The 230,686-nt window shown below is 35.1% G+C and carries 220 protein-coding genes, 3 tRNA genes and 2 pseudogenes (1 of these 225 cut by a window edge); 109 read left to right on the plus strand and 116 right to left on the minus strand.

Features of this window, described 5'->3' with window-relative positions:
* Positions 1 to 207: 207 nt before the first annotated feature.
* Positions 208 to 1,350 carry an acyl-CoA dehydrogenase family protein gene (locus tag IL45_RS02275; protein ID WP_036579846.1) on the minus strand — a complete coding sequence of 381 codons (1,143 nt, stop codon included), beginning with the start codon at positions 1,348 to 1,350 and terminating at the stop codon, positions 208 to 210.
* A 79-nt stretch (positions 1,351 to 1,429) separates the two neighbouring features.
* Between IL45_RS02275 and IL45_RS02280 the strand changes: the two genes are divergently transcribed.
* From IL45_RS02280 to IL45_RS02325, 10 genes and pseudogenes are all read left to right on the plus strand, one after another.
* Complete coding sequence (locus IL45_RS02280; RefSeq protein ID WP_036579849.1) at positions 1,430 to 2,485, plus strand: anhydro-N-acetylmuramic acid kinase; 1,056 nt, start codon at positions 1,430 to 1,432, stop codon at positions 2,483 to 2,485.
* 70 nt (positions 2,486 to 2,555) lie between these two features.
* Complete coding sequence (locus tag IL45_RS02285) at positions 2,556 to 3,782, plus strand: Glu/Leu/Phe/Val dehydrogenase dimerization domain-containing protein (protein ID WP_036579850.1); 1,227 nt, start codon at positions 2,556 to 2,558, stop codon at positions 3,780 to 3,782.
* Entirely contained in the window at positions 3,782 to 5,332 is a 1,551-nt protein-coding gene (locus IL45_RS02290; protein ID WP_036579853.1) for a Na(+)/H(+) antiporter NhaB, read from the plus strand. The genes IL45_RS02285 and IL45_RS02290 overlap by 1 nt, the downstream gene beginning before the upstream one ends.
* Before the next feature lie 127 nt (positions 5,333 to 5,459).
* Complete coding sequence (locus IL45_RS02295) at positions 5,460 to 6,155, plus strand: MotA/TolQ/ExbB proton channel family protein (protein WP_036579855.1); 696 nt, start codon at positions 5,460 to 5,462, stop codon at positions 6,153 to 6,155.
* Between the two features lies 1 nt (position 6,156).
* The gene (locus IL45_RS02300) at positions 6,157 to 6,549 is read left to right on the plus strand and encodes an ExbD/TolR family protein (RefSeq protein ID WP_006795988.1); all 393 of its coding nucleotides are present in this window, start codon (positions 6,157 to 6,159) and stop codon (positions 6,547 to 6,549) included.
* 1 nt (position 6,550) lies between these two features.
* Positions 6,551 to 7,366, plus strand: coding sequence for a hypothetical protein (locus IL45_RS02305; RefSeq protein ID WP_036579859.1), 816 nt, complete (start codon positions 6,551 to 6,553; stop codon positions 7,364 to 7,366).
* Positions 7,367 to 7,368: 2 nt separating this feature from the next.
* A complete protein-coding gene (locus tag IL45_RS02310) occupies positions 7,369 to 8,586 on the plus strand; it encodes a bifunctional folylpolyglutamate synthase/dihydrofolate synthase (protein WP_036579862.1) in 1,218 nt (405 codons plus the stop codon).
* A 60-nt stretch (positions 8,587 to 8,646) separates the two neighbouring features.
* Positions 8,647 to 8,721, plus strand: a tRNA-Val gene (locus IL45_RS02315).
* A 355-nt stretch (positions 8,722 to 9,076) separates the two neighbouring features.
* Positions 9,077 to 10,237 (plus strand): annotated as a pseudogene (locus IL45_RS02320) (RHS repeat domain-containing protein); the annotation flags it as partial.
* Positions 10,238 to 10,248: 11 nt separating this feature from the next.
* Positions 10,249 to 10,578, plus strand: a complete 330-nt coding sequence (locus IL45_RS02325) for a hypothetical protein (protein WP_036579867.1) — start codon at positions 10,249 to 10,251, stop codon at positions 10,576 to 10,578.
* A 281-nt stretch (positions 10,579 to 10,859) separates the two neighbouring features.
* Here IL45_RS02325 and IL45_RS02330 read toward each other — a convergent pair whose 3' ends face one another.
* Entirely contained in the window at positions 10,860 to 11,528 is a 669-nt protein-coding gene (locus IL45_RS02330) for an IS6 family transposase (protein ID WP_036579871.1), read from the minus strand.
* Positions 11,529 to 11,580: 52 nt separating this feature from the next.
* Between IL45_RS02330 and IL45_RS02335 the strand changes: the two genes are divergently transcribed.
* Positions 11,581 to 11,790 carry a hypothetical protein gene (locus IL45_RS02335; RefSeq protein ID WP_036579874.1) on the plus strand — a complete coding sequence of 70 codons (210 nt, stop codon included), beginning with the start codon at positions 11,581 to 11,583 and terminating at the stop codon, positions 11,788 to 11,790.
* A gap of 246 nt (positions 11,791 to 12,036) precedes the next feature.
* On the opposite strand, the gene IL45_RS02340 is transcribed toward IL45_RS02335, so the two are convergent.
* The 3 genes and pseudogenes from IL45_RS02340 to IL45_RS02350 all read right to left on the minus strand — a co-directional run.
* Positions 12,037 to 12,942 (minus strand): hypothetical protein, encoded by a 906-nt coding sequence (locus IL45_RS02340; RefSeq protein ID WP_106200933.1) that lies wholly within the window; start codon positions 12,940 to 12,942, stop codon positions 12,037 to 12,039.
* On the minus strand, positions 12,935 to 13,966 hold the full coding sequence (locus IL45_RS14680; RefSeq protein ID WP_051788621.1) for an RHS repeat domain-containing protein: 1,032 nt from the start codon (positions 13,964 to 13,966) through the stop codon (positions 12,935 to 12,937). The genes IL45_RS02340 and IL45_RS14680 overlap by 8 nt, the downstream gene beginning before the upstream one ends.
* Positions 13,967 to 14,439: 473 nt before the next feature.
* Positions 14,440 to 15,513 (minus strand): annotated as a pseudogene (locus tag IL45_RS02350) (RHS repeat-associated core domain-containing protein); the annotation flags it as partial.
* Between the two features lie 449 nt (positions 15,514 to 15,962).
* Between IL45_RS02350 and galE the strand changes: the two are divergent.
* Entirely contained in the window at positions 15,963 to 16,991 is a 1,029-nt protein-coding gene (gene galE, locus IL45_RS02355) for a UDP-glucose 4-epimerase GalE (protein ID WP_036579882.1), read from the plus strand.
* Here galE and IL45_RS02360 read toward each other — a convergent pair.
* Complete coding sequence (locus tag IL45_RS02360; RefSeq protein ID WP_036579885.1) at positions 16,978 to 17,433, minus strand: GAF domain-containing protein; 456 nt, start codon at positions 17,431 to 17,433, stop codon at positions 16,978 to 16,980. The two genes, galE and IL45_RS02360, sit on opposite strands and share 14 nt — an antisense overlap.
* A 73-nt stretch (positions 17,434 to 17,506) precedes the next feature.
* On the opposite strand from IL45_RS02360, the gene xrtF reads away from it, so the two are divergent.
* Positions 17,507 to 18,040, plus strand: coding sequence for an exosortase family protein XrtF (gene xrtF, locus IL45_RS02365; protein ID WP_200875672.1), 534 nt, complete (start codon positions 17,507 to 17,509; stop codon positions 18,038 to 18,040).
* Complete coding sequence (locus IL45_RS02370) at positions 18,037 to 18,483, plus strand: exosortase F system-associated membrane protein (RefSeq protein WP_036579890.1); 447 nt, start codon at positions 18,037 to 18,039, stop codon at positions 18,481 to 18,483. The genes xrtF and IL45_RS02370 overlap by 4 nt, the downstream gene beginning before the upstream one ends.
* On the opposite strand, the gene IL45_RS02375 is transcribed toward IL45_RS02370, so the two are convergent.
* The 12 genes from IL45_RS02375 to miaB all read right to left on the minus strand — a co-directional run bounded on the left by IL45_RS02375 (position 18,480) and on the right by miaB (position 31,599).
* Positions 18,480 to 19,262, minus strand: coding sequence for a hypothetical protein (locus IL45_RS02375; protein WP_146128685.1), 783 nt, complete (start codon positions 19,260 to 19,262; stop codon positions 18,480 to 18,482). The two genes, IL45_RS02370 and IL45_RS02375, sit on opposite strands and share 4 nt — an antisense overlap.
* Positions 19,234 to 20,694 carry an alkaline phosphatase family protein gene (locus IL45_RS02380; RefSeq protein ID WP_036579896.1) on the minus strand — a complete coding sequence of 487 codons (1,461 nt, stop codon included), beginning with the start codon at positions 20,692 to 20,694 and terminating at the stop codon, positions 19,234 to 19,236. Before IL45_RS02380 ends, IL45_RS02375 begins: the two co-directional genes overlap by 29 nt.
* A complete protein-coding gene (locus tag IL45_RS02385) occupies positions 20,684 to 22,060 on the minus strand; it encodes a class I SAM-dependent methyltransferase (RefSeq protein ID WP_036579899.1) in 1,377 nt (458 codons plus the stop codon). Before IL45_RS02385 ends, IL45_RS02380 begins: the two co-directional genes overlap by 11 nt.
* 2 nt (positions 22,061 to 22,062) lie before the next feature.
* Entirely contained in the window at positions 22,063 to 22,254 is a 192-nt protein-coding gene (locus IL45_RS02390) for a hypothetical protein (protein ID WP_036579901.1), read from the minus strand.
* Between the two features lie 117 nt (positions 22,255 to 22,371).
* The gene (locus IL45_RS02395) at positions 22,372 to 24,840 is read right to left on the minus strand and encodes a zinc-dependent metalloprotease (RefSeq protein ID WP_036579903.1); all 2,469 of its coding nucleotides are present in this window, start codon (positions 24,838 to 24,840) and stop codon (positions 22,372 to 22,374) included.
* Positions 24,841 to 24,977: 137 nt separating this feature from the next.
* Positions 24,978 to 26,615, minus strand: coding sequence for a chaperonin GroEL (gene groL, locus IL45_RS02400; RefSeq protein ID WP_036579907.1), 1,638 nt, complete (start codon positions 26,613 to 26,615; stop codon positions 24,978 to 24,980).
* Between the two features lie 113 nt (positions 26,616 to 26,728).
* On the minus strand, positions 26,729 to 27,004 hold the full coding sequence (locus IL45_RS02405) for a co-chaperone GroES (RefSeq protein WP_036579909.1): 276 nt from the start codon (positions 27,002 to 27,004) through the stop codon (positions 26,729 to 26,731).
* A 141-nt stretch (positions 27,005 to 27,145) separates the two neighbouring features.
* Positions 27,146 to 27,496: a preprotein translocase subunit SecG gene (gene secG, locus IL45_RS02410; protein WP_036579911.1), complete on the minus strand. Its 351-nt coding sequence runs from the start codon at positions 27,494 to 27,496 to the stop codon at positions 27,146 to 27,148.
* Entirely contained in the window at positions 27,497 to 28,336 is an 840-nt protein-coding gene (locus IL45_RS02415; protein ID WP_036579913.1) for a tetratricopeptide repeat protein, read from the minus strand.
* Positions 28,330 to 28,845 carry an LPS assembly lipoprotein LptE gene (gene lptE, locus IL45_RS02420; protein ID WP_036579916.1) on the minus strand — a complete coding sequence of 172 codons (516 nt, stop codon included), beginning with the start codon at positions 28,843 to 28,845 and terminating at the stop codon, positions 28,330 to 28,332. Before lptE ends, IL45_RS02415 begins: the two co-directional genes overlap by 7 nt.
* The gene (locus IL45_RS02425) at positions 28,835 to 30,124 is read right to left on the minus strand and encodes a sigma-54-dependent transcriptional regulator (protein WP_036579919.1); all 1,290 of its coding nucleotides are present in this window, start codon (positions 30,122 to 30,124) and stop codon (positions 28,835 to 28,837) included. The genes lptE and IL45_RS02425 overlap by 11 nt, the downstream gene beginning before the upstream one ends.
* Positions 30,125 to 30,126: 2 nt before the next feature.
* Complete coding sequence (miaB, locus tag IL45_RS02430; protein WP_036579922.1) at positions 30,127 to 31,599, minus strand: tRNA (N6-isopentenyl adenosine(37)-C2)-methylthiotransferase MiaB; 1,473 nt, start codon at positions 31,597 to 31,599, stop codon at positions 30,127 to 30,129.
* 299 nt (positions 31,600 to 31,898) lie between these two features.
* Between miaB and topA the strand changes: the two genes are divergently transcribed.
* The 7 genes from topA (at position 31,899) to IL45_RS02465 (ending at position 41,396) form a co-directional block, all read left to right on the plus strand.
* Positions 31,899 to 34,424: a type I DNA topoisomerase gene (topA, locus tag IL45_RS02435; RefSeq protein WP_036579925.1), complete on the plus strand. Its 2,526-nt coding sequence runs from the start codon at positions 31,899 to 31,901 to the stop codon at positions 34,422 to 34,424.
* A 6-nt stretch (positions 34,425 to 34,430) separates the two neighbouring features.
* Positions 34,431 to 35,591, plus strand: coding sequence for a formimidoylglutamase (locus IL45_RS02440; RefSeq protein ID WP_036579928.1), 1,161 nt, complete (start codon positions 34,431 to 34,433; stop codon positions 35,589 to 35,591).
* 115 nt (positions 35,592 to 35,706) lie between these two features.
* Positions 35,707 to 37,074 (plus strand): T9SS ring complex lipoprotein PorK/GldK, encoded by a 1,368-nt coding sequence (gene porK / locus IL45_RS02445; RefSeq protein ID WP_036579931.1) that lies wholly within the window; start codon positions 35,707 to 35,709, stop codon positions 37,072 to 37,074.
* Positions 37,075 to 37,114: 40 nt separating this feature from the next.
* On the plus strand, positions 37,115 to 37,774 hold the full coding sequence (gene porL, locus IL45_RS02450) for a type IX secretion system motor protein PorL/GldL (protein WP_036579933.1): 660 nt from the start codon (positions 37,115 to 37,117) through the stop codon (positions 37,772 to 37,774).
* A 50-nt stretch (positions 37,775 to 37,824) separates the two neighbouring features.
* Complete coding sequence (gene porM / locus IL45_RS02455; protein ID WP_036579936.1) at positions 37,825 to 39,363, plus strand: type IX secretion system motor protein PorM/GldM; 1,539 nt, start codon at positions 37,825 to 37,827, stop codon at positions 39,361 to 39,363.
* A gap of 18 nt (positions 39,364 to 39,381) precedes the next feature.
* A complete protein-coding gene (gene porN, locus IL45_RS02460; RefSeq protein ID WP_006795966.1) occupies positions 39,382 to 40,257 on the plus strand; it encodes a type IX secretion system ring subunit PorN/GldN in 876 nt (291 codons plus the stop codon).
* A gap of 89 nt (positions 40,258 to 40,346) precedes the next feature.
* A complete protein-coding gene (locus IL45_RS02465; RefSeq protein ID WP_036579940.1) occupies positions 40,347 to 41,396 on the plus strand; it encodes an NAD(P)/FAD-dependent oxidoreductase in 1,050 nt (349 codons plus the stop codon).
* A gap of 4 nt (positions 41,397 to 41,400) precedes the next feature.
* Here the strand turns inward: IL45_RS02465 and IL45_RS02470 are convergent, their stop codons facing one another.
* Positions 41,401 to 41,787 carry a DUF983 domain-containing protein gene (locus IL45_RS02470; protein WP_036579942.1) on the minus strand — a complete coding sequence of 129 codons (387 nt, stop codon included), beginning with the start codon at positions 41,785 to 41,787 and terminating at the stop codon, positions 41,401 to 41,403.
* 58 nt (positions 41,788 to 41,845) lie between these two features.
* Here IL45_RS02470 and IL45_RS02475 point away from each other — a divergent pair, with 58 nt between their 5' ends.
* From IL45_RS02475 to IL45_RS02495, 5 genes are all read left to right on the plus strand, one after another.
* A complete protein-coding gene (locus IL45_RS02475) occupies positions 41,846 to 43,771 on the plus strand; it encodes an ABC-F family ATP-binding cassette domain-containing protein (RefSeq protein WP_036579945.1) in 1,926 nt (641 codons plus the stop codon).
* An 80-nt stretch (positions 43,772 to 43,851) separates the two neighbouring features.
* Complete coding sequence (locus tag IL45_RS02480) at positions 43,852 to 45,012, plus strand: efflux RND transporter periplasmic adaptor subunit (RefSeq protein ID WP_036579948.1); 1,161 nt, start codon at positions 43,852 to 43,854, stop codon at positions 45,010 to 45,012.
* Between the two features lie 5 nt (positions 45,013 to 45,017).
* Positions 45,018 to 48,236, plus strand: a complete 3,219-nt coding sequence (locus IL45_RS02485; protein WP_036579951.1) for an efflux RND transporter permease subunit — start codon at positions 45,018 to 45,020, stop codon at positions 48,234 to 48,236.
* A complete protein-coding gene (locus IL45_RS02490) occupies positions 48,226 to 49,590 on the plus strand; it encodes a TolC family protein (protein WP_036580487.1) in 1,365 nt (454 codons plus the stop codon). Before IL45_RS02485 ends, IL45_RS02490 begins: the two co-directional genes overlap by 11 nt.
* Positions 49,587 to 49,766 carry a CPXCG motif-containing cysteine-rich protein gene (locus tag IL45_RS02495; RefSeq protein WP_036579954.1) on the plus strand — a complete coding sequence of 60 codons (180 nt, stop codon included), beginning with the start codon at positions 49,587 to 49,589 and terminating at the stop codon, positions 49,764 to 49,766. Before IL45_RS02490 ends, IL45_RS02495 begins: the two co-directional genes overlap by 4 nt.
* Before the next feature lie 48 nt (positions 49,767 to 49,814).
* Here IL45_RS02495 and IL45_RS02500 read toward each other — a convergent pair whose 3' ends face one another.
* Positions 49,815 to 50,279, minus strand: a complete 465-nt coding sequence (locus IL45_RS02500) for a ferritin-like domain-containing protein (protein WP_036579956.1) — start codon at positions 50,277 to 50,279, stop codon at positions 49,815 to 49,817.
* A gap of 210 nt (positions 50,280 to 50,489) precedes the next feature.
* On the opposite strand from IL45_RS02500, the gene IL45_RS02505 reads away from it, so the two are divergent.
* The 3 genes from IL45_RS02505 (at position 50,490) to IL45_RS02515 (ending at position 53,856) form a co-directional block, all read left to right on the plus strand.
* Positions 50,490 to 50,562 (plus strand) — tRNA-Met (locus tag IL45_RS02505).
* A 76-nt stretch (positions 50,563 to 50,638) separates the two neighbouring features.
* Positions 50,639 to 50,887, plus strand: coding sequence for a YgjV family protein (locus IL45_RS02510; RefSeq protein WP_036579958.1), 249 nt, complete (start codon positions 50,639 to 50,641; stop codon positions 50,885 to 50,887).
* Between the two features lie 119 nt (positions 50,888 to 51,006).
* Positions 51,007 to 53,856 carry a M16 family metallopeptidase gene (locus IL45_RS02515; protein WP_036579960.1) on the plus strand — a complete coding sequence of 950 codons (2,850 nt, stop codon included), beginning with the start codon at positions 51,007 to 51,009 and terminating at the stop codon, positions 53,854 to 53,856.
* Positions 53,857 to 53,930: 74 nt separating this feature from the next.
* Here the strand turns inward: IL45_RS02515 and IL45_RS02520 are convergent, their stop codons facing one another.
* The 6 genes from IL45_RS02520 to IL45_RS02545 form a co-directional block, all read right to left on the minus strand.
* Complete coding sequence (locus tag IL45_RS02520; RefSeq protein ID WP_036579963.1) at positions 53,931 to 54,794, minus strand: OmpA/MotB family protein; 864 nt, start codon at positions 54,792 to 54,794, stop codon at positions 53,931 to 53,933.
* A gap of 256 nt (positions 54,795 to 55,050) precedes the next feature.
* Positions 55,051 to 55,614: a hypothetical protein gene (locus IL45_RS02525; protein WP_036579964.1), complete on the minus strand. Its 564-nt coding sequence runs from the start codon at positions 55,612 to 55,614 to the stop codon at positions 55,051 to 55,053.
* A gap of 5 nt (positions 55,615 to 55,619) precedes the next feature.
* A complete protein-coding gene (locus tag IL45_RS02530; RefSeq protein WP_036579966.1) occupies positions 55,620 to 56,111 on the minus strand; it encodes a hypothetical protein in 492 nt (163 codons plus the stop codon).
* Between the two features lie 22 nt (positions 56,112 to 56,133).
* On the minus strand, positions 56,134 to 57,393 hold the full coding sequence (locus IL45_RS02535) for a hypothetical protein (RefSeq protein WP_146128686.1): 1,260 nt from the start codon (positions 57,391 to 57,393) through the stop codon (positions 56,134 to 56,136).
* A 15-nt stretch (positions 57,394 to 57,408) separates the two neighbouring features.
* On the minus strand, positions 57,409 to 58,593 hold the full coding sequence (locus tag IL45_RS02540; RefSeq protein WP_036579969.1) for a hypothetical protein: 1,185 nt from the start codon (positions 58,591 to 58,593) through the stop codon (positions 57,409 to 57,411).
* 3 nt (positions 58,594 to 58,596) lie between these two features.
* Positions 58,597 to 59,931, minus strand: coding sequence for an OmpA family protein (locus tag IL45_RS02545; RefSeq protein ID WP_036579971.1), 1,335 nt, complete (start codon positions 59,929 to 59,931; stop codon positions 58,597 to 58,599).
* A 107-nt stretch (positions 59,932 to 60,038) separates the two neighbouring features.
* Between IL45_RS02545 and IL45_RS02550 the strand changes: the two genes are divergently transcribed.
* From IL45_RS02550 to IL45_RS02565, 4 genes are all read left to right on the plus strand, one after another.
* The gene (locus tag IL45_RS02550) at positions 60,039 to 60,578 is read left to right on the plus strand and encodes an RNA polymerase sigma factor (RefSeq protein WP_036579975.1); all 540 of its coding nucleotides are present in this window, start codon (positions 60,039 to 60,041) and stop codon (positions 60,576 to 60,578) included.
* A 1-nt stretch (position 60,579) separates the two neighbouring features.
* On the plus strand, positions 60,580 to 61,329 hold the full coding sequence (locus tag IL45_RS02555; protein ID WP_036579977.1) for a tetratricopeptide repeat protein: 750 nt from the start codon (positions 60,580 to 60,582) through the stop codon (positions 61,327 to 61,329).
* Between the two features lie 97 nt (positions 61,330 to 61,426).
* Positions 61,427 to 63,031 (plus strand): T9SS type A sorting domain-containing protein, encoded by a 1,605-nt coding sequence (locus tag IL45_RS02560; protein WP_036579979.1) that lies wholly within the window; start codon positions 61,427 to 61,429, stop codon positions 63,029 to 63,031.
* A 10-nt stretch (positions 63,032 to 63,041) separates the two neighbouring features.
* The gene (locus tag IL45_RS02565; protein ID WP_036579981.1) at positions 63,042 to 66,068 is read left to right on the plus strand and encodes a CHAT domain-containing protein; all 3,027 of its coding nucleotides are present in this window, start codon (positions 63,042 to 63,044) and stop codon (positions 66,066 to 66,068) included.
* Here IL45_RS02565 and IL45_RS02570 read toward each other — a convergent pair.
* Positions 66,065 to 66,886 carry a hypothetical protein gene (locus IL45_RS02570; protein ID WP_036579984.1) on the minus strand — a complete coding sequence of 274 codons (822 nt, stop codon included), beginning with the start codon at positions 66,884 to 66,886 and terminating at the stop codon, positions 66,065 to 66,067. The genes IL45_RS02565 and IL45_RS02570 overlap by 4 nt on opposite strands.
* 131 nt (positions 66,887 to 67,017) lie before the next feature.
* Here IL45_RS02570 and IL45_RS02575 point away from each other — a divergent pair, with 131 nt between their 5' ends.
* The 9 genes from IL45_RS02575 (at position 67,018) to IL45_RS02620 (ending at position 78,836) form a co-directional block, all read left to right on the plus strand.
* Positions 67,018 to 67,431 (plus strand): IS1/IS1595 family N-terminal zinc-binding domain-containing protein, encoded by a 414-nt coding sequence (locus IL45_RS02575; RefSeq protein ID WP_036579986.1) that lies wholly within the window; start codon positions 67,018 to 67,020, stop codon positions 67,429 to 67,431.
* A gap of 119 nt (positions 67,432 to 67,550) precedes the next feature.
* Positions 67,551 to 68,795, plus strand: coding sequence for a hypothetical protein (locus tag IL45_RS02580; protein WP_036579989.1), 1,245 nt, complete (start codon positions 67,551 to 67,553; stop codon positions 68,793 to 68,795).
* Between the two features lie 18 nt (positions 68,796 to 68,813).
* On the plus strand, positions 68,814 to 69,077 hold the full coding sequence (locus tag IL45_RS02585) for a DUF4212 domain-containing protein (protein ID WP_036579994.1): 264 nt from the start codon (positions 68,814 to 68,816) through the stop codon (positions 69,075 to 69,077).
* A gap of 140 nt (positions 69,078 to 69,217) precedes the next feature.
* Entirely contained in the window at positions 69,218 to 71,008 is a 1,791-nt protein-coding gene (locus IL45_RS02590; RefSeq protein WP_036579996.1) for a sodium:solute symporter family protein, read from the plus strand.
* A gap of 310 nt (positions 71,009 to 71,318) precedes the next feature.
* A complete protein-coding gene (locus tag IL45_RS02600; RefSeq protein ID WP_036580001.1) occupies positions 71,319 to 73,997 on the plus strand; it encodes an ATP-binding protein in 2,679 nt (892 codons plus the stop codon).
* Positions 73,998 to 74,001: 4 nt separating this feature from the next.
* The gene (locus tag IL45_RS02605) at positions 74,002 to 74,367 is read left to right on the plus strand and encodes a response regulator transcription factor (RefSeq protein ID WP_036580003.1); all 366 of its coding nucleotides are present in this window, start codon (positions 74,002 to 74,004) and stop codon (positions 74,365 to 74,367) included.
* A 2-nt stretch (positions 74,368 to 74,369) separates the two neighbouring features.
* Entirely contained in the window at positions 74,370 to 76,265 is a 1,896-nt protein-coding gene (locus IL45_RS02610; protein ID WP_036580006.1) for an acetate--CoA ligase, read from the plus strand.
* A gap of 25 nt (positions 76,266 to 76,290) precedes the next feature.
* Positions 76,291 to 78,201, plus strand: coding sequence for an acetate--CoA ligase (acs, locus tag IL45_RS02615; RefSeq protein ID WP_036580008.1), 1,911 nt, complete (start codon positions 76,291 to 76,293; stop codon positions 78,199 to 78,201).
* A 185-nt stretch (positions 78,202 to 78,386) separates the two neighbouring features.
* Complete coding sequence (locus IL45_RS02620; RefSeq protein ID WP_036580010.1) at positions 78,387 to 78,836, plus strand: hypothetical protein; 450 nt, start codon at positions 78,387 to 78,389, stop codon at positions 78,834 to 78,836.
* 96 nt (positions 78,837 to 78,932) lie between these two features.
* Here IL45_RS02620 and IL45_RS02625 read toward each other — a convergent pair whose 3' ends face one another.
* Positions 78,933 to 79,907 carry a VPGUxxT family thioredoxin-like (seleno)protein, type 2 gene (locus IL45_RS02625; protein ID WP_036580013.1) on the minus strand — a complete coding sequence of 325 codons (975 nt, stop codon included), beginning with the start codon at positions 79,905 to 79,907 and terminating at the stop codon, positions 78,933 to 78,935.
* Positions 79,908 to 80,051: 144 nt separating this feature from the next.
* Between IL45_RS02625 and IL45_RS02630 the strand changes: the two genes are divergently transcribed.
* Both IL45_RS02630 and IL45_RS14685 read left to right on the plus strand, forming a co-directional pair.
* Entirely contained in the window at positions 80,052 to 80,531 is a 480-nt protein-coding gene (locus IL45_RS02630; protein WP_036580015.1) for a hypothetical protein, read from the plus strand.
* Positions 80,532 to 80,657: 126 nt separating this feature from the next.
* A complete protein-coding gene (locus IL45_RS14685) occupies positions 80,658 to 81,467 on the plus strand; it encodes a helix-turn-helix domain-containing protein (RefSeq protein ID WP_051788622.1) in 810 nt (269 codons plus the stop codon).
* 37 nt (positions 81,468 to 81,504) lie between these two features.
* On the opposite strand, the gene IL45_RS02640 is transcribed toward IL45_RS14685, so the two are convergent.
* Positions 81,505 to 82,458, minus strand: coding sequence for a mechanosensitive ion channel family protein (locus IL45_RS02640; protein ID WP_235183311.1), 954 nt, complete (start codon positions 82,456 to 82,458; stop codon positions 81,505 to 81,507).
* 368 nt (positions 82,459 to 82,826) lie between these two features.
* Between IL45_RS02640 and IL45_RS02645 the strand changes: the two genes are divergently transcribed.
* On the plus strand, positions 82,827 to 83,471 hold the full coding sequence (locus IL45_RS02645) for a hypothetical protein (RefSeq protein WP_036580018.1): 645 nt from the start codon (positions 82,827 to 82,829) through the stop codon (positions 83,469 to 83,471).
* Between the two features lie 18 nt (positions 83,472 to 83,489).
* On the plus strand, positions 83,490 to 84,392 hold the full coding sequence (gene era, locus IL45_RS02650; protein WP_036580021.1) for a GTPase Era: 903 nt from the start codon (positions 83,490 to 83,492) through the stop codon (positions 84,390 to 84,392).
* Between the two features lie 91 nt (positions 84,393 to 84,483).
* On the opposite strand, the gene IL45_RS02655 is transcribed toward era, so the two are convergent.
* Entirely contained in the window at positions 84,484 to 85,299 is an 816-nt protein-coding gene (locus IL45_RS02655) for an anti-sigma factor (protein WP_036580023.1), read from the minus strand.
* Positions 85,278 to 85,841: an RNA polymerase sigma factor gene (locus IL45_RS02660; protein WP_036580024.1), complete on the minus strand. Its 564-nt coding sequence runs from the start codon at positions 85,839 to 85,841 to the stop codon at positions 85,278 to 85,280. The genes IL45_RS02655 and IL45_RS02660 overlap by 22 nt, the downstream gene beginning before the upstream one ends.
* A gap of 110 nt (positions 85,842 to 85,951) precedes the next feature.
* Here IL45_RS02660 and IL45_RS02665 point away from each other — a divergent pair, with 110 nt between their 5' ends.
* From IL45_RS02665 to dnaG, 6 genes are all read left to right on the plus strand, one after another.
* Positions 85,952 to 86,539 (plus strand): fasciclin domain-containing protein, encoded by a 588-nt coding sequence (locus tag IL45_RS02665; RefSeq protein ID WP_036580026.1) that lies wholly within the window; start codon positions 85,952 to 85,954, stop codon positions 86,537 to 86,539.
* Between the two features lie 166 nt (positions 86,540 to 86,705).
* Positions 86,706 to 87,266: an RNA polymerase sigma factor gene (locus IL45_RS02670; protein ID WP_316930396.1), complete on the plus strand. Its 561-nt coding sequence runs from the start codon at positions 86,706 to 86,708 to the stop codon at positions 87,264 to 87,266.
* Positions 87,256 to 88,023 carry a hypothetical protein gene (locus IL45_RS02675; protein WP_036580030.1) on the plus strand — a complete coding sequence of 256 codons (768 nt, stop codon included), beginning with the start codon at positions 87,256 to 87,258 and terminating at the stop codon, positions 88,021 to 88,023. Before IL45_RS02670 ends, IL45_RS02675 begins: the two co-directional genes overlap by 11 nt.
* A 79-nt stretch (positions 88,024 to 88,102) precedes the next feature.
* Positions 88,103 to 89,287 carry a porin family protein gene (locus IL45_RS02680; RefSeq protein ID WP_036580033.1) on the plus strand — a complete coding sequence of 395 codons (1,185 nt, stop codon included), beginning with the start codon at positions 88,103 to 88,105 and terminating at the stop codon, positions 89,285 to 89,287.
* 126 nt (positions 89,288 to 89,413) lie between these two features.
* Positions 89,414 to 90,184: a hypothetical protein gene (locus IL45_RS02685; RefSeq protein WP_036580036.1), complete on the plus strand. Its 771-nt coding sequence runs from the start codon at positions 89,414 to 89,416 to the stop codon at positions 90,182 to 90,184.
* Between the two features lie 228 nt (positions 90,185 to 90,412).
* On the plus strand, positions 90,413 to 92,374 hold the full coding sequence (gene dnaG / locus IL45_RS02690) for a DNA primase (RefSeq protein ID WP_036580037.1): 1,962 nt from the start codon (positions 90,413 to 90,415) through the stop codon (positions 92,372 to 92,374).
* Here the strand turns inward: dnaG and IL45_RS02695 are convergent.
* Positions 92,371 to 93,003 (minus strand): response regulator, encoded by a 633-nt coding sequence (locus tag IL45_RS02695; protein ID WP_036580039.1) that lies wholly within the window; start codon positions 93,001 to 93,003, stop codon positions 92,371 to 92,373. The two genes, dnaG and IL45_RS02695, sit on opposite strands and share 4 nt — an antisense overlap.
* Positions 93,004 to 93,100: 97 nt before the next feature.
* Positions 93,101 to 93,892 carry an NAD(+) synthase gene (gene nadE / locus IL45_RS02700; RefSeq protein WP_036580043.1) on the minus strand — a complete coding sequence of 264 codons (792 nt, stop codon included), beginning with the start codon at positions 93,890 to 93,892 and terminating at the stop codon, positions 93,101 to 93,103.
* Positions 93,893 to 93,966: 74 nt separating this feature from the next.
* Here nadE and gldB point away from each other — a divergent pair, with 74 nt between their 5' ends.
* The 3 genes from gldB (at position 93,967) to IL45_RS02715 (ending at position 95,665) form a co-directional block, all read left to right on the plus strand.
* The gene (gene gldB, locus IL45_RS02705) at positions 93,967 to 94,953 is read left to right on the plus strand and encodes a gliding motility lipoprotein GldB (RefSeq protein WP_036580046.1); all 987 of its coding nucleotides are present in this window, start codon (positions 93,967 to 93,969) and stop codon (positions 94,951 to 94,953) included.
* Positions 94,953 to 95,291, plus strand: coding sequence for a gliding motility protein GldC (gene gldC / locus IL45_RS02710; protein WP_036580048.1), 339 nt, complete (start codon positions 94,953 to 94,955; stop codon positions 95,289 to 95,291). Before gldB ends, gldC begins: the two co-directional genes overlap by 1 nt.
* 125 nt (positions 95,292 to 95,416) lie before the next feature.
* Positions 95,417 to 95,665 carry a DUF3820 family protein gene (locus IL45_RS02715; RefSeq protein ID WP_036580050.1) on the plus strand — a complete coding sequence of 83 codons (249 nt, stop codon included), beginning with the start codon at positions 95,417 to 95,419 and terminating at the stop codon, positions 95,663 to 95,665.
* Here IL45_RS02715 and yihA read toward each other — a convergent pair.
* On the minus strand, positions 95,662 to 96,267 hold the full coding sequence (yihA, locus tag IL45_RS02720; protein ID WP_036580053.1) for a ribosome biogenesis GTP-binding protein YihA/YsxC: 606 nt from the start codon (positions 96,265 to 96,267) through the stop codon (positions 95,662 to 95,664). The two genes, IL45_RS02715 and yihA, sit on opposite strands and share 4 nt — an antisense overlap.
* A gap of 111 nt (positions 96,268 to 96,378) precedes the next feature.
* Positions 96,379 to 97,143, minus strand: a complete 765-nt coding sequence (locus tag IL45_RS02725; protein ID WP_036580056.1) for an alpha/beta fold hydrolase — start codon at positions 97,141 to 97,143, stop codon at positions 96,379 to 96,381.
* 298 nt (positions 97,144 to 97,441) lie between these two features.
* Between IL45_RS02725 and mraZ the strand changes: the two genes are divergently transcribed.
* The 19 genes from mraZ (at position 97,442) to IL45_RS02820 (ending at position 120,640) form a co-directional block, all read left to right on the plus strand.
* Positions 97,442 to 97,909 carry a division/cell wall cluster transcriptional repressor MraZ gene (gene mraZ / locus IL45_RS02730; RefSeq protein WP_036580059.1) on the plus strand — a complete coding sequence of 156 codons (468 nt, stop codon included), beginning with the start codon at positions 97,442 to 97,444 and terminating at the stop codon, positions 97,907 to 97,909.
* A complete protein-coding gene (gene rsmH / locus IL45_RS02735; RefSeq protein WP_036580062.1) occupies positions 97,884 to 98,798 on the plus strand; it encodes a 16S rRNA (cytosine(1402)-N(4))-methyltransferase RsmH in 915 nt (304 codons plus the stop codon). Before mraZ ends, rsmH begins: the two co-directional genes overlap by 26 nt.
* A 2-nt stretch (positions 98,799 to 98,800) precedes the next feature.
* On the plus strand, positions 98,801 to 99,133 hold the full coding sequence (locus tag IL45_RS02740; RefSeq protein ID WP_036580064.1) for an FtsL-like putative cell division protein: 333 nt from the start codon (positions 98,801 to 98,803) through the stop codon (positions 99,131 to 99,133).
* Positions 99,120 to 101,111 (plus strand): penicillin-binding protein, encoded by a 1,992-nt coding sequence (locus tag IL45_RS02745; RefSeq protein ID WP_036580066.1) that lies wholly within the window; start codon positions 99,120 to 99,122, stop codon positions 101,109 to 101,111. The genes IL45_RS02740 and IL45_RS02745 overlap by 14 nt, the downstream gene beginning before the upstream one ends.
* The gene (locus IL45_RS02750) at positions 101,108 to 102,574 is read left to right on the plus strand and encodes a UDP-N-acetylmuramoyl-L-alanyl-D-glutamate--2,6-diaminopimelate ligase (protein ID WP_036580068.1); all 1,467 of its coding nucleotides are present in this window, start codon (positions 101,108 to 101,110) and stop codon (positions 102,572 to 102,574) included. Before IL45_RS02745 ends, IL45_RS02750 begins: the two co-directional genes overlap by 4 nt.
* Before the next feature lie 10 nt (positions 102,575 to 102,584).
* Positions 102,585 to 103,820: a phospho-N-acetylmuramoyl-pentapeptide-transferase gene (gene mraY, locus IL45_RS02755; protein WP_036580071.1), complete on the plus strand. Its 1,236-nt coding sequence runs from the start codon at positions 102,585 to 102,587 to the stop codon at positions 103,818 to 103,820.
* Entirely contained in the window at positions 103,820 to 105,178 is a 1,359-nt protein-coding gene (gene murD / locus IL45_RS02760) for a UDP-N-acetylmuramoyl-L-alanine--D-glutamate ligase (RefSeq protein ID WP_036580074.1), read from the plus strand. Before mraY ends, murD begins: the two co-directional genes overlap by 1 nt.
* Complete coding sequence (locus tag IL45_RS02765; protein ID WP_036580076.1) at positions 105,179 to 106,384, plus strand: FtsW/RodA/SpoVE family cell cycle protein; 1,206 nt, start codon at positions 105,179 to 105,181, stop codon at positions 106,382 to 106,384.
* On the plus strand, positions 106,371 to 107,459 hold the full coding sequence (gene murG / locus IL45_RS02770) for an undecaprenyldiphospho-muramoylpentapeptide beta-N-acetylglucosaminyltransferase (RefSeq protein ID WP_036580078.1): 1,089 nt from the start codon (positions 106,371 to 106,373) through the stop codon (positions 107,457 to 107,459). Before IL45_RS02765 ends, murG begins: the two co-directional genes overlap by 14 nt.
* A complete protein-coding gene (murC, locus tag IL45_RS02775; RefSeq protein WP_036580080.1) occupies positions 107,452 to 108,819 on the plus strand; it encodes a UDP-N-acetylmuramate--L-alanine ligase in 1,368 nt (455 codons plus the stop codon). Before murG ends, murC begins: the two co-directional genes overlap by 8 nt.
* Complete coding sequence (locus IL45_RS02780; RefSeq protein WP_036580083.1) at positions 108,809 to 109,522, plus strand: cell division protein FtsQ/DivIB; 714 nt, start codon at positions 108,809 to 108,811, stop codon at positions 109,520 to 109,522. Before murC ends, IL45_RS02780 begins: the two co-directional genes overlap by 11 nt.
* Positions 109,523 to 109,526: 4 nt before the next feature.
* Positions 109,527 to 110,858 carry a cell division protein FtsA gene (ftsA, locus tag IL45_RS02785; protein ID WP_036580085.1) on the plus strand — a complete coding sequence of 444 codons (1,332 nt, stop codon included), beginning with the start codon at positions 109,527 to 109,529 and terminating at the stop codon, positions 110,856 to 110,858.
* Between the two features lie 66 nt (positions 110,859 to 110,924).
* Positions 110,925 to 112,928 (plus strand): cell division protein FtsZ, encoded by a 2,004-nt coding sequence (gene ftsZ / locus IL45_RS02790; RefSeq protein WP_036580088.1) that lies wholly within the window; start codon positions 110,925 to 110,927, stop codon positions 112,926 to 112,928.
* 136 nt (positions 112,929 to 113,064) lie between these two features.
* On the plus strand, positions 113,065 to 113,511 hold the full coding sequence (locus IL45_RS02795) for a GatB/YqeY domain-containing protein (RefSeq protein WP_036580091.1): 447 nt from the start codon (positions 113,065 to 113,067) through the stop codon (positions 113,509 to 113,511).
* Positions 113,512 to 113,520: 9 nt separating this feature from the next.
* Positions 113,521 to 113,594: transfer RNA gene (locus IL45_RS02800), tRNA-Arg, on the plus strand.
* 370 nt (positions 113,595 to 113,964) lie between these two features.
* A complete protein-coding gene (locus tag IL45_RS02805; RefSeq protein ID WP_036580495.1) occupies positions 113,965 to 114,363 on the plus strand; it encodes a hypothetical protein in 399 nt (132 codons plus the stop codon).
* A 76-nt stretch (positions 114,364 to 114,439) separates the two neighbouring features.
* Entirely contained in the window at positions 114,440 to 118,771 is a 4,332-nt protein-coding gene (locus tag IL45_RS02810; protein WP_036580093.1) for a CusA/CzcA family heavy metal efflux RND transporter, read from the plus strand.
* Between the two features lie 10 nt (positions 118,772 to 118,781).
* Positions 118,782 to 119,945: an efflux RND transporter periplasmic adaptor subunit gene (locus IL45_RS02815; RefSeq protein ID WP_036580096.1), complete on the plus strand. Its 1,164-nt coding sequence runs from the start codon at positions 118,782 to 118,784 to the stop codon at positions 119,943 to 119,945.
* A 5-nt stretch (positions 119,946 to 119,950) separates the two neighbouring features.
* Entirely contained in the window at positions 119,951 to 120,640 is a 690-nt protein-coding gene (locus IL45_RS02820) for a VIT1/CCC1 transporter family protein (RefSeq protein ID WP_036580098.1), read from the plus strand.
* A 31-nt stretch (positions 120,641 to 120,671) separates the two neighbouring features.
* Here the strand turns inward: IL45_RS02820 and IL45_RS02825 are convergent, their stop codons facing one another.
* From IL45_RS02825 to IL45_RS02855, 8 genes are all read right to left on the minus strand, one after another.
* Entirely contained in the window at positions 120,672 to 120,884 is a 213-nt protein-coding gene (locus IL45_RS02825) for a YgaP family membrane protein (protein WP_036580099.1), read from the minus strand.
* A gap of 12 nt (positions 120,885 to 120,896) precedes the next feature.
* Positions 120,897 to 124,091: an efflux RND transporter permease subunit gene (locus IL45_RS02830; protein WP_036580101.1), complete on the minus strand. Its 3,195-nt coding sequence runs from the start codon at positions 124,089 to 124,091 to the stop codon at positions 120,897 to 120,899.
* Positions 124,092 to 124,212: 121 nt separating this feature from the next.
* Positions 124,213 to 125,289, minus strand: a complete 1,077-nt coding sequence (locus IL45_RS02835) for an efflux RND transporter periplasmic adaptor subunit (protein WP_036580103.1) — start codon at positions 125,287 to 125,289, stop codon at positions 124,213 to 124,215.
* 51 nt (positions 125,290 to 125,340) lie between these two features.
* Positions 125,341 to 126,651: a TolC family protein gene (locus IL45_RS02840; RefSeq protein WP_036580105.1), complete on the minus strand. Its 1,311-nt coding sequence runs from the start codon at positions 126,649 to 126,651 to the stop codon at positions 125,341 to 125,343.
* Between the two features lie 126 nt (positions 126,652 to 126,777).
* Positions 126,778 to 126,915, minus strand: coding sequence for a hypothetical protein (locus tag IL45_RS15235; protein WP_170061696.1), 138 nt, complete (start codon positions 126,913 to 126,915; stop codon positions 126,778 to 126,780).
* Positions 126,916 to 126,927: 12 nt separating this feature from the next.
* Complete coding sequence (locus tag IL45_RS02845; protein ID WP_036580108.1) at positions 126,928 to 128,385, minus strand: NAD(P)/FAD-dependent oxidoreductase; 1,458 nt, start codon at positions 128,383 to 128,385, stop codon at positions 126,928 to 126,930.
* A gap of 155 nt (positions 128,386 to 128,540) precedes the next feature.
* Complete coding sequence (gene cydB, locus IL45_RS02850) at positions 128,541 to 129,578, minus strand: cytochrome d ubiquinol oxidase subunit II (RefSeq protein ID WP_036580110.1); 1,038 nt, start codon at positions 129,576 to 129,578, stop codon at positions 128,541 to 128,543.
* A 10-nt stretch (positions 129,579 to 129,588) separates the two neighbouring features.
* Positions 129,589 to 130,944: a cytochrome ubiquinol oxidase subunit I gene (locus IL45_RS02855; RefSeq protein WP_036580114.1), complete on the minus strand. Its 1,356-nt coding sequence runs from the start codon at positions 130,942 to 130,944 to the stop codon at positions 129,589 to 129,591.
* Between the two features lie 176 nt (positions 130,945 to 131,120).
* Between IL45_RS02855 and IL45_RS02860 the strand changes: the two genes are divergently transcribed.
* The 3 genes from IL45_RS02860 (at position 131,121) to IL45_RS02870 (ending at position 134,235) form a co-directional block, all read left to right on the plus strand.
* Positions 131,121 to 131,489, plus strand: a complete 369-nt coding sequence (locus IL45_RS02860) for a hypothetical protein (protein WP_051788623.1) — start codon at positions 131,121 to 131,123, stop codon at positions 131,487 to 131,489.
* Positions 131,490 to 131,572: 83 nt separating this feature from the next.
* Entirely contained in the window at positions 131,573 to 133,681 is a 2,109-nt protein-coding gene (locus IL45_RS02865) for a TonB-dependent receptor domain-containing protein (RefSeq protein ID WP_235183312.1), read from the plus strand.
* A gap of 5 nt (positions 133,682 to 133,686) precedes the next feature.
* Entirely contained in the window at positions 133,687 to 134,235 is a 549-nt protein-coding gene (locus IL45_RS02870; protein ID WP_051788624.1) for a tyrosine-protein phosphatase, read from the plus strand.
* Between the two features lie 46 nt (positions 134,236 to 134,281).
* On the opposite strand, the gene IL45_RS02875 is transcribed toward IL45_RS02870, so the two are convergent.
* From IL45_RS02875 to IL45_RS02920, 10 genes are all read right to left on the minus strand, one after another.
* Positions 134,282 to 134,887, minus strand: a complete 606-nt coding sequence (locus IL45_RS02875; protein WP_036580119.1) for a class I SAM-dependent methyltransferase — start codon at positions 134,885 to 134,887, stop codon at positions 134,282 to 134,284.
* Positions 134,888 to 134,895: 8 nt separating this feature from the next.
* On the minus strand, positions 134,896 to 135,369 hold the full coding sequence (locus tag IL45_RS02880) for a Dps family protein (RefSeq protein WP_036580121.1): 474 nt from the start codon (positions 135,367 to 135,369) through the stop codon (positions 134,896 to 134,898).
* 6 nt (positions 135,370 to 135,375) lie between these two features.
* Positions 135,376 to 136,704: an MBL fold metallo-hydrolase gene (locus tag IL45_RS02885; protein WP_036580124.1), complete on the minus strand. Its 1,329-nt coding sequence runs from the start codon at positions 136,702 to 136,704 to the stop codon at positions 135,376 to 135,378.
* A gap of 63 nt (positions 136,705 to 136,767) precedes the next feature.
* A complete protein-coding gene (locus IL45_RS02890; protein ID WP_036580126.1) occupies positions 136,768 to 137,433 on the minus strand; it encodes a peroxiredoxin in 666 nt (221 codons plus the stop codon).
* Between the two features lie 90 nt (positions 137,434 to 137,523).
* On the minus strand, positions 137,524 to 137,994 hold the full coding sequence (locus tag IL45_RS02895; protein ID WP_036580128.1) for a methyltransferase family protein: 471 nt from the start codon (positions 137,992 to 137,994) through the stop codon (positions 137,524 to 137,526).
* A 47-nt stretch (positions 137,995 to 138,041) separates the two neighbouring features.
* Complete coding sequence (locus IL45_RS02900; protein ID WP_036580130.1) at positions 138,042 to 139,304, minus strand: NAD(P)/FAD-dependent oxidoreductase; 1,263 nt, start codon at positions 139,302 to 139,304, stop codon at positions 138,042 to 138,044.
* Between the two features lie 193 nt (positions 139,305 to 139,497).
* Complete coding sequence (locus IL45_RS02905; protein WP_036580132.1) at positions 139,498 to 140,505, minus strand: Tll0287-like domain-containing protein; 1,008 nt, start codon at positions 140,503 to 140,505, stop codon at positions 139,498 to 139,500.
* Positions 140,506 to 140,513: 8 nt separating this feature from the next.
* The gene (locus IL45_RS02910; RefSeq protein ID WP_036580133.1) at positions 140,514 to 140,882 is read right to left on the minus strand and encodes a cupin domain-containing protein; all 369 of its coding nucleotides are present in this window, start codon (positions 140,880 to 140,882) and stop codon (positions 140,514 to 140,516) included.
* Positions 140,882 to 141,151, minus strand: a complete 270-nt coding sequence (locus tag IL45_RS02915) for a heavy-metal-associated domain-containing protein (RefSeq protein WP_036580135.1) — start codon at positions 141,149 to 141,151, stop codon at positions 140,882 to 140,884. Before IL45_RS02915 ends, IL45_RS02910 begins: the two co-directional genes overlap by 1 nt.
* Before the next feature lie 164 nt (positions 141,152 to 141,315).
* Positions 141,316 to 141,663: a rhodanese-like domain-containing protein gene (locus IL45_RS02920; RefSeq protein ID WP_036580137.1), complete on the minus strand. Its 348-nt coding sequence runs from the start codon at positions 141,661 to 141,663 to the stop codon at positions 141,316 to 141,318.
* Positions 141,664 to 141,781: 118 nt separating this feature from the next.
* Between IL45_RS02920 and IL45_RS02925 the strand changes: the two genes are divergently transcribed.
* Entirely contained in the window at positions 141,782 to 142,369 is a 588-nt protein-coding gene (locus IL45_RS02925) for a class I SAM-dependent methyltransferase (RefSeq protein WP_036580140.1), read from the plus strand.
* A gap of 55 nt (positions 142,370 to 142,424) precedes the next feature.
* On the opposite strand, the gene IL45_RS02930 is transcribed toward IL45_RS02925, so the two are convergent.
* The 9 genes from IL45_RS02930 to IL45_RS02970 all read right to left on the minus strand — a co-directional run bounded on the left by IL45_RS02930 (position 142,425) and on the right by IL45_RS02970 (position 153,106).
* A complete protein-coding gene (locus tag IL45_RS02930) occupies positions 142,425 to 143,831 on the minus strand; it encodes an MBL fold metallo-hydrolase (RefSeq protein ID WP_036580142.1) in 1,407 nt (468 codons plus the stop codon).
* A 59-nt stretch (positions 143,832 to 143,890) separates the two neighbouring features.
* Positions 143,891 to 144,691, minus strand: a complete 801-nt coding sequence (locus IL45_RS02935; RefSeq protein ID WP_036580144.1) for a sulfite exporter TauE/SafE family protein — start codon at positions 144,689 to 144,691, stop codon at positions 143,891 to 143,893.
* A gap of 59 nt (positions 144,692 to 144,750) precedes the next feature.
* Positions 144,751 to 145,377: a Crp/Fnr family transcriptional regulator gene (locus IL45_RS02940; protein ID WP_036580146.1), complete on the minus strand. Its 627-nt coding sequence runs from the start codon at positions 145,375 to 145,377 to the stop codon at positions 144,751 to 144,753.
* Positions 145,361 to 145,663: a DUF983 domain-containing protein gene (locus IL45_RS02945; RefSeq protein ID WP_316930397.1), complete on the minus strand. Its 303-nt coding sequence runs from the start codon at positions 145,661 to 145,663 to the stop codon at positions 145,361 to 145,363. The genes IL45_RS02940 and IL45_RS02945 overlap by 17 nt, the downstream gene beginning before the upstream one ends.
* 201 nt (positions 145,664 to 145,864) lie before the next feature.
* Positions 145,865 to 147,163: an acetyl-CoA hydrolase/transferase family protein gene (locus tag IL45_RS02950; protein ID WP_036580150.1), complete on the minus strand. Its 1,299-nt coding sequence runs from the start codon at positions 147,161 to 147,163 to the stop codon at positions 145,865 to 145,867.
* Between the two features lie 73 nt (positions 147,164 to 147,236).
* Positions 147,237 to 148,070 carry a universal stress protein gene (locus IL45_RS02955; protein WP_036580503.1) on the minus strand — a complete coding sequence of 278 codons (834 nt, stop codon included), beginning with the start codon at positions 148,068 to 148,070 and terminating at the stop codon, positions 147,237 to 147,239.
* 100 nt (positions 148,071 to 148,170) lie between these two features.
* Positions 148,171 to 148,635, minus strand: a complete 465-nt coding sequence (locus IL45_RS02960) for a hypothetical protein (RefSeq protein ID WP_036580151.1) — start codon at positions 148,633 to 148,635, stop codon at positions 148,171 to 148,173.
* Positions 148,635 to 151,763, minus strand: a complete 3,129-nt coding sequence (locus tag IL45_RS02965) for a WD40/YVTN/BNR-like repeat-containing protein (RefSeq protein ID WP_036580152.1) — start codon at positions 151,761 to 151,763, stop codon at positions 148,635 to 148,637. The genes IL45_RS02960 and IL45_RS02965 overlap by 1 nt, the downstream gene beginning before the upstream one ends.
* Before the next feature lie 56 nt (positions 151,764 to 151,819).
* Positions 151,820 to 153,106, minus strand: a complete 1,287-nt coding sequence (locus IL45_RS02970; RefSeq protein WP_036580154.1) for an APC family permease — start codon at positions 153,104 to 153,106, stop codon at positions 151,820 to 151,822.
* 234 nt (positions 153,107 to 153,340) lie between these two features.
* Here IL45_RS02970 and IL45_RS02975 point away from each other — a divergent pair, with 234 nt between their 5' ends.
* On the plus strand, positions 153,341 to 153,880 hold the full coding sequence (locus tag IL45_RS02975) for a carboxymuconolactone decarboxylase family protein (RefSeq protein WP_036580156.1): 540 nt from the start codon (positions 153,341 to 153,343) through the stop codon (positions 153,878 to 153,880).
* Positions 153,881 to 153,966: 86 nt separating this feature from the next.
* Here IL45_RS02975 and IL45_RS02980 read toward each other — a convergent pair whose 3' ends face one another.
* The 3 genes from IL45_RS02980 to IL45_RS02990 form a co-directional block, all read right to left on the minus strand.
* Positions 153,967 to 154,644 (minus strand): hypothetical protein, encoded by a 678-nt coding sequence (locus IL45_RS02980; protein ID WP_036580157.1) that lies wholly within the window; start codon positions 154,642 to 154,644, stop codon positions 153,967 to 153,969.
* A 142-nt stretch (positions 154,645 to 154,786) separates the two neighbouring features.
* Positions 154,787 to 155,617, minus strand: a complete 831-nt coding sequence (locus IL45_RS02985) for a helix-turn-helix domain-containing protein (protein WP_036580158.1) — start codon at positions 155,615 to 155,617, stop codon at positions 154,787 to 154,789.
* 34 nt (positions 155,618 to 155,651) lie between these two features.
* Positions 155,652 to 155,954 (minus strand): rhodanese-like domain-containing protein, encoded by a 303-nt coding sequence (locus tag IL45_RS02990; protein ID WP_036580160.1) that lies wholly within the window; start codon positions 155,952 to 155,954, stop codon positions 155,652 to 155,654.
* A gap of 121 nt (positions 155,955 to 156,075) precedes the next feature.
* Here IL45_RS02990 and IL45_RS02995 point away from each other — a divergent pair, with 121 nt between their 5' ends.
* Positions 156,076 to 156,729 carry a sensor histidine kinase gene (locus IL45_RS02995; protein WP_036580162.1) on the plus strand — a complete coding sequence of 218 codons (654 nt, stop codon included), beginning with the start codon at positions 156,076 to 156,078 and terminating at the stop codon, positions 156,727 to 156,729.
* Here IL45_RS02995 and IL45_RS03000 read toward each other — a convergent pair whose 3' ends face one another.
* A complete protein-coding gene (locus IL45_RS03000; protein WP_036580163.1) occupies positions 156,730 to 158,382 on the minus strand; it encodes an aromatic amino acid hydroxylase in 1,653 nt (550 codons plus the stop codon).
* 107 nt (positions 158,383 to 158,489) lie between these two features.
* Here IL45_RS03000 and IL45_RS03005 point away from each other — a divergent pair, with 107 nt between their 5' ends.
* A complete protein-coding gene (locus tag IL45_RS03005) occupies positions 158,490 to 159,053 on the plus strand; it encodes a TetR/AcrR family transcriptional regulator (RefSeq protein ID WP_036580166.1) in 564 nt (187 codons plus the stop codon).
* Here IL45_RS03005 and IL45_RS03010 read toward each other — a convergent pair.
* The 23 genes from IL45_RS03010 to IL45_RS03120 form a co-directional block, all read right to left on the minus strand.
* Positions 159,043 to 160,158, minus strand: a complete 1,116-nt coding sequence (locus tag IL45_RS03010; RefSeq protein WP_036580167.1) for an alkene reductase — start codon at positions 160,156 to 160,158, stop codon at positions 159,043 to 159,045. The two genes, IL45_RS03005 and IL45_RS03010, sit on opposite strands and share 11 nt — an antisense overlap.
* A 156-nt stretch (positions 160,159 to 160,314) precedes the next feature.
* Complete coding sequence (hisIE, locus tag IL45_RS03015; protein WP_262496346.1) at positions 160,315 to 160,962, minus strand: bifunctional phosphoribosyl-AMP cyclohydrolase/phosphoribosyl-ATP diphosphatase HisIE; 648 nt, start codon at positions 160,960 to 160,962, stop codon at positions 160,315 to 160,317.
* 114 nt (positions 160,963 to 161,076) lie between these two features.
* On the minus strand, positions 161,077 to 161,919 hold the full coding sequence (gene hisF / locus IL45_RS03020) for an imidazole glycerol phosphate synthase subunit HisF (RefSeq protein WP_036580170.1): 843 nt from the start codon (positions 161,917 to 161,919) through the stop codon (positions 161,077 to 161,079).
* A 140-nt stretch (positions 161,920 to 162,059) separates the two neighbouring features.
* Complete coding sequence (locus IL45_RS03025) at positions 162,060 to 162,578, minus strand: GNAT family N-acetyltransferase (protein ID WP_235183313.1); 519 nt, start codon at positions 162,576 to 162,578, stop codon at positions 162,060 to 162,062.
* Between the two features lie 7 nt (positions 162,579 to 162,585).
* Entirely contained in the window at positions 162,586 to 163,299 is a 714-nt protein-coding gene (gene hisA, locus IL45_RS03030) for a 1-(5-phosphoribosyl)-5-[(5-phosphoribosylamino)methylideneamino]imidazole-4-carboxamide isomerase (protein WP_036580174.1), read from the minus strand.
* Between the two features lies 1 nt (position 163,300).
* Positions 163,301 to 163,897, minus strand: a complete 597-nt coding sequence (gene hisH, locus IL45_RS03035; protein WP_036580175.1) for an imidazole glycerol phosphate synthase subunit HisH — start codon at positions 163,895 to 163,897, stop codon at positions 163,301 to 163,303.
* Positions 163,894 to 165,003 carry a bifunctional histidinol-phosphatase/imidazoleglycerol-phosphate dehydratase HisB gene (gene hisB, locus IL45_RS03040; RefSeq protein ID WP_036580178.1) on the minus strand — a complete coding sequence of 370 codons (1,110 nt, stop codon included), beginning with the start codon at positions 165,001 to 165,003 and terminating at the stop codon, positions 163,894 to 163,896. The genes hisH and hisB overlap by 4 nt, the downstream gene beginning before the upstream one ends.
* A gap of 116 nt (positions 165,004 to 165,119) precedes the next feature.
* Positions 165,120 to 165,305, minus strand: a complete 186-nt coding sequence (locus tag IL45_RS03045) for a hypothetical protein (protein WP_036580180.1) — start codon at positions 165,303 to 165,305, stop codon at positions 165,120 to 165,122.
* Positions 165,306 to 165,341: 36 nt separating this feature from the next.
* Entirely contained in the window at positions 165,342 to 166,508 is a 1,167-nt protein-coding gene (locus tag IL45_RS03050) for a pyridoxal phosphate-dependent aminotransferase (RefSeq protein WP_036580182.1), read from the minus strand.
* Between the two features lie 35 nt (positions 166,509 to 166,543).
* Positions 166,544 to 167,839 carry a histidinol dehydrogenase gene (hisD, locus tag IL45_RS03055; RefSeq protein WP_036580184.1) on the minus strand — a complete coding sequence of 432 codons (1,296 nt, stop codon included), beginning with the start codon at positions 167,837 to 167,839 and terminating at the stop codon, positions 166,544 to 166,546.
* Positions 167,839 to 168,705, minus strand: coding sequence for an ATP phosphoribosyltransferase (hisG, locus tag IL45_RS03060; RefSeq protein WP_081866518.1), 867 nt, complete (start codon positions 168,703 to 168,705; stop codon positions 167,839 to 167,841). Before hisG ends, hisD begins: the two co-directional genes overlap by 1 nt.
* Positions 168,706 to 168,999: 294 nt before the next feature.
* Positions 169,000 to 169,764: a tryptophan synthase subunit alpha gene (gene trpA, locus IL45_RS03065; protein WP_036580187.1), complete on the minus strand. Its 765-nt coding sequence runs from the start codon at positions 169,762 to 169,764 to the stop codon at positions 169,000 to 169,002.
* A 59-nt stretch (positions 169,765 to 169,823) separates the two neighbouring features.
* A complete protein-coding gene (gene trpB, locus IL45_RS03070) occupies positions 169,824 to 170,993 on the minus strand; it encodes a tryptophan synthase subunit beta (RefSeq protein WP_036580189.1) in 1,170 nt (389 codons plus the stop codon).
* On the minus strand, positions 170,990 to 171,607 hold the full coding sequence (locus IL45_RS03075; protein WP_235183314.1) for a phosphoribosylanthranilate isomerase: 618 nt from the start codon (positions 171,605 to 171,607) through the stop codon (positions 170,990 to 170,992). Before IL45_RS03075 ends, trpB begins: the two co-directional genes overlap by 4 nt.
* A gap of 17 nt (positions 171,608 to 171,624) precedes the next feature.
* The gene (trpC, locus tag IL45_RS03080; RefSeq protein WP_036580195.1) at positions 171,625 to 172,428 is read right to left on the minus strand and encodes an indole-3-glycerol phosphate synthase TrpC; all 804 of its coding nucleotides are present in this window, start codon (positions 172,426 to 172,428) and stop codon (positions 171,625 to 171,627) included.
* A gap of 47 nt (positions 172,429 to 172,475) precedes the next feature.
* Positions 172,476 to 173,471: an anthranilate phosphoribosyltransferase gene (trpD, locus tag IL45_RS03085; protein ID WP_036580197.1), complete on the minus strand. Its 996-nt coding sequence runs from the start codon at positions 173,469 to 173,471 to the stop codon at positions 172,476 to 172,478.
* Position 173,472: 1 nt separating this feature from the next.
* Positions 173,473 to 174,039, minus strand: a complete 567-nt coding sequence (locus tag IL45_RS03090; protein ID WP_036580199.1) for an anthranilate synthase component II — start codon at positions 174,037 to 174,039, stop codon at positions 173,473 to 173,475.
* Entirely contained in the window at positions 174,039 to 174,524 is a 486-nt protein-coding gene (locus IL45_RS03095; protein ID WP_036580202.1) for a hypothetical protein, read from the minus strand. Before IL45_RS03095 ends, IL45_RS03090 begins: the two co-directional genes overlap by 1 nt.
* Positions 174,521 to 175,933 (minus strand): anthranilate synthase component I family protein, encoded by a 1,413-nt coding sequence (locus tag IL45_RS03100; RefSeq protein WP_036580205.1) that lies wholly within the window; start codon positions 175,931 to 175,933, stop codon positions 174,521 to 174,523. Before IL45_RS03100 ends, IL45_RS03095 begins: the two co-directional genes overlap by 4 nt.
* Before the next feature lie 187 nt (positions 175,934 to 176,120).
* Positions 176,121 to 177,785 (minus strand): asparagine synthase B, encoded by a 1,665-nt coding sequence (gene asnB / locus IL45_RS03105; protein ID WP_036580208.1) that lies wholly within the window; start codon positions 177,783 to 177,785, stop codon positions 176,121 to 176,123.
* Positions 177,786 to 177,992: 207 nt separating this feature from the next.
* Positions 177,993 to 178,631, minus strand: a complete 639-nt coding sequence (gene msrA, locus IL45_RS03110; protein ID WP_036580210.1) for a peptide-methionine (S)-S-oxide reductase MsrA — start codon at positions 178,629 to 178,631, stop codon at positions 177,993 to 177,995.
* Between the two features lie 119 nt (positions 178,632 to 178,750).
* Positions 178,751 to 179,530 (minus strand): zinc ribbon domain-containing protein, encoded by a 780-nt coding sequence (locus IL45_RS03115; protein ID WP_036580212.1) that lies wholly within the window; start codon positions 179,528 to 179,530, stop codon positions 178,751 to 178,753.
* A gap of 4 nt (positions 179,531 to 179,534) precedes the next feature.
* Positions 179,535 to 180,626, minus strand: a complete 1,092-nt coding sequence (locus IL45_RS03120) for a Nif3-like dinuclear metal center hexameric protein (RefSeq protein ID WP_036580215.1) — start codon at positions 180,624 to 180,626, stop codon at positions 179,535 to 179,537.
* Positions 180,627 to 180,673: 47 nt separating this feature from the next.
* On the opposite strand from IL45_RS03120, the gene lpxK reads away from it, so the two are divergent.
* Positions 180,674 to 181,642, plus strand: coding sequence for a tetraacyldisaccharide 4'-kinase (lpxK, locus tag IL45_RS03125; RefSeq protein WP_036580217.1), 969 nt, complete (start codon positions 180,674 to 180,676; stop codon positions 181,640 to 181,642).
* On the opposite strand, the gene IL45_RS03130 is transcribed toward lpxK, so the two are convergent.
* The 8 genes from IL45_RS03130 to IL45_RS03165 all read right to left on the minus strand — a co-directional run bounded on the left by IL45_RS03130 (position 181,637) and on the right by IL45_RS03165 (position 190,140).
* Positions 181,637 to 183,895, minus strand: a complete 2,259-nt coding sequence (locus IL45_RS03130; RefSeq protein ID WP_036580510.1) for a tetratricopeptide repeat-containing hybrid sensor histidine kinase/response regulator — start codon at positions 183,893 to 183,895, stop codon at positions 181,637 to 181,639. The two genes, lpxK and IL45_RS03130, sit on opposite strands and share 6 nt — an antisense overlap.
* A gap of 242 nt (positions 183,896 to 184,137) precedes the next feature.
* Positions 184,138 to 185,124, minus strand: coding sequence for a type I glyceraldehyde-3-phosphate dehydrogenase (gene gap / locus IL45_RS03135; RefSeq protein WP_036580220.1), 987 nt, complete (start codon positions 185,122 to 185,124; stop codon positions 184,138 to 184,140).
* Complete coding sequence (locus IL45_RS03140) at positions 185,118 to 185,555, minus strand: hypothetical protein (protein WP_036580223.1); 438 nt, start codon at positions 185,553 to 185,555, stop codon at positions 185,118 to 185,120. The genes gap and IL45_RS03140 overlap by 7 nt, the downstream gene beginning before the upstream one ends.
* 74 nt (positions 185,556 to 185,629) lie before the next feature.
* Positions 185,630 to 186,505: a lipoyl synthase gene (gene lipA, locus IL45_RS03145; RefSeq protein ID WP_036580226.1), complete on the minus strand. Its 876-nt coding sequence runs from the start codon at positions 186,503 to 186,505 to the stop codon at positions 185,630 to 185,632.
* A gap of 65 nt (positions 186,506 to 186,570) precedes the next feature.
* Positions 186,571 to 187,677 carry a glycosyltransferase gene (locus tag IL45_RS03150; RefSeq protein ID WP_036580228.1) on the minus strand — a complete coding sequence of 369 codons (1,107 nt, stop codon included), beginning with the start codon at positions 187,675 to 187,677 and terminating at the stop codon, positions 186,571 to 186,573.
* A gap of 7 nt (positions 187,678 to 187,684) precedes the next feature.
* Entirely contained in the window at positions 187,685 to 187,888 is a 204-nt protein-coding gene (locus IL45_RS03155) for a hypothetical protein (protein WP_036580230.1), read from the minus strand.
* A 33-nt stretch (positions 187,889 to 187,921) separates the two neighbouring features.
* The gene (gene murB, locus IL45_RS03160; protein ID WP_036580512.1) at positions 187,922 to 188,950 is read right to left on the minus strand and encodes a UDP-N-acetylmuramate dehydrogenase; all 1,029 of its coding nucleotides are present in this window, start codon (positions 188,948 to 188,950) and stop codon (positions 187,922 to 187,924) included.
* On the minus strand, positions 188,950 to 190,140 hold the full coding sequence (locus tag IL45_RS03165; protein ID WP_036580232.1) for a pyridoxal phosphate-dependent aminotransferase: 1,191 nt from the start codon (positions 190,138 to 190,140) through the stop codon (positions 188,950 to 188,952). Before IL45_RS03165 ends, murB begins: the two co-directional genes overlap by 1 nt.
* Before the next feature lie 80 nt (positions 190,141 to 190,220).
* On the opposite strand from IL45_RS03165, the gene IL45_RS03170 reads away from it, so the two are divergent.
* On the plus strand, positions 190,221 to 191,546 hold the full coding sequence (locus IL45_RS03170) for a PDZ domain-containing protein (protein WP_036580235.1): 1,326 nt from the start codon (positions 190,221 to 190,223) through the stop codon (positions 191,544 to 191,546).
* 2 nt (positions 191,547 to 191,548) lie between these two features.
* On the opposite strand, the gene IL45_RS03175 is transcribed toward IL45_RS03170, so the two are convergent.
* Entirely contained in the window at positions 191,549 to 191,980 is a 432-nt protein-coding gene (locus IL45_RS03175; protein ID WP_036580238.1) for a DUF1573 domain-containing protein, read from the minus strand.
* Between the two features lie 119 nt (positions 191,981 to 192,099).
* On the opposite strand from IL45_RS03175, the gene IL45_RS03180 reads away from it, so the two are divergent.
* Positions 192,100 to 194,733, plus strand: a complete 2,634-nt coding sequence (locus IL45_RS03180; RefSeq protein WP_036580242.1) for a valine--tRNA ligase — start codon at positions 192,100 to 192,102, stop codon at positions 194,731 to 194,733.
* Between the two features lie 262 nt (positions 194,734 to 194,995).
* Here the strand turns inward: IL45_RS03180 and IL45_RS03185 are convergent, their stop codons facing one another.
* The 6 genes from IL45_RS03185 to rsfS all read right to left on the minus strand — a co-directional run bounded on the left by IL45_RS03185 (position 194,996) and on the right by rsfS (position 199,835).
* Positions 194,996 to 195,274 carry an acyl-CoA-binding protein gene (locus tag IL45_RS03185; RefSeq protein WP_036580245.1) on the minus strand — a complete coding sequence of 93 codons (279 nt, stop codon included), beginning with the start codon at positions 195,272 to 195,274 and terminating at the stop codon, positions 194,996 to 194,998.
* Positions 195,274 to 195,924 (minus strand): phosphatidylserine decarboxylase family protein, encoded by a 651-nt coding sequence (locus IL45_RS03190; protein WP_036580248.1) that lies wholly within the window; start codon positions 195,922 to 195,924, stop codon positions 195,274 to 195,276. The genes IL45_RS03185 and IL45_RS03190 overlap by 1 nt, the downstream gene beginning before the upstream one ends.
* On the minus strand, positions 195,914 to 196,738 hold the full coding sequence (locus IL45_RS03195; RefSeq protein ID WP_036580250.1) for a phosphatidate cytidylyltransferase: 825 nt from the start codon (positions 196,736 to 196,738) through the stop codon (positions 195,914 to 195,916). The genes IL45_RS03190 and IL45_RS03195 overlap by 11 nt, the downstream gene beginning before the upstream one ends.
* Position 196,739: 1 nt before the next feature.
* Positions 196,740 to 197,357 (minus strand): LUD domain-containing protein, encoded by a 618-nt coding sequence (locus tag IL45_RS03200; RefSeq protein WP_036580252.1) that lies wholly within the window; start codon positions 197,355 to 197,357, stop codon positions 196,740 to 196,742.
* A gap of 64 nt (positions 197,358 to 197,421) precedes the next feature.
* Positions 197,422 to 199,443 (minus strand): ATP-dependent zinc metalloprotease FtsH, encoded by a 2,022-nt coding sequence (gene ftsH / locus IL45_RS03205; RefSeq protein ID WP_036580255.1) that lies wholly within the window; start codon positions 199,441 to 199,443, stop codon positions 197,422 to 197,424.
* A gap of 20 nt (positions 199,444 to 199,463) precedes the next feature.
* Positions 199,464 to 199,835 carry a ribosome silencing factor gene (rsfS, locus tag IL45_RS03210; RefSeq protein ID WP_036580258.1) on the minus strand — a complete coding sequence of 124 codons (372 nt, stop codon included), beginning with the start codon at positions 199,833 to 199,835 and terminating at the stop codon, positions 199,464 to 199,466.
* An 84-nt stretch (positions 199,836 to 199,919) separates the two neighbouring features.
* On the opposite strand from rsfS, the gene IL45_RS03215 reads away from it, so the two are divergent.
* Positions 199,920 to 200,627: a biotin--[acetyl-CoA-carboxylase] ligase gene (locus tag IL45_RS03215; RefSeq protein WP_036580260.1), complete on the plus strand. Its 708-nt coding sequence runs from the start codon at positions 199,920 to 199,922 to the stop codon at positions 200,625 to 200,627.
* Here IL45_RS03215 and IL45_RS03220 read toward each other — a convergent pair.
* A complete protein-coding gene (locus IL45_RS03220) occupies positions 200,624 to 201,010 on the minus strand; it encodes a hypothetical protein (protein ID WP_036580262.1) in 387 nt (128 codons plus the stop codon). The genes IL45_RS03215 and IL45_RS03220 overlap by 4 nt on opposite strands.
* A 6-nt stretch (positions 201,011 to 201,016) precedes the next feature.
* On the minus strand, positions 201,017 to 201,661 hold the full coding sequence (gene pyrE, locus IL45_RS03225; protein ID WP_036580265.1) for an orotate phosphoribosyltransferase: 645 nt from the start codon (positions 201,659 to 201,661) through the stop codon (positions 201,017 to 201,019).
* Positions 201,662 to 201,668: 7 nt separating this feature from the next.
* On the opposite strand from pyrE, the gene IL45_RS03230 reads away from it, so the two are divergent.
* Positions 201,669 to 202,280: an NUDIX hydrolase gene (locus IL45_RS03230; RefSeq protein ID WP_036580515.1), complete on the plus strand. Its 612-nt coding sequence runs from the start codon at positions 201,669 to 201,671 to the stop codon at positions 202,278 to 202,280.
* Here IL45_RS03230 and IL45_RS03235 read toward each other — a convergent pair.
* The 4 genes from IL45_RS03235 to IL45_RS03250 are packed head-to-tail and all read right to left on the minus strand — an operon-like array spanning position 202,260 to position 206,233.
* Complete coding sequence (locus IL45_RS03235; RefSeq protein ID WP_036580267.1) at positions 202,260 to 203,060, minus strand: hypothetical protein; 801 nt, start codon at positions 203,058 to 203,060, stop codon at positions 202,260 to 202,262. The two genes, IL45_RS03230 and IL45_RS03235, sit on opposite strands and share 21 nt — an antisense overlap.
* Positions 203,053 to 204,807, minus strand: coding sequence for a M14 family metallopeptidase (locus IL45_RS03240; protein WP_036580270.1), 1,755 nt, complete (start codon positions 204,805 to 204,807; stop codon positions 203,053 to 203,055). Before IL45_RS03240 ends, IL45_RS03235 begins: the two co-directional genes overlap by 8 nt.
* Positions 204,804 to 205,256 (minus strand): pantetheine-phosphate adenylyltransferase, encoded by a 453-nt coding sequence (coaD, locus tag IL45_RS03245; protein WP_036580273.1) that lies wholly within the window; start codon positions 205,254 to 205,256, stop codon positions 204,804 to 204,806. Before coaD ends, IL45_RS03240 begins: the two co-directional genes overlap by 4 nt.
* A complete protein-coding gene (locus tag IL45_RS03250; RefSeq protein ID WP_036580275.1) occupies positions 205,253 to 206,233 on the minus strand; it encodes a D-alanine--D-alanine ligase in 981 nt (326 codons plus the stop codon). The genes coaD and IL45_RS03250 overlap by 4 nt, the downstream gene beginning before the upstream one ends.
* A 21-nt stretch (positions 206,234 to 206,254) precedes the next feature.
* Here IL45_RS03250 and IL45_RS03255 point away from each other — a divergent pair, with 21 nt between their 5' ends.
* The 7 genes from IL45_RS03255 (at position 206,255) to IL45_RS03285 (ending at position 212,189) form a co-directional block, all read left to right on the plus strand.
* On the plus strand, positions 206,255 to 206,929 hold the full coding sequence (locus IL45_RS03255) for an N-acetylmuramoyl-L-alanine amidase family protein (RefSeq protein WP_036580277.1): 675 nt from the start codon (positions 206,255 to 206,257) through the stop codon (positions 206,927 to 206,929).
* A 4-nt stretch (positions 206,930 to 206,933) separates the two neighbouring features.
* Entirely contained in the window at positions 206,934 to 207,539 is a 606-nt protein-coding gene (locus tag IL45_RS03260) for a PASTA domain-containing protein (RefSeq protein WP_036580280.1), read from the plus strand.
* The gene (locus tag IL45_RS03265) at positions 207,523 to 208,572 is read left to right on the plus strand and encodes an RluA family pseudouridine synthase (RefSeq protein WP_036580282.1); all 1,050 of its coding nucleotides are present in this window, start codon (positions 207,523 to 207,525) and stop codon (positions 208,570 to 208,572) included. Before IL45_RS03260 ends, IL45_RS03265 begins: the two co-directional genes overlap by 17 nt.
* Before the next feature lie 142 nt (positions 208,573 to 208,714).
* The gene (yaaA, locus tag IL45_RS03270) at positions 208,715 to 209,476 is read left to right on the plus strand and encodes a peroxide stress protein YaaA (protein WP_036580284.1); all 762 of its coding nucleotides are present in this window, start codon (positions 208,715 to 208,717) and stop codon (positions 209,474 to 209,476) included.
* Between the two features lie 16 nt (positions 209,477 to 209,492).
* Positions 209,493 to 210,191, plus strand: a complete 699-nt coding sequence (gene radC, locus IL45_RS03275; protein ID WP_036580286.1) for a RadC family protein — start codon at positions 209,493 to 209,495, stop codon at positions 210,189 to 210,191.
* Complete coding sequence (locus tag IL45_RS03280; protein WP_036580289.1) at positions 210,191 to 211,504, plus strand: DUF7033 domain-containing protein; 1,314 nt, start codon at positions 210,191 to 210,193, stop codon at positions 211,502 to 211,504. The genes radC and IL45_RS03280 overlap by 1 nt, the downstream gene beginning before the upstream one ends.
* Positions 211,497 to 212,189 carry a YjjG family noncanonical pyrimidine nucleotidase gene (locus IL45_RS03285; protein WP_036580290.1) on the plus strand — a complete coding sequence of 231 codons (693 nt, stop codon included), beginning with the start codon at positions 211,497 to 211,499 and terminating at the stop codon, positions 212,187 to 212,189. The genes IL45_RS03280 and IL45_RS03285 overlap by 8 nt, the downstream gene beginning before the upstream one ends.
* On the opposite strand, the gene IL45_RS03290 is transcribed toward IL45_RS03285, so the two are convergent.
* Positions 212,168 to 213,463: a replication-associated recombination protein A gene (locus IL45_RS03290; protein WP_036580292.1), complete on the minus strand. Its 1,296-nt coding sequence runs from the start codon at positions 213,461 to 213,463 to the stop codon at positions 212,168 to 212,170. The two genes, IL45_RS03285 and IL45_RS03290, sit on opposite strands and share 22 nt — an antisense overlap.
* A 114-nt stretch (positions 213,464 to 213,577) precedes the next feature.
* Here IL45_RS03290 and IL45_RS03295 point away from each other — a divergent pair, with 114 nt between their 5' ends.
* Positions 213,578 to 214,252: a rhomboid family intramembrane serine protease gene (locus IL45_RS03295; RefSeq protein WP_036580293.1), complete on the plus strand. Its 675-nt coding sequence runs from the start codon at positions 213,578 to 213,580 to the stop codon at positions 214,250 to 214,252.
* 8 nt (positions 214,253 to 214,260) lie between these two features.
* Here the strand turns inward: IL45_RS03295 and rlmB are convergent, their stop codons facing one another.
* The 5 genes from rlmB to IL45_RS03320 form a co-directional block, all read right to left on the minus strand.
* On the minus strand, positions 214,261 to 214,995 hold the full coding sequence (gene rlmB, locus IL45_RS03300; protein ID WP_036580296.1) for a 23S rRNA (guanosine(2251)-2'-O)-methyltransferase RlmB: 735 nt from the start codon (positions 214,993 to 214,995) through the stop codon (positions 214,261 to 214,263).
* Between the two features lie 71 nt (positions 214,996 to 215,066).
* Entirely contained in the window at positions 215,067 to 215,903 is an 837-nt protein-coding gene (locus IL45_RS03305; protein WP_036580298.1) for a baseplate J/gp47 family protein, read from the minus strand.
* 18 nt (positions 215,904 to 215,921) lie between these two features.
* A complete protein-coding gene (locus IL45_RS03310; protein ID WP_036580299.1) occupies positions 215,922 to 217,427 on the minus strand; it encodes a RagB/SusD family nutrient uptake outer membrane protein in 1,506 nt (501 codons plus the stop codon).
* Positions 217,428 to 217,438: 11 nt separating this feature from the next.
* Complete coding sequence (locus tag IL45_RS03315; protein WP_036580300.1) at positions 217,439 to 220,486, minus strand: SusC/RagA family TonB-linked outer membrane protein; 3,048 nt, start codon at positions 220,484 to 220,486, stop codon at positions 217,439 to 217,441.
* A 116-nt stretch (positions 220,487 to 220,602) separates the two neighbouring features.
* Positions 220,603 to 222,267 carry a BamA/TamA family outer membrane protein gene (locus IL45_RS03320; protein WP_146128687.1) on the minus strand — a complete coding sequence of 555 codons (1,665 nt, stop codon included), beginning with the start codon at positions 222,265 to 222,267 and terminating at the stop codon, positions 220,603 to 220,605.
* A 173-nt stretch (positions 222,268 to 222,440) separates the two neighbouring features.
* Between IL45_RS03320 and rpsL the strand changes: the two genes are divergently transcribed.
* The 15 genes from rpsL to rplN all read left to right on the plus strand — a co-directional run.
* The gene (gene rpsL / locus IL45_RS03325; protein WP_006795815.1) at positions 222,441 to 222,815 is read left to right on the plus strand and encodes a 30S ribosomal protein S12; all 375 of its coding nucleotides are present in this window, start codon (positions 222,441 to 222,443) and stop codon (positions 222,813 to 222,815) included.
* A 64-nt stretch (positions 222,816 to 222,879) separates the two neighbouring features.
* Positions 222,880 to 223,356 (plus strand): 30S ribosomal protein S7, encoded by a 477-nt coding sequence (gene rpsG, locus IL45_RS03330; RefSeq protein ID WP_036580305.1) that lies wholly within the window; start codon positions 222,880 to 222,882, stop codon positions 223,354 to 223,356.
* 6 nt (positions 223,357 to 223,362) lie between these two features.
* A complete protein-coding gene (fusA, locus tag IL45_RS03335) occupies positions 223,363 to 225,504 on the plus strand; it encodes an elongation factor G (protein ID WP_036580308.1) in 2,142 nt (713 codons plus the stop codon).
* 10 nt (positions 225,505 to 225,514) lie between these two features.
* A complete protein-coding gene (rpsJ, locus tag IL45_RS03340; RefSeq protein WP_006795812.1) occupies positions 225,515 to 225,820 on the plus strand; it encodes a 30S ribosomal protein S10 in 306 nt (101 codons plus the stop codon).
* Between the two features lie 75 nt (positions 225,821 to 225,895).
* Positions 225,896 to 226,513 (plus strand): 50S ribosomal protein L3, encoded by a 618-nt coding sequence (gene rplC / locus IL45_RS03345; protein ID WP_036580311.1) that lies wholly within the window; start codon positions 225,896 to 225,898, stop codon positions 226,511 to 226,513.
* A complete protein-coding gene (gene rplD / locus IL45_RS03350) occupies positions 226,513 to 227,142 on the plus strand; it encodes a 50S ribosomal protein L4 (RefSeq protein ID WP_036580313.1) in 630 nt (209 codons plus the stop codon). The genes rplC and rplD overlap by 1 nt, the downstream gene beginning before the upstream one ends.
* 3 nt (positions 227,143 to 227,145) lie before the next feature.
* On the plus strand, positions 227,146 to 227,436 hold the full coding sequence (gene rplW / locus IL45_RS03355; RefSeq protein ID WP_036580315.1) for a 50S ribosomal protein L23: 291 nt from the start codon (positions 227,146 to 227,148) through the stop codon (positions 227,434 to 227,436).
* 16 nt (positions 227,437 to 227,452) lie between these two features.
* Positions 227,453 to 228,277: a 50S ribosomal protein L2 gene (rplB, locus tag IL45_RS03360; RefSeq protein ID WP_036580318.1), complete on the plus strand. Its 825-nt coding sequence runs from the start codon at positions 227,453 to 227,455 to the stop codon at positions 228,275 to 228,277.
* Between the two features lie 2 nt (positions 228,278 to 228,279).
* The gene (gene rpsS / locus IL45_RS03365; protein WP_036580320.1) at positions 228,280 to 228,558 is read left to right on the plus strand and encodes a 30S ribosomal protein S19; all 279 of its coding nucleotides are present in this window, start codon (positions 228,280 to 228,282) and stop codon (positions 228,556 to 228,558) included.
* An 8-nt stretch (positions 228,559 to 228,566) separates the two neighbouring features.
* Positions 228,567 to 228,977 carry a 50S ribosomal protein L22 gene (gene rplV / locus IL45_RS03370; RefSeq protein WP_036580323.1) on the plus strand — a complete coding sequence of 137 codons (411 nt, stop codon included), beginning with the start codon at positions 228,567 to 228,569 and terminating at the stop codon, positions 228,975 to 228,977.
* An 8-nt stretch (positions 228,978 to 228,985) separates the two neighbouring features.
* Positions 228,986 to 229,708 (plus strand): 30S ribosomal protein S3, encoded by a 723-nt coding sequence (rpsC, locus tag IL45_RS03375; RefSeq protein ID WP_006795807.1) that lies wholly within the window; start codon positions 228,986 to 228,988, stop codon positions 229,706 to 229,708.
* A gap of 9 nt (positions 229,709 to 229,717) precedes the next feature.
* A complete protein-coding gene (rplP, locus tag IL45_RS03380) occupies positions 229,718 to 230,140 on the plus strand; it encodes a 50S ribosomal protein L16 (RefSeq protein WP_006795806.1) in 423 nt (140 codons plus the stop codon).
* A gap of 6 nt (positions 230,141 to 230,146) precedes the next feature.
* Positions 230,147 to 230,329 carry a 50S ribosomal protein L29 gene (gene rpmC / locus IL45_RS03385; RefSeq protein WP_036580326.1) on the plus strand — a complete coding sequence of 61 codons (183 nt, stop codon included), beginning with the start codon at positions 230,147 to 230,149 and terminating at the stop codon, positions 230,327 to 230,329.
* Positions 230,330 to 230,338: 9 nt separating this feature from the next.
* On the plus strand, positions 230,339 to 230,596 hold the full coding sequence (gene rpsQ, locus IL45_RS03390) for a 30S ribosomal protein S17 (RefSeq protein WP_036580329.1): 258 nt from the start codon (positions 230,339 to 230,341) through the stop codon (positions 230,594 to 230,596).
* A protein-coding gene (rplN, locus tag IL45_RS03395; RefSeq protein ID WP_006795805.1) for a 50S ribosomal protein L14 crosses the window boundary here: on the plus strand, positions 230,596 to 230,686 show its beginning. Its footprint extends 278 nt past the window's final position; the window shows 91 of its 369 coding nt (coding positions 1-91); it begins with the start codon at positions 230,596 to 230,598; its stop codon lies off the right edge, out of view. Before rpsQ ends, rplN begins: the two co-directional genes overlap by 1 nt.

Here is a 230,686-nt window from a genome sequence, read left to right on the forward strand (position 1 = left end):
TGTTCATTAGCCTTTTCTTGTGATATTTACTATTATAAACTTTAGCAGTGCTCATTAGATGGCTTTTGTATATAAGGTCGGGTTATTGAGGTTGGTGACCACAAAAAAAATGTCTAGTAGCTCTTAAGAACTGCTAGACATTTTATCGTTCAGATATCAAACCTGATTAAACCTTGTATAACGGGAAATCTGTAATTAATTAAGAGGTTAGTTTTTAAGAAGATCTCTAGAGATAACTATTTTTTGAATTTCCGAAGTCCCTTCATATATCTGAGTGATTTTAGCATCTCTCATCAATCGTTCTACATGATATTCTTTAACATATCCATTACCACCATGAACTTGAACTGCTTCAACCGTAGTATCCATAGCGGTTTGAGATGCAAAAAGTTTAGCAGTACAGCCAGCTACGTTGTAATCCATTCCCTCATCTTTCATCCATGCAGCGTGCATAATTAAATGACGAGATGCATCAATATTAACTTTCATATCAGCTAATTTAAATGCTATAGCCTGATGATTACATATCTCAGTTCCGAAAGCCTTACGTTGTTTACTATAATCTCTAGCTAATTCATAAGCACCAGCTGCAATACCTAATGCTTGTGCGGCTATTCCTATGCGACCTCCAGCTAATGTTTTCATTGCAAATTTGAATCCAAATCCGTCTTCGCCAATCCTATTTTCTTTAGGTATCTTAACGTCATTAAATATTAAAGAATGGGTATCGCTACCTCTAATACCTAATTTATCTTCTTTTGGTCCTACTTCAAAGCCTTCCCAAGTTTTTTCAACTATAAATGCGTTGATACCTTTGTGAGCTTTGTCTTTATCTGTTTGTGCGATGACAATATAGTAATCGGCACTATTACCGTTAGTAATCCAGTTTTTGGTACCGTTTAAAAGGTAATGGTCACCCATATCAATTGCTGTTGTTCGTTGTGATGTGGCATCACTACCAGCTTCTGGTTCGCTTAGACAAAATGCTCCAATCGATTCTCCGGTTGCTAATTTGGTTAAATACTTTTCTTTTTGCTCTTCACTAGCGTATGCTTCTAAACCATAACATACCAAAGAATTATTTACGGATACAATTACACTAGCGCTAGCATCAATTTTGGAAAGCTCTTCCATAACTAAAACATAACTAGTAGTATCCATTCCACCACCACCATACTTTGGGTCCACCATCATGCCTAGGAAGCCCAGGTCACCCATTTTAGTAATCAATTCTTTAGGGAAATGTTGATCCTTATCTCTTTCAATTACTCCTGGAAGTAACTCGGTGCGAGCAAAATCTCTTGCTGCATCACGTATCATTAAATGCTCCTCTGTTAAACTAAAATCCATGTATTTGTAATATGATTAATACTTCATTTATCTTTGCAAATCTAAGCTTATTTAAGAGTTTATTCAACACTATTTTTCTATGAACCATCAGTGCTATAACGTTATAGGTGTAATGTCTGGAACTTCTTTAGATGCTATCGATTTGGTTTATGTAAAGTTAGTACGTAATGATTCATGGAACTTTCATGTATTGAAAGTAAAATCGATAGAGTATAATCATGTTTGGCAAACTAAATTGGCTAGTGCTATATCGTTGCCAAATATTCATTTGAAGGATTTAAATAATGAATATACTTTATATTTAAGTCAATGTATCAATGATTTTATATATGAAAATCAAATCACCGAACTTTTAGCGATATGTAGTCATGGACATACTATACATCATCAGCCTGGGGATGGGTATACTTTCCAAATAGGTAACCTCCCTATATTAGCTGACTTATTGAGTCAACGGGTTGTTTGTGATTTTAGGTCTCAAGATGTAGATATGGGTGGTCAAGGTGCTCCTTTAGTACCTATTGGAGATCATTTTCTTTTTAATAAGTATGATTATTGCCTCAACCTAGGAGGATTTGCAAACATCTCTTATAGTCTTAATGATATACGTAAAGCTTTTGATATTGTCCCGGTTAACGTAGTGCTGAATTATTTTGCAAATCGCCTAGGGTCAGATTATGATGATAGTGGTGCTTTCGCGAAAGCAGGAAAAATTAATTCTGAGGTTTTAGCTCAACTAAATTCACTACCGTATTATAAGGTTGATGGTCCTAAATCTTTAGGAGTTGAATGGATTGACAATCATGTGTGGGATATTATCAAATCAATCGATAACCCTTTAGATGCTTTAGCTACTTATACTGAACATGTGGCAATGCAAATCTCAAGCGTACTGTTACCTGAATCTACTGTATTAGTTACAGGTGGTGGTGCTTATAATTCATTTTTAATACATCGTATATCTTCTTATTCTAAGGCCGAAATAATTATACCGAATAAGGAGCTTATTGAATATAAAGAAGCACTCATTTTTGCTTTTCTAGGAGTACTTAAATTACGCAATGAGAATAATTGCCTTGCTTCGGTAACAGGAGCCTCTATGGATCATTCAAGTGGTAAGATTTATCTGCCTTAAGAAATTGTAAAAAAGAGTTGAAGTGGTCAGGTGTTTTTTATATTTGTCTGCACTAACCTGAAAATAAAACATGAAGGAACTTTTAAAGCGTTATGAGAACGCTGAACCCGAAATCGTATTCCATTGGAATGATCCAGAAACAGATGCCCAAGGTTGGACCGTAATTAATAGTTTGAGAGGTGGCGCCGCAGGTGGTGGAACACGTATGAGAGTTGGACTTGATAAAAATGAAGTTCTCTCACTAGCAAAAACTATGGAGATTAAATTCACGGTATCGGGTCCTGCAATAGGTGGCGCTAAAAGTGGAATTAACTTTGACCCTAGAGATCCTCGTAAAAAAGGTGTGCTAGAGAGATGGTATAAAGCGGTTTCTCCTTTACTTAAAAGCTATTATGGCACCGGTGGTGATCTTAACGTAGATGAAATACATGAAGTAATCCCTATCACTGAAGATTGTGGAGTTTGGCATCCTCAAGAAGGTGTCTTTGCAGGTCATTTTTCTCCTACTGAGGCTGATAAAATTAACCGCATTGGGCAATTACGTCAAGGTGTGATAAAAGTTATTGAAAATCCTATTTATTCGCCAGATGTTTCTAGAAAATATACGGTAGCAGATATGATTACTGGTTATGGCGTTGCAGAAGCTGTAAAACATTTTTATGATATTTATGGCGGTGATGTTAAAGGTAAACGTGCCGTTGTTCAAGGTTTCGGTAATGTAGGAAGTGCCGCTGCTTATTATCTTTCACAAATGGGTGCGAAAGTTGTAGGAATCATCGATAGAGCTGGTGGATTAATTAATGAAGACGGTTTTTCTTTTGAAGAAATTAAAGAAATGTTCTTAAATAAAGATGGTAATGCTTTAAGATCTTCAAACTTACTTCCATTTGAAAAAGTAAATGAAAAAATATGGTCTCTCAAGACTGAGATTTTTGCGCCTTGTGCTGCCTCTAGATTAGTGAGTCAGGATCAAATAGATCAAATGATTGCCTCTGGATTAGAGGTTATATCTTGTGGCGCTAATGTGCCATTTGCAGATAAAGAAATTTTCTTTGGCTCTATTATGGAGCATACGGATGAAAAAGTAAGCCTTATTCCTGATTTTATTTCAAATTGTGGAATGGCAAGAGTTTTTGCATACTTTATGGAACGTCGCGTTCAAATGACGGATGAAGCTATCTTTAACGATACCAGCATGACAATTAGAAACGCAATTCAAAATACTTATAATAATAATAGTTCGCGTACTCAAATCAGTTCTACTGCTTTTGAAATCGCTTTAAAACAATTGGTTTAATGTTCAAGTCTTTTTTAGGTAATAGCCCTACATGGTTTAAGTCAACCATATTAGCATTTTTAGTTTTTAATACTGCCGCATATTTTGTTCTTGATGGAACGGTAATGGGTTGGATTTTTATAGCAGAGTTTATATTCTGTCTTGCGATGGCTTTAAAATGTTATCCTTTACAGTCCGGTGGTTTACTAGCTATTCAAGTTATTGCATTAGGATTAACACATCCTATGTATAAAGTAGATCATGAAACACATATGGTCGTATTAGATGATTTAGGTAATAAAGTATTAGGTGGTGTTTATGCAGAAGTAGCACAAAACCTAGAGGTGATTTTGCTGTTAGTGTTTATGGTAGCGGGAATTTATTTTATGAAACCTCTACTCATGTATATTTTTGTAAAACTGTTTACAAAGGTAAAATCTAAAATAGCTCTTTCTCTATTTTTTGTACTAATCAGTGCTGTGTTATCTGCCTTTTTAGATGCTCTTACAGTTACAGCAGTTCTAATTAGTGTCGGTCTAGGTTTTTATAATGTTTATCATAAAATACATTCTAGTGATCTAGATTTAGATCATGATAATACATTGGATAGAAAGCAGTTAAGTGGTGAAACATTAGAAGATTTCCGTTCATTCTTACGTAGTTTAGTAATGCATGGTGTGGTAGGAACAGCGTTAGGTGGTGTTTGTACAATTGTAGGTGAACCTCAAAATTTACTTATCGGTACAAAGCTTAATACAGCATTACCTTATGAATATGGATTCATAGAATTTTTCCTTCACATGGCACCTATTACGATCCCAGTTTTAATAGCTGGTCTAATTACAACCGTATTGTTAGAAGTTACTAAAACATTTGGTTTTGGTCAGAAAATGCCACCTGTAGTAAGACAGATTATTGAAGGATGGATGGAAAAACGTGATCAAGAACGTACTAGTAAGGAGAAATATGGTCTTTTAGTTCAAGGAGTTTCAGCTATTCTATTAATCATTGGTCTAGCATTGCATATTGCACCAGTTGGATTTATAGGTCTTGCTTTAATAGTGATTCAAACTGCGTTTATGGGGATAACAGATGAACATAGTCTTGGAAAAGCCTTTGAAGAAGCACTTCCATTTACAGGACTATTAGTTGTGTTTTTTGTGATCGTTGCGATGATTCATGACCAGCATTTATTTGCACCTATTATTGAATGGGCATTAAGCCAGGACCCTAGTAGTCAACCGGCAATATTCTATCTTGCAAATGGTGTTCTTAGTATGATTTCTGATAATGTGTTTGTGGCAACAGTCTACATAAATGAAGTGGGTAATGCATATGACGCAGGAAAAATATCTTTAGAGCAATATGAACATTTAGCAGTTGCAATTAACACGGGAACTAACATTCCTAGTGTTGCGACACCTAATGGTCAGGCGGCATTCTTATTTTTATTAACGTCTGCTCTTGCACCAGTAATCAATCTTTCTTACGGTAAGATGGTTAAAATGGCATTTCCATATACTGTAGTTCTTACATTAGTAGGACTTGCATGTGTGATTATGTTCTTATAATAAATCAGTAATATTGTATAGCTTATTGTAATCACGCTTTCGCGAAAGCATAATTACAATAAGCCTTTAGACTGTATACAATCTTTAACATATAAAATGCGTTACTAACCTAACTAAGAAAAATTTAATGAATCTAATTATTCAAGAAACAGGCGAAGTTGTTGAGTCTACTATGCCACTAGTAGAAGAAGAAACTCAAACAGTTTTTGACATCATATTATCAGGTGATCCATCTGGAACAGTGATTATATGTATCTTAATTCTATTATTATTTGTTGCTTTATACATCTATTTTGAAAGATTATTTAAGATAAAAGGCAGTTCAAAAATTGATGACAAATTCATGTTACAAATAAAAGATCATGTTAGTAACGGTCGTATTGATGCAGCCAAGATCTTATGTGCTCAAGAAAATTCTCCTGTTGCACGTTTAACAGAGAAAGGTATTAGTAGGATAGGTTCACCTCTTGAGGATATTAACGGAGCCATCGAGAATGCAGGTAAATTAGAGGTATATAAATTAGAAAAAAATGTTAGCATTCTAGCAACTATTGCAGGAGCTGCACCTATGATTGGATTTTTAGGGACAGTTATAGGAATGGTAATTGCTTTTAGAACCCTAGCAGAAAGTGAAGGTGCTCCAGAAATGGGGACTCTAGCAGAAGGTATTTATACCGCAATGACAACCACTGTTGCAGGACTTATAGTAGGTATTATAGCTTATATAGGATATAACCATTTAGTAGTTAAAACTGACAAAGTAGTGCATCAAATGGAGTCTAACGCTGTTGATTTCTTAGATCTTTTAAACGAACCAGCATAATATGAACTTAAGAAGCAGAAATAAAGTAAGCCCTGATTTCTCGATGTCATCCATGACAGATATCGTGTTTCTGTTGCTTGTATTTTTCTTACTAACCTCACCTAGTATTACTCCACAAGCTTTAGATTTAATATTGCCTAGTGCAAGTGGTCGTAGTGAAAATAAGCAGCAAGCTTCCGTAAGTATTACTAAAGATGGTGCGTTTTTTGTCGATGCGGTAGAGGTAGAAGAAGAGTTATTAGAATCGATGATTATTAAAACAATGGAAGGTCAAGAAAAGCCTACCATTATATTAAGAGCAGACGGCGATATCGCCCTCAATAAAGCTGTTAAAGTTATGGACATAGCAAACCGTAATAAAATCAATATCATCCTTGCTGTAAAACCAGAATAAAATGAGTTTTCTAGACACTAAAGAGAAAAAGAAATCATTCATCATTACAAGTATTTTGATGAGTGTTTTTCTATTGTTATTTGTTTTTGTTTCAGTGCTAGATGAAATACCAGAAGAGGAAGATAGTGGAATAGCAATCAATTTCGGTAATACTGCAGTAGGTTCTGGACCTGTTGAACCTGCAGAGGCAACTAAGGTCACTCCAGAGTCTAATCCATCACCTGTAGATCAGACAACTCCTCAAGTTGATAATGTCGCCACCCAAGACAACACAGATGCTCCAGTTATCAATTCAGATCCTAATACAACTAAGCCTGTTACAAAACCAGTGGCAGAACCTGTTAAAAAACCTGAACCTAAACCGGAACCAAAGCCAGATCAATCGGTAACTGATATGCTTAATAATGTTACGGGTACAACTCCAACAGACGGTGCAGATAATAGCGGGGAAGGTCCTGGAGATGGTCCAGGGAACAAAGGTGATATTAACGGTGATCCTTATGCAAATACCTATTATGGGGCACCAGGATCTGGGCAAAGTGGTCGCGGAGCTGGACTAGGTGGTAGAAAAGCATTGTCTGGAAAAGGAGCTGAGCCTGACTGTTTTGAAACGGGAACTGTTATTGTTGAAATTCATGTGGATAGAACCGGTAAGGTTGTGCAAGCCATACCAGGAAAAAAAGGAACAACTAATAGAGCAAATTGCTTATTAGTTGCCGCAAAAAAAAGTGCTGAGACCTATAAATTCAGTGCAGCTTCTAAGGCTAAAGATATCCAAATAGGTTTCGTCGAGGTTATTTTTAAAGTTGGAGAATAGTTTTGGACTATTCACAGACTCTAAATTGGCTTTTCAATCAACTCCCGATGTATCAACGTGTGGGAAAAGCGGCTTACAAGGCAAATCTCGATAACACTATATTATTAGATAATCATTTAGGAAATCCCCACCTATCGTTTTCAACCATTCATGTAGCTGGCACAAATGGTAAGGGAAGCACTTGTCATATGATAGCAAGTGTACTGCAAGAGGCTGGTTATAATGTAGGGTTGTATACATCACCGCATCTTAAAGACTTCAGGGAACGCATCAAGATTAATGGTGTGATGGTTTCAGAAGATTATGTGATTGCTTTTGTAAATAGAAACAAATTGTTTTTTGAAAGTAATCAACTGTCGTTTTTTGAGATGACTGTAGGTATGGCTTTTCAATACTTTAAAGAGCAAGAAGTAGATATCGCTATTATAGAAACAGGTCTTGGAGGTAGATTAGATTCCACTAACATAATAAAACCATTAGTTTCAGTGATAACAAACATAGATAAAGATCATGTAGCGATGTTAGGTAATACTCTTATTAAAATAGCTGGAGAAAAAGCAGGTATTATAAAAAATAATGTACCTGTAGTTGTAGGTGAGAGACGTGATTCTTTGAGGAATAGCTTTCGCGAAAGCGCAATAAAAAAGCATTCTATTTATCATCAAGTAAACTATCGCTTAAAGCCACTCGCTACAGATTTAAAAGGTGAATATCAAAAGTATAATAGTAGAGTTGCACAAACTGCGTTAAACGTTTTAACGCAGTCTAGCAACTTTGAAATTTCCCTTGCCCAATTAGAAGCCGGGCTGTTGAAAGTTGCTGCAAATACAGGATTGAGAGGTAGGTACGAATTATTGCAAGTTCAACCTAGGGTTATTGCAGATACAGCACATAATAAAGCAGGAATAAAAACATTAGTGAAGCAATTGAAACTAGAGAAGTTTAATAAGCTTCATATAGTTATGGGAATGGTGTCTGATAAAGATGTGGACCAAGTTTTATCATTAATGCCTAAGAATGCTTTTTATTACATCGCAAAGCCAAATGTGATACGTGGAATGGAAATAGATGTTTTATCTAGTTTTTTTAAAAAGCATCAATTTAATTTCAAAAAATTTAATTCTGTTTCTGACGCATTAGATAAAGCTAAGAGTCTGGCACACAGTGATGATTTGATAGTAGTGACTGGTAGTGTTTTTGTAGTAGCAGAAATAATTTAAAATTTATTTCAAAAACACTTGTAAGTTCCAGGAAAGGTTTTATATTTGCATCCGCTTTTAGGGCGCTTAGCTCAGTTGGTTCAGAGCACTTGGTTTACACCCAAGGGGTCAGGGGTTCGAATCCCTTAGCGCCCACAAAAGGTCTTCAGAAATGAAGACCTTTTTTTTATGCCTATGAATTATAGTTCTGTCGCATTATCTTTTTCACTTTCAATTATGCTTAGATTTTAAGATTGCTAAATTCAAAATCATGTACCTTTACTGAAGTCTTGGCTATCCACATATCATAATCCTGTGCAACGCACGAGAGTATTTTGAAATAGAGTGTTCTTTATAAGGACATGTTTGATATTTAAATAGTTATAATTATTTAAAGTGAGTTAAGTATTTTAAAATATTCTTGATAATTTTTCCTAAATAGCTTGTAAATTTATGTTTTTGCGCGAGCGAGAAAGCCGTTCTTTTAAATAGATTTTAGTATAGTCCGTATGGGATGCTCCTAAATAATAGACATGGATCTGTAGACAGCGACGCGTATCGCTACGGTTTTAATGGTATGGAAAGGGATGATGAAGTAAAAGGTGAAGGGAATAGTTACACTACTCTCTTCAGGCAGTATGATCCTAGGTTAGCTAGATGGAAAAGTATTGATCCAAAATCGGTAGCTTGGGATAGTCCATATTCATTTTCAAGAAATAGTGTTTTAGTTTTCAATGACCCGTTAGGTGATTGTCCAGATGGAAATTGTGACGATAAAAAGACTCCTGGCGGCGGAAATATTTCAATTCCTAAAGGATCTGCAACAGTTACAAATCCTTCGGATAATTCAGTTCATGTTTTTAAATATAGGGGTGTTAATTGGTATTATAACAATGACAGTGAAAATTACGAAACTATTTCTGGCTTAAATTATTCTGAAAAGTTTGCATTAGAATTAGATACAAGAAATAGATGGGAAATAGCACTTCAAAATAGATTGTCCGAGTTACTAGCAGCAAATCCACATAGAAAATTCCAAGCCTTACGTGGTAGTGATGGTATATTAATTGAATCCTATCCTAACAACGATCAGTATCCAGATACATTTTATGAGGATACAATATTATTTTCAGATTACCCAGAGGTTGGTACTGGTGAATCTATGATCCCTTTTTGGGGCAGTGGAAAGTCAGCGATGTATAATATAGAAGATGGTGAATATGGTTGGGCAGCAATAAATATTGGAATGGCAGTCTCAGATGTGTTTTTGATAAAGTCAATTGCTAAAGGAGGAATGTCAGGAGGGTTTAAAATAATGACTAAAAACTATAAAAACTGGAGTAGTTATAGATCAATTTTAGGTCAAGAAGGTTTTGCAAATAGTGGACAACACGTTCATCATTGGTTGTTTTACAAAGGTGGTAAAAGCGGTTCTGGAACATGGTGGAAAATGAAAAACCAAATGTGGAATTTAACGCCTATGAGTCCTAGAATATGGAAAGGAAATATTTACTCAGGTAGAGCTATACATATGGCTATACATGGTAAAAGTAATGTTTTAAAATTAACACAATTTGAAAAGAGCTTTATGAAAGTACTTACTGCACCTAATTGGGCAAAAGCTTTTACTGGGTCTGTTGGTTTCAGGGGAATAAATGAATTTAAAGATTAAAAGAGCTTATTATGGCAAATAATTATCCTATTTGGTTGGTTCATGATGATTTATCATTCGTAGAAAAAATAGAATTACCACATCAACTCTATAATGTAACTTTACTATCAGTTAAGAAAAAATCTATGATAGGTTCTTTTATTGTTAAGAATAATTATGAAATTAGTAAAATCGAAGAGTTAATAGATTTAGGAAATAAAAACAGTATCTGGATGTTTGAATTTTTTAATCCCCTTAGAAAAGTGCAGTATAAAACAACCTCAGTAAATAGTGATAACCCAATTTACAATAAGATTATAAACTTGGTAAAGAAGAACCCTGAAGGATCTGATTTGTTATAATGGGTGGTGCAAACCGCAATAACCGCGACAAAAGCGTTCCAAAGTTGGAACAAGTGGCGTAGACACTGGTGTTGTAATTATGTTTTTGATTCATACAGTTTCAATAAAAATAGTAGCTCTTTAATTTATTGAAAGAATAACATAGAAAGTCTTTACAGTGTTGTAAGGACTTTTTTTTGTGGAGTTAAAAACGAGAGTTTTTAACATTTTTCATTTCTACAAGTTGTTTTGGTTCTGTCGCATTAACTGAAGGAAAATATAAATTTGAGTTGACGTTTAAATTATGCAGCCAAGGAACAAAAAGTTTTAAAGGTAGAAGTTTTAGGATTCAAGATTTGATCCTTTCTTATCATATGTATTATTTCTATTCCTGCTAGTGTTCTTTGTGCTGATTCAAACTCTTTAAATCCTGTAGTGATTTTAACTCTCCGTTTTATGCTTCTATGATCTTGTTCTACAATGTTATTCAAGTATTTGACTCGCCGTATTTTCACTTTCTTAACACTGTGACTTCGTTTGTTCCAAGTCCTAATGCCGGCTGTATTAGCGCCACTCTTATCAATATTAATGATTCTAGGCTTACCATTATTCTTAATCGCTTTGTTTAAGAATTTTTGAGCAGATCCCTTCATTCTCCTTTTGGTAAGTAAGAAATCAATGGTATTTCCTTGCTTATCAACTGCTCTGTATAGATACATATCTTTACCTCCTACTTTGATATAGGTCTCATCTAGTCTCCAACTGTCGGTTACCTGACGTTTACGACGGTTCATATTTTCTTCAATTTCTTTTGAAAACTTGAATACCCACCGTTGAACGGTAGAATGATCCACCTTGACTCCTCTGATAGACATTAACTCTTCAACATCTCGATAACTCAAACTAAATCTAAGTTTAAGGTAAACTGCTTGCTGTATTATGATATGAGGATATCTATGACGGTGATACATATGCGTTAATTTTGAATCTCAAAACTAAGTATATTTGAAATGGTAAAAGTTAATGCGACAGAAAAAAACACTTGCTGTATCACTTGATTACCTTGTTTCTGAACAAGATAAATTAGAAGTTGTAGATGTAGATGTAGATGTAGATATGCTTAACCGCATGAAAGAGATACAACGGCTTAATAATGATGGAAAATCGACTATTAATAAGATTATTGATGCTTTTATTAGAGATACTAAAACTAGAAAAGCATACGCTTCTTAAAACACAAAAAAACCACCCATAAAAGGTGGCTTATTTGTTACTATATTATCTATAAATATTACTCACGCGTTGCAAACGCTATGCTTATTTACTCTCGTCACAGACGAGCGCGACGTGGAATTTTTAAAACAATAAAGTCCATACCTGTTGTACAAACTTTATTGTTCTTATTATTTTACTCATGCTCGGTACTAGTTAAAAACTAGCACTAGCGGTCGTTTATACTGGCGCCAGCAGGGGATAAAGTTAGTAATTCATAGTAAAATCACCTTTAATATCTTGATAATCTAAATTGTTAGTTCCTATCCAATTATGATTGGATAAGAGGTATTTAATTTCCACTAATTCAAAGACAGTATCCACAGATGACTTTAGCTTATTAATGACAAAAAACGATTCATAATAATCAAACTCTTTACGAGTTAAAAAATAAGAGCTTTCAAAATCCAACCTATTATTTTTATAAACCCTTAAAGACCTCAATTTGTTCTCATCACTCGTAATAAAAATTGAAGGAAATAGGATTAAATCATGTTTATTAAGAAAACTAGAATCTATATGATTGATATAAGAACGGTTTTTGACTGTAAAGCTCTCAAATGGTTCTGTTTCATTAAAAAAACCTTCTTGATCTATTTTATAATACGAATACGTATTGTTACTAAGCTTAGCTGTTTGTATCTGGTTATTTAATATTCTCGAAGTTAACCCAATAAAAGAACCATTTAAATCATAATCCTGATAAACAGTTTGTTGATTCAAGAAAAGACCTTTTTCATCTGTTAAAATTAAATTTACCTTATTATGCGTTTTATATTGACTAGAGCCTATTGGAAATTTGATTAACACCAGATACCCGCGTAATGATTCCTTAATTTTTATATCATCACTAAGAAGGTGAAATTGAGCAAAACTAGGTTTTTCAAATGCAAGATTAATCTTATCAAATTGGTCGGTAGTAATAGATTTGATAAAATCATAATCCACCTCTTTATATTTATCAATATTTACAAAAGTTAAATCATCTAAAATAACACAGAACTCATCTTGCGGTTGCTCTGGTAAATATTTAGCATTCATACTTAAATCAGTAATACCAATAAAAATTAGTAACAGCATTGGTAAACTAAACAAATTAATACTACTATTCATCTTTTTCTTTTTTTTCGTATCTCTCTTTTCGATCAGCTTTACGCTGTTCTATTATAGCTTCACGATTTTCATTATGTTGATCTGATTCAATTATTGTACCGCTATTAACATGCTCTACAGAGATTAATTTTTTTGTTGATTTTAATATCTCTATTTCTTGATCTGCTAATGATACATTTACATTCACCTCTATACCATTTATATTATTTGGATCATTGACTTGAAGTGGACTCATTAAAAAATCTACTTTATTAAGTATTATTTCATAACCTTTACTTTCAAAGACTTCTTTTAAACCTTGTATAAAAGGTGATTCTATATTTTCTGCACTAATTGAAATTACCGTTTTCAAAGAATACTCACTCAAAACAGAAGTTGTAGTATACTCTTTTGTAGCTTCAAATTCCTCACCTTCAAACGTGTAATTCGATGTAAGTTTATATGAAGTTGTATTTTGTTTATCCGAAATGTTTTTATAGAAATTTTCTTCCTTTTTAACTCGAGTAGAAGCAGCGTTGATTATCATATCTTGGCTTACATTTTCACCATAATATTCTTCTGTCAAAGAACTAGCATCTCCAACAATTAGTTGTGTAAATTTATTAAACGGGCTTACCTGTCGTATTTCAGTCTGTCCACCAAAATTCATAGCATGTGTGTTTCCAACGGACTGTTCTATCACACCCATTTTTATAAAAGGACTATATTCGACTTTAATGTCATATTCTACAGGTCTACCAGCACCTGTTCCTGCACGCTGTTGTTTAGAAACCGTAAACTCAAGACCTTCTAACTCAACTCCATCAATCACTCTATTCTCACTAAAGGCATAAGGGCTGTTATAAGAATACTGCCTGAATAAAGGATCAACTGCAAAGAACCTCCCCAACCTAGGATCATGCATCCTATACTTATAGTTATAGGAGTTCCCTTCACCCTTGACTTCATCATCACGCTCTTGGCCTTGGAAACCGTAGCGATAGCTATCAGAATCCACACTTCCATGTCTATTATTTAGGAGCATCCCATACGGACTACACTAAAATCTATTTAAAAGAACGATTTTCTCGCTTACGCGAAGACATAAAAATACAAGCTATTAAGGAAAAAACAACAAGAATATTTTAAAATATTCAATTCCCTTTAAATATTTCTAACTACCTAAATATCAAAGATGTCCTTATAAGGAACATTCTATTTCAAAATACCCTCGTAGGTTGCAATGCACCCAGTGCGACGTGGATGTTGCGACAGAATCTTAACCTAATGTAACAGATAATAAGGCAATAAAAAGAATCCAAAACACGACCCCAATGAAAAAAGATTTATTTTCATTAACTAAGTTACCCTTATTATCTTTTTTCTTTAACACATCAAGCCACGTTATATTATTTCCTTTCATTTTAAAGTATAAAAATAAAATAAAGCTTCCTGTGTAAACACACAGAATCTGTTTTATAAAGATTTCAAAAATTGTTTGCATTTCGATATTTATTTTTAACCTCCAGAGTTAGATTCTTCAATTTGATCATCCTTAGTAATTGGATTATTCCTTAATTCCTGTGAGATAAATTCTGCAGCCGTACCTGATAATGTAGTAAATGTTTTACTAGTATTTAATCTGTTATCTAAAAACTGGCCTGCCGTATTGTATGCTCTATTAATTGCTCCTCTAGTAGCATGTGGTTGCCTTACTAAAGGTGTTCCTTTAAATCTTTGTAAAAAGTCTATTGCATTTAAACTTTTAAACGAGCCAATTAATTTTGTCTGCCCTGCCAATGGTACTAATGTTGTAGAAAACTCAACTACTGGAGCATGATAATGAGGACTTCGATCTAAATTGGAAAACGCAGGCAATCCAGTAAGCGGATTTTTGTGATTTTGACCTAATAAATCAAAGTCAAATACTTGTGCTGTAAGATAGAAATCGTTTGCGATATTATAAGCAAATTCTCCTAAAACTCCATTATTTTTCATTTTATAAGCCCAATTTTGCTCTGTCTGTGAAAAATTGAAATTTGGTGCTATTGTGGATGAATCAAAAGGCATATCTTCAAAATGAGCTATATTTCTATATGTTGAAGAATTCATGATAAAATTATCAACTGCATCAGGTCCAACAATATAATCATCTTGATAACTACCATCATCAAAGGTAATTCTAGCTCTCCAATAATCTCCTCCATTCTCAGTCGAAGAACTAACATGAATCAATCTATAATCACCTGCCATTTTACGATAATATGACTCTGTAAGTCCTGGAGGCACCACTGCTAATTCTAGTTTGGTTACACCAGAAGGTTTAGCATCGGGATCAAAAATCTCTAAACCTTCTAATTCTATTTTATCAATAGGGCGATTTTCACTAAAGGCATAAGGGCTGTTCCATGGAAAACTATCTTGCAAAGGATCCACCGCAAAAAACCTACCTAATCTAGGATCATGCATCCTATACTTGTAATTATAACTATTCCCTTCACCCTTCACTTCATCATCACGCTCTTGGCCTTGGAAGCCGTAGCGATAGTTATCAGAATCCACACTTCCATGTCTATTATTTAGGAGCATCCCATACGAACTATAAGGTGATTTTTAATTAGGCCTTGTATTTAAAAGAACGACAGTAGTTTTTAACTACACTCAAAAATAGCCTTTTTAACCGAAAAAGCTATTTTTTCTTAACTTTTCAAAACGTCAGTCTTTTAATTCTGCACTAAACAAATGGATTGCCTATTTTTCCCTAAAACTTTAACTGTTGCTTTTGGTATGATTTCTAGGACGAAATTTCCTTTTACCATATCAACTTATTTTTAATGGATCATTCAAGATACTATACCTTTTGATTTTGAAATGATTAGTTCTATGTCTTCTTTCAAAAAGTTCGAAGTCTGTCCCTTAGCGCCCACAAAAGGTCTTCAGAAATGAAGACCTTTTTTTATGCCTTTTTTTAATTTAAAGGGTTTCTACTTTAGGCGTTTTTAAAAAGCTAAAGATGTATTTTTACTGAAGATTTTTTATTCATGAAGATATTAGTTACTGGTGGATTAGGTTTTATAGGCTCACACGTCGTTGTAGAGTTGCTTAATAGAGACTATGAGGTCGTTATAGTTGATAACCTTTCTAATTCATCGATCAGTGTGTTAGAAGGGATTCATACAATTTGTAATAAGAAACCCGAATTTGAAAAACTGGACTTAAGAAATAAACAAGCGTTAAGCGATTTTTTTCTAAATCATCAAGATATAAGTGGAGTGATACATTTTGCCGCTTCTAAAGCTGTTGGTGAAAGTGTTCAGAATCCGTTATTGTATTATGAAAACAATATGAATACGTTAGTGTATCTATTGCAAGAGCTTCAAAAATTATCTAAACCCAATATTATATTTAGTTCTTCATGTACTGTTTATGGACAGGCAGATGTGTTACCTATTACAGAGTCTGCTCCAGTAAAACCTGCTGAATCTCCATATGGTAATACAAAGCAAGTAGGGGAAGAGATTATTGCCGATGTTTGTAAAATCGATTCTTCATTAAGCGCGATTGCTTTGCGTTACTTTAATCCTATTGGGGCGCATCATTCTGGATTAATCGGTGAATTGCCGTTGGGAACGCCTCAAAACCTAGTTCCTTACATCACTCAAACAGCTATTGGTCAAAGAGAACAGCTCTCAATCTTTGGGAATGACTATCCTACAATTGATGGAACAGCTGTTCGTGATTATATTCACGTTATGGACCTAGCTATTGCGCATGTTGTTGCCTTAGAAAGGTTAATCAATAGTGAAGTCCTTACTAACTTTGAAACATTTAATATAGGAACGGGAACTGGGTCTTCTGTGTTAGAAGTGGTTAAGGCATTTGAGAATGTTACTGGACAATCCCTTAATTATAAAATTGTAAATCGCAGAGATGGCGATGTAACTGCTGCTTATGCAGATACTACTAGGGCAAATAATGTGCTAGGTTGGAAATCACAATTTACCTTACAAGAAGCTCTTGCTAGTGCCTGGAAATGGCAGCAAACTGTAATGGGGATTAAAGAATACTAGCTATTTGCTCGTTGATCCATTCAAGAAATAATTCATCTTTATTAGAGAAAGCATTTACCGTGTTACTATCGATATCTATCTGACCTATATTTTTCCCATCTTTAAATAATGGGATGACAACTTCACTTTTTACATGGATGCTACAGGCTATATAGTTATCCTGTGCATTAACATCATCTACTACAAAGTTTTTGTTCGAAACAGCGACTTGGCCACATATTCCTTTCCCAAAAGGAATAACTGTATGGTCTGTAGGTTCTCCCGCCTGAGACCATAGGTGTAATGTAGGTTCGGTGTCATGAGCCATATAAAAACCTACCCAATCATAATAATCTATATTAGACTGCAGTAAATCACATACACCTTGCATTTTAAGCTGGGCTGTTAAGTCTGGATGATTTACGATTTCGGTAACTTTTGGTTTTAATGTGTCTAGTGTCATGATGTATTTTAAAAAGGTAAAATTAAGTCATGCCTTTGATTAAATATTTAACTTTGTCATAAAATAATTAATGATGAGCGCTCTACGTACCTATGTGCCGGTTTTTAAGTTTGTGGCTACTTTTGGCGTTATTTATATCGTTCTATCTTTAATTTACTATCTGTATTTACAACAGGATTATAATTCATCAAACTATCCAGATCCTGTGACTTCTCAAGTGTCGTATCAAACCCAGCAGCTGTTAAACGCTATAGGTTATGATGCCCAGATATCTAATGTGCCGCATCATCCATCGGTTTATATGTATTTAAATAAAACCGTGGTCTATCGAGTGATAGAAGGTTGTAATGCAATAAGTGTAATGATATTATTTGTTGCTTTTATTCTTGCTTTCGCGAAAGCGTGGAAAAAAACAGCTTTCTTCATACTCTTCGGTATTACGTTCATCTATATAGTTAATCTATTCAGATTAGTAGCCCTAGCTATTATTAAAAATAAGTATCCACAGTATGATCATATTTCACATGATATATTGTTTCCAGCGGTGATCTACGGTTCTGTGATTTTACTTTGGTTGATTTGGGTTAAAAAACTAAAACATATATGATTATCTCAAGGTTTTTTTCATCAATTGTGATAATGGTTTTGATTACCTCCTTATTACTCATACGGTTGTATGAGGTGCCTTTATTTAACGATCCTTTATATGATTATTTTCATTCAGATTTTCAATTATACGACCTTCCCAAATTAAACGTGTGGAAATTAATTGCTGGTACTAGCTTAAGATATCTACTGAATATGGTGCTTTCTCTATGGATCATATGGTTTTTGTACAAAAGAGAAAGTTATATCCATGCAGCGTTATGGGTGTATTTGTTTGCTTACATTATATTAATGGTTGCTTTTACTTTACTTATAGATGCAGATTCTAGTTTTATGAAAATGGCATTATTTTATATCCGTCGTTTTTTAATACAGCCCATTTTATTATTCATATTGGTGGCTGGTTTTTACTTCTTAAAGACTAAAGGAAACAAACTTGTCTAGTATGTGCTTAAATATTCTTTTCTATATGTTGAGGCAGGATGATAAAAATATGCAACGAGTAATTCTCTATTCTCATTAAGAGCACATTCTTCCCATTCCTTTTTAATAAGCATTATTCTTATTTTTTTATCAATTTCTTTATTAAAGGGTGATATTACACCTACATAACTGATGGAATTGTCTTCAGTGAATTTTATGTTATAAAGTCCAAAATAGGCATCCGATTCTGCTAGATTTAGTTTGCCAACTTTATTAATTACATCTGTATCATTTTCAAGTGAGGAACAATTAATAGAAGATGCTTCAATTTGTTCATTGAATAAAGAAAGCGTATTAAGTGTGCCTATTAGATTCTTGTTTTCTAGCAAGAATTTAGGATCATCTTTATAAATAAAACTATTTCTATGACATGGTGTAGTGATTATTGCTCCATTAACTAATTGAGCAAAAACGATAAGTTCATCACCTGGTTTTAAGAACAGTCTGCATTTAGAATTATCACTGCTATTCCCCACTTCTTGTTGTATAAATAATGATTTTGATTCTGAACCCTTAAATATTATCGATGTGTCAAATTCAATCAAATCTTCGTTCTCTAGTCTAAAGTCAGATTCCACGTTAGTCACTGTGACTTGTGCTATAAAATCAGCTTCTTTATAATCATTCAAAAAATGATTTTGATAGCAAACACAAGACTGTGCTTGGGATAATAAGCCGGTTAATATTAATAGTAAAACGATAAGCGTTTTACTATAGTTTTTCTGTGACAGGGATTCCATTTTCATCATAATATCTATAAATACCACTTTGTGTGCCACTTTTAATTAATTGATAACTACTATTGTCTAATTTGTTTTTTGATATTGAATCCTGAGAAAGGTAGTTGAACAGATTAGGGAATAGACTGATACTACTTTTAATTTTTTTTTGATGTGATTGAAATTCAGCAGGAGCTTTTATGGTCAGTAAAGCGCCGAATATTGCTTGATGTAACGCTATGTCATCTGTTAAATATGAATAGCTTTCACCGGTGTAATTATATCCTACAAAGCCACCGTGGTCTGCAGCCATTATGATGATGCCTTCTGGATCTTGAGAGGTTATATAGTCTACAATGTCTTGAAGAGTAGTGTTAATGCTTTTTAAATTATCTATATATTGATTACGTTCTTTTATCGCAGAGGTGTTCTTAGCTTTAACTCCAGTGATATGTCCTGGTTCTAGAATTTCAATAAAATAAAACTGAGGTTTGTTATCTGCGGTACTAATAGCAAGTTTTAAATCATTAAAGTAATCTTTGTCTAGTTGGTAATCAGGTAAAATTGACAATTCATTTTCGTTGATATTTATACGGTCATAATAAATGTCTGGATGGTTAAGTAATAAATATCTGTGTTGTAAAATTGCTGTTGTTCTATAGCCATTCTCTTTAAAAGTTTCTAAAACAGGGTTTTTACCCATTATAATTTGTCTCGCATTAAAAAGCTCATTATTGAAATTTTCACTGTCGTAAAAATGATGTTGCCCTGTAAATAGAGTTGCGTTTGAAGTAAGTGTTGATGGATAATTACTGCGGTATTGATGATTAAAATTAAATCCTTTTGAGATCATGTCACTATAAAAGCGACTATTGTCAAAGTGGTAATTATCATTAGTTAAGGAAGGCTTATTAGCGTATCCGTCAGGTTGAATATAGTAGATATTAGGTTTTATCTGAAACTCAATATTCACGAAAGGACTTTCTTTAATCCAATTCTCGTAAGTGTAGATAGATGTGAAAAGATAAAATGAGAGTTGTAAAATCCCTAGTAAACACATCAAGAATAAAATTAATACTCCTTTTTTATAATGTTTACCTAAAAACCAACTCACTATAATAGCAATTATAGCTACTAGAATTAGCGCTTTCCATCTCCATCCTAAATAAATTACCAGAGATAAGGAGATAGCTGTTAAGATAATTAGACTACTTGAATAAAAGACATTCTTAATTCTATCGCTTTTATTCTTTAATACAAAACTCATAAGTATCATCAGTGCGCTAGGTGCAATGATCATACTTAAAACTAGGTACAATAATTGAGTCCAAGAATTGACTAATGTATAATTGTTAGTGTATAAATAGGTGATAGCATACATGCCAGGTAATAAACCTACCGTCCACCAGTAGTGCTTATTATTGTTAAGATAGGAAATGATCTTATCTTTCATTTCTTTTCATTAAAAAGAGTGTGCGATGTGTCCCTTTAATAGCTTCTTTTTTAATTATAGAAAAGTGTTTATTATAAGCTTCTTCAAAATTTACCAAATTGTAATAGTCAAACAAGTCTTTAGCATCTCTTTTGCTATTTAAAATAAACTGCACCCAACTATCTTCTCTTTCAGGAAACTCAATAATTAAATAAGGGCTCAAGGATTTGAAAAATAAAGCACTCATTTCGAATGGTACATTGCCAGATAGAGTCATATGATGTATTAGAGCTAACGCCATACTTAAATCTGAACCGTAGTCTTGTATGCGAGTAATAAAAGAATCTCGTTCCTGATTATGGAATCCTATACTTGCTGCAGGCTGCATTAAATCGGATACAATAGGGATGATATTAAACTCTTTATGTTTAATGCTATTTGTGTAACAGTCATTAATAGCACTCTGATCGATATCGCAAACAATTACCTGATTAGCATTAGTCAACGCCACCTTACTAAAGGTACCGTCATTTCCACCTAGATCCACAACTCTTTTTGCGTTTATATCAGCAGTCCATTTTTGTATAAATTCCTTTTTGAGATTAAAGGCCTGCTCATCATAATTAGTTTGGTCATAATAGGCACTCCATTCTGTGTTTTCTTGTAGGCTCATCTTAGAGATATGCATCTCTAGAGTCTTTAGCATTTTAATTTGTGAAACTTTGTCTAGCCCTTTGCTTTTTGAGTCATTAGACGCTTGACCTATAGTTTCATTTTTCTGTTTACCTAAAAAATGAATATGAGAATAAATCGTCGGACTCAATTTAGATTTCCATGATAATAGTTTAGAGGCCTCATCTAACGGGAAGCCATTGATACGATGCTGTAAAGACTTAAGGTAATAACTGCCGTGTCTTTGAGCGAGTAACAATGGAGCAAAAAAGTGCTCGTTAAATTGTTTTAAACCTTTCCATGGCTCGTTATCGCGGTATCTTTCAATACTTAGAGTGTCTATGAATATAGCTTTTCCTTTATGAAATGTGATGTTGAAAGCACTAGCGTCCTTAAGTGAAAAACCATTTTCAAGTAAGAATAGTTGAATACGCAAGGTAAGTTGTGCGGCATGCTTATATGCAGTAAATGACCACTCATAAGGATAGGTGATGAAATCTAATTGATCCGGTCTTAGAATTATTTTATCTTCAGAAACACTTATCTCCTCATGCTTGATTAACCAGTTTTTATTCCATAATTGTTCGTATATACCACTGTTTTTGATAGTATTATACTCAATAAAATATGGTTGATTGATATGTCTTAAATATTCACCTTCTTGCTTAAAAATATAACCAGAAGGATCACGATATGAAGCCGGATGCCTGAGCATTATTAATCTTTTAAATCTTTTTCATCATACATATCGTCAAAACTTGACTCATCCGTTTTACTAGTGATTCCCAGCCAGCCCTTAATCTTTATAATTAAAGTTTTATAAAAAAGAACAAATCCTGCAAATGCAGCTATTGCTGCTTGAGCAATCATCATTCCTAAACCTGCATCGATGTAGAGTAGAGTATTCATATGTGCAATATAAACTTTTATAAATCATCAATAAAAAAAACTGCCTTCAATTGAGAAGGCAGTTCTTTATAAATGAATATAGTTTTACACGCTTTCGCGAAAGCGTAAATAAAACTTTTACTTAGGGTCTAAAATTAAATCAATACGTTCCACTAAATCTTCTAAATGTATTTTAGAAAGTTGGTCTCTTGTGCGGCCTATGCTTCTTTTTGCATCTGATCTTAACTGCTTTAATTCTGCACGTACAATTGGACGTATATCACTTTGTTCAACATCTATAGAACTACCACCAAAACGACTTCTAGGCTGTTCATTATTCATAATAAATTCTAGACGCTCCACATAAGCACGTTGTAAATTACGACGGTACCTATCAATTGTCTGACCTTTAGAAAGCTCGCTAAAAATTCCTTTTCTTAAATCTTGCATCATTTCCAGAAGCCCATAAGCACTGGTGCCATTAACCTCCTCATTTTCCATTAGACGCGCCATGCGTCCAAAGTCTAGTAAGTTGTTTAAAGTACGAACTTGTGTGCTACGTATACGTTCAATAGCACCATCAGACTCAAATTTATTAAAGATGTCTTGATCTATTAACCATTCAGGTGTGCTGAACAATTCCTTCTGTAAGAACTGCATAGCTCTTGTTTGCTTATCTCTAGAGGCATGCTCGTAAACGGCACCTTCCTGACCATATGCTTTATAGGTTTCTTTTACTCCACCAATATTACCTGTTACATGTCCCATATATCTATTGTACTGTCCTAATACCTGACCATACATAGTCTCTAGGTTATCAAAATTCTCACCTTCTTTACCTGTCCATTTCCCTAAATTAGGAATGATTCTTTGAAGGTTTTTAATTCCATAAGTGCTTGCTCTCATTGAGTCATCACCTAAGTCTTCAGTCTGGCTAGTGTGGTCTACAACACCAAATTGTTGACGTCCAAAACGATATACTGGATCACCTGCTTTTTCTAGAATCCATTGATCTAGGATAGTTTTCTCTTCAAGAGCTGTTTTATCCAATATAGGTTTATAACCCCATGCAATAGAGTATTTATCATAAGGTCCTATATTAGGCATAAGGGCAACGTCACCATCGCCAGGTTGAGCGATGTAATTAAAACGTGCATAATCCATAATAGAAGGAGCTGTACCGAACTTTTTAGTGAATTCTGGGTCTCTTAAGTCTTCTACGTTATAGGCAATTGAACTACCCATATTGTGAGGTAATCCTAATGTGTGTCCTACCTCGTGAGAGCTTACAAATCTAATGAGACGTCCCATAACAGCTTCATCAAATTCTGTAGATTGAGCATCTGGGTTGATAGCTGCTGTTTGTACAAAGAACCAGTTTCTAAGTAAAGTCATAACGTTGTGATACCAATTAATATCTGACTCAAGGATTTCACCACTACGTGGATCTGATACGTGAGGACCATTTGCGTTAGGAATTGGAGAGGCTAGGTATCTTACCACAGAATAACGTACATCTTCTGGACTCCAATCTGGATCTTCCTCTTTAGTAGGAGCGTCTGCAGCGATGATTGCATTTTTAAAGCCAGCAGCTTCAAATGCGACTTGCCAATCTTCAATACCTTGTTTGATATATTTTCTCCATTGTTGTGGCGTTGCAGGGTCGATATAATAAACAATTTGTTTTTTAGGTTCCACAAGTTCGCCCGCTTTAAATTTTGCGATGTCCTCGTCTTTAACTTCTAGTCTCCATCGGTCTAAATAGCGTACTGTTTTAGTTTCTTGAGCATCTAGTCCATAGTCTTGTTGTCCTCTAGCAAACCATCCTACACGCTGGTCAAAGTAACGTCGTTTCATAGGTTCTTTAGGGAGTAATATCATCGAATTACTCATTTCTAAAGAGATTGATCCAGTACTGCTGTTAGACGGTGGAGAGCTAGCTAGATACGTTTTTACATGTCTAGATTCTATATTTAGAGGATATGATCTTAAAGTATCAATATATGAACGTTTCTCGTCTAAACGTGTGGCTTTATATCTAGTACGTGATCTTTTCGGGAACCCTATAGACGGTACATCTTTACTGAAGAAGTCCGTTACATCAATCACAACATTGTTATTAATGCTATCTTTTTTAATAGCCTGTATAGGAAAAGAGTAGAGGATAGGTTCAAAATTTGAATTTTCTACAGCCATACTTACAGGTAAAGAGTCTGCAGCTACTACTTGATGAGATACTACTCTTAAAAGAACGTTGTCATTTTTACGTTGCCATCTTAATGTTTCTGTATTTTGCTTTCCACCACCGAAGCCAAGTCCAGATGCTGTTTTTGCAATACGAGTTACCATTAACATCTCTCTATTAAAAAGACTGTCAGGTATTTCATAGAAGTACTTATCTTCTACTTGGTGAACGGTGAATAGTCCTTCATCACTTTTAGCACCCTTAGTAATTACCTTGGTGTAAGGTTGGATACCACCTTTTTTAGGTTTTTTCTTCTCAGCTCCTGCAGTTGCTGATTTCTTACTTGATTTTTGTGAACCACAACCAGTAGTTATAGTAGCAGCAAAAACGAGTAACGTCAATAGTTTTATTATACGCATCATTATAGATTTTTGGTGGCTACAAGATATTGTCTATCGGTATAATAAAATCTTAATGTAGCGTTAACAACTATTTAAAATAGAAAATAAAAAAAAGCCATCTCAAAAGAGATGGCTTTTTAAATATCTATGAAATGATTTTACATCATTCCACCCATGCCGCCTGGCATACCAGCTGGCATTCCTCCTCCAGCATTTTCTTCTTTAATTTCTACTAGAGCGCACTCAGTAGTAAGAATCATTCCAGACACAGAAGCTGCGTTTTCTAGAGCAACACGTGTTACTTTTTTAGGGTCAATAATTCCTGCTTTTAACATATCAACATAGGTGTCGTTTTTTGCGTCATAACCTTGGCTTCCTTTTGATTCTAGGATCTTAGATATCACAACGCTTCCTTCACCACCAGCATTTTCTACGATTGTTCTTAGTGGAGCTTCAATAGCTCTAGCAACAATAGAAATACCTGTTTCCTCATCAGAATTGTTTGCCTTTATTTTAGTCAGTACAGCTTTAGCACGTACTAAAGCAACACCACCACCAGCAACAATACCTTCTTCTACAGCTGCACGTGTAGCATGTAGAGCATCATCTACGCGATCTTTCTTTTCTTTCATTTCAACTTCACTTGCTGCACCTACGTATAGAACAGCAACTCCACCAGCTAGTTTTGCTAGACGTTCTTGAAGTTTTTCTTTGTCATAATCAGATGTTGTATTCTCTATTTGAGACTTAATTTGTCCTACACGAGATTTAATATCAGCAGCTTTTCCACTACCATTTACAACTGTGGTATTGTCCTTATTGATATCGACCTTTTCAGCAGTACCAAGCATTTCAAGAGTTGTGTTTTCTAGAGTGAATCCTCTTTCTTCAGAGATTACAGTACCGCCAGTTAAAATAGCAATATCCTCTAACATCGCTTTTCTACGGTCTCCAAAACCTGGTGCTTTTACAGCTGCAATTTTAAGTGAACCTCTCAATTTATTTACAACTAATGTTGCTAGAGCTTCTCCGTCTACATCTTCTGCAATGATAAGAAGTGGTTTCCCTGTTTGAGCTACAGGCTCTAGAACAGGCATTAATTCTTTCATCGTTGAAATCTTCTTATCAAACAATAAAATATAAGGGTTGTCTAACTCAGTAGTCATTTTTTCTGAGTTGGTAACAAAGTACGGTGAAAGATAACCACGGTCGAACTGCATACCTTCTACAACATCTACATACGTTTCAGTTCCTTTAGCTTCCTCAACAGTGATAACACCTTCTTTACCTACTTTACCGAAGGCTTTTGCAATTAAATCACCAACGACATCATCGTTATTTGCAGATATCGATGCAACTTGTTTAATCATCTCGCTAGAATCACCTACTTTTTTAGATTGTTTATCTAGATCAGCAGTAATAGCTTCAACAGCTTTGTCGATTCCACGTTTCAGATCCATAGGATTAGCACCAGCAGCAACGTTTTTTAAACCTTCTTTTACAATTGCTTGAGCTAGCACAGTAGCGGTAGTAGTACCATCACCAGCTAGGTCATTTGTTCTAGATGCTACTTCTTTTACCATTTGAGCACCCATGTTCTCTAATTCATCTACAAGCTCAATTTCTTTTGCTACGGATACACCATCTTTAGTTACTACTGGTGCTCCAAAAGATTTCCCTATAATCACGTTACGACCTTTAGGTCCTAATGTTACTTTAACTGCATTTGCTAGAGCATCAACACCTCTTTTAATGCCGTCTCTCGCTTCTAAATCAAATTTTATTTCTTTTGCCATTTTGTGTTGTTTTGTGGAGTGCTCATACAGCACTCTAATTTTTTAATTAGTATTCTAATTTGAAAAATGTAATGAGTTGTGTGTTTCGCTTTCGCGAAAGCGTATTCGATAGATTAAACGATCGCTAAAATATCGTCTTCTCGCATCATCAAATACTCAGCGCCATCTAGTTTAAGCTCTGTACCGCTATACTTACCGTAAAGTACAGTATCTCCTACTTTAACGGTCATGTCATAATCCTTCTTTCCTTTTCCTACTGCTACAACTTTTCCTTGTTGAGGTTTTTCTTTTGCAGTGTCAGGAATGTAAAGGCCAGATGCTGTTTTTTGTTCAGCTGCCATAGGCTCGATGAGCACTCTGTCTGATAAAGGTTGAATTTTTAATGCCATTATATTAGAATTTTAATTGATTTAATTTGAACTGCAACGTTCCATAAGTATGCCATTTAAAATAGCATGACAAAACATCATAAAAAAAAATATCCAACCGGTATGGTTGGATATTTTGTCAGTATTGAAATGTCGTAATGACTATTCTCCATCTAACGGAGTTGCTGTGTCATCTGTAGTTGTCGGAACTGGATTTGCAGCAGGTGTTTCAACATTATTAGTGTCTATAATATCTCTATTTGCAGATGTTTTTTCTGTAATTAATACAGAACTTGCAGCTAGGATTAATACTAATAGTAACGTAGAAAGAACCCAAGTACTTTTATCCAAAAAGTCTCCTGTTTTTTTTACACCACCTAATTGTTGAGTGCCACCACCACCAAAACTTGATGAAAGTCCGCCACCTTTAGGATTTTGAACCATTACTACTACTATGAGTAAAAAGGCTACAACAACGATTAATCCTAAGAAAAGATAAAATAATGTGCTCATTTATATATTGCTTTGTAAATTCTTAATTTCACGAATTCGGTCTGCAAAGAAACCACTTTTTTCTGGATGCTGCAAAACTAAAACCTGATAAGCTTGAATAGCTTTAGGATAGTTGTTTTGCGCAAGATAAACTTGTGCTAGAGTTTCAGTCATCAACTGGTCTGATGGTGTTTGTAAATCTGCAATATTTGTACTAGAAACTTTATCCTTTCTAGGTTTTATTTTAGGTTTCTCTGCTAGGAATTGATCAATGATAGCCATTTTTTTTGCTTTTTCGGCATCCACTACTGGTGCAATCTCGGTATCATCATTTGAGGTTTTATTAGTAACCTCTATTTTTCTGTTAATTGGTTTTAAAGAAGTCAATTTTAACCATTCTGCAAAACTGTATGATTCACTTTGATTAAATTTAAGTGGCTCATCGACGATGCTCGTAGTATTTGTAGGTCTTTCAAATAAATCTTTATCAAGCGTGTTTTTGAAATCTACACTACTATTAAAATCTTCTTCCTTAATATGAATCGACTCTATATCTACAGGTATTTCTTTTAAGTAATCTTGTTGATTTTTAATATGCTCACTGATTCTATTTTGAACAAAAATAGGAGACGTTATAAAATCAAATAACACACCTCTATCTGCGGTGTGTGTGGCTGTGATTTGTAATTCTTTATTATATAATGGACTACTCTCGTTATGTAAACCTTTAAGATGTACACTGCGCGCCGCCTGAAACCATGGAAATTTTTTAATTGTGTTTTCAAGTATAGAAAGGTCATCTACCATCATTTCATGAGGTTTGTTGAGCAATTCATTAATGCGAGAATATTTATCTACCATTGCGCAAGTGTGTCTGCAAAAATATCTTGCGTTATTTGGTCAAAGATAATTTCTAATGCGGTATCTAAAGCAGCTCCTTGAAGTTGTGTTGTCGCTGCATAATCATAGAAAAAGCTGTATTTTTTTTCAAAGCTAGCTTCGTCATCTTTAGTGTTTGTAAATCTTAAATTTACTTCAATGGTAACACGGTTTTGAGATGCTGTATTGCTGGCGGTTGCTGTCATAGGAGCGATGTAGAATCGAGTGATTTCTCCTTGATAAACATAATCTCCATTTTTATTAACTAGATCTAGACTACTCTGGTTTAATATAAGATCCTGTAGTTCTAGTGTAAATGTCCTCTCAATACCAGGTTCTACATATGCTGCTTGATTTTGAAAAAAATCAACTTGATATGTTTTGATATTATCAGGTATTGATACGCCTGATAAACTGTAGCCAAAACCACATGAAGTAATACTTAACAATAGTGTCAAGCTTAATAATGCTCTTAGGGTTTTATAAATCATATTGCTTGATTTTACGATAAAGTGTGCGTTCAGAAATACCTAGGTCATCTGCAGCAGCTTTACGTTTACCTTTATGACGTTCCAGCGATTTTTTTATTAATTCTATTTCTTTATCCATTAAAGATAGAGATTCTTCTTCTTGTACTTCTTGTGCAAAGTCATAACGGTCATTTTGTGCTACCGGCTCTACAAAGTTAGACTGTGGTTGTGCGTCAAACGATGGTGTGTCTACTTGCGTGACTTCATATGCTTGATCAATAACATCTTCATAGTCGTCTCCTTTTGTATCCTCACCGTAAATGCGCTTTATCAGGCTTTTGTTTTCTTCTTGGACATCATTAATGTCACCTTTAACCATTAATTCATTAGTTAATTTTTTTAGGTCATTTAAATCATTTTTCATGTCAAAAAGAACCTTGTAAAGAATCTCGCGCTCATTAGCAAAGTCGCTGTCACTTTTCTTATCAGAACCTATTACTGCAGGTAAGTTTTTCCCAGCGTCTGGTAGATAATTACGTAAAACAGCTGCGTTAATATTGCGTTCTTTTTCTAGAACGCTAATTTGTTCTGCTATGTTGCGTAATTGTCTAATATTACCGCTCCATCGATAACTTTCTAATAGTGAAATTGCGCCTTCGTCTAATCTAAGTGTAGGCATTTTATATTTCATTGCAAAGTCTGATGCAAACTTGCGGAAGAGTAAGTGTATGTCTCCTTTTCTTTCTCTTAATGGTGGCAGGTTAATATCCACTGTACTTAATCTATAAAAAAGATCTTCTCTAAATTTTCCTTTCTCGATAGCATCAGTCATGCGCACATTAGTTGCTGCTACTATACGAACATCTGTTTTTTGAGTCGCTGATGACCCAACCTTTAAAAACTCACCATTCTCAAGAACACGCAGTAAACGTACCTGCGTAGGAAGTGGTAGTTCACCTACCTCGTCTAAAAAGATAGTTCCTCCATCTGCAACTTCAAAATATCCAGATCTAGTAGATGTTGCTCCTGTGAACGCACCTTTTTCATGACCAAAAAGTTCTGAATCAATCGTTCCTTCTGGGATAGCACCACAGTTAACAGCAATATATTTACCGTGTTTACGATGAGATTGAGCGTGTATAATTTTAGGTATACTTTCTTTACCTACACCACTTTCTCCAGTAACTAGTACAGATATGTCTGTAGGAGCTACTTGAATCGCTTTTTCAATCGCACGATTAAATCCTGGATCGTTTCCTATAAGTTCAAAACGCTGTTTAATTGATTGTACACTTTCCATAATTACTCAGTATCAATAGTTAATGGGCCTTTCATATCTGAGTAGCCTATAGCTTCACCTATTAATGTTGCGCTTGTACAATCTGTAATTTTAACGTTGACAAAATCACCTACTTTGTAGTTTTCCTTAGGGAATACGGCAACATAATTTTGAGAATTACGACCTGCCCATTGTGTGTCGGATTTTTTAGACTCCTTTTCAATAAGACATTCTACTGTTTTACCTATAAAGTATTGAGCTCTTTCTAATCCAGTCCTTCTTTGTACTGCGATAATTTCATTTAGGCGTCTGCTTTTTACCTCTTCAGGAACATCATCTTCCATTTTACGAGCAGCCATGGTTCCTGGTCGTTCTGAATATGCAAACATGAATCCGTAATCATACTTTACATATTCCATTAAGCTCAATGTGTCTTGATGATCTTTTTCTGTTTCTGTAGGGAAACCTGTGATCATGTCTTGTGATACAGCGCATTCAGGTATAATAGCATGTACTCTATCTATAAGTCTCATGTATTCTTCACGAGTATGTAGACGATTCATCTCTTTTAAAATACGATCACTTCCAGATTGAACGGGTAAATGAATATAGTTACAAATGTTCCTGTGCTTTGATATAGCATGTAAAACATCGTCACTGATATCTTGTGGATTGCTTGTTGCAAAACGAACTCTTAAATTAGGATATGCGGTCGCTACTTGATTTAATAATTGAGCAAAATCAACAGCTGTAGCTTGAGCCATAGGTGTTGCTTTTGAAAAATCTTTTTTTAATCCGCCTCCATACCATAGGTAAGAATCTACATTTTGTCCTAATAAGGTAACTTCTTTAAAACCATTTTTGATTAAATCGTTAATTTCTTCTAGAATACTTTGTGGATCACGACTGCGTTCTCTACCACGAGTAAACGGGACGACACAAAAAGTACACATATTATCACAACCACGTGTTATAGACACAAATGCAGTCACACCATTGCTGTTAAGTCTAACTGGTGCAATGTCACCATAAGTCTCTTCCTTAGATAGAATTACATTTACGGCATCTCGTCCTTCATCAATTTCAGCGACTAGATTAGGTAAATCTTTATATGCATCAGGTCCTACAACCATATCTACAATCTTTTCTTCCTCTAAGAATTTTGACTTTAGACGTTCTGCCATACAGCCTAGAACACCTACTTTCATATTAGGGTTTTGTCTTTCTTTTACTCGATTGTATTTTTCTAAGCGTTTACGCACTGTTTGCTCTGCCTTATCTCTAATAGAACATGTGTTTACTAGAACTAGGTCAGCTTCTTCAAGTACATTAGTGGTGTTAAAACCTTCTTTTGCAAGAATAGAAGCTACAATCTCAGAATCTGAAAAATTCATTTGACAGCCATAGCTTTCTATATATAGTTTACGACTATTCTTACCATTGTTTTCCAATTGTATCGTCGTACCTTGTTTTTCTTCTTCTATAATCTTTTCCATCTACGTTACCTCATTAATAAGCGTGCAAAGATACTAATTTTACTTGTTTTGTGACATATTGTCATACAATTGCTTTTTAAATTTTGCTTTCGCGAAAGCGTGAACCACTTAGTCAATCACGCTATTCATAATCTGTGTTAGGTTATTAAAATGTATAGTGTATTATCGTCCTTATTATATAACCTACCGATAGTGAACACATTGAGTGTTTGCGATGTGTTTTAAATGATTGGGAATTAGACTTTTGCAGAACTAAAAAAAAATACACATACCTTTGCATTCCAAAAATTCAAATCTGAATGGCAAAGAATCTTGTAATTGTAGAGTCGCCGGCAAAGGCAAAGACCATAGAAAAATTCTTAGGTAAAGACTATAAAGTAGCATCCAGTTTTGGTCACATAGCTGATCTTCCTGCAAAAGAGTTAGGTGTTGATGTAGATGATGATTTTACTCCTAAATATATAGTTAGTTCAGATAAGAAAGATCTGGTCAAGAAACTTAAGAAAATGGCTGCCGAATCAGAAATGGTATGGCTAGCGAGTGATGAGGATCGAGAAGGAGAGGCCATTGCATGGCATCTTGCAGAGCAATTGGATCTTAAAAAAGATAAGACTAAGCGTATTGTTTTTAACGCTATCACAAAAAGTGCGATTCAAAAAGCTATTGAAAATCCTCGTCAAATCGATTATGATTTAGTGAATGCCCAACAAGCACGTAGGATTTTAGACCGTATTGTAGGTTATGAAATATCTCCGATTTTATGGAGGAAAGTAAAAGGTGGAGCTAGTGCTGGTCGTGTACAGTCTGTTGCGGTGCGTCTAATTGTAGAGCGCGAAAACGAAATAATCAATTTTAAAAGTGATAATTTTTTTAGAATCGATGCCGATTTCAATACTAAGGACGGAAGTCTTTTAAAAGCAAAACTACCAGGGAATTTAAATTCTCTTAAAGAAGCTCAAAGCTTTCTTGAATTAAATAAAGGAGCGCAATTTGAGGTTGCAGATTTAATTAAAAAACCTGCTACTAAAAGTCCGGCACCGCCATTTACAACATCCACCTTGCAGCAAGAGGCTTCTCGTAAGTTGTTTTTTAACGTAAGTCGTACAATGCAACTTGCGCAACGATTGTATGAGGCTGGTTTAATTACTTACATGAGAACAGATTCTGTGAATTTAAGTAATGAGGCAAAAAAAGGTGCTCAGGCAGAAATTGAAAGTGCTTATGGTACAAAGTTTCATAAAGAGCGCAACTATAAAGGAAAGTCTAAAGGTGCTCAGGAGGCTCACGAAGCTATTAGACCTACAGATTTTGCAGTTCATAGTGCGGGATTAGATAAAGATCAGACACGACTTTATGAGTTAATATGGAAGCGTGCTATAGCGAGCCAGATGAGCGATGCAAAGCTTGAACGTACTAACGTATCTATAAGTGCAAACACTCATGATAAGAATTTTACTGCTAGTGGTGAGATTGTAAAGTTTGAAGGTTTCTTGAAAGTGTATTTAGAGAGTACAGATGATGAAGACTTAGAACAACAAGGGTTATTGCCTGCACTATCGATAGGGCAAGATTTATTAAATAAAAAAATCACTGCTACAGAGCGCTTCACTAGACCACCATATCGATTTACAGAGGCTTCTTTAGTAAAGCAGTTAGAAGAGTTAGGTATAGGTAGACCTTCTACTTATGCTCCTACTATCACCACTATTCAAAATAGAAAGTATATCGAGAAAGGTGTGTCTTTAGGTGAAGAGCGATCTTATGTTCAATTAACCCTATCTAAAGATGATATTAAGGAAAAAGAACTTACGGAGAAAACAGGATCTGATAAAGGGAAATTAATACCTACAGACGTTGGTCGAGTTGTAAATGATTTTCTTGTTGAGCATTTTAGTAATGTATTAGACTATAATTTCACAGCAAAAGTAGAAGAGTCTTTTGATAACATAGCAGAAGGTAAAGAGGAGTGGACAGATATGATGAATCACTTCTATAAAGATTTTCATCCTACGGTAAAGGATGTTGCGGAAAATGCTGAGCGCGAAGTTGGAGAGCGAGTATTGGGTACAGATGCTAAAACAGGAAAGCCGATTAGTGTGCGTTTAGGACGTTTTGGTGCTATGGCTCAAATAGGAACGGTAGAAGATGAAGAGAAGCCGCAATTTGCAAGTTTGTTACCGTCACAATCATTAAATACCATTACGTTAGAAGAGGTATTGGATTTATTTAAACTGCCTAGGACGGTTGGAGAATATAATGGTTTCCCAGTTGAGGTGAATCAAGGACGTTTTGGTCCTTATGTAAAATTCAATGAGAAAACTTTTGTCTCTCTTGAAGATGGAGATGATCCTATGACACTTACTTTTGAAAGAGCTGCAGAGTTAATACAACAAAAGGAAAAAGCTGATGCGCCTATTTATATGTTTGAAGAACAACCAGTGACAAAAGGTGTTGGTCGTTTTGGACCATTCATTAAATGGGCTGGAATGTTTATATCAGTAAATAAGAAGTACGATTTTGATAACCTTTCAAATGATGATATTGAGCAATTGATCAAAGATAAAATTCAGAAAGAAAAGGATAAACTTATCGTTAATTGGGAAGATGAAGGTATAAGAATTGAAAAGGCTAGATGGGGAAGGCACAACGTTATTAAAGGTAAAATTAAAGTTGAGTTAGCCAAAACTATTGATCCGCTCTCTATTACTTTAGAGAAGGCAATAGAATTAGTGGCAAAGAAAGCTCCTAAGAAAAAAGCGGCCGCAAAGAAAAAGCCAGCAGCAAAAAAGAAGCCAGCAGCAAAGAAAAAAACGACAAAGAAGTAATTTTCAATGGCATTTGAGTTTCTAAAACCAGTTAGTGATGAAGTGCAAGCTCATGCAATGTTGCAACCACAGCATGCAATAGGTAACGTCATTAAAATACATACCGCGCATACTGGGCTACCACAATTAAAAGGTGTTCAGATGGTGCTAGTAGGTGTTTTAGAGAATCGTCGTGATGAAAATGCCTTATTGCAGATTAAAAATGTTGATCAGGCTAGAAAACAATTCTATGAGCTATTTCCAGGTAACTGGCTATTAAATATTGTGGATATGGGTGATGTTCACCCAGGTGATAGAGTAGAGGATACCTATTATGTCTTACAGCAATTAACAGCAGAGTTATTATCAAAGAAAATAATTCCAATTTATTTAGGTGGTAGCCAGGATTTAATGTATCCTATATATAGAGCCTTTGATGATATTAAATACATGATTAATGTGGTTAACGTTGATTGTAGATTTGATATTGGTGATATTGAATTACCTATAAGTTCTAGAAGTTATGTTGGGAAGATGGTAGCAGACCAACCGTATAATTTATTTAATTATAGCAATTTGGGCTTTCAGACATATTTTAACAGTCAAGATGAAATAGAGCTTTTAGAGCGCATGTATTTTGATGCTACTCGATTAGGTGTTCTTGATGAAGATATAAAATTGGCTGAGCCAGTAATGCGCGATGCAGACGTGGTTGGTATAGATATGGCTGTGGTTAAGGCTGGTGATACTGCTTTCGCGAAAGCGAATCCAAACGGGCTTAACGGCAAGCAAATTTGTAGTTTATCGAGATATGCAGGTATAAGCGATAGAACACAAGTGTTTGGGATATTTGAAATTCCAATTGATGCCAGTTTAACAGGCTCGCAACTTATTGCAGAAATGATTTGGTACTTTATAGAAGGTTATAATTATAGAGCAGGAGAGCATCCTGTTAATGTAGAAAATGGTTATTTAAAGTATCGTGTACCCATTGAAGATGAGGTTTTAACATTCTATAAGTCTAATAAAACTGGACGATGGTGGATAGAGTTGCCTTTTCTTTCAAATGTTAATAATAAACTAAAACAACAAACGTTATTACCATGTACTCGCAAGGATTACGAACTGGCTTGTGATCAAAATTTGCCAGAGAGATGGTTAAAAGCGAGAAGAAAGAATGAAGTATAGCGTATTAATGCGTAATTTGTCAAACTAAATTTATTTGGTAAAAAAAAGTTGCCAGATATATATATTTTAGATAGGTTTACGACCTTAATTCATAAAGAAAACATAAAATACCCTTATGAAAAAGTTATTTGTCCTAGCAGCAGTGGTTGCTTTTCTAGCAAGTTGTGGTCGAGGAGACCGCGGAATGGTGGTTGGAGCCAAAGGAAAAGCATGGCATCCTGAGAAGCCCTACGGTATGACGTTAGTACCTGGTGGAGCATTCATCATGGGTAAGAGTGATGATGATTTTGCCGCTACTAACAATGCGCCTACCAAAACAGTGACAGTTCCTTCATTTTACATGGATGAAACTGAAATTACAAATGCAGAGTATCGCCAGTTCGTTTACTGGGTAAGAGATTCTATATTTAGAACTCGTCTAGCGATTATGGCAGATGATAATGGTTCTACTCCTGGTGATGATGGTATCGGTGAGTTTGCATTCTTAGATGCAGACGAGAGTACAGATTTGACTCCATGGGAACAGTATTATCAAGATAATTATGCTGGTATGGGAGAGACTGGATATGAAGGTCGTAAATTAAATCACGATGTTGATTTGATTTGGGATACAGAAGATATTCCAGATGAATTCTATGCAGAGGTTTATGATTCAATGTACATTCCTTTTGAGGAAATGTACAACGGGCAACGTACACTTGATGTGAAGAAATTAGTTTTTACTTATTCAGAAATGGATATTCAAAAAGCTGCTCGTAATCCTAGAGATAAAAGAAGTAAGTATATCACTCAAACTCCAGTAGAGATCTATCCAGATACTACCGTTTGGATTCGTGATTTTAATTATTCTTATAATGAGCCTATGCATAATGATTACTTCTGGCACGAAGCTTACAGCGATTATCCTGTTGTAGGTGTAAACTGGAAGCAAGCGAAGGCATTCTGTCAATGGAGAACTTTATATCATAATGCTTTCAGAAAAGAGCGTGGTCGTCATAATGTAAATGCATACCGCCTACCTACTGAGGCAGAATGGGAATATGCCGCTCGTGGTGGTCTAGAAGGAGCTACTTATCCATGGGGTGGACCTTATGCTAAAAACGATAGAGGTTGTTTCTTAGCTAATTTCAAACCGTTACGTGGTGACTATGCAGCAGATCAAGCATTATATACTGTTGAAGCTCGTTCTTATGAGCCTAATGAATATAACTTATTCAATATGTCAGGTAATGTTGCAGAATGGGTGAATTCATCTTACGACGCAGGTTCTTATGAGTTTATGTCTTCTATGAGTCCTGTTGTGAATGATGAGAACAACATGCGTAAAGGTGTGCGTGGTGGATCTTGGAAAGATATTTCTTATTTCTTACAAGTAGGAACTCGTGATTATGAATATGCAGATTCAGCAAGAAGCTATATTGGTTTCCGTACTGTACAATCTTATATGGGAACTGACGTTACTCTTAACGCAGCTACCAACTAAAATAAAATTTAACTACTAACTTAACTAAACCCTTATTAAAATGGCACAGTCTAAAACAACAAAGAAATTATTTAACATGGCTTACGGTATCGGAGCCTCAGTAGTAATCATTGGAGCATTATTTAAAATTCTTCACTGGGAACTTGATTTAGGATTTACTAAACTTACTGGTGGAACGTTACTTGCTATTGGTTTGATTACAGAAGCATTGATTTTCTTTATCTCGGCATTTGAGCCAGTGGAAGATGATTTGGATTGGTCACTTGTTTATCCAGAATTATCTGGTGGTCAAACTATCGCTAAAAAAGGAAAGAAGGAAGAGCCTCAAGATGCTCAAGGATTACTTTCTAAGAAATTAGATGAAATGCTTAAAGAAGCTAAACTTGATGGTGAATTAATGTCTAGTTTAGGAAACAGCATCCGTTCTTTTGAAGGAGCTGCAAAAGGTATCGCTCCAACAGCTGAAGCAATGTCTTCAACTAAAAAGTATTCTGAAGAAATGGCTCTTGCTGCAGCGCAAATGGAATCATTAAATAGTCTTTATAAAGTACAAGTAGAAAGTTCTACTCGTCAGGCTCAAGCTAACGAAGCAATTGCTGAAAATGCAACAAAACTTCAAGAGCAAATGGCTGGACTTACTAATAACTTGTCTTCCCTAAACGGCGTTTATGGAAACATGTTAGGTGCAATGAAAGGATAATTAGCAATAATTATAAATTAAAACAATTAATAACAGCTAATTAGAATATTATGGCAGGAGGAAAACAGTCCCCAAGGCAGAAGATGATTAACCTGATGTATCTTGTATTTATTGCGATGCTTGCATTGAATATGAGTAAGGAGGTTCTTCAAGCTTTTGGTCTGATAGAGGAAAATTTAAGTTCAAGTAATACTGCACTAGCTGCAGTAAATTCAAATTCATTAATTGATTTGAATCAAAAGGCAAAAGAAAAGCCGGCACAGTATCAAGCTGCTGCTGACCGAGCTCAACAGGTTTCTAAATTAAGTAATGACTATAATACCTATTTAGAAGGTATTAAAGAGATGCTTACATCAACTATAGAGCCTGGATCTGAGAAGGATTACCAAGTTCAGGATAAGACAGATATTCTTGATAATGCTTTCTTTCAAGGTGATAAGTTAAGTCCAGCAGGTGAAGAATTCAAAACTAAGATGGCTAGCTACAAAGCTGATATGGTTGCTGCCTTAGGTGAAGGTTATGATGATGTTAAGGCTGAATTAAATAAGAAGTTCAGTACTGGTGATGTTAAGGATCGTGAGAATATCGATCGTGAATATATGGAGTACAACTATAAAGGTTACCCTTTAATCGCTTCTAAAACTAAATTAACGTTGCTACAAAATGAGATTCGTAATATTGAGTCTGATGTAATGGGGCAGTTAGTTCAAGGTGAGCTTATTAAGATTGCTTCTATGAATAACTATAAGTCAATAGTTAATCTTGATAAAACTGCTTTCTTTAATGGTGAAACAGTTACAGGTACAGTAGTTTTAGGTCGTTATGATGATACAACTGTTCCTAATAAAGTTGTAATCAATGGTCAGGAAATACCTCAAGCAGATATCGTTAATGGTCAAATTCCATTAAAATTAGGTTCTGGTAGTGTAGGTGAAAAGAAAATCACTGGTTATATGGAATTTGTTGAAAATGATTCTATTATTAAGATTGATATTGAATCAGAGTATGCTGTGATCCCTAAGCCTAATTCTGCCACTATTTCTGCAGATAAGATGAACGTTGTTTATCGTGGTGTTGATAACCCAATGACAGTTACTTTTGCTGGTGTACCTAGTAATAAAGTTAATGCATCTGCACCTGGTTTAACTAGAAGTGGAAATGGTTATATCATGAAGCCTACATCTGGTAAAGAGGTTAAGATTACTGTAACAGGTGAATTACCTAGTGGAGAAAGAGTGTCAGATTCTGGGACTTTCCGTATCAAGGATCTTCCAAGACCTATCGGTACCATTAGTAGAGAATACATTGATGTTAAGAAGAATAGATCTAACCTTGCAGTTTCTACTGTTGGAGCAACTTTCGGTGATGATTTTGACTTTGAATTAACACCACGTGTAACAGAGTTTTTATTTAAAGTTCCTGGAGCGCCTTCTGTAAAGGTTTCTGGTACTAAATTAAATAGTGCTGCCCAAGGTAACTTGAGAAAAGCACGTAAAGGAGATATCGTACAGTTTGCTGGTATTAAGGCAACTGTTCCAGGAGTAAAGCTTAAAACAGTTACTCCAGTAGCGGTAGAGTTATTAGATTAATTATTGAAAAAAAGAGATATGAATAAGTTATTTGTTTTTGTATTGGGATTAATGTTGACTTCGTCAGCTTTTGCTCAAAACAATATACTTAATGCAAAGGATCCTAATGAGATAGGTAAGAAAACTGCCTCTCAAACGGAAAACGATAATGATACACCGTTACCTTATGGTTTTATTGGTGATCGTGACGTACTTTGGTCTAGAACTACTTGGGAAAAGATAGATCTTGATGAAAGAGTGAACTTTCCATTGTATTATCCTATTGATACTAATTATGTAGGTAAAGAGCGTCGTGCATTATTTCACGTGATTGCTGCAGCTGCAAGAAATGGGGAAATAGATCTTTATTCAGACTCTTATTTTAATGAAAAAAGAGAATTCGCAGATATTGAAACTTCACTTTCAAGAGTAGATACTTCAGACTATGGTATTGAACAATTCAATGCAGAAGGTCGTGTAGATGCTGAGTATATCACTAAAACTTCTATAGGTGCAGATAATGTATCTGCATACAATGTTAGAGGTCTTTGGTATTTAGATACACGTCAAGGTGAGATGAGATATCGTATATTAGGAATAGCGCCAGTGACTCCAGATGTTAATTTTATGGATGATCCTAAAGGAATTGAGTTGTTTTGGATTTACTATCCAGATGTACGAGAGTTATTGCATAATGCAAAAGCTTTTAATACACTAAATTCTGCTAAGCCTATATCTTTTGATCATATTTTAAACTCGAGAAGATTCAGCGGTGTTATCTATAAAATGGATAACGTACACGGTGATCGTAAAATAGAAGCCTATATAGCAGATAATTCTATGATGCAATTATTAGAATCTGAAAGACTTAAAGATATCGTTAGAAATAAGGAAATTGATATGTGGAACTATTAAGTTCTATATGTAATTGAAAAATATAAACGCCTTGCTTAGCAAGGCGTTTTTTTTGTTTAATAGATTTATTTAGGTAGTACCTTTGATTTATGAAAGATGTGATAATAGTAGGAAGTGGAATTGCAGCTTGTTCTCTTGCATGGCAATTGTATCAACAAGGTAAAAGCTTAACGTTAATTTCGGACCGTAAAAAGGGAAGTAGTTCTGTTGCAGCTGGTGTGTATAACCCAATGGTATTAAAAAGATTTACGGCTGTTTGGAACGCTGGTGTTCAACTTGAAGTTTTGAACAACATGTTTGATTATGTGTTAGAGAATACAGATGTAGATGTTCGTACACCGATTACTGTCGCACGTAGGTTTCATGATGAAAAAGAATCTTTAACATGGATTAAGAAGTCAGTTCGAGAAGATTTAAAGATGTTCATGAACTCAACAGTTCAAAAGATTGATATCAATGGAATAGAAGCTTCTTCCGGATATGGTTTAGTGAATGGAACGGGTTGGGTGGATACTATTAAGTTCATGTCGCTCACGTTATCTTTTTTTGAATCCTTAGACTCTGTTAGTCTTGAAACCTTTGATTATAGTTGTTTAGAGACGGCCCATGACTCTGTAAGTTATAAGTCTTTGAGTGCTGCTCATATTATTTTTGCAGACGGTTATCGCATACTCGATAATCCCTATTTTAATCACTTGCCTATTCAAGGTAATAAAGGAGAAGTACTTTTGATAAAAATCCCGGGCTTAGAATTAGATTATATTCTTAAATCTTCAGTTTTCTTAATGCCTTATAAAGATGATTTGTTTTGGGTAGGTGCTACCTATGATCGCGATGATCTGGTTGACGTAGCTACCTTGGCAGGAAAAGAATTTTTAACTACACGTTTAGAGCGTTTTATGAAATTACCTTACGATATTGTAGAACATAAGCACGGCATTAGACCTACAACCATTGATAGGCGTCCTTTTGTAGGTCATCACTCGATTGATGAGAATGTATGGGTGTTTAATGGTATGGGTAGTAGAGCGGTTCTTATAGCGCCGTGGGCATCGTTACAATTAATCGGTCGCATGTTTAACAATCAGTCATTACACAAAGAGATAGACATTAAAAGATTTGAGAAAGTCAATTTGTAATGTTTTACAAATTTTTTTTAGCTTTTTCTTTATCATAGTCCATAAAAATATTAATCCATATATTTCTTGAAATTCGGATTACAATAGGTAGACTAACAATTGAGATGAACGTAATTACTAGAAATATGTTCCACCTCGATAAGTTCAGTAAGAAGTAACAAATAACAAATGCAGCCATGGCTATCGCAATACCTACACCATAACTCACATACATAGAACCATAAAAAAAGCTAGGTTCTATCTTATATTTTGTATCGCAATGAGAGCATCTCTCGTGCATCTCTTGCGTTTTACTTGGATTATACAAATTTGAACTCGTGTACATCGATTCATTTTGACATACTGGACAGGTTCCTGTGAAAATACTGTATAATTTTGTTCCTTTTAGCATCAGAAAGCTTTAGTGTTTATGCGCAGTTACGCATCTTTGCAAAGATACAAAAACCACTATGCTCAATATTCACGATTTACATGTTAGTTTTGGCGGCGAGCCATTATTTGAAGAGATAACCTTTAGACTCAATGGAGGAAATCGTGTAGGGCTTATTGGAAAAAATGGAGCAGGTAAATCTACCTTATTAAAAGTAATTGCTGGAGATCTAGAATACGATCAAGGTCAACTTGCCATGGAAAAAGGTACGAGCATTGGTTTCTTGCGTCAGGATATTGATTTTGAAAAAGGCCGTACCGTACTAGAGGAAGCATATACCGCTTTCGCGAAAGCGAGAGAAATAGAAGCAGAACTGGATCAAATAAACGTCCAATTAGCAGAAAGAACTGATTATGAATCTGATTCTTACTCAAAGCTTATTGAGGACATGAGTACTTTAACTCATGAATATGAAATTATAGGTGGATATCAATACAAAGGTGAAACAGAAAAGATACTAAAGGGACTTGCTTTTAAACCAGAGCAATTTGGAATGCTTACAGATGAGCTTTCTGGTGGATGGCGCATGCGCATAGAGCTTGCAAAACTCTTACTAGAAAATCACGATATTTTATTACTTGATGAGCCTACAAATCACCTGGACATCGATTCTATTTTATGGTTAGAGCAATTCTTACAGACATATCCTGGTGCAGTGGTAATTGTAAGTCACGATAAAATGTTTCTTGATAATGTGACTAACCGTACTATTGAAATTAGTTTGGGACGTATATATGATTATCCAAAACCATATACAAAATTCCTTGCACTACGTGCTGAAATGCGCGAGCAACAAGAAGCTACATTTAAGAATCAGCAAAAAGAGATTGAACGTACTGAGAAGCTGATTCAAAAGTTTAAAGCTAAAGCAAGTAAGGCTACCATGGCTCAATCACTTGTTAAAAAGTTGAATCGCATGGATGTGGTGGAAATTGAACAAACTGATAATGCAGCGATGAACATCAACTTTGCTAAGTCTATACAGCCCGGTAAAGTGGTTTTAGAGATTGATAAAGTTAGTAAGTCTTATGGTGAAAAAAAGGTACTGAGCGAGGTCGATTTAATGATAGAAAGAGGTGCTCGTGTTGCTTTTGTAGGTCAGAACGGAATGGGGAAATCTACCCTAGCAAAAATCATAGTAGGCGAGATAAAAGATGCTAGAGGTGAAGTCAATCTTGGACACAATGTGCAGTTAGGGTACTTTGCCCAGAATCAAGCTGAATATCTAGATGGAGAAAAGACAGTCCTAGACATTATGATAGATGCTGCAGATGATGGAAATCGTGTGAAAGTGAGAGATATGCTAGGTTCATTTCTGTTCCGCGGTGATGAGGCAGAAAAAAAGGTGAAAGTATTAAGTGGTGGTGAACGCAATCGATTAGCGCTTTGTAAACTGCTATTGCAGCCATTTAATGTTCTTATTATGGATGAGCCTACTAACCACCTAGATATTCAGTCTAAGAATGTTTTGAAGGCGGCTTTGGTTAAATTTGACGGGACACTTATCGTCGTGTCGCACGATAGAGAGTTTTTACAAGGTCTTACTGATGTTGTTTATGAATTCCGTGATCATAAATTAAACCTGCATTTAGGTGATATAGACTATTATCTTCAGCAGCGCAAGGCTCAAGACATGCGTGAGATTGAAAAAGTTACTGAGGTTAAGGTTGATCCGCTTTCGCGAAAGCAAGAAACAGAAAAGAAACAGCTTTCATACGAAGATCAGAAAAAACAAAAGTCTTTAAATAATCGCCTGTCAAAAGCAGAGTCAGAAATCAATAATCTAGAACGAGAGATTAAGAAATTAGATCATGAGCTAGCAGCTAACTATGATGAACTGGCTGCAAAGCCAGGTTTTTTTGATGCTTACCAAGCAAAAAAGAAAGCATTAGACGAATGGATGACAAAATGGGAAGACATCTCTGAACAGCTCGATAAATTCTAAATACCTTTAAGTAAATTTTAACCTCTTAAGAATAGACCTTGAGTAGTTTTACAAGTCTAAGTACCAACTAAAACTATTCTATGCGCAAAATTATATTAGGTATACTTGCATTGCTGATCATTGGCGGAGCAATTTATGCATCAAAAGTCATTGTTGATAGTAAAACAGCACCTAAGCCTCGAGTGAAAAAAGAGGTTAAAATTATTACCACAGATACCATTACAAATTCTACCGTATCGATAGTAATACCAGCAAATGGAAATTTACAGGCAAAACGTCGCGTTGAACTGTTTGCAGAGGTTACAGGTGTTTTTAAGCCTACTGGTATTTTGTTTAAAACAGGTCAAGAGTATCGTGCTGGTCAAAATATGATCATCATAGAAAATTCAGAATTTTATGCACAGGTACAAAGTTCACGTAGTAATCTCAATAATCAGATTACGGCTATAATGCCTGACTTAAGGTTAGACTATCCATCATCATATGCGCAATGGCAGTCTTATCTCGATTCATGGGATATGAATACAACTACACCAGCGTTACCGCAGCCCATTGATGATAAAGAAAAATACTTCATTACTGGCCGCAATATTTATACTACTTACTACAATATCAAGAATCTTGAAAGCAGATTAGGAAAGTATAGAATTAGGGCTCCTTTTAACGGTGTTCTCACCGAAGCAATGGTTACTGAAGGTACTTTGATAAGAAGTGGTCAGCAATTAGGAGAGTTCATTCAAACAGGTACTTACGAACTTCAAGTAGCTATCAGTTCTGAGTTTGCAGGTTTCTTAAAAGTAGGTGAGTCTGTAGAACTTAAGAATATCTCTGATGCTAAAGTCTACACAGGTAAAGTCTCTCGTATTAATGGTAAGGTAGATCAGGCTTCTCAAACCATTACTACTGTTATTGAGGTTAAAGATGATAATCTTAAAGAAGGTATGTATTTAACGGCTAACCTAGATGCTCAGAAAATCGAAAATGCGATTGAGATTAATAGAAGTTTATTACAAAATGAAAATCAATTGTTTGCAGTAGAAGATGGGGAATTAGTTTTGAAAACGATTCAGCCGGTGCACTTTTCTGATAAAAAAGTAGTTGTTAAAGGCCTTGAAAATGGAACTGTAATTATTACCCAATCTGTTCCTGGTGCTTATGAAGGGATGATTGTGAAGACAGAAGAGCAAGCAGCTCAAGAAAAAGCAAATCAGACTGAAACAGATCAATCAGCCATTAAATAAGACACATGAGAAAAGTTATAGCTTACTTTATAAAGCATAGTGTCGCGGTAAATGTGATTGTTGTTGGGTTTGTGATTTTCGGAATTTTTGGGATGCTGTCTCTTAAATCATCTTTCTTTCCACTTACTGATTCAAAAATTATTAATATTAATGCGACGTATCCAGGTGCATCGCCACAAGAGATTGAAGAAGGTGTTGTTCTAAAAATAGAAGATAACCTAAAAGGAATCGAAGGTATTGATCGTGTGACATCTGCGTCTAGAGAAAATTCTGGTTCTATAACTGTTGAGATTCTTAAAGGATATAATATCGATTTTATGCTTCTTGAGGTTAAGAATGCGGTAGATCGTGTGTCTTCTTTCCCAGTAGGAATGGAGCCATTAGTCGTGTCTAAGCAAGAGCAATCCAGGCCTACTATTTCATTTGCGTTGAGTGGTGAAAATGTGCCTCTTTACACGTTAAAGCAACTCGCTAGAGATATTGAAAATGATCTTAGAGGTATTGATGGTATATCACAAATTGCGATATCAGGTTATCCTAATGAAGAGATAGAAATTGCCGTTAATGAAAATACCTTGTTAGGTTATGATATCAGTTTTGAAGAAATATCAAATGCTGTGGCTAGTTCAAACATTCTTACGACTGGTGGAAATATAAAAACGGACCGAGAAGAATATTTGATAAGAGCAAATAGTAGATCATATTATGGTAATGAGTTAAGTTACATTCCAGTTAAAACGCTGGCAGATGGAACAAGCGTGCTTTTAAAAGATGTTGCAATAATTAGAGATCGTTTTTCTGAAACACCTAATGCTACCTATTATGATAATAAACTAGCTGTAAATATTACCGTGACTAGTACAAATTCTGAAGATTTAATTGACGCTGCAGATAAGGTTAAGGCATATATTGAAGATTACAATCAGCGATTTACAAACGTTCAATTAGATGTCGTTAGGGATTTATCGGTTACTTTAAATCAACGTACAGCTTTATTAACAGAGAATGCTGTAGTGGGAATGCTTCTAGTATTAATCTTTCTTTCTATTTTTCTTAATACTCGATTAGCATTTTGGGTAGCTTTTGGGTTGCCAATAGCTTTTTTAGGAATGTTCATTTTTGCTGGTCAATTTGACGTTACTATTAATGTATTATCTCTATTTGGGATGATCATCGTTATCGGGATACTGGTTGATGATGGTATCGTAATAGCAGAAAATATTTATCAACACTATGAAGACGGTAAGTCACCAGTGCAAGCGGCTATTGACGGTACAATGGAGGTAATTCCGCCTATTTTAAGTGCTATTATAACGACATTACTCGCGTTCTCTACATTCCTGTTTCTAGAAGGTAGGATAGGAGACATATTTGGTGAGGTTTCAGTAATCGTAATATTGACATTATTAGTATCACTAATAGAAGCGCTTATTATTTTGCCAGCCCATTTAGCACATTCTAAAGCCTTACAGCCTAAGAACGATCAACCTAAAAAAGGTATCGCTAGAGTATTTCAAAAAATGCGTATTGTTAATGATTATGGTGATAAAGCTATGAACTGGATGCGTGATAAATTGTACGCTCCAGTGCTACGCTTTTCACTCGCAAATAAATTTTTCACTTTTGCACTGTTCATCGCAGCACTAATATTGACTTTTGGGTCTATGAGTGGTGGTATTATTAAAACAGCATTTTTCCCTAGAATTTCTAGTGATCAAGTAAGTATCAATCTATCCATGCCTAATGGGACTTCAGAGTTTATAACAGATTCTATTATCAATTCTATTGAAAAAAAGGCATTAATAGTAAATGAACAATTGACAGAAGAATACTTAAAAGGTGAAGAGTACGGCGATTCTATCATGTTATTTGAAAACATTATAAAGTCACAAACGTCCTCATCTGCCGCTAGTCTTTCTATTAACTTATTACCAGGTGAAAGTAGACCAGAAGAAGTGAATTCTGAAATTGTCGCAAATCGTTTAAGGGAATTAGTTGGTGAGATTCCAGGAGCAGAAACTTTAACTTTTGGGTCCGGTGGTAACTTTGGTGGTAGTCCAGTTGCTGTTTCTTTACTCAGTAATGACATTAAAGAACTTAAAGCAGCTACTGCAGAGTTCAAGCAGATTTTAAGTAATAATCCGTTACTTAAGGATATCGAGGATAATGATCCTGCAGGAATCAAAGAAATAAATTTAGAACTTAAAGAAACTGCTTATTCACTAGGCCTTACAACTAGGACGGTAATGGCGCAGGTTAGGTCTGCGTTTTTTGGTACAGAGGCACAGCGTTTTCAACGTGGTCAGGATGAGATAAGAGTTTGGGTACGTTATGATCGTGATAATCGTAATAGTATTAAAGACCTTGATGAATTTAGAGTTTTAACGCCATCTGGTGATAGAGTGCCGCTTAGAGATATCGCTAGTTATACCATCGAGAGAGGTGATGTGGTCATTAATCACCTAGAAGGTAGAAGAGAAGTCCTTATCAGTGCAGATCTTAAAGATCCATCTGGTAGTGCGACAGATATACTAGCTAATATTAGGTCTGAGATTATTCCAGAATTACAAAAAAAGTATCCTACCATTTCACCTAATTATTTAAGTGGACAGGCGCGCGAGGCAGATAAATTCTCGCAAAGTGCTGCCGTTGCAGGTCCGATAATTTTATTACTTATTTATTTTGTGATTGCCTTTACATTCCGCAGTTGGATACAGCCAGTGATGCTTATATTATTAATTCCATTTAGCTTTGTGGCAGTAGGTTGGGGACACTGGATACATGGTTTTCCAGTAAATATCTTGTCTCTTCTAGGTATTATCGCTTTAATAGGTATTATGGTTAATGATGGTCTCGTACTTATAGGTAAGTTTAATTCTCTCCTTGCTGACGGATTAGGGTTTGATGAAGCTCTTTTTGAAGCAGGTAAAAGCCGTTTCAGAGCTATATTTTTAACTTCTATTACTACAATTGCAGGTTTAGCACCTTTACTATTAGAAAAAAGTAGGCAAGCACAGTTTTTAAAACCTATGGCGATATCCATCTCTTATGGAATCGGTATGGCTACTGTACTAACTTTACTTATGCTGCCATTATTCCTCAGTTTTGGAAATAATGGAAAAGCCGCAATTTATTGGTTGCGTACTGGTAAAAAAGCTGTAAAAAGAGATTTAACAAGTGTTGCAAAAGAACAAGAAGAACAAAAGCATTATGATGAAGCATAAAATATTATATGGTCTTATTGCTTTGGTGTATCTCGCTTTCGCGAAAGCGTATGCACAACAGCCCGATGCATCATTATTAACACGAGAGCAAGCTGTTGAGCTCATGTTAGAAAATAATTACGGAATCCAGATAGCAAGAAATTCAGAAATCATAGCCGAAAATAATACCAGTATCTTGAACTCAGGTTATTTGCCTAGTCTTCAAGGAACCGCAGGCGCCTCTATTGATGAGAATGATTCTAAAACAGACTTTAATGGCGCGCTAGATGTTAACGGCCTACCACGAGATGATATAGAAATCAATAATGCGCAAACTACACAGTATAATGCGGGACTATCTTTAAATTACACTTTATTTGATGGATTGGGTAGGTTGTATAATTATAAACGGCTTAAAGAGCAATATCAATTAAGCCAATTACAAGCTAGGTCTACTATAGAGACTACTACTGTTCAATTGATGAGTGTTTATTTAGAGATTGCAAGATTAACCGAGAATGAAAAGATTTTTCAAGAGAATCTGAAAATCTCAAAACAGCGTGAAAAACGTGCACAATATCAATTTGATTATGGTCAGGTTAATAAATTAGAGGTTCTTAACGCACGAGTAGACATTAACGCAGATAGTATCAACCTTTTAAATTCTAGACAACAATTACGCAATACTAAACGTGATTTAAACCTATTATTAAACCGCGATCTGGATAGTCAATATGTGGTCGATACGACGGTGACTTTTCAAAATATCTTAATGATGGATAGCTTTTTAGAGAAAGTTCAAGAGAATAATGTCAGTCTGCTACAGGCAGAAAGTACGTTACAGATAAGTGATTATGATATTAAAACAACTAAGGCGCTTTTGCTGCCACGTATAGGCCTGACGGGTTCTTATGGGTGGAATCAATCAGAAAACCCACCGACAGCATTTTTTCCTTCTACTACCAGAACTAGTGCGAGTATAGCTGTAGGAGCAAATTTGACTTGGGATATTTTTGACGGTGGTTCCTCTTTAAATAATTTGCGTAATGCAAAGATTGCTTATAAGAATGAGGCTTTATTTAAAAGTCAATTAGAACAAGAAGTAGCGCGTGATATTGCAAATGCAAAAGGGAATTATGAGAATGCGCTTGCCATATATCAAATGCAAGAGCAAAATGTACTTACTAATGAAGATAATTTTAACCGCAGTCAAGAACAATTCAAAATAGGTCAAGTCAGTAGTGTAGAATTTAGACAAGCGCAACTTAACCTATTGAACGCGGTAACAATTAAGAACCTAGCAAAGTATGATGCAAAGCTTGCAGAGTATCAATTATTACAACTAGTAGGGCAAATTTTGAATATGCCTTTATGATAGAACATTTTTTCATGTGTCCACATTGCTGGCAAGAAATATCTATGCTTTTAGATTCTGCATACTCTCAAACTTATGTAGAGGACTGTGAAGTGTGTTGTAATCCTATTGAGTTACAGGTAGGATTTGATGACGGAGAATTAACTTCTTTTGAAGCTAGAGAAATAGGTCAATAAAAAAAAGCGGTTTTACACCGCTTTTTTTTTATTGACTATTCTTTTTGATTACAGATTGTGATCATCTGCAATATCTTCTAATCGTTTAATTGTGTTTACAGTAGATTGTATCTCATCTTTCTGTGCCTCTAGTATAGATACTACGGTAGGTGGTAACTCAGATTTATGTTCTAATACCGTCGTATATTCTTCTATCGCTTTTTTTTCACCAGTGATACATTCTTCTAAAATTGATTCGTCCTTATTTAAACTTAGTGCAGCTTTTAGATTCATCCATCCACGATGCATATCACCTTTAAAACTTCCATCGAGTTCGGGATCTTGGTTCATCGCTTTTAACTCTTTAGTTAAAGACGCAGCATAATGTGTTCTTCTTGCTCCTTGCTCTGCAAACCATCTTTTAAGCTGTACATGCTCCGTAATTTCCGCTGCATTTGCGTATCCGCGTTGGGCATCATAGGTTTTTTCAAGTAAATCGTTTAAATATTTCTCTGTTTGGACTGTAATTTTCATATTGATTTTTTTATTTAAGATACTATATAAGAGCTGCTTAAGTTCTTAATATCACCTCAATTGAGAAGAGCTTAACATGATTTATAAATATCTTAAGGTTTCTACTTGTGAGAACTCTAAATTAGATGTATATTTGCCATCCATAAAAACGGATAGTTTGTCGAGCTTATTACTCGAAGGTTGAGAGCCAAGAACAACGAAACGTTATATCGCGGGATAGAGCAGTAGGTAGCTCGTCGGGCTCATAACCCGAAGGTCACTGGTTCGAGTCCAGTTCCCGCTACTAAGCAAAAGCCGATTCATTTGAATCGGCTTTTTTGTTTCTTTCAAACTACCTTTGTCTCTTTAAAATTATTTCCATGGACATTACTCTTACAGAATTCATAGGCTATGCCGCTAGCGCCGTTTTGTTATTTTCTTTTACTCGCAAGGATTTGAAGAAACTACGTTGGTTCAACTCTTTAGGCTGCTTACTTTTTGTAATCTATGGTTTCATGCTAGATAGTATACCGGTGTTAATTACTAATCTTGCCATCATTGCCATTAATGCTTATTATCTTTTCTTTAAAAAAGAAGATACATCTGTAACAGGCGATATAGATAATTAAAGGTTGATTTCGTTGTGCTACGCTTTCGCGAAAGCGTGATCAAAATCATCATACTTTCTCATTTCTTAACGTTAATTAATAGGAGATTTGATTAACTTCATGGCCTTAAATCAAGAACCATGAATATCAGATATTTTGCGGCTTTATGTATGGTCGCTTTTTTATTATCTTGTAAGAATGACAAGGTAGTTACCCAAGATAATGATGAGGTAACACTAGATGTTGCGTTTGAAAAGATGACGCTTGATAACGGTCTTACCGTTATTCTACATCAAGATCACTCAGATCCTGTTGCAGCGGTTGCTCTTACTGTTCACGTAGGTAGCGCTAGAGAAAAAGAAGGTCGTACAGGATTTGCACACCTTTTTGAACATTTATTATTCTTAGAATCTGAAAACCTAGGTAAAGGTGGACTAGATGCTATGAGTGCCCGTATAGGCGGCTCTGGAGCAAATGGATCTACGAGTCGCGATCGTACTAATTATTACCAAACTGTGCCTAAAGACGCCCTTGAAAAAATGATATGGGCAGAGGCTGATAAACTAGGATGGTTTGTTAACACAGTTACTGATCCAGTTCTTGCTAAGGAAAAGCAAGTCGTTAAAAATGAAAAAAGACAAAGCGTAGACAACAGACCGTATGGTCATGTACGCTATGTAGTTGGTAAGAATTTGTATCCTAAAGATCATCCATATAACTGGCAGGTTATAGGCTCGCTAGAAGATTTACAAAATGCAACATTAGATGACGTGAAAGAATTTTACCGTCGCTGGTACACGCCTAACAATACCGTATTAACGATTGCAGGTGATTTTGATATGGAACAAACTAAAGCATGGGTACATAAATATTTTGATGAAATCCCTGCAGGAGAAGAAGTGTCTCCATTAGCAAAACGACCAGTAACTATTGATACTACAAAAAAGTTGTATTATGAAGACAACTTTGCTCGCGTTCCTCAATTAATGTACACTTGGCCTACAGTTGCAGAGTATGATGAGGATGCTTATGCTTTAGATATACTAACTCAGTATTTATCATCTGGTAAAAAAGCGCCACTCAATAAAGTGCTGGTGGATCAAGAACAATTAACTAGTAATGTAACCATGTATAATTATGGGTCTGAACTAGCTGGTGAGACAACAATTTCCATAAATGCATTTAATGGGACAGCGTTAGATAGTGTCGCTGCAGCATTAGACAAAGGTCTTGCTCTTTTTGAAAAAGATGGAATCTCACAAGCTGATTTAGACCGTATTAAAGCAGGTCAAGAAACCAGTTTTTATAGAGGTTTAAGTAGTGCGTTAGGAAAAGGTTTCCAGCTAGCTCAATATGAAATGTTTGCTGGTGATGCTGGTTTTGTGTCTCAAGATGTGAAAAATATTTTGAATGTGACACGTGAGGATGTTATGCGTGTTTATGAGAAATATATAAAGGGAAAACCTTATATCGCTACTAGCTTTGTGCCTCGTGATCAAAAAGACTTAATCCTTACTGGTTCTACACTTGCTGAGGTCGTTGAAGAGCAGATTATTCCTGGCGCTGAAGAAAGTTTTGACGCAAGTATTAAAGCCACATATGAGAAAACGCCATCAACTTTTGATAGATCTGTAGAACCTTCTTATGGAGAAGCTCCTAGTTTAAAAACTCCTGATGTGTGGCAAGATGAATTGTCATCTGGTATGAAATACTATGGAATCACTAGTAATGAGGTTCCTTTGGTCGAATTTAGTATGGATATTAAAGGAGGAATGCTATTAGAGGATATTGATAAAGTTGGTGTTTCAAATTTACTAGCAGATTTAATGATGCGTGGTACAGCTACTAAAACACCAGAAGAATTAGAAAATGCTATTGAATCATTAGGTGCTAGTATATATTTCTATGCTGGTGACCAGTCTATCACTGTTGCAGGTACAACGCTCGCACGCAACTATGATAAAACAATGGCGCTAGTTCAAGAAATGATTTTAGAACCACGATTTGACGAGACTGAATTTGAATTATTAAAACAAGATGTTCTCAGTCAGATTGAGCAACGTAAAGCAAACCCTAATGCTATCGCGTCAAACGAATTTTCTAAATTACTGTATGGCGAGAATAATATTTTATCTAGAAATGGTGCTGGTACAGAACAAAGTGTACAATCGATTACTATTCAAGATTTAAAAGATTATTATAATAATTATGTAGCTTCAAATTTGGCTACTTTTAAATTTGTGGGTGCTATTGATGAATCTAAAGCGGCGTCAAGCTTAAAATCTTTAAATGAATCTTGGACTACTAAAGATGTAGTCTTCCCAGAATTACCCGAAGTAAACAGACCTGATAAAGCAGCCGTTTATTTTTATGATGTACCAGGTGCAAAACAGTCGGTCATTAACTTTGGATATCCAGCTTTAAAAGCGACAGATAAAGATTTCTATGCTGCGCAGGTAATGAATTATCGTTTAGGTGGTGGTAGTTTTGCTTCTCAATTAACTCAACAATTACGAGAAGGTAAAGGATATACTTATGGGATAGGTTCTAGATTTGGAGGAACTGATCTTGCAGGTTCTTTTAGTGTTTCTAGTAGTGTGCGCACTAATGTGACTTATGAGTCTGCGGCCTTGGTAAAAGAAATTATAGGGCAATATGGTACAGGCTTTACTGCAGAAGATTTAGAGGTGACTAAAAGCTACATGATTAAGAGTAACGCTCGCAGATTAGAGACTGCATCTGCAAAATTGGGTATGTTAGATAACATGAGTACTTATGGTTTTGATAAAGATTATCTCAAGAAGCGTGAGCAAGAAGTAGAAAATATGACTATAGAAGATGTGAAAAGACTCAGTAGTGAGTACCTAAATCCAGATCAAATGATTTATCTTATAGTAGGTGATGCAGCAAGTCAAATGAATCGCATGAAAGACTTAGGCTATGGAGTTCCGATTTTACTTAATCCAGAAACTAATGAACTTAAAAAGTAAGTTGTGATAATATAATTTATAAAAAAAAGGCTCTCTAGAAATAGAGAGCCTTTTTAAATATTTTGATCGAATTGTTATTTATCATTCTCACTTAATAGTTGCTCGTCACTATTTAACATTGCAAAAAACTTATCTAAGTTAGGCATGATAACGATTTGTGTTCTACGGTTTCTAGCCATATTATCTTTACTGTCATTTGCAGCAATAGGGTCATAACTAGCTCTACCGGCAACAATTAATTGTTCTGGTGCTACACCAAACTTTTCTTCCAATCTTCTTACGATAGCAGCACTACGTTCTGTACTTAAATCCCAGTTGTCTTTTATATAACTACCTTGTTTAACCGTACGGCTATCTGTATGTCCTTCAACTAGAATTTCTAATGATGGTTCTGAGGCTACAACTTCAGCTATTTTAGCTAGAATTTCATCAGCATCATTACTTACTTTATAGCTACTGTCTTTAAATAATAAATCATCATCTATATTGATCATTACTACAGTTTCTTCAATAGACACGTTAAGATCTTTGTCACTAGCAGTTGAGCCCATTTTTTTTGCAATATTATGGGCTATGGCTATATTAAGTGAATCTTTTAACGTAGTTGCTCCAGCAAGTTTTGCGGCAGGTACATCTTGCAATGTTTTACGCATTGCCTTTTTGTTATTTTCTGATAGTACTAGTGATCCTCCGTCAGTAGATACCATCATGCCATCTTGATCTGATTTTAATGAAGCGATTTTAGAGTTGTAGCGTTCCACTCGCATCTCTATTTGCTCCATTTTATTTTCAAGATCTTCCTTTTCAACTCTAGTTTTTTGAAGTTCAGATCTAGTATCGTTGTAGTTGGTTTCTAGCTCGACATATTTCTTTTTGGATACACAACTTGCTAGTACTGCAGCGGCTGTTACCGCTATGAATAAATTTGATTTTCTCATAATATACATTTTTGATTTATTTGATTTTTTGACTCATTGTTGGTGATACGAGCAAATCAATAAATTGGATTTATTATGATAAAATAAATAGCCTATTTAAGAGTATTTTGTGTTTTTGAGATAAGAAATCTTAAAGAATTAACGGTTTTGATTAAAAGAGAATTGTGTTAATCTCGCTTTCGCGAAAGCGTATTTAAAATACAATTTCATCACCAAAAAACTATAGGCCTACTTTATACATATTGAATTTCGAATTCTAGTTTTGAAATGTCTCTAGATATTCTTTTGCTATTATGATAGATCTTTTTCTATGGGTAGCTTCATCAAAAAAATCTCTAGCAGGTTGTGTGACCACAATTTTCAATCCTTTATAAAAGACGGTTAGTGCTTTTTGATATACCTCACCACCAGACCAGTATGCCGGATAATTAAACATACTAAGTTTTTCAAAATTCATTTCATTCAGTATTTGAATATCAGTATTTAAATCTTCTAAGGAGCGATAGTCATAAATTTGTATGCTCACATTTGTATTTGTAGAACCTGCATAAAAAGCTGCGCTGCATGAATTTTCAAGACCTTGATTACTCGGTTTTGCCAGCCATACTACTTTTTCCAGATTGTACCATTTTTTAATATTTTCTGCGTTGAGATGATCACAGGCATAAGGAATATCACTGACTTTTAATAATGGACCATCATATCGATCTGTACTCGTTACAGCATTACCTGAATCAAAAGAGACATCATCTGATGTGTTAGTTTGCTTACAACCTATTAATATTAATAGAATGATGCCTAGGTATGATAGATTCTTCATGTTAATTATATAAAAATGATTATTGAAATAGGCGCTATAGTTCCTTTACCACCTATCACGTTTGCTGAGATGCGTACTTCATACTTACCTGGTGGTACTTTACCTGGATAGGCAGATGTCGATAATTTGCTTCCTGTTTTAGAAAGTAAATGAATGATGTCAAAAGATTCTACAGGCTCTAGCATTTCACCAGGGAAAAACGGCATAGGCTTTCTTTTTACAGTCCCAATTTGTTTTCCGTCTTTAAAAAGAGTGGTTTCAAATTCTACTAATGCTACTTGACGGTTTTGTTCATCTAAAGGAAGTCCTTTGCTTTCAAAAATGAATTTCACTTGGTCGGTACCTATTTTGAATTGTTTGAAAAGTTCCACAGCGTTGCCGTCTTTGAGCTTGATTTCAATTTTTGAGGAATTGTTTATGAGTAGTTTTCCATCTACACTTTGTGAGTAACAGAGAGTTGTGAGTAATAATGTAATGGTTATAAATAGTGCTTTCATGATTTGTTGTTTTTTATTTTTATTAGTCTACTAGTTCAATGGTATAGTGATAGCCGAATGCTATTTTCCTTTTATTAACTTCTTTTACGTCTGAGTAACCTCTTGCATATCTTTTATTTCCTACTGTTTCTAACCAAAAGGAATTGTGCGTGTTTGGAATCCTTCGGCGACCATTATGTCCCGATACTATTGGGTAATCAGAAGCGTTTGTTTTACCTGTCAGAAAATCTAAAATTGGAGGTAGATAAATCTCGTTTTCTTCTTTAACATGTTGTATTCCTGGGTATTCCTCTGAGAATCGAAAATCAATATAGCTTTTCTTATAATCACTTTCTTGATATTCAAAAACTAAGTAATTTTGCACATCGGTATTTGCACCTACGGCATATCTATTTGGATCGTTATCTCTATAAAGTTTACAATACCCATTATAACAAGGGTTTGATAATGAGCTTTCATCTGATGTTGCATAGCTCCCATTTTTATTTTGTAAGCTAAAAAAAATATTCATTGAGCCTATTTCTCTATTTCGCAAATTGTCTGATTTATTGCATTTAAAAGTGTTCAAGGTGATTTTAAATTTTATAATATTACTTGAATTGCCAACTGTTGATGAAGCTGCACCTGCTGTAGAGATATTAACTATTTTACGCTGTCCATCCCAGCTACCGTAAGCACGATTATTGAATTTACCTTGGAACGTGGTATTCTTAAAAATGAAAGAACAGGTTTCATTAACAGCACCTAGTTTTCTTCTGTACTTGCCGGTAAAGATCCCTGTAGTATGATTCATTTTGCCCCATACCATACCACCATTGTTTCCATAATGAGCAACCATAATACCTGTCTTGCTATTTATAAAATCTAGCTCACCATATGTCGTAGTCCATTTTCCTTTGATGTAGTTTTGGTCAGCATCGGTAGTTTTTGTTCCGTTCCAGGCGCCTTGTTCGTGGCTTGCAGTCCATCCCCATGTTCCTGTAAAAGAATTACCAGATTTAATCCATTTGAAATAGCCCACGCGTCCATTGTTGTCGAATTCTCCATAAAAAGCTGTTCCCATGGTGGTAAGTGATCTAATGGCGCCTAATTCTCTGTAAGTTCCAACTACATATTGATTTTTTTGGTTTAAAATTACTTGCCCAAAAGATGTATCCCAGGTTCCTGTCCAGTCCGTTACAAGTGTTTCTATACAGGATGAGTTTTTTGTTTCCGCTTTCGCGAAAGCGCAATTGACTATCGTCAATGCTATTAACATTATTATATATTTTAAATTCTTCATTTTGTATAATTTTAATTATTTAAGTTTAAGAGTATAGAAATAGCCCCATTTATCGTCGTTTCCATATTTTATGAAGGCATAACCACGAACCGTACGCTTACCATTTGCCTCCGTAAGCCAGAAAGTATGATCTGAATCAGGAATGATTTTACGACCATCAGGACCGTTGACAAAACTGGAAGCATCTCGCTGAAAATTGAGGTATTCTAGAATAGATTTAAGTGATATAGTAGATAATCTAAGACGGTCTTCTGCATTACTTGCTCTAGTTCTTCTATGTGTAAAAGAAAATCCTAAACGAGGATTACTATAGTATCCTGCTGGACCTACTAGACTGTAAAAAATATCTCCCGAGACGGTTCTATTTACATCATAAGATTGATTTTCTTGATATCTTTTATTGGTTTGATCTGTGTACAAATCTCTTGTAAAAAGAGTTCCTATATCATCATATAAAATCATTGTGATGTTAATTTTTCCCCATTCTTTATCTCTAGGTCTGCCTTTATTGGCATAGTTTTTAATGGTTTGAAATTTTAATTCTAATAGATTTCTAGATTCAGAACCTCTGAAATTTTGTTTAGAAAAACCTGGAACAGTAACGGTACCATAAATCCCATGGTTCCAATCAAATGATAATGTAAATCCAGTATTACATTTTATGGTATTCTCATCTGATGTGATGTAACCTTTAAACTGCTTATTTTTATAATCTCCATAGACATAAAACTCTTTGTTGTTAGTATATAAAAACCCAGCAACTCGACCATTAGAGTTTTGAATCAGTTGCATTGTTCCTAGTTTAGTCTGAAAGGTTTTAGTCAATTCATTATTAGGGAAATTGGTTGATTGTAACGTTCCATTCCAGCCGCCATCCCACTTATTAAATCCTGTGGTAGTTTTCCATTTATAGTTGCCATTCCATCCATTTGTCGAATTGGGTGAAAATGACACCAGTCCATTCTTGCAATTATTTGAGAAGGCGCCTGTATAAACAGTTCCTCTGCCAGTTATGGTAAACGGCGATAATAAAATATGCCCATATTTATTATATAGTCCAACAGCTTTATTACCAGATTTTGAATTTAGAATATGCACCTCTCCATGTGGAGAAGTAAAAACGCCATCCTTTAATTTATCGTTTGCAAGAACCGTGTTGTATAGCAATACGGTCAGTAAAGTGGTGAAGAATATTTTCATGATTTATAATTGCTTAATTTCTACTCTGCGATTTTGAGCTTTAGAAACAGAGTCTTCTCCATAAAAAATTGGTGCATTTTCTCCCTTTCCTGAGGTTGTCAATCGGCTGGCGTCGACGCCGTATTGATTGATCAAAACATATTTTACAGCATTTGCTCGATTTTCTGAGAGTTGCTGATTCATTAATTCATCTCCATCAGTATCTGTGTGACCTATAATTTCATAAGTATTTGATGATTTTGCCATTTCTTGCGATAGCCTTTTCAATACTCCAGCAGACTCAGGTTTTATAATCGTAGTGCCGGTATCAAAAGTGATTCCGTGTGCCTGATAAGAACCATTTTCAAATAAACTTTGTGGGATTTCGACATCACCAGCATACTTGATATTACTAATGTAAAAATGTTGATCATCAGGAGATATATTAGTTCCAAATCTGAGCGTGGAATAAACTGCTGCTGGATCTAAGGCTCTCATCATATCAATCACCTTTTCCTCATTAACATACATTTTGATGCGCAGTCCTTTTTTAACAATAGCGACGTGATGTACTTTATCTATTATGGACTGATTATAGAAAGCATCATAACTAGTTTTTGAAGTAGCGTTAAGACCAGGTGTTTTAGCTTTTTTATTAATTAGGATTCCGTAGCCACTGCCACCGCCAGCACCTATTCTTAGGTAAGTATAGGCTTTACCTTCATAGGCATCAGACAGATAAGAGTTTGCATCTTTAAGGTCTGATAGAATGATATCAAAATGCCTTTTAAATGCAGACTCTTGAGGGAAATCATGAGCGATATCAAATTCAAGAGTAAAATCTTCTTGCCAGTTATCTATGATGTCATTCATAACCAGCGTTTTTGACCCATTACCTATTTGGAGCCATTTTCCAGGTTGCGCATTCATTTCTACTACCTCAGCACTACTATCAGTATTCCATGTAGAAGGAAAATCCCCTATAAAAGTGCTTGTAAAATCCTCCATGACTTTAAGATCAGCTCCAGGTATAAAATCATATTTAGTATACGATTCAAAAAGATTTTCTTGTTGAGAAGGAACATCCATTTGATTTATAGATTGGTCTTGATCCATTCCCATAGGAGCATCTTCCATAGTAGGATATTCGTCATTCCTGATTCTCGTGGAATCAGTGGTAGTTGAGTCGCTTGAGAATAATAAATCATCTACACTTTTATCAACTTTCTGTTCTATTTTTTGTTCGGTTTGTTTAAGTTTTTTGTCCACCTTTTTTTTAAGTTTTTTAAAAAACTGCGCGTTTGCAACTGTGGAGAAGGATAAAGCGATAATGCACATCCATTGTATTGATTTTTTCATAATTCGATCGTAATAGTTTGTTGCCTTTTAATGAGTTGTATCTTTAAAGGTTAACACAGTTGCATAGATATTTGTAATTTTACTGAAGCTCTAGACGTGACTTTTCTATGAAAAACCAACCTATTATTGAATTACTAAAATCTGGAGAGGCTGCTTTTTTTAAGGAACAATACAGTCTGTATCGAGAAGAGTTTATAGGATATGCCTTGAAAAAAGGAGTCGATCCAGAAGCTGCTGTAGATATCTATCAAGACTCCTTTGTAATTTTATTTGAGAATGCAGCCTCTGGAAAATTACAATCACTAACCAGCAGTTTAAAGACCTACATTTTTGGCATTGCAAATAATAAAATCTACGAGGTTCTAAGAAAAGATCAAAACACTGTTAACCTTGATGATCTATCCTACATAAAAGAAGAAATAACACATTTAGATCTGGAAGAGCAAGTCTTAACTTCAAATCAACGAGTCCTACGTGTGGCATTTGATCAACTAGGAGAACGTTGTAAAAATATCATTTCACTATTTTATTTGGACGGTCTGACTATAAAAGAAATAATGACCGTAGAAAATTATACTAGTGAAAATACAGTAAAAGCCCAAAAAAGCCGCTGCATGAAGCAACTTAAAGAACTCACAAAAAACTAATATGGATTCCCTTACCCTTATACAAAACGTGATTCATAATCGAGCTTCTCAAGCTGAGTTTATAGAATTTCAAAATCGTCTGGAAAAAGACCCTGCATTTAAAGCGCTTTATGAAGAGTCTCTAGATATAAGGGCAATTGCATTGGAACAGAAAAAATCAAAACTCAAAAACCTATTACAAGAACAAGAAAGAAAATTAAATCAACCAGCGTCTGAAGGTTCTACAATAACTAAAAAGACTAGTGTTTTTAAATTTTTAATTCCAGCTGTAGCCGCTGCTGCTATCATTATTTTTTCATTGAATCTATTCGGTAATAGTATTACAACATTAGAGCTTTTTGAATCTAATTACGAACCATACAGGAATGTAATGGGTGGTATAGAGCGCGGTGAAGAAATCAAAGAAGACTTAATAAGTAAGGCATTTTATACTTATGAAATAAAAGATTATACCACTGCAGCTATATTGTTTGAACAGTTATATGAAACCGATCAACAAAGCATGTACCTCTTTTATCATGCAAATGCTCAATTAGGAAAGGGAAATACGCAAAAAGCCATTTCTTTATACAAACAACATCAGAATGTACAAGATGATTTTTATGCACGATCCCGATGGTATCTTGCTTTGGCATATTTGAAGAATGATCAAATACAAGAAAGTATTGCTGTTCTAGAGGGAATTTCTAAAGTTAAGTCTTACAACTACGTTAAGGCTAGAGAGCTTTTATTAAGTTTAGAAGATTTGTAGAAGTTTTGCTTTCGCGAAAGCGTGAACTACATAAAAAATATCTACAAACATGTTAACCTTTACAAACGTGTTTGCATTAAGAGGAAAATGACCTCTCATGAAGAACTTTACAACCTATTTACTTTTATTTATTACCATACAATTTTCTAGTGCACAATTCTATGGACCTAATGATTTTAGAATCAGTGATGCTGGCGGTTTTGGCAGTACGGCTACAGAGGTAGACTTTCCAGACCTAGCTTATAATATTACATCTCAAAATTACCTAGTAGTATGGGATAGCGATGATACCGATCAAACTGGAGTTGTAAATAACAATAATCAAATAATAGGTCGTTTTACAGATCTTAATGGTAATATTCAAGGTAACGACATATTGATATCATCATTAAACTTAGGAAATAATCAGCGCCGTAATCTTCATCCTAGAATAACTTTTAATACTACAGACAATAACTATTTGGTTGTATATCAAGGTGATTTTAATAGTAATAAAACTGAAGCTTATGGAGTAATCGTTAACCAAGACGGGACTATAAATACTACCGATTTTAGAATAAGTTTTACGGCTGCAAATGAAGATGGTAGGTCTCCAGCAATAGCTTATAATCCAAATTTGAATGAATATTTGGCCATATTTATTTCTAGGATTTTTTCGACCAGCACAACGCCTGCTCGAGTAGAAATTACGGGTCAGAGAATCTCTAATACAGGTGTATTATTAGGGAGTGCTTTTGATATCACTAATTCAACCACTGCTGGTGCGCAAACTAATGGATCAATTCCAGACATTATATTTAATCCGCTTTCTAATGATTATGTTGTTACCTATGTCGCTTCTCCTATAACAAATGAAGAAGAGGCCTATGCAACAATAGTAAGTCAAACAGGTGTCATAGGTAATACCGTGCGATTGAGTAATAGAGGTGCAATAGGTAATTCAGGTTTTGCTAACAAATCGGTTAGAGCAGCTCATAGTAATATAGACAATTCTTATCTATTTGTTTATGAAGCAGATAATTCTACTCAAGGAGAATATGACGTTTTTGGAGTGATTTACGATGCTACAATGAACCTACTAGTGCCTGAATTTGATATAAGTCAAGTAGGTGGCAGCGATACCAGATTAGATGCAGTGGCTCCTCATGTTGAATGGTTGCCGTCAGACAATATGTTTTATGTTGTTTTTCAAGCTAACCCATTCTTTAGTGATAGAAATGAAAGAGAAATATTCATGCGTTCCGTATCTTCTACTGGAACGGTAGGTGCAAATTTACTTAGAGTATCTGAAGCGCCTGTGGCTGCTGCAGGAAGCGCAACGCAACCTAGAATAGTCAGTAACGGAGATGGTGCTTTACTTACGGTTTATAAAGCCGAAGACACATCTACTCAAAGCATGATGGTAAACGGCGAATTTGAGATCTATGGTCAGTTTTATGGGACAGCCACCTTTAATGAGACTGAACAGGAATTAACAGCTGTAAATGTATATCCCAATCCTGCCTTAAATGAAATTTATATCACGGGTCTTGATCATGTTTTTTCATTATCTATTTATGATGCCGTAGGAAAACAGGTTTTTAAAAAGAAAAATCATAGCAGTGATCAATCCATTTCTATAACTGATTTTTCTAAAGGTTTATATTTTATAGAAATAGAAATGCCTGAAAGAAAAGAAGTTATTAAATTTATAAAGGAATAGTGATTCATTAATGAAATTCAGTCAACTCATAATAAGCATCTTTATCATCACACTAATTTGTAGTTGTGAGAAAAAAGAGGTGGAAAAAGAATTGCCAAAAAGCCAAGTTTCTCAGGAGCTCGAAAAAGCTAAAAAACTTTATAAAGAAACTACTATTGACTTTATAAAATATTCAAATAAACAGATACGTCAAAAATTAGATAGTGCATTAGCAATCACTAATTCTATTAAAAAACATGACACGGCTTTCTTAATTAAACTTTACCGATATGACGCTCAATTCAAAGGATTAAATCTAAAGATGGATGAGTCTCTTAATCAATTAGAAAAAGTTATTTTATTACAACAGTCATATTCACAAACGGATACTTTAAAGCTTCTTTCTGACTATCATTTTATTTCTCGATATTCTTTGGATAATAGTCTTTTGAGAAAAGCTCTTTACGAAGGTGTAAGGCCGCAAAAAGATCTAGCAAGCAAGCAACTAGAGTCTTTTCCTGAAGTAAATAAACAAAGTATAGAATATTTACAGTATTTGCTTAATGCAATGAGTTCTGAATACTCGATATATCAAGAACTAGGCGATTTTGCTGCTATTGAAAAATGGATTACGGAAGCTGAGCCTTTTTTTCTTAGTCAAATGGAGTCTGTATCTAATTATAAAAATAACTCATCGACTCCAAAAAATCCATACTACGATTTTGAAATTAACTATTATTTGTCAAACCTAGCATTTAAACTATCGGAATATTATTTTATTAATAATCAACAGGATAAAGCTATCTTCTATAATAATCATTTCAAAGCCTTCTACCATCCTGTAGATAATTATGCAAATCTAGTTTACTGCCTTAGAAAATTTAGATCTAAGCAAAAATTAGATGAAAAAGAAATAGACAGTATGTATCGTCAAGCTGTATTTCACAATAATTTGGTTCAAAAAAACAGTCATTTTAAGGAGATAGAGAAGAAACATTACATTGAAAATAAATGTTTGGGTATTTTAAGTGAGATAACTTCAAGATATGCGTACCGTAAATTTGGAGATAGTAAAGAAGCAGTTGCATGGTATAAAAAAGCCATTAAATTGGTGGATGATGCACAAACTGATCAACAAACTCATCCTCTATTTAGTATTAATAAACTTCTAATTTATTATGAGAATCAAGAAGACCCAGAAAAACTTAGATTCTATTTAGATCAATTTTTTGTTTACAACGAAAAAATATCTCAAATAAGTCAAGATAGAATTCTGTTAGGTTATGAAATACGATATGCTTTGAATTATGGCACAAAAAAGGAAGCAGATAGAGGTCTAAAAGAATTATTTAAATCTTATAGTATTAACGGCTACGACATAAATACTAGCCGCGATGCTTATTCTAAAGTGAACGGTATACCCCAAAACGTTTCTGACTGTCTAAAAATAGCAAATACCATTAAGCGTTATAATGAACAAAATCCTGAACACACCATTGAGGTATTGCCTTTGTATTTTTTGGCATCTGCTATACTAAAAAGTTATATCGGTAATCAACCAAGTGATCAAGATATTGAAGTTCAAAATGAAATAAAAGAAAACCTATTACGATTAGCATACACAAACAATAAACTGACTAAAAATCATTTAAAAATGGTTTTATTGAGTATACAAGAACTACAACAGCCTTTGCTTCATAAAAAACTAAGTATTAATGATCTTTTAAAAAAACACGACATTTCCCATTTAGGAAAGACTTTAGAGTATTTAAAAAATCAAATTCAAATTGACTTAGAAAGATTAAATAATAAAACACTAGATAGTGACACTGATTTTTGGGAATCTCAATACGCATTGCACCAAAGAGAGTTGCAAAATTTAGTTGATTCTATAAGTGTCAAAGCACCAAGCTTCCATATGGTACAAAATACCAATTTAGATATGGATAGCTTTTTAAAAAACATGGATCAAAGTGATGCTATCATAAAACTAGATAGTGATGAAAAAGATATCTACGCTTTCATTCTTACCAAAAATAATATTGATATATCCTACGTGGCTTCAAAAAAAGACTATGAAAACATATTAAAACATAGCAAGAATTCAGATTTCAATTTTAAAAAACGAAATATTTTATCTAAAAAAGTTGTTTCTAATACAAATGGCAAAAACTTTATAAAAATAATCCCTGATATTACATTAAATCCATTGCCAGTGGAGTACCTAGTTAGTCCTGAACAAGTAGGAAGTTATATTACATCCATAAACGCTGTTAGTAAACACAATGAAAATCAAACTCTTAAAGCAATTGTTTTTAGACCTGATTATAACGAAAAACGTAATCACACAGCAGAAACTCTTGTCAGGTCCGGTAAATTTGAATTGCCCTATGCAAAAGAAGAGACTTCCTATATCAATAAAATATTTAATTCAAGAAATATGGAGGCCGCAAATGCAACTAAACAAAATTTTTTAAAAGAGGCTCCTGATTATAACATGCATCACCTAGCTATGCATGCTGTGGTAAATCCTGAAAATGATAATGAAGGAAAACTACTTTTTCAAGGAGAAACGGATGATGACTATTTAAAACTTAAAGAGGTGTATAACCTGTCTTTAGATTCACAATTGATAACACTAAGTGCATGTAATACTGCTTATGGTAAAGTAGATCCTATAGAAGGTACCTTGAGTCTATCTCGTGCATTTCAATATGCTGGTGCTCGCGCAACCTTAACTAGTTTATGGCGTGTTCCAGATCGAGAGACCTCTATTATTATGAAAAGCTTTTATACTCACCTTAAAGACGGAGATCGTAAAGATGTAGCGCTTAAAAAAGCTAAACAAGATTATCTAAGAAACCAGATAGAGGAAGATTTAAAGCATCCTTATTATTGGGCAGGATTTATAATTACAGGCGACACCAGTCCTATTATTTTTCCCACACCATGGTATTATTATCTAGCCATAGGCTTAATAATTGTGATGGTGTTTGTACTAATCTCGCTTTCGCGAAAGCGTATTAATAAAGGTCTAAAAGTCGTGAGGAAACCCTAATCCCACAGTTTAAAACGAGCTCCAAATACCATATTTACCTGACGGAATAGAAAACTCTGACTTGCAGAATCTGAAGTGTCAGCAGTAGTTCGGATATCATTCATGTTGATATAACCACCTTTTAATTCTGTTTGAACAAAGAAGTGCTCAAAAAACTCAAAATTAATACCTAGCACAGCACTTAAGCCATATCCTGATACGTGAAACTCATCATAACGCTGGCGGCCCAATAATTTAGTATTTGTTTTAGGGATAATGATTCCTCCTTCAAGACCAGTGACCGCTTGAAGGCTAAAGAATTTATAATCCCACAAATGGTCCATGCGACGCAATCCTATATTAACATAGTTAAGCCCATCAGTATGTTCAAACTGTAAAAACGAGCGATCTAGCGATATCTCCTCATTATTATAAACGCCGTTATATAGGGTAGAGGTATCGTCTATGCGACCATTAATACGCACGGTTTGATCTCTTAGCATAACATATTTCATATGATCTGCTCCTATAGAGATATTATACTTGTCGTTTATAAAATATCCTATTCTAAAATTGTATTGAGGTATGGTTATGCTACCAGGATTTAGATATTTTTTAGGATCAAAATCTGATTGACGATCATATGCCACTACATCTTCAAGAGTAAAGTCATAGTTGTCGCCTGTAAATGTAATATCTGATTTACCATAGGCAGATAAGTTCCAACCCCAATAAATGTAAAAATCTCCTTTGCGACCTGATGTATTAACCGGTTCTACTTGTGAAAAGGACTGATTAAAAATAGTAATTACTAGAAAGGTAAATATGTAGTATTTCATACTTATTGTTGTGCAAAACGCAAAAGTAACACTAATAAAATGAGAACTATAAAGGCTACTATAAAAACAATCATAGTAGAATAGATAAATTAATGCTAAATTGATATATTTATGCTAAATTAATATAGGTTATGAGAGTTTGCCCGAGTTGTTCGTCTGAAAATCATATCAAAAGCGGAATTATTAATAACCGTCAACGCTATAAATGTAAGGATTGTAACTATTTCTTTACAGTAGATAAAATAGGTAAAAAGATAGATGATTACTACGTTAATAAGGCCTTGCAACTTTACCTTGAGGGATTGACATATAGAGAGATAGAACGTATTCTTGGGATATCTCACGTAAGTATATTGAATTGGGTGAAAAAGTATAATATTAAAAGACCTAGCAATACAAAATATCATCCTACTTATAAGATTTTAAATGCTGTAGAGTTAGGTGAGTATTTCTCTAATCCACTCAATATTAAAGGTGCAGGCGCTGTCGTTACTGAGCTAGGTGATAAGTTCATGCTTATACAATGGGAACGATTTAGAGATTAAACTATAGTGCTTAACAGATAGCTATATTAAATTTTAATTAACATAAGATTTTGATGAGGTTAGCAGTGCGGTTAGAATTGAATTCTAATGGTTTATACTAATCTTAAAAACAATATCTTATGAAAAATAGATACCCTTTTTTTCTCTCATTTTTTCTTCTTGCAGTAGCTGTTGGATTTGCTCAAGGTTCGAGTGAGTATACAGGCGGAATGAAGGTGAAGCTTAATGAGGATGGATCTAAATATTTCCGCATTATTTCTTGGGCGCAATTCTGGGCTCAACATTCCGATAATGAGTCTTTAAATAGTTTTGGCAACGAGGAAAGTGATTTAAACTTTTCAATGCGCCGTGCTCGTGTATTAATGTATGCACAGGTATCTGACAAGTTTTTAATATTGACGCATTTTGGTCTTAATAGTCAGAACGCAAATAATCTCAATCCAGTTGGGGAAAGTGATAGTTCTCAATTGTTTTTTCATGACGTATGGGGACAATGGTCACTTAGTAATAATCACGCGGTAGGTGGTGGTTTACATTATTGGAATGGTATTTCAAGATTAAATAATCAAAGTACACTCAACATGCTGACGCTAGATAATAATCGTCAGAGCTGGGCTACCATAGGCTTAAGCGATCAGTTTGCTCGACATATGGGAGTTTATTTTAAAGGTAAGTTTGATAGGTTGCAATATCGAGTTGCGATTAATGAGGCTTTAACAAACGGTCTTGATGTTAATGGAATCCCAGCAATTGATGACGCTACTTATAATGGTCGTGAGATACTAGGAAGTAAAGATGCTGGTAAGAATTATGCTGGTTATTTTGACTATCATTTCTTAGATCAAGAAAGTAACTTTTTGCCTTATAAAGTCGGTTCTTACTTAGGTGGTAAGGAAGTTTTCAATATTGGAGCTGGTTTTTTCTATCACCCTAATGGTAGTGTAAGTCTAGATGATAATAATGATTTTCAAGGTGAAGACGTTGCGATTTTTGCGGTGGACGCATTTTATGATGCGCCAGTAGGTGATAAAGGTGCTGCGATAACAGCATATGCTACTTATCAGAATAATGACTACGGTACTAATTTTACTTTAGGACAAACTTATGAAACAGGCTCCATGTTATATGGTCATGTGGGATATGTATTACCTAGGGAAAACACAAATCTTAAAATACAACCATACCTGTCATTGTCATCTCGCAGTATAGATGCCATTGATGATAATGCCACCCGATATGGAATAGGCGGTAATCTTTATCTAAGCGGTCATAATTCTAAAATTTCACTCGAGTACTCTAATCAAAAATATGGAAATCTGGATGCTGTAGGCACACTTACCCTACAAGCAATGATATATCTATAATCTTAAAATCAATCAATTATGTCAGATAAAAAAGCAAACGCAATTGCATACTGGAAAGAAAACATAAAATATCTATCCATTCTATTACTCATTTGGTTTATCGTTTCTTATGGAGCAGGTATCCTATTTAAAGATGCATTAGACACCATACGTTTAGGCGGTTTTAAGCTAGGTTTCTGGTTTGCACAACAAGGTTCTATATATGTTTTTGTCATTCTCATCTTTGTTTACGTGCGCATCATGAATAAGCTTGATAAAAAATATGGTTATGATGAAGAATAGTCAAAAGTAGAATTAAAGTAAATCTAAAAAATATACTGTTGTAGTGGGTGCTGGGTTGGGAACATTACGCTTTCGCGAAAGCGTAATAATAAAATCATCTAGATCTTACACAACAACTAACAAATCAAAATATTAATATTATGGATGTTCAAATGTGGACTTATATACTTGTAGGACTAACCTTTACCCTTTATATAGGGATTGCGATATGGAGTCGCGCAGGTTCTACTAAAGAATTTTATGTTGCCGGTGGTGGAGTATCACCACTTGCAAATGGTATGGCTACTGCAGCAGACTGGATGAGTGCAGCATCGTTTATATCTATGGCAGGTATTATTGCTTTTGCGGGATATGATGGGTCAGTTTATCTCATGGGATGGACAGGTGGATACGTTTTGTTGGCGTTATTGCTAGCGCCTTATCTTAGAAAATTTGGAAAATTTACAGTGCCAGATTTTATAGGTGATCGATATTACTCCAAAACAGCAAGGCTTGTAGCAGTGTTTTGTGCGTTGCTTGTATCATTTACTTATGTCGCTGGACAGATGCGTGGTGTAGGACTGGTTTTCTCTCGATTTCTTGAAGTAGAGATTAATACAGGTGTTATCATAGGAATGATTATCGTTTTATTCTATGCTGTGTTAGGAGGAATGAAAGGGATCACATATACCCAAGTGGCACAATATTGTGTTTTAATATTTGCCTTTACGGTTCCTGCAATCTTCATATCAATTCAAATGACCGGAAATCCTATACCACAATTAGGTATGGGAAGTACCCTAGCTGATGGGTCTGGAACTTATTTACTAGATAAACTAGACGGATTGAGTACTGAACTAGGATTTGCCGCTTATACCGACGGTTCTAAATCGATGATGGATGTGTTTGCTATTACATTAGCATTAATGGTAGGAACGGCCGGATTGCCGCATGTTATTGTACGTTTCTTTACCGTTAAAAGAGTTAAAGATGCTCGTAAAAGTGCTGGATGGGCATTACTACTAATCGCTATTTTATATACAATGGCACCAGCCGTATCAGTATTTGCAAAAACAAATATGATTGATAGTGTTGTAGGTAAGTCATATGCAGATCAACCAGATTGGTTAAAGAATTATGAAGATCTAGGGCTAATCGCTTGGGCCGATAAAAATGGTGATGGGATCGTTCAATATAGTCCAGGTAATGCATTTGAAGGTAATAAATCCAAGCCTATGTTTAATGAAAAAGTACGTACAGCCTTAGGCAACAGAGCTACAACAAATGCGAGTATGACTTCTGCAAATGAGTTGTATGTAGATAGAGATATCATGGTGCTGGCAAATCCTGAAATAGCTAATCTGCCAGGATGGGTGATTGCGTTGGTTGCTGCTGGTGCACTAGCAGCGGCGCTGTCTACTGCTGCTGGATTATTACTGGTGATTTCATCGTCTGTATCGCATGATTTAATTAAGAAGGTAGTGAATCCTAACATATCAGAAAAAGGAGAATTGATCGCCGCGCGTTTAAGTGCAGTAGGAGCCGTATGTGTTGCAGGTTACTTTGGTATTAATCCGCCTGGGTTTGTGGCAGCAGTAGTTGCATTGGCCTTTGGTCTTGCGGCAGCATCCTTTTTCCCAGCAATAATACTTGGAATTTTTTACAAGCGTATGAATAAAGAAGGAGCAATTGCAGGAATGGTAATAGGTATCTTAACGATGTTAATCTATATGATGAAATACAAGTTGGGTTGGTTTGATGAAGTACTACCCGGTAAAGACGAGTGGTGGTTTGGTATATCTCCAGAAGGTTTCGGTAGTGTAGCGATGTTAATCAATTTTGTAGTGAGTCTGGTGGTTTGTCATTTTACATCACCACCACCACAAGATGTGCAAGATATTGTTGAAAACATACGTATACCTAGTGGAGCAGGAGAAGCAACTGGACATTAAATTAAAATATCAGGTAGTGCCATCCCTAAGGTACTGCCTGATATTATTTAGAGTTAGTAATAGAAAAAGTCCATCTCATTTTAACCTAAAAAATATTACCTTAAGAGTTTACTTGTAAACGATACTATGAAAAAACGCCATCAACAAAAACTTGTAATTCTATCGATAGGATTGGTTATTTTCTTAAACCTACCTGTCATTTTCATTTTTAATAATGATATTGATATACTAGGGATTCCTTTGTTGTATGCTTACATTTTTTTTGTGTGGTTATTGAGTGTGATAATAACATTTACAGTTCTTAAAAAGTATGGCTAGTTATGTGATTATATTAGTTATTGTTGGGTATTTATCACTTCTATTTGCGATAGGTATCTGGGCAGATCGCAGGTCAAAATCTAAATGGGTTCATAATCCATGGGTTTATGCCTTGTCACTTGCTGTATACTGCAGTGCATGGACTTATTATGGTAGTGTAGGTATCGCAGCCACTAGTGGTGTTAGTTTCTTGACTACTTATTTAGGACCTATTATAGCTCTGCCTTTATGGATTCTCGTTTTTAAAAGAATTGTGGTTATTTCTAAACAATATCAGGTAGCAAGTATTGCAGACTTTATTTCATTGCGATATGGTAATAAAAGGTCCATCGGTGCGCTAGTAACTATTATTTGCGTGATTGCTGTATTTCCATATATAGCCTTGCAACTAAAAGCTGTTTCTGAAACATTTGATATTCTTTCAGGCAGCTCAAAAAGTGTTTCCGTATTTACAGATAGTACTTTTTATATCGCTGTATTATTAGCGGTTTTTGTGGCTCTTTTTGGTACACAAACAACAGATGCTTCTCGCAGACGCAGTGGTTTAATTTTTACGGTAGCTGTAGAAAGTGTTTTAAAATTAGTGTTCTTTTTAATTATAGGTGTTTATGTCACATTCTACTTGTTTGATGGGACTACAGATATATATAACCAAATATCAGCATTAGATGGATTTGAAAAGTTAGCGACATTTTCAAACATAGAAGCCAGTATTAATTGGTACTTTATGATTGCACTATCCTTTTTTGCAATTTTCTTATTACCACGTCAATTTCAAGTAAGTGTTGTAGAAAATACATCTGTCAGTCATTTAAAAAAAGCCAGTTGGGTTTTTCCACTTTATTTATTATTGTTTAATGTCTTTGTGATTTTTATAGCATGGGCAGGAAAACTATTATTATCCGGTGAATTAAATCCAGATTATTATACGCTTTATTTACCGTTAGCACATGGTCACAAGTTCTTAGGACTTATAGTTTTTTTAGGTGGTCTTTCTTCGGTCATCTCAATGGTTGTCGTTAGTGCATTAGCATTAAGTACAATGATTAGTAATAATTTAATTATTCCTTATGGCTTTATAAAAGCACTTAATGATAGTAATCCTAAACGTAATGCACAGCGTATAAAAAATGTACGTAGAGCTTCTATTTTTATACTAATCATAGGTGCCTATTTCTTTTATGTAAATTTCAATATTGAATTATCATTGTTTAGTATAGGCTTGATTGCTTTTGTAATTATTGCGCAATTAGCACCTGCCTTTTTTATAGGATTGTTTTGGAATCGAGGAAGTGCTATTGCTGCAAAGACAGGTATAATTGTAGGTTCTTTAGTTACTTTTTACACATTAGTGTTGCCGTTTATAACAGAGGTATTTGTAGAAGGTAGCTCTCTTATAACAAACGGTCCAGGAGGTATTGCACTTTTAAAACCATATGAGCTATTTGGTGTTGACTTTATGCCACCAGTAACTCATGCATTTTTCTGGTCTATGGTGTTTAATGTGATGTCCTATTTGGTTTTTTCTGTATTACAAAAAGGTGATTATAGAGAGCGCAATTATGCAGAACTGGTTGTTAATGCATCGAGCTATGGAGAGTTGCAAGAAAATGCTTTCGTTTGGAGAGGTGAAGCCTATGTGTCTGAGATCAGAAAAGCATTAATCAGATTTCTAGGAGAAAAACGTACTACGAGAGCATTAAATTTATTTTATCGCAAATATGATATTGATCCACAAGAAGAAAAGGCAGATGCTAGACTCGTTAATTTTTCAGAAAAATTACTGACCGGTTCAATAGGAGCTGCAAGTGCAAAATTAATGATTAGTAGTGTTGTTAAAGAGCAACCAGTTTCACTACCCGAAGTACTTAAAATTTTAGAAGAAAACAAGGAAACCATTACTATTAATAAGCAATTGCAACAGCAATCACATGATTTAAAACGTTTAAGCGATAGGCTTAAAAATGCAAATCAAGCACTTGTTGAAAAAGATAGACAGAAAGATGAGTTTTTAGATACTGTAGCTCATGAGTTAAAAACGCCTACAGCGTCCATTAGAGCAGCAAGTGAAATTTTATTTGACGATGATGATATGCCTGTCGAATTAAAGAAAAAATTTCTAGATAACATCGTTAATGATTCTGATCGTCTGGCAGCATTAATTACAAATATTTTAGATCTTGAAAAACTATCTAATGGTCGAGAAGTGATGGATAAAAAACAACACTCATTAAAAGATACTCTCCATAAAGCTGTAGATGGTGTTTATCAATTAGCTCTTAAAAAACAAGTTAAGATTGATGTTAATGAAATAGAATCCATAAATCTTTATTATGATGAGGATCGTATTCTGCAAGTATTCACTAATCTCCTTTCTAACAGTATAAAATTTGTTTCAAGTAAAGATGGAGTTATAAAAGTGAAGACTCAATTAACAGATACAACTGTATTAATGATTTTTGAAGATAATGGAAAAGGCATACCTCAAGAAGATATGCAGTTCATTTTTGATAAATTTTATCAGTCCAATAACCAAAACGTAAAAAAGCCCATGGGAAGTGGTATGGGATTAGCAATAAGCCGTCACATTATAGAAAATCATCATGGTAGTATTAGGGTCGATCCTGATTTTATTAATGGTGCTCGATTTATAGTAGAATTTAAAAATTAGGAATATGAAGAAGATTTTAATTGTTGATGATGAACCTAATATCGTGATGTCTCTAGAATATGCATTTAAGAAGCAAGGATATTCAGTTTTTATTGCTCGTGATGGAAGTGAGGCGCTGGTTATTATGGAAAGAGAGATTCCTGATTTAGTTATTCTAGACGTCATGATGCCACAGGTAGATGGTTATGAGACCATTGGGATGATAAAAAATAATCCCGCTTTCGCGAAAGCGAAAGTCATATTCTTATCTGCAAAAAGTAAAGCTGCAGATATAGAAAAAGGTCTTAAGCTAGGTGCTGACGAGTATTTCACGAAGCCTTTTTCTGTTAAAAAATTAATTACAGCAGTTGATCATTTAATACGTGCATAGTTATGAATTACGATAGCCTCTATAAACAAAGTTTAAAATCGCCTGAATTATTTTGGGAAACTCAGAGTAACGAAATTGAGTGGTTTAAGAAGCCTCAAGAAATTTTATCTAAAGACTCAAATGATTATTACCAATGGTTTAAAGATGGAACTACAAATTTGAGTTACTTGTGTATCGATAAGCATATCAATGATGGATATGGCGAGCAACTTGCTGTTGTATATGATAGCCCAGTAACCCACAAAAAGGAATCATTTACATTCAATCAATTATATGATGAGGTATCTAGACTTGCAGGTGGATTAAAATCACTAGGTCTTGAAAAGGGAGATACTTGTTTGCTCTACATGCCCATGATACCACAAGCAGTGTTTGCAATGTTAGCATGTGCTAGATTAGGTGTTATTCACTCAGTTGTTTTTGGTGGTTTTGCACCTCACGAATTAGCGATACGTATTAATGATTGTAAACCCAAAGCTATTATTACAGCTTCACATGGTATAGAAATAAACCGCGTCATTCCATATAAACCGTTTGTGGATATTGCGATTGAAAAAGCAGATTTTAAACCAGAGAAAGTAATCCTGTTTAAAAGAGAAGAGGCGCCGGTAATGGATCAAAAACCTTATGATGTGGATTATCAGCAATTAGTTGCAGATTCTAAGATAACAGCAGCTATTGAATTACCATCTACACATCCTTCATATATATTATATACATCAGGTACTACAGGAACACCTAAAGGGATTATAAGAGATACTGGTGGTTATGCAACAGCTCTTAAGTTTTCTATGAAAAAAATATATGGTGTTGATGAAGGTGAAACTTACTGGGCAGCAAGTGATGTAGGTTGGGTAGTAGGGCACAGTTACATTGTTTACGGACCACTGATCAATCGCAATACGACAATATTATTTGAAGGTAAACCTATAAAAACGCCAGATGCGAGTACGTTTTGGCGTGTGATTAGTGAGCACAATGTCAGTGTCATGTTCACGGCTCCTACTGCTATAAGAGCAATTAAAAAAGAAGATCCTGATGGAGAATATATTAAAAAGTATGATCTCTCATCTTTAAAATTTCAATTTCTAGCTGGAGAACGTTGTGATGCTGCGACGCTATTATGGACTAAAAAACACCTTGGTATACCAGTAATAGACCACTGGTGGCAGACTGAAAGTGGCTGGCCTATGCTAGCCAATATGGTAGGCGTAGAGTTATTAGAAAGTAAAGTAGGTAGCGCAGGAAAACCAGTTTGTGGATATGATATCCAGATTTTAAATGAAAACGGCCTTGAAACAAAACCTGACGAAGAAGGTTATATCGCTATAAAACTTCCTTTGCCACCAGGTACGTTAAAGAATATCTGGGGCAATACAGAGCGATTTAAAAAAGGATATTTAGAAAGATTCCCTGACTTTTATTTTTCTGGCGATGGTGGCTATAAAGATTCGGATGGTTATGTGTTTGTAACAGGTCGTGTGGATGATATTATCAATGTTGCAGGTCACCGACTTTCTACTGCCGAGATGGAAGAAGTCGTCTCTAATCATACCGATGTCGCAGAGTGTGCTGTTTTTGGTATTCATTGTGATTTAAAAGGACAGCAGCCGCTAGGTTTAATCGTGTTGAAAAGCAAAACCTCAAATCAATTAGATCAAATACAAAATCAAATTGTTTTAAATGTACGAGAAGAGATAGGTGCTGTTGCTTCTCTTAGAAATGTTTTAGTTGTTAATCGATTACCTAAAACACGCAGTGGTAAAATTATGCGCAAATTGTTGCGCAACATAGCAGACGTAGATGATTTTAAAGTGCCGTCAACACTAAATGACATTCAAATCATAAGCGAGATTCAAGATATTTATAAGTCGCACAGAATCGGAAAATTTCAATAAAAAACTAACCCATTAATTTATAATTATGAGTAATTATCACATAAAACACCTCGAAGAATACTGGCAAGTTTATAGAAAATCAGTACGTAATCCAGAGAGTTTCTGGGAAGAAATAGCCGAAGAACATTTCCTGTGGCGTAAGAAATGGGATAAGGTCTTAAGTTGGGATTTTTCAAAACCAGAAGTGAAGTGGTTTGAAGGTGCAAAACTTAATATTACAGAGAATTGTCTGGATAGACACTTAGCTACTAGAGCAGATAAAACCGCTATTATATTCGAGCCTAATAATCCAGATGAAGAATCACAGCACATAACTTACCGAGAGTTGCATGAACGTGTTTCTAGATTTGCAAATGTTTTAAAGTCTCAAGGGGTTAATAAAGGCGATCGTGTTTGTGTTTATTTACCTATGATACCAGAACTAGCGGTCGCTATATTAGCTTGTGCAAGAATAGGTGCCATACACTCAGTAGTATTTGCTGGATTCAGTTCTACAGCGCTAGCAACACGTATTAATGATTGTGATTGTGAAACTATTATATGTAGTGATGGTAGCTATCGTGGTAAAAAAACTATTATTCTTAAAAGTATTGTTGATGAAGCTTTAGAGAGCTGTCCAGGTATTAAAAAATCATTTGTTGTAAATAGAATCAATAGTGACGTAGTGATGAAAGAAGGACGTGACATATGGTTGCAACCTTTGTTAGATGAAGCAAGTCCTACCAGTAAAGCTACAGTTATGGATGCCGAAGACCCATTATTCATTTTATATACTTCAGGATCAACAGGTAAGCCTAAGGGAATGGTGCATACCACGGCAGGTTACATGGTTTATACAGCATATACCTTTAAAAATGTATTTCAATATCGAGAAAATGACATCTACTGGTGTACTGCAGATATAGGTTGGATCACTGGCCATAGTTATATTGTTTATGGACCTTTAGCAAATGGTGCCACATCTGTCATGTTTGAAGGCGTGCCGTCATATCCTGACTATGGTAGATTCTGGGAAATAGTAGAAAAACACAAAGTCACACAATTTTATACTGCGCCTACTGCAATTAGAGCGCTCGCTAAAGAAAATATAAGCTTTGTAGAAAATCATGATTTGAGCTCTCTTAAAGTTTTAGGTACCGTTGGTGAGCCTATTAATGAAGAAGCGTGGCACTGGTATAATGATAATGTCGGGAAGAAAAATAGTCCTATAGCAGACACGTGGTTCCAAACAGAAACTGGCGGAATCATGATCTCACCTATACCATACTCTACACCTACCATACCTACATATGCCACCTTACCATTACCAGGTATTCAACTAGCATTAATGGATGAAAAAGGTAAAGAAATAAAGGGAAATCAGGTAGAAGGAAGATTAACCATTAAATATCCATGGCCATCCATGGCACGTTCTATTTATGGCGACCATGAAAGATATAAAAACACCTATTTCAATAGTTTTGAAAACATGTACTTTACTGGTGATGGCGCATTAAGAGATGCTGTAGGATATTATAGAATTACAGGTCGTGTAGACGATGTAATCATTATTAGCGGTCATAATTTAGGAACAGCACCTATAGAAGATGCGATAAATGAGCATCCTGCAGTGGCAGAAAGTGCCATTGTAGGTTTTCCACACGATATTAAAGGAAATGCTTTGTATGGTTACATTACTTTGAAAGAAACAGGAGAAGGAAGAGATCATGATAATCTGCGTAAAGAAATAAATCAATTGATTGCAGATCGTATAGGAGCTATCGCAAAACTGGATAAAATTCAATTTACTCAAGGTCTGCCAAAAACTCGCAGCGGTAAAATTATGCGCCGTATTTTAAGAAAGATTGCATGTAATGACACCTCTAATCTAGGTGATATAAGCACTCTTCTTAATCCCGAAGTTGTTGAAGATATTATAGAAAAAGCGCTTATTTAGTGCTGTAAATAAATTGTATTTCGCTTTCGCGAAAGCGTACTAAATAAAAACCACGTAAATAAATTCAAAATTTGTTCACGTGGTTTTTTTGGGAATAATATATCATTTTAGATGAAAGATGTTCACGTGTTTTACTATCTGTTGGTTTTAAATTTGCACTATAATAATAAGTAATATACATAGTCATGAAAACATTTATAAATATAACAACAGCATTAGTGTTTCTTTTATCCATTCATAGTAATGCACAAGTTTTTCAAGATCAATTAGATGAAATTTATTTAGGATCAGCAAAAGTAGAGTTAAATGATTTTATACTGCTAAATAGTGAAATAAGTAACAGTGATCGATTTAAATTTAGGAAAGCACTGCGTGCCGCTAGAAATGGTCAAGATAGCTTAGTATTTACGAGTGATGAATATCGTCTAGCACTAACAGAAGTAGAGTACTTAAAACTGATTAGAAGAACGGCAAATCAAAGTAGTGATTCAACAGAGTTTGTAACTAAGCTCAGTGCTCAAATGCCATCATTAAAAGATATTATTGAATCAGATGTTTCTTATACTAATCTTTATGAAGCTGTAAGACCTACCACATTTTATGGTAGAATAGAGGCTTTACCAGATGTGCTGTAATTACATTCATATAAATATGAAAAACACCTAACAAATTGACGACGTTGTTAGGTGTTTTCGTATTCATTTTTTGAGGAAGTCTTTAGTATACTTAAATTAAGAACGGTACGTCCTTTCTTTCCAAGCTTGTCCAAAGGGTGATAAATACAGAGTTTTATCAGTTTTACGAGACTCTGCATACCATTTCCTTTGTTGTGGACTTAAATATTGTTGTGCATCATTTCTATTTCCTAAAGCACTATTTATCAATGTGCGCTGTAGAGGAGATAAAGGTAAATACTGGTAGTTACTATGTTTTAAATAATAATCTTCATCTTTAGAACTGATTCTGTAAGATTGATCCTTTTTAATAGGACGCATTTCTTGACTACTTGCATAACTGTTTAAATCACTAATGTTTACCGCAGTGTTGTCATAGGTTACTTTTACTACTTCATAACCATTCATAAATCCTGCCTCGGTATTCAATATACCAGGTTGTGTACCTAATAGCTTCTCGCCACTCCAGAAACAGTACATGCTGTAGTAGGTTTCCTTGTTCCTAGAATTGATATAGCCATAAAGTTCTTTTGCTAAAATTTTCATGTACTGTGGAATCTCTTTTTTGCAAACTTTTAAAGCATTTTCCATTGCGCTATATAGTCCTTGGGCACTGTAATCATTTCCCACGCGATCTACGATATCTACACCATCATAATCTACAATGCGTACCACGGGATTATTCCATGCAGGTTCTTTATAGATTTTTAATACATCTTTATCCTTTCCGCCTTTATTATTATAAATAGCTAATGGAATAAATTCATTTTGAATAGCCTCAGTCATCAATGGGTTACTCAATACATCGTGACCATAATTACGACAAGTAGCGCATCCTGGAACTTCTTGAAATAAAATAAGAACTGGTTTATTGTATTCTTTAGATAATTGTAACGCGGTTGAATAATCTCTATACCAGCTTATAGCACCTAATTCTTTATCTTGATTTTTTGGGTCTGTTCTTTGTGCGCTTGTAGCTATTGAGTATAGTGCTAAGCTTATAGCTATAATAGTGTTTACCGTATTTTTCATAACCTTTTTGTTTGGATTAAAATTAGAGTTAATCCGTATTAAAGATGTCACGATTAAATAACAATATTGTGATTTTTAAATGCTTATGTTTTTTTTGTTTACACTTTCGCAAATGCGTGTTAACTTTAACTCAAATCTATTCTTATGAAAATTATTAAACTACTGACATTATTCTTCTTAATAGTAATCGTGTATGCTTGCTCGACCGCAACAGCCGAAAAACTTCAAGAAACTGATGAAGAAGCCACGATTGCTGTAGAGGAAGTGGTTCAAAACTTATTTGATGAAGTCTGGTCAGATTATGATGAGGCAGCAATAACTAAGTATCAAACAGATGATTTTTTGCTGTTAGAACACGGTGAGGTATGGAATAATGACACCATTGCAAATTGGTGTAAAAGTGCTAAGAAAAGAGAGCTCCAATTTGACCGCATCAACAATTTTAAAAGAATTGCGTCAAAACGTAACGGTGATAAATTATGGCTAGCATATCACAATTACGGTACGTTCAAGTTAGACACTCTTAGTTTTAAAAGTAGCTGGTTAGAAAGTGTTGTAGCAGTTAAAAAAGATTCTGTTTGGAAATTAGAGTTAATGCATTCAACTAGACAATCAAACGATTGATTTACCAGTTTTATAGGCTACTCAAGGCTTTGCCGTGTAAATGTCGGGTTTAAGTTGCTTAAAATATTTTGACCTAGCTTGTCATATCCAGTAATATTGCTGCATGAATTTTAAAACCCATTTGTTATGAACCAGCCAGAATTAGGAGACTACATTGCACAATTAAGAAAAGAAAAAGGACTTACTCAAGAAGAGCTTGTTGAACTGTGCAATATTAATGTACGGACTATACAACGCATTGAGAATGGAGATGTGACTCCTAGAAGTTACACGGTTAAGAATATTTTTGAAGCATTAGGGAAGTCCATTGATGAGGTTTTTAAAAAATCAGAAAAACAACCTGATGTTTTACCAGCTATAAATTATAATAAATCTTTACTAGGTTGGGGAATGATTGCTGGTATCATCTATTTAATATTAGGCACATTAAATGTGTTGGTAAGTATAAACGAAGCTTATAATACTGAGCATATGTCACCTATTATTTATGCAGCAAGTGTAATTATTGAATACTTAACTTTAACTGTTTTACTAATAGCTATCGCGCACTATGGTCGATTAAATGAAAGCTCGTTAATTAAAAATGCTTCTTATGGTGCAATAGCTTTACTCGCAATATTTTATATTATTGACTTCTTGTTTTATTCAAATTTTCTTGATGAAAATGAAGGAATAGGCATGGTGCTATCATACTCTTCTCTTTTCCTCTATGGATTGATATACCTGTTTTTGGCAATAGGATTTTTTACTCATCGCGTACAACTGGGAGAACTTGCAAAATGGGCAGGAATTACAGGTATTATTGGTGGTGTGTCTTTCTGTTTAATCATTCTATTTCCGCTAGGGATTCTAGCAACATTAGCTTTTGAAATTATGCTAATTATACTTCTGTATAAAGCTTGGGATAATTCCAATAAAAAATCCCTAGATCATTAACGATCTAGGGATTCTCAATCTATAAATCTAAACTACTCTAACTTTGTTGTTCAGGAACATTTTGCATTTGCAATTGATTGTCAAACTGTAATGTTCTTATCGGGAATGGTATATTAATTCCTTCTTTGTCAAATGCTTTTTTGATAACAATAATAGCTTCACTAGTATTGATTAACTTTTGTAATCCATTCTCAATATCATAATAGAACCTCAACATGAAGTTAATGCTACTATCACCAAATTCTCTATAATAAAATTCTACGTCGTCTTTAGAATTAATTTGATCAAAATTATCGATAATCGCTTGTTTAGCCACTTCTCTTACGTGATCTAAATCACTCTCATATCCAACACCACAATGTACAATAACACGCATGGTTTTAGTAAGTCCATAATTCTTCATGGGATTATCCATGATTAACTTATTAGGTATAATTACTGTATTATTATCAGCCTCACGCATGATGAATTTGTTCAAATCGATAGAGATAATTTCACCTTCATAGCCATTAGTTTCTACCCAATCGCCAACACTTACCATTTTCCTAAAACTTAAATGTACACCGCTTAAAGTATTTGATAAAGTACCTTGTAAGGCAAGACCTATAACCAGACCTGATACACCAGCACCAGCAATTATGGCTTGTACCGTTTCATTTAAATCCAGCACATTTAAGGCAATAAACAAACCACCTACAATTACTACCGCTGCAGCGACTTTACCTATTAGTTTACGTACAGATACTTGATTAACTTTATGCTGTACTAGTTTTTGTACACCTCTACTAACCCATTTTGATATAAAATAAGTTACTATTAATACGATAAGTGCAACTGCCATGCTAGGCAAGTTGGTGATAAGAGTTTCATACCATGATTCTAATTGATCTAATATCAATTCAGTGGTAGTCATATTAGATTTTGCTTCAGCTTCTGCAGCCTCTGCCGCGGCAGCTGCTACTTCTTTTGTATTTTCCTGTTGGAATATCATAAATAATTAATTGGGTTGATTCTAATTCCTCATAAAAGTAAAGCTATTTAACAGTGTGTATGTTTTATTTAACATGGTTTAACTAGATATCCTTAATAAAAACAAAATTTACTTCAAGTATCCTTAAAAATTAACATTTAAATTAAGATATATCTATTGCTAAGAGATAATCATTTATAAAATAGTACTTTAGGTCAGCCAGTAAGTTCTATTTTAAAAAGCAACGTTATCAATACTTCAAAACATCCTTTAGGAATTTACTTTCTAACCATTATCGATGTCGAAGGTTTCAAAACGGTAAGACAGTTAATTAAGGAATAATAGTATAATTTCGCTTTCGCGAAAGCGGAATAAACAACCAAATCACCATGAAAAAACACTTATACATCCTATTTTCAATAGCATTACTGTTTAGTATAACGGCCTGTAATTTTTTTAATAAGCAAACTACTGAGGCATTTGATGCCATAGAACTTAATGTGGAAGCAGCTTCACTTGATAAGTCAAAGGAAATCGAGTCTTTAATGAAAACGATAACAGATAGCGCCATGGCAAACCCAGCGGTATATGCAAGTGCCTATAACCATATGAATGAGTTTCATACCAAGTCAGAACGATTGCTGACTGAATTACAACATGTAAGAGGTTTAATTAATGATCAAGTAGGTGAATCAGGTGATTTTGAAAAGATGGATGAAGACACAGATCAATTATTGTTTAATGGTGATCAACCATCAGAAAATGGAGCGCGTTTTATAAAAGCCATTCAAGATTATAACCTTACTGCTAGTGACCAACTTTTCTTTTTTCCAGAGGCCGAAAAGATGGCTCAAAATGCCTTCTCTATAGAAGATGTTATAAATCGTGATGGTGAGAATGTAGAGTGGTTAACATATAATTTTAAGGGATTTCCGGCAATTGCTTCTAAGACTAAAATTGCGATGATGGAAAATGATGTGAAAAACGTCGAATCTACATTTTTAAAAGCTTTAATTGAAAAGCCACAATTTTAAAACGGCTACCTTTGTCACATGGAAGAGAAAGTAGAACATAAAGCAGGTTTTGTTAACATAGTAGGGAATCCTAATGTTGGAAAATCTACATTGATGAATGCTCTAGTAGGTGAGCGTTTATCTATTATCACTTCAAAAGCACAGACGACACGTCACCGTATATTAGGTATTGTAAATGGTGAGGATTTTCAAATGGTATTGAGTGATACACCTGGTATTATTAAACCAGCATACAAGCTTCAAGAAAGTATGATGGAGTTTGTAAAAAATGCTTTTGAAGATGCAGATTGTATTCTGTATATGGTAGAACTAGGTGAAAAGGAACTTAAAAATGAAGCGTTTGAAAAACGATTAACCTTTGCAGAGGTTCCTGTTATTGTATTGATTAATAAGATTGATAAAGGACAGGCTTCTCAATTAGAAGAGGCTGTTGAACACTGGAAAGAGAGATTGCCTAATGCAGAGATTTTTGCAATTAGTGCTTTAGAGAATTTTGGTGTCCCACAATTAATGGCTCGTATTGTAGAGATATTGCCTGCCTCACCAGCTTTTTATCCTAAAGATGCTTTAACGGATAAACCAGAACGATTTTTTGTAAATGAAAGCATACGAGAGAAAATCTTAATTCATTACAAAAAAGAAATTCCATACTCTGTAGAGATTGATACAGAAGAGTTTTTTGAAGATGAAGATATCATAAGAATACGATCAGTGATTATGGTAGAGCGCGAGACTCAAAAAGGTATTATAATAGGTCATAAAGGTGCTGCTATTAAACGTGTTGGTACTGAGGCTCGTAAGGATTTACAAAAATTCTTTGGTAAGCAAGTTCATATAGAGTTGTTTGTAAAAGTGAATAAAAACTGGCGTAGTAATGAGAAACAGCTGCGACGTTTTGGTTATAAAGGAGAGAATAAATAAATCTTTTCAATCATATAAAATCATAAAGCCGATGCTGTTCAATCAACATCGGCTTTACTTTTGAAAAGAGTATTTTAAAATCTATAGTAGATTATGGTATTGTATTTAGTGGTATCGATGATACAAGGTTTTCAACACTTGCGTGCTTGCTTCCTCCAGCTTTTTCAATGGTGATATTTAAATCTGATGCTTTTTTTAAAATTTCAGCACTTATCGTTTTAGGTTTCAAATCGTTTAACACAGCAAGGGAAACCATCTCGCCGTCTACATCTGCCCATAATTGGTAGTCCAGTCCTTTTTCTAGTTCAGGTAATGCAGCAATTTCAATTTGAGCTTTACCAGCTGGTTGATTATAATATGCAATAACACGTAACGGTTCTTCTTCTATATAACCTCGCATTAAATATTTCTCAGTATCACCAGCTTCTATAAACGCAAGGCGCATTTCTAATATTCTTTTTTGAGTGTCATTAAGTTCATAATCACGCTCTAGGTTTTCAAATTGAGTAGTTGTTTCTACAATTTCTTGTTTAAGACCAGTGTTTTGTTGATATAGATAACCTAGCCCAGATAATGCTAGCAGAGCAACGATAACAGCTGCAATACTTAACCAGTTTTCATGTTTACTATATTCTGGTTCTAATTCTTTTCTAGGTGTTACTTTATTTAAAACCTGTTCTTTTAAGTAATCTGGTGGTGTAATCGCATTTGTATTTGCATATAAGAAAAGCTCTTCTTGTAACTTATCATAAGCTAGTTGAACCTCACTATGCTGGTTGATCATATCCTCAACCATAGTATTCTCAGTATCAGATGTGTCACCAATGACATAGCGATCTAGTAATCCAGATTGTAAAAACTCTTCGATATGTTGATTCTTTAATTTCATGATAGTAATAAAATCCATAATAGGATGGTGATTCCTTTATTAATCGAGCGCAACTCAATTAAAGCGGCACGCATCCTGGTTTTAAAAGTTCCTAGAGGAATGTCTAAATAGTCTGCAGCCTCCATATGTGTCATTCCTTTATAAAAAACCGCATCTAATACCGAGATGTATTTTGTGTCTAAGGTACTAATTTGCCTTTTAAGACTTTCTTTATCATCTTGATTAATAGTGTCCTCTATAGGATATACGTCTCGATTCTTTAATTGGATTTCTTTAGACTGTTTTTTTTGAACTTTTCTTAAATAATCAATAGTCGTATTGCGAGTGATACCATAACACCAGGTAAAAAACTTTGCTTTGTCTGGATTATAGCTGCTGCTATTGTTCCATATTTTGATAAGAGCATCCTGTAAAATGTCGCTTGAAGCATCTTTATCCTTAGTTAGTTTTAAAGCGCATCCATATAAAGCAGGTCCAAAATTGTCATAGAGTAAACTCATGCCACGCTGGTCGCCTTGCTTTATTAATTCAACGATATGTTGTTCTAAAATAGGAGTCAATGTTGTTTTAACTTTTTTTTAGTACTTGTTAAAAATCCATTTCAAAGTTACGGGCGTATTACCCTTAGATGCATCAAACTTTCAAATAATTAACAAAATAAAACTTGAAAATGAAATTAGCAAACCTCTTTACCGCACTTGTATTCTTAGGATTAGCATTAAGTGTAAATGCACAATCAGACCAGCAACTAGCCTCAGCTAGCCTTACACAGACAGCTGTTCTTCAACCATCAACATCACAAGTCATGTCTGACGATATTATAGGTGTTGCCGCATCAGATAAACGTTTTGCTACATTAGTTGCTGCTGTAAAAGCTGCAGATTTAGTAGAGACCTTACAAGGTGATGGGCCTTTTACCGTTTTTGCTCCTACTAATAGTGCTTTTGATAAATTACCAAAGGGAACAATTGCTACATTATTAAAAGAAGAAAATAAAGATAAGATCGCAAGTATCCTTGCATATCATGTCATCCCTGGCGAATGGACAGCGGCAAAAATTATTGAAAATATAGAAAGTAATGGTGGTGGTTTTATGGCTACTACAGTACAAGGTCAGCCTATTTATGCAAGCCTAGTAGATGGAAAAGTAGTTTTGCAAGATGCAAATGGCGGAAGTTCTACAATAACCGTAACAGATATTGAAGCTACTAATGGTGTGATTCACGCTATTGATACCGTAGTGCTTCCAAAAGAGTAATTTTCCCTAAAAATTGCTCTAAGACCTCTTTTAATCATGTGGATTAAGAGAGGTTTTTTTATGCGCTTCCGCGAAAGCGAAATAAAAATCAAATATTTTTTATAATCTAGACAACCTTTTTAAAAACATCTCGTCTATGTTAATAGAAAGTCTGTAAATTGTGAAAGTGATACAACTCTATACTAACGAAAAAAAGCTTATTGAAAAAGCTGCTGCTGGCGATAGGAAAGCCCAGAAGCATCTTTATGATAAGCATGCATCTAGAATGCTGAGCGTTTGTAGACAATATGTATCACCTGTGGAACTGGCAGAAGAATTGATGCTTAACGGTTTTTTTAAAGTATTTACAAAACTAGATAGTTTTTCACATCAGGGAAGTTTTGAAGGATGGGTAAGACGTATAATGGTTAGAGAGTGTATTGACTATTTACGCAAGAAAGACCCTTTTAAATATTCTTCTAGTATTGATGAAGAAAAAGAGCCTGCCTGTATGGATGAAGATACAGATGACAATATTGATATGAATGTTCTGCAACAGGCCATTGATGGATTGCCGGTAGGGTATAAAACTGTTTTTGTAATGTATGCAATAGATGGTTTTAAACATGGCGAGATTGCTCAAGTACTTCAAATAAGTGAGAGTACCTCAAAAACACAGTTCCGTAAAGCGCGATTGATGCTGCAGGAAGAATTAAAAATGATGAAAAAGAAGCATTATGAAGCTTAATAATATAAAAAACACTTTTGAAAAGAGAGAGATAAAGCCTAGTGCAGGCTCTTGGGACGTGCTGTCTGCTCGATTAGATGAAGATGATAAGAAGAGTAAAAAGCCAGTGATTATTTATTGGTTAAGCGCTATCGCCGCTATTTTTATTGCTGCGTTATTATTGTATCCATCACTATCTAATGAGGCGATTATCAATAGCGATGATAAGATAGTTAACACTTTACCCTTGAATACAGATAATGCTAAAGACGACTTACTAATTGTTGAGCCTAAATTAGAACGTGATAAAAATATTAATGTAGCTAGCACGGTTAATACTGAGGTTCAAAATAATGATGAATCTAATAATAATGCTATAAAAAATCAATCGATTGCTCAAAATAACAAGCAACCTAAGACTGTAAATTCTAAAGTAAAAGATCAAGCAATCAATGTTCAAAATCCCGCATCATCTTTAAATATAGATAAGGCATTATCAAAGGGTAATGAGGATACAGCAATGGCTAGTGTGTCTAATCAGCATATTATAGAAAAACAACTTACTGCCGAGGAAGAAATGGAACTTTTACTTAATAAAGCGATGGGTAAAGTTGAGGTCACAGAAGTGGCTGTAAAGACAATAAATCCCGATAAATTATTGAGAGAAACAGAATGGGATATCGAATCTGATAATAGAAGTAAATTGCAAAACAGCATACAAGGTGGACTTAATTTCTTAAGAGCAGAAGCTGTTGCAATCGTAGATCGTAATAAATAAACAAAACCAATTTAATAACCTTTAAAACAGCTGTTTATGTACAACGGACAGCCATACTTATATCTAAAAATTAAAAATTATGAAAACACATGTACTTATTGCAAGCTTGATTTTATCTCTTTTTTTAGGACTATTTACTCAAGCTCAAGAAACTGAAAAAAAATCTACTAGAAGAGATTCTATTAGAGCTGCAAAAATGCGAGAAAAATATCCTGTTCAAATAGATACAGTAGATGGTAAAGTTATAAAATATGTTAATGGAACTCCTGGCGCTCATGAGAGAAAAATAATGAGTAGTGAATCTGCAATAGCGGCGTTAGAAGAAAGTCATAGCCTTTACGTGTCAGATAAAAAGACTCAATTCAAAACCATGATTGAGCGAGTTAATAAATCTTTAGAGGATAATAAAATTAGTGAAGAACAAGCAGATGAATCCAAAGCAAAGTTTGCCGAAGATCTTGCAGAGATCATTACTCAACATAGAGTGAAAACAGATGCCGAAATTAATTTAATTAAGGTTAACCGTACCTCTGCATTTTATGATTATAGATTAGAGGACCATGCCTCATCAACACTTGAAATTTCTACTAAAAAGGGAATCAGTATTAATATTGAGAATAATAGGCAAAATCAAAAGTTTATCAAGACGACTTCTGGATTTACCCTAGGTTTTGGATACAATTATATGAATGGTGAAAATCTAGGAATCAATGATTTTAGTTACCCTAATAATAACTATTTCTCTCTAGGATATCAGTGGAAAACGACACTTGATAAAAATAACCATGTAAGGTTAATGTATGGTGTAGAGTATCAAACACAAGGTACAGAGCTTAATGGTAATAGGTTTATAACTCAAGGCGATCAAGCGCAAGTAGCGGCTATAGGTTTTGATACTAAAAAAGCAAAATTCCGTCAGGATCAGTTGGTATTTCCTCTTCACTTAGAGTTCGGTGGTAGTGACCGTAAAGAATATGAAGATGGTCGTGTACGTTTTCAAGAATATGATAAATGGAAATTTGGAATCGGTGGATTTGCCGGTTTTAATATGAGTTCACGTTTAAAATTAAAATATGATTTAGATGGACGTGAGATTAAGGAAACTCGAATTAATAATTTCGATAACGAAGTATTGTTATATGGTATTGATGCCTACGTAGGTAAAGATAGTTTTACCTTCTTTGGTCGTATGAATTTCAATAATGTATTTAAAAGCGATTCTGTAGACGCTCAATATGTAACATTCGGTATTAGGATTCAATAAAATAAAGATTTGAATTAGCCAGTGAAACAGCTCTTGTTTAATAACATGAGCTGTTTCTATGGTTAAAAATTAGTTAATGTATAATCGCATTACTATCACTACATTAACTTTAAATAAAAATGTTTTATGAAAACTAATCTACTTTTAATTATTACAGTTATCGGTTTGTTTAATCTAGGTTATGCTCAAGAAGAAAATGAGCTGGAAGATGCGCCTTACGATTTTCTAGACTTGTTTGATGAATCTAGAAGAGATCAAGAAACGGTCATGACTAATACAAAGCTGTATGTCGGTTTTGGATTTAATCAGGCCTTAGGAGATGGCAATGGTATAGGTGATGATTATCGTTTTTGGGGATCAGGTGTATTTGATGTAGGACTGGAATTCTCGACAAGACTTAAAAAAGAAGATGATTTTATGAGGTTCAACTATGGACTTACTATGCGTATTCAAAGTTTAAGGATTAATGATGATAAGGTTTTTAGTACATTTAATAATGTCACGAGACTAGAAGATGCAGGATTTGATTTAGATGGCTCACGATTCACTCAAGTAAGTATATTAACACCAGTACATCTTGAATTTGGGAGACGTGATTTAAAAGATTATGAAGACGGTATCAAGCGCTATGGTGGTGCAAAACCATTTGTAGTAGGTGTAGGTGGATATATAGGGCTGGTTTCAACTTCTTCTCAAGAAATTAAATATGAGCGTGAAGGTCGTGACGTCACTAACACGCTTACTAATGACTTTAAAGTAAATAATTTTCAATACGGCTTAAGTGTTTATGCGGGATGGAATGACTCGCAAATTTTTGCGACTTATGGATTAAACGATATTTTTAAAGACTCACCAGTGCAACAACAGTACGTTACCTTGGGTGTTCGATTCAGATAGAAATCAATAATTGCAATGAAGTAAGCCCTTATAATGATAAGGGCTTTTTTTATACGCTTTCGCGAAAGCGAGACTAATATCGAATCCGTTGAAATTACTGTCAGTTCGATTCATTTACTTATGCTGCTTAATTCTTATTTTTACATTCTGATTCGGAAGCAAAGTAAATAGCAGTCAGCTATTTTTACTGTAGAGTTAAAAGTTACCATAAATTAGAATTTCCATAAATTGATATCACGTACTACTGTAGATAATGTTTTTGAAACCGCTCGAGTTGAAGAGGTAATAGGTGACTTTGTACAACTCAAAAAATCAGGTTCAAACTTTAAAGGTTTAAGCCCGTTCTCTGATGAGCGCTCACCTAGTTTTATGGTATCACCTGTAAAGCAAATTTGGAAAGATTTTAGTTCTGGTAAAGGAGGAAATGCAGTGACATTTTTAATGGAACATGAGCATTTTACATTTCCTGAGGCCATTAAATGGTTAGCAAATAAATACGGTATTGAGATTATAGAAACTCAACAAACCGATGAAGAAAAGCAAACACAAGATCAAAAAGAATCTATGTTTTTGGTTTCTAAATTTGCTGCAGAGTGGATGGAGTCACAGCTCAAAACCGAAATGGGTAAAGCTATAGGCTACAGCTATTTTAAAGAGCGTGGCTTTACTGATGAAACGATTAAGTACTTTCAATTAGGATATTCTCCAGATCAGTGGAGTGCCTTTACTGATGCTGCTATAAAAGCGGGATATCAATTAGAGTTTCTTGATAAAACTGGTTTAACCATCGTTAAGGAAGAAAAACAATTTGACCGGTTTAAAGGTCGAGTGATGTTTCCTATACGTAGTTTGTCAGGTAGAGTATTAGGTTTTGGTGGTAGGATTCTTACTAATGATAAGAAGGCCGCAAAATATCTGAACTCGCCACAAAGTGATATCTATGATAAGTCTAAGGTGCTATATGGTATCTATGAGGCAAAGCAATCCATTGCTAAAGAAGACTTATGTTACCTAGTAGAAGGTTATACAGACGTGATACAGCTTCATCAAGCTGGCGTTAAAAACGTAGTGTCTAGTTCTGGTACCGCTTTAACTAAAGAGCAAATCAGATTAATACAAAGACTTACTAAAAATATTACTGTTCTTTATGATGGTGATGCCGCAGGAATGCGTGCCGCTATACGTGGAATTGATTTAATTCTAGAAGCAGGAATGAATGTCCGTATTTGTACTTTTCCAGAAGGTGAAGATCCAGATAGCTTTGCAAAAGCACATACACAGATAGAAATTGAAGACTTCTTAAAAGCAAACTCAGTAGATTTTATAAGTTTTAAATCTAATTTACTTAAAAATGAAGCTGCTGGAGATCCTATCAAAAAAGCAGAGATGATTAGAGATATTGTCCAGAGTATTGCAAAGGTGCCTGATGATATTTCTAGAGAGATTTATGTAAGAGAAAGCGCTGCTATACTAGGCATAGGCGAGGATGTATTGTTTTCTTCACTAGCCCAAAATCGTAATGCAGGTTTAAAGGAGCAACGCAAGAAAGATCGTCGTGATCAACAATCCCAACCATTAAAGAAAGTTGAAAACGTAGAGGCTGCCGTAAAAGTGGACAGACGATCTGTACTTGAACACGCTATCATTAAAATCTTATTATTATACGGTGATAAAGTAGAAGATTTTAAAGAAGAGTTTTTACAAGAGTCCGATGATGGTGAGCTAGTCGTTGAACCTGTTAAAGTTACGATGCCAGTTTATGAAAAGGTTTATCTCGACCTTCAAAACGATGAAATAGAGTTTTCCAACTCCATTTTTAAAACTTTGTACCCTAAGATAGTAGATTTATTGCTTATGCAAGGTAAAGTAGATCTTAATCAGGTTATGTCTTCACTTAATGAGCATGAGGCTAGACTAGTTGCAGATCTAGTGATGCAAGAGGATAAATATCAACTGCATAAATGGGATGGTAAAATGATCTTTGTAAAGTCTAAGGATGAAACGGTTTCCACTTATACAATGGATGCCATTTTAAATTTCCGAAGGTTAATGATAGAAGAGAAGATAAAAGCTTTATTTGAAACTATATCTAAAGATCCCGCAGTAGATAATACTGATGTACTATCTACTGTAAGGGACTATAATAAATTGAGTAGATATCTGGGGAGACGCCTAAACCGTGTAGTCTAAGAGGTGATTTGTAGAAGTCGAGACTGGTGTATCAAGTCTGCGATATTATCTACATTAAGTTTTTTAAGTAAGCGAGTTTTGTAAGTACTTACAGTTTTCTCGTTGATACTCAAGATTTGCGATATTTCCTTATTTCTTTTTCCTCTAGAAAGTAAATTAAGAACTTCAATTTCTCTGGCAGATAATTTTTTGTAACGTAGAGTTACAGATTTACCAGTTTTACTTTTTGAGTTCATTACTTCTTTGATAGAATCAGATAAGAATGTTTCTCCACTGATCACAGTTTCGATCGCTTTCTTAATCTCTTTAGAAGATTTAGTTTTTGCGATATATCCATTTGCGCCAGCTTTAATGGCACTTATGGCATATATCTCTTCTGGGTGACAACTTACGATAAGTACTTTCAGGTCTGGGAAGTGAGAGCGTATATCTCTCAATGCGCCAGCACCGTTAGAATTAGGTAAGTCAATTTCTAGGATTAATAAGTCTGGTTTATGCTCCTTGATGCCTGATAAGAGCATCTCTCCATCTTCTACCTTGCCAGTGAAGCGTAAACGCTTACTGTCCTTCATCAGACTTTTAATTCCTCTTCGGAATACAGGGTGATGGTCTGCTAATAAAACGTTCATTTTTAGGGGTATTTGTAAGTACAAATATACAACGATTAATTAGGCTTTACAATCGATAATAATGTAAGTATTTCCTTGCTTATTAGGCTGTTATGTCCTATTTTATAAGGTTTTTAGGGATCATGCAAACAGGTATAGGGTTCATTTTGTGTTGATTCTTTTTGTTTAAAACGCTATAAAGATTAAACACTTCTAGCTTTCTGCCGGTGAAATCACTCACTGTTTTTCCGTCACTAATCTCGTTCATGATATGTTCTAGCTCATCATAACTAGCGCCTATTTGATCTTCGTCAGTACGTTCTGCTCCATATAATCCATCACTAGGTGCTGCTTTCATAATGCTGTCTGGGACTAATACATGTTTCCCTATTTTATACACTTCGCTCTTCATTAAATCTGCAATAGGACTTACGTCTACACCACCATCTCCATATTTAGTGTAAAATCCAACGCCAAAATCCTCAACTTTATTTCCAGTTCCAGCAACCAGCAGTCCATGAACGCCACCATGATAGTATAATGTCGTCATTCTCAATCTCGCACGTGTATTTCCACGAGTTAATTCTACTAGTGCGCTATCTTCTATGTCTGGCATGTTGTCTATAAAGCTATCAAAAACCGGTGTAAGATCACTACGCACATCGTTTACATTATCAAACCTCGATTTTAATTGTTTAATATGTTCTTGAGCTCGGGTTACATGATCTTGATGTTGGTGTATAGGCATCTCAACACATAAGACGTCTAGACCTGTCATGGCACATAGGGTTGAGGTAACGGCACTATCAATTCCGCCGCTTACACCTACAACATATCCATTTACTCCTGCTTTGGTGGCATAGTCTTTAAGCCATGTTACAATGTGATCTGTTACTTTATCTACTTTCATAGTCTTTAATTGATATAGATTAGCTGTATTTTTGCAGCCTTAAAATTAATTAAAAAAAGCGTCGTTATAGGACTATGAAGTATAAGATTTACAGAGGTTTTAAATATCTCGCTTTCGCGAAAGCGTTATTCATACTTTCGTCGTGCAACGATTCATCGAGGTTAGAGCAGGAAATTGCTGCAATACCTATACAATCTGAAATCAAATTGTTTCATGAAGAGTTTGCTCAAGCCACTCCAGACGATTTAAGTAGTTTAAAGCAGGAATATTCAATGTTGTTTCCTCAACGTTTTGCAGATAGTGTGTGGATTGCAAAGTTAACAGGTGCAGACACAATTCAAATGGTGCTAGAGAATGCGGTGATGGATCGCAAATTTGATTATCAAAAAATACATGATGAAGTAGATAATGTTTTCAGGCATGTAGAATATTATTTTCCAGAATTTGAAACTCCAGATATAGTTACTGTTATATCTCAAGTAGATTATAGACGCCAGGTAACGCCTACTGAGGCTCAGCTATTGATTGCGATAGATACCTATCTAGGTAATGACCACGAGCTTTATGCTGGGATTAGTAATTATCAAAAACAAGGTTTGCAAATAGAACATTTGCCAGCAGACGTAGGTCTGGCTTATGCTTATTTATTTGTAAAGCCATCCATGGATAGATCATTACTGGGATCTATGGTGTATCACGGTAAGCTTCATTATGTACAAGAGTTGTTTGCGCCACAATCAACAGGAGCCCAGATATTTAATTATGCGCCCGAAAAATTTGACTTTGTAGTAAATAACGAATCTCAAATGTGGAGTTTCTTTGTGGATGAAAACTTGTTGTATAATACTAATCCAAAATTACAATCACGTTTTATATTACCGGCACCGTTTTCAAAATTTTACTTAGAAGTAGATCAAAATACTCCAGGTGGAGTAGGTCAGTATATAGGCTATCGTATTGTTAAGTCTTACATGGAGAATAATGACACTTCATTAGATGCAATGCTCACTTTGCCAGCAGATGTTATTTTTAATAAATCAGGATATAAACCAAAACAATAATGGCTCAAAATCATAGATCAGAGATTAAAATAGGAATTGAACTAGATGAAAATCGTGTTCCAGAACATATTAGATGGAGTGCGCCAGATGGTGGCGTTACAGGAGCAGAAGCTAAAGCAATGATGGTATCTATGTGGGATTCTATAGAGAAAGAGAGTTTCCGTATAGATTTATGGACTAAAGATATGCCGGTTGACGAGATGAGAGTATTTTTTCATCAGACCTTAGTATCAATGGCAGACTCTTATCATCGAGCGACTAATGATGATAAGATGAGAGATACAATGATTGATTTTTGTGACTACTTTGCAGAAAAGCTAGAGTTAAAAAAGAAGTAATTCCATTACTTACAGAATCATGTTAGCTGTATAAGTAGATCTTAGTAGCTGGGATAATTAATAATCATGTGAAGTCAGAGCGGTGAAAAAAAATCCGTCTCTGACATAATGTTTGTCACCTCACTTTGGAACCATTTTTTGATCATAAACAATTGATAGAGCTGGCATGGTATAAAATGCCATTTGGCCAGCATAAGGGGCGATTCTTAAGTGAGTTGCCAGAGTCATATTATGTTTGGTTCCGTCGGAAAGGTTTTCCAGAAGGTAAGTTAGGTCGTTACATGACAACCGTTTATGATATGAAAGTTAACGGTATTGAAGATATTTTGAGAGAAATACGTCGCAAGACGGTAAATGATCGACCAGTCTTTTAATTATCTAGGTTATCGTTAATCTCACCTATATAGTTCAGTAATTCTTCTTTGCCATTTCCATGACTAGAGCTGGTCACAAAGTATGGAGGGACCTCTTCCCAGACGCCATCTAGCAATTGCTTTTTATATAATTCAACATTGCGTTCTAGTGCATTAGGTTTAAGTTTGTCTGCCTTAGTAAAAACAATTCCAAAAGGGATACCATTCTCACCTAGCCATTCCATAAATTCTGTATCAATAGGCTGCGGCTCATGACGCACATCAACTAGTACAAATGCGCATACTAACTGACGCCTTTGTTTAAAATAATTAGTGATAAACTTTTGAAATTTTGCCTTACTAGTCTTAGAAACACGAGCATAACCATAGCCTGGTAAATCAACAAGATGCCAACTTTTGTTAATCAAAAAGTGATTGATTAACTGTGTTTTTCCTGGTCGTCCTGATGTTTTAGCGAGACTCTTCTTATTGGTCAACATGTTGATTAAAGAAGATTTGCCTACGTTAGATCGTCCTATAAAAGCATACTCTGCTAATTTACTGTCGGGACATCTCTTTACGTCTTGATTTGAAATTACAAATTCTGAACTAGTTATTTTCATTTGGCAAAGATAAGTTAGTCCTTAATTTTTTAGACTACCAGAATAGGTAAATGAGATAGTGGTAAAAGTTTAGGGTAATTAAATCAAAAAACGATAGTGATGATAAGTCGTTTACAGTTCTCTTTTTTCTAGCCAAGCAGCTAGTATTTCATTAAATTGATCAGGATGCTCCATCATGGCAGCATGACCACATTTATCAATCCAGAAAAGTTCGCTATCTGGTAATTTTTCATGGAACTCAGTAGCGACCTCTGGAGGCGTTACGCTGTCTTGTTTTCCCCATATAATACAAACAGGTGTTGGCATTTTAGGAAGGTCTTTGGCCATGTTGTGACGTATAGCGCTTTTTGCAATAGCTAGTGTTTTGATCAATTTATTACGATCATTTACAACACCAAAAACTTCATCGACAATTTCTTTTGTAGCGACAGCTGGATCGTAAAACACACCTTCGGCTTTTTTCTTGATGTACTCATAGTTACCACGTTTAGGGTAGCTTTCTCCCATGGCACTTTCATAAAGGCCAGAGCTACCTGTTATCACTAAGGCTTTTATCTTATCTGGAAATAACTTTGTAGTTACTAAACCTATATGCCCACCTAAAGAATTACCTAAAAGAATCACTTCTTTCCAGCCCATGTGGTCAATAAATTCATTGATGTATTTTGCAAATGTCCCTACACTAGTTTTTAGTAAAGGCATGCTGTATAGCGGTAGAGAAGGCACTACAACTTGATATCCACGAGAAGGGAAATAGTCGATCACGCCTTGAAAATTACTCAATCCGCCCATTAAACCATGTAAAATGATTATGGGTGTTCCTTCGCCAGTGGCATAGTATTCAAATTTTCCTTCGGTAATCAGCTCTTGCGTCATATACTGTATTTAGTACAGTAAGCAAATATAGCTTATTTGCATTATATAATGCATGCATTGTAAATGAGTATAATGGTAATTTTTAGGCTTTCCCACTTCATGACACGATTTATGTTTTTTAGCGTTCATTTATGTGAAAGCAATATTTAAAGTATCTCAAATCTTAAATAGAGGTTATCATTTGAATTGTTCATAAGTCCCGTAGTTATTCAGAATAACGTCGTTTTATTAACAATGTGGTAAAAAGTGGTAAATTGTGGAGTAATAATTTTATATTTGAAATAATAACTCATCAAGCTTGATCAATTTCATAGGAACATACGAGTGTAAAATCGATGCAAAAGGGCGTTTTATGATGCCGGTTTCATTGAAAAAACAGCTAGCGCCAGTCTTGCAAGAAGGCTTTGTGCTTAAGCGTTCCGTATTTCAACCATGCTTAGAGTTGTATCCCATGAAAGAGTGGAATGAAATGATGGTGAGTATGAATAAGCTCAATCGATTTAAGAAAAAAAATAACGACTTCATACGTCGTTTTACTGCTGGTGTAAAAACGGTAGAAATAGATGCAAATGGTAGGTTGTTAATTCCTAAGGATTTAATACACATCGCTAGTATTACTAAAAATCTCACCGTATCGAGTGCGATTAATATAATAGAAATATGGGATAAGGAAAGTTATGAGCAGGCTATTGATGAGGCTGCTGTAGATTTTGCTGATCTCGCAGAAGAAGTAATGGGAGATGACACAACAGAGCTCATATCATAGTCCAGTATTGCTGGAAGAGTCCATTGACGGACTTGCTATTCATCCTTCAGGAGTTTACGTAGATGTGACTTATGGAGGTGGTGGTCATTCACGCGAAATTTTGTCTAGGTTAGGTGAGGATGGTAAGTTGTTTGCCTTTGATCAAGATCTTGATGCTTTAGAAAACGTGATTGATGACCCTAGGTTTGTTTTAATAAATCAAAATTTCCGATTCATGAAGCGTTTTTTACGCATGTATGGTGTGAAAGAGGTTGACGGGATTTTGGCAGATCTGGGTGTGAGTTCTCATCAGTTTGATGAGGCAGATCGTGGTTTTTCTACACGTTTTGATGCTAGACTTGATATGCGTATGAATCAAGAAAGTGAACTAGATGCTGTTAGAGTAGTTAATGATTATGATGAAGATGATCTAAATCGAATTTTTAAAGAATATGGTGAGTTGCGTATTGCGCCTAGATTAACTAGGGCAATCATTGCAAAGCGTGATGAAGGTCTTATTGAGACAGTAGCTCAATTGAAAGAAATATGTGCTCCATTTGTTCCAGAGCGTATACAGCATAAAATGCTAGCTCAAGTTTTTCAAGCAATACGTATTGAGGTGAATCAGGAGATGGACGTGTTAGAGGAATTTCTAGTACAGTCCAAAGAAATATTAAAAACAGGTGGAAGACTTAGTGTGATATCCTATCATTCTTTAGAAGATCGTCCTGTAAAGCGATTTATGCGTAATGGTCTTTTTCATGGTGAACCTGAAAAGGATGTTTTTGGTAGAGCAAGTGTGCCCTTTAAAAAAGTAGGTAAGCTAATAGTCCCGACAGCAGCTCAGATTAAAGAAAATAATCGTGCGCGTAGTGCAAAATTACGCATCGCACAACGGATTGAAGATTAGTTATGGCGTCTAAGGTTTATGACATATTAAAAGGTAGTTTCCTTACAAATGATGATGCGTTCAAAAATTGGCGCTTTATCATTTTTGCGGTATTTCTATCTATAGTCATGATCTACACTGGGCATAGTTTTGAGAAAAAAGTGCATTACATAGGCCAGCTTGCAGAGCAAGAAAATGAATTGCGCAGTCAGTATGTAGATGGTCAACGTGAGTTGATGTTTCTGCAAATGGAATCAACAATAGCAAATAAATTAAAGAAGCGTGGAATTGCACCGGCAAAAAATCCACCACAAAAAATAATTATTAAATCAACAACACCAGATGGCAACAACTGAAAAAAGCATACTGAATAGAATCTACATTGTAGGTGCAGTGCTTTTAATCATTGCCCTAGGAATTGTTGTGAAGATTATCAATATTCAATTTATCGACGGAGATAAATATCGCGCAAAGGCAGAACAGCGAATTTTTAAAAATGATACTATACCTGCAAACCGTGGGAATCTCTATGATGCTAATGGGCAATTACTAGCAACCTCTATATCAAAATATGATATCAGATTTGATGCAGTGGCACCTAGCGAGGCAGATTTTAATGAGTTTATTGGGGCTTTGAGTGACTCGCTTTCGCGAAAGCTAAACCGTCCAAAATCTTATTTTTCTAAAAAACTACGTACCGCTCGCAGTAACCGTAATCGTTATTTGCTAATCACTAAAAACTTAAACTATAGTGATTACATACAGATTAAATCATTTCCTCTATTTAGAAAAGGTCCGTATCGAGGTGGTATCATTGTAGAGCAGCGTGTAGTAAGAGAACATCCTCTAGGTAAAATGGCAGAACGTATAGTAGGTTATGATAAACCTGGTAGTGCACCTGTAGGATTAGAAGGTGCCTTCTCTCAATACTTGAGAGGTAGTAATGGAGTGCGCCAAAAACAAAAAATTTCTCAAAATCAATGGAAACCTATTAGTGGTGCAAATGAGATTGAGCCACAAGATGGATATGATGTTTACACTACTATAGATGTGAACATGCAAGATGTTGCTCATCATGCCTTGCTAGAGCAGTTAGAGTATTTTCAAGCAGAACACGGTACTGCAGTTGTCATGGAAGTTGCAACTGGAGAAATAAAAGCTCTTTCTAATCTAGGTCGTGGAGAAAGTGGTAAATATTTTGAAAAGCGCAATTATGCGGTATGGGAATCGCACGAGCCTGGATCTACATTTAAACTTATGAGTGTAGTTGCGGCTCTTGAAGATAAGGTGGTAGATACAAGTACTGTCTTTGATACTAGAGGTGGGAAAATTTCATATTATGGGCGTGATGTAAAAGATTCTAAATACGGCGGTTATGGAAAGATAAGTGTTGCGAGAGCATTTGAGGTTTCTTCTAACACTGCTTTAGTACAGATGGTTACAGATAATTATAAGGGTAAAGATGAAAGCGCTAGATATGTTGATCGTCTTTATAGTATGGGATTAAATAAAAGATTAGATCTTTCTATTACTGGCGAAGGTATTCCTAGAATTCCGCATCCCGAGGATAATCAATGGAGCGGTACATCTTTACCATGGATGGCTTTCGGTTATGGAGTGCATCTAACACCTTTGCAAACCTTGACTTTTTATAATGCGATTGCTAACAATGGTGTGATGGTTAAGCCTCGCTTAATAAGAGAAGTACGCTCTAAAGATCAGTTAATTGAAAGGTTTGATCGCAGTATTTTAAACCCTTCTATCTGTTCTCAACAAACGGTAAACAAGGTGAAAGTAATGATGGAAAATGTTGTGAAACGTGGTACAGCAGATAATCTTTATTCCCCAAGTTTTTCTATGGCTGGCAAAACAGGTACCTGTCAGACTGGTTACGGAGATAAAACAAAAAAACTGGAATATATCGCTTCTTTTGCTGGTTATTTTCCTGCAGATGAACCTAAGTATAGTTGTATAGTAGTGATACATAAACCGAATACAGCGAAAGGTTACTATGGAAATATCGTTGCTGGTCCAGTGTTTAAAAAAATCGCTCAAAAGATTTATGCAAATAATCCTATGCTGGATGAAGTGCCTATGCCTGAAATAGCGCCAGATGATATCATAAAGTCTCAAGAAGCATTTTATACACAAGCTCAATCCACGTCAAATAAAATACCCAATTTAAAAGGTATGGACGCCATGGATGCTTTGACATTACTTGAAAATCTTGGAGCAAAAGTAGTACTCAAAGGAAAAGGTAAGGTTAAAGAGCAGAGTGCTGCACCTGGAACTCGAGTAAAGACTAATGATCAAATTACACTAACTCTATCATGAGAAATTTAAAAGATTTATTATATAAAGTGAGCCTAGAGTTGGTTATTGGTCCTACAGATATTTCTGTAGAACGAGTACACTTTGATTCTAGAGAGATTAAAGAAGGAGATGTTTTTGTAGCTCTTAAAGGTAGTGCTGTAGACGGTCATCAATTTATTGAAAAGGCTGTAGCTAGTGGTGCTAGGGCTGTCATATTAGAGGATTTACCAGATTACCAATCTGATAATGTTACATATGTACAGGTCAATCATGCTCACAAAGCGCTAGCACTGATAGGAGCAAATTATTATGGTAATCCTTCTAAGGATTTAAAATTAGTTGGTGTTACTGGAACTAACGGTAAGACTACCACAACTAGTTTATTATATCAATTATTTAAAAACCTAGGTTTTAAAACAGGTTTAATTTCTACCGTAGAGATTTTAATTAATGGTAAAGTTATTCCTACTAAACATACTACTCCAGATCCAATAACTATAAATAGTCATCTTGCTGATATGCGCGATGCTGGTGTAGATTATTGTTTTATGGAGGTGAGTAGTCATGGTATTGATCAAGAACGTGTAACCGGTCTATATTTTGTAGGTGGCATGTTTACAAATTTAACCCATGATCATCTAGATTATCACAGCACCTTTGCAGAGTATCGAGATGTGAAGAAACGATTCTTTGATATGTTACCTTCTAAGGCATTTGCATTAACAAATCGCGATGACAAGAACGGTGAATTTATGTTGCAGAATACTAAAGCTCGTAAGCTAGGTTATGCTCTGAAAACATATACAGATTATCGTGCTCAAATTATAGAGAATCAATTTGGTGGTCTACAATTAAAAGTAAATAATCAAGAATTATGGACTAAAATGATCGGTGAATTTAATGCCTATAATGTGCTTGCCATTTATGGTTGTGCTATAGAGTTAGGGTTAGAGGCTACTGAGGTTTTAGAAGCGATTTCAAAGTTAGATGGTGTTTCTGGAAGATTTCAATATTTTACAACTGCCGCACAACATATCACTGCTATTGTAGACTATGCCCACACGCCAGATGCTTTAAAGAATGTATTAGAGACGATTAATGCTATCCGTACACGTAATGAAAAATTAATAACTGTTGTTGGATGTGGCGGTGATCGAGATAAAACTAAAAGACCTGTCATGGCAAATATAGCTGCGTCGTTAAGTGATCAGGTCATATTTACTAGTGATAATCCGCGAACAGAGAATCCAGATAATATCCTAGAAGATATGGAAGCTGGTGTAGAACCTATAGACTTTAAAAAAACACTTACCGTAACCGATCGTAGAAATGCTATTAAAACCGCTGTACAAATGGCACAAGCTAATGACATTATTCTTATCGCGGGAAAAGGACACGAAACATATCAAGAAATTAATGGTGTGCGATCTGATTTTAATGACCGCATGATTGTGGCAGACCTACTTAACCAACTTAATAAATAACCATTCATAAATGTTATACTACTTATTCAAATACCTAGAAGAGCAGTTCCAGTTTCCTGGTGCGTCGTTGTTTGGTTTCATTACATTCAGAGCAGCCATCGCTTTTTTATTGTCACTAGGGATATCTACCGTTTATGGAAAACGTATCATAAAATTTTTACAACGTCAACAGGTTGGTGAAACAGTTAGAGATTTAGGTTTAGAAGGTCAGTCAGAAAAAGCTGGAACACCTACTATGGGTGGCGTCATCATAATTATGGCGACGCTAATACCTGTTTTCTTATTATCACAATTAGATAATATATATGTAGTTCTCTTAATTGTTACTACGATTTGGATGGGATTAATAGGTTTCACTGATGATTATATTAAAGTCTTTAAAAAAGATAAAGACGGATTAAAAGGGAAGTTTAAAGTCTTAGGTCAGGTAGGCTTAGGGGCTATTGTAGGGGCAACTATGTTCTTTCATCCTGGTATTACAATTAAAGAAGAAGTAACGGATCCTGTTGTAGCCCAAGAGATAATGGCACGTACTGAATTACCAGTGGCCTTTGGTGAGGCCATACAGTCTACAAAAACGACTATACCATTTCTTAAAAATAATGAATTTGAATACACATCATTAATTGATTGGATTGATCCTAGTCTGGCATCATGGGCATGGTTAATATTTATTCCTATAGTAATAATAATAGTAACTGCTGTTTCAAATGGCGCAAATCTGACAGATGGTATCGATGGTCTGGCGGCAGGAACAAGTGCTATTGCGGTTATAACATTGGCTCTTTTTGCTTGGATATCGGGTAATATTATTTTTTCAGACTATTTGAACGTCATGTATATTCCTAATTCTGGTGAGATGGTAGTCTTTATAACGGCGTTTACTGGTGCTCTAGTCGGTTTTCTATGGTACAACACCTATCCTGCACAAGTGTTTATGGGAGACACGGGTAGTTTAACTATAGGAGGGATTATTGCTGTGCTAGCTATTGCAACGAGAAAGGAGCTACTAATACCAATACTTTGTGGAGTCTTTTTAATGGAGAATTTATCTGTAATGATGCAGGTGAGTTGGTTTAAATACACTAAGAAAAAATACGGTGAAGGAAGACGTATATTCCTAATGTCACCTCTACATCATCACTACCAGAAAAAGGGAATTCATGAAAGCAAAATCGTTGTCAGATTCTGGATTGTAGGGATTTTACTTGCTATAATCAGTATTGTAACACTTAAAGTAAGGTAATGAGCTGGTTAAAAACAAACAATAAAAAGCGTATTGTCATATTGGGTGGCGGCATGAGTGGCGTAGGTGCTGCCATGCTAGCAACGCAACGAGGATATGATGTTTTTTTAAGCGACGGTGGTGTTTTGAAAGATGCTTTCGCGAAAGCGTTACAAGATCAACATATCCCACATGAGACTGGTGGACACGATATGGAGCAAATCTTAAATGCAGATGTTGTAGTTAAAAGTCCTGGTATACCTGACAACGCTACAATTGTTCAAAAAATTCTAGAGGCTAATATTCCTGTGATTTCTGAAATTGAATTTGCTTCAAGATTTACAGATGAGGTAGAAATAGCTATAACCGGTAGTAATGGTAAAACTACAGTTACTAGTTTAGTAGGTCATATACTTCAAATAGCAGATTTTGACGTCTCCGTAGGTGGGAATATAGGACAAAGCTATGCTGCTCAAGTTGCGGAAGCACCAGCTGAATATAGAGTTCTAGAGGTGAGTAGCTTTCAGCTAGATGGTATAAAAACCTTTAAACCTAAAATAGCTGTTTTATTAAATATTACGCCAGATCATCTCGATAGATACGATTACAAATTTGAAAATTATGTAGCCAGTAAATTGCGCATTGCCATGAATCAAGATGAGAATGATTTTCTTATCTACAATGCTGACGATCCTGCTATAATAGAAGCTCTCAAAATTCATAAGCCCAAATCGAAATTAGTTCCATTCAGCATGCAGAAGCAGCTAGATTTTGGAGCATACATACAAGATCATAATATCAACATTAACCTAGACACAAACCTTTTTACTATGCCTATTCAAAATTTATCCATTAAAGGACAGCACAATACAGCAAACGCGATGGCAGCAGCCACTACCGCAAAATTGCTTCAAATCCGTAAGGAAACCATAAGACAAAGTTTAGCTTCTTTTCAAGGAGTTGAGCATCGTCTAGAGCAAGTTTTGAAAATTAATAAGGTACAGTATATCAATGATTCAAAGGCTACTAACGTAAATGCAACTTATTATGCATTAGATAGTATGGAAAAGCCTACGGTATGGATTGTAGGTGGTGTTGATAAAGGTAACGATTACAGTGAGTTGTATGCACTAGTAAATAAAAATGTGAAAGCTATAGTTTGTCTAGGAACTGATAATTCAAAAATTGTTGAGGCATTTGGTAGTTGTGTAGATAATATGGTTGAAACATCTTCTATGGAAGATGCAGTACGTGTCGCATATAAACTTGCAGGTCCTGGAGATAACGTTTTATTATCACCTGCCTGCGCCAGTTTTGATCTATTTGAAAATTATGAAGATCGTGGAAGACAATTTAAAAATGCAGTGAGAGCACTATAAATGAAAATTAAAGATTACATATCAGGTGATTTATTTCTGTGGGCATTAGTCCTTGCACTTGCTATTTTCTCTTTTTTACCTGTGTACAGTGCTAGTAGTAATCTTGCTTACTTAAACGGTGGAGAAGGAGATACGGCAAAGTATATCGTTAAACACTTTGTTCATTTAGTACTAGGATTGAGTATAGCATATGCTGTCCATAAAATACCATACAATTGGTTTAAAGGTTTGAGTGTGATGTTACTGCCGTTTGTCATTTTAATGCTTATCTATACAGCGTTACAAGGGACAACTATGGACGGAGCAAATGCCAGTCGATGGATACGTATACCAGTTATAGGTGTCGGTTTTCAGACCAGTACACTTGCATCAGTAGTTTTGATGACATATGTCGCTAAATACTTGAGTGGTATTAAAGATAAAGTTGTGACCTTTAAGCAATCTCTCTGGCCGCTATGGTTTCCAGTAGCGTTTACATTGATATGGATCTTACCATCTAACTTTTCTACAACAGCTCTTATCTTTTTAATGGTGTTGATTCTGTGTTTTATAGGTGGTTATCCATGGAAGTATTTACTTGCTATCATCGGAGCAGGAATTGTAGGTTTAGGGTTGTTTGTGTTAACTGCCAAAGCATTTCCTGGATTACTACCTAACCGTGTAGATACATGGGCATCTCGTATTGCTAGTTTTGCTGGTGATGGAGATAGTGATTCTGTATATCAAGTTGAAAAAGCAAAGACCGCTATTGCAAATGGTTATCCCTTTGGAGTTGGTCCTGGAAAAAGTTCTACTAAACATTTTTTACCGCAATCATCGAGTGATTTTATATATGCAATAATTATCGAAGAGTTTGGACTTTTTGGTGGTCTAGTTGTACTTGCAGTATATCTATTTTTCCTATTCCGAGTCGTCGTTATCGCAAATAAAGCCGAAACCATTTTCGGCAGTTTACTTGTAATAGGAGTAGGCTTACCTATTGTAATTCAGGCATTAATGAATATGGGTGTCGCTGTTAATTTATTTCCAGTTACTGGACAGACCTTACCGCTAATAAGTAGCGGTGGTACCTCGATATGGATGACCTGTATGGCGGTAGGTATCGTTTTAAGTGTAAGCTCAAAAAGACAGAAACTACGTCAACAAGAAAACGAATTAAATGAAGAAGAGTTGAACCCTTTAGATGTATTAAGTGAAGCCTTATAAATTTATCATATCAGGTGGCGGCACAGGCGGTCATATATATCCAGCAATAGCTATTGCAAATGAATGCAAGCGTCGCTGGCCAGATTGCGAGATCCTATTTGTGGGCGCCAGTAATCGTATGGAAATGGAAAAAGTCCCAGCAGCTGGTTATGAAATTAAGGGCTTATGGATTAGTGGTTTGCAACGTAAGTTCGCCTTAGAAAACTTTGCGTTCCCTTTAAAAGTTACAAAAAGCTTATGGGACGCAAGACGCATAATTAATAAATTTAAACCTACAGCTGCAATAGGTACTGGTGGGTATGCTAGTGGACCATTATTACAAATGGCTAGTATGAAAAAAATACCTAGTTTAATCCAAGAGCAGAATTCCTATCCGGGAATTACAAATAAATTACTCTCTAAAAAAGTACAGAAAATTTGTGTTGCCAGTACAGGACTAGATCGATTCTTCCCTAAAGAAAAGATTGTTCTTACTGGTAATCCTGTACGTCAAGATTTACTAGATATCGATTCAAAAAGAGAAGAGGCTCTCAATCATTTTGACCTTGATACTTCCAAGAAAACATTATTAATACTCGGTGGTAGTTTGGGAGCGCGCAGGATTAATCAACTCATCGATACTCAATTAGAAAATATTGCACAAGATGTTCAAATCATTTGGCAGTGTGGTAAGTTCTATTATGATCAGTATAAGAATAAAGCAAAGGAATCAGTGCAAGTCCATGCTTTTATAAGTAGAATGGATTTAGCTTACAGTGCGGCAGATTTTATCATTTCTAGGGCAGGTGCCGGGACTATTTCAGAACTATGTATTGTTGGTAAACCAGTGATTTTTATTCCATCACCTAACGTTGCTGAAGATCACCAGACTAAAAATGCTCTTGCTGTAGTAGAGAAAGGAGCTGGTTTATTAGTTAGAGAAGTAGAAATTGATCAAAATTTTAATACCATTTGGAAAGGTTTGATTTCAGATGTTGAGTTGCAAAACAATCTATCATCTCAAATCAAACAACTTGCATTACCTCATGCAACCATAGATATTGTTAACCAGTTAGAATCTATTATTAATGACTAGTTTGCAACATATCACACATGTTTATTTCATCGGTATAGGTGGTATCGGGATGAGTGCGCTTGCTCGTTATTTAAATGAGCAAGGTAAAATAGTTGCAGGTTATGATAAGGTCATTACTTCGCTCACAAAACAATTAGAAGAAGAAGGGATTGATATTCATTACAATGATGATTTCAATAGCATCCCTGCAGAATTTAAAAATCCTGATACGGCTCAAGTTATATTTACACCTGCAATTCCAGCCACGATGGATGAATTATTACGCTTTCGCGAAAGCGGAATACCAATTCTCAAACGTGCTCAATTATTAGGGCAGATTTCACAAACGATGACCTGTCTAGCTGTTGCTGGAACACATGGTAAAACAACAACTAGTGCGATTCTAGCACATCTACTTTATAAAAGTGATGTTGAAGTAACAGCTTTCTGTGGTGGTATTTTAGAAGAATATAACACGAACTACCTATGTTCAGGAACAGATGTAATGGTCGTTGAGGCAGATGAGTTTGATCGCTCATTCATGCAATTATCTCCAGATATTGCTGGTATAACAGCAATAGATGCAGACCATTTAGATATCTATGGAGATGTTGCCACCTTTGAAAAAACCTTTCATGACTTTGCATCATTGTTAGAAGGTAAGACGCTTTTAGTAAATGAACAGGTTGCTATAGATGGTATAAAGGTAGGGTTAGTTCATGGTAAGTTTAAAGCGATCAATATCGTAATTGCTGGTGGTGCTTATCATTTTGATTTACAAATTGAAGAGGTTATCCATAAAGGATTTTGTTTACAATTACCGGGCAAGCACAATTTATCTAATGCACTTCTAGCGATTGCAATGGCTGTTGAGTATGGTGTTTCCATAGAAAAATTGAAACATGCTCTAGTGACTTTTCAAGGTGTGGAGCGCAGGTTTACTTATAGAATAAATACAGAAGAAAGGGTTCTTATTGATGACTATGCGCATCATCCCACAGAAATAAATGCTGTTCATCAAGCGGTAAGGGAAATGTATCCTGACGAGAAAGTGCTAGCTATTTTTCAGCCTCATTTATTTTCTCGTACAAAAGATTTCATGAATGACTTTGTTACTAGTCTAGCTCAATTTGATAAAATAGCATTGCTGGACATCTATCCTGCAAGAGAATTACCTATAGAAGGTATAACCTCTCAGGTGTTGTGTAGTAAAATTCAAAAATTAGAGGAAAAGCCTGCGGTCATAACGGTTCTTGAAAAAGAAGATATCGCAGAGTTTATAGAAGAAATGAACACTCGAGTGGTGGTTATGATAGGTGCTGGAGATATAGGTGTAGAGATAAAAAAGTTGATAAATAAACCGTTGAATAATGAGCATTAAAAGCATACTAAAATATGGCCTGTGTATAGTGTTGATATTCAGTGCATACGCTTTTGCAGGTCATCGATTTGAGAAAAGAACGGTTAAAGATGTAACTGTTTCTTTTACAGATAGTAAAGCATTATTCATATCTGAAAAAAACGTTAATAAATTGTTGATACAAAATATAGACAGTGTGGAATCTATAGCGTTAGAAAAATTAGATTTGAATGAAGGTGAATTGCGTTTGATTGATAACGCAATGATCAGAGGTGCAGAGGTTTCCGTTTCTTTAGAAGGTGAAGTTAATGTGCTAGTAGAACAGCGCACGCCTATTGCAAGGTTAATGTTATCTTCTCAGGTGTATCTCGATGCCGATAACAAAATAATGCCTTTATCAACAGAGCACACAGCATTTGTTCCGCTGGTCTATGGTTATAAAGAGTCATTTAATGAAAAGCTTTTTGAATTGATCAATTTTATAAATGATGATTCGTTTTTAAAGCCTTCCATCACACAAATTTCTTTTGATAAAAAAGGAAAAGTTACTATGCAAATAAGAGCTCATGATCATGACATCTTATTGGGTAAAATTGAAGATTTACAACACAAGGCGATGAACTATAAAGCGTTTATTGCAAAAATGAAGAAAGATAATCGCTTAAATCAAGTTAAAACGATCGACTTGAGGTATAAAAATCAGGTCGTTAGTATTAAAAAGTAAGGAAATGGATTTACAAGAATATGCAGTAGGACTGGACATTGGGACCACAAAGATTGTGGCCATGATAGGTCGTAAGAATGAGTACGGCAAACTTGAAATTCTAGGTGTAGGAAGATCAAAGAGCCTTGGTGTACATAGAGGTGTTGTTAATAATATCACACAGACCATACAGTCTATTCAACAAGCTGTTGATCAGGCAGAGGCTGTAAGCGGTATAAAAATTAAAGAAGTAACAGTAGGTATTGCAGGTCAACATATACGCAGTTTACAACACAGTGATTATATCACTAGAGGTAATTCTGAAGAGGTTATTGATCAATCAGATATCGATATCTTATGTGGACAAGTGCATAAACTGGTCATGTTACCAGGTGAAGAAATTATTCATGTTTTGCCACAGGAATATAAAATCGATGGTCAGTCAGAGATCAAAGAGCCTGTAGGAATGTATGGTGGTCGTTTAGAAGCAAATTTTCACGTGGTCGTCGGTCAGGTAGCCTCTATTAAGAATATTTATCGATGTGTGAAAAGCGCAGATCTAGACCTTAAGAAAATTACACTTGAACCACTAGCTAGTGCAGACGCTGTATTGAGTCAAGAAGAAAAAGAGGCAGGTGTAGCGCTTATCGATATAGGTGGTGGAACGACTGATCTCGCAATTTTTAAGGATGGGATTATACGTCATACAGCAGTTATTCCTCAAGGAGGAAATATCATTACTGAAGACATTAAAGCAGGTTGTTCTATTATAGAAAAGCAGGCAGAATTGTTGAAGACAAAATTCGGTAGTGCATGGCCTGGAGAGAATAAAGAAAATGAAATTGTATCAATTCCAGGATTGCGTGGTCGTGAGCCTAAGGAAATTACACTTAAGAACTTGAGTAAGATTATTCATGCTCGAGTGATTGAGATTTTGGAAAATGTCTTTGTAGAAATTAAAAACTATGGACATGATGATCCTAAAAAGCAACTTATTGCAGGTGTCGTTTTAACTGGTGGTGGTAGTCAGTTAAAGCATATCAAACAATTAGCAGAGTATGTTACTGGAATGCCTAGTCGTATAGGCTACCCTAATGAACACCTAGCTGGTGATAGCGATGCAGAAAGTACAAGTCCTGTTTTTGCAACTGCAGTAGGACTAGTGATGAAAGGATTAGAAGACGGTTACCTTAATTCAAAATTAGAAGAGCAACCGGTAGAAGAAGTAGAAAAAGAACCAGTAGTAGAGGTTGATGAAATAGAGCAACCAGAACCAGAGGTTCAAGAAAGTAAAAAACGTGGATTCTTTGAAAATTGGACCACAAAATTGAAGGATTTTCTAGATAATGCAGAGTAGTTATCAATTAGAAAACAAGATTAAATAAAAGAATAAAGAGAGCTTAAACCATAAAGTAGCAGCGATATGAGTAATGAAGATTTTAACAGTATAGCATTTGACTTACCTTTAAATAAGTCAAATGTGATTAAAGTAATAGGTGTCGGTGGTGGCGGTAGTAATGCCATTAAACACATGTTCCAGCAAGGAATAAAAGGAGTAGATTTTGTTATCTGTAATACAGATTCACAAGCGCTAGATAATAGTCCAGTGCCTAACAAAATACAATTAGGTGTAACCTTAACAGAAGGTCTAGGAGCTGGAGCAAACCCAGAGGTAGGTGAGCGTGCTGCGCAAGAAAGCATTGAAGAATTGCGTGGTATGTTAGATACTAATACTAAAATGGTATTTATTACCGCTGGTATGGGTGGTGGAACAGGAACTGGTGCTGCGCCAGTGATTGCTCAAGTATCACGAGAGATGGGCATTCTTACTGTGGGAATTGTAACCACACCATTTAATTTTGAAGGTAAAGTACGTAACGAGCAAGCACAGCTGGGAATAGAAAAATTCCGTTCTCAGGTGGACTCCTTAATAATTATTAATAATAATAAGCTTAGAGAAGTTTATGGGAACTTAGGTTTTAAAGCAGGTTTCTCAAAAGCAGATGAGGTACTTGCTACTGCCTCACGTGGTATTGCAGAGGTTATAACGCATCACTACACGCAAAACATTGACTTGCGTGATGCAAAAACCGTTCTTTCAAATTCTGGAACAGCCATTATGGGAAGTGCTCAGTCTACAGGAGCAAACCGTGCCCAAGAAGGGATTATTAAGGCTTTAGATTCTCCTTTATTAAATGATAATAAAATCACTGGTGCAAAGAATGTATTGCTACTTATTGTTTCTGGATCAGAAGAAATTACCATTGATGAAATAGGAGAGATTAACGATTTAATCCAGACAGAAGCTGGTGGTGGTGCAAATATCATTATGGGTGTAGGAGAAGATGAATCTTTGGGAGACGCTATTTCTGTAACCGTAATCGCTACGGGATTTAATAAAGAACAGCAAAATGATATCTCAAATACTGAGGCAAAACGCATCATTCACACCTTAGAAGATGAGCAGCGCGCTAGTGCCGTTTTACAAGAGAAAACTACCGATGCATCCCCAGGAAAAGTTATTATGGACCTAGATGATAGTGTTGATGATACAGGAGATATAGATAACGCTTTCGCGAAAGCGGAATCACCACAACCTGTAGTTGCACCGCAGCCTACAGAGCCTGTGAAAATTATACACACACTAGGTGAAGAAGAACCTGAGCCAATAATGCCAGCGGTTAAAGAAGAGAATACTTTAATACCAACTACAGAGTTTATTTCAAACCTAAATGTGGTATATGAAGAAGTGCTGGATAAGGTAAAACCAACAGAATTTGTAATAACAGAAGCACAACCTGAAGCGACTCATCTTGAAGAAGAGATTGAAGAAGAAAAGGATCAATTCTTTTTAGATTTTGATATGCCTGTGTCTAATAAGGAAACTATAGAGCCAGAAAAACCTATTGTACATAATCTAGAAGACATAGAAGTTAACGACCCTATTAACGTGATTCCTGTAACTGAAGTAACAACAGATGGAATAACTAAATACTCACTAGATGATTACATGGAAATTGAAGAAACCATGAATCAAGCTAAGCCTGTCAATAAGCAGCCTGAACAAGTTGCAGAAGAGGAAATTCAGATTGTGGCTAAAAGTGCGCCTACAGAGCCATTAAATAGTACTGTGGTAAAAGACACAACTGTTGACGATGTAGATCTTACAGACTTACCTATCAATGAAATGTTAGTGCTTAGAGCCGAAGAACGTAAGCGTAAAATGCATGCATACAATTTCAAGTTTAAGAATTCACATAGACTTGAAGAAATTGAAAAAAAGCCTGCTTTTGAACGACATGGTGTACAGCTAGATGAATTGCCTAGTGAGGCTGATCGCTCTAGAACTACACTTTCTACAGATGAAAATGATGATATACAGTTGAGGACAAACAACAACTCATTTTTACACGATAATGTAGATTAAGAATTGCTTTCCCTAAAAGCAGTAGGCCCGAATTCTTTAAGTAGAATTTGGGCTTTTTTATGAAGTGTTTTGAAATCGAGTTTGTTGTATAAGGTCATTATAAGCCTTATTTTTATGGCCTTAAAGAATACATACTATGAGTTTAGAAAAAGATATCATGACCGCTATGAAAGAGGCCATGAAAGCAAAAGATCAAACAGCTCTTGCCGCATTACGTGCTGTAAAAAGTGAATTATTACTTGCAAAAACATCAGGTGATACTGCCGATTTATCTGAAGAAGATGAGATAAAACTTGTTCAAAAACTAGTTAAGCAACGTAAGGATAGTGCACGTATTTTTTCTGAACAAAATAGAGAAGATCTTTCAGAACCAGAACTAGCACAGGCAGCTGTTCTAGAACAGTTTTTACCAGAACAATTAAGTGAAGAAGAAATCGCAAAAGTGGTACAAGATATTATAGCCCAAACTGGTGCAGCAGGAATGAAAGATATGGGTAAGGTTATGGGTATGGCAAATCAGCAACTAGCTGGAAAGGCAGATGGTAGAACTATTAGTACCATAGTAAAGAACCAGTTAATATAGACATCAAATGGCCACGTAGCTCAGCTGAATAGAGCACTGGATTTCGGCTCCAGCGGTCACAGGTTTGAATCCTGTCGTGGTCACGAATACATTGAAAAAGGTCAAAGGGAATTGAGTTAGCTCAAAATTTCTTTTGACCTTTTTTATATAAAGCTTAGTAATTTTAAATTTGAAATAAGTAATTTTTACATGATTTGGAATGTAAGTGGGATACCATTTTTCATTGCAATCGTTATATTAAGTGATGGGTCGATATGTTATTATATATAATTAGTTCGATTAAGATGATGTGCAGGATTACAATACTGTAATTAAGTAATGATTTTAGTCTGTAAAATTTGATCTAGTAAGTCAATACATTATCTAAATTAAATACATGTTCATAAATTAAATTTATACCTATGGTTATAAATGTTACACAACCATATAATTAAATTTTATACATTTACCATTGTGAGTAAATTAATTAGTATATCTATTTCTATAATCATCCTGATGCAAAGCTTCGGGATACAAATTAATGATATCTCGCAAATTGATGAATTTATAGAACACGCTCAATTTCATAATGAGGAATATGGAGATAATATTATCGTCTTTATAGCAAAGCATTATGGAGAATTAAAGGCAGAACATGCTCAAGACCATCAAGAAGAAAAAGAGGAACATGAAGAATTACCTTTTCAACAGCAGTCTCAATTAACTTCAATTACAGCTATTGTATTTAATACTCAAAGGTCAGAGTTAAAATTATTAGAACCATTAGAGTATAAAAAGCATAATTTCTTTTATCAGGCACCATCTTCATCATTGCATTGTGATGGACTATTCCAGCCGCCTAAGTTTTCATAAATATCCGTGTTAATTCCATTTCATTCTCTTGCACAATTGTGTTATAGAGGATAATAACATTTATTATTTATGAAAAATGCTATCAAATATTATCAATTTCAGCATCAAGAATAAACTCATTATTCTTCTATTTACTGTATTCATTATTGGATTCGGTTTATATTCTCTTACTCAAATTCCCATAGGTGCCGTACCAGATGTTACTAATAATCAAGTACAGGTAATTACCACATCTCGTAATCTATCGACACGAGATATGGAGCAATTCATTACATATCCTGTAGAATTAGAAATGGCAAATTTACCTGGTGTGCAGGAAATTCGCTCGGTTTCAAAATTTGGATTATCCGTGGTTACTATTGTCTTTGATGATGATATGGGAACCTATCTTCCCAGACAGCTTATTGCCGAGAAGATAAAATCTGCAACAGAGAAAATTCCAGAAGGTTTTGGAACACCTGAAATGGGACCTATAACCACAGGACTAGGTGAGATATATCAATATATACTTGATGTAGAGCCAGGTTATAAAGATCAGTATACTGCACAAGACCTGCGTACCATACAGGATTGGATAGTAAAAAGGCAATTATCTGGTATACCTGGCGTGATAGAGGTCAATACATGGGGTGGATTTTTAAAGCAATATGAAGTTGCTATTAATACAGAAAAATTAAACGCGATGGATATCACATCGCAAGAAGTATTTATAGCCCTAGAAATGAACAATAGTATTTCTGGTGGTAGTTACATAGAAAAAGTAAATCAGGCTTATTTTATAAGAGGAGAAGGATTAATATCCTCCATCGATGATATTAATAATATAGTCGTTAAGAATAGTGATAATTTCCCCATTTACATAAAAGATGTAGCGACTGTAGATTATGGAAGCGCACCACGTTTTGGAGCCATTACAGGTAATGGTGAAGGCGAGAAAGTGCTAGGACAGGTCATGATGCTTAAGGATGCAAACTCTAAAAAAGTCATCGATGCTGTTAAAGAACGAGTAGAATTAATATCTAAGTCATTGCCTGAAGGTGTTTATATAAACGCTTTCCTCGATCGCAGTGAATTAATCGCTAAGACTACATTTACCGTTTCAGAGAATTTAATATTAGGATGTTTAATCGTCATTTTTATTGTTGTTTTATTACTAGGTAGCTGGCGATCAGGCCTTGTAGTAGCATCGGTGATACCGTTGTGTTTATTATTTGCATTATCTCTTATGTACGTTTTTGGGGTAGACGCAAACCTTATGAGTTTAGGAGCGATAGACTTTGGTATTATCATCGATGGAGCAGTGATTATTGTAGAATTTATTGCTTTTGAGATCACCAGAAAGAAAGATGAGATTCTCGCTTTCGCGAAAGCGGATCAACAACAAATTAAAGATAAAATTACTATTCATGGTGCATCAAAAATGATGAACTCTGCAGTGTTTGGGCAGCTCATTATATTGATTGTTTTCATACCTATCCTTTCCTTATCTGGTGTAGAAGGCAAGATGTTTAAACCGATGGCACTCACATTTAGTTTTGCATTGATAGGCGCGATGATTTTGTGTTTTACATATGTGCCAGTAGTAGCTTCCATCTTTCTTAAGCCATCCACAATATCAGATAAAAATATATCTGTGCGATTAATGAAGTGGTTGCATAAAATTTATGAACCTGTTATTGAATGGGCATTAGTAAGTAAACGCATCGTCCTATCTATCGCAGTTCTTTTACTATCCTTATCTATTTATTTATATGCCACGATGGGCGGTGAATTTGTACCTACACTAGATGAAGGTGATTTTGTTATACAACCAGTACTTAAAACTGGTACTTCATTAAGTAATACGGTGGCGATTACAACACAAATAGAATCTATATTACTAGATGAATTTCCTGAGGTGAAACAAGTGGTAACTCGTATAGGTGCTGCAGAGGTTCCTACAGACCCTATGTCTATGGAAGAAAGCGATGTTATTATAGTTTTAAAACCAAAAAGTGAATGGAAATCTGCATCTACAAAAGATGAATTAGCAGACAAATTCAAAGAAGCGCTAGCCATTATTCCAGGAATGGAAGTAGAATTTACACAACCTATTGAGATGCGTTTTAATGAGTTAATTACAGGTGTAAGAGCAGATATTGCCATTAAAATATTTGGCGACGACCTAGATGTGTTAACTAAAAAAGGTAATGAAATAGGAACCTTAATAGAAAACGTTCTTGGGGCTGCAGACGTGTCTGTAGAGAAGATAGCTGGATTGCCTGAAATGAATGTAAAATTCAACAGATTAAAAATAGCTCGATATGGTCTTAACATTCAAGAAGTAAATGACATGATTGCTATGGGATTTGCCGGTCGCCAGGCTGGTAGCGTTTTTGAAGGTGAGAAACGATTTGATTTAGTCCTCAGGCTAGATAAAAAAAATAGACGGGATATTGAAGATTTAAAAAATCTTTACATCGATGTGCCTAATGGCGGCAAGATTCCTTTAAGTGAACTTGCAGAGATAACCTATCAAAAAGGAGCTGCAAAAATTTCTAGAGATGATACTAGACGTAGAATTGTAGTAGGTGTCAATGTACGTAACCGTGATTTACAGTCTGTGGTAGATGATGTTCAAAAATTAATTGATGATAATGTAGAATTACCAGTAGGTTATAACATCACATATGGTGGTCAGTTTGAAAATTTACAGAGCGCAAAGTCCAGACTACTGGTAGCAGTACCTATTGCCTTAATTTTAATATTTATACTTCTTTATTTTGCATTTAAATCGGTTAAAGAGGCGTTGATTATTTACTCGGCTATACCACTGGCTGCGGTAGGTGGTGTTTTACTATTGTGGATAAGAGATTTGCCTTTTAGTATATCTGCAGGAGTAGGTTTTATAGCATTGTTTGGTATTGCAGTGTTAAATGGTATCGTTTTAATAGAACATTTTAAAGAGTTGAAAAAAGAAGGTCGGTTTAACAATATTAATGATCTTATAAAACAGGGAACTAGAGATAGGTTACGTGCAGTATTGTTAACCGCTATGGCTGCTGCATTAGGTTTTTTACCTATGGCAATATCGACCAATGCTGGTGCTGAGGTACAACGACCACTTGCAACCGTTGTTGTAGGTGGTTTGATAACTGCAACTTTACTTACCCTAATAGTACTACCAGTGTTATATGCTTATTTTAATAAGCCTAAAGTTAAGTCAGCTACAAGCCATAATGGAATAGTAACGACTAGCTTAATGATTTTTTCAATCGCGGCAATAGGTCAGGCACAACAACAGCCTATAGATTTAGAAACCTTGATTCCTATGGCGTTAGAGAATAATGCCAGTATCAAAGCACAAGAATTACAAGTGGATCATTCTAATGAGCTAGTTAATAGTGCATTTAGTTTTGATAAAACCCAGTTGTATTATGAGTTTGATCAAAACAACCTCGCGATTAATAATAAGCCGTTGAGAGTTTTGGGTATTCAACAAGATTTTAAGTTTCCGACGGTTTATTTTACTCAAAAGAAAGTGAATGAAGCAAATGTAGCATTGGTAACCAGTGCAAGAGATATCAATAAAAAGAATATTGAAAGAAAAGTAACCATTGCTTATTATCAGTATCAAATCGCTAGAAAAAAAGAGGTGGCACTTAAAACTCTCGATAGTTTATATACTAACTTTTCAAGTATGGCGACCAGACGCTTTGAACTAGGTGAGACTAATTATTTAGAAAAAATAACAGCTGCCTCAAAACAGAAACAGATCAATACTAAATATCTAGAGTCAAGGCTAGATGTTGTGTTAAGTTATAACGAGTTAAAGAAGCTAGTGCAGTCATCTGATACTCTTATATTGGTTGCAGAAAAAGATCTAAAAATCCCTCTAGAAAGGATCGATGTTGAGTCTAGTGTAGAATTGGATTATTATCGCAACCGAATTTCTTTATTAGATGCACAAAGGCAATTAGAGAAAAAACAATTACTACCAGATATCAGTCTTCATTATTTTCAAGGAACTAATTCTGAACTGAATAGTAGTTTATATGGTTATCAGGTAGGTTTAAAAATTCCTCTTCTATTTGGAGGACAGTCCTCACGAATTAAAGCATCAGGTATAGCGCAGCAAATTGCATCTCAAGAGTATAATGAATATAATATTCAATTAAAGGCTCGATATGAAGCTCTTATGGTAAGAAGAAATCAATTAAATAATGCGCTATTATATTATGAGCAAGAAGGCACCGCGCTGTCTGATGAAATCCTCAAAACCGCGCAAGGAAGCTTTAAGAATGGTGAGATTGATTTTTATCAATTTATACAAAGCCTAGAAGGAGCCTATGAGATCAAACTAGATTATCTAGAGCAGTTAAATCAATACAATAATGTAGTAATAGAAATCAATTACTTAACCTTATAAAATTAAAGACATGCAACGCATTATAAATAAATACACTTTTTTAATTCTATTACTGGTTCTAGCCAGTTGTGGTGAAAAAGAATCTACAAGTTTAGATAGTCAAACGTCAGACACTCATCGCAATGATGATAGGATATTTGTATCTACAGCACAGTTTGAAAATAGTAATATGACACTGGGAAAACTGATCCAGCAACCTTTTCCTATAACTGTAAAAACAACCGGAATGATAGATGTGCCACCAGAAAATAGAGCGGTCGTAAATGCAACTATGGGCGGTTATATTAAATCAACTCCGTTATTAATAGGTGATAAGGTGCGTAAAGGACAGGTTTTAGTGTCAATTGAGAATCCAGATTTTGTTAAGATCCAGCAAGAGTATCTGGAAGTTAAGGAACAAATGACTTATTTGAGAGTGGAGTATGAGAGACACCAAACTATGATGGATGAAAACATTACCTCTCAAAAAAGTTTCTTAAAAGCAGAAAGTTCTTATAAAACTATAAACGCTAGATACACTGGATTGCGCAAGCAATTACAAATGTTAAATATATCTCCTTCTAATGTAGAAGCAGGCACGATTGTATCTGTAGTTAATATTTATGCACCTATCTCTGGAAGTATTACTAAAGTTAATGTAACTAGAGGTACCTATGTATCACCTGCAACAGCAATTCTAGAAATAATCGATAATGATCACTTACATCTAGAATTATCGGTTTTTGAAAAAGATATTCTGAAACTTCAAAAAGGACAAAAGATTAATTTTAAAATCCCAGAGTCATCAAATGAAACTTTCCTTGCCGACGTTCATCTTATCGGTACCACGATTGAAGATAATAGAACTATAAAGGTTCATGGACACATAAATAGTGAAAAGGAAATACATTTTCTAACAGGTATGTTTGTTGAGGCAGGAATTGTGATTGATTCCGCTTCCGCGAAAGCGTTACCAGAAACAGCTGTTGCAAATATGGACAATGAAAATTATGTGTTGATACTAGATGAAACTACTAATGCAGGCTATTATTTTACACAAGTTGAAGTTGAAATAGGTCAACAATTAAATCAGTATATTGAAATAGTAACCGATTCTAAAATCAACGATGAAATTACTTTTTTAATTAAAGGTGCTTTTAATCTAGTCGGAGAATCTGGTAGTCACGATCATTAAAAATTATGCATACTAAAGAAAAACATTATATCAATCGTAGTGCGTGGTTGAGAGCTGCTGTATTAGGAGCAAATGATGGGATTTTATCTACGGCTAGTATCATCATAGGTGTTGCCGCAGCGAGCACAACGAGAGAACCAGTTTTACTTGCTGGTGTCGCTGGGTTAGTGGCAGGAGCTTTATCTATGGCTGCTGGTGAATATGTTTCTGTTAGCTCTCAAACAGATATAGAGCAAGCTGATCTAAAACGCGAGAAACAAGAGCTGATAGATATGCCAGAGCAAGAGTTAGTAGAGCTTGCTAAAATCTATGAAGAAAGAGGTTTAAATCCAGCTACAGCAATAGAAGTCGCAAAGCAGTTAACAGCACATGATGCCCTAGGAACTCATGCAAGAGATGAACTAGGAATATCAGAACAGACCGAAGCTAAACCTTTACAGGCAGCTTTGTCCTCAGGTATTGCTTTTACAGTCGGTGGTTTCTTGCCAGTGGTTGTTGCTTATATGTCACCTCTTGATCTGATGGAATATGTTCAGTATGTATTTGCTATAGTGTTTTTAATCTTGTTAGGTGTTGTTGCTGCGCGTGCAGGTGGTTCTAGTGTTTTGAAAGCTATTTTTAGAGTGACTTTATGGGGTACACTGGCCATGGGAATTACAGCATTAATAGGGAATTTATTTGAAGTGAATCTATAAAAATCTATTATCGCATATTCTTTAAATCCTGTTATGGATTAACAGCACAACCTTTTGCTTCTTTCTTAACACCTAATTTTACCAGAATAGTTTCTAGTAAACACCACTTTGTAAATGCAGACTGTATAAGATTAACACCTATAAATACCGTAAACCACATCCAGTTTGGGTTTACATAAACGGTTAACACCACGCTTAAAAGTACCATTGTACCTACGATTACTCTAAAATATGTATTTAACATTGCTTGATTTTATTATTTATAATTTTTCTTTTCTATCATATAATAAACTAATGGTACTACCAGTAAGGTCAATACAGTAGACACAATAGTTCCACCCATTAATGATATTGCCAACCCTTGAAAAATAGGGTCAAATAGTATGACAAATGCGCCTATAACAACTGTACCTGCAGTAAGCAAGATAGGAGTGGTACGTACCGCACCAGCTTCAATAGCAGCCTGTTTAAGAGGCACACCTTCGGCAGTTCTTAAATTGATGAAGTCTATTAATAGTACAGAGTTCCTAACCATAATACCGGCTAGGGCTATCATTCCTATAAAAGATGTTGCAGTAAAGAAAGCACCCATAATCCAGTGACCTAAAATAATACCGATTAGGGATAACGGTATGGCCACCATCATAACGATAGGTGCTTTAAAATTTTGAAACCATCCTACAATCAATATGTAGATTAAGATGATGGCTCCTAGAAATGCAATTCCCAGATCTCTAAATACTTCTAATGTTATTTGCCATTCGCCATCCCATTTTACCGTATAATCATCTTCAAAATCTGGTTGGCCTAAATAAATTTCGCTAATACTGTAGCCTTCAGGCATAGGAATTGATTTTAATTTTTCTTCCATGCCCAGAATAGCATATGCAGGACTTTCTAGTTCTCCTGCCATATCTGCCATGACGTAAACGACTCTTTTTTGATTTTTACGATAAATACTTTTTGCACTTATAGACTCACTGATCTCTACTAAGTCTGCAATAGGTACCATGGTTCCCTGATTAGAAGCAACTTTAAGTTGTGAAATGTCTTGAATCGTTGACTTCTCTTTTTCATCTAGCGCTAGTACGATACCTATTTGCTGTACAGCATCTTCATCATATAGATTTGTTACTGGTCTATCAGATAGTGCTAGGTGCATGGTGTAGGCTATTTGTTGCGGTGCCACGCCATATAACATTGCCTTTTCTTTGTTGATAGTAAATTGATATTCAGTTTGGTCGTTTTCTACCATCCAGTCTATATCAACTACATCATCCGTGTTCTTTAAAATATTTTGAACCTCATTTGCTACAATAATCTGTTGTTCATAATCAGGACCATAAATTTCTGCAACAATTGTAGATAGCACTGGTGGTCCTGGCGGTACTTCTACCAGTTTTACATTGGCATTATACTTCGCAGCGATTTTTTGAATATCAGGACGCAATAAGCTAGCGATATCATGACTTTGTGCACTACGTTTTTCTTTATCAATTAGATTAACTTGTATATCAGCCATATTACTACCGCCACGCAAATCATAATGACGCACTAGTCCGTTAAAAGTGATAGGTGCAGATGTCCCGATGTAATTTTGATAATTGACTACTTCTGGTCTAGTAGATAAATACTGAGATATTTCTTGAGCGACCACACCAGTGCGTTCTAGTGTTGTACCTTCAGGCATATCTATGACCACTTGAAACTCGTTTTTATTGTCAAATGGCAACATTTTTACCGCAACAGAATTTGTGAAAAACAATCCCATGGTAACTAGTAAAATCAAAAAAGTACCACCTAGAAATAACCATCGGTTGAAACGATTTTCCATTAAAGGACGCTCAAATTTATTATACAGTCTATAAATAAGAGTTTCTTCAAGTGGTTTTTCTGTTTTTTCAACTCTACCTTTTTTGTCTTTTTCTCTTAAGAATATATAACCTAAGTATGGAGTGATGGTTAAGGCTACAAATAAAGATAAAATCATGGCAATGGAAGCTCCTATAGGCATAGGTGCCATATATGGTCCCATTAATCCAGATACAAAAGCCATAGGTAATACAGATGCGATTACCGTAAAAGTTGCTAGGATAGTAGGGTTCCCTACTTCGTTTATAGCATATAAGGCAGCATCTTTAAAAGGCAATCGCTTCATTTTAAAGTGGCGGTGCATATTCTCTGCTATAATGATGGAATCATCAACTACAATACCGGTTACAAACACTAATGCAAATAAGGTGATCCTGTTTAAGGTGTAGTCCAGCATGTAATAACTCAATAAAGTTAATGCAAACGTGATCGGTACAGAAAGAAATACAACGAGTCCTCCACGCCAGCCCATCGCTAGCATTACAACAAAGGTTACAGCAATAATAGAACCTATAAGGTGCAATAATAATTCTGACACTTTATGAGATGCCGTCTCGCCATAATTACGTGTAATTTCTACTTGCACATCATCTGGTATTAAGGTCTTGCGCAGGTGTTCAACTTTGGCAATAATGACATCTGCAATTTTCATAGCATCTGCACCTTTACGTTTTGCAACAGATATAGTTACCGCTGGATATTCAGATAAGAAATCGGTTTTTTTATCACTTCCTAGACCAAAGCCTAAACTCACATAACTTTGAGGCACCTCTGGTCCATCAATTATTTGAGCGACTTGTTTTAAATAGATAGGTTGGTTTTGTTGCACACCAACTACAAGATTTTCAACATCAGTAGTACTGGCTAGGAAATCACCAGTGTTAACGATAAACTCGGTGTCGTTTTTATCAAATTTTCCAGCATTAAGTTGGGCGTTATTAGCCTTAATCATTTGAGAGACTTGCATAAAGTCTAGACCACTAGAGGCTAGTTTATCCTTATCTAAAACAACTCTTAGTTGACGTTCTCTACCACCTATTTTATGTGTGATAGCGACATCGTTTATTTTCTTTATTTCGGCCTCTAATTCATGAGCCATTTGTCCTAGTTGATAATCACTATAATTCTCACTCCATAAAGTAAGGCCTAGCATCGGGACATCATCTATGGCACGTGTTTTTACCAGTGGCATGGTCACGCCTTCAGGCATTTGATCCATGTGTTTATTGATCTCGTTGTATAATTTCACAAAACTGCGTTCAATATCCTCGCCCACATAAAACTGCACAATCACCATTCCTTGTTCCTTCATAGAAGTAGAGTAGACGTACTCGACACCTTTGATGTTAGAAATAAGTTGCTCCAGTGGTTTAATAACACGAGATTCCACCTCAGTAGGGCTAGCACCTGGATAACCTACAAAGATATCTGCCATAGGCACATCGATCTGTGGTTCTTCCTCACGTGGTATTAAAAATGAGCTGTATACTCCTACGACCATAAAGACGATCATTAAGAGTACAGTCAGCTTTGAATTCATAAAGACTTTGGCAACTTTACCAGCTAATCCTTCTTTCATTAGATATATTTTTTGGGCGTTTTAACAGGCTATCCGTTACAATCTTTTTGAAGGCAGTTTTCGCGAAAGCGAAAAAAACCACAAAAAGGATTTTCACTACTATCCTTAACGCAATATTGAATTATTGTATAGTCACTTTTGCACCGTTAAATAGCTTACCATTTGATGAGGTAATGTATTTTTCATCGGCATTAAGTCCTGATAATATTTCTACTTGATCACCTAGAGTTCTTCCTAATCGCAACCAGCGTAGCATGGCTGTATTATTCTCACTGATGGTATACACACCAGTAAGTTGACCTTTTGTAATAAGTGCCGTGGCAGGTATTAAAACATTATGATTTGCAGCTTTTCTTTCAACAGGGAAAGCAATAGTGGCAAACATGCCTGATAGAACCGGTACATCTGTTTTATCTAACGTTATCTTTACTAGATACTGACCACCAGTTTGTTGTGCAGATGTACTTACTTCTTTTACCTTACCAGTTAATGTTTGTTGAATGGAAGATATCGTTACCTGTACTTCTGTTTCTTTTTTAATTTGAGAGATTTCAGTTTCAGGTACCATAGCCATTACCTCAAAATCGCCAGGAGCCTCTATAGAAAGTAACGGTTGTCCAGGATTTGCCATGTCACCTTTTTTAATGTTTTTGCTAGTAATAACACCATTAAAAGGCGCGGTTATATTAGAATATGCAAACTGAGCATTGATTTCGTTTTTCATTTGCTGTGCACCTTCCAGACGAGCCTTGGCCATATTAAAATTTGCCGTGATGTCATCTAGTTCTTTTTGTGACGCACTATTATCTGCAAAGAGATTTTTAAATCTGTTGTAATCTTTTTGAGCATTATTAAATGCTGCAGTAGCTTCGGTTATACTAGCGTTTACTTGTCCTTTTTTTGCTTGTAAATCTGCATTATTAATGGACACTAACAACTGACCTTTTTTTACTGGATCACCTACGTTAACTAGAACATTATTTACAAATCCCATCATGCGTGTACTTAATTGTGCGCTATTTGCGGCTTGAACTTTGCCGCTTACCGCAAGAAAAGGACTGCTATTATTGTCAATTACTGCCTGTACCGTTACAGGAATTGCAGGAGAATTGTCCACCACTGGTTGAGACTCTTTTTCACCACAGCTCATTATTAGTAAGGTAAAGACTGCGGTTATTAGGATATATGATTTTTTCATTCTTTATATTTTATAAATAAAAAGCTTAGGCTCTTTTATTAGATGGATTTGTTATTCTGACTTGGTTAAAAAATTGATATACGCCTGTGCATAGTTGAATTCAAAAACCGTTTGATAATATTCTAATTGTTTTTGAGCAAATTGCGTTTCGGCATTTAATAGGTCTGATGTTTTTTCAAGACCTTCTTTAAATCTATTGGTACGTATGCGTAATGATTCTTTAGACTGATCTAGTGCTAGTTGTGCTAGTTTTAATCTGTTTTCTGCATCATTAAGCATGCGTTGTGCTTTATTAATTTCTAATTTTGATTTAGAAACATATTGCTCGTATTGTAATTTTGATCTCTCTAATGTTGCTTTACTTTTCTTAGCCTGACCGATACGTTGTGATCCTTTAAAAAGATCCCAGCTTAATTGTGCACCTACCACATATCCATTTGCACTTGCTTGAAATAGATTTTCATCATACAATTCATAGGATCCAAATGCATTAAGTCTAGGTAGAAAAGCCATCTTGTCTGCCTTGCTTGCAGCTTCATATGCAGTAGTAGCAAGTTGCATGGCTTTAATATCTGATCTGTTTTCAGAAAAGTTATTATCCTTAATAGTGATGCTTTTAATCGTTAAGCTATCACTAGGCTGGTATATGGTATAACCATCGTCATCCATTAAATAAGAAAGATAATCTGATGCATTTTGCACGTTACTACGCGCAGTTTGTAGTTGGTTTTGAACTTCAGTAAGTCTTACCTCTACATTAAGAACATCTGCACGTTGCAGGTATCCTTGCTTTAATCTGTTTTGGGCTAGTTTTAAATTTTCTTGAGCGGCTTCTTGAACTTTTTCTAGCACCGCAATTCCTTTGTAAGCTAGTTGTAATTGCATGTAAGCGTTTTCTACTTCAAAGGATAGATATTCTTCTGTGCGCTGTTTTTTAAGTAATACAGCTTCCATTGACGCTCTTGCTGCTTTACGTTGATACAAACCATCTATATTGATTAAGGGTTGTTGCACTTCTAAAATGGTTGCAAAGTTTTGAACCTGATCTGGATTATTAAGAAGATCTGGATTGAAGTCGTTTGAAGTTAAGATTCCTTGATTTAATTTAGAACCAAAAGCCATCAATGGATTAGTGGTGATAATACCAGTATGACTTGCGGTTATATTAGGCAAGAAAACAGCTTTAGTCTGATCAAAATCTGCTTTTGCTTCTAGAAATTCTTGCTCAGATATTTTTATAGAATAGTTGTTTTTAACCACTTTTTCAGCAACTTCTTCTTTTGAAATTAGAGTAGTTTGCTGTGCTGTCGCTTGCGTTAATATCGCAATGCTAAAGGTTATAAATAATAAGATTTTCTTCATTACAAGAGATTAGTAAAGCAAATTTAACTCGCTATTTTTCTTGCTAGAGTAACCTATGTTACTCAACCTTATTTAAATTAAAAAGCCACCTATTAATAGATGGCTTTCAATAAATTGTGATGATCGTTATTTTACCTCACGTGTTCCTCCATGTCCACCTGCTACTACAATCATAATTTTAATACTGAGATAGATAAATTTAAAAAATTGAATGATGGGATTCATCATCTTAAATCTTTGGGATTTTGATATTCTTTCTGTCATGAGTTCTATTTTTTATTCTGGAATTAACCACCAGAAAGGTTTCATTTTTGCTTTGTAAATAAATGCATAATGTAATGCTAGTTTGAGCCAGTGACCAGCAAGTCCTATTTCTCCAAAGGTTTTGCCTAGTTGGCGACCTTGTGATTTAGGATATTTATGATAATCAGGTATAATAGGATAGGTAGTAATACTTACACCACTACCTTGCGTGAGACCATATCCAGCAGATGCTATACAGGCTGCACCCATATTTCCTAAACTACCTTTATGCTCTAATGATTCTTTGCCTTTTTTTATGGAATCTATAATGTTATCTGCTACCAGTTTTGCGGTGATACCAGATGGCATACCAGTACGTGGTGGTGCTGGTGATATGTCTGTGCCGTTTTTGCTTTTACGCGGTTTTGAGATGGCATGTGGTGGAGCAAAAGCAATACCAGGTGCAAAAATATTTTTATAAGAAGGATTTTGATAAGTCTCTGGCCAGTCCTGTACAGACCATTCTTCATATGGTTTTGATGTATAGTCTGCATCAACAATCATAAAGCCTTTAAAAAGCTTATTTGTGATGTCCTGATTATCTTTATCAAATGCCTTAAAACCATGGCCTGAAAAGGCTGGGATAAGCATCGCAAAATCATAAGATTCGGTTTTATGTTCACCATCTAGATTCTCATAATGCGCAAGTCCATCTTCAATTTTATCAACTCCAGCACCTAGAATCCATTTAATATCACGGTCTTCAAAAATCATTTCTACCATCTCGCTAGACTTCATGGTCATACCTTTATAGGATAGTAACATACCATCCATACCAAAATCACCTAGTTGATATTCGTTTGAAATCCAGGTAACTTCTGCCATGTCACGCACTTTATGCTTGCGCAATTCTTGTTCTACATTTAATATATACTCAAAGGCAGCGCCTTGACAAGTGGCTTTAGCATGTCCAGTACCTATAAGGATCTTTGCTTTTTTGCCCTTTTTCATTTCTTGAATCAGCTCATTTAATCCATGCCACGCATGATCTGCATGACCATATGTGCAAACAGAATAAGTTTTATTTAATCCAGGAATTAATCCATCTGTAGCTTCAAAATTAAGTTTAGGACCTGTAGCGTTTATCAAATAATCATATGTCACCTTTTCTTGAGTTCCTTTTTTTTCTCCTACTACATATTCAGATAGGACATAAGGTTTAGATTCTTTAGGATCTCCTTCCGGATGAAAGGAGACTGCTTTGGCTTGTAAAAAAGTGATGTTTTTTTTGCGGTATAACGGTGCAAGCGGAAATAAGATTTCTTTAGATTTCATTCTTCCTATTCCTACCCATATATTAGATGGTATCCATTGATAATTACTATTAGGAGAGACCACAATTACTTTGTGTTCTTTAGACAGTTTTCTACGTAAATGCGATGCCGCAACGTGTCCAGAAATTCCTGCTCCTAGTATGACTATTTTTGACATTTTTTAAGGCTTTGTATCAAAGGTAATCGCCTTGTAATGTGAATACTGTAACCTGTGTTACGCAACTGATTATTAATCAAAAAAACCACCTTTAATGGGTGGCTTTTTGTTGATTTATCTCGCTTTCGCGAAAGCGTAATTATACCACTTTATGACTAGTAACTGGTATCGTCTAATTGAACTTTACCATTAAATGTTTTATATAAAAAGATAAGGTATCCAGCGAGAAGTGGAGCTCCAACGACTACCATAGTAAGCATGATTCCTAATGATTTTTGAGAAGATGCTGCATTGTATATCGTAACGCTAAAAGCAGGATCTATCGTTGATGGTAATAATACTGGATATAGTTGAAAAGCTACTAACATTAATAAAAAGGCCATCGTTAAAGATGAAAAGATCAATGCTTGAAAATATTTTTTCTTAGAGACCAATCGAGGCACATTTGCCACTGCTAGAAATGCTAATATAGGAAGTGTAAAAAATAATGGTTGTTCCTTAAATCGATCAGTCACACCTGGTAAGAATATGAGTGTGTATAACGAGGTTACTGCAAAACTAATGATAAAGAAAATCATCCCTTTTTTAAGTAAAAAAGTTAATCTGCTGTGTAATCTTCCTTCTGTTTTAAGCAATAAGAAAATAGCACCTTGGGTCATAAATAATGATAAGGTTGTAAATCCAGCCATGATAGCATAAGGACTTAGAAAAGCAAAGAAAATACCACCTTTATAAGTATAGTTTTCTCCTATTTCAAAACCTTGTAAAACATTACCTAAAACGACTCCTAATAAAAATGCGATTAATGTATTGGATATAAAATAGATGATGTCCCAAGTGGTGCGCCACCATTTCATCTCTTCAGAACTTCTAAATTTAATGGCAGATGATCTTAGGACCAGCAATAATAAAAACAGCATAAATGGAATATACATAGCAGATAACATAGTGGCGTACATCACAGGAAACCCTGCAAATAAGGCACCACCACCTATAATAAGCCATACTTGATTTGCATCCCATAAAGGTCCTATGGCATTAATAGCGATGCGTCTACTTAAATCTTTTTTGAAAAATAAATGCCATGCGCCAGCACCATAATCAAAGCCTTCTAAAATTGCATAACCTGAAAATAATAATCCAACGACTAAATACCATAGTGTAGGGTAATCTATACCTAAAAAAGTTTCCATAATGCTGGTCTTAAACGTATTTTAAAAATTCATCTGGGTTTTTTGCCTCGTCATATGGGCCGTGCTTTATCTTCTTATTTACGGAATAAATAAATAAAAGAAACAATACTGTGTAAACCACTAAGAATAAAATTAACGAGAACAATATCTGATTAGAAGATACTTCTTGAGAGAATCCTTCATCAGTTCTTAAATGACCATAGACTATCCATGGTTGTCTTCCCATCTCTGCAGCAAACCAGCCTACTTGATTTGCTATTTGTGGTAAAAGAACTGAGTAAGCAAATATCTTTAACAGCCATTTTTTATCAAATAAAGTACCTCGCCACCATAAATAGCAAGCATATAAGGTCAATCCTATTAAAAACATGCCTATCGATATCATAATATGATAAAACTGGAAAACAGCATTTACCTGTCCAGGACGTTCATTTTCTGGAAAAGCGTTTAAACCTGTGATAGGCTCTTCAAAATCTTGATGAACTAGGAATGAGAGTCCGCCAGGTAATTTGATACCGGTGACTTCTTGGGTCTCGTCATCTACCCAACCGAATAGATACAAATCTGCAGGTGCAGATTTTTCATAATGGCCTTCCATCGCAGCTAGTTTTGCCGGTTGATTAACGGCAACGCCATCTGCAGAGCTGTGTCCAGAAAGCAATTGTGTTAAAGAAATAATAGTTGCAACGACTAGGGAAATTTTAAAGGCTTTTTTTGATATTTCTACATATCGCCCTTTTAATAAATAGTAAGCATGTACACTAAGAACTAGAAAAGTTCCAGCAAGAAAAGCACCTTGCCAGACGTGAATGATTCTATCAACACTCGATGGGTTAAAAACCATAGCCCAGAAGTCAGTCACTTCAGCTCTAGCATCAAATCCTTCACCTACGATATGGTATCCGGCCGGTGTTTGTTGCCAGCTATTTGCTACAACAATCCATACCGCAGAGAACATAGAACCTAAGAACACCATTATAGTTGAGAAAAAGTGAACTTTAGGAGAAACTCGATTCCATCCAAATAGTAAAATTCCTAAAAAAGTACTCTCTAGACCAAATGCAAAGAGACCTTCGGCAGCAAGTGCACTTCCAAAAATATCTCCGACATATCTAGAGTAAACTGACCAATTAGTACCAAATTCAAATTCCATGATGATACCAGTCGCAACACCTATCCCAAAAGTGATCGCAAATATTTTTAACCAAAAACGCGTCAGAACTTCATATTGTTTATTACCGGTTTTGAGATATAAACCTTCCATGATTGCCATAATTAATCCTATACCTATACTTAAAGGCGGATATATGTAGTGAAAGGCAATGGTAAAAGCAAATTGTATACGGGCTAGAATTTCTGTATCCATCGTGACATGATTTTGTTTTACAAAAATAGGTTCTAGACTTAGTTTGTTATGTTACAATAGTCACTTAAAACCGTTAATTTTTTAAATCTCGCTTTCGCGAAAGCGTCTTTACGAAACCTTTGCTTTATGTGACATTTGTCACCTAACTTTAAAAGACCTATTGATAATTTTGTCATATGAAGTTATGGGTTGCCACTTTATTATCGATTGTACTTTTAAGCAATAGCTTGCGTACTACTATTATGTATAGCTGGTACATAGTTGACTTGGATAGCTTTGTAGAAAGGTTGTGTGAGAATAAAGATAAGCCTACATTAAACTGCGATGGAAAATGTTATTTAAGTAAGATGATGGCCGAAGGTTCTAGTGATAAAGACGCTTCATTACCTTTAATTAACTGGGAAGAGCAAATCTACTATCTAGAAGAAATAAGTTTTGCAATTTTAACTACAGTTGATCAGGAACACAATTGCTTTTTCTTTTATCAATACACTATAACAGATTCTAATATTGACGGTATATTTCATCCGCCACGATTTTCATAATACACTTCGAGATTAACTTATCGAGCGCTATTTTAAAATAGTCGTTCAACACCTTTATGGTGCGATTTTATGAAAATACTATTATGAAAATGAAACAATTAGCGCTAATATGCGCATTAATACCTATGTCTTTATTTGCACAAGAGACGACAAAAAAAGTGCAAGACACTACAGGTACTAAACCGGTAGCTTTAAATACTGTTATCGTCACTGGTCAAGGAGCTACAGATCCAGTACTCACAACGGTAAGAACAGATTTAGTTAAAAAAGTAGTACAGCCTAAAAATGTTGCAGATCTGTTCAGAGATTTTAATGGATTTTCACTCATCAAGCGTGGAAACTATGCTATCGATCCATCTTTTAGAGCCTCACAATATGAACAGTTGAACATTCAATTTGATGGTGGAACTAAAGCGATGCACGCTTGCCCTAATCGTATGGATCCGATTACTACACATGTTGTTCCAGAAGATATTGAACGTATAGAAGTCATCAAAGGACCTTATACTGTTAGATATGGAGCGACCTTTGGCGGGATTATTAACTTAGTTACAGAAAAGCCTATACATCTAGGTAACGGTTTTCAGGGTAGTGTAAGCAGTGGTTATGAGACTAATGGAAATGCGCTAGTCTCTTCCTTGAAACTACACCAAATCACAGATAGATATGATATCACGGCAAATGCCGGTTATCGTGATTTTGGCAACTATGAAGATGGTGATGGAACTGAAATTCCTAGTTCTTTCAAAAGTCTGGATTATGGCTTGCGATTAGGTTATAATATTAAAGATAATCAAAGAATTCAGGCACACTGGAGACAGTCTTATGGAAGAGATGTATTACATGCTGGACTACCTATGGATACCGATGAGGATAATAGCTCGATACTGTCCATAGACTATAAAATTTCTAAGGTGAATGATTTTATTGAAGAAATTAATGCCAAAGCTTATTATTCTTATGTTGATCATATCATGTCTAACAATAGAAGACCATCTTTTATGATGACTGAAGCCATCTCTACCATAGATGCGACAACTGCTGGTGGAAAGGTAGAGTTTAAGATGAAACCTACAGAGAAGTGGATTTTATATGGTGGTCTTGATGCCTTACTTATTGCCAGAGATGGCGTTAGAACACGTACGGTAAAACGCAATATGATGGGCGATCTTTTACCAGAACCTATGGTATTTCAAGATAAGGTTTGGCAAGATTCTTATGTGAATGACTACGGCCTTTTTGCTGAAAATAAATATGCGTTTTCTAATAAAACCATGCTAACGGCTGGTGTCCGTTATGACCTGGTCGTATCAGACATCCAGGATCCAGAAGCTGATTTTCAAGCTTTATATAATGATTTAGGGCAACGTGAAGAGCACAATGTGTCGGCTACGGTTTCTGTAAAGCACAAACTTTCAGGAAACAACACGCTAGAAATCGCCTATGGTCGTGGTGTGCGATCTGCAAATATGATAGAGCGTTATATCAATCATTTTTCAGTAGGTCAAGATCCTTTTGAATATGTAGGAAATCCTAATCTGGATGCTGAGGTAAATAATCAGTTTGAGATAGGTTTTAAAGGAAAAAGAACTTTTGAAAAAGGAATAGACGCTATACGCTATGGAATTTCTGGATATTATTCCATTTATGAAAACTACATCGTTCCTATGGTGGACCCTACGCTAGATAGAAAATTTAACCCTACGGCACAACCTCAAGAGGTCAAGCGATTTATCAATATAGATGATGCTTATAAAACCGGTTTTGAAGCTGAAGCAAGTATAGAGTTTGCTAATTATTTCAATTTTAACACGGCGTTTTCTTATGTGTATACAAGAAATAACGACCTAGACGAGTCTTTACCTTTAACACCACCTTTTATTACAAGACTAGGATTAGGGTTTGAAAAAGAAAAGTTCTGGGCAAATCTTGATTATACCATCACGTCAAAACAAGATGAAATCTCTACTAGTTTTAGAGAAATAGAAACGGCAGGATATGAAACCTTGGATTTAAGATTAGGAGTAAAACCTTATAAAAATGTACAACTAGGTGTTGCTGTGTTGAATATTTTTGATGCAACTTATAATAATCACTTAAACTTTTCATTTACAAATCAAGCCGATTTTGGTCGTGTGCCTATCAATGATCCAGGAAGAAACTTCTCAGTGTTTGCGAATTATCAATTTTAAATAAGATGAATATAAACTTGATAATATCATTGGCATGTTTAATACTTTTTTCGTCAGCTCATGCGCAAATTTCGGATAGTTTAATTCTGAATTCTAAGTCTTTTAAAAACCTATATAAGATTAATGACTCTATATTCCGATCTGAACAACCTAGTAAAAAGGGTTTTAAAGAACTTGAACTTGCAGGGATTGAAACGATCATTAGTTTTAGACGCTTGAGAAATGACTCTACCAAAGCTAGAGGTACTGATTTAGAATTAATACACTTACCACTACAGACTAAAAAGATTAAGGAATCAGATATTATTATGGCGTTAAAAGCTATTCATGAAGCTCCTAAACCATTATTGATTCACTGCTGGCATGGCTCAGATAGAACAGGTGTAGTAGTGGCAGCTTTTCGTATGGTGGTCGAGAATTGGTCTAAAGAAAAAGCTATTGCAGAGTTTAGACAGAAAGAATACGGCTATCATGAAAAATGGTATCCACACTTGATAGGTCTCTTAGAGAATTTAGACACTATTGCTATAAAACAAGAATTAGGATTAGAATGAGTTAAGTCAGGACGTAAAAAAGCCCTTCAAATAAGAAGGGCTTTTTTTATTTTTTAATACCGATAAACCTTATGACTTCGGCTTTACCTTTATGATAATTTCCTTCTGACAATTCGATAGTTTTTTCTTCTAATAACTTAAACTCTAATTCTGGAAATTCGTCTTTGATTTCTTCAATAGAAAATAACATCCCAAAGTTTTTTGGGCCACCTGAAGGTTTTCCTAATTGCGCTTTCGCGAAAGCTTCAAAAATAACTGTCCCATTAGTCTTTAAAAATTTTAAGAGATGTTGAAATGCATCTTTTCTTATTTCTATAGGAAAATGGGTATAACACAATCCTATTGTATCAAATTTGATATCAGTTTTAAAGTCAAGCACGCTAGTAACTTGATAATCTACTACAACCTTTTGCGCTGCTGACAACTGCATTGCTTTTACCTTACCACTTGTACTTATGTCAAAAGCAACAACATCCCAACCTTGCAAAGCCGCATACACCGCATTACGGCCTTCACCTTCGGCAGGAAGAAGTACGTTTCCTGCCACTAACTGGTCTAGTTGTTCTTTGAAAAACACATTGGGTTGTGTGCCATAGACATATTCTTTTTCGGTATAGCGTTCATTCCAAAAGTCTGCTGGGTATTGTTTCATAAATTATATTAGTCTTGGTAAGCAGACAGCATCCATACAAGTTTCTCTTGTTGCACGATATAATCACTCATCAGAGCGACCGTTCCTTCATCGTTTGCATCGCCGGCAATAGATAATATAGCTCTCTCTTTGCTTAAAAGAATCTTTAATGATTCTAAGATACCATTGATAGCTACTTCACCATCTGTCACGTTTTCTGCAGATTTTATCTCTGACGCATCTAGGTATGCATTAAAAGTATGCAAAGGTGTAGCGCTTAATGTAAGTACACGCTCTGCAATTTCATCAACCTTGATTAAGGCATCATTATAAAGTTCTTCAAATTTAAGATGTAGTTCAAAGAATTTTTTCCCTTTTATATTCCAGTGAAAACCTCTTAGGTTCATGTAGAATAATTGATAGTTTGCAAGAAGATCATTAAGCTCAACTGCTGTGTTTTGAGAAGCTTTAATGTCTAATCCTATGTTGTTCATATTTTTCATAATCTATTATTTAAATTGTTCTATATCATCACTTAAATCATACACAGTGGCACTTCCTAGTTTTTTCTGTAAAATGCTACTTCCTGCAGCGCTGCGATAACCACCTGCGCAATGTACTACGATAGGTTTATCGGTAGGGATCTCGCTTGCTGTATCTCTCAATTCATTTAATGGATGAGATAAGGCATTTTCAAAAAACTTTTCTTCTTCCACCTCGCTGGTATTACGTATATCCACTATAGTGTAATTACCTGGATTCTCCTTGAAATCGGCTAGATCTAGTGAAGGTGTTTGTTCTAGATTTTCCTGAGAAAGGGTGATTACTTTAGTAAGTAATTTTTCATATCCGATTTTTGCCACTCGATGCAACATAGTGTCCTTGTTCTCATCAGTGTCGATCACAAGAGTAAACGTATCTTCTGGAGTAACTATGGAACCTAACCAAGTTTCAAATTTGGCATTTTCAGAAACGGCCTGAATATTAAAGCTTCCTTTGAGATGCCCTTTTTTAAAAGCTGCTTCATCTCGCATATCTACTATAAGTCCTGTGGCGCTACCATTTTCTTCAAACGGTATTTCAGATATGGATGGTTCTAAACTGTCTGCGCCTGATTTATTAATGTCAACATCATACCCAAAATAAGATGGTATAAAAGGTTGACCATCCAATATGGTTGACATAAAATCTTCTTTAGACTGCGTTTTAAAAGCCCAATTATCGCGTCGCTCATCTCCTAATGTACTACTCGCTGCATCACTTAAATTCTTACCACATAACGATCCTGCACCGTGTGCTGGATATACCACTGCATTATCTGGTAAATCAGTAAACTTAGTGATTATGGTATCATACATCATTCCCGCAAGTTCTTCTCGTTTTGCTTGCATATTACCGGCTTTTTCACGCAAGTCTGGACGACCTACATCACCTATAAATAACGTGTCACCTGTGAATAGTGCTGTATCATCAGTATCTGTGGCAACGATGGTAATACTGTCTGGTGAGTGTCCTGGCGTGTTGATTGCTTTAAGAGTAATATCGCCTATCGTAATACTATCGCCATCATCAAATGATTGATGCGGATAGTCTGCACCTAATTTTTCACTGTTATAAATGGTAGCACCTGTTTCTTTATATAGTTCGAGATGTGAGCTTACAAAATCTGCATGTGGATGTGTTTCTATGACTGCTTTGATGGTAGCGTTGTTCGCTTTCGCGAAAGCGTAATACTGACTAGGATCACGTTCTGGATCAACAATCGCCATCTCGCCATTACTAACTATCGCATAGGAGTAATGTGCTAACGGTTTGTATTCAAATTGTTTAATGTTCATAGCTGTATTTTTAATTTATTTAAGGGCTTTATTAAAGATAAATAAAGCCCTTATTTATTTGATTTAAATATCTTTTTTTGCAAGATACCAAGTGATTTTTTCAACAGAATCATCTGCTAGTCTTTCATTTAATGCATCTAATGACTTAGGTGGTGGACAGATCGCTTGATCACCTCTTTTCCAGTCTAATGGCATTGCCACTTTATGCTTATCTGACATTTGTAACGCATCTAGGGCTCTTAAAATTTCATCCATGTTACGACCAACGTTAAGTGGATAATACATGATAAGTCTTATTTTTTTTGAAGGATCAATGAAGAATACTGCTCTAACTGCAGCCGTTTCACTTTCATTGGGTTGTAGCATTCCATAAAGCTTTGACACCTTCATGTCTATGTCTGCTATGATTGGGAAGTCAAAGTAAACACCTGTGTTTTCTCTTACATTTTGAACCCAACCTAAGTGTGCGTGAATGCTATCGATACTTAACCCTAATAATTCTGTATTAAGCGCATCAAACTCTGCTTTTCTTTGAGCAAATCCGCTCATTTCAGTCGTGCAAACTGGAGTGAAATCTGCTGGGTGAGAAAACATAACAATCCATTTGTCTTTTGCAAAATCAGACATTTTGATGTTTCCTTTGGTTGTAACCGCTTCAAAATCTGGTGCTGTATCGCCTATTCTAGGCATAGAAATTATTTGTTCTGGCACTACATTTAAATTTTCCATAATAGTATTAATTTATTGTTTTTGTTTCACATGATAAATTTACACTATCGTTAGAGTTGGTACGGTAACCCAAGTTACACAACGAGTTATTTAACTATTTTTAACTAATAACTTTGGTAGAAATCTACCAGTTATTAGTGCATATGTTGAATAACTCGGGAATTTTTGTTTCAGTTTACTTTCCTCATATCTTGATTTTACATAAAATAAAATCAATAGAAGTGAAGCTATCAATATCTTATATATCGAGTCAGAATAAAAAGCGTATCCATAAAACGTCATTAAGATACCTGTGTAAATAGGATGTCTAACGTATCTATATAATCCATTTTTAATAAGTGAAGAGTCACTTCTAGGAGTAGGGAAAGGTGAAAGATTCTTGCTTAACTGTAAAATGGCCAATAGGAAAATTAAAATCCCTGCAATGGCAATGAGTAAACCTATGATGGTTATAATACTTAATAGTTTTATGTGTAGTATCTCTAGGTCTATTATATACATAACAAACAAAACACCTTGAAGAACTACAAGCAAGTAATCTTTATAGCTAAGGTTTTTCATAATATAAATTAAAAAGAGGTCACTTATCGTAACCTCTTTTGTTCTAATTAAACATCTTGACCTTTCATCATTTTATTCCAGTATAGGTATGGCAGGCCAAATTTCTTAAGCATCCATAATCTCCAGTGTTCTTTGGCACTATTAAAGACAAGCATACGTTTTAACTTAGGATCTGGTGTAAAGTTTCCTTCATAATCAAACTCTGCCAGCGTCATTTTACCATATCCTGTAACTAGTGGGCAAGAGGAATAACCATTATAACTTAAATCACCTTTCTTTTGTGTCGTCATTAACTTAAAAATATTATCCACAACTACAGGAACTTGTTTTCTAATAGCAGCACCAGTTTTTGCAGTAGGCAAAGCAGCTACATCACCTAAACCAAAAATATTTGCATGAGAATTATGCTGTAATGAATGATGATTTATATCTAGCCATCCTGCATCGTTAACCAAGCTGGATTCACGTATGAATTTAGGTGCAGTTTGTGGTGGTGCAATATGGAGCAATTCAAATGGAATCTTTATGATCTCATCACCGGTAGCGGTTTCACCTAATTCATTATCCTCATTAATTACACACATGTTTTCTTCTGGTGCGGTATGTTTGAAGTAAGCAATTTTATTATCTGCATCAATTTTAATAGGAGCATAATATGGTTTAAAATGCATTCCTAACCTACCGATCACTTTCATTAAAGTCTCGCGTATAGGTTTAACACCAAAAATGACGCTGCCTGGAGTTGCAAAAATGACATTAGACTTACTAGATAGATTGTTTTTTTTAAAATAATCAGCTGCTAGATATGCTATTTTCTGAGGAGCACCACCACATTTTATAGGTGTTACAGGTTGAGTAAATAGGGCATTACCGCCTTTAAAATTTTTAATACAATTCCATGTATGTTCAGGATCTGTATAGTTACTACAGGCGACACCTTTTTCTAAAGCTTCAGGAAGCCCTTCAATCATCTCTGGTGCCATTACTAATCCTGGAGCTACAACTAGATAGTCATATTTGATATTACCAGATGTTTTAGTTTCTACCGTATGATGATCTGTATTAAAAGCAGTTGCATAATCCTTAATCCAGTTTACACCAGATGGTATAAGACTGGACATAGGACGTCCTGTCTTTTTGAAGTCATATGCTCCAGCACCTACAAGTGTCCACGCAGGTTGGTAATAATGCGTGTCAGCAGGTTCTATAATAGCAATACTGATGGACTTATCTTTTTTCAAGAGTTGCGTAGCGGTCATGATACCTGCGGTTCCACCGCCTATAATGAGTACTTGATAACGTGTTGACATATTGTTAGTTATTGGTGTCTTTAAATGTAGTATTTACAAAATGTCAGTTTTGTAACTATTGTTACTCAAGATTGTTTTAGTATCAATGACCGCTTAATAGCTGGTCGAATTGTATCTAAATAGAAAAGAGCAGATTTATTGATCTGCTCTTTTTTTAAATAAAAAGGGAAAGGTTTTTTAAAGCGGTAATTAATTATTTGAATGTAATACTCCATATACCTCTAACCTGATTGACATCGTAACCAACTGCCTTGTCGGTTGGGTATAATTGTGATATGGTAGCATAAACATCTGCATTGATATCTTTATTAGGTTCACCATGACATTGCAAACACATGGAGTTTGTGGTAATAGGATAATAAAAATGATTCACGCCGTCAATTAATTCTGTTACTGGTTCGTAATCTTTATTACTAGCTATTGACGTTTTGAATTGTTCTATAATTGCTAACTCTTTTTTATTGGCTTGATTATTAATATTGCGAGGACGATCACTAACTCTCTTAATTCTTGCGTTTTGAGCTATTGCCATGCTATCTGTAATAGGATAGGCTTTTACATTACAAAATGTCACAGCCTCTTTAGTTCCTTTTTTTTGAATGGTTCCCATTAAATTTTTACCCAATTCTTTTTTTGTGCTTAAGGCATATTGTAGACCTTTCTCTTCAGGTGTCTGATGATTACTAATTAAAGTGTCGTTTAATTTTGCACCATCATTGCGGTATTTTACCTTGCCTTTACTTTCTTCTTCTATATGTTTTTTGAACCACTCTGGTTCATCGATTTTAAATTCATACATATAATCAGCAATAAGCCTTATGTCTTCTTCCTTAAATACTTGATAAGGCATTAGGTTAAAACGTTTCACGGCACCTCTCATTTTAGATTTTTTCTCTGTTGGTTTTTCTACAAAATTCCAGATAGCATCAGCAAAATCTTTTTGTGAAATATCATCGTTTAAGTAATGTGATTTTACAGCGACCATAGGTGGAGCGATACGACCATCATGATTTGTACTAGGGTTGTGGCATACATAACACTGATTTTCTAATAGTTTTTTACCAGGATGATTTATAGCTGTATAATCGCTAATGATGTCCACATCTTTTTGACTATTGTACTTGGATTTTTTACTATCACTACAACTGCTAGCTAAAACTAGTAGAAGTAAGCTAAGGACTTTAAAAATGACATTTTTCATGGCAGAAATTATTTAGCAAGTAAAAATTTACAATCTGTTTGAGGATATACACCATGTAAGATATCCTTAGGCAATGTTATCATATCGCCAGCAACGACAATTTGTTCTTTATTACCTATAGTCACTTTTGCACTACCTTCAATCATTAAAAGAGGTGCGTCTACAGGTGCAGAATGAGGTTTTAATAATTGATCGCTTCTCATTGCAAAAAGAATCATTTTGTATTGCTCACCTTCAAAAACCACTTTATTTTTAACCTTATCAGCATATTCAATTTGACTGGCTAGATTGGATTCTGACATATTTATGTTTTTAGATTCTTGACTACAACTGGTTAATGTTATTAATGCAAGAAGAATTAAAATTGAACTTTTCATTATAATGTTATTTTACCAGTGGCACAGCTTACAAATGACTTTGCTTTTGTAAAAGTGTTATTGTCTTCTTCTATTGATGGGTAACCTATGGATTTTAATTTTTCCTTTGCTACCAGAGCATCACTTGCAGACAGCGCGTTAAACGATACTGTAGAGTTACCTGTATCTACAGTCACATCTGTGATGTTATCTAATGCTGTAATCTTTGATGTAATAGTGTTTGCACATCCACCACATTTTAAATTCTGTACTATAATCGATGTTTTCATAATGCTTATTTTAATATAAGAAAGTTAAGATTTTATAAGATGATCATAGGTAACCTAAGTTACAGAAGACTGTTATTTTATAAGTTATTTTAAGGACTGTTTTCATTAAAATTAAAAAGGGAAGTCCAATGGCTTCCCTTTTTTAATACAATATATTGTCTTTTCTATCTCCAATTCATATAGCCACCTTGTAAGTCATAGATTTCTTTAAAACCTAAGCTTTCTAGTTTTCTAGCGGCATTGCCACTGCGATTACCAGAACGACAGTATAAATAGATTGCCTTTTCTTTATCATATTTTTGTAACGCATCCATAAATTTAGACGTGTTAAAAAAGTCAATATTAACGGCGCCTTTAATGTGACCACTCTTAAATTCGCTAGGTGTTCTTACATCTACTAATTGTTTTGTCTTGTTAATACTTTTAATAGCCTGCTTAAAATCTGCAGGAGATAATTTCTTTATTTGATCAGACGATGATTTTGTGCCAAAAAGGCTGCTTAAAAATGACATGATAATATTTTTATATAATTCTTCAAAATAAAAATACCACGCCTTAAGCTATTTAAAAGTGACCTTTGTTACACTAATTCATTATAATTACAAATGTTAGATTATTAAATTTACACTTATGAATTTTGAGCAAACAAATGACCTGCTAGGTGGTATTGATATTTATATTATTGACCAGATTTTAAAAAATCGTTATCATCCACAACAATCTATTTTAGATGCAGGTTGTGGTAAAGGAAGAAATTTAAAATGGTTCTATGACAATGATTTTGAGATCTATGGTAATGATGTAGATTGTGATTTTCTCGCTTTCGCGAAAGCGAAATACCCAAAGAGTAAAGCTAATTTTATAAATTCAAATCTGGATGAACTACCGTATAAGAATGGTAGTTTTGACCACGTTTTATGTTGTGCTGTATTGCATTTTGCAAAAAGTGAGAAGCAATTTACAGAAATGTTTAAAGAATTGATACGAGTATTAAAACCTGGTGGCACTCTATTAATTAGAATGGCCTCAAACATCGGGCTAGACGGTAATGCCCCAATAGTACGGTTTAAAGATAATGGACAAAAAGGGACTTATTATTTAACCAGAGAACGCATTGCTTTATTGCTTTCAGAATTTCAATTAGAATTATTAGAACCGGTAAAAACGACTAATGTGCAAGATGAACGAGCCATGACAACCTTAGTTCTATCCAAATAAAAAAAGCGACAATTTCTTGCCGCTTTCAACCAACTAACCATAATTTGATATCTTACTAAAGTGTCGATGGACAGACATAATTAGTAACCGCGATATCAGTTTCTTTAATAGCGTTAAATCCTCCTTCTACATTTATTAAATTATGTATACCTCGACTTTTTAATATCGATGCTGCAATCAGGCTTCTATAACCACCAGCGCAGTGAATGAAAAAAGTATTTCCTGGAAATGATGCTAGGTGATCATTAATGTAATCTAGTGGAGTGTTGTGAGCGTCTACTACGTGCTCTGATAAAAACTCACTTTCTTTACGTACATCAAAAACAGGTAGATGACGCTCATTTTGCTCTTCTTCAAATTGTTTTACCGTTATTGAGGTAACTTTATCATATTCCATAGCGGCTTGCTTCCATGCTTCAAATCCGCCTTTTAAATAGCCAATTGTTTGGTCAAAGCCTACTCGGGAAAGTCTTGTTAGTGTTTCTTTTTCTCGACCTTTTGTGGTAATAAGTAGTAATGGTTGTTTGACATCTGCAATTAGCGATCCTACCCATTGTGCAAAATTACCGTCTAAACCTACAAATATGGATCTAGGGATATGACCGTTTGCAAATTCTTCTTGAGATCTTACATCAAGGATGATTGCTCCAGTTTCATTTGCTGCAGCTTCAAACGCTGCTGGAGAAAGAGCTTTTGTAGCCCTATCCATAACGGTGTCTAAACTTTCATAACCTTTAATGTTCATCATTACATTTTGAGGGAAATAACCTGGTGGTGGTGTGAGACCAGTAAGAAGTGCTTTTTTAAACTCTTCTTTGCTCATTTCTTGCAATGCATAATTGGTTTTCTTCTGGTTCCCTAAAGTATCAGTAGTTTCCTTACTCATCATTTTACCACATGCTGATCCAGCGCCATGATTAGGGTACACAATTAAATCATCACTTAACGGTAAAATTTTGTTACGCAGCGAATCGTACAAGTAACCAGCTAGTTTGTCTTCTGTAAGATCTTCTACAACATGCTGAGCTAGATCAGGACGTCCTACATCTCCGATAAATAAAGTGTCTCCTGTGATAATACCGTGTTCTTTACCATCTTGATCAATTAATAAATAGGTCGTACTTTCCATAGTGTGACCAGGAGTATGGATTACTTTTATTTTATAATCACCTAACTCAAAAACCTGTTCGTCTTTTGCAATCAAAGCGTCATAGCCAGGTTGTGCCGTAGGTCCAAAAACAATTTGTGCTCCAGTCCGTTCACGTAGGTCTAGGTGACCGCTCACAAAATCGGCATGAAAATGAGTTTCAAAAACATATTTAATCTGTGCATTATCTTTTTCTGCTCTTTCAATATATGGATTCACCTCTCTTAGAGGATCAAATACCGCAGCTTCACCATTGCTTTCTATGTAATATGCAGCGTGAGCTATGCATCCCGTATAAATTTGTTCTACTTTCATAACGATTTTATTTCTGATTTAAAATTAAAAGTTCTGATCATTTAAAATGGTAACATAAGTCACATAACGAGCTCTTTGTAAATGATATATATACCCATAACTAGGACAAACCAACCAAATGCTTTTTTTAGTTTTTTACCGTCTATAAATTTATTGAGCCAGATGCCTAAAAATATTCCAATAATGGAAAGTGCGGTAAAGGGTAATAAAAAGGACCAATCTATCTCTAGGTTTTTTACATCACCTAAAAAGCCTATCAAAGATTTTATAGCAATAATAAATAGGGAAGTGGCTACTGCTTTTTTCATAGGTAGTTTTGCGAGTAGCACTAAAGCAGGAATGATTAAAAATCCGCCACCAGCGCCTACTATTCCGGTAATGGTACCGACTACTAAACCTTCTAAAATAATTAGTGGATAGTTGTAGGTTATGACGCTATCTTCATCACTTTCTTTACGATTATTACGTATCATGGAAATTGATGCTAACAGCATTATAACAGCAAAAAATAACATGATTGCCAGATTTTTAGTTATAACAATTCCGCTTACAGTAAATAATTCATCTGGTATCGCAGGTATTAAATAAGCTCTAGTTAGGTATACCGCTATGAATGCTGGAATAGCAAAAATGATAGCCGTCTTGAAGTCTACCATACCTTTCATCATATTTTTGATAGCACCTACTAATGATGTTGCACCTACTACAAAAAGAGAATATGCAGTGGCTAGAACAGGATTTAATGTAAGGGCATATACCAGAATGGGAACTGTAAGAATGGAACCACCACCACCTATAAGGCCTAGCACAAGACCTATTAAAAGCGCTCCTATAAATCCTAATATTTCTATTATTTCCATTCTATAAATATTTAGAACTCAAATATAGAAGGAGCGTCATCGCATGTTTGTAACAGATGTTACACGACTTCAATAAAACTGCGGTGTAGTTTTATCTTATTAATATTTTCCATTTTTTTAAGTAGTCGGGAGATGACAACTCTGCTGGTATGTAAATCTGCAGCAATTTCTTTATGAGTAGTATAGATATGTTTACTATTAAGAATTTTAATTTTATCGTTCAAGTAATTCTCTAAGCGCTCATCCATATTATTAAAAGCAATATTATCTACACTTTCTAAGAGCTCCATCATACGTGTATGATAACTGGTAAAGACAAAATTGCGCCAGGTCTTATATTTAGAAGACCATTCTTCCATTTTTGTAACAGGTATCATCAACAGCTTAACTGGTGTCTCGGTTACAGCATGAATCTCACTTTTAGTATTTCCTACACAGCAAGTCATAGTCATGGCACAAGTGTTACCTCTTTCTAGATGGTAGAGTAATAACTCATTGCCATCAGCATCGGGACGCATAATTTTAATGCTTCCAGAAAGTAAAAGTGGCATGGATTTAATGTACTGACCAGGCTTAATTAAATCTTGTCCAGCAGGAACTTCCATAAAAGTTGCTACGCTATTGATGTCTTCTATAAGTGCTAGCTCAAATTGTGAACCATAATATTCTTTAAGCTCTTGTATCATTTTTAACTTGTTTTGCAATCATAGGATTGTACTTAAAAAAAAGATGTGCCCATATAGCTTTAGAAACTGCACCTATGTAGGGGAAGGTTAGGGCGAGTACAGCAACTATCGCTATAAAGATAGTTAAAGGATTATCTGCAACTCCTAAAAATAATAAAATTACATACGTAGCAACAGCAAAAGCAATTCCTACTCCATAACTAACGTACATTGCACCAGTATAAAAACTAGGTTCGATACTGTATTTTAATTCACATTTAGGACATCTTTCTTTTACCTTATTCATTTTAGAAATCTGATAAGGATTTGCTTCTAGAAAATTTCCTTGACGACATTGAGGACACTTCAGAAAAAGGATACTGTATATAATAGATTTCTTAAACATCTTTTTATTTCAAAGCTACTTATTGCAGCCTCTTTTATGTGTAACATAGGTTACATAGACACTGAATTGCGTATCATAATTTCAGTACAAAAACAAGACTAATTAGCTTTGTTTAAGAAAACTACTTCCGAATCGTTCAAAGGCTTCACGATTTAATTCTTCTCTAAAATTGGGGTGTGCAATTTCAATTAAAGCCTTTGCTCGTTGTTTTAGGTTTTTACCAAAGAGATCAGCAACGCCATATTCTGTAACTACATAATGGACGTGGGCTCTCGTTGTTGTGACACCAGCACCTTGTTTTAAGTATGGTGTTATTTTAGAAATCCCTTTTGCAGTAGCTGCAGTCATTGCAAAAATAGGTTTGCCACCTTGTGAGAGTGAAGCGCCTCTTATAAAGTCCATTTGTCCACCTACACCACTATACTGTCTATTACCTATCGTGTCGGCACAAACTTGTCCTGTAAGATCAATTTCAATTGCACTGTTAATAGCTGTCACTTTTGGATTACGTCTGATTATAGCAGTGTCATTAGTATAAGCAGCCTCTTTAAAATGAACTAATGGATTATCATTTACAAAATCATATAACTTTTGAGACCCTACTGCAAAACAAGTTACTATTTTCCCAGTTTTCACTTCTTTTTCTTCACCCGTGATTACACCACTCTCTACCAGTGGTAAAATTCCATCAGAAAACATTTCAGTATGGATTCCTAATCGTTTGTGATTGCCTAGGTTGTTTAGCACCGCATTAGGGATATTTCCTATTCCCATTTGCAGGGTAGCTCCATCTTCAATTAGGTTAGCTACATTTGCTCCGATGCGCGCCTCAATGTCAGATATAATAGCCGAATTAGAAATACTTAAATGGTGTTCTCCTTCAACAGCAAAATCTATATCTCTTACATGAATAATACCGTCACCATGGGTGCGTGGCACATTAGGATTGATTTGCGCAATGACCGTTTTTGCAGTTTGTACCGCAGGTAAAGTAATGTCTACTGATGTGCCTAAGGAACAATATCCATGTACATCAGGCGGCGAGACCTGTATGAAAGCTACATCAATAGGTAAAATATTTCTTCTAAAAAGTAAGTGTATCTCGCTTAAGAAAATCGGAATATAATCTCCATTTCCACCATTTACAGCTCCACGTACATTGCCGCCCACAAAGCAACTGTTTATGTTAAAACTATCGCGATAGGGCGATTGAGTATATAAGGTATTACCTTCTGTATGAACTTGTATAATTTCAACATCATTTAATTCTTTATATCGATGACATAATGCATCAATTAAAAGATTAGGTGTCATAGCGGCTCCTTGAAAAAATAAGCGTTGACCTGATGAAATATTTTTTACAGCTTCTGCTGGTGTAATAATGTTTAGTCCCATAGTCATGGTAGTCGTAAAACGAGAAATATCTTATAATGTTTATGGATTGTATTTAATACGCTTTCGCGAAAGCGTATATCTACATTTTAACAGTAAGCACAGGCATCACAGCATGATTTGCGATGTCTTCACTAATGCTGCCTTGCAACAAATGCGATATCCCAGTGCGACCATGTGTAGGAATTGCTATAATATCTGTACCGGATAAGGAAGCAAAGTTCATTACACCTTGTTCAACAGTGTAATCTGCATAACGATTTACCGTGCTTATGGCTTTAACAGGATCTGGATGCTTAACTTCTTTAAAAAAGGTAAGTAAGGTTTCATCCATTTCATTAGTGCTTTTAAATTGTTTGCCTGGTAGATTTACGTATAAGAACTCGATACGTGCATTAAACATGGTAGCTATTTCTACCATTCTATGATAAGCTTTTATCGTTTCAGTATTGAAATCACTCACATATAATAAACGCTCTGGAGCAAAGTTGATTTCATTATTTTTCACGACCAGTACTGGTGTTTCAGAATAACGAACTACTTTTTCTGTATTACTTCCTTTAATAATTTCAGTCAGGCCTTTACTACCATGAGATCCCATAATAATTAGAGCGGCGTCAATTTCCTTTGCTAAATCATTAATGCTTTCAAAATCTAAATGCTTTTGTAAAATAGGTTCTACAAGGACATCTTTTAAATAAGGCTCTTTAATAAGTTCTTCAAACTTACCACCGATATACTTACTGTAGAAGATAGCTTGTTCAAAACTATTATTCTTATCATTAAGTCCTTCTTCAAGACCTGCCATATGTATCAATACCAGCTTTGCTTTGATACGTTTTGCTATAGTAGCACCTACTTCTAGAGCTTTATGACTGGTTTTTGAAAAGTCGATGGGTATTAGAATGGTTTTCATTGTTAATAGGTTAATTGGTTTAACAATGCCAAAATTAATCACCTATCCAACTCTAAAATATGACAACCATCAGCTTTTAAAAATTATTGTGTTATCAAGTCTATGATAAACCTAGTAATGAGTAATCAAAACCACTTACTGGTTTCTTTGCTTTTTTCAATACCCATAAACCTTCTGCAGGTGGTATCTCTAGATCAAGATGAGAATCTAGCTCGTTTTCCATAAACCATAGACCGTTTATAGCTTTTTTCTTTGGGTTGAATGTGCCATTATAAGTAATCTCAAATACATGGCCTATTTCTTCAGTGCTAAACCCATCTTCTAATATGACATCGTTGTTGGTATACTGAACTGTAAATGATACTAAGTCTTTTTCCCAAAACCCAGTAAAATTTACTGTTCTGCCAGTTGAAAAAGGTCCTTTTTCTTCAGTCTGATGTCCGGTTATAATGCCGTCTTTAAATTCCATTTCAGTAAATAGCCTGACTCTTTCTCCAAAGAAAGGAAGATCAAATCCTAATCCATAGATAAAATAACCTTCCCAATAACCGCTTAATTCCTCCATTATTTTTTCTCTTTCTCAATCACGAGATACTCTAAATTCAATGCGTTAAACTGCTCGTTGAATTTTTTAATATCGGATTGTAAAACTTGGTCAAAAATAGCCAGTTGCTTTTCAATCTCAGCAGTTAATTCATCTTTAACTTCTATACTTTGTGAAGTAGGAGCAAAGTCACCTATTTGTGCCAGACTATTTAAATGAGCTAGTTTATTAGTTAATCTAATAGGGAAATTTAAAGGATCTTGACCACTTCGATTTTTAGTTTGATAAAGTGCTTTTTCTACCTCGCTAAATTTCTTTTTCATCTCCTTAGACATTGCAATCATATCTTTAACACCTTGTTCTTCTCTATCTCCATACAACGCTTCAAAAGCACTTAGTTTTTTATTGAATGCACGTATGTTTTTAATTGATTTGTGAGCTTTGTCTACAGTAGCGTTTACTTCATTTACATAATTAAATTGCGCCAGCATGTCTGCATCGCTAGCCTCGCTATTAGGAGCAGATATAATAGTGATAGGTTGTGATTCCTTTTTACCATTTACTGATAATTCTACTTTGTAAGATCCAGGTACGGCCTTAGGTCCAGACATATTTGCCCACCATAAAATCATACCTGGTAGTTTTTCTGCTCCATCATAAACCGTATTCCAATTGAGAGAGTTGGCACCTTCTTTTACTTTTAATTTGTTCTTTTTATCATAGTTAGCATAGGATTTAATCAACTCGTTTTTAGAGTCATAAAAAGAAAGTGATATACTATCTTTTTCTTTCAACGTCGGAATATAAAAATGTACTTGTACTCCTGCCGGATGATTTGCTCCTGCGGTAAGTGAACCTGCACGACCATTTCCTGCCATACGGTAAGAGGTTTTAGGTTTGAAAAGTTTGTTTTCGTCTTGCTTTTGCGAAAGCGAACTAGAAAAAGCTTCTCTCACTAATCCTAGATCATCATGTATCCATAAACTTCTACCTTGTGTCGCGATAATTAGATTGTTATCCTTTACAGCTAGATCTGTAACTGGTACGATAGGTAAATTCATCTGGAATGATTTCCATGATTTTCCATCGTCGGTAGAAATGTATAAACCAGTTTCTGTTCCTGCATACAGCATTCCTTGTACTTGATCATCTTCTCTTACAACTCTAGAAAAATGCTCTGATGGGATGCCATCTGTTATTTTTTTCCATGATTTACCATAATCTGTAGTTCTGTATAAGTAAGGTGTGAAATCGCCTAATTTATAACGTGTAGCAGCGACATAACAAGTTGCCGCGTCATAACGGCTAGGTTCTATACTGTTAATTTGTGCCCATTCTGGTAATCCCTTAGGTGTAATGTTACTCCAGTTTTTACCGCCATCTTTAGAGAGATGTATGAGTCCATCGTCGCTACCTATCCATAACTCACCAGCTTTCAAAGGAGATTCTGCCGCGGCAAAAATGGTACAGTAATACTCTACACTTGTGTTATCTTGAGTAATCGGTCCACCGCTAGAAACTAGTTTTGTTGGATCGTTTCTAGTTAAATCAGGTGAGATAGTTTCCCAACTCTGACCTTCATTAGTAGTTACGTGAACATTATTAGAAAATGCATATAGTTTATTAGGCTCGTGTTGCGAGAACAGAATAGGGAAATTCCACTGAAAGCGGTATTTCATTCCTTCGGCACCATGTCCCATAGGGTTATCTGGCCATACATTAATCGCTCGTTGTGATTTAGTCTTGTGATTGTAACGAGTTAAATAACCACCATAACTACCACCATAAACAATGTCGTTGTCTTTAGGGTCTACAGCAATATGCGCACTCTCGCCACCTGCAGTTCCTTCCCAATCGTTATCTGTAATACTACGTCCAGTGGTGCGATGAGGTATTCTTATCGTCCCGTTATCTTGTTGTGCTACGTAGATTCTATAAGGGAAAGAGTTATCTGTAGTCACACGGTAATATTGTGCTGTAGGCTGATTGTGATACGTACTCCATGTCTCACCACCGTCATAAGTGATTTGTGCGCCACCGTCATCTCCCATAATCATACGGTCAGAATCTTCTGGTGCGATCCATAAATCGTGATGATCACCATGTGGTGCTCTCGCGCTAGAAAAGTTTTTACCACCATCGGTACTTTTATGATAGTTGACATTAACGACATAAACTTTATCGACATCTTTTGTGTCTGCATAAATACGTGTATAATACCAGGCACGTTGTCTTAAACTGCGATCACTGTTTGTCTTTTTCCATGTTAAACCTGCATCATCACTGCGGTACAATCCGCCTTGATCTTTATTTTCTACGATGGCATATAATCTGTCGGAATCTACAGGTGAGACTGTAATTCCCATAATTCCTAAAGTTCCTTTTGCAAAACCTTCATTTTTTGAGATCTCTTTCCACGTTTCTCCATAATCAGTACTTTTCCATATAGCACTACCATCGCCACCACTAGATAGACTGTATGGTGTACGTTGTAATCTCCAGGTGCTTGCATACAATACACGTGGATTACTAGGGTCTATGATTAAATCTACCGCACCGGCTAGATCATTAGTAAATAGTTTTTTACTCCATGTTTTACCACCATCGGTACTTTTATAAACGCCACGGTCTGCGGTAGGCTTATAGATATTACCTAATACGGCGGCATAAACGGTATTATGATCGTTAGGATCTATAACTATTCTAGGTACGTGACGGCTTTTAGGTAATCCAGCCTCAGTCCATGTTTTACCGGCATCTTCTGTTTTCCATATGCCATAGCCGCTGGAAACATTACCACGCACCGTTTTCTCGCCACCACCTACATAAATTACGTTATGATCGCTAGGCGCAACAGTTACGGCACCTATAGAACCACCAAAAAATCCATCAGAAATATTAGCCCAGGTACGTCCACCATCTAAAGTCTTCCAAACACCACCACCTGTACTACCGAAATAGAAAAGATTAGGTTTTCCGGGAACTCCGGTAACCGCAGCACTACGTCCACCACGGAATGGTCCCAAGAGTCTAAATTTCTTCGATTCATAGAACTTCTGTTCTTCTGGTGATTCTGGTAATTGTTGTGATTCCGCTTTCGCGAAAGCGAGAACGACAAATACAAATAGGATATAGTACAACTTATTCATGGTAGGAAAATTTACCTTAAATATAAGCTGAGAATTGATATCTACAAGTTGGTAGTTTAAGAAGTTGGTTTTTCTGTTCTTTTATACCAGTATTCCATTATAAAACAAGCTGCTATTATAGAAGCAATAATAATAACACCAGATAAACTGCCTTGTGATTGTTCGATAACAAGCATGACAAATGCTACCACGCATAAAATGGTACCTAATAGCGTTATTATTTTATTTGCACCTAGTTTTTTATGTTGTTTAAAAGCGATATAATTTACTACAGCAAATAATAATAAGAAACCAGCACTACCAGAGGTTGATATGCTTTCTAGTGGTGCAAGATTAGCAAGAAGTAAAGTAGCCACTGCGATAATTAAAAGCCCAATAGGGTGATTCCAGAATTTAAAGGTGAGATCATGTGGCAACTCATCATCTTCTGCTACTTTATAACTTACACGAGCACCGCCGTAAAGTGTTGCGTTTATAGCTGAAAACGTAGAAATCAAGGCTGCAATAGTCATGATGGTAAATCCAGCCTGTCCCAAAGTAGGTTTTGCCACCTCGGATAACACATAATCCTTAGCTTCTTTAATTTGATCAAAGGGCAAGGATCCTACGGTAATAATTGCGATGGTTATATATAGAGCTACTACAAAAAGTACCGAAATCATATAAGCTCTAGGAATGTTCTTTTCTGGATCTTTTAAGTCCGATACGGCATTTGCAATGAGTTCAAAACCTTCATAGGCAACAAAAATGACCATACCACCAGTGATGATTTGAAACGTGCCTTCCCAATTAGAAGGGTCTAGTTGTTCTAGATTTGCACTGGAATTCATACCGTACATGCCTACTGCTATAAAACCAAGCAATATGATAAGCTTTATGATTACCGCATAACTTTCTATTGCGCTTACCAGCTTTGCACTAGCATAATTAATTATAGTGGCGATAATCACTACAGCACTTATAGATATATGGGTGTCTATACTGGTGTCACCTGTGATGGTAATTAAATTGGGCGCATAAGAGCCAAATGCACTAGCGTAAAGCGCCAACATGATGATGTAACTTATCCAGAGCAGGTTGTTAAGTCCGCCGCTTATAACTCCTTTACCAAAACCTTCGTTAATAAAACGTACTGTACCACCGGTGTCTGGATAGGCTAGAGATAATTTAGAATAACTATAGGCTGTGAATATGGCTATGATACCTGCGATAAGAAATGCTACAGGCGTGGCACCTTTAGCTAGTGATATAGCTAGACCTAGTACGGCAAAGATTCCACCGCCTACCATACCACCAATACCTATAGCTATGGCGCCTTTAAGATCTATTTGTTTATCGCTCATTAAAATGTTACTTAAAGTTTTAAAAATAAGAAAAGCACTCCTACTTGATAGAAGCTACCAATATACAAATAGAAAAAGTCCGTTTGATATAGATTTTAATTGCTTTATTAATAGTTAAGGGAATAATAGAACAGTACTAGGGAAAGGCACACATTTTTAGAGGCTATTTACGGTCGCATCTTTGTAGTGTCCTAAGGGATAAGAAAATAATAATAATTTTAATTATATAATATTATGGCAACATTTAATGTACCACAGAGAAGTGAAGTAAACGAAGTGAATCAAGGAATCTTTGATAACCTAGAAAAGCAATTAGGCTTTGTGCCTAATTTATATGCAACCTATGCATTATCAAATAACGCATTAAATAATTACCTTTCTTTATCTGGTGCTAAAACCTCTTTAAATAATAAAGAAAAAGAAGTGGTAAATCTTGCAGTAAGTGAGGTTAATGGATGTGATTACTGTCTTGCAGCACATACTGCGATAGCACAAATGAATGGTTTTACTCAAGAGCAAACTCTGGAATTAAGAGCTGGTAAAGCATCTTTTCAGACTAGTTATAATGCTCTTGCAGGTCTAGCAAAAAACATTACAGAGAATAGAGGTAGAGCAGATAAAGCTGTAGTAGATTCTTTTCTAGCAGCAGGTTATACTCAAGAAAATCTAGTAGATACTATAGTTTTAGTAGGTGATAAAACCATCTCAAACTATTTACATAATACCACTCAAGTTCCTGTAGACTTTCCTGCGGTAGAGCCATTAGGAGCTTAATTAGATAAGTAAATAAAGAATTAGTTTTTTATAGTTGGTTGGTTGAAACAGGTCTATCTTATAGAAGATAGGCCTGTTTTTTTTATTTAATCTTCAATGAAGCCTAAACTTCCTTCATAATGACCAGAAATGAATTCGCCAGATGTATTTACAAATGTATAATCAACATCGATAGTGCTGTTAGAAGGATTTGTGCTGTCTATGTTAATGGTGTTTATGGTAACCGTATGGCCTAAAGTTGCCGGCTCATGTAAAGTACCGACGCTAGCATCTCCATTTCCAAATTCGTAAGAGGTCCCGTCTATAGTAAAGAAGTACGCTGGTACTAGTGAATTTACTTGGAAATCATGAATGATATTACTGTCGTTAGTACTTGCTACATAAGTGTTGTTTGCGGTAGGTGGAATACCTGTTTGTAAATCTGGATGAGTAGCAACATCTACTTTTAGACCCGCAAAATTTGTTGTATTGGTAGATAATAAGATTTCATCTCCACCTACAACGGTATGTTGATCTCTATCTATCAATCTTCCATTTAAAAAGTAAAAAGAATAATAATCTGGTGCTAGTGGGAAAGCATCATCATTATCATCATCGATTTCAATATACATGTTAGTAGTTTCATAAAAAGTGCTGGTGCCATTGTTTTGAACTACTGTGAAACCATTAAGTGGGGTTCCAGATGGATTTTGCATATCATCATTACCATCACAACTAATTGCAGTGATTGCTAACGCTAATAAAAGAATTTTTAAAGTTTTCATGTTACATTAAGTTATTAATTGTGACAATATTAGATGCCACAACTATAACTGAAAACAAGTATTCTATTTAAGCAGCAGTTGACTCGATGAATTCCTGCCTTCAATCGATAATCATTTTTTTACTAATGAACAGACTTTATGATTACTTCTTTCTATAGGCTAACGGACTCATACCTACTTGTGTTTTAAAGAATTTTGAAAAGTGACTAGGTTCTTTATATCCTAATTCATAAGCTATTTCTTCAGCACTTTTGTCTGAGTAGAGTAATAATCTTTTAGCTTCGGCAGCGATACGCTCATTAATTATTTTTAAAGGTGATTTTACATCATGTTTTTTAAAAAAATTAGATAGGGTTTTAGGAGATTTAAAGAGTAAATCTGCATAGTCTGATACTTGATGTTTTACTTTATAATGTTGCTCTACGAGTATATTAAATTTTCTAATTAAGTCTACTTGTTTAACAGATAGGCTAGCTTGATTACTATCTTGTTTAATTAATCGAGTAGAGGTGATCAACATCCTTTTTAAAAGTGTGCGCAACATTTCACCTTGAATATGATCTCTTGTTTCAAATTCTTCTTGAAATAAAACTAACATAGCGTTAAAACTGGCTTGCTCTTTTATAGATAGATTAATGATAGGAGCGTTTGAAGATCCATAGAAAAGCATTCCCATACAAGAAACTTCTGGATCATTGTGTTGGATACAATAAAATTCTCTGTTGAATACAAATGCAATTAGACCATAATTATCCTTAGGAATGTCTACTATGTTAACAGGTGTGCAAAATAGAACCTGATTCTTTTTAAGAACCACATCATACCCATCAACTACTAATCGTTCTTCACCATCTGTACACCAGACAATTTTGTAAAGCCCTTTTTCTTGAAGTAGTTGTAATGACGGTCCACATTGAAAGCTTGTAATGGTAAACCTTCCGTTATCTTTTATGCTATGGTGATCTAATTTCATGATTTAAAAGTAGGAAGAATATATAACTAAAGTATCACGGTTTTAAATGTTTTCTCATAGTACCTATACCGCCTGCGTTTATGACTTTAAAACCATTAGCTTTCAATTTGTTTGCTGCCATATTACTACGTCCGCCCATAGCACAATACACAATAACAGGCTTTTCTTTGTCAAGGCTTTTCATGTTTTGATCAATTACTTGCACAGGTATGTTTTTAGAACCTTTTATATGGTTGCTATTAAATTCAGAGGCAGTGCGCACGTCTAGTAATTGTGCGCCTTCCTCTAGATATTTTTTGATAATTTCTTTCTTCTTACTCTTAAATAATCCGAACATGTTTTTCTTTCTTAAGACGTTTCTTTTTGAATTACTTACCTGCAAAGTAGTAAATTGATTTTTAATATGTTTTCGCAACAGCGTTATTATTTGATATAATTTTTATACTTACTTTAGAATCATGGAAGAATTTTTGGGATTAATCAGTATTGGTATTCTAGTAGGTTTAATTGTTATTTATTATTTATCTGAGATAGATAGAAAACAACAAAATAAATCACTGGATAGTAAACGTAAACGAATATCTAGATTACAAAACCAACGTGATAAAATTTTGCAACAACTAAACCAGAAGCTACCAGAAAAAACTAAAATTAAAGATGAGATTATTGCTTTAATTTATCAATTTGCTGCTAGTAAGAATCTCTATACTTTAAAAGATATCGAATTAGCCACAAAACAAATACAAAACCACTACTCAAAAAATCTAGAGACTACATCTACGTTTAAAATTAATTTTCCTGAAAAGGAAATGTTAAGTTTTGAACCTCAAGAATCATTGATGCTATTAACTATAATAAATGAAGGGCTACATAATGCAGCCCTATATTCAAATGCAAATTTCATTTTTAGCATTGCGTCTATTGAGGATGAAAGATTACATCTTATCACACATGATAATGGGGTAGGATATAATCGCATAGAAATTCATGATGGTAATGGTATAAAAACTATTTTAAAAGCAACTAGTGACTTAAAAGGAGATTTAAAACTAACAAGTACTATAGGAAATGGCACTGTAGTTAATGTTCAGATACCTATTGATAATTTTTAATTAACCTATTAACTCATCAATCTCCTCAACAAGCAACCATTGTTCAGGATATTCATTTTCAACTTGAGATTTTAACTTCTCAAGTAAAGGTTTGTTGATTTTATTTTCTTCTCTATAATTGCGTACTTTCTCGTATAAACCTTGAATGGTAATCTCTCTTTTTGAGAAAACCGGTTTTATTGTTTTAGTATCACTTTCATGAAACACAAGATCAAAACTGTAATAATCTGCGGGACCTGCATAAGCACTTACTATTTCTTTACCTACTGCTAGGTTAAGCATTCCATTCTCTGGCGAGAAAAGAATTTCATCTTTATATGTCACCGTACAATCTGTAAACTGTATCAACATTAACTTACCATTTAAATTACGTTGTCCAGTCACGTTTAATCCTTCTACCTTAATACCGCTTTCATAAGTAAACTCGATACGTTCATTATCATAAAAATTATAAGCTTGTAAATCACGTGGTCCCATATCCTCAATAGCTAGATTGATACCTTTAAGTTTCCCGAGGGGACTTAAAAAGCCGTTTTTGTGAGTGCTTCTTCCATGACCTATTAGTTCTTTTTCACGATAAGCGAGTGCACTTTCACCAGTGGTTTCAAAGAAAACTACCTCGTTGTCATCGTTAGTTATCATACGGGTGAAGTGACCACTTATTTGTAATCCAGTACTTAATTCTATTGTCCCTAGAGATTTTGAATTAATTAATTTCTGTAAACCTCTATGTCCGCCTTTACGCACTGCCATAGTGTTTGCGAATTCTTCTAATACCTCGCTCAATGTCGCAAAATTAGGTGTTACATAAAGATGAGGTTGCTTGCGCGTGATATCAAAATCTTGATAAGCCGCATCAATAGTATACGGTCTTTTTTCTACCACAGGTTCTAGACAGCTTTTACTTTCACCTAAACTAGATAATAATCCGGCACCATAAAGTTTTGGATTGTCTAGCGTACCTACCAGACCGTATTCTACCGTCCACCAGTGCAAGTTCCTGATTAAAGACATTTCACTAGGTTCTACATCTTTGTTTTGAAGGCGCTCAATATTTGCCTCAGCAGCTGCGATTTCTTTGTCTAGTTCTGGATTTTGTTTTTCGCTACGTGTTTCTTTAAGGATGGAGATTTTGCGTACGGCTTCATACATCTCATGATCGTGTGCGCTAGAAATCGCCTTGCTACCTATCTCTCCAAAACGTCTTAAATATTCTGCATAATCTGGACTAGCTATAATAGGCGCGTGCCCTGCAGCTTCATGTATAATATCTGGAGCTGGCGTATATTCGATATTATCCAATTTTCTAATATCGGCAGCAATTACTAAAATTTTATATGCCTGAAACTCCATAAACGCAGCTGGCGGAATAAATCCGTCAACAGCCACAGCAGCCCAGCCTATTTCTTTAAGAATGCGATTCATTCCATACATTGATGGAATGTTATCTATAGAAATACCAGTTTTTTTTAAACCATCTAGATAGGATCCATGTGCAACTTTACTTAAAAAATCTACATTTTTTCTCATGACATGACGCCATACTGCCTGATCTTGATAAGTATAAAGCTCATAGTTCTGTGGCTTTATAAACTGTTTCAAGTGTGGCGGTAATCTCTCTAAGAGTGGATTAATTTCTATATTCTCTAGCATTATCGTAGGGTAAAGTTCAAAGCTAGTCTAAAACAAATTATTTCAATTATCGTAAATAGAATTTTAATCAATTTTATGATAGCCATCATCTATTATATTTGCAGCTTATGACTCGCAAAAAACAAATTCTTAAAACAGCAGCACAACTATTCAAGGAACGTGGTTACAGTGCCGTAACGATGCGGGATCTTGCTGCTGCCATGGACATGAAAGCTGCGAGTTTATATAATCATATATCTGGTAAACAAGAGATTCTCGCCACACTTATTCTGGCAGTAGCTCATGAGTTTACAACGGGTATGGATATGGTAGAAGAGAATGATAAGTCCGCTTTCGCGAAAGCGGAACAACTCATTATCCTTCACATAAAAATAGCACTAGAATATACAGATGCACTTGCTGTATTGAATACCGACTGGATGCACCTAGAAGGAGCGCCGTATCAGGAATATATCAAGTTGCGTAAAGACTATGAATTAGATTTTAAAAACATTTTACAGAGTGGTATAAAAGCTGGTGAGTTTAAATCATTGAACGTGGAGACCATGCTTTTTAATCTTCTAAGCACATTAAGATCCATATACTTATGGATACCAAAAAAGTCGACTACCGAAGTAGCCGACCTTAAAAAAGAGTTGCCTCAAATATTATTGACAGGGATTAGTTCTTAGCCTTTTCTTTTTCTAGAGTAGGGTAGTCTGTATATCCTTCACGTCCTTGTGTGTAAAAGGTTTCCATATTCCAGTCTGCCGTTTCAGCCTTTAATTTAAAACGATGTGCAAGATCTGGATTTGAGATAAATAGCTTTCCATAAGCTACTAGGTCTGCATGACCTTCTTCAATTACCTTATTACCAGTTTCACGATCAAATTGATTGTTGATCATTAAGTTCCCATTATAAATTGGGCGATAATGCTTTGCAATATTACTTTCTAAGAACTCAATATCACTTACATCTGTAAATGGCTCTGAAAGGTGTAAATAAGCCAGGTCGTATTCATTTAATCTATTAATTAAATAATCAAAAAATGGAATGGTATCTGGAGTTCCTTCAATACCGAAAACGCCATTTAACGAAGGATTCAATCGACAACCTATCCTATTTGTTGGAAAGGATTGTGCAACTGCCTCTAGAACTTCAAAGAAAAATCTAGCTTTATTTTCATTACTACCGCCATATTCATCTGTACGTAAGTTAGATTGATTATTGAAAAACTGGTGGATTAAATAACCGTTAGAACTATGGATTTCAACTCCATCAAATCCCGCTTTTTTAGCATTTGCTGCTGCATCGCCAAATTCTTTAACCGTTTGTGCAATCTCTTCTATAGTCATTGCGTGAGGTGTTGCGGTTTGCTTTTTTTCACCGTACTGATTGCGCAGTTCTGTTTCTGGATTAACAGCACTAGGTGCCCATGGTAGTTGCCCATCATGGTAATCAGGTAATGATGTACGTCCTACGTGCCATAATTGCAAGAAAATTTTACCATCAGCTTCATGCACACTATCCACTACTTTTTTCCAACCTTCTACTTGAGCATCGTTGAAAATCCCTGCCACAAAAGGATAACCTCTCGCTTTTTCTGAAACCTCACTACCTTCTGTAATTATTAATCCAGCGCCAGCACGTTGCGTATAGTAATCGACATGTTTTTCATCTGGTGCTTGATGCTCGTTAGTGGCTCTACATCTAGTCATAGGTGCCATAACCACTCTATTTTTCAATTCTACAGCTCCTATAGTAATAGGTTTTAAAATGGGTTGTGTCGTGCTCATATCTGTTTTTAAGTAAATATATTGTACGTACAAGTAAATACGGTTAAGAGCGCGTTAATTAGAGTTTTTTTAAAGTTTTGGAGTATTAAAAAAAGCGATTGTATCATCAAATTTGATACAACCGCTTTTGTCATTTATAAATAAATCTCGTTCTCTTTATTTATGTCTTTTAGCAAGTTCTTTCTCAATATGTGCTAGAGATAGTCCTTTGGCTTTTAATAAAACTAAGTAGTGGTACATCAAATCACCAGCTTCATAAATAAAGTCTTCTTCCTTACCATTAATGGCATCGATTACCATTTCTACAGCTTCTTCACCTACTTTTTGAGCTACTTTATTAATTCCTTTTTGGATTAAAGAATAGGTGTAAGAACCTTCTACTTTATCATCGATACGCTGGTGGATGGTCTTTTCTAGATCGTTAATAGTAAAGCTGTTCTCGCTTTCGCGAAAGCGAGATTCATCACCATTATCAAAACAACTCACCGTACCGGTATGACAAGTAGGTCCATGTGCATTTGCTTTAATAAGAATGGTATCTTGATCACAATCGATTTTTATAGCAACCACATCTAGAAAATTATTGGAAGATTCTCCTTTGGTCCAAAGTCGTTGTTTACTACGTGAGTAAAAAGTTACTCTATTTTCTGCTTTAGTTTTTTCAAAAGCCTCCTCATTCATATAGCCTAACATCAACACTTCTTTATTAGTAGCGTCTTGTACAATTACAGGCAATAATCCGTTTTCTCCTTTATTCCAGTCTAGTTTCATATCTATAATTTCCGCGAAGGCGGAAATCTTCATTTCCCCACCGCTATGCTTTTATTTTGTTTTCAAGCCGTCGTAAGACGGTTTCGCTTTTATTTTCCGCGCAGGCGGAAATCTTTAATTTTAATCGTAATGCCAGTCACTAACCAATTAGATTCCTGCGTTCGCAGGAATTCTCACATCAACTCCAGCCGCAGCCAATTGTTTTTTCAACTCAGGAACTGGTAATTCTCCAAAATGGAAAATACTTGCTGCTAGTCCTGCACTCGCTTCTGTGTCTTTAAATAAATCTGCAAAATGAGCACTTGTTCCTCCACCACCTGATGCAATGATAGGAATACTCAATTTTCTAGAAATGGCATCGGTAAGTTCTAGAGCAAAACCATTTTTTGTACCATCATGATCCATACTGGTAAGCAAGATTTCTCCGGCACCTAACCGTTCAATTTCTTGACACCAAGAAATAGTTTCTAATTCGGTCTCTACACGTCCACCAGCTACATAGACTTTATTTCCGCGCGGGCGGAAATCTGTAGGTGTTGATTCGTCAGGCTTGTTTTTGGACTCAACTGGATTCCTACTTTCGTGAGAATGCTTTGTATCCACCGCAACTACAACACACTGACTACCTAACTCTGCAGCGAGTTCACTAATTAATTCTGGTCTTTTTACAGCAGCACTATTGATCGCTATTTTATCAGCACCAGCTTTAATGATTTCTTTGGCAAGAGCTACGTCGTTAATTCCGCCACCTACTGTAAATGGAATATTTAAAACAGCAGCGATTTCACGCACTAACGGTACTAAAGTATCACGCTTCTCTATAGTTGCGGTAATATCTAGAAAACATAACTCGTCAGCACCTTGAGCAGCATATTGCTTTGCAAGTTCTACTGGATCACCAGCATCTCGCAATCCAACAAAGTTGATTCCTTTTACCGTACGTCCATCCTTAATATCAAGGCATGGTATAATTCTTTTTTTTAAGCTCATATTTTCTTGCGAAGGCGGGAAACTCTGTGATTCCGACACCTTCGACTGATTTATTTGTCATTCCGCTGCATAGCGGAATCGATTTGCATTTACTTCAAAAGCCAGTTCATAATCCAGCCAGATACCTGTTTTCACAGGAATTATTTACTCCATTCTTCTTCTAATATCCCAAACTCGTAGTTATCGCTCCATCCGGTTTTTAAAGGCAAGTTCTTTCTTTGAATTCCTTCAACAATAAATCCGCATTTTTCGAGGACTTTTTTTGAAGCATGGTTTTCAACGGCACATCCGGCTTCAACTCTATGGAGTTGGTGCTCAATAAAACAAGATTTTAATAATCGAGTTATTGTTTCAGTGGCATAACCTTGATTCCAAAACTTAGGATTGAACTTCATCCAAAGCTCTGCTTTTTTATACTTAGGCTGACCGAATAAAATACCAGCGATGCCTATAAATTCACTACTATCTGTTAACCGAATGGAATAGGTGAGTTTACTAATATCTTCTTGTTGATGATCCTTGATTTTTGCATCTAGTAAATCTTTAGTTACTTGAATACTATCAGGGATTCCCATAGTGTTGAATTGATCTACCTCTGGTATTAAATTCAATTCATGCAATTCGTTTAAATCACTTGCTTTTAAAAGCTGATATGTCAATCGTTCGCTAAACAAATTCTCTCAATTCCTTAAATGTAATTCTACCTTCATAGAATGCTTTTCCTACTATGGCTCCTTCACAATTCATTTCGCGCAAGCGATATAAATCTTCTACGACAGCAACACCACCACTAGCTATTAATTTAACAGGTGCTGTGTTAAGGATTTCTTTATACAACTCATTACTAGTTCCAGCAAGCATACCGTCTTTTGCTATATCGGTGCAAATCACATACTCGATTCCTTTTTTATTCCACTCTTTGATGAATTCTACCACTTCTAGTTCGCTACTTTCTAGCCAGCCGTGTGTTGCGATCATTCCATCTTTAGCATCTGCTCCTAGGATGATTTTATCAGTACCATATCTAGAAATCCAACCTTCAAAAGTTGTAGCATCTTTCACGGCAATACTACCACCGGTAACTTGTTTTGCACCACTTTCAAATACGACCTTTATGTCTTCGTCAGTTTTCACTCCACCGCCAAAATCAACCTGCAAACCAGTCTGTCCAGCGATGCGCTCGAGCACTTTCCAGTTCACGACGTGACTACTTTTTGCTCCATCTAGATCAACCAAATGCAAGTGCTTTATTCCATTTGCTTCAAATTCTTTTGCAACTTCTAGTGGGTCTTCATTATAAACCGTTTTTTGGTTGTAATCGCCTTGTGATAGACGTACACATTTACCGTCTATAATATCTATTGCTGGTATAATACGCATACTATAATTCTATAAAGTTCTTTAATATTTGCTCACCTATTCCAGCACTTTTCTCAGGATGAAACTGTGTTGCATAAAAATTATCTTTTTGCAAGACACTACTGAAAGGTAAAATATAATCACAAGCCGCAACTGTATCCTTACAAACTTCAGCATAGTACGAGTGTACATAATATACATCTGCTGCTGGTTGTAAGCCTTGCAAGACGGTAGATTGCAGATTAACAACCTCATTATTTAAACTATTCCATCCCATGTGAGGTACCTTCATTCCTGCAGTAGCCGGGAATTTCTTTACCGTAGTGTCAAAAATCCCTAGACATTCAGTATCACCTTCTTCACTGTGACTGCACATCAGTTGCATTCCTAAGCATATTCCTAGCACAGGCTGTTTCAATTCTTTTATGACTTGATCTAATCCACGTTCCCGCAAATAGTTCATCGCGGTACCAGCTTCTCCTACACCAGGGAAAATAACTTTGTCTGCCGCCTTTAATTCTTCAGGATCGTCAGTTACTTTATTCTCTATTCCTAGTCTGTTGAGCGCGTTAGTGACGCTTCCTATATTACCTGCGTTATATTTTACAATGGCAATCATAAAGTTCCTTTTGTACTCGGTAATTTACCATCACCAGTTTGTTTTACCGCCATTTTTATCGCTTTTGCAAACGCTTTAAATAGACTTTCTATTTTGTGGTGCTCGTTATCGCCTTCTACTTTCATGTTCAGGTTGCATTTTGCGGCATCGCTGAATGATTTGAAGAAGTGAAAGAACAATTCTGTAGGCATATCGCCCACATATTCACGTTTAAATTCTGCTTCCCAAACGATCCATGGTCTACCACCGAAGTCTATTCCTACCTGTGCTAGCGAGTCGTCCATAGGTAGCAAGAAGCCATATCTATTGATTCCTTTTTTTGAGGATAACGCTTTCGCGAAAGCGTCACCCAAAGCAATCGCCGTGTCTTCAATAGTGTGATGTTCATCTATTTCAAGATCGCCATCTACCTTAATATCTAAATCTAATGAACCGTGACGTTGCAACTGCTCTAGCATGTGATCATAGAACTTTAAACCTGTGTCAATTTTTCCGTTTCCAGATCCATCAAGGTTTAAAACGATGTTGATATCGGTTTCATTTGTTTTACGGCTTACCGTGACCTTGCGAGGTTGTCCTTTTAAAAAGTCAAAAATCTCTTTCCAAGAATCCGTTTTAAGAACTACTAGTTCGTCTTCAAATTCACTATCATCAGTAATACTAGGTAGCTGTATTCCTTTACAGCCTAAATTCTTAGCTAGTTGCATATCGCTATTGCGATCACCGATTACAAAACTATTCTCTAGATCATAGTTGCCTTTTATATAATGTGTCAATAAACCAGTTTGTGGTTTACGAGTAGGTGCATTTTGCTCAGGAAAAGAACGGTCGATTAAAACCTCGCTGAAGTTAATCCCTTCATTTTCTAGCACATTCATCATTAAATTATGCACTGGCCAGAAGGTATCTTCAGGAAAACTATCTGTTCCTAATCCATCTTGATTAGTCACCATAACTAGTTCATAATCCAGCTCTCTAGCGATGCGATGTAGCTGAGTAATCGCCATAGGCAAGAATTCCAACTTTTCATAACTATCCAGTTGATAATCTACTGGTGGCTCTTTTACGATGGTACCATCGCGATCTATAAATAATACTTTTTTCATGTATTTCCGCGAAGGCGGAAACCTCTTTCCGCAATCGACTTTATTTGATTAAATGCCATCAACGATGACTCTTTTATAATTTTTAAACTATTGAAGAACGGCTTCGGTTTCAGTTATTATTTATTCTTTTCAGCTTCTTTTTGAAGTTTTATTTTATCAAGTGAAATCTTGATTAAAGCAAGACCAACTATAGGACCTGCTATCGGTCCGCTAGAATAATCTCCTTTTAGTAGTTTATATATCGCAAATATGACACAAGATGCACCAAGTGCGATAAAAAAGTAATGTCCTATATTTTTCATAATTGCTTTTTTCTGATTATGTAAACTAAAATTTCGTTATGTGTTAATCATTTTTCGATATTCTCGCAAAGCCGTGATCACCGCTTTACATTCGACCATCCTACCAACCGTAAATCGTAAGGTATCTTCAATCTGACTGCTGCGATTACGTATAATAATATCTTTATCACGTAGGTAATTATAAACTTGAGTAGCGTTTTCTACTTTGGCAAGTACAAAATTTGCTTCACTAGGATATACTTCTTTAATGAAGTCAAAACTGTTTAAATGCTCCACAAGAAAATCTCTGTTATTGATAATTTCTTGGATTTCGCTTTTTGTTTTTTCTTCGTTTTGTAACGCCTCTAGAACTGCTTTTTGTGATAAGTCATTTACATTATAGGGCGGCTTTGTTCTGTTGAATAATTCAATAATTTCTGGAGAAGAAAAGGCAAATCCTACTCGAGCACCAGCCATACCATGAGCCTTAGACATGGTTTGTAACACCACAAGATTAGGATAATCTTCTAGTCGTTTTATGAAACTCATGTTCTCTGTAAAATCTTGATAAGCTTCGTCTATCACGATAATACCATTAAAACTCACGAACAAACGATCCAACTGTCTTTGATTTTCCAGCATCTCTGCTTCAAACTCTGGAGCAAATGGCATATCCATCATACCACCACGAGTATAATTTTGTGCTTGCCAGTCGTGTTTTAAATCTGCTTTGAGCAGCACATTTCCAGTAGGGTTATTAGGAGAACAAATCCATAAAATCTTAATCGAGTTGTCATCCTGAACTTGTTTCAGGATCTGTTCTAAATCCAACTCAAAGCGCTCATTCAAAGGAATCTTCAACACCTCTACATCATTAATCGCTGCGCTAACTTCATACATTCCATAAGTAGGCGGACAAGTAATTACGGTGTCTTTTCCTGGTTCACAGAAAATGCGATACAATAAATCAATAGCCTCATCACTACCATTACCTACAAAAATTTGATTTGGCGAAATGTCTTTTTGTTTTGCGAGTTCTTCCTTTATCGAAGACTGTAATGGATCTGGGTAACGGTTTAAATCTCCCTTAGGATTTTCATTTGCGTCTAGTAACGTCAGCTCGTTTTTATCGCTACCGTACAAATCAAATTCACTGCGCGCACTAGAATAAGGCTTCAAATTCCAGATGTTCTTACGGACTATGTTTTCTAAGTTAAATTCCATTGTTTTTCTGTCATTCCGCTTTAAGGCGGAATCGCTTAATTATAATTCTCAATTTCTTTTAATCGCACACTCACCGCATTTTTGTGCGCATCGAGACCTTCGGCAGTAGCCATAATTTCAACGGCTGGTCCTAGGTTCTTCAATCCCTGTGATGTTGCTTTTTGATAGGTCACTTTGTTTACAAAACTATCTACTGACACGCCGCTATAATTACGCGCATAGCCATAGGTAGGTAAGGTGTGGTTAGTACCACTAGCATAATCACCTAAACTCTCGCAAGTGTAAGAACCTATAAAAATAGATCCAGCAACTTGAATTTGATCGGCTACATCACCAGCATTTTCTGTATTTATGATCAAGTGTTCTGGTGCATATGCGTCAGACCATTTGACGCATTCTTCTATGCTTTCTAGAACGATTGTCTTACTGTTTTCAATAGCTTTTTCTGCTATTTGCTTTCGCGAAAGCGTACTTAATTGAATCCTTAATTGTTCATTTACAGCTTCGGCTAGAGTAATAGAATCAGTTAATAGAATTACTTGAGAATCTGGACCATGTTCTGCTTGTGCTAGTAAGTCTGCTGCTACAAATACTGGGTTTGCTTTTTGATCTGCAATAACTAAAACCTCTGACGGTCCAGCAGGCATATCAATGGCGACACCTTGTTGTTGAGCAAGTTCTTTAGCTCTTGTTACAAATGCGTTTCCAGGACCAAAGATCTTATCTACCGCTGGAATACTTTCTGTTCCATAAGTCATGGCAGCAATCGCTTGTGCGCCACCAGCTTTATAGATTTCTGTAATGCCACAAATACTTGCTGTATATAAAACAGCCGGATTGATGTTTCCATTGGCGTCTGTTGGACTACAAAGAACCACACGCTTATTACCGGCAATCTTTGCTGGAATAGCGAGCATTAACACCGTGGAAAAAAGAGGAGCAGAGCCACCAGGAATATATAAACCTACTTTTTGAATAGGTAAAGATTTTCTCCAGCAAGTCATCCCAGGCATGGTTTCTATAACGGGATAATCCTGAGTGTAACAAGCCTCGTGAAATTTATAAATGTTTTGATAAGCAGTTTGTATCGCTACTTTTAATTCTGGTGAAACAAGTGTTGACGCTTGTTCGATTTCTTTTTCTGTAACTCTAAGAGTGCCTAATTTTGCCTTATCAAATTTTTCTGCAAAGGCAAATAAGGCCTGATCACCATTTTCTTTAACCAGCTGTATGATATCTGTTACTGCAGTTTCTACATTAGCACGTTCTTGTTGAGGACGTTCTAACAACTCTTGTTGTTGAGAATAATCTGGATTAGAAATGATTTTCATTATGCAATCAATTTTTCAATAGGACTCACTAAAATACCTTGTGCACCAGCATCTTTTAACTGATCGATGACATTCCAGAAATCATTTTCTTCAATTACAGAGTGTAAACTGGACCAACCTTCTTCAGCTAATGGTAATACCGTTGGGCTTTTCATTCCAGGTAATAAAGCAGATATTTCTTCTATCTTATCATTAGGTGCGTTTAATAAGATGTATTTGCTTTTTTGTGCATTCTGTACAGCGTCTATTCTGAACGTTAGCTTGTCAAGTATTTCTTTCTTCTCTATGCTTAAGTTAGGATTAGAGATTAAAACAGCTTCACTATACATTACTGTTTCCACTTCCTTAAGACCATTCATAATTAGAGTTGATCCTGTAGAAACGATGTCGCAAATACCTTCTGCAAGGCCTATTCCTGGAGCTATCTCTACAGATCCTCCTATTTCTTCTGTCGTTGCATCGATTCCTTTATCTGCGAAGAACCTTTTAACGATAGTGGTATAACTACTGGCTACTTTTTTACCATTGAACCATTCTAATCCTGGATAATCCACATCTTTTTGAACGGCAAGACTTAAACGACAGCCTGCAAAACCTAGTTGTTTTATAACATCTACATCTTGATCTTTTTCTTCTACTTCATTAAGTCCTAAAATTCCAAGGTCTGCAACACCATTTGCAACATATTGTGGTATATCATCATCTCTTAAAAAAAGAATTTCCATAGGGAAATTTTTTGCTTGAGTAGATAATTTACGACCACCATTGTCAAATTTGATACCGCAATCCTTTAAGAGTTGCAAAGATTTATCTGATAGTCTTCCTGATTTTTGTACTGCTATTCTGATCATAATTTTTGTTGACATTCTATTTTGAGAATGTTGTTTAAGCTGCTTACAAACTGTTTTTTATTTCAAACTTTTTAAAACAAAAAAACCGCCTGAAACAGACGGTTTTTAAAATATGTTTGAGTTACATCAATACACTTTTAGCTCGCCTGACGGTAAGTAAAAAGATGATGATGATGTGCGTTTTGTGTTTTCATTATGTTACAAAAGTAAGTCTGAAAATTGAATGATGAAAATTAATCCTACTTTATTAATAGGATTTAACTTTAATTTAAAAGTTTGTACTCCTTTGTTTAGTCTTTCTTTCCAGTATTATTTAATACTTGCTACAAAGTTTGCGGTTGCTTTGGCAATGTCATCTACATCGGTTATTTGTCTTATGAATTCACTACCTATAATCGCGCCATCCACATACTTACAAGCATCTTTAAAGTTCTGTTGATTTTTAATATTGAAGCCAGTTAGAATAGGTGTTTTTAATTTCATGTCTTTAAGTTTACCTAAATAATCTGCTGCTGCAGAGAAATCTGCTTTAGATCCTGTAGTACTAGCCGAGCTAACTGCATAAATAAAACCGTTAGAGTTATCGTCGATTTCTCTGATACGTTTTTCTGAAGTTTGAGGAGTTACTAAGAATATGTTGCTGATGTTATATTTTTCAAAGACTTCTTTAAATTCTGTCTGATAAATATACATAGGTAAGTCTGGAACTATTAATCCGTCAACTCCTACTTCTTGACATTTTTTACAAAATTTCTCTAATCCATATTGCATCACAGGATTCAAATATCCCATCAATAAAACTGGAACTTTAGGAGTATGATTTTCTAATTGAGAAAATAGTTTTTCAATAGACATACCATTCTCTAAAGCAATTTTGCTGCTTTCTTGAATAGTAGGACCATCTGCCAATGGATCACTAAATGGAATCCCTATTTCTACTAAATCGACTTTTGCATTTTCTAAAGCTGTGAGTAGAGTAGTGGTGTCTTCTAGTTGTGGATATCCAGCGGTAAAGAATATGTTCAACAAGTTTTGAGGCTTGTGTTTAAGTAGTTCTGTGAGTTTATTTTTCATTGTTATAATCAGTTTTCAGCGCATGGCTTGCGCACTGCATAGTAAGTATGACTTTGTTTCTACAGTAGGTTCAACTCTTCCATATATGTATTCATGTCTTTATCACCGCGACCAGATAGATTGATTACAACACGATCAGTAGGTTTTAAGTCTAAGTCTTTTAAGACAGAGAAAGCATGAGCGGTTTCTAGTGCAGGAATAATACCTTCAAGGCGACTACATTCTACAGCAGCTTCTAGTGCTTCAGCATCTGTAACAGCCATATATTGAGCGCGGTCAGACACTTTTAACCAAGCATGTGCTGGTCCGATTCCAGGATAGTCTAGTCCTGCTGAAATACTATGAGGTTCTACAACCTGTCCATCTTTATCTTGCATCATTATAGAACGACTTGCGTGTAAAACACCTGGAGTTCCTAGAGTTAATGTGGCCGCAGTCTTATCGGTATCTACACCTAAACCAGCCGCTTCTACACCTATTAATTTTACTTCTTTATCATCTAAAAAGTGATAAAAAGCGCCCATTGCATTAGAACCGCCACCTACACATGCAATGACATAATCTGGTAAACCATCCATTTGTTTCTTAATCTCTTGAGAAATCACAGACTGATATCTTGCCACCATGTCAGGATAAGGATGTGGTCCAACTACTGAGCCTATGATGTAATGAGTGTCTTCTGGATTATTGATCCAGTCGCGCATTGCCTCATTAGTAGCGTCTTTTAAAGTTTTAGAACCGCTAGTTGCAGGTCTAACCGTTGCACCCAACATTTTCATGCGGGCAACATTAGGCGCTTGACGTTCTATATCTTTCTCGCCCATGTAAACGATGCATTCCAGTCCTTTTAATGCACATACGGTTGCTGTTGCTACACCATGTTGTCCAGCACCAGTCTCTGCAATGATTCTTTTTTTACCTAGTTTTTCGGCAAGTAAAATCTGACCGATCGTGTTATTTACTTTATGAGCACCGGTATGACAAAGATCTTCTCTCTTTAACCAGATTTGAGCTCCATATTTTTCAGAAAGTCGCTTAGCTAAAAATAGTGGAGTAGGGCGACCTACATAATCTTTAAGCAATTGATGAAACTCTTCTTGAAATTCTGGTGATTTTTCTATTGCTAGATAATTCTCTTGTAGTTCTTCAATATTAGGATAGAGCAATTCTGGAATGAATGCACCACCGAATTCTCCATAAAATCCTTGTTCATTTACTTGATAGCTCATTTTCTTAATTTTTCTATGAATGTTTTTATTTCTTTTATGTTTTTAACACCAGGCTCGGTTTCAAATTTTGAATTAAGATCTACACCTAAAAACATGTTGTGTTTAAATTCTTTTACTATTGCTACATCATCTTTTGAAATTCCACCGCTTAATAAAAAAGGAACTTCTCCTTTATAAGAGTCGAGAATAGACCAATTAAATTTCTTACCACTACCTCCATAATTGGGAGTAGCTGTGTCAAATAAAAAGAAAAGTTTGCCCACATATTGTGCTGCTAGCTCTTCCCATTCTTTTAAACTATTTAAATCAAAGTCTTCGGTGATTTGAAATGCTTTAAATATCTTAATATCTATTTCTAGTAACGCTTTCGCGAAAGCAGAATCCTCATCACCATGTAATTGAATAACGTCCAGTTGCAATGGAATGATATCCTTTAAAATGTTTTCAAGGGATTCATTTACATACACGCCTACGGTTCCTTTATTCATGGTTTGTTGGGCGACATTTTCTTTTTGAGAATCGTCTACAAATCGCTTAGACTTTGAGTAACGTATAATTCCCATGAAATCAATATCCAGTTCTTGTAACTGGTTAATGTTTTCTATATCGCGCATACCGCACACTTTAATCATCATGACTTTATGGCTTTTATAAATTGCTCGCAGCTTGCTCCTGGTAGGTCGGTTTTCATGAAGTTTTCTCCTATTAAGAAACCTTCAAAGCCTAGTGTTTTAAGTTCTTTTACTATGTCAGGATCTGAGATACCGCTTTCTGATATGGCAAGAACATTTTCAGGAAAATGTGGTAAAAGATCTTTACTGTTTTGAATATCAGTTTTAAACCTTTTTAAATCACGATTATTAACTCCTATCACAAATTTAGACGTATTCAAAGAAGTGGTTACCTCTTTAATGCGATTCAATTCTTCTAAATCATGAACTTCAAAAAGAATTTCAAGACCTAGATTTATAGCCTCTAGGGACATGGTTTTTAATTCTTCGTTATTTAGACATGCTGCGATAAGTAGGATAGCGTCTGCTCCATAAGCTCGCGCTTCATGAATTTGATATAGATCTATCATGAAATCCTTGCGCAGGATAGGTATATTAACTTGTGATCTTGCTTCTAGTAAATCGTCTAGCGTACCGCCAAAGAAAGGCAAATCAGTTAAACAGCTGATAGCGCTTGCACCGGCATTTTCATATCCTTTAACGACTTCCTGTAAGCTCGCTGGGCAATGGAAAGAGCCCTTGCTGGGGCTTTGTCTCTTATGTTCAGCAATGATACCGCTACCATTCTTTAAACTTGCATGTAGTGAAACTGGTTTACGAGAATAAGGCTTCATAGATCTCAAGTCTGATAGAGGAGTTTGAGCCTTTCTTGCTTTTAGATCTTGAGCAGTTTGATTAGTTATTTTCTTTAGGATATCTTCCATTATATCTGAAATTGTACTCTTGTTTGAATTATGAATTGATCATTGTATTAAGCTTTAAGCTCCATAAGTTTTTGAAAACTTTCTAGGGCTTTACCAGTTTCTAAAGATGCTCTCGCAGCAACGACTGCATTTTTAAGATTTATATCTTGGGCTACTGATATAGCAGTTGCGGCATTAGCGATGACTACATTCTTTTGTGCATCGGTCGCTTTATTTTCAAGTACTTTCATAAAAATCAATGCAGCATCTTCTACAGTATCACCACCATAAATATCTGATTGTTTTAAAGGTTTCATATTAAAATCGCTAGCCGATAGATCGCTCACTCCATTATTTTTAGCCATGCGCACTTTTCCTGTAAGACTTACTTCATCATATCCTTCATGTGCATGTAGTATCGCATATTTTTTATCTGTTTCTGATTGAAAAAGATATTCATAATTACGGGCTAGTTGTAAATTAAAAACACCTACGCTTTGTAATTTAGGTTTTGCTGGATTTACTAATGGTCCCAACATGTTAAAGAAGGTTTTTACACCTAATTGTTTTCTAATAGGTGCAACAGCCTTCATCGCCGGATGAAACAGCGGTGCGTGTAAGAAAGTAATGTTAGCCTCAGTTATTTGTTTTCTAAGAATATCATGATCATTTGTAAATACAAATCCTAGATGTTCCATTACATTAGAAGAACCACTTACTGAGCTCACTCCATAATTACCATGTTTTGCAACAGGTACACCTGCACCAGCAGTTACAAAACTAGCTAGGGTACTGATGTTAAAAGTGTCTTTTCCATCACCACCAGTACCACATAAATCTATCGGATTAAATTCTGTTAGGTCAATAAGGTTTGCTTGTTCTAACATAGCATCTCTAAAACCTGCCAGTTCTTCTACAGTGATACTGCGCATGCCATAAACAGTTAGGAATGCTGCAATTTGCGCATCGTTTACAGTTCCGCTAGTTATGGCAGTTAGGATATCATAAGCACGCTTTCGCGAAAGCGTCCCATGATTAAATAATTCGTTTAGAATCTCTTTCATACTACAAAGTGTCTATAAAATTTTTGAGCATGGTTTTACCGTCTGGTGTCATGATGCTTTCTGGGTGAAATTGCAGGCCGTAAATAGGTAGTTCTTTATGTTTAAGAGCCATGATTTGACCGTTTTCGTCAGTTGCGGTTATTTCTAGAACATCTGGAAAACTGCTATTTTGTGCAGCCCAAGAATGGTATCGCCCTGCATCAAAATTAGTGTCGATATGATTAAATATCTCATTACCGTTATGTGTCATGTTAGTAGAGATACCGTGATATACTTTATCTAGATTTATAATCTCTCCACCGAAGACTTCAGTAATGGCTTGATGACCTAGACAGATACCTAAAAGTGGTCTTTTATCTTTCAAAAAATCAATGATAGGTAACAAATTGCCAGCTTCACTAGGAATTCCTGGGCCAGGAGATAGAACGACAGCATCGTAATTGACACACTCTTCAGGTGTGATTTTATCGTTGCGAACTACCTTTACTTTTACATTTAAATCCTCTAAATAATGAACCAGATTGAAGGTAAAGGAGTCGTAATTATCTATAAGAAGAATACTTTTCATTATTTAATAATTTGAAATTTACCTTTTGAATCTATGGTGTAATTTGTTTCTACATTATTAACCATTTTCTGAATAGTGAAATCCTTAAAGATTTTACCTGAAAATATAGAGTCGTTATCTGTTCTTGCCAGTACTAGTTGATCAACTAAAACATTAGAATGATTATAGCTTCGAATACTTAATTCTGTCCTCATACCTTCTTGAGCTTTATAATTTTTCATCATTGGCTTAATGAAATACAACTCTTTAAAGCCTATTGTATTTCCCAATCTGTATTGTATTGCCGTAGCATTGTAAGCTTCAGCTTCAGTTAAATATTCATTCAGATTTTGATGTGGTGATTTAAAGTCTGTCGCGTTTGTCACATTCAATTTTAAATTCTCTTTTGAAGGAGACGCTTCATAAATAACTGTATTGGAGTTACACGAAGAGACAAAAATTGCTAAGACAAAAATTGAGAAATATTTAATTATTTGAGTTTTCATTTTGTTGAATGGTTTTGAGTTGCTTGATTTATGGCCTTTCTTAAGGCATTAGTTTTATTATATACTTCTTGTGTCTCGTCATCTATGTTACTATGTACAACAACGCCTGCACCGGCTCTAAAGTTAAGAGTTTTGCCTTGTGATAATATACTACGTATGATAATGGCGTGATTAAAATCACCATTAAATCCTAAATATCCTATAGCACCACCATAGAAACTACGACTAGAGTTTTCATATGTATCAATAAGTTGCATGGCTTTATATTTAGGTGCTCCACTTAAAGTTCCAGCAGGAAAAGTGTCCCCTATAAGCTGTATTTTATCCTCTTCATTAATTAATCCAGTCACTTTACTAACCATATGAATCACGTGAGAGTAAAAATGTATATTTTGATAGTCAGTCACCGCGACATTTCTAGCATGTCTACTCAAATCGTTACGAGCTAGGTCTACTAGCATCACATGTTCAGCAGTTTCTTTAGGATCCTTCTTTAAGTCTTCGGCAGCTTTTAAGTCTGCACTGTCATTTCCAGTTCTTTTATAGGTTCCAGCAATAGGCTGTATACTGGCGTGATTTTCTTTGATAATTAATTGCGCCTCTGGTGAAGAACCGAATATTCTAAAATTACCATAGTCAAAATAAAATAAGTAAGGACTAGGATTGATTGCTCTTAATTCACGATAAACATTAAAATCATCACCTTGAAAATCTTGAGAGAATTTGCGAGATAAAACTATTTGAAAAACATCACCACGACGGCAATGTTCTTTCCCTTTTTCAACTAGCTTTTTAAAATCATCATCACTCATCTCTGATGTTTCATTATCAGTTGTATTAAAACTATATTGAGCGACATCTTTATGTTTAATGACGCTTAGTAATTCATTTATTTTAGGTTTTTTTCCATCATATAAGTGTTCAAAAACATGAAGTTGATTATGGTAGTGATCAAAAACCATTACATTTTGAAAAACTTGATAATGAGCAAGAGGTATGTTCTTCTCGCTTTCGCGAAAGCGAAATTCTAAAGACTCAAATAATTGAACAGCATCATAGCCTAAATATCCAAAAAGCCCATGATTAGGAAATGGGAAATCAGAATCTGTATGTGAGAAGGAGTTTTTAAATTGCGTAAGTCCAGCAGCAAGATCATAACTTGAATTGAAAGAAGATTGCTCGCTTGAACCATCTGGATACTGACTTTCAATGCTTGTGTTTGTAACTGAAAACTGTGCTACAGGATTACAACAAATAAATGAATAACTATTACTGCGTTCACCATACTCATTACTTTCTAGTAATATACTGCCTGGATATTTATCACGTAATCGCATATATATAGCTACAGGTGTAAGCATATCTGCTAATATGGATTCTTGTGTAGTTTTTGCTTTATGTTTTTGCATTATAAGTTCTAAAAATGGGTAAAATAAAAAAGGTCTGCCGTTAAGCAGACCTTTTTGTTATATAAACATACGGGTGACTTTACGGCTGTTGAGCTGTATCATTCCACCACCAAGTATGATTTGTGTTTCTCATAGAGATTGTAAATGTAAGTAGGCATTTTCAAACCTACAAGTATCTAACATTTTTTTAATAACCTTCATCATGTATACCACTAACTGCTCGACCTGATGGGTCATTCATGTTTTTAAAAGCTTCATCCCATTCTAATGCAACAGGTGTCGAGCAGGCTACAGATTTTAAAGAAGGTACACAGTTTGCGGCAGTATCGCTAGGGAAGTGTTCACTAAAAATACTACGATAGTAATACTCTTCTTTATTTTGTGGCGGATTGATTTTAAATTTAAAAGGAGCTGCCTCCATCATTTCATCAGTCACCACATCTTCTACGACTTCTTTTAAGGTATCGATCCAGCTGTATCCAACGCCATCGCTGAATTGTTCCTTTTGTCTCCAAGCAACACTTTTAGGTAGTTCATCTTCAAACGCTTCTCTTAAAATGTGTTTTTCCATTTTTCCATTTCCACACATTTTATCTTTAGGGTTGAGTCTCATAGCTACATCCATAAATTCTTTATCTAAAAACGGAACGCGACCTTCAATTCCCCATGCTGCAAGGGATTTATTTGCTCTTAGGTTATCATATAGATGTAGTGTATCTAGTTTACGCACGGTTTCTTTATGAAATTCTTCTGCACTAGGTGCTTTGTGAAAATATAAGTAACCTCCGAAAATCTCATCACTACCTTCACCAGATAGAACCATTTTAATTCCCATAGATTTAATAACTCGTGCAAGAAGATACATAGGTGTGGATGCTCTAATGGTAGTAACATCATAGGTTTCTAGAAAATAAACTACGTCTTTTATTGCGTCTAGACCTTCTTGAATTGTGAAGTTGACACTGTGATGCACGGTACCTATATGGTCTGCAACTTCTTGTGCTGCTGCTAAATCAGGACTTCCTTCTAAACCTATGGCAAATGAATGTAATTGAGGCCACCAAGCCTCTTTGTTATCACCTGATTCTATACGCTTTGCGGCATATTTTTTTGCAACAGCACTTACAATAGAACTATCTAATCCACCAGAAAGTAACACACCATATGGTACATCGCTCATTAAATGTCTATGAACAGAGTCTTCCATTGCTTTCTTAAGCTCAGCGACAGAGCTTTTATTTTCTTTTACTGAATCATAACTTTTCCACTCGCGATCATACCATTTTGTAAAGCTGCCATCTTCACTATAATAGTAGTGTCCTGGCGGAAATGGGCTGATTTGATTACAGGTGCCTTCTAAAGCTTTAAGTTCACTAGCGACATAAAATTGCCCTAATTCATCTGTACCATGATAGAGAGGAATGATTCCTTGATGGTCTCTTGCGCATAGGAAAACGTCTTTTTCACTATCATAAAGAGCAAAACCATACATACCGGTAAGCTCATCCATAAAGTCTATACCTTTATCTTGATAAAGAGCTAATATGACCTCGCAGTCACTTTTAGTTTTGAATTCATAAGAATCTTTATAATGGTCACGTATTTTTTGATGGTTGTATATTTCTCCATTTACGGCAAGTACGACTTTACCATCTGGACTATATAACGGTTGACCACCTGATTGTGGATCTACAATGGTTAATCGTTCATGAGCAAGTATTGCATTACTACCACAATAAATACCCGACCAGTCTGGTCCTCGATGTCTTAATTTTTTTGATAATTCTAAGATTTTTTCTCGTTGGTCTTGGCTGTCTTTTTTCAGCTGAAACATCCCTACTATTCCACACATAACTAAATTGTTTAAATGAAAAAAGGTCTACTGTGAAGTAGACCTTTTGAATTTTTTAAAATACCAGATACTACCTTACGTGAGTAAAGAATTATTATTAAATCTGATATTATTATTTTTTATCATAACACTGTAAATGTAAAAAAAATCTTTTAGCAAACAAATTTCTGTTACAATTAATACTTACGTAGGATTTGTAATAAGGTCTTAATGTCTAACTGAAGATTTAATAACCTCTGGCATTTTAGAAGCAAATTTTCTCCACCTTGGAATTGATACACCTTGTATATAGCCTTGATTAGGATGCAGTTTTGCATAGTCCTGATGGTATTCTTCAGCAATCCAGAATTTTTGAAAAGCTTTTACTTCAGCAGCTACTTTATAGCCTTCGTTAGTTAGGGCAGTAATTTTGTCTTCTATAATTTTCTTTTGCTCATTATTCTGATAGAAAACAATACTTCGGTAGGATTCACCTATATCTGGACCTTGACCATTTACTTGCTCTATATTTTGTGAGGCAAAATAAACATCTACTAAAGTTTTAAAACTTACAGTTTCTGGATCGTAAATTATTTCATTTGCTTCAGCATGATCTGCATGGTTTCTATAAGTAGGATTTTCAGTGTTGCCACCGCTATATCCAGAGATAGCTTCTTGGACACCTTGAACGCTTTCATATATTTCTTCTACACACCAAAAACAACCACTAGCAAAGTATGCTCTTTCTAATCCGTCTTGAGCATTTACTTCTACGGGTAAAATTTCTTTTTGTTTTGCCTTTTTTTCAACTGGTGTATTACAGGTTGAGGCAATAAATATTAATATTATGGTACTTATCAGTTTCATGATTTACTTGTTTCAAGTAAAAATACTTTTTGAAGAAAATAGTTGTATTAAAAACTCGTTAAATAAAAAATCCCTTATCTATCATTAGATAAGGGATTTCTATACGTTATGATAAGTGACTATAGTTTAGCAAATACTTTTTCCATTGCCTCAACCTGCTCTTCAGCAAGAGCTGCATCTACTAAAATACGTCCTGAATGTTCATCTGTAATGATTTTTTTACGACTTGCAATCTCAACCTGCACTTGTGGTGGAATTGTGAAGTAAGAACCACCAGAGGCACCACGTTCGATAGGTACAACAGCAAGACCGTTACGTACACTAGTTCTTATACGAGTATAAGCCTTTATTAATCTAGCTTCAACTGTAGTTGCGTGATCTTGAGACATTTTCATAAGAGCTTGCTCTTCTTTTTCAGTCTCTTTTAGAATTTCTTCTAACTCAGCTTTTTTATGCTTAAGATGTTCTGCACGTTGTGACATACGATCTTTACTAGCATTCACAACTTCATTTTGTTGCTCGATTTGAGCTTTAAATTCACGAATGTGTTTTTCTGCAAGTTCCATTTCTAGTTCTTGAAATTCAATTTCTTTAGAAAGAGAGTTGAATTCACGATTGTTACGTACATTCTTTTGTTGTTCTGTATACTTTTTGATAAGAGATTTAGATTCTTCAATTCTATTTTTCTTATCCTTGATAGATTCGTTAAGCTCTTCAAGTTTAGCGCTAAGCTTAACCACACGTGTGTTTAATCCTTCCACCTCATCTTCTAGATCTTTTACCTCAAGAGGTAATTCACCGCGTACATTGCGAATCTCATCTATTCTGGAGTCGATTAATTGTAGATTGTAAAGCTCTCTAAGCTTATCTTCTACAGTAGCTTCCGTCTTTTTTGCCATCTGTTTAATAATAGTTTACAGGGTTTGTTTGCGCATCTGCACAAAGGATTGCAAAATTACTAAATTTTTTGCTAAGATATTCGTGTAAAAGGTTTTTTGTAAACTGTTCGCTTTCATAATGTCCCACATCGCATAATAGAATGGACTCACCTTGAAAAAAGTCGTGATATTTTAAATCTGCCGTTATGTAAGCATCTGCGCCGGATTGTATAGCGTTTTTAATGCCAAAAGCTCCGGAACCACCTAGTAATGCTACTTTTTTTATTTTTTTATTTTTTGAATTGGTGTGCCTTACAACTCCTGAATTGAAAGTGTTTTTTGTCTTGTTTAAAAAGTGATTAGTACTCACCTCTTCTTTAAATTCACCTATTGCACCCATTCCTATATGGTCATATTGATTGTTTAATGTCGATATTTCATAAGCAACTTCTTCATAAGGATGACTTTTCAATAGGGTTTTAAGGACGATAGACTCTAAATGTGGTAAGAATGTCACAGACAACTTAGTTTCTTCAATTGTGGAGCGTTTTCCTTTTTCTCCAATCATTGGGTTACTTTTTTCATTACCTAAGAAAGTGCCTGTTCCATTTATGCTAAAACTAGACTCTTCATAGTTGCCTAGTTTACCAGCGCCTACTTTAAAAAGTTCTTCTTTAACCATTTCAAAATGACTCTTTGGTATATAGGTAACTAGTTTTTTGATAATGCCTCTCTGCGGGATTAATGTCTTAATGTTTTTTAATCCTAATTCTTCTGCCATACGGTAGCTAACACCGTATTTTGCGTTATCCAGAGCCGTATGTGTAGCATAGATAGCAATGTCGTTTTTTATGGCTTTAACAACCGCTTTTTTGACATAATTATCTGGTTTTAAGTTTTTAAGTCCACTAAAAATAATAGGGTGGAAGGCCACTATTAAATTACAATTTTTAGATATAGCTTCATCGACAACATTTTCTAGACAATCTAAGGTTACTAAAACACCTTTTATTTCTGTATTAGAATCGCCAGTCAATAGACCTGTGTTATCAAAATCTTCAGCATAATGTCTTGGAGCTAATTGTTCAATATAGGAAAGGACTTCTTGGATTTTCATGAATACGATTTAAAAAGCTAAAGATAAAATTAACCTACTTTTGAAACATGCAATCGTTAAGAAATTTATTATTTCCGTTTTCAATACTATATGATGGTATCACTCGAACTCGTAACTGGGCATTTGACAATGGTTATCTTACTCAAGAAACTTTTGATATACCAGTGATAGCAGTAGGTAATTTGAGTACTGGAGGAACTGGTAAGACTCCTATGATAGAATGGTTGATAGAGCATTTTAAAGGAAATCGAATTGCAGTTCTAAGTCGTGGTTATGGACGTGAGACTAAAGGTTACATTGAAATAGAAAATCATCATACAGCCGCTCAAGTAGGTGATGAGCCATTGCAAATTAAATTAAAGTATAATGATGCCATCGTAAGTGCAGTTTGTGAGAAAAGAGTAGATGGTATTAGAGAGTTATTAAAAAATCACTCTATTGATATTATTTTGTTAGATGATGCTTTTCAACATAGATATGTGAAGGCTAGTCATTATATTTTACTCACTAGTTATGACAGGCTTTATTCAAATGATTATTTATTGCCAGCAGGCAATTTAAGAGAATCTAGAAAAGGAGCTAACCGCGCTCACACGATCGTTGTTACTAAGTGTCCAGAAAATCTTTCTCAAGCAGAAATGGATTCTATGATACAACAGCTTAAACCTTTGAAGAATCAGAAGGTTTATTTTTCTACTATTGAATATGAAAAAAGGGTATCTCAATCTAATAGATCTATTTTGTTAGATGAGTTAAAGTTTGATAAGATTACGGCGGTTACCGGTATAGCAAAACCAGCACCTTTCATAAATTTCTTAAAGAAACAATTTGAAGTTGAGCATCTAGAATATGGTGATCATCACCGCTTTCGCGAAAGCGAAATTGACATCATTGCTGCTCAAGATATCGTTATTACGACCGAGAAAGATTATACTAGACTGTCGCCATGGGACCTGCCAAGAGTATATTATTTACCTATGAAGATAAGGTTTTTAGGAGAAGAGCCCAGTTTATAGTACTTGATAATTAGTAAATGCTTTTTGAATTTTTTCAAAAAACTCATCCATTTTAAACGGCTTAGGGATTATGTCATCAAAACCTATTTGATACAGTTCTTTCTCTGAATCATTTAAAGTGACAGCAGTTAAGGCTATAATAGGGATCTCTCTATTGAGTTTACGTATTTCAGTAGTTGCTTTTTTACCGTCCATTACAGGCATATGTATATCCATTAAAATCAGGTCATATTCTGTCTCTTGTACCTTTTGTAATGCCTCTGCACCATGATTTGCGACATCGCAGTTAAAATTCTTGCCTTCAAGAATTTTACGAGTAATCATCTGGTTAATTTTATTATCTTCTACTACTAGGATTCTTTTTTCTAAGTGTTCTCCAGGAGCGAGAGGCTTTTCACTTAAAACTTCATTTATGGAAGTGGTCTTAACTGGTGCGACTATCTCAGAAGGCTCAGACGGGAAAACTACTTCTTTATCAGATGTATTCTTTGGTTTTGAGATTGATTTTACAGGTTGATAGTCATCATAAAATTTATTAGAGTCTGGTAAATCAAACCATATATCAAATGAAAAGATACTACCGCGTCCTAATTTACTATCTAATTTGATGTCGCTTTGCATTAATTCAACTAGATTTTTTACGATAGCTAATCCTAGCCCAGTACCACCATATTCTCTTGTTGTGCTAGATTCTTCCTGTGCAAAGTTTTCAAAGATGGCAACTTGCTTCTCCTCAGATATTCCTTTACCGTTATCTTCAACTTCAAATCTGATAAGACAACGATCATCAACTTGCTTTACTCGATTTGCTCTAATCCAAATATTTCCGTTTTGAGTGAATTTTATGGCGTTACCTATAAGGTTAATTAATATCTGAGTGATTTTTACTGGATCACCATTAATGCGACTAGGTATTGCATCATCAAATTCTAATTGAAGTTGATTATTGCGGTCTTTAGATTGACTTTCTAATGACGTGGTAAGGTCTTGAATACGTTTTTTAAGACTAAAAGGGATAGATTCTAATTCTACCTTATTAGCTTCAAGTTTATTGAAATTAAGTATGTTGTCAATTAAGGATAACAAGTACTCACCAGACGATTGTAAGGTCTCTAAGTGTTCTTTCTGATCAGATCTAGGTGTGTTCTCTAATAACAGGTGAGTTAAACCTGTAACGGCGTACATAGGTGTTCTAAGTTCATGGGTGATGGTTGATAGAAAGTCTGCTTTAATTTTTGCAGCATCTTGTGCTCTATCACGCTCTTCAATCAATGATTTGTTTTTAACTACCAATGTTTTATTTGCTCGCAACCTGAACTTATTGTTCTTAAAAAGCGACATTGTTAGTAAAGAAAGTAATGTCAGTAAAACAAAAAATAAAATATTTGTATAATCGTGTCTATCTAGGTCTTTTTGCTTTTTTGCAAGTTCAACTTTTAAATTTTCATTCTCTTTATTTCTTATAGCTAGTGCATTGCCGCTATCACCATTTTTATCTATAGATTCCTTAAGTTCAATATAACGATCCATATACTCTAGACCTTTTTGATAGTCGCCTTGTGCACGAGCAATCGAGGATTTAAGGCTGTAGGTTTCTAGTTCAGTCGTTATGAAGCCATAGTTTTTACTGATTCTAAGGGCTTCATTAGTTGCAGCATTTGCCTCATCTAGTTCTTGTTTTTCAAAATAGGCTTTAGCTAATCCAAGTGTCGCTTGTGATTCATAGAAGTGTAATTGTTGTTTTTGCAGTAACGGTATGACATTCCTGAAACCATTTACAGTCTCATATAAATTTTTAGTTTCAAGATTGAGCTGAGCTCTTAAAAACAATTGTAGAGCTCTCAACTCTTGATTTGAAGAGTTTTGTATTAAAATCTTAGCACTATTAAGAGTTTGATCGGCATCAACAAACTTTTTATTTTTAATGAAAAGATTAGATTTCAGCAAGTATAACCTTATTTGGCTGTCGGATTTTTCAGGAATAAGTTGTTCAATGTCTGATAACTTAAGCTCTGCAAGATCTAATTGATTACAAATTAAAAAATACTCTGCCTGGACTAATTGAGTACTAGCAAATAATGAAGAGTCTTTTGCTATTTCTATGGCACTAGAAACAATATCCTGAGCTTTTTCATAGTCTGTCTTTTGAAGAGCTAAACGTGCTTTTTCGAGCATCGCTTCTACTGCAATCTGTTGACTGTTAATAGATAACGAGGCGTCATCATCGCTTTGAGCGAGGCATAGTCCACCCAATAAAAGGGCGAATAATAGTAGTATTTTATTAATTGGAGAGATAAAGTACTTATTAGTAAACACACAAATATAGAATTACGCTCGTTAAAAGCCTTAAAATCTGTCAATTTAGCTACTTAAGAGTGTATTTCGTCGATGTTTTTAATGATCTGAAGCGTGACCTGTTAACATAGGTAATAAAAAGTACGGTGCAACGGGATTTTTAGGCCTGAATTATGTATTGAAAAACCTGTTTTATTTGGTTAGCTAATTTTGATAACCAAATCTTTTAATCGATTACTATAACCGCTCTCATTATCATACCAGCCTATTACTTTAATAAGTTTTCCTATTACAGAAGTCATTTGAGAGTCAAATATACATGAGTAAGGACTGCCAGAAATATCAATGGAAACTAAAGGTACGTCAGTGTAAGAAAAGGTGTTAGGATTTGCTTCTGCGAAAGCGAGAAAGGCAGCATTAACTTCATCGATACTTGTGTCTCTTTTTACATTAATAGTCATGTCTGTAAGGCTGCCATTAGGAACTGGTACTCGTATACCACAGCCACCTATCACGTCACTAAGATGAGGGAATATTTTAGTAAGTGCTTTTGCTGCTCCAGTAGTAGTAGGAACTATGGATTGTCCAGCTGCTCTTGCGCGTCTTAAATCATTATGCGGTTGGTCATGCAGGCTTTGGTCAGAAGTGTAACTATGTACCGTGGTGATATATGCTTGTTCAACTCCACATAACTCGTCTAAAACTTTAATAAAAGGAGCTGCATTGTTAGTTGTACAACTAGCATTAGATAATATGACATCATCTTCATTTATTATATGGTCATTAACACCTAATACGACTGTTTTTATATCATCATCTACTGGTGGCGCACTTAAGATCACTTTTTTTGCACCAGCATCACGATGCTTTTGTAATTGCGCTAGCGTTTTAAATTTACCTGTAGATTCTATCACGACATCAACACCTGTCCAGTTAAGGTCTTCTAAATTTTTATGATGTGTAAATAATATCGATTTATCGTTGATAACTATTGAGTCCTCTGTATAAGTTACATCATGTGATAAAGTTCCATGAATAGAGTCATATTTCAATAGGTGTGACATGATACGATTAGAAGCTAAATCGTTGATAGCAACAACTTCTATATGATCGTCATTTAGAACGGTTCTCAAAAATGTACGACCGATGCGACCAAATCCATTAATAGCTACTTTAATCTTTACCATGTATCGTGCAAATTGGTCTTGATGTTACGTTGTGTGTTGTTCAAATAATTATCTAAAATAAATCCTATTACCATGCCTATCAAAAAACCGAATATGATACTTATGTTAGATATTAAAGGAATTAATAATCCTGCAAAACATCCTATAGTTGTGTATTGATAGGAGTCTTTAATTCTTAGCATGTTTTGCATAAAAAGAAGTGTAGATTTCAAACTCTCTTTTACTACTTTTCTTTCGATATTAGAATCGCTTATACGACACAACTGTACTTCAAGTTCTTTATTAAGAATATCTAATTCATTTTGATTTAGATCCAGATTCTTAACTTCGATAAGAAGTTCATTCCATTTATCAAGTAATTTTAAAGACTTGCGATCAGTGGTTAATACTCGATAAGAGTTTATAGTTTGTTGTGCTTCTTCTATTCTCATTATCAATATACTTTGATATATTAGTGTAAGTGGAGTAGATTAAGTTACGTATTTTGATGCTTTAAGGCAAAAATTTATAAAATGTGTTTATGAGCTTTATAAGAACTTCTCACTAGAGCACCACTTTCCACATGGCGGAAGCCCATCTCTAAGCCTATCGTTTCATATTTCTTAAATTGCTCTGGTGTTATAAACTCTTTTACTGGCAGGTGTTTTTTAGAAGGTTGTAGATACTGACCTATAGTCACTACATCTACATTATTATCGCGCAAATCTTTCATTACTTGAATCACTTCTTCTTCACGTTCACCTAGACCCAGCATAATACCAGATTTTGTTCTATTAATACCTTGCTCTTTTAAATAGCGTAGTACTTCTAGACTGGTGTCATATTTTGCTTGGATACGTACCTCGCGAGTTAAACGACGTACCGTTTCCATGTTATGAGAAACTACCTCTGGATTAGCCTCTACAATACGATCTATGTTGCGCTTATTACCTTGAAAATCTGGTATTAATGTTTCTAGAGTTGTTTCTGGATTCATGCGGCGTATCGCCGCCACAGTTTCTTTCCATATAATAGAACCCATGTCTTTTAAATCGTCACGATCTACACTGGTTACAACAGCGTGTTTAATACCCATTAATTTAATAGATCGTGCAACTTTCTCTGGTTCTGCCCAATCAATATCATCTGGGCGACCTGTTTTAACACCACAAAATCCACATGATCTTGTACACGTGTTACCTAATATCATAAAAGTGGCAGTTCCTTCAGTCCAGCATTCACCCATGTTAGGGCAACTACCCGAAGTACATATGGTATGTAAATCATATTTATCAACCAGACCACGTAATTCTTTATATTTCTTCCCTACAGGAAGCTTAACGCGTAACCATTTAGGTTTCCCTTTTGCAGGTGGCGCAATGGATTCTTTTACTGTATTCATACTACAAATTTAGGTATAAAGCTTTTGTGAGAAGTATTGTAGTCGTTAAAAATCTGTCAAACTGACTATTTCCAGCGTTTTGGTGGTTTTCCTGCGTTGGTGAAGAAAAGTCCTAGTTGCGTAAAGACTAGAAGTATTTCTAAAAAGGGTATAAATGGTATAATATCGCTTTCACGAAAGCGAGATAAACCTTTCCCTACAACTAACCAGACAATGGTGTATCTTAAAATCACTAATCCTAGGATATACAACCAATTGATCCCAAATATAAAGCCTACTATTGAAGCTATAAAGAAGCCAATCTGAGAGAAAAAATAAAGTCCTAATAAGAATTTATGTTTGCCTTTATAATAAGAAGCAGTATTGATATGGCGGCGTTTTTGAGTCCACCATTTAGTCCATGTGTTTTTAGGAGTGCTTACTGTAAATGCGTCGGGTTCGATAATTACTGAAGTATTATCCTTAGTAGCTGCTTGATTTACAAAAAGATCATCATCACCACCTAGTACCTTCATATGATCTATGAAACCGCTGACGTCATAAAATTGCTTTGAGGTGTAAGCTAGATTGCGACCTACTCCCATATATGGATTCCCGTGCAATGCGTAACTCATATACTGTATGGCAGTTATGCCAGTTTCATATCTAATTAGAGCATTAAGAATTGAATACTTTTTTTTCTCATAACCACCGTAACCTAATACAATACTTTTATGATTAGTAAAGCCGCTGGCCATAGCTTTTAACCAGTTATTACTTGCCGGTTTGCAATCTGCATCTATAAAGATTAGATTTTCATTAATGGCCTTTTTGATGCCTAGAGTAAGTGCGTATTTTTTATTTCCCCAAAAACTTTCGTTATTTACAACATCTACCTTTTTAACTCTGGCATCCAGATCTTGAAAATGCTCTATAACCTCTAATGTGTCATCAATAGAAGCATCATTGATTAATATGATTTCAAAGTTAGGATGAGTTTGCTGTAGTAGTAAGGGAACTAGTGTTTTGAGGTTCTCTTGTTCATTTTTTGAACATACAATGACAGATACTGCATCTTGCGATGTATTATTTAGAGATGATTTATAAAAACCAACTCGAGCCAAAAAAAAGTAATATATTATATTAACAAGCACAAATCCCGCCAGGACTATAAACGCTATGCCTATTTCCATCTTTTAATTAAGATTCTAAAGATGGGTTTTTACAATCTTGCTCTTCGGGTAATTTACCGCACATACCGCAAGCTTCACCATCCTTATTAAGAAAAGGGCTTTGACTAGCACAAGTTCCTGCAAATTTCCCGTCTTTTTTTGCCCATATCTTGATAGCTATTCCCGCAACTGCAAGAGCTAATATACCTATAGTAATAAAGAGTAATTCCATAGTGCAAATTTAAGAATAATAAGTGATGTATTCTTAATTCTGAATTAAATTCACTTCAGTTTCAATAGTGATTCCATATCTGTTTTGAACCATCGATTGGATTTCTTTTGCAAGGGCAATTATTTCTTGTCCGCTAGCATTACCATGGTTTACTAGAACTAACGCTTGTTTATCATGTACACCAGCATCACCACGTCGTTGACCTTTAAAGCCACATTGATCTATAAGCCAGCCAGCAGGTACTTTTACTTGCTTTTCATTTACTGGGTAATGCGGTATTGATGGATGCATTCTTATGAGGTCTTCATAATAACTTTTTTCAATAATAGGATTTTTGAAAAAACTACCGCTATTACCTATCACTTTTGGGTCAGGTAATTTGCTGCTCCTTATATTAATTACAGCTTGTGCAACAGATTGTATGGATGGCTCTATTTGTAGGTTCTCTAATTCGTTTAGGATTGCACCATAACTAGTTTTGAGCTGGTAATCATTTGTTTTTGTGATATCTGTAAGCTTAAAAGTTACGGACGTTATTACATATTTGCCTAAAGCTTCATTCTTAAAGATGGATTCTCTGTAACCAAATTTACAATCTTCTAAATGGAGTGTTTTTACATCACCTGTTTTAATATTCATAACGGTGCATGAAACAAAAGTATCCTTTAACTCCACTCCATATGCACCTATATTTTGAATAGGAGAGGTGCCTACATTACCAGGTATGAGAGCCATGTTCTCAATTCCAGCCCAATTATTTTCAATGCAAAAAATGACAAATTCATGCCAGTTTTCTCCTGCCATTGCTTGTACAAACACATGTTCATTATCTTGTTTCAATAAATCTATTCCTTTAAGATTTACATGAACGACAGGTCTTTTAATATCATTAAGTAGTAACATATTACTACCGCCACCTAAAAGAAATACTTCCTCATTGTAATAATAAGCAAGCACTTCTCTAAGTTGCTGTATAGTAGATACAGATGTATATGCTTTTGCAAAAGCAGATATTCCAAAGGTGTTATGCTCTTTAAGAGAGAAGTGTGATCTTATCTCAATCACGCGTTATATACTTTAAGAGCTTCTGCTAAGATTTGAACTGCTTTTATTAAAGATTCTTTTTCAAGAACGTAAGCGATTCTGATTTGATTTTTACCTACACCAGGAGTGCTATAAAAACCAGCTGCTGGAGCTACCATTATAGTTTCATTATCTAATTGAAAAGATTCTAGCATCCATTGGGCAAATGCATCAGTATCCTCTACAGGTAATTGAGCAACACAATAAAATGCGCCACCTGGATTTGCAACTTCTACACCTGGTATGTTTTTAAGGCCTGCTATAAGGATATCTCTACGCTCAATATATTCTCCTATAACCTCGTTAAAGTAAGCTTGTGGAGTATCTAGAGCGGCTTCGGCAGCAATTTGAGCAAATGTTGGAGGACTTAATCTAGCTTGAGCAAATTTCATTGCCGTAGCCATGACTTCTTTGTTTTTAGAAACCATACATCCTATACGAGCACCACACATACTATATCTTTTAGATACAGAATCAATCATTATGGCATGTTGTTCTAAACCTGGTATATTCATTACTGACAGGTGCTCACGACCATCATATGCAAACTCTCGATAGACTTCGTCAGCCACTAAGAATAAATCATGTTTTTTTACTAGCGCTGCTAGTTGATTCATCTCATCTTGGGTGTATAAGTAACCAGTTGGGTTACCAGGATTACAAATTAGAATTGCTTTAGTATTATCGGTAATAAGTTTTTCAAAATCACTTATAGAAGGTAATGCGAAATTGTTTTCAATTTTAGTAGATATAGGTTTTACTGTAACACCACTTGCTGTTGCAAAACCATTATAGTTTGCATAAAAGGGTTCTGGTATGATTACCTCATCTCCGTAATCGCATATGCTACCCATAGTGAACAACAGTGCTTCACTACCACCGGTAGATACAATCACGTCATCTATAGTTAATCCCATTTCTATTTTATTGTAATGAGCAACTAATTTTGTACGATACGACTCGTTTCCAGCACTATGACTATATGCTAGAATTTCCATGTCAGTGTCTTTTACCGCTTGTATAGCTTGATTAGGTGTTTTTATATCTGGTTGACCTATGTTCAAAGGATAGATATGTATTCCTCTTTTTTTTGCTGCTTCTGCAAATGGAACTAGTTTTCTAACCGGTGAAGATGGCATTTTGGCACCTTTATGAGATATTGCTGGCATGTATTTCTATTTTGTTTTGCAAATGTAATACGACTAAGGTCTATATAAAAACGATTATGATTTCCTTATATTTATGTTTTATGAAAAATTATTTGTTAGTTGTGCTTCTTGTGTTATTGGGCTCCAATACTCAAGCTCAAGAAACCTCGGGATTTATTCTAAATGATGATGTAAAAAAGGAAATTATACCTTTTGAACTTGCATCCAATTTAATCATATTAAAAGTAAATTTAAATGGAATTCCATTAAAGATGATGCTAGATACAGGCTCGTCTAAAAATTTAATATTTGATTTTAAGGATGTGGATTCACTAGCCCTTAAAAAAGGAGAGGTAATGAAATTGTCTGGATATGGTAATGATAAATTGTTCGATGCCTATTACAGTCCGTCGAATATATTGGAGATATCAGAAAATCTTATAAATTATGATGCTGATATCTTAATAATGGATAATGATCTTTTTAATTTGAGATCAAAATTGGGAGTGGAAGTTAATGGTATACTAGGTCTGGATTTCTTTAAAAATAATTATGTAGAATTGAATTATGAAAAAGAAATTATTATTGTTTATTCGAAAAAAGAAAATTTACCTAATCGGATTATAAAGAGAGATTCTTATCCTATACAAATTATTAAAGGGAAACCATATACCGAGGCTCGAGTGAAAATATCAAATCATTATCTTCCCGTTAACCTCTTAATAGATACAGGGAATAGTGAGGCATTATGGCTGTCTGATATAATGTTAGAAAGTTATGCGCCTAACGTTGCAAAATTTGAAGATTATCTAGGGTATTCCATGAGCGGAATGATCACAGGAGATAGAACAAAATCCCAGGAATTAATTGTTTTTAAGAAAAGATTTCATAAAATCACGACATCAATACCGCATTTCAATTCGGATTTAGATTATCAAACCAATAATAAGCCAACTACGATAGGCTCAATTGGTGGTGAAGTATTGAGAAGACTAAATATTGTATTCGACTATTCATCAATGAATGTTTTTATTAGTAAAAAAGAAAATTTTGATGAAGGGTTTTATTACAATATGGCTGGTATAGAGTTAATTGAAGGTGAGAAGGAACTATTTGTATATGATAATAAAGTGGATAATAAAGAGAGTCGAAGTATTGTAACTATTGAATCTTCTAAAATCGTAAACTATGTCTATTTGCCCAAAATACTGATAGATTACATCAGGCCCAATTCACCAGCAGATAATGCGGGACTTAAAGTAGGTGATGTAATTGATAAAGTAAATGGAATTAATAGAGAAGATTTAGGCCTTAACAATATCGCCTATCTTTTTTTTAAAGATCCCTATTCAAATATAAAAATAACCGTAAAAAGAGGAGAGTCAACTTTAAAATTTAAATTTAAATTAATTCCCCTAATAGAATGATTCTACATCTTCATTTTCTCTTCTTCGTCATTATTGTCTGTACTTGCAGGTAATACTTCACCAACTAAGTTTAAAGGGATAAGTTTTTCTTTTGTATTTGTATTTGCTGTAATAGTTTTAACGATTGGCCCTACTTTTTCAGTGTCATATTTTACTTTAATTTCACCTTTCTCTCCAGGAGCTATAGGTTCTTCTGGTTGAGCTACGATATCACAATTACATGCTGAATAGATATTATAGATTTTTAAAGGGTGTTCACCAGTATTAGTAAAGGTAAAAGTGCGCACACCATTACTGCCTTTTTCTATTTTACCATAGTCTATTGTTGTTTCAACAAATTTTACTGTAGTTGTTTTGTCAAGAGTAGATTCATCTTGTGCATTTATGAATTGCCCAAAACCGATTGCTATTAATAAAAGGAAGATATTTTTCATTTTCGTATTTCTTTATCGTGAATAAAAGTAATTATTACTACTTAAAGCCTCTGTTAATGATGTGTATAATTTAAGTAAATAGTACTTTTGTCGATGAAATTTCAAAAACTAAGCCAAAAATGTCCTTAGCAGCAAAATATGATTCAAAAACCACAGAAGATAAGTGGTATCAGTACTGGATGGAGAATGATTTTTTTAAATCAGTTCCAGACGAGCGTGAAAGTTACACGATTGTCATTCCACCACCTAATGTTACAGGTGTACTGCACATGGGTCATATGCTTAATAATACAATTCAAGATGTTCTTATAAGAAGGGCACGTTTAAAAGGTTACAATGCATGTTGGGTGCCCGGTACAGACCATGCATCGATAGCTACAGAGGCAAAAGTTGTTAAGAAACTTAAAGAGCAAGGCATTGATAAAAATGACTTGAGTAGAGAAGAGTTTCTTGCACATGCTTGGGACTGGACAGATGAGTACGGTGGTATTATTCTGGAGCAACTTAAAAAATTAGGAGCCAGTTGTGATTGGTCTCGTACTAAATTTACGCTCGATGATGACATGTCAGCTTCTGTAATCAAGGTCTTTGTAGACTTATACAATAAGGGTATGATTTATCGTGGTTTCCGTATGGTAAATTGGGATCCAGAGGCACAGACTACTCTTAGTGATGAAGAGGTGATTTATGAAGAACGTAATGGTCACTTATACCATTTAAAATATCAGATTAAAGGAAGCAATGATTTTATTTCAATTGCAACCACACGTCCCGAGACTATCCTAGGAGACACAGCAATCTGCGTACATCCAGATGATGATCGATATACAGATCTAGTAGGTAAAACAGTTATCGTACCTATTGTAAATCGTGAGATTCCTGTAATCGCAGATGAATATGTCGATATGGAGTTTGGAACAGGAGCACTAAAGATTACTCCTGCACATGATGAAAACGATAAGAAGATAGGAGAGACGCATAAATTAGAAGTAATTGATATATTCAATGCAGACGCGACTTTAAATAGCTATGGATTGCATTATGCAGGTAAAGATCGATTTCTTGTGCGTAAAGAAATATCCAATGAGCTCGAGGAAAAAGGCTTCTTAATTAATAAAGAAAACCATGTTCATAAAGTAGGAACTAGTGAGCGCACTGGAGCTGTAATTGAGCCACGATTGAGTGATCAATGGTTTTTAAAAATGGAAGACCTTGCCCAGCCTGCAATTAAAGCAGTGCGTGAGGATATAGTAGAATTATTACCAGCAAAATTTAAGAGCACTTATTTTCACTGGATGGAAAATGTACGCGATTGGAATATTTCACGTCAATTAATGTGGGGACAACGTATACCAGCTTATTTCTATGGAGATGGTAAGGAAGATTTTGTAGTTGCTACCTGTATTGAAGATGCGATTACGCTTTCGCGAAAGCGAACTAATAATGACAACCTGCAAGCATCAGATTTACGTCAGGAAAATGATGTTCTCGATACATGGTTCTCTAGTTGGTTATGGCCTATAAGTGTGTTTAATGGTGTGCTTGAGCCAGAAAACGAAGAAATCAATTACTATTATCCTACTAGAGATTTAGTGACAGGCCCAGATATTTTATTCTTTTGGGTTGCACGTATGATAGTTGCCGGATATGAATTAAGAGATGAGAAACCATTTGACAAAGTATATCTAACGGGATTAGTACGTGATAAACAACGTCGTAAAATGTCGAAATCTCTCGGTAATTCTCCAGATGCTCTAGGGTTAATAGAGAATTATGGAGCAGATGGTGTTAGAGTAGGACTTTTATTGAGTGCTGCTGCAGGAAATGATATTATGTTTGATGAAGACCTATGCCAGCAAGGTAAGGGCTTTGTAAATAAAATGTGGAATGCTTATCGATTAATTGATGGATGGGAAGTTGATGAAACACTATCTCAACCAGCACATGCTCTACAAGGTTTAAACTGGTATAAATCGAGATTTGCTCAAGTCTTAAATGAGGTCGAGGACCACTATTCTAAATATAGAATAAGCGATGTGCTCATGACGAGCTATAAGTTAATATATGATGACTTTTGTGGTTGGTTACTTGAAATTATAAAACCAGAATATCAAAAACCTATAGATCCTAAAACACTTTTTGAGGTAATTGCACTTTTTGAAGATAATTTGAGGTTAATGCATCCATTTACTCCTTTTATTACTGAAGAGTTATGGCAATCGATTGCCGCTAGAGATGTAAAAGATGCTTTGTGTATTAACACTTGGCCAGTTGCTGGTACGATAGATCAATCATTATTAAGTGATTTTGAACTGGTTCAAGATGTGATTTCTGGAATAAGAACTGTACGTAAGGAAAAGCAAATAAGCTTTAAGAATGAGATTACCTTGAACGCCATTAATAATGAGGAGTTGTCAGGTGAATATGACAGTCTTATTATGAAAATGGGTAACGTTTCTCAAATACATCTAGTTGAAGAACAAGTAAGTGGTGCAGCTAGTTATCGTGTGAAGTCTAATGAGTATTTCATACCGTTAGAAGGAAATATAGATGTCGCTGCAGAAATTGAAAAACTGTCTGGAGAGCTTAAGAGAGCTCAAGGGTTTTTAATTGGTGTTCAAAAAAAGCTAGGAAACGAAAGGTTTGTTAATAATGCTGCCGTTGAGATAGTTGATAAAGAAAAACAAAAAGAAGCTGATACACTTGCAAAAATTGAAACAATAGAGGCTAGTATGAAAGCTTTGAAGGGATAGGTTAGGTTATCCTACTTTAATAATATTTGAAAACGACCTTTAATAAATAAAGGTCGTTTTTTATATTTAGACTTTTAAGTAAATATGATACAACTCAAATTTCCGATAATATTAATTTCAGGTAAGGAGTCATTTATAGAGCATCCGTTGGTGATTTTAATATTTGCTGTGTTAATTCTTATCGGTCTGGTAAAAGGAACTATTTGGCTTATGAGATATCTTTTGAAGCCAATTGAAAAGAAAAATAAGGATGTCTAGAAGGTTACCACGGTTTAGGATATAAATCCTCAATGATTTTTATGTATCTCTCTTTAGCTTCTTCTTTGGTGATTTGTTGAACTTGTATAATAGCATTCATTTTAAATGCGCTACGCAAATCATTAGTTTCAAAACTGCGATTATTAACATAAGGTTCATCAATAGCTCTTTTGTAATAAGCATACAAATGCAATTGAAGTTCAAGAGGAACTAATGATTGTTCTTCTTGACTAGCTTTTTCAAACGCAGCTTGAAACTTTTTATTGAGTTCTTCCTTAGTCATTAAAATTGCGCTAACACGGTAATACCACCTTTTACTTTTTGATTCAATTCTACATTTACAGGAGTATCTATCGGTAGATAAACGTCTACTCTTGAGCCAAATTTGATGAAGCCGCTTTCACTTCCTTGTGCAACTTCATTATTTTCAACAGCATAATTAACGATACGTTTTGCTAGAGCACCTGCTATTTGACGATGCATTACTTGTTTACCGTTCTTGTGATTAACAACAACGGTTGTACGTTCATTTTCTTCACTAGCTTTAGGATGCCAGGCTACTAGATATTTTCCTGGATGATATTTACTATAACTCACTTTACCGCCTATTGGATACCTTGTGACATGGACATTAATGGGTGACATGAAGACAGATATCATTAAACGTTCACCTTTAAAATATTCATTTTCTTGAACCTTTTCTATGACTACAACTTTTCCATCTACAGGAGATACTATCGTCTTATCATCTAGTATTGTCGCTCTCTTTGGATTTCTAAAGAACTGTAAGATGATAATTAAAAAAACTAATCCTAGGGCAATTAACGTGTAGGAAAGCCAGTTAGGCATATCGATTTGTGTTGCTATTGCGGTAAGCATACCAGCAACGGCTATTCCGATTAATATAGAAATGGTTCCTTCTTTATGAAACATAGTTGAGTATTGTAAAAAATAAATAAGCAAATGGTGCTGCAAATATAATACTGTCCATCCTATCAAAGATACCTCCATGGCCAGGCATTATACTTCCGCTATCTTTAACTGCAGCTTGTCTTTTGATCTTAGACTGAATTAAATCACCTATAGTCCCAAAGAAAGCTACGATGAAAGCTAGTACAATCCATTGCCATAAACCATAAACACCAACATAATAATGTAGAGCAACTCCGGCGAGAAGTGCCATTACTAATCCGCCTAAAAACCCTTCAATAGTCTTTTTTGGAGAAATACGTTCTAATAATTTGTGTTTACCAAAGTTCTTTCCAGTGATGTAGGCAAAGCTATCATTAACCCATATGATGCTAAAAATACCTATCAGTAATTCAGGTTTGTATTCTTCTACAACATCTGGTATTAAAGCTAGAAATAAGCTACTGCCTATTAAATAAAGTAGCGCTATAATATGTTTTTTTGTGTTAAATAAGGGTATTCTATTTAATAAAACTAAATCCCTAATTAGATAAACGTTTACCAGTAGTGTTGCGCCTAATAAGCTATAGATTGCATAGTTGTAATAGGGTTGATAAATGGCAGGCCAATCATACCAGACTAGCAAAATATAGCTGATAGGTAGCATTGGATAAATCAATAACTGTTTTAACCGTATCATTGGCATTAATTCGATCAGACAAATAAATGCAAAAATACAAAATAGCAGAATAAAAACATCCCTAGAATATAAGGCGCTTAAAACTACTAATGAAACATACATGATTCCTGAAACGGAACGTACTAATAATTCACGCATCTTATAAATCTTCTAATAATATGAGGTAGACACGTTTGTTAGGGACACCATAGTTCATAAGATCTTTTTTCTCTTGAACCTTAGGTTCTTCAAAGTTTTTAAGTGTTGTGATATTAGTGGGAATGTTGGATCCGCTGCGATGTTTTATACCTCTCAATCCTTCACCGATGGATTCAACAATCTGACTTGCTGTAGCCAGCACGATCATTGTCTCTGGAAAATCAACCGGTTTCTTTTCTTTTAATTGATTAGAAGAAAATAAAATTGCCCCATTATCCGAAATAATATACTCACAAGTGGTCAAGAAAAAACTACAATCTTCATGTAGATCAGAAAAACGTAGGTTGAATCCATTAAAACGATTTCTTAAATTCAAATCAGTACAAAGTACATTAGTTTCAAAGAAATCGTGTTCTACAAGAACATCTTCAAAATTAGCTTGCACTTCAGACTCATCTAGAGAATAGAGAAACCTACCGCCTTGAGTAGTAAAATTATGTATAAACCTTTCATCCAATGGAAGTTTTTCCTCTGGCATGTATTTAGAGCGCCCAGCATCCTTGTTCTGAGAAGACTCAGAATCAGAAGATTTTTTGAAGAGTTTTTTAAAAATACTCATCTATGTTAGACGCGTTAATATTAGGGACTAGGTAAATATACTTACTAATTACAGTAGTTACAAACTATTCTTCTTCCTCCTTTGAATTAGATGTCGACGCAATTGTCCTTGTCGATGACTTTAAAGCAACTGCTTCCTCCTTAATAAATGGTCGTTTTCCAAAAATGTTTTCTAAATCATCTTTAAAAATAACTTCCTTTTCAAGCAGTACTTCTGCTAGTTGAGTTAACTTATCCTTATTTTCTTCAAGAATTTGAATGGCTCTTTGATACTGAGCTTCAATGATTTTAGAGATCTCTTGATCAATTATGACAGCTGTTTCTTCACTATACGGTTTAGACATGCTGTATTCTTGTTGACCACTAGAATCGTAATAGGTAATATTACCAACCTTTTCATTTAGACCATATATGGTCACCATAGCACGAGCTTGTTTAGTGACCTTTTCTAGATCGCTTAAAGCACCAGTAGATATATTATTAAAAATAACCTTCTCTGCAGCACGTCCACCCATTGTCGCACACATTTCATCCAGCATTTGTTCCGGACGTACAATCTGTCTTTCTTCTGGTAAATACCAAGCAGCACCTAGTGATTGACCACGCGGTACAATTGTAACTTTTATTAAAGGAGCAGCATGCTCAGTCATCCAACTTACCGTTGCGTGACCAGCTTCGTGATAGGCAATCGTCTTTTTCTCTGACGGTGTGATAAGTTTGTTCTTCTTTTCTAGTCCACCTACGATACGGTCTACTGCGTCTAAAAAATCTTGTTTATCAACTGCTTTTTTACCTTTTCTTGCAGCTATAAGAGCAGCTTCATTACAAACATTTGCAATATCAGCACCAGAGAAACCAGGCGTTTGTTTTGCTAGGAATGAAGTGTCTAACTCATTATCAACCTTTTTAAGAGGTCTTAAGTGAACTTCAAAAATTTCTTCACGTTCATTCACGTCAGGTAGGTCAACATAGATCTGTCTGTCAAAACGACCAGCGCGCATTAATGCCTTATCTAAAATGTCTGCACGGTTAGTTGCTGCTAATACAATCACGTTGGTGTTAGTACCAAAACCATCCATTTCAGTAAGAAGTTGGTTAAGAGTATTTTCACGTTCGTCGTTAGATCCAGAGAAATTAGATTTCCCTCTTGCTCGTCCTATAGCGTCTATCTCATCAATAAATATGATTGAAGGAGATTTTTCTTTTGCTTGTTTAAATAAATCTCTAACACGACTAGCACCGACACCTACAAACATTTCTACAAAATCAGATCCACTTAATGAGAAGAAAGGAACCTTTGCCTCACCGGCAACCGCTTTTGCTAGCAATGTCTTACCAGTACCTGGAGAACCTATCAATAATGCGCCTTTAGGTATTTTACCACCTAATGAGGTGTATTTTTCTGGGTTTTTCAAAAAGTCAACAATTTCTTGTATTTCTTCTTTCGCACCTTCTAGACCAGCCACATCTTTAAAGGTAGTCTTTACATCAGTTTTCTGATCAAAGAGCTTAGCCTTAGATTTTCCAATATTAAAAATCTGGCCACCGCCACCACCAGCGCCACCACCACTCATACGTCGCATGATGAAGATCCATACTCCTATTAAAAGAATAATAGGTAAGAAGCTCCATATAGCATTCATGAACGTGTTGTCTTGAGTTTTATATAAAACTTTTGTTTCTAGATTACTATTCTGAACGGCTTCTTCTAGCTGTGGCTGAAAAATTTCTAAATCACCAAATTCAAATTTATATTGAGGTACCTTACCTTGATTCATTGCGCTAGGCTTCAAAGCATCTTTATGCTTTGTCTCGTTACTTAGGGCTTCTTTGGTAAGAAATACTTCTGCATACCTGCCATTCCATACGATAACTTCCTTTACATCTCCGTCTTCTAAATAAGAAAAGAATTCGGATTTGTTAGTTTCTTTTGGAGAGTTGACAGCGTCGCTTATCAATGAGTAAGCTAGAAATGCAAGTACTATAGGTACCGCAATCCACCATACACTAAATTTAGGTTTTCCGCCTCCTGGTAAAATAGGTTTGCTATTTCCAGGTTTTTGATTTGATTTATTTTGTTCAGACATTAGCTTGTATAATCTTGTTATTAGTAAGTACTTTCTACCATTGTAGTTTTAGCATCTCCCCATAAACCTTCCAGGTCATAATATTCTCTTACATGTTTTTGAAAAACATGTACAACAACATCAACATAATCCATAAGTACCCATTCTGCCTGTGAAGAACCTTCAACATGCCATGGGTTTTCTTGCAATTCTTTACTTACTTTTCTTTGTATGGAGTTAACGATTGCGTTTACTTGAGTGTTAGAGTTACCATTACAGATTATAAAATAGCTTGTAACGGTATTTTCAATCTCTCTTAAATCCATGATTGTGATGTCATTACCTTTCACATCTTCTATTCCAGCAATCATTTGAGCGATTAACGCATCAGTAGAAACTTTTTCTTTAGTCATCAAATATTTTTTGTTACGACAAATTTATTCTTTTTTTACCAGCAGTTTTACAAAATAAAACTTAATCTATAGATAAATAGTCACTTGCAAATAGTCAAATTACATGCCACTACATCAACAAATGATGAATTAAAAGCACGCTTACGCGAAAGCGAAACACAGCACCTAACTGCTATTTATAGTTTGTCACAGTCACAAGGTCGTGGTAATCGAGGTTCGGTATGGCAAACTGAAGATGGTAAAAATTTGACATTCAGCGTTTTAGTCTCAGATAATCTATCTGGGTTAACACCGTTTAAACTGAATCAAATCGTGTCTGTTGCTATGATTGAATGGCTTAAATCAGATTTAAATGTACAAGCCAAAATAAAATGGCCTAACGACATCCTGTCAGTTCAGATGAAGCTCGCCGGTATTCTAATTGAAAATACGTATCAAAAAGGTCAATGGATTCATTCTATTGTAGGTATTGGACTTAATGTAAATCAAGAAGAATTTGAAAATTTACCACGAGCAATATCTTTAAAAAATCTTACCGGTAAAAATTTTAAACTCGAAGAGCTTTTGTTACAGTTTCTTTTTCATTTAGACTACGCTCTTAACAATAGAACACAAACCATTGAAAAGTATCTTAAATTTTTATTTAAGTATCGTCAGGAAATGAATTTTAGTATTAATAATCAGGATGTGGTCGCTACCGTACATGGAGTAACAGAAAACGGTGAATTGCTCCTTCAAAAAGATGGGCAAATCACCGCTTATGATTTAAAACAAGTGCAATGGAATTATTAAAGTTTCTCTAATCCGCTAGCAAGTTGTTCTAAGAATTTTTTAATAGGGCCTTTAATCATCATAGCCATCATAGCATTAAAATCACCATTAAAGATTAATTGCGCTTGAGAACCATTTGCAACCTGTTCTATGTCACAACTCAATGTAAATGCAAGTTTATCACTAGTGGAACCTAATGTGACATTTGTAAACGGTATGGATTCTTGAAGACTTAGTTTGATTTCTGGCATACCTTTAAGACCGAATAAAAATTTGTCATCTCCATGTGTTTCAAATTTTGTATCGTCTGGCATTAATTGCTTGTAATTTTCAACTTGGGTTAAAAATTCAAATAACTCTTGCGGTGTTTTTTGTGTTTGTACCGTACGGCTTTCTAAATTCATAATATTTTATTTACCTGTCCAGGCGCTAGGATCTTTTCTCCAGCTTTTTAATAATTCGATTTCTTGCTCAGAGAAGTGTCCTGTATTTTGAGCTTGTAGTATTAAGTGATTATAATCACTTAATGTATGTAAGTTCAAGTTATATTGTTCAAAATTTTCTTGTGCAAATTCAAAGCCGTACGAAAATAGTGCCAACATACCTTTTACATTTGCGCCGCCTTCTTTTAAGGCATTAACTGCATTAAGACTACTTTTACCAGTGCTTATTAAATCTTCAATGACGACTACAGATTGACCTTCTTCTAGATGACCTTCAATTTGATTTTGACGACCGTGCTTCTTTGCCTCTGGCCTTACGTATATAAACGGAAGATTTAAATAGTCTGCGACTAACATACCTATGCCTATAGCGCCTGTTGCTACACCTGCAATAACATCTGGCTTACCATATAATTCCTCAATTTGATTAGCGAGTTGTTCTCTTAAAAAATTGCGAATCGTTGGGTATGAAAGTGTTACGCGGTTGTCACAATAAATTGGTGATCTCCAGCCGCTAGCCCAAGTAAAAGGTTCTTGTGGTTGCAATTTTATTGCTTTAATTTGCAATAATAATTCAGCCGTTTTAATTGCGATATCCTTATTTATAACCATGGCGCAAATGTATAAAGTTTTTGTGAAAGACGTCGCAATTATCGTGACATCAAATAGGGATGAATATCCCGACTATGAAGTTTTTTCTCTTAAAGATGTTGACTTGCTCAAAATCATTAAGAAAATTGAAAAAGGCAAACTCAAAAAAGTATTGCTATATTCAAAAAATGAAAAGAAGCTTTTAAAGAGACTTCATAAAAAGTTACCACTAGTCAAAGCTGGTGGTGGACTGGTTATGAATAAAGAAAATAAGTTTCTATTCATTCACCGTAACGGTAAATGGGACCTTCCTAAAGGTAAGGCGAATCGATTTGAGGGAATGCGGAAAACTGCCAAAAGAGAAATAGAAGAAGAGACAGGTGCAAGAAAACTAAAAATGATTAAAAAATTAGGTCGCACCTACCATGTATTTAATAGGAAGTCTGCATTAAAACTTAAACTTACCCATTGGTATCTTCTAGAAACTAATTATTCTGGTCCATTGGAGCCTCAAGCAGAGGAAGGTATTGATATAGCTACATGGCTAGATAAAAGTGAGGCAGAAAAAGCACTGGAATCTTCTTATAGTAATATAAAAGAATTATTTCCAGATCAAACTTTAAATTTTAAGAGGAGATAGGTCTAGGTAATATTCCATTTCTTTAGCTCTAATTTCTACTTTTACATCTGGATTTAAATAAGAAAAGGTTTTAGGTAGCTCTATATGTTTAGTTAACTGTAACATTAAAGAATCTACACCTAATTCTTTAATTCCAATTGTAGCGTTTTCAAATTCTGATTTCTCGAAATTAAATACTTTGTTTTCGACATAGTTTCTGAACTCTGCTTGATCATCAACTTTTACATCTAGTGCTAGATTGGCTACAGACTGTTGTAGATTAATGTCAAAAATAGTCCTCACATCATCTTCTTTTTGATCTTTTGTAAGGTCAGACGTTGTTATGATGATAAGTTCTGGCTTTTTAAATGAATTGATTAGTCTTTTTTGTAGCCCATTTCTAGTGTAAGTGATTTCATAGCTTATTAATGCGTCTGTTTGAGTGGTGTGTTCAATGTTAATATTAGTAATACCGCTCATATCGCCACTGCATATTTTTTGTTCACGATGAGACATAAAAATACTCCATATTTCTTCAAGGTCTGCATCTTTATTGTAGGTCACGTCTATAAAATCTTGAGTAATAAGATTTTTGATTTCTTTATTGAGTCTCTTTTTGGTTTCTGCGTCGCCTTCATAAAAAGGAATCTGAAAAACATAAGAGGTATTGTTACATTCAAAATCATCTACAAGACGAGTTGTTTTTACAGTTTCTTCTACATTTAAAGAGATAATTTCTTTGTCGTTTTTACAAGAAATAAATGCGCATGCTGCTATAAGAATAATAATATTTTTAATCATTGTAATGTACTTTATAGATTGGATAAGTTAAATGGGCTTTTTCATAATTAGGTGATCTATCATGCAGCCATTTCAATTGTGCATAATTACTTTGAGCAAATTTATTATTTGACTTTTTAATGGAATCAAACTCCTTTTTAAGCTCTGGATTAGTTGAAAGTAATTCTTTTGCAGTGCTTTCAAATACGTAGGTCGAGAAGCCCTCTTTTTGCTGTAAAATAGTATCAAAAAAATTCCATTTAAAAAAGGAATCTTGACCTTGTGGTTCTAGGGTCTCTATGATATATCTTATTCCTGGTTGAGCAGTAGGGATGATGATATCGCTTTCGCGAAAGCGTAATTCTATATCTTTACTGCTTACCACAACATTAGAGTGTGGATAATGACCTTCATATGCGCTACTAGATGTGTCGTAGTCTTCTATACGATACTGTGAAACGGTCATGGTGCTGTCTGCAGGGAAAACTTCCATCTGAATATTATTCATGCGCATTAATTCAATGATTTCCCACTGACCTTGTGGGATAACATAGAATTCTGGTACTTTTATTGAGTCTACAGCAATATAATGATTATAGTATGGTGTGTTTTTCTCAAAAGGCTGGTTGCGGTCATAGGTGAGGAGTTGCTGTCCAGTTAATTCACTGACATTGCGCAACGCTTTATAACCTCTAAAAAGTAATGTGTCTGCTTTGGTCTTATCAACAACATGGTTGATAGCATAGAAACTAGCATTGTTAAATTCTTTAAAAGATGAAGCTCTAGCTGTTTTTATCGCTTCTATATTTTGAGAGCCTAGGGCAATCGTCTCTTCCATTATTGCTTGTGTTCCTAGAACTCTATCTTTATAAGGCTTAAGCATATGTGTTTCTATCATAAAGCCTAAGGTGTTCCATAGGGTAGTGTATCCAGTGCTATAACGAGGATGATCCATAAATTGAGAAAATCCATTTTCTGGTGATACACCATAAACATTTACATATGGAGTCATAGCATGATTACGTTTAAGCATGCGTTGCTCTAGTTCTTTTTGTAAGTCGCTGTAGAGGTAATTACCTGCTGCCTTACCTAATTTATTGTGTTGTGTAAATAGATGGGTTAAAGTGTATTGATAGTCTGCACCATTACTTACATGATTGTCTATAAATATATCTGGATTTACTTTATGATAGATTTGATAAAACGATTGAGCGTTACGACTGTCTGCTTTTATGAAATCTCTATTGAGGTCATAATTTCTGGCGTTACCTCTAAATCCATATGCTTCTGGTCCGTTTTGATTAGTCCTAGTATGGCTGTTGCGATTTAAAGAGCCACCTACATTATATATGGCAATCGCAGAAAATATAAGATTTTCTGGAGCATCTAGTTTACCAGTTGCTAAATCTCTCATTAACATCATGGTAGCGTCTATACCATCACTTTCACCTGGATGAATACCATTATTAACAAGGATTTTAATTTTGTCTTCATTTACAGAGCTCCAGTTGATATTACTTTTTGAAAAACTAATGAGGTGCAATGGTAGACCACTGTCAGTGATTCCTATCTCTTCCATTTCTATGGTAGAATAGGTAGTAGCTAAGTTTTCATAAAATGAAATAACCTCTTGATAAGTGGCTGTTTGATTTCCATTACCTTTTTCAAATGGTGTTTGCCAGTCTTTTATCTCTTCGGCAATTTGTTTATCAGACTGCTGACACGATATGATTATGGTTATTAAGAATAGATAAGTAATTAGTCTCATAGCTTTACGGTATCTGGTACAAGACTAGTGTAATCTCCATTATTTCTGATTACATCTCTAACGATTGATGATGATATGTAAGATTTACCAGAGCTAGTCAATAGAAAAACGGTTTCTATTTCTGATAGTTTACGATTAGTATGTGCAATTGCCTTTTCAAATTCAAAATCACCTGGATTACGTAAACCGCGTAAAATAAAGCTAGCATCATTTTTTTTACAAAAATCAATAGTCAGTCCAGAGTAGGTCATAACTTTAATTTTTGGTTGATTGATAAATGCTTTTTCTATGAATTTTTTACGTTGCTCTAGTGAGAACATATATTTTTTATCGGCATTAACACCTATGGCAATAATGATTTCATCAAATAAGCCCAAACCGCGCTCGATGATATCATAGTGTCCTAGCGTTATTGGGTCAAAACTTCCTGGAAATACGGCTCTTTTCATGAGTGATGTTTTATGGTGTTTTCTATTAGGTCTGTAAATACTTGTTGGAGCGTTTTATCTGTGGCTCTTATCTGTTGCGGAATAATACTTTCGGTACTCATTCCTGGATTGGTATTTATTTCTATAAAATGCGGTGTGCCATCGTGAAAAATAAAGTCTGCTCGAGCTATACCTTTACATTTTAGTACACTATAAATTCTTTTACTTTGTTCCTGTACAGCCAATGTAAGTTCTAGTGATATTCTGGCTGGTGTTATTTCTTGTGACTTACCTTGGTACTTTGCTTCATAATCAAAGAAGTCATTTTCACTTACTATTTCAGTAGGTGGTAACGCGATAACCTCGTCATCTATTTGATACACACCTACAGATACTTCTATGCCGTCTAAAAACGATTCTAATATGACTTCATTATCTACTGCAAAGGCCACTTCAAGTGCTTTTTCTAGCTCATTGGTTTTATATACTTTTGATACACCAAAGCTACTACCGCTGCGATTAGCTTTCACAAAGTATGGTAATCCTAATCTTTTTGAAATATCCACCGCATTATAATCAGCTCCTTTATTGAGGTAAATGTGTTTGCCAGTATAAATTCCCCATGGCTTTAATACTGCTATACAGTCTCTTTTATTAAAGGTAATCGCGCTTTGGTATGAGTCACAAGAAGTTTGTGGTATATGTAACAATTCAAGGTATGCTTGTATTTTACCATCTTCACCTGGTGTTCCATGTATGGTATTGTAAATACAGTCAAACGTGATGTGCTTGTCATTAACTGTAATACTGAAATCGTTTTTATCTACTATGCAGCGGTTCTTTTCTTTATCTACATAATACCACGCTTCTTCTAGAATAACGATGGAAAATACATTGTAAAGATCTCGGTCTAGGTGTTCTGTAATTACAGCGCCACTTTTCATAGAGATTTGCCATTCACTGGAATAGCCGCCCATTAATACCGCAATGTTTTTCATAGAATAACTTTTCGTAAAAGCATGAACAACAAAGTTAAAAAAGAACTGGTTCTAAGTATGTTTTCAATGATTATATTTGAACAAATATTTAAGATGAAAAAATATCTTCTTTTTATACTGATAAGTGCTTTTAGTATAACGGTAAAAGCTAATTGTGAAGATTTAAAACCTTTTACAGTCGTAATTGATCGTGGTCATGATGCTGTAGATAGAGGAGCCATAGTGGAAGATGAAAGTGAGTATGAGATTTTAGCTGCATTAGTAGCTGAAATTACTGGAGAATTAACAGGTGATTTAAATGTTATTTATCACAATCCAAGTGGAGAACATTTGACAATAGAAGAACGTGCCGATCAGATAAATGCATTAAAGCCGGATTTAGTTATATCTATACATATGGGTTTTTCTGACAATGGACCTAGGCAGGCTGCTATTATACTAAACGATAAAAACTTGGAGTTTGAAAAAAGTAAAGAGCATGCTAGTTCTTTAATCACACATCTCACTAAAGACGCTTATTTTTCTACAATACGTACTGAAGTAAATGGTATGGCGTTATTAGAAAAGGTTAATTCAGCTGCTTTTATATTGGAAATAGGAAATATGAATGCAGCAAGAGATCGTTATTACTTACAAACAAACGGTTCTAAACGAGTTAGCATAAATTTTACTGCATTTTTAAACGATTTGAATTAATTACATGAGTTTTATCAAATTTCTTTTTACAAAAACCTTCTTAAAGCATTTATTACTAGCCATCGTTTTAGTAGTGGCTTTATGCTTTGTTTACTTATTTTGGTTAAGTGCTTATACGAATCATGGTCAGAAAATTCAAGTTCCTAATCTTGCAAAATTGTCACTTGTTGAAGTGGATGAACAACTTGAAGAATTAGATCTAAGACGTAAGTTGATTGACAGTTCTAGTTATAATCCAGAATATCCACCGCGTAGTGTGATAGAACAAGATCCTGCTGCAGGAAAATTTGTAAAGGAGAATAGACAGATTTATATAAAGTTAAACCCATCAGGTTATGGTGAGGTTAAAATTCCTAATCTCATTAATAGGACTAGAAGACAAGCGGAACCTACCTTAAAAGCACTAGGTTTTAAAATAGGTAATATCTCATATAGACCGCACATCGCTACAGATATGGTGTTAGAATTACGATATAAAGGTGACAAAATCGAGCCAGGAAAATCATTAATGAAGACATCTGTCATCGATCTTGTATTAGGAGATAAATCATTACTTAACAGAGAAGAGCCAGCGGCTCAAGATACAACAGAAGATGCCACAGGTAACTAATACAGATGAGCTGGACGATGCTCACGATGATGATTTATACGAGCATCATCAGTTTACTGCAAGTGATGGACAAGAGCCATTACGAGTAGATAAATATTTAATGAATTTTATTGAAAATGCTACACGTAGTAAGATACAGCAAAGTATTAAAGACGGATCTGTAAGAGTAAATGATGTAGTTGTAAAATCTAATTATAAAGTTAAGGCTGGTGATCATATCCGTGTATTATTTAAGCATCCGCCTCATGAAAACTTATTAGTTGCAGAAGATATTCCTCTAGAAATTGTTTATGAAGACGATGCATTAGTTGTTGTTAATAAGCCTGCAGGTATGGTTGTGCATCCTGGTCATGGAAATTATTCAGGAACACTTATAAATGCATTAATACACCATTTTGAGAATTTGCCTAATAATAGTAGTAATCGTCCAGGTTTAGTGCATCGTATTGATAAGGACACTAGTGGTTTGCTTGTAGTTGCAAAAACAGAACATGCCATGTCTTATTTAAGTGCTCAGTTTGCTGCAAAGACTAGTGAACGAGAATATGTTGCGATAGTATGGGGAGATTTTGATGAACAAAGTGGAACCGTGGAAGGCAATATAGGTAGACATCCTAAAAATAGATTGCAAAACTATGTGTGGTCTGGTGAAGAAGCTTATAAAGGTAAACCTGCGGTAACACATTGGAGTGTCATCGAAGGATTAGGATATGTGACAATGATTTCATGTAAATTAGAAACAGGTAGAACACATCAAATACGTGTTCATATGAAACATATAGGTCATACTTTATTTAATGATGAACGCTATGGCGGAGATAAGATTTTAAAAGGGACTAGCTTTACAAAGTATAAACAGTTTGTAGATAACTGTATGAAGGTATTACCGCGTCAGGCTCTGCATGCAAAAACATTAGGCTTTGAACATCCAGTAACCAAAAAGTGGATGAGTTTTAATTGTGACATACCAGATGACATGACGAACTGTATAGAGAAATGGCGCGTATATGCTGCTAACTCTAAGGATGCTTAAAAGAAAGTCCAAATGATATAATTATATCATTTGGACTTTTTTATTAGATAAGGATTATCAATTATTGTATTGAAAAGTTAACTAGCCTTTATGTGATAAAAGAAATTTCTACTCTTATTTTTGAGTCTTAAATTTAAGCGCCATGAAAATTTTACTATCGCCAGCAAAAACCCTTGATTATAAAACAGAATTACCAATAGATAATTATACGCAGCCTATTTTTATAAAAGAGGCCTTGAAACTAAATAAGGTTTTAAGGAATATATCTAAAAATGAACTAGGTAAATTAATGCATATTTCAGAATCGCTAGCAGATTTAAATTATAACCGTAATCAAGAATTTGATAAAGAATTTACTACTGATAATAGCAGACCTGCCGTGTATGCTTTTGCAGGTGATGTTTATACTGGGTTAGATGCTTATACTTTAAAGGTTAATCGTATAGATGATATGCAATCTATGGTGCGCATATTATCGGGATTATATGGATATCTAAGACCGCTCGATTTGCTGCAGCCATATCGACTGGAGATGGGAACTAAACTTCCTGTAGAAAATGATAGAAACCTTTACGCTTTCTGGAAAGATATAGTGACTCCATCTCTTAATAAGGAAATTCAACAGGATGAAGTTGTTGTAAATCTTGCGAGTAATGAATATTTTAAAGTAATTGATAAAAAATCTTTAAATGGCCAGTTAATAAGTCCAGTGTTCAAAGATTATAAAAATGGTAAACTTAAAGTGATCTCCTTTTTTGCAAAAAAAGCTCGTGGTTCCATGGCACGTTTCCTTATTGAGACTCAATCCAGTAGTTTACAAGATGTTTTGTCTTTTCAGAAAGATGATTACCGTTATTCTGAAAAAGATACTGTAAATGAAAATGAACCAGTATTTATAAGGTAAGCGCTATATTTATAGCATGACTCAAGAATCAACATCGTTTTCTATAAAGGACTGGTCAGAAAACGACAGGCCACGTGAAAAATTATCTCTTAACGGTAGTTCTGCATTGTCAGATGCAGAACTTATAGCTATTCTTATAGGTAGTGGTAATAGGGAAATGAGTGCTGTTGAATTAAGCAGGTTAATACTTAATCATGCCGGTAACTCTTTAGACAAATTAGGAAAAATGAGTATTAAAGAGTTAATGAAATTTAAAGGGATAGGAGAGGCAAAGGCGATAACAATTGCTGCTGCTATGGAATTAGGCAAGCGTCGCGCTAGTGAATTGCCTGCGACTAGGCCTGTGATTACATGCAGTGACGATGCCTTTAAAGTGTTATTACCCATTATAGGTGATTTGCCACATGAAGAATTTTGGATAGTATATCTCAACAACAGCCATAAAGTTTTAGCAAAACATCAAATAAGTAAAGGTGGTTTTACCGGTACAATGGTAGACACACGTATCGTTTTTCAAAAAGCAGTTGAAGAAGCAGCCGTAGCTATGATCCTAGCACACAATCATCCTAGTGGTAAATTGATGCCTAGTGCAGATGATAAAAGGTTAACCCAAAAGTTAATAGAAGCAGGTAAACTTATGGACGTTAAAGTGCTGGATCACCTCATAATAACGAGCGATAACTTTTACAGTTTTGCAGATCATAATCTAATGTAATGGTATTAATCTTTATTAATAAATTATCACCTCGTAAACAATATATATTTAAGCACATCTTTAAAAGATTATTAGAGATTCCATTTGAATTCACCTCTGATCTCAGTGAATTTATTGCATATGAAGGTCCTAAATTATCTTATGGTAAAAAATCTCTAGGAGATGAATTTTTTATATGGTCTTACGGTCTCTTAAATGAAGTAGGTATTGATGATCATGAGATTGAAGTGCATCAATGGGAAGAATTACCTATTTTTTTTAAAGCTCCAGACCGTAGTGATTTACCATTTGATATTTTTTCTGCTAGTTTTTATTTGCTAACGAGATATGAAGAATATTTACCTCAAGTAAAAGATGATTTAGGTCGTTTTACTGCCTCTGCAAGTATAGCTGCACAACACCATTTCTTAGATATACCATTATTAGATTTGTGGATTATAAAATTAGGTGAAGAACTGGAAAAGCGATTTGATATTACGCTTCCGCGTAAGCGTGATACACAAATTATTACCGCCATTGAAACAGCTAGTATATTTCAATATAAAAATAGGGCAATTGTGCCTGTTTTCCATTCTCTTTATGAAAGTCTAAGTAAACTGCAAGTACGAAAGTTTCTTAGACAAATAGGAGTTCATTTAAGGCTTGTTAAGGACCCATATAATGTATATGATATAGTCCTTAGGATTTATAGAGAAAGCATTGCACAACTACCTAAAAATTTAAAATACAGTAGACGTATTTTGTATTTATTTCACTTAGGTGATTATAATTATATTGATAATGGTGTGTCATATCGATCTAAAACCTATCAAGAGCTTATCAAGCATATTGCTGACTATGTAGAAATAGGTTTGAGATTTTCATTTGCAAACGGAGAGGATAAAATTGCAAAAGAGGCTGAACGTTATGAAAGTATCACTAACAGACCGCTTTCTAAAACAATGACTGCATTTTCCAAAATTTCCATGCCTGGACATTATAAGCAGTTGGTAGATATGGATACTATCGAAGATTATAGTATGGGTTATACTAATATACCTGGCTATAGAGCTAGTACAAGTCACTCGTTTTATTTTTATGACCTAGATTATGAGGTTCAAACACCATTACGTGTATACCCGTATGCCATACATTATAGGAGTATAGAACATTTCATGCTTAATGGACAACAAGCAATTATAGATAAACTATTAAGATATGCAGATGTTGCAACTGGTAATTTTATAATCATCTTTGACAATGATCAATTTGACTTGAAAAAACGATCACATATTTATACAATTATTAAAAAACTATTAGCATATCATGTTTAAAAATATAAAGCACATCTTTTTTGATCTCGACCATACATTATGGGATTTTGATTTAAATAGTAAGTTAGCATACCAACAGATTTTTCAAGAGCATGATGTTAAGCTTGATTTAGATGCGTTCATAAAAGTTTATGAACCTCTAAATTTAGATTTTTGGAGAAAATTTAGAGAAAATTTGATAACTAAAGAAGAGTTACGTTATCAGCGATTAAAAACTGCTTTTGATGCTTGTAATTATCCCTTAGAGGATAAGCAAATTGATCTTTTTGCAGATTTATATATTCAATACTTACCTAATAATAATCACCTTTTTCCAGGTTGTATAGATCTTTTAAATAGTCTTAAAGGTAAATTTGAAATGCATTTGATAACTAATGGATTTAACGGTGTTCAGCAAAATAAGATTGATAAAGCAGGATTAAATGATTATTTCAATATTGTGTTAACGGCAGAGGCTGCTGGATACAAAAAACCAGCTCCTCAAATATTTCATCAGGCGATAGAAATGGCAGGAGCAAGCATTGAGAACAGTCTCATGATAGGAGATAGTTATGCAGCAGATATTTTAGGTGCACAACAGGTTGGTATCAAGACTATATGGTTTCATACAACAAATCAACCAATTCCAAAAAATGAAATTGTCGTTCATGATTTATTGTCAATTCAGCCTTTACTAGGCTTGTAATCATAATGATCTTTCCAGCGTTTTTGTAAAAATTCTCTTTGAGCCTGTTCTCTAGGATTACTACCAGGTTCAAAAATTTTCATTCCACTTATTTCAGTAGGTAAGAAGTCGAATTGTGCAAAATTACCTGGATGATCATGAGCGTATTTATATTCTTGACCATATCCTAGTTCTTTCATTAACTTAGTCGGCGCATTTCTTAGTCCTAATGGAACAGGTAGGTCGCCTGTTTGCTTTACAATTTGTTGTGCTTGTCCTATTGCTAGATAAGAAGCGTTGCTTTTTATTGATGTCGCAAGGTAAATAGCACACTGGCTTAAAATGATTCTAGATTCAGGATATCCTATGGTTGAAACTGCTTGAAAAGTATTATTAGCCATGATTAAAGCAGTCGGGTTTGCATTTCCTATATCTTCACTAGCGAGGATAAGCATACGACGAGCTATAAATTTTAAATCTTCACCACCTTCAATCATTCTAGCTAGCCAATAAACTGATGCGTTAGGGTCACTACCTCTTATGGATTTTATAAAAGCACTAATAATATCATAATGTTGTTCACCAGTCTTATCGTATCGCGCCGGATTAGATTGTACTTGTCCAAATACTAATTCATTATTAATTACAATAGGTCCAGATGGTTGACTATTAATTACTAACTCAAAAATATTGAGAAGCTTTCTCGCATCGCCACCACTGATGCGGAGTAATGCCTCCGTTTCTTTAATGGTAATTTCTTTTTTACTTAATAATTCATCTACCTTCAAGGCTCTGTGCAATAATTGCTCGAGGTCCGCTTTCGCGAAAGCGTCTAATACGTAAACCTGACATCTGGATAATAAGGCAGGTATAACTTCAAAACTCGGGTTCTCAGTTGTTGCGCCTATTAGTGTGACCCAACCTTTCTCTACAGCTGCCAGTAAAGAATCTTGTTGTGACTTGCTAAAACGATGGATCTCATCTATAAAGAGTATTGGATTTTTTGCGGTAAATAAGCCGCCTGCGCTTTTAGCTTTATCAATTACCTCTCTGACATCCTTTACACCGCTATTTATAGCGCTGAGAGTGTAAAACGGTCTTTTGCTTTCTTGTGCGATTATGTTAGCCAGTGTTGTTTTACCTGTTCCTGGTGGTCCCCATAAAATCAATGAAGGTATAGTACCGTTAATAATATGTTGTCTCAAAGTACCTTTTTTCCCTATAAGATGACTTTGGCTTAAATAATCATCTAGGTTCTGAGGTCTTATACGTTCGGCAAGAGGTGAGTTATGCATATTACGAAGATAGGTATAGCTATATTTATTTATTATAATTTAAATCCTAAAACTATAATGTCATGACACTTTTTCCACATTCGTATTTGGTCATGTTCTTGATATCCTTTTATAGTGAAAGATTATCAATATTTTAAGTTTGACATTTATACGGTATTGCCGGCATTAGTATTCACCATTGCAATATGGTTCATCTATACTATTGAAGTTAAATACAATTTCAACTTTACAGATTTAGGTATAAGACCTGGCAAATTGAGTGGATTAAAAGGTGTTGTTTTTAGTCCATTTATTCATGCAGATCTTGGGCATTTATGGAGTAATACTATACCGTCATTGGTCTTGATTACAGGACTATGCTATTTTTACAGAAATATAAGTTTGAAGGTTTTATTGTTAGGCTTATTCTTCAGTGGTATTATGACATGGGTAATCGGTAGGCCATCATATCACATTGGTGCGAGTAGTTTGATTTATTTATTAGCCAGCTTTTTGTTTTTTAAAGGAGTATTCACAAAGCATTATAGAATGCTTGCTTTAAGTTTTGTAGTTGCTTTTTTTTATGGTAGCATGGTATGGTATGTTTTACCATTAAAAACAGGCATTTCTTGGGAAGGTCATTTAAGCGGTGGAGTAGTAGGTTTACTACTTGCCATTATTACTAAAAATAAGTTGCCTGAAAAAAAGAAATATCAATGGGAAACCGCAGATTTTAATGCCGGCGACGATCCTTTCATGCGTCAATTTGATGAGGATGGTAATTTTTTTGAATTAGAAGAGGAAGAATAGGAGTTACCTTATCCTTGCTGTCTTACAATTTCATATAGTATAGCTCCGCAGGCAACAGATACATTGAGTGATGCAATATCACCTTTCATAGGTAGTTTGATTGGTTCATCAATTACCTTTAATGTTGAAGGGTTAATACCACGGTCTTCACTTCCCATAACTAGTGCTATTGAATGGTTAAGATCGACATCATAGATTACTTTAGCTGATTTTTCAGTCGCACCTATCGTTGTTATTCCATATGCCTTCATTAGGAATACCGCATCCTTTATATGTGCTACTTTACAAATAGGAATATTAAAAACAGCTCCAGCACTTGTTTTAATTGTTGCTGGATTAATCGGAGCAGAGCCGCTTTCTCCTATAATAATAGCACTAACACCAGTACATTCAGCGGTTCTAATAATAGCACCAAAATTACGTACATCCGTTACACCATCTAGTAATAGGTATATTTCTTTGGATTCAACATTACGTTTTTCTAGTATATCTTCTAATGATGCAAAATCCACCGGAGAAATAGAGGCTACAGCACCTTGATGATTTCCATAGCTGGATATTTTATCTAGTTTTTCTACAGGTACAAATGAATTAGTGATTTTATGCTTGTTAACAAGTGTTTTAAGTTGTCCCATTAAAACACCTTCAGCTTCACGTAATAAATAGATTTTACCTAAGTTTTGTCCACTTTCGATGGCTTCTATAATCGCTCTTAAACCGTAAATGTATGTAGTCTTTTCCATGTTGCAAATGTATGTAAATAAAAAACGCCCCAACCAATGGTTGAGGCGTTTTGATTGATATAAATCTTAGACTAGATTTTGGTCATAAGAATTGAAACATTAGTTCTTGCTCCACAGTCATCAGCATCATCATCAACTAAGTTCATAGTAAAGGAAGCATCATTTAATGGATCATATGCCCCATTTCCAAATGCAGCATCTGCAGTACTTAATTCAATGTTTGCTGGAGTAGCAGCACATCCAATACCTGAGTCTTGAGTTGCAGTCCAAACTACCTCATTACAAGATAAACCAAATTCCCAAGTTACGGCACTAAAAGAACCTAAGTCTGGTGCATACGGTGCAGGGAAAGTTCTTGAAGTTCCTCCTGAATTTGATAGAGTTACAACAGTACCAAAACCAAATGTAGGAACACCAAATCCATTAAAAACTAGATGTGTCATTTGATAATCTCCCGTGAAGAAAGCTGGATCAACTGGACATACTTGAAAAACACTTATAGTAGCATTAGGTCCTGTTGTAAAACCACTACCTGGTGTCAATCCAATTACTAAAGTCAACGCGCTTGTATCTACACCAGCAATGTCAGTTCCGTCAATAGTTAGTATACCAGAGTATTCATTTGCAGGAATTGTTACTGTTGCAGGAACTGAATAAGATCCCGCTAAGGCTGTAGTGTCATCTACAATCACTTCTACACCGACAGTTCTATCAGTTGAAGATAAACTAGATGAGTTTACTGGAACGTCAAGACTACCAGTTGCGTCAATTACAATTTCTAGGTTGTAACTAGGAGAGCTAAAAGATATTAATGGATTGTTGTTTCCATTATAAATTAACGGATCTGCTTCACAGGAAACCATTAAAATAGCTAGTGCTACCCCTAAATATTTAAATATATTTTTCATTTTATGAGATGTTAAAAATTAAAAATTAGGATTTTGTTGGATACCAGGATTTCCTTGGAATTCAGCCGCCGGAATAGGTAAGTATTGAGTTCTTACATCTGAGAATCCAAGATCACATTCTGGTGTTGGATATAATGAACAATCAGTTTCATTACGATCATAACCTTGATTCGCTAATGCACCCAATCTTTTAACATCAGCAAATCTATGTCCTTCAGCAAATAATTCGATTTTACGTTCATTTAAGATATCTGCCCATGCAGCCTGAGCACTTGCGTATACAGGTGCTGCTTGTTGATTCGTATACCTTGCATCACGTACTGTTTTTATTTGAGCAGCAGCTCCTGGTAAATCACCATTAACTACAGCTGCTTCAGCAAGTATGAAATGCATTTCAACAGTTCTGAAAACTTTTTGATCATTCGTTAAACCACCAGTTAATCCAGGTAAAGCTGGATCTCCAGGATACTTGTCTACTACGATACGATCGTTTTGTTGTGGATTAGGGTCGTTAGGATAATCAGCTACGATGGTAGATGATGGATCAATCCAAATGTTTCTTCTAATATCACCAAAGTTTGTAGAATTATCTTCTAACGTCTGATATAAGTTTCTACTTACTTCATATAAAGGAGACCCAGTTGCATCACTTAAGTTTGTGTTCCAGATTTGTCCCATACTGCTACCAACAGCTAAAGTATTGTCAAATTTGAAAATCACTTCATTAGCTTCAGCTGCACCAGCTACATCTTGCCATATCGTTCTGAAGTCAGCCTCACTCGCTGTTGTTGGTAATGTGAAATTACCTAATACTGCGTTTGCATAAGTAGTAGCTGTTCCGTAGTCACCTACATAAGCATTAACTCTTGCTCTTAAAGCTCTAACAAAATCTACAGATACAAAAATTGGGCTATATCCAGTTCCCGCAGTTGTAAGAAGGTTTTCAGCTTCTTGTAAGTCGTTGTTAATAAAATCAACAACATCTTGTACACTGCTACGAGGTAGTCTAGTCTCTACACTTGGTACAAAGTCGATTAGAATTACTCCTAATGAATTAGGGTCATTTAAATCTTCAGCGAAGTGTGTTAGTAATTTACTGTATGCATATGCTCTTAAAGCATAGTTTTCACCTAATGCTTCATTGTATAAAGCCACATCTGCAGGTTCAGTAGGAGTAACTAAGGCAGCTCCTTCAAACAGAATGTTTGCTCTTAAAATTGCAGCATAGTTATTTGCCCAAATTGCGTTAGCAAAACCGTTGTTTACATTAATCTGTAATCTGTGAGTATCACTTCCATTGTTACCAGCAGAACCTAAACTACATTCATCCGTAACCTGAGTTGCAAATTGTATTTCAGATGTAGAGTTAACAGCTCCGTAAACTCCATATACAGCTGTTTTAACGTCTTGTGCATTTTGAAACGCTGCATCAAAACCAAATTCACTTGGCTGCACTATGTCTGTTGCGTCTTCACAACTGTATAATGCAAATACAGCTGCTATTATAATTATTATTTTTTTCATTGCTTTTTATTTTAGAAGTTAAGATCTAATCCAACACTAATTGTTCTTGGAGTAGGGTATCTATTATATTCTGATAGTCTTTGACTTTCTGGATCACTACCTAACCATTCACTCCACGTGATTAAATTTTCAGCATTCACATAAATTCTTCCTGAAGATAAGAATGTTTTGTCCAATAATTTTTGGTCTAAGTTGTAACCTAATTGTACAAATCTCAATCTTAAGAAATCTGAATCTTTTAAGAATCTGTCAGATGTTACACCTGGATCAGAGTTAGTAGCGTCTAAAGAAGGGATATCTGTAATTCTGTTAGTTGGAGTCCAAGCTCTTTCTAAATCTGCAGATAAGTTGTAAAGACCTAAACTAGTGATGTCATAGTAATCTTGTTGATTAAAATCAAAACGCGATAATCCTGTCATGAAGTTAAATTGAGTTTCAAAGAAGAAATTCTTGTAATCTAAATTGATACCAAAACCTCCCTGAAAATCTGGAGCACTATCTGTACCTGTAAGTCTTCTGTCAGCTAGAGTAGGTGCTTCTGTTGGGTTACCGTTAATGTCTTCAAATAATAAGTTACCGTTTGCAGGATTAACTCCTAAATAAGGTACTACAAAGAATTCATTGATTTGCTCACCAACTTGAATAACATTAGTTCCATTATCTTGTAATCCATCAGGTAAATCAACAAAAAGAACTTTATTTCTGTTATAATTTACGTTAGCATATACATTAACACCTAATTGATCTTTGTTATTTGCTCTTAATACATCATATGAGATCCCTAGTTCAACACCACGGTTTTGAATATCACCTAAGTTAGCGTTTTGTGAACTAACACCATTTACAAGAGATACAAAACGACTAAAGAATAAATCTTCAGTTTTCTTGTCATAAACCTCTAACGTTCCTCTTAATCTACTATCTAACATTGCAAATTCGATACCTACGTTTGCTTGCTTAATAGTTTCCCATCTCAAATCAGTGTTACCTAATTGAGTTCTAACAAATGTTTGGTTATCTGCATAAGAGATACCAGTTCCAAATAACGTTCTTGTATTATTTAAAGCACCATAATAAGTACTTGAGATACGGTCGTTACCAGTTGTTCCATATGAAGCTCTTAATTTTAAAGAGTTAATGAAAGTAGCGTTTTCCATGAACTTCTCTTTATGTAAGTTCCATCTACCTGCTACAGACCAGAATGTACCCCATGCATTATCTTCCGTAAAACGAGAAGATGCATCTCTCCTTAATGTTCCAGTAAAACCAAATCTTTCGTCATAATCGTAATCTACTTCACCAAAGTAAGAGAATAAACCAGTACTAGCTTTAGCTGAACCTACAGTTGGTACAAATTCGTCATTATCAAGGTTGTCAGATATGAACGCTCCACCATCATTACCAGGCGAGAAAGTTCTAGGGTCTAAACCAGTTTGAGAGAAGTTGAAACTCTTAAAATGTGCTTTTACATATTCTAAATAGATGTTTGCTAAGAAACTGTGTTTCTTTTCTCTATCGGTTTCTCCTTTACCAAATTTCGTTGCATAACCTAAGTTAATGTTTGAATTGAAACGGAAATCTCTGAAGTAAGATTCATTTTGGAAACCTTCAACTTCATCCGGTCCTATAAAGCTAGCTCTTACTCTTGCTAGTCCAGATCTTGGATCAGCATAACGTAATCCAACTTCACTAGTGTAATCAACACCAATTCTGTAACGAGCAGTAAGCTTGTCCGTAATCTTGTAAGATGCATCACCACCTAAGATAAGTTTGATTTCATCTTCACGGTTACCATTCATTCTTACGTTATCTAACGTTACGTATGGAGCATATATTGCCTGTAAAGAGTTAACCCAGTTTTCTAATTCTACATCAATGTTGTTAGGGTCGAAATAAGGTAGACCATTGTTAGCATTGAAAATAGAATTAAAGTAAATCGCGTTGTTTCTAGTTTCTGGCTCAGTTTGAGAATTGTTCTTAGAGAAACCTAATGCAGCAGTTGTGCTGAAGTTAAATTTACCATTATCCGATTTTCCAGAAATGTTAGTTCTTAAATTCATACGTTGTAAATCACTGGCAAGTAAAGATCCTTCTTGTTTCGTGTAATTTAGCGATGTAAATTGAGTTAGATTTTCACCACCTGAACGTAATGATAAGTTATGTTGTTGTGAAACCCCAGTTCTAAAGAAAGTATCTCTCCAATCTGTGTTTACATCAAATGCATCAATTTCTGCTTGTGTAAGTGTAGCTCCACGACCAGTACCTCTTCTGTTCTCTAAAGATAAATAGCCTTGCGCATCATACAAGTTGTAATCAGTGTCAATAAGTTCAGTAAACGCAGTTTGTGCTGAGTAATTAACTGTTAAAGGTGAGTTATATTTACCACCTCTTGTTGTAATAACTATTACACCATTTGCACCACGGTTACCGTAAATTGCAGTTGCCGCAGCATCTTTAAGAACAGTAGTAGTCTCAATATCATTTGGGTTAAATGTTCTAAAGGCATCCTCATCAACTGGCACACCATCAACCACTATCAATGGTTCTGTATTACCATTTATAGAACTAATACCCCTTAATTGGATTAAAGAGTTAGCACCTGGTTGACCAGTGTTTGTTTGAACCGTAAGTCCTGGTATTTGACCTTGTAACCTCTGAATTACTGATGCGTTAGGTCTGTCAACTATATCATCACTAGTTATAGTTGTTGCAGCTACGTTACTTTTTGCAACTGATGCAGTCCTATAAGCTTGTACAACGACAGCATCTAGAGCCTCTTCCATTACAATGTTTATCGCACTGCGGTCTCCTACAGGTACTTCCTGAGGTGTGTACCCAGCAAAGGAGTATACTAATACATCAGTTGCAACAGCACTAATTGAATAGTTACCATCAAAATCTGTTGTGGTAGCATTGCTACTGCCTTTTACGAGCACGGTTGCTCCTAAAACAGGTTCTCCTGATGCATCAGTAACCTTACCGGTCACTGTTTGTGCAATAGCAAATTGCACAACTAACGCTAAGAACAGCGTTAAAATTCCATTTAATTTTGTTTTCATTTTTGATTTATTTGAATTAGCCAAAGCCAAAAGTCACAAATAATAGTTAATAAAACAACTTTTATCCTATCAAATTATGCAATTATTTAAGTGATAGTTAACATTTAGGTAACATTCTAAAATATTATTTGCATGTTTAAATGTGCTACTGTGCTGGAAAAGTCCATGTTAGCTCCAGAGAAAGTGCCATTCGCGATACTTAATTTTAAAATTCCTGACTGTGTTAAAATTGCGGCACCAAATCCAATTCCATATATATATTGCGTTTTATTGGTAGTGTATTCTTCGAAAATAGCGTAATCCAAGATGCTGTGTAGATAAATTCCGCTACTTATTCTGTGTCTGTACTCTGTGTTCAGTGAGAGAAAAGAAGAAGTATCTATACTGTTTTGATTAAATCCTCTTATGCTATTAGAGCCACCGACTTGAAAGAGTTCGTTAAATAAGATATTACTGCTTCCTAGAAATTTAATGTGATTTTCTAGATGAATACTTTGCTTTTTATTTAGGTATAAGTTTTTGTGAATAGTTGAAGTGATAAGTGTTTGTCTATTTGTTTTAGACTCTATTGTTCGATTACCGATACTAATCTGAATTTCTGTTAAGATATCGCTCAAAAAAATATCCTCTTTAGCAGGTTTTTGATGGTTTAAGTTTAAAACGAGATTGTCACTTTTGCTATTGTTGTTTGTGATGTTGATTTCTTGTACTGTCGAGTTCTTTTTATTATAAGATAATCCGATATTCATTTGTGGCGTTAATGCATAAAAAAGCCCTGTAGTGATCGTTGTGTTTTGGTAGGTGCTATCTCTTCTAAGTAAATTTAGCCCAGCAGTTATCCCTAAATTTGATTTTAGTATATATGGGAACTCCGTGTTAATATCTAATCTGGTTTGGTCATCATTATCACCTCTGTATAGAATTGTTAATTTTTCACCGTTGTTTAGGTTATTGTATAATGTTAAATCTATATACCCATTGAGTTCTAATTTACCGTTATCAGAATTATTAAACCCTATTAATCCATCTGCTGAATTACTGTTTTTTTTCTTTAAATAAATATATACGAACGTTGAATCTTTTTTGAAAAGTATTTCAGGTTCTTTGACTATTGTGGTAAAAGGTATCTGCTTAAATGCTGACTTAACTTTAACAATATTGCTTTGATTGAATACTAGATTCTGATTTGTAATTTTACTTATGTATTTCTCAGGGAATTGATCATAACCCTTAATTATTATTTTATCTATTTTTCTTTTTTTATTAATTGATAGATTTATATTAAGGGAGATAGTGTCTTCTCCTTTTGTTTCAAATTCATTTGCCTGAATCTTTAGAAATGAGAATCCATTATTAGAAATAAAACGATGTAGTTCTTTTAGTTTCTCTTCGACTTCTTCAAAGTTGTAAAAATTTTTACCACGCTTTCGCGAAAGCATTACCTCAACTAAACTATCTATTTCTTTGTTTAAAGGATTTGCGATAATTTCGATTGTCTTAACTCTTTTATTGAGTTCTATTTTTTGTTGGTACTTAAATTCATCTGTTTTTTGAAGAGGCTGGGATAGTAGGTTTACATAGCCTTTTTGATTAAGTTGGTTGATTAAGCTGTCGTTATATTTTTTTAAGGCTTTAAAATTTGGGAAAGATTTATTTTTGGAAATGCTGTCTAAGATTGTTTGTTCGCTGGTTTGGCTTGCCTTGTATTCCAATAGCAATGTTTGTGCAGTGCTATTACAGAAAGATAGTAGATAAATAATAAGGACGATTTTCTTATTCAAAAAAACAGGTTTTATAGATAACGATATGGTAAAATAACGTCTTTAAATGTGAGTTTCTTGTCTGTTAGGAAAAAGATATTGTAAAAACTTGAAACTGAGGTTTGAATAACTCAATTTTATTTATACCTTTGCCGACCCTAAAATAGGGGATTAATTTATTAGCGTAAAACAATATGCCAACGATTTCACAATTAGTACGTAAAGGAAGAGCCAAAATAACCAAGAAGAGTAAATCGGCTGCTTTAGATTCTTGTCCTCAACGTCGTGGAGTATGTACTCGTGTTTACACAACTACACCTAAGAAGCCTAACTCAGCAATGAGAAAGGTGGCAAGGGTTAGACTTACCAATGGTAAGGAAGTGAATGCTTACATCCCAGGAGAAGGACACAATCTACAAGAGCACTCGATAGTATTGGTTAGAGGTGGAAGGGTAAAAGATTTGCCAGGAGTTAGATATCATATAGTGCGCGGTGCACTGGACACAGCGGGTGTTGCAGGCCGTACACAACGTAGATCTAAGTATGGTGCAAAACGCCCTAAGAAGTAAAATTTTTTAAGTTAACAAGCTATACTCAGTTTGTGAGCTTTAATTAACAACTCAAAGAGAAGAAATGAGAAAAAGACAGGCCAAGAAACGTCCTATCCTTCCGGATCCACGTTTTAAAGACCAGCTAGTGACCCGTTTTGTGAACATGATGATGTTACACGGAAAGAAGTCAACAGCTTTTAAACTTTTTTATGATGCTATTGACATTGTAGAAGAGAAAAAACAAGACGACGAGAAAACCGCGCTTGAATTATGGAAAGATGCATTATCAAATGTAATGCCTCATGTTGAAGTACGTAGTCGCCGTGTTGGTGGAGCTACTTTTCAAATTCCAATGCAGATTCGTCCAGACAGAAAGATATCTACTGCTATGAAGTGGTTGATAGGTTATTCACGTAAGCGTAATGAGAAAAGTTTTTCTCAAAAATTAGCTTCTGAAATCCTAGCTGCTTCAAAAGAAGAAGGTGCTGCTGTTAAAAAGAAGACAGATACTCACAAGATGGCCGAGGCAAACAAGGCATTCTCTCACTTTAGATTCTAAGAAATAATGGCTAGAGATTTAAAATACACAAGAAATATAGGTATTGCTGCTCATATTGATGCAGGAAAAACTACTACTACGGAACGTATTCTTTATTACACTGGAGTTTCTCACAAAATCGGTGAGGTTCATGATGGTGCTGCGACTATGGACTGGATGGAGCAGGAGCAAGAGCGTGGTATTACTATCACATCTGCTGCTACTACTTGTACTTGGAAGTTTCCTTTAGAAAATGCAAAGCCGCTACCAGAAACTAAAGATTATCATTTTAATATTATAGACACTCCTGGTCACGTTGATTTTACTGTAGAAGTAAATAGGTCTTTACGTGTTCTTGATGGTTTAGTATTCTTATTTAGTGCTGTTGATGGTGTAGAGCCTCAATCAGAAACTAATTGGAGACTTGCTGATAATTATAAAGTTCCACGTATTGGTTTCGTGAATAAAATGGATCGTCAAGGTTCTAATTTTCTTGCTGTATGTCAGCAAGTAAAGGATATGTTGAAGTCAAACGCTGTGCCGATTGTTTTAAATATTGGAGATGAAGCGGATTTTAAAGGTATCGTAGATTTAGTTAAAAACCGTGCTATTGTATGGCATGATAATACTCAAGGGTCAACATTTGATGTGATTGATATCCCTGAGGATATGAAGGCAGAGGCTAAGAAATATCGTGCACTTCTTATTGAAGAGGTTGCTGCTTACGATGAGAATTTATTAGAGAAATTCATGGAAGATGAGGACTCTATTACTGAGGATGAAGTGCATGCTGCTCTTCGTGCTGCTGTGATGGATATGTCTATCATCCCTATGATTTGTGGTTCTGCATTCAAAAATAAAGGTGTTCAGTTTTTATTAGATGCTGTTTGTCGTTATTTACCTTCTCCTACGGATAAAGAAGGTATCAAAGGAATCAATCCAGATACTGAAAAAGAAGAATTACGTAAACCTGATGTAAAAGAGCCATTTGCTGCATTAGCATTTAAGATTGCTACTGATCCTTTTGTTGGTCGTTTAGCTTTCTTCCGTGCATATTCTGGTCGTTTAGATGCTGGATCTTATATCTTGAATAATCGTTCAGGTAAAAAAGAGCGTATCTCTCGTATTTATCAGATGCACTCTAATAAACAGAACGCTATTGACTTTATTGAGGCAGGTGATATCGGTGCCGCAGTAGGTTTTAAAGATATTAAAACTGGTGATACAATGTCGGATGAGAAGCATCCTATTGTTTTGGAATCTATGGACTTCCCTGATCCGGTAATTGGTATTGCGGTTGAGCCTAAAACTAAGGCAGATGTTGATAAGATGGGTATGGCGTTAGCTAAACTAGCGGAGGAAGATCCAACATTCCAAGTGAGAACTGATGAGGCTTCTGGCCAAACAATTATTTCTGGGATGGGTGAGTTGCACTTAGATATCATCGTTGATCGTATGCGTCGCGAGTTTAAGGTTGAGCTTAATCAAGGAGCGCCACAAGTTGAATATAAGGAAGCTATTACAAGAGCTGCAGATCACAGAGAGACTTATAAGAAGCAATCTGGTGGACGTGGTAAATTTGGTGATATTGTTTTTACTATCGAGCCTGCTGAAGAAAATGAAGAAGGTAAAGTAGAAGAAGGGTTACAATTTATTAATAAGATTAAAGGTGGTAACGTTCCTAAGGAATTTATCCCTGCTATTGAGAAAGGTTTCCGTGAAGCTATGAAGGCAGGACCTCTTGCAGGTTTTGAGATGGATAGTATGCGTGTTACTCTTACGGATGGTTCTTTCCACCCAGTAGATTCTGATGCTCTTTCCTTTGAATTAGCTGCTAGAATGGGTTATAAAGCCTCTGCAAAATCTGCTGGAGCTGTTATACTTGAGCCTATTATGAAACTTGAAGTTATTACTCCTGAAGAAAATATGGGTGATATTGTAGGTGACTTAAACCGTCGTCGTGGACAGGTTAATGATATGGGTGATCGTGCAGGTGCAAAGGTTGTGAAGGCTGAAGTGCCGTTATCTGAAATGTTTGGTTATGTAACTACATTACGTACTCTTTCATCAGGTCGTGCAACATCAACAATGGAATTTTCACACTATGCTGAAACTCCTTCTAACATTAGTGAAGAAGTAATCGCAGCAGCTAAAGGTGCAACAAACTAATTTTCAAAAGATGAGTCAAAAAATCAGAATAAAGTTAAAGTCTTACGATTACATGCTGGTAGATAAGTCTGCTGAAAAAATCGTTAAAACAGTAAAGAGTACAGGTGCTGTGGTAACTGGTCCAATTCCATTACCAACTCACAAGAAAATCTTTACAGTATTAAGGTCTCCTCACGTTAATAAAAAATCACGTGAACAATTCCAATTAAGCTCTTACAAGAGGTTGTTAGATATTTATAGTTCATCTAGCAAAACTATTGATGCCTTAATGAAGTTGGAGTTACCAAGTGGTGTTGAAGTTGAGATTAAAGTATAATAAAAAAGTTTTATTAAATCACGCTTTCGCGAAAGCGTGATTTAATGAATAACATTAATATAATAAATAATAATTATGTCTGGGTTAATAGGAAGAAAAATCGGAATGACTAGCATTTATGATGAGAATGGTAAGAATGTGCCATGTACGATCATAGAGGCAGGTCCTTGCGTTGTTACCCAAGTCAGAACTGAAGAAGTGGACGGCTATGCTGCCCTTCAACTTGGTTTCGATGACAAATCAGACAAAAACGCATCTAAAGCGGCTCAAGGTCACTTTAAGAAAGCGGGAACTGGTGTCAAGAGAAAAGTTGTAGAATTTCAAGGTTTTGATGAGGTTTACAAATTAGGAGATGCAATCTCTGTTGATATATTCACTGAAGGTGAGTTTATAGATGTATCAGGAACATCGAAGGGTAAAGGTTTCCAAGGTGTTGTAAAACGCCATGGATTTGCTGGAGTTGGTCAAGCCACTCATGGTCAGCATAACCGTTTACGTGCACCAGGATCTATTGGTGCGGCGTCTTATCCTGCTCGTGTATTTAAAGGAATGCGCATGGCTGGACAGATGGGTAATACAAAAGTTAAAGTTGAAAATTTAAGAGTTCTTAAAGTAGTTCCGGAAAAAAATCTTTTAGTGGTTAAAGGATGTGTACCTGGACATAAGAATGCTTATGTAATCTTACAGAAGTAATGAAGGTATCAGTTATAGACATTAAAGGAAAAGAAACTGGACGTCAGGTTGAATTATCTGATAGCATTTTCGCAATTGAGCCTAATGATCACGCGATTTATTTAGATGTTAAGCAATATCTAGCAAATCAGCGTCAAGGAACTCACAAGGCTAAGCAACGTGCTGAAATTACTGGTAGTACCCGTAAGATTAAGAAGCAAAAAGGAACTGGTACAGCAAGAGCTGGATCTATAAAGTCAGGTGTTTTTAGAGGTGGTGGACGTATGTTCGGTCCTGTTCCTAGAGATTATTCTTTTAAATTAAATAAAGGTCAGAAGCGATTAGCTCGTAAATCTGTTTTGAGTCAGAAGATGGCTGAAGGTAATTTACATATCGTTGAAGACTTTAATTTTGAGGCTCCAAAAACTAAGAATTTTATAGATGTTTTGAAGTCTTTAGGATTAGATAATAAAAAATCTCTTTTTGTGTTGGGTGGTTCAAATAATAATGTATATTTGTCTTCTCGAAATTTCAAGGGTTCTGAAGTGGTAACTAACTCAGAATTAAACACTTACAAAATTTTACATGCTAATAGTGTTGTAGTGTTGGAGAGCTCATTAGAAGGAATCGAGGAAACTTTAAGCAAATAGGCTATGAATATCTTAATAAAACCAATCATTACAGAAAAAGCTACTAGTGATAGTGAGTTATTGAATCGTTATGGGTTTGAGGTTATGCCTAACGCTAATAAGATTCAAATTAAAAATGCGGTTGAGGCTACATATGGTGTTACTGTTACTAAGGTAAGAACTATGAATGTACGTGTTGAGCGTAAAACAAAGTTTACAAAATCAGGGATGCAAATTGGTAAAACTAAAGCTAGTAAAAAAGCTTTTGTACAATTGCAAGATGGAGATACCATCGACCTTTATAGTAATATATAAATAATACAGACAAAAGATGTCAGTTAGAAAATTAAAACCTGTTACTCCTGGACAGCGATTTAGAGTTGTTAATGGCTATGATGCCATAACGACTGATAAGCCGGAAAAGAGTTTACTCGCTCCGAAAAAACGTTCAGGTGGTCGTAATGCTAGTGGTCGTATGACTATGCGTTACAAAGGTGGTGGTCATAAGAGGCGCTACCGTATTATAGACTTTAAAAGAGATAAGCAAGGAGTGCCTGCTACAATCGCGTCTATAGAGTATGATCCGAATAGGACTGCTTTTATTGCTTTAGTGAATTATCAAGATGGAGAAAAGCGTTATGTTATAGCTCAGAATGGTTTGCAAGTTGGTCAGAATATAGTTTCTGGTGACTCTGTGTCTCCTGAGGTTGGTAATGCTATGAAATTATCGAGTATTCCTTTAGGTAGTATTATTAGTTGTATCGAGTTGCATCCTGGTCAGGGAGCTGTTATTGCTCGTAGTGCTGGTTCATTTGCTCAGTTAATGGCAAGGGATGGTAAGTATGCAACTGTTAAAATGCCTTCTGGTGAGACAAGATTAGTTTTGCAAGAGTGTTTAGCTACAATTGGGGCTGTTTCAAATAGCGATCATCAATTAGTGGTTAGTGGTAAGGCTGGTAGATCACGATGGTTAGGTAGAAGGCCTCGAACACGTCCTGTTGTTATGAATCCTGTCGATCACCCTATGGGTGGTGGTGAAGGTAAGTCTTCAGGTGGTCATCCACGTTCTCGTAACGGTATACCTGCTAAGGGTTATCGTACTCGTGACAAGAATAAAGCTAGTACTCAATATATTTTAGAACGTAGAAAGAAATAATTATGGCTCGTTCATTAAAAAAAGGACCTTATGTATTCCATAAGTTGGAAACTAAGGTGGCTCAAAATGTTGAGTCCGGAAAAAAGACTGTTATTAAAACTTGGTCTCGTGCATCAATGATTACTCCTGATTTTGTCGGGCAAACTATTGGTGTTCATAATGGGAAGCAATTTATTCCTGTTTATGTAACAGAGAATATGGTTGGTCACAAGTTAGGTGAATTCTCTCCAACAAGATCTTTTAGAGGTCATGCAGGAGCTAAGAACAAAGGAAAAAAGTAATCTAAGCTATGGGAGTTCGTAAAAAACAAATGGCTGAAAGGCTTAAGGAAGAGAGAAAGAGCGTCGCATTTGCTAAGCTTAACAACTGTCCTACTAGTCCTCGTAAAATGAGGTTAGTGGCAGACATTATCAGAGGTAAAAAGGTTGAGGATTCTTTAAATATTTTAAAGTTTTCATCTAAAGAAGCTGCTCGTAGACTTGATAAATTAGTTTTGTCTGCTATAGCTAATTGGCAAGCGAAGAATGAAGATTCTGATGTTGCTGAAGCTGGTCTTTTTATTAAAGAGATAAGAGTTGATGGTGGGTCTATGTTGAAAAGGTTGCGTCCAGCGCCTCAAGGTAGAGCACATAGAATAAGAAAAAGATCGAATCACGTTACTGTTGTGTTAGGTCAAACTAATAATACAGAGGTTAACTAAAAAAGGATATGGGACAAAAAACTAATCCGATAGGAAATCGTTTAGGTATCATCAGAGGATGGGAATCTAACTGGTACGGTGGTAATGATTATGGTGACAAGCTTGCAGAGGATGATAAAATACGTAAGTATATTCATGCTCGTTTATCTAAAGCTAGTGTTTCAAGAGTTATTATAGAGCGTACTTTGAAACTTGTAACTGTAACAATAACTACTGCTAGACCTGGTATTATTATAGGTAAAGGTGGTCAAGAAGTGGATCGTCTTAAGGAAGAGCTTAAGAAGATTACTGGTAAAGATGTGCAGATTAATATTCACGAAATTAAACGTCCTGAACTTGATGCTTTTTTGGTAGGAGCAAGTGTAGCTCGCCAAATTGAGAATAGAATTTCATATAGACGTGCAATAAAGATGGCTATCGCTGCTGCAATGCGCATGAATGCTGAAGGTATTAAAATACAAATCTCTGGTAGGTTGAATGGTGCTGAAATGGCTCGTTCTGAATCTTACAAAGATGGTAGAATTCCTTTATCTACATTCCGTGCTGATATAGACTATGCTTTAGTTGAGGCTCATACGACTTATGGTCGCTTAGGTGTTAAGGTGTGGATCATGAAAGGTGAGGTTTATGGAAAGCGTGAGTTATCTCCGTTAGTAGGTTTATCGAAGAAACAAAGTAAATCAGATGGCGGCTCTGGGAACAGAGGTGGAAATCGTCGTCGCAGAAAATAATAGCTAGAGATGTTACAACCTAGAAAGACAAAGTTTAGAAAACAGCAGAAGGGTCGCATGAAGGGTAATTCCGGACGCGGTAATCAGCTAGCGTATGGTACGTTTGGTATCAAATCATTAGATTCAGAATTTATTAATTCTCGTCAAATTGAGGCTGCGCGTATTGCTGCGACTCGCTACATGAAGAGAGAGGGTTCTTTATGGATCAAAATATTTCCGGATAAGCCTATAACTAAGAAGCCTTTAGAGGTTCGTATGGGTAAAGGAAAAGGTGCGGTAGAATATTGGGCTGCTGTAGTTAAGCCAGGTAGAATTTTATTTGAAATTTCAGGTGTTCCACTTGAAACAGCAAAGGAGGCTCTAAGGTTAGCGGCGCAAAAGTTACCAGTTAAAACAAAATTTATAGTCGCTCGCGATTTTCAAGAACAATAAGTAGTTATGAAACAATCAGAGGTAAAAGGTTATTCTGCTGCTGAACTTAGTGATAAGTTAGCAGAATCACAGAAGGTTTATGCAGATCTTACGAGAACGCATATAGTGTCCCCACTAGATAATCCTTCTCAAATTAAGGATTTGCGTAGAACTATCGCTCGACTTAAAACGGCTATAAATAATCAGTAGACGAACATTATGGAAACTAGAAATTTAAGAAAAGAACGTATTGGTGTTGTAAGAAGTAACAAGATGGATAAAAGTATCGTTGTTGCGGAAGTTAAGAAGAGAAAACACCCTATGTATGGAAAGTTCGTTTTAAAGACTAAGAAATACGTTGCTCATGATGAAAAAAATGAGTGTAATGAAGGTGATACGGTACGTATCATGGAGACTCGACCTCTTAGTAAATCTAAGAATTGGAGATTAGTAGAAATTATAGAAAGAGCTAAGTAATGTTACAACAGGAATCAAGACTTAAGGTGGCTGATAATACGGGAGCAAAAGAAGTGCTTTGTATTAGGGTGTTAGGTGGTACTAAAAGAA

It is taken from the genome of Nonlabens ulvanivorans, assembly GCF_000732625.1.
In the GTDB taxonomy this organism is placed as follows: domain Bacteria; phylum Bacteroidota; class Bacteroidia; order Flavobacteriales; family Flavobacteriaceae; genus Nonlabens; species Nonlabens ulvanivorans.

Coding starts and splice junctions, on each gene's coding strand:
- IL45_RS02275 (WP_036579846.1), bottom strand. CDS start 1,350: ATGGATTTTAGTTTAACAGAGGAGCATTTAATGATACGTGATGCAGCA.
- IL45_RS02280 (WP_036579849.1), top strand. CDS start 1,430: ATGAACCATCAGTGCTATAACGTTATAGGTGTAATGTCTGGAACTTCT.
- IL45_RS02285 (WP_036579850.1), top strand. CDS start 2,556: ATGAAGGAACTTTTAAAGCGTTATGAGAACGCTGAACCCGAAATCGTA.
- IL45_RS02290 (WP_036579853.1), top strand. CDS start 3,782: ATGTTCAAGTCTTTTTTAGGTAATAGCCCTACATGGTTTAAGTCAACC.
- IL45_RS02295 (WP_036579855.1), top strand. CDS start 5,460: ATGAATCTAATTATTCAAGAAACAGGCGAAGTTGTTGAGTCTACTATG.
- IL45_RS02300 (WP_006795988.1), top strand. CDS start 6,157: ATGAACTTAAGAAGCAGAAATAAAGTAAGCCCTGATTTCTCGATGTCA.
- IL45_RS02305 (WP_036579859.1), top strand. CDS start 6,551: ATGAGTTTTCTAGACACTAAAGAGAAAAAGAAATCATTCATCATTACA.
- IL45_RS02325 (WP_036579867.1), top strand. CDS start 10,249: ATGGCAAATAATTATCCTATTTGGTTGGTTCATGATGATTTATCATTC.
- IL45_RS02330 (WP_036579871.1), bottom strand. CDS start 11,528: ATGTATCACCGTCATAGATATCCTCATATCATAATACAGCAAGCAGTT.
- IL45_RS02335 (WP_036579874.1), top strand. CDS start 11,581: ATGCGACAGAAAAAAACACTTGCTGTATCACTTGATTACCTTGTTTCT.
- IL45_RS02340 (WP_106200933.1), bottom strand. CDS start 12,942: ATGAATAGTAGTATTAATTTGTTTAGTTTACCAATGCTGTTACTAATT.
- IL45_RS14680 (WP_051788621.1), bottom strand. CDS start 13,966: ATGCTCCTAAATAATAGACATGGAAGTGTGGATTCTGATAGCTATCGC.
- galE (WP_036579882.1), top strand. CDS start 15,963: ATGAAGATATTAGTTACTGGTGGATTAGGTTTTATAGGCTCACACGTC.
- IL45_RS02360 (WP_036579885.1), bottom strand. CDS start 17,433: ATGACACTAGACACATTAAAACCAAAAGTTACCGAAATCGTAAATCAT.
- xrtF (WP_200875672.1), top strand. CDS start 17,507: ATGAGCGCTCTACGTACCTATGTGCCGGTTTTTAAGTTTGTGGCTACT.
- IL45_RS02370 (WP_036579890.1), top strand. CDS start 18,037: ATGATTATCTCAAGGTTTTTTTCATCAATTGTGATAATGGTTTTGATT.
- IL45_RS02375 (WP_146128685.1), bottom strand. CDS start 19,262: ATGGAATCCCTGTCACAGAAAAACTATAGTAAAACGCTTATCGTTTTA.
- IL45_RS02380 (WP_036579896.1), bottom strand. CDS start 20,694: ATGAAAGATAAGATCATTTCCTATCTTAACAATAATAAGCACTACTGG.
- IL45_RS02385 (WP_036579899.1), bottom strand. CDS start 22,060: ATGCTCAGGCATCCGGCTTCATATCGTGATCCTTCTGGTTATATTTTT.
- IL45_RS02390 (WP_036579901.1), bottom strand. CDS start 22,254: ATGAATACTCTACTCTACATCGATGCAGGTTTAGGAATGATGATTGCT.
- IL45_RS02395 (WP_036579903.1), bottom strand. CDS start 24,840: ATGATGCGTATAATAAAACTATTGACGTTACTCGTTTTTGCTGCTACT.
- groL (WP_036579907.1), bottom strand. CDS start 26,615: ATGGCAAAAGAAATAAAATTTGATTTAGAAGCGAGAGACGGCATTAAA.
- IL45_RS02405 (WP_036579909.1), bottom strand. CDS start 27,004: ATGGCATTAAAAATTCAACCTTTATCAGACAGAGTGCTCATCGAGCCT.
- secG (WP_036579911.1), bottom strand. CDS start 27,496: ATGAGCACATTATTTTATCTTTTCTTAGGATTAATCGTTGTTGTAGCC.
- IL45_RS02415 (WP_036579913.1), bottom strand. CDS start 28,336: ATGGTAGATAAATATTCTCGCATTAATGAATTGCTCAACAAACCTCAT.
- lptE (WP_036579916.1), bottom strand. CDS start 28,845: ATGATTTATAAAACCCTAAGAGCATTATTAAGCTTGACACTATTGTTA.
- IL45_RS02425 (WP_036579919.1), bottom strand. CDS start 30,124: ATGGAAAGTGTACAATCAATTAAACAGCGTTTTGAACTTATAGGAAAC.
- miaB (WP_036579922.1), bottom strand. CDS start 31,599: ATGGAAAAGATTATAGAAGAAGAAAAACAAGGTACGACGATACAATTG.
- topA (WP_036579925.1), top strand. CDS start 31,899: ATGGCAAAGAATCTTGTAATTGTAGAGTCGCCGGCAAAGGCAAAGACC.
- IL45_RS02440 (WP_036579928.1), top strand. CDS start 34,431: ATGGCATTTGAGTTTCTAAAACCAGTTAGTGATGAAGTGCAAGCTCAT.
- porK (WP_036579931.1), top strand. CDS start 35,707: ATGAAAAAGTTATTTGTCCTAGCAGCAGTGGTTGCTTTTCTAGCAAGT.
- porL (WP_036579933.1), top strand. CDS start 37,115: ATGGCACAGTCTAAAACAACAAAGAAATTATTTAACATGGCTTACGGT.
- porM (WP_036579936.1), top strand. CDS start 37,825: ATGGCAGGAGGAAAACAGTCCCCAAGGCAGAAGATGATTAACCTGATG.
- porN (WP_006795966.1), top strand. CDS start 39,382: ATGAATAAGTTATTTGTTTTTGTATTGGGATTAATGTTGACTTCGTCA.
- IL45_RS02465 (WP_036579940.1), top strand. CDS start 40,347: ATGAAAGATGTGATAATAGTAGGAAGTGGAATTGCAGCTTGTTCTCTT.
- IL45_RS02470 (WP_036579942.1), bottom strand. CDS start 41,787: ATGCTAAAAGGAACAAAATTATACAGTATTTTCACAGGAACCTGTCCA.
- IL45_RS02475 (WP_036579945.1), top strand. CDS start 41,846: ATGCTCAATATTCACGATTTACATGTTAGTTTTGGCGGCGAGCCATTA.
- IL45_RS02480 (WP_036579948.1), top strand. CDS start 43,852: ATGCGCAAAATTATATTAGGTATACTTGCATTGCTGATCATTGGCGGA.
- IL45_RS02485 (WP_036579951.1), top strand. CDS start 45,018: ATGAGAAAAGTTATAGCTTACTTTATAAAGCATAGTGTCGCGGTAAAT.
- IL45_RS02490 (WP_036580487.1), top strand. CDS start 48,226: ATGAAGCATAAAATATTATATGGTCTTATTGCTTTGGTGTATCTCGCT.
- IL45_RS02495 (WP_036579954.1), top strand. CDS start 49,587: ATGATAGAACATTTTTTCATGTGTCCACATTGCTGGCAAGAAATATCT.
- IL45_RS02500 (WP_036579956.1), bottom strand. CDS start 50,279: ATGAAAATTACAGTCCAAACAGAGAAATATTTAAACGATTTACTTGAA.
- IL45_RS02510 (WP_036579958.1), top strand. CDS start 50,639: ATGGACATTACTCTTACAGAATTCATAGGCTATGCCGCTAGCGCCGTT.
- IL45_RS02515 (WP_036579960.1), top strand. CDS start 51,007: ATGAATATCAGATATTTTGCGGCTTTATGTATGGTCGCTTTTTTATTA.
- IL45_RS02520 (WP_036579963.1), bottom strand. CDS start 54,794: ATGAGAAAATCAAATTTATTCATAGCGGTAACAGCCGCTGCAGTACTA.
- IL45_RS02525 (WP_036579964.1), bottom strand. CDS start 55,614: ATGAAGAATCTATCATACCTAGGCATCATTCTATTAATATTAATAGGT.
- IL45_RS02530 (WP_036579966.1), bottom strand. CDS start 56,111: ATGAAAGCACTATTTATAACCATTACATTATTACTCACAACTCTCTGT.
- IL45_RS02535 (WP_146128686.1), bottom strand. CDS start 57,393: ATGAAGAATTTAAAATATATAATAATGTTAATAGCATTGACGATAGTC.
- IL45_RS02540 (WP_036579969.1), bottom strand. CDS start 58,593: ATGAAAATATTCTTCACCACTTTACTGACCGTATTGCTATACAACACG.
- IL45_RS02545 (WP_036579971.1), bottom strand. CDS start 59,931: ATGAAAAAATCAATACAATGGATGTGCATTATCGCTTTATCCTTCTCC.
- IL45_RS02550 (WP_036579975.1), top strand. CDS start 60,039: ATGAAAAACCAACCTATTATTGAATTACTAAAATCTGGAGAGGCTGCT.
- IL45_RS02555 (WP_036579977.1), top strand. CDS start 60,580: ATGGATTCCCTTACCCTTATACAAAACGTGATTCATAATCGAGCTTCT.
- IL45_RS02560 (WP_036579979.1), top strand. CDS start 61,427: ATGAAGAACTTTACAACCTATTTACTTTTATTTATTACCATACAATTT.
- IL45_RS02565 (WP_036579981.1), top strand. CDS start 63,042: ATGAAATTCAGTCAACTCATAATAAGCATCTTTATCATCACACTAATT.
- IL45_RS02570 (WP_036579984.1), bottom strand. CDS start 66,886: ATGAAATACTACATATTTACCTTTCTAGTAATTACTATTTTTAATCAG.
- IL45_RS02575 (WP_036579986.1), top strand. CDS start 67,018: ATGAGAGTTTGCCCGAGTTGTTCGTCTGAAAATCATATCAAAAGCGGA.
- IL45_RS02580 (WP_036579989.1), top strand. CDS start 67,551: ATGAAAAATAGATACCCTTTTTTTCTCTCATTTTTTCTTCTTGCAGTA.
- IL45_RS02585 (WP_036579994.1), top strand. CDS start 68,814: ATGTCAGATAAAAAAGCAAACGCAATTGCATACTGGAAAGAAAACATA.
- IL45_RS02590 (WP_036579996.1), top strand. CDS start 69,218: ATGGATGTTCAAATGTGGACTTATATACTTGTAGGACTAACCTTTACC.
- IL45_RS02600 (WP_036580001.1), top strand. CDS start 71,319: ATGGCTAGTTATGTGATTATATTAGTTATTGTTGGGTATTTATCACTT.
- IL45_RS02605 (WP_036580003.1), top strand. CDS start 74,002: ATGAAGAAGATTTTAATTGTTGATGATGAACCTAATATCGTGATGTCT.
- IL45_RS02610 (WP_036580006.1), top strand. CDS start 74,370: ATGAATTACGATAGCCTCTATAAACAAAGTTTAAAATCGCCTGAATTA.
- acs (WP_036580008.1), top strand. CDS start 76,291: ATGAGTAATTATCACATAAAACACCTCGAAGAATACTGGCAAGTTTAT.
- IL45_RS02620 (WP_036580010.1), top strand. CDS start 78,387: ATGAAAACATTTATAAATATAACAACAGCATTAGTGTTTCTTTTATCC.
- IL45_RS02625 (WP_036580013.1), bottom strand. CDS start 79,907: ATGAAAAATACGGTAAACACTATTATAGCTATAAGCTTAGCACTATAC.
- IL45_RS02630 (WP_036580015.1), top strand. CDS start 80,052: ATGAAAATTATTAAACTACTGACATTATTCTTCTTAATAGTAATCGTG.
- IL45_RS14685 (WP_051788622.1), top strand. CDS start 80,658: ATGAACCAGCCAGAATTAGGAGACTACATTGCACAATTAAGAAAAGAA.
- IL45_RS02640 (WP_235183311.1), bottom strand. CDS start 82,458: ATGATATTCCAACAGGAAAATACAAAAGAAGTAGCAGCTGCCGCGGCA.
- IL45_RS02645 (WP_036580018.1), top strand. CDS start 82,827: ATGAAAAAACACTTATACATCCTATTTTCAATAGCATTACTGTTTAGT.
- era (WP_036580021.1), top strand. CDS start 83,490: ATGGAAGAGAAAGTAGAACATAAAGCAGGTTTTGTTAACATAGTAGGG.
- IL45_RS02655 (WP_036580023.1), bottom strand. CDS start 85,299: ATGGATTTTATTACTATCATGAAATTAAAGAATCAACATATCGAAGAG.
- IL45_RS02665 (WP_036580026.1), top strand. CDS start 85,952: ATGAAATTAGCAAACCTCTTTACCGCACTTGTATTCTTAGGATTAGCA.
- IL45_RS02675 (WP_036580030.1), top strand. CDS start 87,256: ATGAAGCTTAATAATATAAAAAACACTTTTGAAAAGAGAGAGATAAAG.
- IL45_RS02680 (WP_036580033.1), top strand. CDS start 88,103: ATGAAAACACATGTACTTATTGCAAGCTTGATTTTATCTCTTTTTTTA.
- IL45_RS02685 (WP_036580036.1), top strand. CDS start 89,414: ATGAAAACTAATCTACTTTTAATTATTACAGTTATCGGTTTGTTTAAT.
- IL45_RS02695 (WP_036580039.1), bottom strand. CDS start 93,003: ATGAACGTTTTATTAGCAGACCATCACCCTGTATTCCGAAGAGGAATT.
- nadE (WP_036580043.1), bottom strand. CDS start 93,892: ATGAAAGTAGATAAAGTAACAGATCACATTGTAACATGGCTTAAAGAC.
- gldB (WP_036580046.1), top strand. CDS start 93,967: ATGAAGTATAAGATTTACAGAGGTTTTAAATATCTCGCTTTCGCGAAA.
- gldC (WP_036580048.1), top strand. CDS start 94,953: ATGGCTCAAAATCATAGATCAGAGATTAAAATAGGAATTGAACTAGAT.
- yihA (WP_036580053.1), bottom strand. CDS start 96,267: ATGAAAATAACTAGTTCAGAATTTGTAATTTCAAATCAAGACGTAAAG.
- IL45_RS02725 (WP_036580056.1), bottom strand. CDS start 97,143: ATGACGCAAGAGCTGATTACCGAAGGAAAATTTGAATACTATGCCACT.
- rsmH (WP_036580062.1), top strand. CDS start 97,884: ATGACACAACAGAGCTCATATCATAGTCCAGTATTGCTGGAAGAGTCC.
- IL45_RS02740 (WP_036580064.1), top strand. CDS start 98,801: ATGGCGTCTAAGGTTTATGACATATTAAAAGGTAGTTTCCTTACAAAT.
- IL45_RS02745 (WP_036580066.1), top strand. CDS start 99,120: ATGGCAACAACTGAAAAAAGCATACTGAATAGAATCTACATTGTAGGT.
- IL45_RS02750 (WP_036580068.1), top strand. CDS start 101,108: ATGAGAAATTTAAAAGATTTATTATATAAAGTGAGCCTAGAGTTGGTT.
- mraY (WP_036580071.1), top strand. CDS start 102,585: ATGTTATACTACTTATTCAAATACCTAGAAGAGCAGTTCCAGTTTCCT.
- murD (WP_036580074.1), top strand. CDS start 103,820: ATGAGCTGGTTAAAAACAAACAATAAAAAGCGTATTGTCATATTGGGT.
- IL45_RS02765 (WP_036580076.1), top strand. CDS start 105,179: ATGAAAATTAAAGATTACATATCAGGTGATTTATTTCTGTGGGCATTA.
- murC (WP_036580080.1), top strand. CDS start 107,452: ATGACTAGTTTGCAACATATCACACATGTTTATTTCATCGGTATAGGT.
- IL45_RS02780 (WP_036580083.1), top strand. CDS start 108,809: ATGAGCATTAAAAGCATACTAAAATATGGCCTGTGTATAGTGTTGATA.
- ftsA (WP_036580085.1), top strand. CDS start 109,527: ATGGATTTACAAGAATATGCAGTAGGACTGGACATTGGGACCACAAAG.
- ftsZ (WP_036580088.1), top strand. CDS start 110,925: ATGAGTAATGAAGATTTTAACAGTATAGCATTTGACTTACCTTTAAAT.
- IL45_RS02795 (WP_036580091.1), top strand. CDS start 113,065: ATGAGTTTAGAAAAAGATATCATGACCGCTATGAAAGAGGCCATGAAA.
- IL45_RS02810 (WP_036580093.1), top strand. CDS start 114,440: ATGCTATCAAATATTATCAATTTCAGCATCAAGAATAAACTCATTATT.
- IL45_RS02815 (WP_036580096.1), top strand. CDS start 118,782: ATGCAACGCATTATAAATAAATACACTTTTTTAATTCTATTACTGGTT.
- IL45_RS02820 (WP_036580098.1), top strand. CDS start 119,951: ATGCATACTAAAGAAAAACATTATATCAATCGTAGTGCGTGGTTGAGA.
- IL45_RS02825 (WP_036580099.1), bottom strand. CDS start 120,884: ATGTTAAATACATATTTTAGAGTAATCGTAGGTACAATGGTACTTTTA.
- IL45_RS02830 (WP_036580101.1), bottom strand. CDS start 124,091: ATGAAAGAAGGATTAGCTGGTAAAGTTGCCAAAGTCTTTATGAATTCA.
- IL45_RS02835 (WP_036580103.1), bottom strand. CDS start 125,289: ATGAAAAAATCATATATCCTAATAACCGCAGTCTTTACCTTACTAATA.
- IL45_RS02840 (WP_036580105.1), bottom strand. CDS start 126,651: ATGAAGAAAATCTTATTATTTATAACCTTTAGCATTGCGATATTAACG.
- IL45_RS15235 (WP_170061696.1), bottom strand. CDS start 126,915: ATGACAGAAAGAATATCAAAATCCCAAAGATTTAAGATGATGAATCCC.
- IL45_RS02845 (WP_036580108.1), bottom strand. CDS start 128,385: ATGTCAAAAATAGTCATACTAGGAGCAGGAATTTCTGGACACGTTGCG.
- cydB (WP_036580110.1), bottom strand. CDS start 129,578: ATGGAAACTTTTTTAGGTATAGATTACCCTACACTATGGTATTTAGTC.
- IL45_RS02855 (WP_036580114.1), bottom strand. CDS start 130,944: ATGGATACAGAAATTCTAGCCCGTATACAATTTGCTTTTACCATTGCC.
- IL45_RS02860 (WP_051788623.1), top strand. CDS start 131,121: ATGAAGTTATGGGTTGCCACTTTATTATCGATTGTACTTTTAAGCAAT.
- IL45_RS02865 (WP_235183312.1), top strand. CDS start 131,573: ATGAAAATGAAACAATTAGCGCTAATATGCGCATTAATACCTATGTCT.
- IL45_RS02870 (WP_051788624.1), top strand. CDS start 133,687: ATGAATATAAACTTGATAATATCATTGGCATGTTTAATACTTTTTTCG.
- IL45_RS02875 (WP_036580119.1), bottom strand. CDS start 134,887: ATGAAACAATACCCAGCAGACTTTTGGAATGAACGCTATACCGAAAAA.
- IL45_RS02880 (WP_036580121.1), bottom strand. CDS start 135,369: ATGAAAAATATGAACAACATAGGATTAGACATTAAAGCTTCTCAAAAC.
- IL45_RS02885 (WP_036580124.1), bottom strand. CDS start 136,704: ATGAACATTAAACAATTTGAATACAAACCGTTAGCACATTACTCCTAT.
- IL45_RS02890 (WP_036580126.1), bottom strand. CDS start 137,433: ATGGAAAATTTAAATGTAGTGCCAGAACAAATAATTTCTATGCCTAGA.
- IL45_RS02895 (WP_036580128.1), bottom strand. CDS start 137,994: ATGAAAAACCTTAGCTATAAAGATTACTTGCTTGTAGTTCTTCAAGGT.
- IL45_RS02900 (WP_036580130.1), bottom strand. CDS start 139,304: ATGTCAACACGTTATCAAGTACTCATTATAGGCGGTGGAACCGCAGGT.
- IL45_RS02905 (WP_036580132.1), bottom strand. CDS start 140,505: ATGAAAAATGTCATTTTTAAAGTCCTTAGCTTACTTCTACTAGTTTTA.
- IL45_RS02910 (WP_036580133.1), bottom strand. CDS start 140,882: ATGAAAAGTTCAATTTTAATTCTTCTTGCATTAATAACATTAACCAGT.
- IL45_RS02915 (WP_036580135.1), bottom strand. CDS start 141,151: ATGAAAACATCGATTATAGTACAGAATTTAAAATGTGGTGGATGTGCA.
- IL45_RS02920 (WP_036580137.1), bottom strand. CDS start 141,663: ATGTCATTTTTAAGCAGCCTTTTTGGCACAAAATCATCGTCTGATCAA.
- IL45_RS02925 (WP_036580140.1), top strand. CDS start 141,782: ATGAATTTTGAGCAAACAAATGACCTGCTAGGTGGTATTGATATTTAT.
- IL45_RS02930 (WP_036580142.1), bottom strand. CDS start 143,831: ATGAAAGTAGAACAAATTTATACGGGATGCATAGCTCACGCTGCATAT.
- IL45_RS02935 (WP_036580144.1), bottom strand. CDS start 144,691: ATGGAAATAATAGAAATATTAGGATTTATAGGAGCGCTTTTAATAGGT.
- IL45_RS02940 (WP_036580146.1), bottom strand. CDS start 145,377: ATGATACAAGAGCTTAAAGAATATTATGGTTCACAATTTGAGCTAGCA.
- IL45_RS02945 (WP_316930397.1), bottom strand. CDS start 145,663: ATGAATAAGGTAAAAGAAAGATGTCCTAAATGTGAATTAAAATACAGT.
- IL45_RS02950 (WP_036580150.1), bottom strand. CDS start 147,163: ATGACTATGGGACTAAACATTATTACACCAGCAGAAGCTGTAAAAAAT.
- IL45_RS02955 (WP_036580503.1), bottom strand. CDS start 148,070: ATGAAAACCATTCTAATACCCATCGACTTTTCAAAAACCAGTCATAAA.
- IL45_RS02960 (WP_036580151.1), bottom strand. CDS start 148,635: ATGGAGGAATTAAGCGGTTATTGGGAAGGTTATTTTATCTATGGATTA.
- IL45_RS02965 (WP_036580152.1), bottom strand. CDS start 151,763: ATGAATAAGTTGTACTATATCCTATTTGTATTTGTCGTTCTCGCTTTC.
- IL45_RS02970 (WP_036580154.1), bottom strand. CDS start 153,106: ATGAGCGATAAACAAATAGATCTTAAAGGCGCCATAGCTATAGGTATT.
- IL45_RS02975 (WP_036580156.1), top strand. CDS start 153,341: ATGGCAACATTTAATGTACCACAGAGAAGTGAAGTAAACGAAGTGAAT.
- IL45_RS02980 (WP_036580157.1), bottom strand. CDS start 154,644: ATGAAAACTTTAAAAATTCTTTTATTAGCGTTAGCAATCACTGCAATT.
- IL45_RS02985 (WP_036580158.1), bottom strand. CDS start 155,617: ATGAAATTAGATCACCATAGCATAAAAGATAACGGAAGGTTTACCATT.
- IL45_RS02990 (WP_036580160.1), bottom strand. CDS start 155,954: ATGTTCGGATTATTTAAGAGTAAGAAGAAAGAAATTATCAAAAAATAT.
- IL45_RS02995 (WP_036580162.1), top strand. CDS start 156,076: ATGGAAGAATTTTTGGGATTAATCAGTATTGGTATTCTAGTAGGTTTA.
- IL45_RS03000 (WP_036580163.1), bottom strand. CDS start 158,382: ATGCTAGAGAATATAGAAATTAATCCACTCTTAGAGAGATTACCGCCA.
- IL45_RS03005 (WP_036580166.1), top strand. CDS start 158,490: ATGACTCGCAAAAAACAAATTCTTAAAACAGCAGCACAACTATTCAAG.
- IL45_RS03010 (WP_036580167.1), bottom strand. CDS start 160,158: ATGAGCACGACACAACCCATTTTAAAACCTATTACTATAGGAGCTGTA.
- hisIE (WP_262496346.1), bottom strand. CDS start 160,962: ATGAAGATTTCCGCCTTCGCGGAAATTATAGATATGAAACTAGACTGG.
- hisF (WP_036580170.1), bottom strand. CDS start 161,919: ATGAGCTTAAAAAAAAGAATTATACCATGCCTTGATATTAAGGATGGA.
- hisA (WP_036580174.1), bottom strand. CDS start 163,299: ATGCGTATTATACCAGCAATAGATATTATAGACGGTAAATGTGTACGT.
- hisH (WP_036580175.1), bottom strand. CDS start 163,897: ATGATTGCCATTGTAAAATATAACGCAGGTAATATAGGAAGCGTCACT.
- hisB (WP_036580178.1), bottom strand. CDS start 165,003: ATGAAAAAAGTATTATTTATAGATCGCGATGGTACCATCGTAAAAGAG.
- IL45_RS03045 (WP_036580180.1), bottom strand. CDS start 165,305: ATGAAAAATATAGGACATTACTTTTTTATCGCACTTGGTGCATCTTGT.
- IL45_RS03050 (WP_036580182.1), bottom strand. CDS start 166,508: ATGGAATTTAACTTAGAAAACATAGTCCGTAAGAACATCTGGAATTTG.
- hisD (WP_036580184.1), bottom strand. CDS start 167,839: ATGAAAATCATTTCTAATCCAGATTATTCTCAACAACAAGAGTTGTTA.
- hisG (WP_081866518.1), bottom strand. CDS start 168,705: ATGTCAACAAAAATTATGATCAGAATAGCAGTACAAAAATCAGGAAGA.
- trpA (WP_036580187.1), bottom strand. CDS start 169,764: ATGAAAAATAAACTCACAGAACTACTTAAACACAAGCCTCAAAACTTG.
- trpB (WP_036580189.1), bottom strand. CDS start 170,993: ATGAGCTATCAAGTAAATGAACAAGGATTTTATGGAGAATTCGGTGGT.
- IL45_RS03075 (WP_235183314.1), bottom strand. CDS start 171,607: ATGCGCGATATAGAAAACATTAACCAGTTACAAGAACTGGATATTGAT.
- trpC (WP_036580195.1), bottom strand. CDS start 172,428: ATGGAAGATATCCTAAAGAAAATAACTAATCAAACTGCTCAAGATCTA.
- trpD (WP_036580197.1), bottom strand. CDS start 173,471: ATGAAAGAGATTCTAAACGAATTATTTAATCATGGGACGCTTTCGCGA.
- IL45_RS03090 (WP_036580199.1), bottom strand. CDS start 174,039: ATGAAAAGTATTCTTCTTATAGATAATTACGACTCCTTTACCTTCAAT.
- IL45_RS03095 (WP_036580202.1), bottom strand. CDS start 174,524: ATGAAAACTCAAATAATTAAATATTTCTCAATTTTTGTCTTAGCAATT.
- IL45_RS03100 (WP_036580205.1), bottom strand. CDS start 175,933: ATGCAAAAACATAAAGCAAAAACTACACAAGAATCCATATTAGCAGAT.
- asnB (WP_036580208.1), bottom strand. CDS start 177,785: ATGTGTGGAATAGTAGGGATGTTTCAGCTGAAAAAAGACAGCCAAGAC.
- msrA (WP_036580210.1), bottom strand. CDS start 178,631: ATGAAACTGATAAGTACCATAATATTAATATTTATTGCCTCAACCTGT.
- IL45_RS03115 (WP_036580212.1), bottom strand. CDS start 179,530: ATGGCAAAAAAGACGGAAGCTACTGTAGAAGATAAGCTTAGAGAGCTT.
- IL45_RS03120 (WP_036580215.1), bottom strand. CDS start 180,626: ATGAAAATCCAAGAAGTCCTTTCCTATATTGAACAATTAGCTCCAAGA.
- lpxK (WP_036580217.1), top strand. CDS start 180,674: ATGCAATCGTTAAGAAATTTATTATTTCCGTTTTCAATACTATATGAT.
- gap (WP_036580220.1), bottom strand. CDS start 185,124: ATGGTAAAGATTAAAGTAGCTATTAATGGATTTGGTCGCATCGGTCGT.
- IL45_RS03140 (WP_036580223.1), bottom strand. CDS start 185,555: ATGAGAATAGAAGAAGCACAACAAACTATAAACTCTTATCGAGTATTA.
- lipA (WP_036580226.1), bottom strand. CDS start 186,505: ATGAATACAGTAAAAGAATCCATTGCGCCACCTGCAAAAGGGAAACCT.
- IL45_RS03150 (WP_036580228.1), bottom strand. CDS start 187,677: ATGGAAATAGGCATAGCGTTTATAGTCCTGGCGGGATTTGTGCTTGTT.
- IL45_RS03155 (WP_036580230.1), bottom strand. CDS start 187,888: ATGGAATTACTCTTTATTACTATAGGTATATTAGCTCTTGCAGTTGCG.
- IL45_RS03165 (WP_036580232.1), bottom strand. CDS start 190,140: ATGCCAGCAATATCTCATAAAGGTGCCAAAATGCCATCTTCACCGGTT.
- IL45_RS03170 (WP_036580235.1), top strand. CDS start 190,221: ATGAAAAATTATTTGTTAGTTGTGCTTCTTGTGTTATTGGGCTCCAAT.
- IL45_RS03175 (WP_036580238.1), bottom strand. CDS start 191,980: ATGAAAAATATCTTCCTTTTATTAATAGCAATCGGTTTTGGGCAATTC.
- IL45_RS03180 (WP_036580242.1), top strand. CDS start 192,100: ATGTCCTTAGCAGCAAAATATGATTCAAAAACCACAGAAGATAAGTGG.
- IL45_RS03185 (WP_036580245.1), bottom strand. CDS start 195,274: ATGACTAAGGAAGAACTCAATAAAAAGTTTCAAGCTGCGTTTGAAAAA.
- IL45_RS03190 (WP_036580248.1), bottom strand. CDS start 195,924: ATGTTTCATAAAGAAGGAACCATTTCTATATTAATCGGAATAGCCGTT.
- IL45_RS03195 (WP_036580250.1), bottom strand. CDS start 196,738: ATGCGTGAATTATTAGTACGTTCCGTTTCAGGAATCATGTATGTTTCA.
- IL45_RS03200 (WP_036580252.1), bottom strand. CDS start 197,357: ATGAGTATTTTTAAAAAACTCTTCAAAAAATCTTCTGATTCTGAGTCT.
- ftsH (WP_036580255.1), bottom strand. CDS start 199,443: ATGTCTGAACAAAATAAATCAAATCAAAAACCTGGAAATAGCAAACCT.
- rsfS (WP_036580258.1), bottom strand. CDS start 199,835: ATGACTAAAGAAAAAGTTTCTACTGATGCGTTAATCGCTCAAATGATT.
- IL45_RS03220 (WP_036580262.1), bottom strand. CDS start 201,010: ATGAATTTAGAAAGCCGTACGGTACAAACACAAAAAACACCGCAAGAG.
- pyrE (WP_036580265.1), bottom strand. CDS start 201,661: ATGGTTATAAATAAGGATATCGCAATTAAAACGGCTGAATTATTATTG.
- IL45_RS03230 (WP_036580515.1), top strand. CDS start 201,669: ATGTATAAAGTTTTTGTGAAAGACGTCGCAATTATCGTGACATCAAAT.
- IL45_RS03235 (WP_036580267.1), bottom strand. CDS start 203,060: ATGATTAAAAATATTATTATTCTTATAGCAGCATGCGCATTTATTTCT.
- IL45_RS03240 (WP_036580270.1), bottom strand. CDS start 204,807: ATGAGACTAATTACTTATCTATTCTTAATAACCATAATCATATCGTGT.
- coaD (WP_036580273.1), bottom strand. CDS start 205,256: ATGAAAAGAGCCGTATTTCCAGGAAGTTTTGACCCAATAACGCTAGGA.
- IL45_RS03250 (WP_036580275.1), bottom strand. CDS start 206,233: ATGAAAAACATTGCGGTATTAATGGGCGGCTATTCCAGTGAATGGCAA.
- IL45_RS03255 (WP_036580277.1), top strand. CDS start 206,255: ATGAACAACAAAGTTAAAAAAGAACTGGTTCTAAGTATGTTTTCAATG.
- IL45_RS03260 (WP_036580280.1), top strand. CDS start 206,934: ATGAGTTTTATCAAATTTCTTTTTACAAAAACCTTCTTAAAGCATTTA.
- IL45_RS03265 (WP_036580282.1), top strand. CDS start 207,523: ATGCCACAGGTAACTAATACAGATGAGCTGGACGATGCTCACGATGAT.
- yaaA (WP_036580284.1), top strand. CDS start 208,715: ATGAAAATTTTACTATCGCCAGCAAAAACCCTTGATTATAAAACAGAA.
- radC (WP_036580286.1), top strand. CDS start 209,493: ATGACTCAAGAATCAACATCGTTTTCTATAAAGGACTGGTCAGAAAAC.
- IL45_RS03280 (WP_036580289.1), top strand. CDS start 210,191: ATGGTATTAATCTTTATTAATAAATTATCACCTCGTAAACAATATATA.
- IL45_RS03285 (WP_036580290.1), top strand. CDS start 211,497: ATGTTTAAAAATATAAAGCACATCTTTTTTGATCTCGACCATACATTA.
- IL45_RS03290 (WP_036580292.1), bottom strand. CDS start 213,463: ATGCATAACTCACCTCTTGCCGAACGTATAAGACCTCAGAACCTAGAT.
- rlmB (WP_036580296.1), bottom strand. CDS start 214,995: ATGGAAAAGACTACATACATTTACGGTTTAAGAGCGATTATAGAAGCC.
- IL45_RS03305 (WP_036580298.1), bottom strand. CDS start 215,903: ATGAAAAATATATTTAAATATTTAGGGGTAGCACTAGCTATTTTAATG.
- IL45_RS03310 (WP_036580299.1), bottom strand. CDS start 217,427: ATGAAAAAAATAATAATTATAATAGCAGCTGTATTTGCATTATACAGT.
- IL45_RS03315 (WP_036580300.1), bottom strand. CDS start 220,486: ATGAAAACAAAATTAAATGGAATTTTAACGCTGTTCTTAGCGTTAGTT.
- rpsL (WP_006795815.1), top strand. CDS start 222,441: ATGCCAACGATTTCACAATTAGTACGTAAAGGAAGAGCCAAAATAACC.
- rpsG (WP_036580305.1), top strand. CDS start 222,880: ATGAGAAAAAGACAGGCCAAGAAACGTCCTATCCTTCCGGATCCACGT.
- fusA (WP_036580308.1), top strand. CDS start 223,363: ATGGCTAGAGATTTAAAATACACAAGAAATATAGGTATTGCTGCTCAT.
- rpsJ (WP_006795812.1), top strand. CDS start 225,515: ATGAGTCAAAAAATCAGAATAAAGTTAAAGTCTTACGATTACATGCTG.
- rplC (WP_036580311.1), top strand. CDS start 225,896: ATGTCTGGGTTAATAGGAAGAAAAATCGGAATGACTAGCATTTATGAT.
- rplD (WP_036580313.1), top strand. CDS start 226,513: ATGAAGGTATCAGTTATAGACATTAAAGGAAAAGAAACTGGACGTCAG.
- rplW (WP_036580315.1), top strand. CDS start 227,146: ATGAATATCTTAATAAAACCAATCATTACAGAAAAAGCTACTAGTGAT.
- rplB (WP_036580318.1), top strand. CDS start 227,453: ATGTCAGTTAGAAAATTAAAACCTGTTACTCCTGGACAGCGATTTAGA.
- rpsS (WP_036580320.1), top strand. CDS start 228,280: ATGGCTCGTTCATTAAAAAAAGGACCTTATGTATTCCATAAGTTGGAA.
- rplV (WP_036580323.1), top strand. CDS start 228,567: ATGGGAGTTCGTAAAAAACAAATGGCTGAAAGGCTTAAGGAAGAGAGA.
- rpsC (WP_006795807.1), top strand. CDS start 228,986: ATGGGACAAAAAACTAATCCGATAGGAAATCGTTTAGGTATCATCAGA.
- rplP (WP_006795806.1), top strand. CDS start 229,718: ATGTTACAACCTAGAAAGACAAAGTTTAGAAAACAGCAGAAGGGTCGC.
- rpmC (WP_036580326.1), top strand. CDS start 230,147: ATGAAACAATCAGAGGTAAAAGGTTATTCTGCTGCTGAACTTAGTGAT.
- rpsQ (WP_036580329.1), top strand. CDS start 230,339: ATGGAAACTAGAAATTTAAGAAAAGAACGTATTGGTGTTGTAAGAAGT.